Origin of the sequence: Streptomyces sp. NRRL F-5650 (assembly GCF_000721365.1) — a bacterium.
GTDB classification, from domain to species: Bacteria; Actinomycetota; Actinomycetes; order Streptomycetales; family Streptomycetaceae; genus Streptomyces; species Streptomyces ardesiacus.
Map to the genome: position 1 here is coordinate 54499 of NZ_JOGV01000002.1, position 226438 is coordinate 280936.

At 72.5% G+C, this 226438-nt stretch carries 214 protein-coding genes, 1 tRNA gene and 1 pseudogene (1 of these 216 cut by a window edge); 152 read left to right on the plus strand and 64 right to left on the minus strand.

Translation table 11 applies throughout. The features are described 5' to 3' along the window. Positions 1-46: the start of a pyridoxal phosphate-dependent aminotransferase gene (locus tag IG88_RS0103130; protein ID WP_031034695.1), read on the minus strand. 1181 nt of this gene lie to the left of the window's left edge; the window shows 46 of its 1227 coding nt (coding positions 1-46); the start codon lies at positions 44-46; its stop codon lies beyond the left edge, outside the window. Between the two features lie 239 nt (positions 47-285). On the opposite strand from IG88_RS0103130, the gene IG88_RS0103135 reads away from it, so the two are divergent. From IG88_RS0103135 to tuf, 15 genes are all read left to right on the plus strand, one after another. Continuing rightward, positions 286-358 (plus strand) — tRNA-Trp (locus IG88_RS0103135). A 108-nt stretch (positions 359-466) separates the two neighbouring features. Further along, positions 467-754 carry a preprotein translocase subunit SecE gene (secE, locus tag IG88_RS0103140; protein WP_007443916.1) on the plus strand — a complete coding sequence of 96 codons (288 nt, stop codon included), beginning with the start codon at positions 467-469 and terminating at the stop codon, positions 752-754. 80 nt (positions 755-834) lie between these two features. Next, entirely contained in the window at positions 835-1716 is an 882-nt protein-coding gene (gene nusG, locus IG88_RS0103145; protein WP_031034701.1) for a transcription termination/antitermination protein NusG, read from the plus strand. Between the two features lie 173 nt (positions 1717-1889). Further along, positions 1890-2324, plus strand: coding sequence for a 50S ribosomal protein L11 (rplK, locus tag IG88_RS0103150; protein ID WP_003974315.1), 435 nt, complete (start codon positions 1890-1892; stop codon positions 2322-2324). Between the two features lie 82 nt (positions 2325-2406). Beyond that, positions 2407-3132 (plus strand): 50S ribosomal protein L1, encoded by a 726-nt coding sequence (rplA, locus tag IG88_RS0103155; RefSeq protein ID WP_030145437.1) that lies wholly within the window; start codon positions 2407-2409, stop codon positions 3130-3132. 145 nt (positions 3133-3277) lie between these two features. Next, a complete protein-coding gene (locus tag IG88_RS0103160; RefSeq protein ID WP_031034704.1) occupies positions 3278-4123 on the plus strand; it encodes a hypothetical protein in 846 nt (281 codons plus the stop codon). A 150-nt stretch (positions 4124-4273) separates the two neighbouring features. Then, on the plus strand, positions 4274-5122 hold the full coding sequence (locus tag IG88_RS0103165; RefSeq protein ID WP_031034705.1) for a hypothetical protein: 849 nt from the start codon (positions 4274-4276) through the stop codon (positions 5120-5122). A 317-nt stretch (positions 5123-5439) separates the two neighbouring features. Beyond that, the gene (gene rplJ / locus IG88_RS0103170) at positions 5440-5970 is read left to right on the plus strand and encodes a 50S ribosomal protein L10 (protein ID WP_030145440.1); all 531 of its coding nucleotides are present in this window, start codon (positions 5440-5442) and stop codon (positions 5968-5970) included. A gap of 117 nt (positions 5971-6087) precedes the next feature. Beyond that, entirely contained in the window at positions 6088-6477 is a 390-nt protein-coding gene (gene rplL, locus IG88_RS0103175) for a 50S ribosomal protein L7/L12 (RefSeq protein WP_030400191.1), read from the plus strand. A gap of 588 nt (positions 6478-7065) precedes the next feature. Continuing rightward, on the plus strand, positions 7066-10551 hold the full coding sequence (gene rpoB / locus IG88_RS0103180; RefSeq protein WP_031034707.1) for a DNA-directed RNA polymerase subunit beta: 3486 nt from the start codon (positions 7066-7068) through the stop codon (positions 10549-10551). 97 nt (positions 10552-10648) lie between these two features. Then, on the plus strand, positions 10649-14548 hold the full coding sequence (locus tag IG88_RS0103185) for a DNA-directed RNA polymerase subunit beta' (RefSeq protein WP_031034710.1): 3900 nt from the start codon (positions 10649-10651) through the stop codon (positions 14546-14548). A gap of 351 nt (positions 14549-14899) precedes the next feature. Next, positions 14900-15271 (plus strand): 30S ribosomal protein S12, encoded by a 372-nt coding sequence (rpsL, locus tag IG88_RS0103190; protein ID WP_003948652.1) that lies wholly within the window; start codon positions 14900-14902, stop codon positions 15269-15271. 2 nt (positions 15272-15273) lie between these two features. After that, complete coding sequence (rpsG, locus tag IG88_RS0103195; protein WP_003974303.1) at positions 15274-15744, plus strand: 30S ribosomal protein S7; 471 nt, start codon at positions 15274-15276, stop codon at positions 15742-15744. 39 nt (positions 15745-15783) lie between these two features. Further along, positions 15784-17910: an elongation factor G gene (fusA, locus tag IG88_RS0103200; RefSeq protein WP_031034720.1), complete on the plus strand. Its 2127-nt coding sequence runs from the start codon at positions 15784-15786 to the stop codon at positions 17908-17910. Between the two features lie 173 nt (positions 17911-18083). After that, complete coding sequence (gene tuf, locus IG88_RS0103205) at positions 18084-19277, plus strand: elongation factor Tu (RefSeq protein WP_030400195.1); 1194 nt, start codon at positions 18084-18086, stop codon at positions 19275-19277. 98 nt (positions 19278-19375) lie between these two features. Here tuf and IG88_RS0103210 read toward each other — a convergent pair whose 3' ends face one another. Together IG88_RS0103210 and IG88_RS0103215 are read right to left on the minus strand one after the other, a co-directional pair. Beyond that, positions 19376-21826, minus strand: a complete 2451-nt coding sequence (locus IG88_RS0103210) for an ABC transporter permease (protein ID WP_031034723.1) — start codon at positions 21824-21826, stop codon at positions 19376-19378. Next, positions 21820-22560, minus strand: a complete 741-nt coding sequence (locus IG88_RS0103215; protein ID WP_031034725.1) for an ABC transporter ATP-binding protein — start codon at positions 22558-22560, stop codon at positions 21820-21822. Before IG88_RS0103215 ends, IG88_RS0103210 begins: the two co-directional genes overlap by 7 nt. A 181-nt stretch (positions 22561-22741) precedes the next feature. On the opposite strand from IG88_RS0103215, the gene IG88_RS0103220 reads away from it, so the two are divergent. From IG88_RS0103220 to IG88_RS0103230, 3 genes are all read left to right on the plus strand, one after another. Further along, the gene (locus IG88_RS0103220) at positions 22742-24061 is read left to right on the plus strand and encodes a sensor histidine kinase (protein WP_051851736.1); all 1320 of its coding nucleotides are present in this window, start codon (positions 22742-22744) and stop codon (positions 24059-24061) included. After that, positions 24061-24693 carry a response regulator gene (locus IG88_RS0103225; RefSeq protein ID WP_031034730.1) on the plus strand — a complete coding sequence of 211 codons (633 nt, stop codon included), beginning with the start codon at positions 24061-24063 and terminating at the stop codon, positions 24691-24693. The genes IG88_RS0103220 and IG88_RS0103225 overlap by 1 nt, the downstream gene beginning before the upstream one ends. Positions 24694-24827: 134 nt before the next feature. Beyond that, on the plus strand, positions 24828-25970 hold the full coding sequence (locus IG88_RS0103230; RefSeq protein WP_031034732.1) for a hypothetical protein: 1143 nt from the start codon (positions 24828-24830) through the stop codon (positions 25968-25970). A 101-nt stretch (positions 25971-26071) separates the two neighbouring features. Here IG88_RS0103230 and IG88_RS0103235 read toward each other — a convergent pair whose 3' ends face one another. The 3 genes and pseudogenes from IG88_RS0103235 to IG88_RS0103245 form a co-directional block, all read right to left on the minus strand. After that, positions 26072-27445, minus strand: a complete 1374-nt coding sequence (locus tag IG88_RS0103235; protein WP_031034734.1) for an alpha-lytic protease prodomain-containing protein — start codon at positions 27443-27445, stop codon at positions 26072-26074. 124 nt (positions 27446-27569) lie between these two features. After that, positions 27570-28517, minus strand: a complete 948-nt coding sequence (locus IG88_RS0103240) for a LysR family transcriptional regulator (protein ID WP_031034736.1) — start codon at positions 28515-28517, stop codon at positions 27570-27572. 247 nt (positions 28518-28764) lie between these two features. Then, positions 28765-29742: pseudogene (locus tag IG88_RS0103245) on the minus strand (helix-turn-helix transcriptional regulator); the annotation flags it as partial. Positions 29743-29797: 55 nt separating this feature from the next. Here IG88_RS0103245 and IG88_RS0103250 point away from each other — a divergent pair. Further along, positions 29798-30199 carry a VOC family protein gene (locus IG88_RS0103250; RefSeq protein ID WP_031034740.1) on the plus strand — a complete coding sequence of 134 codons (402 nt, stop codon included), beginning with the start codon at positions 29798-29800 and terminating at the stop codon, positions 30197-30199. Next, positions 30196-30390, plus strand: a complete 195-nt coding sequence (locus IG88_RS43210; protein WP_031034741.1) for a hypothetical protein — start codon at positions 30196-30198, stop codon at positions 30388-30390. Before IG88_RS0103250 ends, IG88_RS43210 begins: the two co-directional genes overlap by 4 nt. 21 nt (positions 30391-30411) lie before the next feature. On the opposite strand, the gene IG88_RS0103260 is transcribed toward IG88_RS43210, so the two are convergent. Next, positions 30412-31281, minus strand: coding sequence for a helix-turn-helix domain-containing protein (locus IG88_RS0103260; RefSeq protein WP_031034744.1), 870 nt, complete (start codon positions 31279-31281; stop codon positions 30412-30414). Positions 31282-31531: 250 nt separating this feature from the next. Next, a complete protein-coding gene (locus IG88_RS0103265) occupies positions 31532-31966 on the minus strand; it encodes an ATP-binding protein (RefSeq protein ID WP_031034745.1) in 435 nt (144 codons plus the stop codon). A 158-nt stretch (positions 31967-32124) separates the two neighbouring features. Here IG88_RS0103265 and IG88_RS0103270 point away from each other — a divergent pair, with 158 nt between their 5' ends. Together IG88_RS0103270 and IG88_RS0103275 are read left to right on the plus strand one after the other, a co-directional pair. Further along, positions 32125-32973 (plus strand): helix-turn-helix domain-containing protein, encoded by an 849-nt coding sequence (locus IG88_RS0103270; RefSeq protein WP_031034747.1) that lies wholly within the window; start codon positions 32125-32127, stop codon positions 32971-32973. Then, positions 32970-33161, plus strand: a complete 192-nt coding sequence (locus IG88_RS0103275) for a DUF397 domain-containing protein (protein WP_031034750.1) — start codon at positions 32970-32972, stop codon at positions 33159-33161. Before IG88_RS0103270 ends, IG88_RS0103275 begins: the two co-directional genes overlap by 4 nt. On the opposite strand, the gene IG88_RS40110 is transcribed toward IG88_RS0103275, so the two are convergent. Beyond that, positions 33112-34029 (minus strand): helix-turn-helix transcriptional regulator, encoded by a 918-nt coding sequence (locus tag IG88_RS40110; RefSeq protein ID WP_199807414.1) that lies wholly within the window; start codon positions 34027-34029, stop codon positions 33112-33114. The two genes, IG88_RS0103275 and IG88_RS40110, sit on opposite strands and share 50 nt — an antisense overlap. 77 nt (positions 34030-34106) lie before the next feature. Here IG88_RS40110 and IG88_RS0103285 point away from each other — a divergent pair, with 77 nt between their 5' ends. The 10 genes from IG88_RS0103285 to IG88_RS45220 all read left to right on the plus strand — a co-directional run bounded on the left by IG88_RS0103285 (position 34107) and on the right by IG88_RS45220 (position 41956). Further along, positions 34107-34874, plus strand: coding sequence for an SDR family oxidoreductase (locus tag IG88_RS0103285; RefSeq protein ID WP_031034753.1), 768 nt, complete (start codon positions 34107-34109; stop codon positions 34872-34874). 1 nt (position 34875) lies between these two features. After that, a complete protein-coding gene (locus IG88_RS0103290) occupies positions 34876-35097 on the plus strand; it encodes a tautomerase family protein (protein ID WP_031034757.1) in 222 nt (73 codons plus the stop codon). 301 nt (positions 35098-35398) lie between these two features. Then, positions 35399-36757 (plus strand): NADP-specific glutamate dehydrogenase, encoded by a 1359-nt coding sequence (gene gdhA, locus IG88_RS0103295; protein ID WP_031034761.1) that lies wholly within the window; start codon positions 35399-35401, stop codon positions 36755-36757. 289 nt (positions 36758-37046) lie between these two features. Next, on the plus strand, positions 37047-38171 hold the full coding sequence (locus tag IG88_RS0103300) for an acyltransferase family protein (protein WP_051851750.1): 1125 nt from the start codon (positions 37047-37049) through the stop codon (positions 38169-38171). A gap of 70 nt (positions 38172-38241) precedes the next feature. Beyond that, complete coding sequence (locus IG88_RS0103305) at positions 38242-38889, plus strand: hypothetical protein (RefSeq protein ID WP_031034764.1); 648 nt, start codon at positions 38242-38244, stop codon at positions 38887-38889. A 152-nt stretch (positions 38890-39041) separates the two neighbouring features. Then, positions 39042-39389: a hypothetical protein gene (locus IG88_RS0103310; protein WP_158853757.1), complete on the plus strand. Its 348-nt coding sequence runs from the start codon at positions 39042-39044 to the stop codon at positions 39387-39389. Continuing rightward, complete coding sequence (locus IG88_RS0103315) at positions 39350-39859, plus strand: hypothetical protein (RefSeq protein WP_234331992.1); 510 nt, start codon at positions 39350-39352, stop codon at positions 39857-39859. The genes IG88_RS0103310 and IG88_RS0103315 overlap by 40 nt, the downstream gene beginning before the upstream one ends. A 237-nt stretch (positions 39860-40096) precedes the next feature. Then, positions 40097-40840, plus strand: a complete 744-nt coding sequence (locus tag IG88_RS0103320) for a hypothetical protein (RefSeq protein ID WP_031034771.1) — start codon at positions 40097-40099, stop codon at positions 40838-40840. Positions 40841-41210: 370 nt separating this feature from the next. Then, entirely contained in the window at positions 41211-41519 is a 309-nt protein-coding gene (locus tag IG88_RS0103330; protein WP_031034773.1) for a transposase, read from the plus strand. Then, positions 41516-41956 carry an IS3 family transposase gene (locus IG88_RS45220; protein WP_420712066.1) on the plus strand — a complete coding sequence of 147 codons (441 nt, stop codon included), beginning with the start codon at positions 41516-41518 and terminating at the stop codon, positions 41954-41956. The genes IG88_RS0103330 and IG88_RS45220 overlap by 4 nt, the downstream gene beginning before the upstream one ends. On the opposite strand, the gene IG88_RS45225 is transcribed toward IG88_RS45220, so the two are convergent. Beyond that, positions 41946-42107, minus strand: coding sequence for a helix-turn-helix domain-containing protein (locus IG88_RS45225; protein ID WP_420712069.1), 162 nt, complete (start codon positions 42105-42107; stop codon positions 41946-41948). The genes IG88_RS45220 and IG88_RS45225 overlap by 11 nt on opposite strands. Before the next feature lie 166 nt (positions 42108-42273). Here IG88_RS45225 and IG88_RS0103340 point away from each other — a divergent pair, with 166 nt between their 5' ends. The 33 genes from IG88_RS0103340 (at position 42274) to truA (ending at position 61324) form a co-directional block, all read left to right on the plus strand. Beyond that, complete coding sequence (locus tag IG88_RS0103340) at positions 42274-42549, plus strand: hypothetical protein (protein WP_031034774.1); 276 nt, start codon at positions 42274-42276, stop codon at positions 42547-42549. Positions 42550-42570: 21 nt separating this feature from the next. After that, positions 42571-43215: a hypothetical protein gene (locus IG88_RS0103345; RefSeq protein WP_234331994.1), complete on the plus strand. Its 645-nt coding sequence runs from the start codon at positions 42571-42573 to the stop codon at positions 43213-43215. A gap of 433 nt (positions 43216-43648) precedes the next feature. Continuing rightward, positions 43649-43957: a 30S ribosomal protein S10 gene (rpsJ, locus tag IG88_RS0103350; RefSeq protein WP_003948644.1), complete on the plus strand. Its 309-nt coding sequence runs from the start codon at positions 43649-43651 to the stop codon at positions 43955-43957. 17 nt (positions 43958-43974) lie between these two features. Continuing rightward, positions 43975-44619: a 50S ribosomal protein L3 gene (rplC, locus tag IG88_RS0103355; RefSeq protein ID WP_031034776.1), complete on the plus strand. Its 645-nt coding sequence runs from the start codon at positions 43975-43977 to the stop codon at positions 44617-44619. A gap of 8 nt (positions 44620-44627) precedes the next feature. Beyond that, positions 44628-45284, plus strand: a complete 657-nt coding sequence (rplD, locus tag IG88_RS0103360) for a 50S ribosomal protein L4 (protein WP_030400224.1) — start codon at positions 44628-44630, stop codon at positions 45282-45284. Next, positions 45284-45703, plus strand: a complete 420-nt coding sequence (gene rplW, locus IG88_RS0103365; RefSeq protein ID WP_007443985.1) for a 50S ribosomal protein L23 — start codon at positions 45284-45286, stop codon at positions 45701-45703. Before rplD ends, rplW begins: the two co-directional genes overlap by 1 nt. Before the next feature lie 40 nt (positions 45704-45743). Next, positions 45744-46580, plus strand: coding sequence for a 50S ribosomal protein L2 (rplB, locus tag IG88_RS0103370; protein ID WP_030400225.1), 837 nt, complete (start codon positions 45744-45746; stop codon positions 46578-46580). A 12-nt stretch (positions 46581-46592) separates the two neighbouring features. Then, positions 46593-46874 (plus strand): 30S ribosomal protein S19, encoded by a 282-nt coding sequence (gene rpsS, locus IG88_RS0103375; protein WP_010036728.1) that lies wholly within the window; start codon positions 46593-46595, stop codon positions 46872-46874. Between the two features lie 42 nt (positions 46875-46916). Then, positions 46917-47264: a 50S ribosomal protein L22 gene (rplV, locus tag IG88_RS0103380; protein WP_019329637.1), complete on the plus strand. Its 348-nt coding sequence runs from the start codon at positions 46917-46919 to the stop codon at positions 47262-47264. Continuing rightward, entirely contained in the window at positions 47264-48094 is an 831-nt protein-coding gene (rpsC, locus tag IG88_RS0103385; protein WP_030400226.1) for a 30S ribosomal protein S3, read from the plus strand. The genes rplV and rpsC overlap by 1 nt, the downstream gene beginning before the upstream one ends. A gap of 5 nt (positions 48095-48099) precedes the next feature. Continuing rightward, positions 48100-48519 carry a 50S ribosomal protein L16 gene (rplP, locus tag IG88_RS0103390; RefSeq protein ID WP_003974260.1) on the plus strand — a complete coding sequence of 140 codons (420 nt, stop codon included), beginning with the start codon at positions 48100-48102 and terminating at the stop codon, positions 48517-48519. Beyond that, complete coding sequence (gene rpmC / locus IG88_RS0103395) at positions 48519-48743, plus strand: 50S ribosomal protein L29 (RefSeq protein ID WP_007494763.1); 225 nt, start codon at positions 48519-48521, stop codon at positions 48741-48743. Before rplP ends, rpmC begins: the two co-directional genes overlap by 1 nt. Then, a complete protein-coding gene (gene rpsQ / locus IG88_RS0103400; RefSeq protein WP_019329634.1) occupies positions 48743-49030 on the plus strand; it encodes a 30S ribosomal protein S17 in 288 nt (95 codons plus the stop codon). Before rpmC ends, rpsQ begins: the two co-directional genes overlap by 1 nt. A gap of 107 nt (positions 49031-49137) precedes the next feature. After that, positions 49138-49506, plus strand: a complete 369-nt coding sequence (rplN, locus tag IG88_RS0103405; protein WP_003974257.1) for a 50S ribosomal protein L14 — start codon at positions 49138-49140, stop codon at positions 49504-49506. Positions 49507-49508: 2 nt separating this feature from the next. Further along, positions 49509-49832: a 50S ribosomal protein L24 gene (rplX, locus tag IG88_RS0103410; RefSeq protein WP_003992365.1), complete on the plus strand. Its 324-nt coding sequence runs from the start codon at positions 49509-49511 to the stop codon at positions 49830-49832. Then, positions 49832-50389 (plus strand): 50S ribosomal protein L5, encoded by a 558-nt coding sequence (rplE, locus tag IG88_RS0103415; protein ID WP_003974255.1) that lies wholly within the window; start codon positions 49832-49834, stop codon positions 50387-50389. The genes rplX and rplE overlap by 1 nt, the downstream gene beginning before the upstream one ends. Before the next feature lie 5 nt (positions 50390-50394). Further along, positions 50395-50580 (plus strand): type Z 30S ribosomal protein S14, encoded by a 186-nt coding sequence (locus IG88_RS0103420; RefSeq protein ID WP_003948630.1) that lies wholly within the window; start codon positions 50395-50397, stop codon positions 50578-50580. Positions 50581-50815: 235 nt separating this feature from the next. After that, on the plus strand, positions 50816-51214 hold the full coding sequence (rpsH, locus tag IG88_RS0103425; RefSeq protein WP_026248232.1) for a 30S ribosomal protein S8: 399 nt from the start codon (positions 50816-50818) through the stop codon (positions 51212-51214). A 24-nt stretch (positions 51215-51238) separates the two neighbouring features. Beyond that, positions 51239-51778, plus strand: coding sequence for a 50S ribosomal protein L6 (gene rplF / locus IG88_RS0103430; RefSeq protein WP_031034780.1), 540 nt, complete (start codon positions 51239-51241; stop codon positions 51776-51778). A 3-nt stretch (positions 51779-51781) separates the two neighbouring features. After that, entirely contained in the window at positions 51782-52165 is a 384-nt protein-coding gene (rplR, locus tag IG88_RS0103435) for a 50S ribosomal protein L18 (RefSeq protein WP_031034783.1), read from the plus strand. Positions 52166-52208: 43 nt separating this feature from the next. Next, complete coding sequence (gene rpsE, locus IG88_RS0103440; RefSeq protein WP_003974251.1) at positions 52209-52814, plus strand: 30S ribosomal protein S5; 606 nt, start codon at positions 52209-52211, stop codon at positions 52812-52814. 2 nt (positions 52815-52816) lie between these two features. Beyond that, positions 52817-52999 carry a 50S ribosomal protein L30 gene (gene rpmD, locus IG88_RS0103445; RefSeq protein WP_003974250.1) on the plus strand — a complete coding sequence of 61 codons (183 nt, stop codon included), beginning with the start codon at positions 52817-52819 and terminating at the stop codon, positions 52997-52999. Positions 53000-53001: 2 nt separating this feature from the next. Beyond that, positions 53002-53457 carry a 50S ribosomal protein L15 gene (gene rplO, locus IG88_RS0103450; RefSeq protein WP_030745257.1) on the plus strand — a complete coding sequence of 152 codons (456 nt, stop codon included), beginning with the start codon at positions 53002-53004 and terminating at the stop codon, positions 53455-53457. 255 nt (positions 53458-53712) lie between these two features. Beyond that, on the plus strand, positions 53713-55026 hold the full coding sequence (secY, locus tag IG88_RS0103455; protein ID WP_031034785.1) for a preprotein translocase subunit SecY: 1314 nt from the start codon (positions 53713-53715) through the stop codon (positions 55024-55026). After that, complete coding sequence (locus IG88_RS0103460; RefSeq protein ID WP_030400231.1) at positions 55026-55679, plus strand: adenylate kinase; 654 nt, start codon at positions 55026-55028, stop codon at positions 55677-55679. The genes secY and IG88_RS0103460 overlap by 1 nt, the downstream gene beginning before the upstream one ends. Positions 55680-55827: 148 nt before the next feature. After that, complete coding sequence (gene map, locus IG88_RS0103465; protein WP_031034786.1) at positions 55828-56664, plus strand: type I methionyl aminopeptidase; 837 nt, start codon at positions 55828-55830, stop codon at positions 56662-56664. A gap of 407 nt (positions 56665-57071) precedes the next feature. Continuing rightward, complete coding sequence (gene infA, locus IG88_RS0103475; RefSeq protein ID WP_003948620.1) at positions 57072-57293, plus strand: translation initiation factor IF-1; 222 nt, start codon at positions 57072-57074, stop codon at positions 57291-57293. Positions 57294-57361: 68 nt separating this feature from the next. After that, entirely contained in the window at positions 57362-57475 is a 114-nt protein-coding gene (rpmJ, locus tag IG88_RS0103480) for a 50S ribosomal protein L36 (RefSeq protein WP_003974245.1), read from the plus strand. Positions 57476-57663: 188 nt separating this feature from the next. Continuing rightward, entirely contained in the window at positions 57664-58044 is a 381-nt protein-coding gene (gene rpsM / locus IG88_RS0103485; protein WP_004984507.1) for a 30S ribosomal protein S13, read from the plus strand. A 66-nt stretch (positions 58045-58110) separates the two neighbouring features. Beyond that, positions 58111-58515 carry a 30S ribosomal protein S11 gene (gene rpsK, locus IG88_RS0103490; RefSeq protein WP_007443997.1) on the plus strand — a complete coding sequence of 135 codons (405 nt, stop codon included), beginning with the start codon at positions 58111-58113 and terminating at the stop codon, positions 58513-58515. A gap of 122 nt (positions 58516-58637) precedes the next feature. Beyond that, on the plus strand, positions 58638-59660 hold the full coding sequence (locus IG88_RS0103495; RefSeq protein ID WP_004946635.1) for a DNA-directed RNA polymerase subunit alpha: 1023 nt from the start codon (positions 58638-58640) through the stop codon (positions 59658-59660). Between the two features lie 162 nt (positions 59661-59822). Further along, positions 59823-60329 carry a 50S ribosomal protein L17 gene (rplQ, locus tag IG88_RS0103500; protein WP_030400233.1) on the plus strand — a complete coding sequence of 169 codons (507 nt, stop codon included), beginning with the start codon at positions 59823-59825 and terminating at the stop codon, positions 60327-60329. 140 nt (positions 60330-60469) lie between these two features. Continuing rightward, positions 60470-61324, plus strand: a complete 855-nt coding sequence (truA, locus tag IG88_RS0103505) for a tRNA pseudouridine(38-40) synthase TruA (RefSeq protein ID WP_031034789.1) — start codon at positions 60470-60472, stop codon at positions 61322-61324. Between the two features lie 10 nt (positions 61325-61334). Here truA and IG88_RS0103510 read toward each other — a convergent pair whose 3' ends face one another. Beyond that, entirely contained in the window at positions 61335-62240 is a 906-nt protein-coding gene (locus tag IG88_RS0103510; protein ID WP_031034791.1) for a hypothetical protein, read from the minus strand. Positions 62241-62314: 74 nt separating this feature from the next. Between IG88_RS0103510 and IG88_RS0103515 the strand changes: the two genes are divergently transcribed. From IG88_RS0103515 to glmM, 4 genes are all read left to right on the plus strand, one after another. Continuing rightward, positions 62315-63520 carry a glycosyltransferase 87 family protein gene (locus tag IG88_RS0103515; protein WP_199807415.1) on the plus strand — a complete coding sequence of 402 codons (1206 nt, stop codon included), beginning with the start codon at positions 62315-62317 and terminating at the stop codon, positions 63518-63520. A 207-nt stretch (positions 63521-63727) separates the two neighbouring features. Next, on the plus strand, positions 63728-64171 hold the full coding sequence (gene rplM, locus IG88_RS0103520) for a 50S ribosomal protein L13 (RefSeq protein ID WP_031034795.1): 444 nt from the start codon (positions 63728-63730) through the stop codon (positions 64169-64171). A gap of 41 nt (positions 64172-64212) precedes the next feature. After that, positions 64213-64725, plus strand: a complete 513-nt coding sequence (gene rpsI / locus IG88_RS0103525; RefSeq protein ID WP_030400237.1) for a 30S ribosomal protein S9 — start codon at positions 64213-64215, stop codon at positions 64723-64725. 235 nt (positions 64726-64960) lie between these two features. Next, on the plus strand, positions 64961-66319 hold the full coding sequence (glmM, locus tag IG88_RS0103530; RefSeq protein ID WP_031034797.1) for a phosphoglucosamine mutase: 1359 nt from the start codon (positions 64961-64963) through the stop codon (positions 66317-66319). Between the two features lie 114 nt (positions 66320-66433). Here glmM and IG88_RS0103535 read toward each other — a convergent pair whose 3' ends face one another. Both IG88_RS0103535 and coaA read right to left on the minus strand, forming a co-directional pair. After that, the gene (locus tag IG88_RS0103535; RefSeq protein ID WP_031034799.1) at positions 66434-67375 is read right to left on the minus strand and encodes a DUF389 domain-containing protein; all 942 of its coding nucleotides are present in this window, start codon (positions 67373-67375) and stop codon (positions 66434-66436) included. A gap of 32 nt (positions 67376-67407) precedes the next feature. Continuing rightward, complete coding sequence (gene coaA, locus IG88_RS0103540) at positions 67408-68397, minus strand: type I pantothenate kinase (protein WP_031034802.1); 990 nt, start codon at positions 68395-68397, stop codon at positions 67408-67410. Between the two features lie 280 nt (positions 68398-68677). Between coaA and IG88_RS0103545 the strand changes: the two genes are divergently transcribed. Next, positions 68678-69484: a hypothetical protein gene (locus IG88_RS0103545; RefSeq protein WP_031034805.1), complete on the plus strand. Its 807-nt coding sequence runs from the start codon at positions 68678-68680 to the stop codon at positions 69482-69484. A gap of 113 nt (positions 69485-69597) precedes the next feature. Then, entirely contained in the window at positions 69598-71445 is a 1848-nt protein-coding gene (gene glmS / locus IG88_RS0103550) for a glutamine--fructose-6-phosphate transaminase (isomerizing) (RefSeq protein ID WP_031034807.1), read from the plus strand. A gap of 101 nt (positions 71446-71546) precedes the next feature. Here glmS and IG88_RS0103555 read toward each other — a convergent pair whose 3' ends face one another. Continuing rightward, complete coding sequence (locus IG88_RS0103555; RefSeq protein ID WP_031034809.1) at positions 71547-73007, minus strand: bifunctional ADP-dependent NAD(P)H-hydrate dehydratase/NAD(P)H-hydrate epimerase; 1461 nt, start codon at positions 73005-73007, stop codon at positions 71547-71549. 90 nt (positions 73008-73097) lie between these two features. Here IG88_RS0103555 and IG88_RS0103560 point away from each other — a divergent pair, with 90 nt between their 5' ends. Continuing rightward, the gene (locus tag IG88_RS0103560) at positions 73098-73724 is read left to right on the plus strand and encodes a helix-turn-helix domain-containing protein (RefSeq protein WP_031034811.1); all 627 of its coding nucleotides are present in this window, start codon (positions 73098-73100) and stop codon (positions 73722-73724) included. A 165-nt stretch (positions 73725-73889) separates the two neighbouring features. Here the strand turns inward: IG88_RS0103560 and IG88_RS0103565 are convergent, their stop codons facing one another. Next, a complete protein-coding gene (locus IG88_RS0103565) occupies positions 73890-74261 on the minus strand; it encodes a holo-ACP synthase (protein WP_030400245.1) in 372 nt (123 codons plus the stop codon). 72 nt (positions 74262-74333) lie between these two features. Between IG88_RS0103565 and alr the strand changes: the two genes are divergently transcribed. From alr to IG88_RS38295, 4 genes are all read left to right on the plus strand, one after another. Continuing rightward, complete coding sequence (gene alr / locus IG88_RS0103570) at positions 74334-75509, plus strand: alanine racemase (RefSeq protein ID WP_031034813.1); 1176 nt, start codon at positions 74334-74336, stop codon at positions 75507-75509. A 94-nt stretch (positions 75510-75603) separates the two neighbouring features. Further along, positions 75604-76848 (plus strand): alpha/beta fold hydrolase, encoded by a 1245-nt coding sequence (locus tag IG88_RS0103575; protein ID WP_031034816.1) that lies wholly within the window; start codon positions 75604-75606, stop codon positions 76846-76848. Next, positions 76817-77338 carry a tRNA (adenosine(37)-N6)-threonylcarbamoyltransferase complex ATPase subunit type 1 TsaE gene (gene tsaE, locus IG88_RS0103580; RefSeq protein WP_030400248.1) on the plus strand — a complete coding sequence of 174 codons (522 nt, stop codon included), beginning with the start codon at positions 76817-76819 and terminating at the stop codon, positions 77336-77338. Before IG88_RS0103575 ends, tsaE begins: the two co-directional genes overlap by 32 nt. A gap of 144 nt (positions 77339-77482) precedes the next feature. Beyond that, positions 77483-77737, plus strand: coding sequence for a hypothetical protein (locus IG88_RS38295; RefSeq protein ID WP_078861388.1), 255 nt, complete (start codon positions 77483-77485; stop codon positions 77735-77737). Positions 77738-77791: 54 nt separating this feature from the next. Here the strand turns inward: IG88_RS38295 and IG88_RS0103590 are convergent, their stop codons facing one another. Next, a complete protein-coding gene (locus IG88_RS0103590; RefSeq protein ID WP_031034818.1) occupies positions 77792-78346 on the minus strand; it encodes a hypothetical protein in 555 nt (184 codons plus the stop codon). Positions 78347-78584: 238 nt separating this feature from the next. Here IG88_RS0103590 and tsaB point away from each other — a divergent pair, with 238 nt between their 5' ends. The 10 genes from tsaB (at position 78585) to IG88_RS0103640 (ending at position 90481) form a co-directional block, all read left to right on the plus strand. Then, positions 78585-79238 carry a tRNA (adenosine(37)-N6)-threonylcarbamoyltransferase complex dimerization subunit type 1 TsaB gene (gene tsaB, locus IG88_RS0103595; protein WP_031034819.1) on the plus strand — a complete coding sequence of 218 codons (654 nt, stop codon included), beginning with the start codon at positions 78585-78587 and terminating at the stop codon, positions 79236-79238. A 47-nt stretch (positions 79239-79285) separates the two neighbouring features. After that, positions 79286-79771, plus strand: coding sequence for a ribosomal protein S18-alanine N-acetyltransferase (rimI, locus tag IG88_RS0103600; RefSeq protein WP_051851751.1), 486 nt, complete (start codon positions 79286-79288; stop codon positions 79769-79771). Beyond that, positions 79764-80900 carry a tRNA (adenosine(37)-N6)-threonylcarbamoyltransferase complex transferase subunit TsaD gene (gene tsaD / locus IG88_RS0103605; protein ID WP_031034824.1) on the plus strand — a complete coding sequence of 379 codons (1137 nt, stop codon included), beginning with the start codon at positions 79764-79766 and terminating at the stop codon, positions 80898-80900. The genes rimI and tsaD overlap by 8 nt, the downstream gene beginning before the upstream one ends. After that, complete coding sequence (locus tag IG88_RS0103610; RefSeq protein ID WP_031034826.1) at positions 80897-81151, plus strand: hypothetical protein; 255 nt, start codon at positions 80897-80899, stop codon at positions 81149-81151. Before tsaD ends, IG88_RS0103610 begins: the two co-directional genes overlap by 4 nt. A gap of 114 nt (positions 81152-81265) precedes the next feature. Beyond that, entirely contained in the window at positions 81266-81664 is a 399-nt protein-coding gene (locus IG88_RS0103615) for a CU044_2847 family protein (protein ID WP_031034829.1), read from the plus strand. A 3-nt stretch (positions 81665-81667) separates the two neighbouring features. Beyond that, entirely contained in the window at positions 81668-83812 is a 2145-nt protein-coding gene (locus tag IG88_RS0103620) for a trypsin-like peptidase domain-containing protein (RefSeq protein ID WP_031034830.1), read from the plus strand. Then, a complete protein-coding gene (locus IG88_RS0103625; protein ID WP_031034832.1) occupies positions 83809-84759 on the plus strand; it encodes an AAA family ATPase in 951 nt (316 codons plus the stop codon). The genes IG88_RS0103620 and IG88_RS0103625 overlap by 4 nt, the downstream gene beginning before the upstream one ends. A gap of 2 nt (positions 84760-84761) precedes the next feature. Beyond that, positions 84762-88106: an SAV_2336 N-terminal domain-related protein gene (locus IG88_RS38300; protein ID WP_158853760.1), complete on the plus strand. Its 3345-nt coding sequence runs from the start codon at positions 84762-84764 to the stop codon at positions 88104-88106. Between the two features lie 95 nt (positions 88107-88201). Beyond that, entirely contained in the window at positions 88202-89254 is a 1053-nt protein-coding gene (locus IG88_RS0103635; RefSeq protein WP_031034836.1) for a LacI family DNA-binding transcriptional regulator, read from the plus strand. Positions 89255-89443: 189 nt separating this feature from the next. Continuing rightward, positions 89444-90481, plus strand: a complete 1038-nt coding sequence (locus IG88_RS0103640; RefSeq protein ID WP_031034837.1) for an LCP family protein — start codon at positions 89444-89446, stop codon at positions 90479-90481. Positions 90482-90564: 83 nt separating this feature from the next. Here the strand turns inward: IG88_RS0103640 and IG88_RS0103645 are convergent, their stop codons facing one another. Continuing rightward, positions 90565-91755 (minus strand): THUMP-like domain-containing protein, encoded by a 1191-nt coding sequence (locus IG88_RS0103645; RefSeq protein ID WP_031034839.1) that lies wholly within the window; start codon positions 91753-91755, stop codon positions 90565-90567. A gap of 90 nt (positions 91756-91845) precedes the next feature. Between IG88_RS0103645 and IG88_RS0103650 the strand changes: the two genes are divergently transcribed. The 4 genes from IG88_RS0103650 to groL all read left to right on the plus strand — a co-directional run bounded on the left by IG88_RS0103650 (position 91846) and on the right by groL (position 95948). Then, positions 91846-92814, plus strand: a complete 969-nt coding sequence (locus tag IG88_RS0103650) for a polysaccharide deacetylase family protein (protein ID WP_420712067.1) — start codon at positions 91846-91848, stop codon at positions 92812-92814. Further along, positions 92811-93563, plus strand: coding sequence for a polysaccharide deacetylase family protein (locus IG88_RS0103655; protein ID WP_031034844.1), 753 nt, complete (start codon positions 92811-92813; stop codon positions 93561-93563). Before IG88_RS0103650 ends, IG88_RS0103655 begins: the two co-directional genes overlap by 4 nt. Positions 93564-93898: 335 nt before the next feature. After that, the gene (groES, locus tag IG88_RS0103660; protein ID WP_019329594.1) at positions 93899-94207 is read left to right on the plus strand and encodes a co-chaperone GroES; all 309 of its coding nucleotides are present in this window, start codon (positions 93899-93901) and stop codon (positions 94205-94207) included. A 121-nt stretch (positions 94208-94328) separates the two neighbouring features. Then, positions 94329-95948 carry a chaperonin GroEL gene (gene groL, locus IG88_RS0103665; protein ID WP_031034848.1) on the plus strand — a complete coding sequence of 540 codons (1620 nt, stop codon included), beginning with the start codon at positions 94329-94331 and terminating at the stop codon, positions 95946-95948. Positions 95949-96139: 191 nt separating this feature from the next. On the opposite strand, the gene IG88_RS0103670 is transcribed toward groL, so the two are convergent. The 3 genes from IG88_RS0103670 to IG88_RS0103680 form a co-directional block, all read right to left on the minus strand. Further along, complete coding sequence (locus tag IG88_RS0103670) at positions 96140-97360, minus strand: hypothetical protein (RefSeq protein WP_031034851.1); 1221 nt, start codon at positions 97358-97360, stop codon at positions 96140-96142. A 133-nt stretch (positions 97361-97493) separates the two neighbouring features. Further along, the gene (locus tag IG88_RS0103675) at positions 97494-98267 is read right to left on the minus strand and encodes an SDR family NAD(P)-dependent oxidoreductase (RefSeq protein ID WP_031034853.1); all 774 of its coding nucleotides are present in this window, start codon (positions 98265-98267) and stop codon (positions 97494-97496) included. A gap of 54 nt (positions 98268-98321) precedes the next feature. After that, the gene (locus IG88_RS0103680) at positions 98322-98990 is read right to left on the minus strand and encodes an MOSC domain-containing protein (RefSeq protein WP_031034854.1); all 669 of its coding nucleotides are present in this window, start codon (positions 98988-98990) and stop codon (positions 98322-98324) included. Positions 98991-99086: 96 nt separating this feature from the next. On the opposite strand from IG88_RS0103680, the gene IG88_RS0103685 reads away from it, so the two are divergent. Beyond that, entirely contained in the window at positions 99087-100001 is a 915-nt protein-coding gene (locus IG88_RS0103685; RefSeq protein ID WP_031034856.1) for a LysR family transcriptional regulator, read from the plus strand. Between the two features lie 50 nt (positions 100002-100051). Here IG88_RS0103685 and IG88_RS0103690 read toward each other — a convergent pair whose 3' ends face one another. Then, positions 100052-100387, minus strand: coding sequence for a WhiB family transcriptional regulator (locus IG88_RS0103690; protein ID WP_031034858.1), 336 nt, complete (start codon positions 100385-100387; stop codon positions 100052-100054). Between the two features lie 381 nt (positions 100388-100768). Here IG88_RS0103690 and IG88_RS0103695 point away from each other — a divergent pair, with 381 nt between their 5' ends. The 4 genes from IG88_RS0103695 (at position 100769) to IG88_RS0103710 (ending at position 105435) form a co-directional block, all read left to right on the plus strand. Beyond that, the gene (locus IG88_RS0103695; RefSeq protein ID WP_003948568.1) at positions 100769-101380 is read left to right on the plus strand and encodes a response regulator transcription factor; all 612 of its coding nucleotides are present in this window, start codon (positions 100769-100771) and stop codon (positions 101378-101380) included. A 510-nt stretch (positions 101381-101890) separates the two neighbouring features. Next, positions 101891-102478: a sigma-70 family RNA polymerase sigma factor gene (locus IG88_RS0103700; RefSeq protein ID WP_031034860.1), complete on the plus strand. Its 588-nt coding sequence runs from the start codon at positions 101891-101893 to the stop codon at positions 102476-102478. Positions 102479-102665: 187 nt separating this feature from the next. Continuing rightward, positions 102666-104171 carry an IMP dehydrogenase gene (gene guaB / locus IG88_RS0103705; RefSeq protein WP_031034863.1) on the plus strand — a complete coding sequence of 502 codons (1506 nt, stop codon included), beginning with the start codon at positions 102666-102668 and terminating at the stop codon, positions 104169-104171. Between the two features lie 139 nt (positions 104172-104310). Further along, positions 104311-105435 carry a GuaB3 family IMP dehydrogenase-related protein gene (locus IG88_RS0103710; RefSeq protein WP_030400273.1) on the plus strand — a complete coding sequence of 375 codons (1125 nt, stop codon included), beginning with the start codon at positions 104311-104313 and terminating at the stop codon, positions 105433-105435. 69 nt (positions 105436-105504) lie between these two features. Here IG88_RS0103710 and IG88_RS0103715 read toward each other — a convergent pair whose 3' ends face one another. After that, positions 105505-106713, minus strand: coding sequence for a nucleotide sugar dehydrogenase (locus IG88_RS0103715; RefSeq protein WP_031034866.1), 1209 nt, complete (start codon positions 106711-106713; stop codon positions 105505-105507). A gap of 367 nt (positions 106714-107080) precedes the next feature. Here IG88_RS0103715 and IG88_RS0103720 point away from each other — a divergent pair, with 367 nt between their 5' ends. The 8 genes from IG88_RS0103720 to IG88_RS0103755 all read left to right on the plus strand — a co-directional run bounded on the left by IG88_RS0103720 (position 107081) and on the right by IG88_RS0103755 (position 122691). Continuing rightward, positions 107081-108787, plus strand: a complete 1707-nt coding sequence (locus IG88_RS0103720; RefSeq protein WP_031034868.1) for a glycerol-3-phosphate dehydrogenase/oxidase — start codon at positions 107081-107083, stop codon at positions 108785-108787. Positions 108788-108886: 99 nt separating this feature from the next. Then, complete coding sequence (locus tag IG88_RS0103725; protein WP_031034870.1) at positions 108887-110893, plus strand: serine/threonine-protein kinase; 2007 nt, start codon at positions 108887-108889, stop codon at positions 110891-110893. Between the two features lie 173 nt (positions 110894-111066). Beyond that, on the plus strand, positions 111067-114069 hold the full coding sequence (locus IG88_RS0103730; protein ID WP_031034872.1) for a protein kinase: 3003 nt from the start codon (positions 111067-111069) through the stop codon (positions 114067-114069). Between the two features lie 145 nt (positions 114070-114214). Beyond that, complete coding sequence (locus tag IG88_RS0103735; protein ID WP_031034874.1) at positions 114215-116005, plus strand: serine/threonine-protein kinase; 1791 nt, start codon at positions 114215-114217, stop codon at positions 116003-116005. Between the two features lie 92 nt (positions 116006-116097). Next, positions 116098-117219 carry a serine/threonine-protein kinase gene (locus IG88_RS0103740; RefSeq protein WP_051851752.1) on the plus strand — a complete coding sequence of 374 codons (1122 nt, stop codon included), beginning with the start codon at positions 116098-116100 and terminating at the stop codon, positions 117217-117219. Positions 117220-117310: 91 nt separating this feature from the next. Continuing rightward, complete coding sequence (locus IG88_RS0103745; RefSeq protein WP_037835240.1) at positions 117311-119074, plus strand: serine/threonine-protein kinase; 1764 nt, start codon at positions 117311-117313, stop codon at positions 119072-119074. Between the two features lie 121 nt (positions 119075-119195). After that, positions 119196-120809 (plus strand): succinic semialdehyde dehydrogenase, encoded by a 1614-nt coding sequence (locus IG88_RS0103750; protein ID WP_031034882.1) that lies wholly within the window; start codon positions 119196-119198, stop codon positions 120807-120809. A 49-nt stretch (positions 120810-120858) separates the two neighbouring features. Next, positions 120859-122691 carry a GMC family oxidoreductase gene (locus IG88_RS0103755; protein ID WP_031034885.1) on the plus strand — a complete coding sequence of 611 codons (1833 nt, stop codon included), beginning with the start codon at positions 120859-120861 and terminating at the stop codon, positions 122689-122691. Positions 122692-122851: 160 nt separating this feature from the next. Here the strand turns inward: IG88_RS0103755 and IG88_RS43700 are convergent, their stop codons facing one another. Together IG88_RS43700 and IG88_RS0103765 are read right to left on the minus strand one after the other, a co-directional pair. Continuing rightward, positions 122852-123922 (minus strand): LPXTG cell wall anchor domain-containing protein, encoded by a 1071-nt coding sequence (locus IG88_RS43700; RefSeq protein ID WP_031034888.1) that lies wholly within the window; start codon positions 123920-123922, stop codon positions 122852-122854. Positions 123923-124529: 607 nt separating this feature from the next. Further along, entirely contained in the window at positions 124530-124859 is a 330-nt protein-coding gene (locus IG88_RS0103765; RefSeq protein WP_051851740.1) for a chorismate mutase, read from the minus strand. Positions 124860-125193: 334 nt separating this feature from the next. Between IG88_RS0103765 and guaA the strand changes: the two genes are divergently transcribed. Then, the gene (gene guaA / locus IG88_RS0103770; protein ID WP_031034893.1) at positions 125194-126774 is read left to right on the plus strand and encodes a glutamine-hydrolyzing GMP synthase; all 1581 of its coding nucleotides are present in this window, start codon (positions 125194-125196) and stop codon (positions 126772-126774) included. Between the two features lie 3 nt (positions 126775-126777). On the opposite strand, the gene IG88_RS0103775 is transcribed toward guaA, so the two are convergent. Further along, a complete protein-coding gene (locus tag IG88_RS0103775; protein ID WP_031034894.1) occupies positions 126778-127245 on the minus strand; it encodes a pyridoxamine 5'-phosphate oxidase family protein in 468 nt (155 codons plus the stop codon). A 326-nt stretch (positions 127246-127571) separates the two neighbouring features. Between IG88_RS0103775 and IG88_RS0103780 the strand changes: the two genes are divergently transcribed. Then, entirely contained in the window at positions 127572-128870 is a 1299-nt protein-coding gene (locus tag IG88_RS0103780; protein WP_031034896.1) for a hypothetical protein, read from the plus strand. Between the two features lie 168 nt (positions 128871-129038). Next, positions 129039-129572 (plus strand): DoxX family protein, encoded by a 534-nt coding sequence (locus IG88_RS0103785; RefSeq protein ID WP_199807416.1) that lies wholly within the window; start codon positions 129039-129041, stop codon positions 129570-129572. Between the two features lie 18 nt (positions 129573-129590). Here the strand turns inward: IG88_RS0103785 and IG88_RS0103790 are convergent, their stop codons facing one another. Together IG88_RS0103790 and IG88_RS0103795 are read right to left on the minus strand one after the other, a co-directional pair. Further along, on the minus strand, positions 129591-129836 hold the full coding sequence (locus IG88_RS0103790) for a hypothetical protein (RefSeq protein ID WP_031034900.1): 246 nt from the start codon (positions 129834-129836) through the stop codon (positions 129591-129593). Beyond that, positions 129823-131262: a PspC domain-containing protein gene (locus IG88_RS0103795; RefSeq protein WP_031034903.1), complete on the minus strand. Its 1440-nt coding sequence runs from the start codon at positions 131260-131262 to the stop codon at positions 129823-129825. The genes IG88_RS0103790 and IG88_RS0103795 overlap by 14 nt, the downstream gene beginning before the upstream one ends. Positions 131263-131451: 189 nt before the next feature. Between IG88_RS0103795 and IG88_RS0103800 the strand changes: the two genes are divergently transcribed. Both IG88_RS0103800 and IG88_RS0103805 read left to right on the plus strand, forming a co-directional pair. Further along, positions 131452-132744, plus strand: a complete 1293-nt coding sequence (locus tag IG88_RS0103800; RefSeq protein WP_031034905.1) for an ATP-binding protein — start codon at positions 131452-131454, stop codon at positions 132742-132744. Beyond that, a complete protein-coding gene (locus tag IG88_RS0103805; RefSeq protein WP_031034907.1) occupies positions 132741-133496 on the plus strand; it encodes a LuxR C-terminal-related transcriptional regulator in 756 nt (251 codons plus the stop codon). The genes IG88_RS0103800 and IG88_RS0103805 overlap by 4 nt, the downstream gene beginning before the upstream one ends. A gap of 135 nt (positions 133497-133631) precedes the next feature. Here the strand turns inward: IG88_RS0103805 and IG88_RS0103810 are convergent, their stop codons facing one another. Continuing rightward, positions 133632-134687, minus strand: coding sequence for a C40 family peptidase (locus tag IG88_RS0103810; RefSeq protein ID WP_031034908.1), 1056 nt, complete (start codon positions 134685-134687; stop codon positions 133632-133634). A 307-nt stretch (positions 134688-134994) separates the two neighbouring features. On the opposite strand from IG88_RS0103810, the gene IG88_RS0103815 reads away from it, so the two are divergent. Continuing rightward, complete coding sequence (locus IG88_RS0103815; RefSeq protein ID WP_031034910.1) at positions 134995-135348, plus strand: membrane protein; 354 nt, start codon at positions 134995-134997, stop codon at positions 135346-135348. Here IG88_RS0103815 and IG88_RS0103820 read toward each other — a convergent pair. Continuing rightward, positions 135326-136339, minus strand: a complete 1014-nt coding sequence (locus tag IG88_RS0103820; RefSeq protein WP_031034913.1) for a tellurite resistance/C4-dicarboxylate transporter family protein — start codon at positions 136337-136339, stop codon at positions 135326-135328. The two genes, IG88_RS0103815 and IG88_RS0103820, sit on opposite strands and share 23 nt — an antisense overlap. A gap of 27 nt (positions 136340-136366) precedes the next feature. Beyond that, a complete protein-coding gene (locus IG88_RS0103825) occupies positions 136367-137542 on the minus strand; it encodes a C40 family peptidase (protein WP_031034914.1) in 1176 nt (391 codons plus the stop codon). 477 nt (positions 137543-138019) lie between these two features. On the opposite strand from IG88_RS0103825, the gene pcrA reads away from it, so the two are divergent. Beyond that, positions 138020-140509, plus strand: a complete 2490-nt coding sequence (gene pcrA / locus IG88_RS0103830) for a DNA helicase PcrA (RefSeq protein ID WP_031034918.1) — start codon at positions 138020-138022, stop codon at positions 140507-140509. A 112-nt stretch (positions 140510-140621) separates the two neighbouring features. On the opposite strand, the gene IG88_RS0103835 is transcribed toward pcrA, so the two are convergent. Both IG88_RS0103835 and IG88_RS0103840 read right to left on the minus strand, forming a co-directional pair. Next, entirely contained in the window at positions 140622-142238 is a 1617-nt protein-coding gene (locus tag IG88_RS0103835) for a M23 family metallopeptidase (RefSeq protein ID WP_031034920.1), read from the minus strand. Between the two features lie 196 nt (positions 142239-142434). After that, on the minus strand, positions 142435-143439 hold the full coding sequence (locus tag IG88_RS0103840; RefSeq protein ID WP_031034923.1) for an esterase/lipase family protein: 1005 nt from the start codon (positions 143437-143439) through the stop codon (positions 142435-142437). A 391-nt stretch (positions 143440-143830) separates the two neighbouring features. Here IG88_RS0103840 and IG88_RS0103845 point away from each other — a divergent pair, with 391 nt between their 5' ends. Continuing rightward, entirely contained in the window at positions 143831-144247 is a 417-nt protein-coding gene (locus IG88_RS0103845; protein ID WP_003974171.1) for a cobalamin B12-binding domain-containing protein, read from the plus strand. A gap of 105 nt (positions 144248-144352) precedes the next feature. Here the strand turns inward: IG88_RS0103845 and IG88_RS0103850 are convergent, their stop codons facing one another. Beyond that, positions 144353-146056 carry a DUF5691 domain-containing protein gene (locus tag IG88_RS0103850; protein WP_107452023.1) on the minus strand — a complete coding sequence of 568 codons (1704 nt, stop codon included), beginning with the start codon at positions 146054-146056 and terminating at the stop codon, positions 144353-144355. Further along, on the minus strand, positions 146053-147234 hold the full coding sequence (locus IG88_RS0103855) for a hypothetical protein (RefSeq protein WP_420712068.1): 1182 nt from the start codon (positions 147232-147234) through the stop codon (positions 146053-146055). The genes IG88_RS0103850 and IG88_RS0103855 overlap by 4 nt, the downstream gene beginning before the upstream one ends. A gap of 277 nt (positions 147235-147511) precedes the next feature. On the opposite strand from IG88_RS0103855, the gene IG88_RS0103860 reads away from it, so the two are divergent. The 6 genes from IG88_RS0103860 (at position 147512) to sucD (ending at position 156543) form a co-directional block, all read left to right on the plus strand. Beyond that, complete coding sequence (locus tag IG88_RS0103860) at positions 147512-148621, plus strand: ATP-binding protein (protein ID WP_031034930.1); 1110 nt, start codon at positions 147512-147514, stop codon at positions 148619-148621. A gap of 114 nt (positions 148622-148735) precedes the next feature. Further along, the gene (locus tag IG88_RS0103865; protein WP_031034932.1) at positions 148736-151249 is read left to right on the plus strand and encodes a DUF5682 family protein; all 2514 of its coding nucleotides are present in this window, start codon (positions 148736-148738) and stop codon (positions 151247-151249) included. A gap of 56 nt (positions 151250-151305) precedes the next feature. Beyond that, a complete protein-coding gene (locus IG88_RS0103870; RefSeq protein WP_107452024.1) occupies positions 151306-152583 on the plus strand; it encodes a vWA domain-containing protein in 1278 nt (425 codons plus the stop codon). A 263-nt stretch (positions 152584-152846) separates the two neighbouring features. Next, positions 152847-153731: a hypothetical protein gene (locus IG88_RS0103875; RefSeq protein ID WP_031034935.1), complete on the plus strand. Its 885-nt coding sequence runs from the start codon at positions 152847-152849 to the stop codon at positions 153729-153731. A 714-nt stretch (positions 153732-154445) separates the two neighbouring features. Then, positions 154446-155630, plus strand: a complete 1185-nt coding sequence (sucC, locus tag IG88_RS0103880) for an ADP-forming succinate--CoA ligase subunit beta (RefSeq protein ID WP_031034938.1) — start codon at positions 154446-154448, stop codon at positions 155628-155630. A 28-nt stretch (positions 155631-155658) separates the two neighbouring features. Beyond that, complete coding sequence (gene sucD / locus IG88_RS0103885) at positions 155659-156543, plus strand: succinate--CoA ligase subunit alpha (RefSeq protein WP_031034940.1); 885 nt, start codon at positions 155659-155661, stop codon at positions 156541-156543. 145 nt (positions 156544-156688) lie between these two features. Here sucD and IG88_RS0103890 read toward each other — a convergent pair whose 3' ends face one another. Beyond that, positions 156689-157885: a helix-turn-helix domain-containing protein gene (locus IG88_RS0103890; protein ID WP_031034943.1), complete on the minus strand. Its 1197-nt coding sequence runs from the start codon at positions 157883-157885 to the stop codon at positions 156689-156691. Positions 157886-157981: 96 nt separating this feature from the next. On the opposite strand from IG88_RS0103890, the gene IG88_RS0103895 reads away from it, so the two are divergent. Then, a complete protein-coding gene (locus tag IG88_RS0103895) occupies positions 157982-159679 on the plus strand; it encodes a DUF6350 family protein (RefSeq protein ID WP_031034944.1) in 1698 nt (565 codons plus the stop codon). Positions 159680-159839: 160 nt separating this feature from the next. Here the strand turns inward: IG88_RS0103895 and IG88_RS0103900 are convergent, their stop codons facing one another. Further along, entirely contained in the window at positions 159840-160619 is a 780-nt protein-coding gene (locus IG88_RS0103900; protein WP_031034946.1) for a hypothetical protein, read from the minus strand. A gap of 293 nt (positions 160620-160912) precedes the next feature. Between IG88_RS0103900 and purN the strand changes: the two genes are divergently transcribed. Next, positions 160913-161560: a phosphoribosylglycinamide formyltransferase gene (purN, locus tag IG88_RS0103905; protein ID WP_031034949.1), complete on the plus strand. Its 648-nt coding sequence runs from the start codon at positions 160913-160915 to the stop codon at positions 161558-161560. Continuing rightward, positions 161557-163134, plus strand: a complete 1578-nt coding sequence (purH, locus tag IG88_RS0103910; RefSeq protein ID WP_031034951.1) for a bifunctional phosphoribosylaminoimidazolecarboxamide formyltransferase/IMP cyclohydrolase — start codon at positions 161557-161559, stop codon at positions 163132-163134. The genes purN and purH overlap by 4 nt, the downstream gene beginning before the upstream one ends. Positions 163135-163281: 147 nt before the next feature. On the opposite strand, the gene IG88_RS0103915 is transcribed toward purH, so the two are convergent. From IG88_RS0103915 to IG88_RS0103930, 4 genes are all read right to left on the minus strand, one after another. Then, a complete protein-coding gene (locus tag IG88_RS0103915; RefSeq protein ID WP_031034953.1) occupies positions 163282-163752 on the minus strand; it encodes a hypothetical protein in 471 nt (156 codons plus the stop codon). A 107-nt stretch (positions 163753-163859) separates the two neighbouring features. After that, the gene (locus tag IG88_RS0103920; protein ID WP_031034956.1) at positions 163860-165689 is read right to left on the minus strand and encodes a serine/threonine protein kinase; all 1830 of its coding nucleotides are present in this window, start codon (positions 165687-165689) and stop codon (positions 163860-163862) included. Next, positions 165686-166432, minus strand: coding sequence for an FHA domain-containing protein (locus tag IG88_RS0103925; RefSeq protein ID WP_031034958.1), 747 nt, complete (start codon positions 166430-166432; stop codon positions 165686-165688). Before IG88_RS0103925 ends, IG88_RS0103920 begins: the two co-directional genes overlap by 4 nt. A gap of 132 nt (positions 166433-166564) precedes the next feature. Then, complete coding sequence (locus IG88_RS0103930; RefSeq protein WP_031034960.1) at positions 166565-167119, minus strand: hypothetical protein; 555 nt, start codon at positions 167117-167119, stop codon at positions 166565-166567. A 295-nt stretch (positions 167120-167414) separates the two neighbouring features. Between IG88_RS0103930 and IG88_RS0103935 the strand changes: the two genes are divergently transcribed. From IG88_RS0103935 to IG88_RS0103975, 9 genes are all read left to right on the plus strand, one after another. Continuing rightward, entirely contained in the window at positions 167415-168269 is an 855-nt protein-coding gene (locus IG88_RS0103935) for a bifunctional methylenetetrahydrofolate dehydrogenase/methenyltetrahydrofolate cyclohydrolase (protein WP_031034962.1), read from the plus strand. Continuing rightward, positions 168259-168936, plus strand: coding sequence for a DUF3017 domain-containing protein (locus tag IG88_RS38305; RefSeq protein WP_051851742.1), 678 nt, complete (start codon positions 168259-168261; stop codon positions 168934-168936). The genes IG88_RS0103935 and IG88_RS38305 overlap by 11 nt, the downstream gene beginning before the upstream one ends. Positions 168937-169349: 413 nt before the next feature. After that, a complete protein-coding gene (locus tag IG88_RS0103945) occupies positions 169350-170627 on the plus strand; it encodes a helix-turn-helix domain-containing protein (RefSeq protein WP_051851743.1) in 1278 nt (425 codons plus the stop codon). 451 nt (positions 170628-171078) lie between these two features. Beyond that, positions 171079-172068, plus strand: coding sequence for a malate dehydrogenase (locus IG88_RS0103950; protein WP_031034969.1), 990 nt, complete (start codon positions 171079-171081; stop codon positions 172066-172068). A 228-nt stretch (positions 172069-172296) separates the two neighbouring features. Beyond that, positions 172297-173826 carry an aldehyde dehydrogenase family protein gene (locus IG88_RS0103955; RefSeq protein ID WP_031034971.1) on the plus strand — a complete coding sequence of 510 codons (1530 nt, stop codon included), beginning with the start codon at positions 172297-172299 and terminating at the stop codon, positions 173824-173826. A gap of 122 nt (positions 173827-173948) precedes the next feature. After that, positions 173949-175481, plus strand: coding sequence for a GMC family oxidoreductase (locus tag IG88_RS0103960; RefSeq protein WP_031034973.1), 1533 nt, complete (start codon positions 173949-173951; stop codon positions 175479-175481). Continuing rightward, entirely contained in the window at positions 175478-176626 is a 1149-nt protein-coding gene (locus IG88_RS0103965; RefSeq protein WP_037835244.1) for a quaternary amine ABC transporter ATP-binding protein, read from the plus strand. Before IG88_RS0103960 ends, IG88_RS0103965 begins: the two co-directional genes overlap by 4 nt. Further along, complete coding sequence (locus tag IG88_RS0103970; RefSeq protein ID WP_031034975.1) at positions 176626-178572, plus strand: ABC transporter permease; 1947 nt, start codon at positions 176626-176628, stop codon at positions 178570-178572. The genes IG88_RS0103965 and IG88_RS0103970 overlap by 1 nt, the downstream gene beginning before the upstream one ends. Position 178573: 1 nt before the next feature. Then, positions 178574-179530: an ABC transporter substrate-binding protein gene (locus IG88_RS0103975; protein ID WP_031034977.1), complete on the plus strand. Its 957-nt coding sequence runs from the start codon at positions 178574-178576 to the stop codon at positions 179528-179530. Between the two features lie 3 nt (positions 179531-179533). Here the strand turns inward: IG88_RS0103975 and IG88_RS0103980 are convergent, their stop codons facing one another. Genes IG88_RS0103980 through IG88_RS0103990 form a run of 3 tightly spaced genes read right to left on the minus strand, consistent with a single transcriptional unit; the run spans position 179534 to position 181268 of the window. Beyond that, positions 179534-180262, minus strand: coding sequence for an isocitrate lyase/PEP mutase family protein (locus IG88_RS0103980; RefSeq protein ID WP_031034978.1), 729 nt, complete (start codon positions 180260-180262; stop codon positions 179534-179536). Further along, the gene (locus tag IG88_RS0103985) at positions 180259-180705 is read right to left on the minus strand and encodes a carboxymuconolactone decarboxylase family protein (protein ID WP_031034979.1); all 447 of its coding nucleotides are present in this window, start codon (positions 180703-180705) and stop codon (positions 180259-180261) included. Before IG88_RS0103985 ends, IG88_RS0103980 begins: the two co-directional genes overlap by 4 nt. Next, positions 180702-181268, minus strand: a complete 567-nt coding sequence (locus IG88_RS0103990) for a carboxymuconolactone decarboxylase family protein (protein ID WP_078861391.1) — start codon at positions 181266-181268, stop codon at positions 180702-180704. The genes IG88_RS0103985 and IG88_RS0103990 overlap by 4 nt, the downstream gene beginning before the upstream one ends. A gap of 47 nt (positions 181269-181315) precedes the next feature. On the opposite strand from IG88_RS0103990, the gene IG88_RS0103995 reads away from it, so the two are divergent. From IG88_RS0103995 to IG88_RS0104005, 3 genes are all read left to right on the plus strand, one after another. Then, positions 181316-182701 carry a PLP-dependent aminotransferase family protein gene (locus tag IG88_RS0103995; RefSeq protein WP_031034983.1) on the plus strand — a complete coding sequence of 462 codons (1386 nt, stop codon included), beginning with the start codon at positions 181316-181318 and terminating at the stop codon, positions 182699-182701. Between the two features lie 86 nt (positions 182702-182787). Next, positions 182788-183159, plus strand: a complete 372-nt coding sequence (locus IG88_RS0104000) for a hypothetical protein (protein ID WP_031034986.1) — start codon at positions 182788-182790, stop codon at positions 183157-183159. 11 nt (positions 183160-183170) lie between these two features. Then, positions 183171-184355: a glutathionylspermidine synthase family protein gene (locus IG88_RS0104005; RefSeq protein WP_031034988.1), complete on the plus strand. Its 1185-nt coding sequence runs from the start codon at positions 183171-183173 to the stop codon at positions 184353-184355. A gap of 40 nt (positions 184356-184395) precedes the next feature. Here IG88_RS0104005 and IG88_RS0104010 read toward each other — a convergent pair whose 3' ends face one another. Continuing rightward, positions 184396-185937: a hypothetical protein gene (locus IG88_RS0104010; RefSeq protein WP_158853764.1), complete on the minus strand. Its 1542-nt coding sequence runs from the start codon at positions 185935-185937 to the stop codon at positions 184396-184398. Positions 185938-186231: 294 nt separating this feature from the next. Between IG88_RS0104010 and IG88_RS0104015 the strand changes: the two genes are divergently transcribed. Beyond that, a complete protein-coding gene (locus IG88_RS0104015) occupies positions 186232-187683 on the plus strand; it encodes a glycine hydroxymethyltransferase (RefSeq protein WP_031034993.1) in 1452 nt (483 codons plus the stop codon). Between the two features lie 14 nt (positions 187684-187697). Here the strand turns inward: IG88_RS0104015 and IG88_RS0104020 are convergent, their stop codons facing one another. Then, the gene (locus tag IG88_RS0104020) at positions 187698-188354 is read right to left on the minus strand and encodes a hypothetical protein (protein ID WP_031034995.1); all 657 of its coding nucleotides are present in this window, start codon (positions 188352-188354) and stop codon (positions 187698-187700) included. 169 nt (positions 188355-188523) lie between these two features. Between IG88_RS0104020 and trpS the strand changes: the two genes are divergently transcribed. Next, the gene (gene trpS / locus IG88_RS0104025; protein ID WP_031034997.1) at positions 188524-189534 is read left to right on the plus strand and encodes a tryptophan--tRNA ligase; all 1011 of its coding nucleotides are present in this window, start codon (positions 188524-188526) and stop codon (positions 189532-189534) included. A 187-nt stretch (positions 189535-189721) separates the two neighbouring features. Continuing rightward, on the plus strand, positions 189722-190300 hold the full coding sequence (locus IG88_RS0104030; RefSeq protein WP_031035000.1) for a 2'-5' RNA ligase family protein: 579 nt from the start codon (positions 189722-189724) through the stop codon (positions 190298-190300). A gap of 7 nt (positions 190301-190307) precedes the next feature. On the opposite strand, the gene IG88_RS0104035 is transcribed toward IG88_RS0104030, so the two are convergent. Together IG88_RS0104035 and IG88_RS0104040 are read right to left on the minus strand one after the other, a co-directional pair. After that, positions 190308-191063, minus strand: coding sequence for a decaprenylphospho-beta-D-erythro-pentofuranosid-2-ulose 2-reductase (locus IG88_RS0104035; protein WP_031035002.1), 756 nt, complete (start codon positions 191061-191063; stop codon positions 190308-190310). Positions 191064-191097: 34 nt separating this feature from the next. Continuing rightward, positions 191098-192471, minus strand: coding sequence for an FAD-binding protein (locus IG88_RS0104040; protein ID WP_031035005.1), 1374 nt, complete (start codon positions 192469-192471; stop codon positions 191098-191100). 142 nt (positions 192472-192613) lie between these two features. Here IG88_RS0104040 and IG88_RS0104045 point away from each other — a divergent pair, with 142 nt between their 5' ends. From IG88_RS0104045 to IG88_RS0104060, 4 genes are read left to right on the plus strand one after another with little or no spacing between them, the layout of a single operon-like run. Beyond that, positions 192614-193123 (plus strand): phosphatase PAP2 family protein, encoded by a 510-nt coding sequence (locus tag IG88_RS0104045; protein ID WP_031035007.1) that lies wholly within the window; start codon positions 192614-192616, stop codon positions 193121-193123. Continuing rightward, positions 193116-194081 carry a decaprenyl-phosphate phosphoribosyltransferase gene (locus tag IG88_RS0104050; RefSeq protein WP_031035009.1) on the plus strand — a complete coding sequence of 322 codons (966 nt, stop codon included), beginning with the start codon at positions 193116-193118 and terminating at the stop codon, positions 194079-194081. Before IG88_RS0104045 ends, IG88_RS0104050 begins: the two co-directional genes overlap by 8 nt. Next, positions 194075-194548: a GtrA family protein gene (locus IG88_RS0104055; RefSeq protein WP_031035012.1), complete on the plus strand. Its 474-nt coding sequence runs from the start codon at positions 194075-194077 to the stop codon at positions 194546-194548. Before IG88_RS0104050 ends, IG88_RS0104055 begins: the two co-directional genes overlap by 7 nt. Next, positions 194536-195459, plus strand: coding sequence for a YihY/virulence factor BrkB family protein (locus IG88_RS0104060; RefSeq protein WP_324608990.1), 924 nt, complete (start codon positions 194536-194538; stop codon positions 195457-195459). The genes IG88_RS0104055 and IG88_RS0104060 overlap by 13 nt, the downstream gene beginning before the upstream one ends. Here the strand turns inward: IG88_RS0104060 and IG88_RS0104065 are convergent. Further along, positions 195407-196681 carry a D-alanyl-D-alanine carboxypeptidase family protein gene (locus tag IG88_RS0104065; RefSeq protein ID WP_031035016.1) on the minus strand — a complete coding sequence of 425 codons (1275 nt, stop codon included), beginning with the start codon at positions 196679-196681 and terminating at the stop codon, positions 195407-195409. The genes IG88_RS0104060 and IG88_RS0104065 overlap by 53 nt on opposite strands. Before the next feature lie 91 nt (positions 196682-196772). Between IG88_RS0104065 and IG88_RS0104070 the strand changes: the two genes are divergently transcribed. Together IG88_RS0104070 and IG88_RS0104075 are read left to right on the plus strand one after the other, a co-directional pair. After that, positions 196773-197012, plus strand: a complete 240-nt coding sequence (locus IG88_RS0104070; RefSeq protein WP_003974124.1) for an SCO4848 family membrane protein — start codon at positions 196773-196775, stop codon at positions 197010-197012. Positions 197013-197048: 36 nt separating this feature from the next. Further along, positions 197049-198389: a metallophosphoesterase gene (locus tag IG88_RS0104075; protein WP_031035019.1), complete on the plus strand. Its 1341-nt coding sequence runs from the start codon at positions 197049-197051 to the stop codon at positions 198387-198389. On the opposite strand, the gene IG88_RS0104080 is transcribed toward IG88_RS0104075, so the two are convergent. The 10 genes from IG88_RS0104080 to IG88_RS0104125 all read right to left on the minus strand — a co-directional run bounded on the left by IG88_RS0104080 (position 198380) and on the right by IG88_RS0104125 (position 205587). Then, positions 198380-199162 (minus strand): TetR/AcrR family transcriptional regulator, encoded by a 783-nt coding sequence (locus IG88_RS0104080; protein WP_031035021.1) that lies wholly within the window; start codon positions 199160-199162, stop codon positions 198380-198382. The two genes, IG88_RS0104075 and IG88_RS0104080, sit on opposite strands and share 10 nt — an antisense overlap. Before the next feature lie 11 nt (positions 199163-199173). Then, complete coding sequence (locus tag IG88_RS0104085) at positions 199174-199662, minus strand: thiol-disulfide oxidoreductase DCC family protein (RefSeq protein ID WP_031035023.1); 489 nt, start codon at positions 199660-199662, stop codon at positions 199174-199176. A gap of 4 nt (positions 199663-199666) precedes the next feature. Continuing rightward, positions 199667-200074 (minus strand): hypothetical protein, encoded by a 408-nt coding sequence (locus IG88_RS0104090; protein WP_030400345.1) that lies wholly within the window; start codon positions 200072-200074, stop codon positions 199667-199669. 97 nt (positions 200075-200171) lie between these two features. Continuing rightward, the gene (locus tag IG88_RS0104095) at positions 200172-200582 is read right to left on the minus strand and encodes a VOC family protein (protein WP_031035025.1); all 411 of its coding nucleotides are present in this window, start codon (positions 200580-200582) and stop codon (positions 200172-200174) included. A gap of 41 nt (positions 200583-200623) precedes the next feature. Beyond that, positions 200624-201244 carry a Uma2 family endonuclease gene (locus tag IG88_RS0104100; protein ID WP_031035026.1) on the minus strand — a complete coding sequence of 207 codons (621 nt, stop codon included), beginning with the start codon at positions 201242-201244 and terminating at the stop codon, positions 200624-200626. Positions 201245-201409: 165 nt separating this feature from the next. Continuing rightward, positions 201410-202183, minus strand: coding sequence for a succinate dehydrogenase iron-sulfur subunit (locus IG88_RS0104105; RefSeq protein WP_030400348.1), 774 nt, complete (start codon positions 202181-202183; stop codon positions 201410-201412). Then, entirely contained in the window at positions 202183-203937 is a 1755-nt protein-coding gene (gene sdhA / locus IG88_RS0104110) for a succinate dehydrogenase flavoprotein subunit (RefSeq protein WP_031035029.1), read from the minus strand. The genes IG88_RS0104105 and sdhA overlap by 1 nt, the downstream gene beginning before the upstream one ends. 19 nt (positions 203938-203956) lie before the next feature. Further along, positions 203957-204439 carry a succinate dehydrogenase hydrophobic membrane anchor subunit gene (locus IG88_RS0104115; RefSeq protein WP_031035030.1) on the minus strand — a complete coding sequence of 161 codons (483 nt, stop codon included), beginning with the start codon at positions 204437-204439 and terminating at the stop codon, positions 203957-203959. Between the two features lie 5 nt (positions 204440-204444). Continuing rightward, entirely contained in the window at positions 204445-204825 is a 381-nt protein-coding gene (gene sdhC, locus IG88_RS0104120) for a succinate dehydrogenase, cytochrome b556 subunit (RefSeq protein ID WP_003974113.1), read from the minus strand. Between the two features lie 258 nt (positions 204826-205083). After that, on the minus strand, positions 205084-205587 hold the full coding sequence (locus IG88_RS0104125) for a 2-oxo-4-hydroxy-4-carboxy-5-ureidoimidazoline decarboxylase (RefSeq protein WP_037835247.1): 504 nt from the start codon (positions 205585-205587) through the stop codon (positions 205084-205086). A 230-nt stretch (positions 205588-205817) separates the two neighbouring features. Here IG88_RS0104125 and IG88_RS0104130 point away from each other — a divergent pair, with 230 nt between their 5' ends. From IG88_RS0104130 to IG88_RS43215, 6 genes are all read left to right on the plus strand, one after another. Next, positions 205818-207434 (plus strand): glycoside hydrolase family 20 protein, encoded by a 1617-nt coding sequence (locus IG88_RS0104130; protein WP_324608991.1) that lies wholly within the window; start codon positions 205818-205820, stop codon positions 207432-207434. A gap of 112 nt (positions 207435-207546) precedes the next feature. Next, the gene (locus tag IG88_RS0104135) at positions 207547-208098 is read left to right on the plus strand and encodes a hypothetical protein (protein ID WP_031035037.1); all 552 of its coding nucleotides are present in this window, start codon (positions 207547-207549) and stop codon (positions 208096-208098) included. 120 nt (positions 208099-208218) lie between these two features. After that, positions 208219-208836 carry an RNA polymerase sigma factor gene (locus IG88_RS0104140; protein ID WP_063760575.1) on the plus strand — a complete coding sequence of 206 codons (618 nt, stop codon included), beginning with the start codon at positions 208219-208221 and terminating at the stop codon, positions 208834-208836. Beyond that, complete coding sequence (locus IG88_RS0104145; protein WP_051851744.1) at positions 208833-209687, plus strand: hypothetical protein; 855 nt, start codon at positions 208833-208835, stop codon at positions 209685-209687. The genes IG88_RS0104140 and IG88_RS0104145 overlap by 4 nt, the downstream gene beginning before the upstream one ends. Positions 209688-210053: 366 nt before the next feature. Continuing rightward, complete coding sequence (locus IG88_RS0104150) at positions 210054-210716, plus strand: RNA polymerase sigma factor (protein WP_031035044.1); 663 nt, start codon at positions 210054-210056, stop codon at positions 210714-210716. Continuing rightward, complete coding sequence (locus tag IG88_RS43215; RefSeq protein ID WP_051851745.1) at positions 210716-211936, plus strand: hypothetical protein; 1221 nt, start codon at positions 210716-210718, stop codon at positions 211934-211936. Before IG88_RS0104150 ends, IG88_RS43215 begins: the two co-directional genes overlap by 1 nt. Positions 211937-212128: 192 nt before the next feature. On the opposite strand, the gene IG88_RS0104160 is transcribed toward IG88_RS43215, so the two are convergent. Continuing rightward, complete coding sequence (locus IG88_RS0104160) at positions 212129-213007, minus strand: L,D-transpeptidase family protein (protein ID WP_031035047.1); 879 nt, start codon at positions 213005-213007, stop codon at positions 212129-212131. Between the two features lie 251 nt (positions 213008-213258). On the opposite strand from IG88_RS0104160, the gene IG88_RS0104165 reads away from it, so the two are divergent. Continuing rightward, the gene (locus IG88_RS0104165; protein ID WP_031035049.1) at positions 213259-214839 is read left to right on the plus strand and encodes an acyl-CoA mutase large subunit family protein; all 1581 of its coding nucleotides are present in this window, start codon (positions 213259-213261) and stop codon (positions 214837-214839) included. A 34-nt stretch (positions 214840-214873) separates the two neighbouring features. On the opposite strand, the gene IG88_RS0104170 is transcribed toward IG88_RS0104165, so the two are convergent. Then, a complete protein-coding gene (locus IG88_RS0104170; protein ID WP_031035052.1) occupies positions 214874-216286 on the minus strand; it encodes an FAD-dependent oxidoreductase in 1413 nt (470 codons plus the stop codon). Between the two features lie 96 nt (positions 216287-216382). Here IG88_RS0104170 and IG88_RS0104175 point away from each other — a divergent pair, with 96 nt between their 5' ends. After that, positions 216383-217033: a TetR/AcrR family transcriptional regulator gene (locus tag IG88_RS0104175; protein ID WP_031035055.1), complete on the plus strand. Its 651-nt coding sequence runs from the start codon at positions 216383-216385 to the stop codon at positions 217031-217033. Here IG88_RS0104175 and IG88_RS0104180 read toward each other — a convergent pair. Beyond that, positions 217018-218052 (minus strand): class I SAM-dependent methyltransferase, encoded by a 1035-nt coding sequence (locus IG88_RS0104180; protein ID WP_031035057.1) that lies wholly within the window; start codon positions 218050-218052, stop codon positions 217018-217020. The two genes, IG88_RS0104175 and IG88_RS0104180, sit on opposite strands and share 16 nt — an antisense overlap. Positions 218053-218164: 112 nt before the next feature. Further along, the gene (locus IG88_RS0104185; protein WP_031035059.1) at positions 218165-219112 is read right to left on the minus strand and encodes a class I SAM-dependent methyltransferase; all 948 of its coding nucleotides are present in this window, start codon (positions 219110-219112) and stop codon (positions 218165-218167) included. Between the two features lie 369 nt (positions 219113-219481). On the opposite strand from IG88_RS0104185, the gene IG88_RS40115 reads away from it, so the two are divergent. Genes IG88_RS40115 through IG88_RS0104200 form a run of 3 tightly spaced genes read left to right on the plus strand, consistent with a single transcriptional unit; the run spans position 219482 to position 223957 of the window. Then, positions 219482-222499, plus strand: a complete 3018-nt coding sequence (locus IG88_RS40115; RefSeq protein WP_051851746.1) for a YfhO family protein — start codon at positions 219482-219484, stop codon at positions 222497-222499. Positions 222500-222518: 19 nt separating this feature from the next. Further along, entirely contained in the window at positions 222519-223469 is a 951-nt protein-coding gene (locus IG88_RS0104195) for a glycosyltransferase family 2 protein (protein ID WP_031035062.1), read from the plus strand. Then, positions 223469-223957 carry a GtrA family protein gene (locus IG88_RS0104200; protein ID WP_078861392.1) on the plus strand — a complete coding sequence of 163 codons (489 nt, stop codon included), beginning with the start codon at positions 223469-223471 and terminating at the stop codon, positions 223955-223957. Before IG88_RS0104195 ends, IG88_RS0104200 begins: the two co-directional genes overlap by 1 nt. Here IG88_RS0104200 and IG88_RS0104205 read toward each other — a convergent pair. Further along, a complete protein-coding gene (locus IG88_RS0104205) occupies positions 223947-225281 on the minus strand; it encodes a polysialyltransferase family glycosyltransferase (RefSeq protein ID WP_031035067.1) in 1335 nt (444 codons plus the stop codon). The two genes, IG88_RS0104200 and IG88_RS0104205, sit on opposite strands and share 11 nt — an antisense overlap. After that, positions 225278-226258: a glycosyltransferase family 2 protein gene (locus tag IG88_RS0104210; RefSeq protein WP_031035069.1), complete on the minus strand. Its 981-nt coding sequence runs from the start codon at positions 226256-226258 to the stop codon at positions 225278-225280. The genes IG88_RS0104205 and IG88_RS0104210 overlap by 4 nt, the downstream gene beginning before the upstream one ends. Between the last annotated feature and the right edge of the window lie 180 nt (positions 226259-226438).

Below are 226438 nucleotides of genomic sequence, written 5' to 3' on the forward strand. Positions count from 1 at the left end.
CTCGGGCGGAGACCCGGCGCTCGGTGGGAGGGGTTGCAGCGCTCATGACCCCATCGTTCCAGACCGGAAACATTGCGGGCACACGGGTTTCACGGACTGAACCGGACCGGTCCACGCCCTGAACGCCAGTCCGCTCCACGGCCTGAACATCAGTCCGGACGTGCTTTCTGTTCGACGCCCGGCCCGTGAGCACGTACACTCTCACCTCGTTGGCCTTCAGCGGTCCGCGATCATCCGGTGCACTCCAAGCACTCGGGCGGATGCGGTACGTTGGGGGACGAACAAAGGGTCGTAGCTCAATTGGTAGAGCACTGGTCTCCAAAACCAGCGGTTGGGGGTTCAAGTCCCTCCGGCCCTGCTACACACTCCATCGCCAGGATGTGTGCGCATGTACGTACAGCAATGCACCGCCGTGCGGCTCCAACCGGGCGCGGCACGGCCACGACCCGGAATCAGGTGAGGACGAGTGACGGACGCCGTGGGCTCCATCGACATGCCTGATGCCCAGGACGAGGCGCCGGACTCCAAGAAGAAGTCCCGCAAGGGCGGCAAGCGAGGCAAGAAGGGCCCGCTGAAGCGGCTCGCGCTCTTCTACCGCCAGATCGTCGCGGAACTGCGCAAGGTCGTCTGGCCGAGTCGCAACCAGCTCACGACGTACACCACCGTGGTGATCATCTTCGTGGTCATCATGATCGGCCTGGTGACTCTGATTGACTATGGCTTCTCTCACGCCGCCAAGTACGTCTTCGGCTGAGTCGAGAGCGAAGGGCGCCGAGGTACCCGGCGCCCCTTTCGCGTGTTCCACCCCTATGTATCCAGGAAGAAGCAGCCACAGTGTCTGACCCGAACGTGAACGACGCCATCGAGCCGGTCGAGTCCGTCGAGGACGAGCCCGGCACCGTCGGGGGCGCCGACAACGAGGACACCGGGGCCTCCGCCGAGGCCGAGGCTGCCGACGACGCCGTCGTCGCCGGGACGACGGAGACGGACGAGGCGGACGCGGAAGCGGACGAGACCGCCGAGCCGGCCGCCGAGACCGACACCGAAGCAGGTGCGGACGAGGCCGGTGCGGACGAGGCCGAGGCCGACGAGCCCGAAGTCGACCCGATCGAGAAGCTCCGCCAGGAGCTGCGCGTCCTGCCCGGCGAGTGGTACGTCATCCACACCTACGCCGGTTACGAGAACCGCGTGAAGACCAACCTCGAGCAGCGCGCCGTCTCGCTCAACGTCGAGGACTACATCTTCCAGGCCGAGGTGCCGCAGGAAGAGGTCGTCCAGATCAAGAACGGCGACCGCAAGACGATCCGGCAGAACAAGCTGCCCGGTTACGTCCTGGTCCGCATGGACCTCACCAACGAGTCCTGGGGCGTCGTCCGCAACACCCCCGGCGTCACCGGCTTCGTGGGCAACGCCTACGACCCGTACCCGTTGACGCTGGACGAGATCGTCAAGATGCTCGCCCCGGAGGCCGAGGAGAAGGCCGCCCGCGAGGCCGCCGAGGCCGAGGGCAAGCCCGCTCCGCAGCGCAAGGTCGAGGTCCAGGTCCTGGACTTCGAGGTCGGCGACTCGGTCACCGTCACCGACGGCCCGTTCGCGACGCTGCAGGCCACGATCAACGAGATCAACGCCGACTCGAAGAAGGTCAAGGGCCTCGTCGAGATCTTCGGCCGCGAGACCCCGGTCGAGCTGAGCTTCGACCAGATCCAGAAGAACTGACCCCACTCCTTCTGGACGTACTGCTTCCGAGCAGGTCAGGCGGGCGCTCGCGCCCTGCCTGACCTGCTCGGTTTTTGGCCGCGCATCCATACCCGTTATCGTTGTGCGGTATGCCTGTGTCCGGGTAGCTCCCGAACGCGGGCAGGACCCGAATCGAAAGGACCCGGAGAGCTATGCCTCCCAAGAAGAAGAAGGTCACGGGGCTCATCAAGCTCCAGATCCAGGCCGGTGCCGCGAACCCGGCTCCGCCGGTCGGCCCCGCGCTGGGTCAGCACGGCGTCAACATCATGGAGTTCTGCAAGGCCTACAACGCCGCGACCGAGTCGCAGCGCGGCTGGGTCATCCCGGTGGAGATCACGGTCTACGAGGACCGCTCCTTCACCTTCATCACCAAGACGCCGCCGGCCGCCAAGATGATCCTCAAGGCCGCGGGCGTGGAGAAGGGCTCCGGCGAGCCGCACAAGACCAAGGTCGCGAAGATCACGCGTGACCAGGTCCGCGAGATCGCCACCACCAAGATGCCCGACCTCAACGCCAACGACCTGGACCAGGCGGAGAAGATCATCGCCGGTACCGCGCGTTCCATGGGCGTCACGGTCGAGGGCTGACCCTCCACCCCCGTAAGTCAAGCAGTAGTGGCAGGGCCTGCTCGGCCCGGACCACGACTCCTAAGAAGCCACAGGAGCAGTAGTGAGCAAGCGCAGCAAGTCTCTCCGCGCTGCGGACGCCAAGATCGACCGGGACAAGCTCTACGCCCCGCTCGAGGCCGTCCGTCTCGCCAAGGAGACCTCCACGAGCAAGTTCGACGGCACCGTCGAGGTTGCCTTCCGTCTGGGTGTCGACCCGCGCAAGGCCGACCAGATGGTCCGTGGCACCGTGAACCTCCCGCACGGCACCGGCAAGACCGCCCGGGTCCTGGTCTTCGCCACCGGTGACCGTGCCGAGGCCGCGCGTGCCGCGGGCGCCGACATCGTCGGCGCCGACGAGCTGATCGACGAGGTGTCGAAGGGGCGTCTGGACTTCGACGCCGTCGTCGCCACCCCGGACCTCATGGGCAAGGTCGGCCGCCTCGGCCGCGTGCTCGGTCCCCGTGGTCTCATGCCGAACCCCAAGACCGGCACCGTGACCCCGGACGTCGCCAAGGCTGTCAACGACATCAAGGGCGGCAAGATCGAGTTCCGCGTCGACAAGCACTCGAACCTGCACTTCATCATCGGCAAGACGTCGTTCGACGACACCAAGCTGGTGGAGAACTACGGCGCGGCGCTGGAGGAGATCCTCCGTCTGAAGCCGTCCGCCGCCAAGGGCCGCTACATCAAGAAGGCCGCCATCAGCACGACGATGGGCCCCGGCATTCCGCTCGACTCCAACCGCACCCGCAACCTCCTCGTCGAGGAGGACCCGGCCGCGGTCTGAGCGAACGGCTCGCCCCACCGGTTCACGGGCCCCGCACCTTCCGAGGTGCGGGGCCCGTCCCTTTTTCCGGCGCCCTGGGTTAGCGTGCGGGCACCGGCCTCGCGCATGGGGCGCAGGAGCCGTTCGGGGCGCAAGGGGTGGGCGGATGACGGGCACGAGGGCACGCCGTACGGTCGTCTCGGTCGCGGTGTCGGCCGTTCTGGCGTGCGGCACGGCGTGCACCGCCGGTGAGGAGGCGCCCGCGTCCCGGGAGCCCGCCTCCGCTCCACCGGACCCGGCCGCACCGGCCTCCCGGACCCCGGCCCTCACCGGTCCGTCGGCGGACGCCCTGCGGTCCGTCGAGCGGGCCACCGGGCGGGCGGGTTCGGCGCGGGTGGAGTCCACGACCGTGATGGGCGGGGAGCTGTCCCTGGAGGCCGCGGGCGTCCTCGGCTGGCGCGACGACGGCCTCACCGGCACCCTGACGATCACCTACACGGGCGGTACGACCGCCGAGACCATGCGCAGCCTCGGCACCACCGCGATGGAGGCCCGGTACCTGCCCGACGCCTACTACGCCAGGATGGGCGACGAGTTCGCCGACCGGGTGGGCGGCAGGCACTGGATCAAGTACGTGTACGAGGACCTGGAGGACCTCGGCGGCGGGGCGGGCGCCGGGTTCGCCGACCAGATGCGCAAGACCACGCCCAACCAGGCGGTGAAGGCGCTGCTGACGGCGGAGGACGTGCGCAGGGTGGGCGAGGAGACGACGCGCGGTCGGCGCACCACGCACTGGTCCGGCACGGTGGGCGGGGAGACCGCCCAGACCGTCGACATCTGGGTCGACGACCGGAACCTGCTGGTCAAGAAGGTCGAGCGGGGGCGGACGAAGACCGGGGAGCTGACCCAGACCGCCTACTACAGCGACTACGGCGTCACGGTCCCCGCCCGGCGCCCGCCGGCCGGGGACACGGCGGACTTCAAGGAACTGCTGGCGTCGCAGTCGGGTTGAGGCCCCCGTTCCGCCACGGAAATCACAAGATCGTTCGAACCGATTCGGATACGCTCGCGTCCTTGTTGTGGAGAACTCCTGTGGAGCCGCGGTGGGTTTCCTGTGACGTCCGCGCCCTTGTGCTCCCTGAAATCCCGTGGGGGGATACCGATGAAGACTTCTGTACGCGTGCCCGTGGGCGCCGGCCTCGCCGCACTGCTGCTCGCCGCCGGGGCGGTGGGCTGTTCCACGGAGGACAAGGCCTCCGAGTCCCCCGGGATGACGCCCGCGGCCGCCGTCGCCAAGGCGGCGAAGAACTCGGAGGAGATCAACTCCCTCCACTACCGCATGACCGGCAAGGTCCCCGTGGAGGGCCGGATCGAGGCGGAGGCGAAGATGCAGATCAAGCCGACGCTCGCGATGAGCATGAAGATGTCCGCGCTCGACCAGGGCGCCGACGGCACCGCGGAGATCCGCCTCGTCGACAAGGCCCTGTACCTCGGTGGCGGCCCCGAGGCGGCCAAGGAGATGGACGGCAAGAGCTGGATCAAGTTCGACCTGTCCGCGGGCGGCGCCGACGAGGAGCTGGACAAGCTGGGCGGCGCCTCCCAGGCCGAGAAGAACCCGGCCACGGAGTCCACCTTCCTCACCGGGGCCAAGGACGTCGAGAAGGTCGGCACCGAGACCGTCGACGGGGTGAAGACCACCCACTACAAGGGCACGGTCGCCCTCGCCGACCTGGAGAAGACCATCGGGGACGAGGGCGAGGCCACCCGGAAGCAGCGGCAGAAGAGCCTCGAGCAGTACGAGAAGCTGGGCGTGGACAAGCTCAACATGGACATGTGGGTCGACGGTGACGACCGGACCAAGCAGTTCCGTGTGCGGGCCGACGCGGAGCAGGGCCCGATGGACGTCACCTTCACCTTCCTCGGCGTCAACGAGCCCGTGAAGGTCACCGCCCCGCCGGCCGGGGAGGTCGCCGACCTGGCCGAGATGATGAAGGAGGCCCAGCAGGGCTGAGCCGCCCGCGCCGGGTCGGCCCGGGTGGCCGAGGGGGCGGATTTGCTCGACACTGCCCCGTTCACGTACGCTCTCCCAGAAGCCAAAGACCGCTGGTCGTTGCCGTGTGTTCGAGAGAGGGCACGGTGGCCGAAGGATCCGCTGAACTGCGGACGACCCGCGCAGGTGACTGTGGATGAGCTCCCGGAAGTCCCCGCCCCGTGCGGATGACGATCGGTCGAGCCACGCCCCGTGCGCCTGCGCCGGGGCGTTTCGTTTTCCCCAGTCCTCCTTCGGGTCCGCGCGGTCAGAATCACCCGGAAGGAGGCCGAGGCTCTATGGCGACGCCCGAGAAGGCTGCCGCGGTTGCCGAGCTGACGGACAAGTTCCGCAGCTCCAACGCCGCCGTGCTGACCGAGTACCGCGGTCTCACCGTGGCGCAGCTCAAGACGCTGCGCCGGTCGCTCGGTGAGAACGCCCAGTACGCCGTGGTGAAGAACACGCTGACCAAGATTGCGGCCAACGAGGCCGGGATCACGCTCGACGACCAGCTCTTCGCTGGTCCGACGGCCGTCGCCTTCGTCACCGGTGACCCGGTGGAGTCGGCGAAGGGTCTGCGCGACTTCGCCAAGGACAACCCGAATCTCGTCATCAAGGGCGGTGTCCTTGACGGCAAGGCGATGACCGCCGACGAGATCAAGAAGCTTGCGGACCTCGAGTCCCGCGAGGTTCTGCTCTCCAAGCTGGCCGGTGCCTTCAAGGCGAAGCAGTCCCAGGCTGCCTCCGTCTTCCAGGCGCTGCCCTCGAAGCTCGTCCGCACCGTGGACGCGCTCCGTGCCAAGCAGGACGAGCAGGGCGGTGCCGAGTAACTCGGCTCGCTTTCTGATCCGGGCCGCCTGAGCGCGGCGCGGGTCGCAGCGGGCCGACGTACGCCCGCCACACCCCGTACATCCGGCACCTGCCGAATTAGTGGAAGGACCGCCATCATGGCGAAGCTCAGCCAGGACGACCTGCTCGCCCAGTTCGAGGAGATGACCCTCATCGAGCTCTCCGAGTTCGTGAAGGCCTTCGAGGAGAAGTTCGACGTCACCGCCGCCGCGGCCGCCCCGGTCGTCGTCGCCGGTGGCGGTGCCGCCGCCGGTGGCGCCGAGGCCGCCGAGGAGAAGGACGAGTTCGACGTCATCCTCACCGGTGCCGGCGACAAGAAGATCCAGGTCATCAAGGTCGTGCGCGAGCTGACCTCCCTGGGTCTGAAGGAGGCCAAGGACCTCGTGGACGGCGCCCCGAAGCCCGTCCTCGAGAAGGTCGCCAAGGACGCCGCGGACAAGGCCAAGGAGTCCCTCGAGGGCGCCGGCGCCTCCGTCGAGGTCAAGTAAGACCGCACCGGCACCACGGATCCGTCAGGGTCTGTAACGCCGTAGCACCGAAGAGCGATCATCCATCCGGGTGGTCGCTCTTCGGCGTATCCGGGGTCCGGCGGCGGCTGCCTTGCACCTGTGACGGTGGAGAGTAGGGTGATCTTCGTCGTGCCGTCTCCGGGGCCCTGAGAGCCACTGGAGGCAACCGGTTCGGGCCAAGGGGGGCCTTGACGAACCGCACGCAGCGCGCAATTCTCAGGGCGTCGTCAAAGGATCCGAATCCGAGGCATGGATCGACGGCGAAGAGGGCAGTATCTCGGTGCGTTGAGGGCGAGGCCTTGCCGCACAGGTGGTGAGAACAACGAGGAGCGAACACGGTCCCCGAGAACCGCACTGGACATCAGTGGGCCAAGTGGCTACACTGACCCTTTGCGCTGCCTGTTAGCTGCCCCCTGCCCGTCACCAGGGGTCTGCCCTCGCCCGAGCACTGACGATCAGAGCCTGCCTGACCTGGCCTTTCAGCCACATCAGGCGCCCCCTGTCTCCGTGCAAGGAAGAGGGGCCGGTACGCGCGTAGTGAGTCCGAGCCCTCGGAAGGACCCCCTCTTGGCCGCCTCGCGCAATGCCTCGACCGCGAATACGAACAACGCTGCCAGCACCGCCCCGCTGCGCATCTCCTTTGCAAAGATCAAGGAGCCCCTCGAGGTTCCGAACCTTCTCGCGCTGCAAACCGAGAGCTTCGACTGGCTCCTCGGCAACGACGCCTGGAAGGCTCGCGTCGAGTCGGCTCTGGAGTCCGGTCAGGACGTCCCCACCAAGTCCGGTCTGGAGGAGATCTTCGAGGAGATCTCCCCGATCGAGGACTTCTCCGGGTCGATGTCGCTGACGTTCCGCGACCACCGCTTCGAACCCCCGAAGAACAGCATCGACGAGTGCAAGGACCGCGACTTCACGTACGCGGCGCCGCTCTTCGTCACCGCCGAGTTCACCAACAACGAGACCGGCGAGATCAAGTCCCAGACGGTCTTCATGGGCGACTTCCCGCTCATGACCAACAAGGGCACCTTCGTCATCAACGGCACCGAGCGTGTCGTGGTCTCGCAGCTGGTCCGTTCGCCCGGCGTCTACTTCGACTCCTCCATCGACAAGACGTCCGACAAGGACATCTTCTCCGCCAAGATCATCCCGTCCCGGGGTGCCTGGCTGGAGATGGAGATCGACAAGCGCGACATGGTCGGTGTGCGCATCGACCGCAAGCGCAAGCAGTCCGTGACCGTCCTCCTCAAGGCACTCGGCTGGACCACCGAGCAGATCCTCGAGGAGTTCGGCGAGTACGAGTCCATGCGCGCCACCCTGGAGAAGGACCACACCCAGGGCCAGGACGACGCGCTGCTCGACATCTACCGCAAGCTGCGTCCGGGCGAGCCCCCCACGCGCGAGGCGGCGCAGACACTGCTCGAGAACCTCTACTTCAACCCGAAGCGCTACGACCTCGCCAAGGTCGGCCGCTACAAGGTGAACAAGAAGCTCGGCGCGGACGAGCCGCTGGACGCCGGCGTGCTCACCACCGACGACATCATCGCCACCATCAAGTACCTGGTGAAGCTGCACGCCGGTGAGACCGAGACGGTCGGCGAGTCGGGCCGGGAGATCGTCGTCGAGACCGACGACATCGACCACTTCGGCAACCGCCGCATCCGCAACGTCGGCGAGCTGATCCAGAACCAGGTCCGCACGGGTCTCGCCCGTATGGAGCGCGTCGTGCGCGAGCGCATGACCACCCAGGACGTCGAGGCGATCACGCCGCAGACCCTGATCAACATCCGGCCGGTCGTCGCCTCCATCAAGGAGTTCTTCGGCACCAGCCAGCTCTCCCAGTTCATGGACCAGAACAACCCGCTGTCGGGGCTGACGCACAAGCGTCGTCTGAACGCCCTCGGCCCGGGTGGTCTCTCCCGTGAGCGGGCCGGCTTCGAGGTCCGCGACGTGCACCCGTCGCACTACGGCCGCATGTGCCCGATCGAGACGCCCGAAGGCCCGAACATCGGTCTGATCGGCTCGCTCGCCTCGTACGGCCGGATCAACCCGTTCGGCTTCATCGAGACGCCCTACCGCAAGGTCGTCGACGGCCAGGTCACCGACGAGGTGGACTACCTGACCGCCGACGAGGAGGACCGCTTCGTCATCGCGCAGGCCAACGCCACGCTCACCGACGACCTGCGGTTCGCCGAGGGCCGCGTCCTGGTCCGCCGCCGCGGCGGCGAGGTCGACTACGTCCCCGGTGACGACGTCGACTACATGGACGTCTCGCCGCGCCAGATGGTGTCCGTCGCGACCGCGATGATCCCGTTCCTGGAGCACGACGACGCCAACCGTGCCCTCATGGGCGCGAACATGATGCGCCAGGCCGTGCCGCTCATCAAGAGCGAGTCCCCGCTCGTCGGCACCGGCATGGAGTACCGCTCCGCCGCCGACGCCGGTGACGTGGTCAAGGCCGAGAAGCCGGGTGTGGTCCAGGAGGTCTCCGCGGACTACATCACCACGACCAACGACGACGGCACGTACATCACGTACCGGCTGGCCAAGTTCTCCCGGTCCAACCAGGGCACCTCGGTCAACCAGAAGGTCATCGTCTCCGAGGGCGACCGCGTCGTCGAGGGCCAGGTCCTCGCCGACGGTCCGGCCACCGAGAACGGCGAGATGGCGCTCGGCAAGAACCTGCTGGTCGCGTTCATGCCGTGGGAGGGTCACAACTACGAGGACGCGATCATCCTGTCGCAGCGCCTCGTGCAGGACGACGTCCTCTCCTCGATCCACATCGAGGAGCACGAGGTCGACGCCCGTGACACCAAGCTCGGCCCCGAGGAGATCACCCGGGACATCCCGAACGTCTCCGAGGAGGTCCTCGCCGACCTCGACGAGCGCGGCATCATCCGCATCGGTGCCGAGGTCGTCGCCGGCGACATCCTGGTCGGCAAGGTCACGCCCAAGGGCGAGACCGAGCTGACCCCGGAGGAGCGCCTGCTCCGTGCGATCTTCGGCGAGAAGGCCCGCGAGGTCCGCGACACCTCCCTGAAGGTCCCGCACGGCGAGATCGGCAAGGTCATCGGCGTCCGCGTCTTCGACCGCGAGGAGGGCGACGAGCTTCCCCCCGGTGTCAACCAGCTCGTGCGCGTCTACGTCGCGCAGAAGCGCAAGATCACCGACGGTGACAAGCTCGCCGGCCGCCACGGCAACAAGGGCGTCATCTCCAAGATCAACCCGATCGAGGACATGCCGTTCCTGGAGGACGGCACGCCCGTCGACATCATCCTGAACCCGCTGGGTGTCCCGTCCCGAATGAACCCGGGACAGGTCCTGGAGATCCACCTCGGCTGGCTCGCCAGCCGCGGCTGGGACGTCTCCGGCCTCGCGGAGGAGTGGGCGCAGCGCCTCCAGGCCATCGGCGCCGACAAGGTCGAGCCCGGCACCAACGTCGCCACCCCGGTCTTCGACGGTGCGCGCGAGGACGAGCTGGCCGGCCTGCTCCAGCACACCATCCCGAACCGCGACGGCGAGCGCATGGTGCTCCCCTCCGGCAAGGCGCGGCTGTTCGACGGCCGCAGCGGTGAGCCGTTCCCGGACCCGATCTCGGTCGGGTACATGTACATCCTCAAGCTCCACCACCTGGTCGACGACAAGCTGCACGCCCGTTCGACCGGCCCGTACTCGATGATCACCCAGCAGCCGCTGGGTGGTAAGGCCCAGTTCGGTGGCCAGCGCTTCGGTGAGATGGAGGTGTGGGCGCTGGAGGCTTACGGCGCCGCGTACGCCCTCCAGGAGCTGCTGACGATCAAGTCCGACGACGTGACCGGCCGCGTGAAGGTCTACGAGGCCATCGTCAAGGGCGAGAACATCCCTGAGCCCGGCATCCCCGAGTCCTTCAAGGTGCTCATCAAGGAGATGCAGTCCCTGTGCCTCAACGTGGAGGTGCTGTCCTCGGACGGCATGTCCATCGAGATGCGTGACACCGACGAGGACGTCTTCCGCGCTGCGGAGGAGCTCGGCATCGACCTGTCGCGGCGCGAGCCGAGCAGCGTCGAAGAGGTCTGACGGGAGTCAGGCGGGGCCTTCCGCCCGAAGGCCCCGCCGATCCCGCGACCCCCGTTTCAGACCACAGACTTACAACCCTGAGAGGGATTGACGCATAGTGCTCGACGTCAACTTCTTCGACGAGCTCCGGATCGGTCTGGCCACCGCTGACGACATCCGTCAGTGGAGCCACGGCGAGGTCAAGAAGCCCGAGACCATCAACTACCGCACCCTCAAGCCCGAGAAGGACGGACTCTTCTGCGAGAAGATCTTCGGTCCGACCCGGGACTGGGAGTGCTACTGCGGCAAGTACAAGCGCGTCCGCTTCAAGGGCATCATCTGTGAGCGCTGCGGCGTCGAGGTCACTCGCGCCAAGGTGCGCCGTGAGCGGATGGGCCACATCGAGCTGGCCGCGCCCGTCACCCACATCTGGTACTTCAAGGGCGTCCCGTCGCGCCTGGGCTACCTGCTGGACCTGGCGCCGAAGGACCTCGAGAAGGTCATCTACTTCGCCGCGTACATGATCACCTTCGTGGACGAGGAGCGCCGCACGCGCGACCTGCCCTCGCTGGAGGCCCACGTCTCCGTCGAGCGCCAGCAGATCGAGCAGCGCCGCGACTCCGACCTGGAGGCCCGCGCCAAGAAGCTCGAGACGGACCTCGCCGAGCTGGAGGCTGAGGGCGCCAAGGCCGACGTGCGCCGCAAGGTGCGCGAGGGCGCCGAGCGCGAGATGAAGCAGCTGCGCGACCGTGCCCAGCGCGAGATCGACCGCCTCGACGAGGTGTGGAACCGGTTCAAGAACCTCAAGGTCCAGGACCTGGAGGGCGACGAGCTGCTCTACCGCGAGCTGCGCGACCGCTTCGGCACCTACTTCGACGGCTCGATGGGCGCCGCCGCGCTGCAGAAGCGCCTGGAGTCCTTCGACCTGGAGGAGGAGGCCGAGCGCCTCCGCGAGATCATCCGCACCGGCAAGGGCCAGAAGAAGACCCGCGCGCTCAAGCGCCTCAAGGTCGTCTCCGCGTTCCTGCAGACCAGCAACAGCCCCAAGGGCATGGTGCTCGACTGCGTGCCGGTCATCCCGCCGGACCTGCGTCCGATGGTGCAGCTCGACGGTGGCCGCTTCGCGACCTCCGACCTGAACGACCTGTACCGCCGTGTCATCAACCGCAACAACCGCCTGAAGCGGCTTCTCGACCTCGGCGCGCCCGAGATCATCGTGAACAACGAGAAGCGCATGCTCCAGGAGGCCGTCGACGCGCTCTTCGACAACGGCCGCCGCGGCCGCCCGGTCACGGGCCCCGGCAACCGTCCGCTGAAGTCGCTGTCCGACATGCTCAAGGGCAAGCAGGGCCGCTTCCGTCAGAACCTGCTCGGCAAGCGAGTCGACTACTCGGCGCGTTCCGTCATCGTCGTCGGCCCGCAGCTCAAGCTGCACCAGTGCGGTCTGCCCAAGGCCATGGCGCTGGAGCTCTTCAAGCCGTTCGTGATGAAGCGCCTGGTCGACCTGAACCACGCGCAGAACATCAAGTCGGCCAAGCGCATGGTCGAGCGCGGCCGCACGGTCGTGTACGACGTGCTCGAAGAGGTCATCGCGGAGCACCCGGTCCTGCTGAACCGTGCTCCCACCCTGCACCGCCTCGGCATCCAGGCCTTCGAGCCGCAGTTGGTCGAGGGCAAGGCCATCCAGATCCACCCGCTCGTGTGCACCGCGTTCAACGCGGACTTCGACGGTGACCAGATGGCCGTGCACCTGCCGCTGTCCGCGGAGGCGCAGGCCGAGGCCCGCATCCTGATGCTGTCCTCGAACAACATCCTCAAGCCGGCCGACGGCCGTCCGGTGACGATGCCGACCCAGGACATGGTCCTCGGTCTGTTCTTCCTCACCACCGACGGCGAGGGCCGCGACCTCAAGGGCGAGGGCCGTGCCTTCGGTTCCGCCGCCGAGGCGATCATGGCGTTCGACGCGGGCGACCTGTCGCTCCAGTCGAAGGTCGACATCCGCTTCCCGGTGGGCACCATCCCGCCCCGCGGCTGGGAGCCCCCGGCCCGCGAGGAGGGTGAGCCGGAGTGGCAGCAGGGCGACACCTTCACCCTGAAGACCACGCTGGGCCGCGCGCTCTTCAACGAGCTGCTGCCCGAGGACTACCCCTTCGTCGACTACGAGGTCGGCAAGAAGCAGCTCTCCGAGATCGTCAACGACCTCGCCGAGCGCTACCCGAAGGTCATCGTGGCGGCGACGCTCGACAACCTGAAGGCGGCCGGCTTCTTCTGGGCGACCCGTTCCGGCGTCACCGTGGCCATCTCCGACGTCGTCGTTCCCGACGCGAAGAAGGAGATCGTCAAGGGCTACGAGGCGCAGGACGAGAAGGTCCAGAAGCAGTACGAGCGCGGTCTGATCACCAAGGACGAGCGCACGCAGGAGCTCATCGCGATCTGGACCAAGGCGACCAACGAGGTCGCCGAGGCGATGAACGACAACTTCCCGAAGACCAACCCGATCTTCATGATGGTGAACTCGGGTGCACGAGGCAACATGATGCAGATGCGTCAGATCGCCGGTATGCGTGGTCTGGTGTCGAACGCGAAGAACGAGACGATCCCGCGTCCGATCAAGGCGTCCTTCCGTGAGGGCCTGTCCGTGCTGGAGTACTTCATCTCCACGCACGGTGCCCGCAAGGGTCTGGCGGACACCGCTCTGCGTACCGCCGACTCGGGTTACCTCACGCGTCGTCTGGTGGACGTCTCCCAGGACGTCATCATCCGCGAGGAGGACTGCGGCACCGAGCGCGGTCTCAGGCTGCGGATCGCCGAGCGCGGCGCCGACGGCGTGCTGCGCAAGGCGGACGACGTCGAGACCAGCGTCTACGCCCGCATGCTCGCCGAGGACGTCGTCATCGACGGCAAGGTCATCGCGCCGGCCAACGTCGACCTCGGTGACGTGCTGATCGACGCCCTGGTCGCCCACGGCGTCGAGGAGGTCAAGACCCGCTCGATCCTGACCTGCGAGTCCCAGGTCGGCACCTGCGCCATGTGCTACGGCCGCTCGCTGGCCACCGGCAAGCTGGTCGACATCGGTGAGGCGGTCGGCATCATCGCCGCCCAGTCCATCGGTGAGCCCGGCACCCAGCTGACGATGCGTACCTTCCACACCGGTGGTGTGGCCGGTGACGACATCACGCAGGGTCTGCCGCGTGTCGTCGAGCTCTTCGAGGCCCGTACCCCGAAGGGTGTCGCCCCGATCTCCGAGGCCTCCGGCCGCGTCCGGATCGAGGAGACCGAGAAGACCAAGAAGATCGTCGTCACCCCCGACGACGGCAGCGACGAGACGGCGTTCCCGATCTCGAAGCGCGCCCGTCTGCTGGTGGGCGAGGGCGACCACGTCGAGGTGGGCCAGAAGCTCACCGTGGGTGCCACCAACCCGCACGACGTGCTGCGCATCCTGGGTCAGCGTGCCGTCCAGGTCCACCTGGTCGGCGAGGTCCAGAAGGTCTACAACTCGCAGGGCGTGTCGATCCACGACAAGCACATCGAGATCATCATCCGGCAGATGCTGCGCCGCGTGACGATCATCGAGTCCGGCGACGCCGAGCTGCTGCCCGGCGAGCTGGTCGAGCGGACCAAGTTCGAGACCGAGAACCGTCGTGTGGTCCAGGAGGGCGGTCACCCGGCCTCCGGTCGTCCGCAGCTGATGGGTATCACCAAGGCCTCGCTGGCGACGGAGTCCTGGCTGTCGGCCGCCTCCTTCCAGGAGACGACCAGGGTCCTGACGGACGCGGCGATCAACGCCAAGTCCGACAGCCTCATCGGCCTCAAGGAGAACGTCATCATCGGTAAGCTCATCCCGGCCGGTACGGGGCTGTCCCGCTACCGCAACATCCGGGTGGAGCCCACCGAGGAGGCCAAGGCCGCGATGTACTCGGCCGTCGGCTACGACGACATCGACTACTCGCCGTTCGGCACGGGCTCCGGCCAGGCCGTTCCGCTGGAGGACTACGACTACGGTCCGTACAACCAGTAAGCGGGTCGCCTGATACGGCGCAACGACCGAAGGGCGGTCACCCCGTGGGGGTGGCCGCCCTTCGGCGTGCCCGGAGAGCGTCGGGCAAAGTAGGGCGAACCGGGCGGCGAGGCCGCTGTCGCCCATTTGTTTTGACCGCAGCGAATGCGATAGGTACGCTCAGACCTTGTGCCTGGGGTGTGCCCTGGCTCCGTGCGTGCCTTCAACCGCACCGGGGCCGCATGTGGCCACCGCATCTCGCGTCTCCTACCGCCTCGCGGGCGGAGCCCGCGGTTTCGACACACCCGACCGCGTGGGTCGGTGACGTTCCAGGTTAGCTTCACCATTCGGCACACAGAAACCGGAGAAGTAGTGCCTACGATCCAGCAGCTGGTCCGCAAGGGCCGGCAGGACAAGGTCGAGAAGAACAAGACGCCCGCACTCGAGGGTTCCCCTCAGCGTCGTGGCGTCTGCACGCGTGTGTTCACGACCACCCCGAAGAAGCCGAACTCGGCCCTGCGTAAGGTCGCGCGTGTGCGTCTGACCAGCGGCATCGAGGTCACCGCTTACATTCCGGGTGAGGGGCACAACCTGCAGGAGCACTCCATCGTGCTCGTGCGCGGCGGCCGTGTGAAGGACCTGCCGGGTGTTCGTTACAAGATCATCCGCGGCTCCCTCGACACCCAGGGTGTCAAGAACCGCAAGCAGGCCCGCAGCCGCTACGGCGCCAAGAAGGAGAAGTAAGAATGCCTCGTAAGGGCCCCGCCCCGAAGCGCCCGGTCATCATCGACCCGGTCTACGGTTCTCCTCTGGTGACCTCCCTGATCAACAAGGTGCTGCTGAACGGCAAGCGCTCCACCGCCGAGCGCATCGTCTACGGCGCCATGGAGGGTCTGCGCGAGAAGACCGGCAACGACCCGGTCATCACGCTCAAGCGCGCTCTCGAGAACATCAAGCCGACCCTCGAGGTCAAGTCCCGCCGTGTCGGTGGTGCGACGTACCAGGTGCCGATCGAGGTCAAGCCCGGCCGCGCCAACACCCTCGCGCTGCGCTGGCTGGTCGGTTACTCCCGCGCCCGTCGCGAGAAGACCATGACCGAGCGTCTGCTCAACGAGCTCCTCGACGCCTCCAACGGCCTGGGTGCCGCTGTGAAGAAGCGCGAGGACACGCACAAGATGGCCGAGTCCAACAAGGCCTTCGCGCACTACCGCTGGTAGTCGCTACCCACATCGAGACCGAGAGAAGACTGAAGCCTCATGGCTACCACTTCACTTGACCTGGCCAAGGTCCGCAACATCGGGATCATGGCCCACATCGACGCGGGCAAGACGACCACTACCGAGCGGATCCTGTTCTACACCGGCGTGTCGTACAAGATCGGTGAGGTCCACGACGGCGCCGCCACGATGGACTGGATGGAGCAGGAGCAGGAGCGTGGCATCACGATCACGTCTGCTGCGACGACCTGTCACTGGCCGCTCGAGGACAACGACTACACGATCAACATCATCGACACCCCCGGGCACGTCGACTTCACCGTCGAGGTGGAGCGTTCCCTGCGTGTGCTCGACGGTGCCGTGACCGTGTTCGACGGTGTCGCCGGTGTCGAGCCGCAGTCCGAGACGGTGTGGCGTCAGGCCGACCGTTACGGCGTGCCCCGCATCTGCTTCGTCAACAAGCTGGACCGCACCGGCGCCGAGTTCCACCGCTGCGTGGACATGATCTCGGACCGCCTGGGCGCCCAGCCGCTCGTCATGCAGCTCCCGATCGGCGCCGAGGCCGACTTCCAGGGCGTCGTGGACCTGGTCCGCATGAAGGCGCTCGTGTGGTCCGCCGACGCGGCCAAGGGCGAGATGTACGACACCGTCGACATCCCGGCCACGCACACCGAGGCCGCCGAGGAGTGGCGCGGCAAGCTGGTCGAGGCCGTCGCGGAGAACGACGAAGAGATCATGGAGCTCTACCTGGAGGGCCAGGAGCCCACCGAGGAGCAGCTCTACGCCGCGATCCGTCGCATCACCATCGCGTCCGGCAAGTCCGACGAGACCACGGTCACCCCCGTGTTCTGCGGCACCGCGTTCAAGAACAAGGGCGTCCAGCCCCTGCTCGACGCGGTCGTGCGCTACCTGCCGACCCCGCTCGACGTCGAGGCCATCGAGGGCCACGACGTCAAGGACCCCGAGGCCGTCGTCAAGCGCAAGCCGTCCGAGGACGAGCCGCTGGCCGCGCTGGCGTTCAAGATCATGAGCGACCCGCACCTCGGCAAGCTCACCTTCGTCCGGGTCTACTCGGGCCGCCTGGAGTCCGGCACCGCGGTGCTGAACTCCGTCAAGGGCAAGAAGGAGCGCATCGGCAAGATCTACCGCATGCACGCCAACAAGCGTGAGGAGATCGAGTCGGTGGGCGCCGGCGACATCGTCGCCGTCATGGGCCTGAAGCAGACCACCACCGGTGAGACGCTGTCCGACGACAAGAGCCCGGTCATCCTGGAGTCCATGGACTTCCCGGCGCCGGTCATCGAGGTCGCGATCGAGCCCAAGTCCAAGGGCGACCAGGAGAAGCTGGGTGTGGCCATCCAGCGTCTCGCGGAGGAGGACCCCTCCTTCCAGGTGCACACCAACGAGGAGACCGGCCAGACCGTCATCGGCGGCATGGGCGAGCTTCACCTCGAGGTGCTGGTCGACCGGATGAAGCGCGAGTTCAAGGTCGAGGCCAACGTCGGCAAGCCCCAGGTCGCGTACCGCGAGACGATCCGCAAGACCGTCGAGCGCGTGGACTACACCCACAAGAAGCAGACCGGTGGTACCGGTCAGTTCGCCAAGGTGCAGATCGCGATCGAGCCGATCGAGGGCGGCGACGCCTCGTACGAGTTCGTGAACAAGGTCACCGGTGGCCGCATCCCGAAGGAGTACATCCCTTCGGTGGACGCCGGTGCGCAGGAGGCCATGCAGTTCGGCATCCTGGCCGGCTACGAGATGACGGGCGTCCGCGTCACGCTCATCGACGGTGGCTACCACGAGGTCGACTCCTCCGAGCTCGCCTTCAAGATCGCCGGTTCGCAGGCCTTCAAGGAGGCCGCGCGCAAGGCTTCGCCCGTGCTCCTGGAGCCGATGATGGCCGTCGAGGTCACCACGCCCGAGGACTACATGGGTGAGGTCATCGGCGACATCAACTCCCGCCGTGGCCAGATCCAGGCCATGGAGGAGCGTGCGGGTGCCCGCGTCGTCAAGGGGCTCGTGCCCCTGTCGGAGATGTTCGGCTACGTCGGCGACCTCCGCAGCAAGACGTCGGGTCGCGCAAGCTACTCGATGCAGTTCGACTCCTACGCCGAGGTTCCCCGGAACGTCGCCGAGGAGATCATCGCGAAGGCCAAGGGCGAATAACGGGCTACTCCGTTTAACGGACCCCGTTCTCACGCTTTAGGCTTGACCCCGGAGCCTGCATGGGGCATTCCGCCGCGAACCCGGTGGAATGCCCCCGGCACCCGGGCTTTCCAGCAAAGATCACCTGGCGCCGATGAGTAAGGCGTACAGAACCACTCCACAGGAGGACCCCAGTGGCGAAGGCGAAGTTCGAGCGGACTAAGCCGCACGTCAACATCGGCACCATCGGTCACATCGACCACGGTAAGACGACCCTCACGGCCGCCATTACCAAGGTGCTGCACGACGCGTACCCGGAGCTCAACGAGGCCTCGGCGTTCGACCAGATCGACAAGGCTCCTGAGGAGCGCCAGCGCGGTATCACCATCTCCATCGCGCACGTCGAGTACCAGACCGAGACGCGTCACTACGCGCACGTCGACTGCCCCGGTCACGCGGACTACATCAAGAACATGATCACGGGTGCCGCGCAGATGGACGGCGCCATCCTCGTGGTCGCCGCCACCGACGGCCCGATGCCGCAGACCAAGGAGCACGTGCTCCTGGCCCGCCAGGTCGGCGTTCCGTACATCGTCGTCGCCCTGAACAAGGCCGACATGGTGGACGACGAGGAGATCCTGGAGCTCGTCGAGCTCGAGGTCCGTGAGCTCCTCTCCGAGTACGAGTTCCCGGGCGACGACGTTCCCGTCGTCAAGGTCTCCGCCCTGAAGGCCCTCGAGGGCGACAAGGAGTGGGGCAACTCCGTCCTCGAGCTGATGAAGGCCGTGGACGAGGCCATCCCGGAGCCCGAGCGCGACGTCGACAAGCCGTTCCTGATGCCGATCGAGGACGTCTTCACCATCACCGGTCGCGGTACGGTCGTCACCGGCCGCATCGAGCGTGGTGTCCTCAAGGTCAACGAGACCGTCGACATCATCGGCATCAAGCAGGAGAAGACCACCACCACGGTCACCGGCATCGAGATGTTCCGGAAGCTCCTCGACGAGGGCCAGGCCGGTGAGAACGTCGGTCTGCTCCTCCGCGGCATCAAGCGCGAGGACGTCGAGCGCGGCCAGGTCATCATCAAGCCGGGCTCGGTCACCCCGCACACCGAGTTCGAGGCCCAGGCCTACATCCTGTCCAAGGACGAGGGTGGCCGCCACACGCCGTTCTTCAACAACTACCGTCCGCAGTTCTACTTCCGTACGACGGACGTGACCGGCGTCGTGACCCTCCCCGAGGGCACCGAGATGGTCATGCCGGGTGACAACACCGAGATGAAGGTGGAGCTCATCCAGCCCGTCGCCATGGAAGAGGGCCTGAAGTTCGCCATCCGCGAGGGTGGCCGGACCGTGGGCGCCGGCCAGGTCACCAAGATCAACAAGTAAGTTCCGCTTGCTTGTCGGTCGACCCGACCTGACATGGGCTGATGCCTGAAAGGGCCCGTACGACTTCGGTCGTACGGGCCCTTTCCGCGTTCTGCCGGTCACTCCCGGGTGCCGGCCGGTTCCGTCGGGCGGCGGCGCAGGGACAGGGCGGTGGGGAGCAGGGACGCGGTCGTCGCCACCGCCGCGCAGATTCCGGCGACCGCGGCGAGGGGCGCCCACGGCAGGCCGGGGGTGGGGTGGACGGACAGCAGGCGCAGGGCGGCCCACATCCCGGTGAGGTTGAGGGCGGCCACCGCCAGTCCCAGCAGGGCGCCGACCGTGACCACCGTCAGCGACTCCGCACCGGTCAGGCGCAGCACCTGCCACCGGGTGGCGCCCGCCAGCCGCAGCGCGGCCAGGTCGCGTGCGCGGCCGGAGGCCGACATCACCGTGGTGTTGACCAGGAAGACGCCGGTGTAGAGCAGGGCGATGCCGAGCACCAGGAAGACGCCGGCCCGGGTCGTGGCCTCGGTCCGGGGGTGGGTGGCCGCGAGCCACGCGTCCCGGTCACGCACCAGGGCGCCGCCCGGTCCGGCCGCGCCGCGCAGCGCCCGGGCCACCGCACCCTCGTCCGCGCCGTCCGCGACCGTGACGTCCACCCGGTCGACCGCGGCGCCGGGGGCGTTGGCCGAGGTGACGTAGACGCCGTTGTCACCGGTACCGGTGGTCATCACGGCGGCGATGCGCAGGGTCCGCTCGGTGCCGTCGCCGAGCCACACCCGTACGCGGTCGCCGACGGTGTGCCGCTCCCACTCCTCGTTGACGACGATCGAGCCGTCGTCGAGAGCGGTGACCGAACCCGCCGCCAGCGGCAGCCGGGTGGTGGCCGCCAGCGCGGCGGGGTCGGCGACGGCGTGCGCGTCGGACCTGATCAGGGCCACGCCCTCCTCCAGGACGTACACGGCGGTCGAGGCGACCGGGGAGACGGCGGCCGCCCCCGGCACCGCGCGCAGCCGGTCCACGGTGGCCGCGTCGAAGCCGGTGCCGTCCGGCGCCGTGACCACGAGGTCGGCGGCGGTCCGCTCGCGCGCCTCGGTGGCGCCCGCCTCGTCCAGCGTCGCGGTGGCGCCGAGCAGCGAGCCCGCGAGGGCGACCGTCACCAGCACCGGTGCCGCGAGCGCGGCCGTGCGGCGGGTCCCGGCGGCGGCGTTCTCCCGCACCAGCATGCCCGTCGCCCCCGGGAGCCGGGCGGGCAGCCAGGTCAGCGGACGCACCACGACGGGGGCGAGCAGCGCGGCCGCGCTGATCAGCAGCATCGGCCGGCTCACGTACGTCTTGCGGTGCAACAGGTCCGCGGGGTCGCCGGCCAGGGCGAAGGCGAGCGTCACCAGCGCGGCCAGCAGCAGGCCGCCGCCCCACAGCCACCGCCCGCGGGTCATGGCCCCGGTCTCCGCGGACGCCTCGCGCAGCGCCTGCGCCGGCGCGGTCCGGCCGGCCCGCCAGGACGCGGTGACCACGCCGCACAGGGCGACGAGCAGGCCGGTCCAGAAAGCCAGGTGGTACGGCCAGGCGTGGGCGCCGATCGTGAACCAGGCCGGTGCCAGGCCCTCGTCGACCACCCATGCCGCCAGGTGGGGGGCGCCGTACGAACCGAGCAGGCAGCCGGCCGCCGAGGCGAGCACGCCCACCGCCGCACCCTCGGCCAGCACCGTCCGGCGGACCTGACCGGGCGTCGCCCCGGCGGTGCGCAGCAGCCCGAACTCCCGCCGCCGCTGCGCCACCGCGAAGGCGAAGGTGGACGCCACCACGAACACCGACACGAACGCGCAGACACCGCCGGCCGTGCCGAACAGGGCGTTCAGCGCGGTCGTCGCCTCGCGGTCCCGCTCGGACCCGGCGTCGGCGTACCGGCGGTCGCCCCCGGTCAGCACCCGTACGCCCGCACTGTCGCGCACCGCGTCCCGTACCGCGTCCGGGTCCGCGTCGACGACGAGCTGGAGGCTGACGGGGGAGAGCCGGGCGGCCCGGGCGTCGGTGTAGAAGACGGCGTTCTCGAAGCCGCGGTCGGGCACGGTGCCCACGACCTGCACGGCACCCCGGTCCGTGCGCAGCCGTTCGCCGGGCGCGGCCCAGGAGCCGCTGACGACGACCTCGCCGTCGGCGCGCGGCGCGCGGCCCGCGTCGATCCGGTACGGGGCGAACGCGGCGGTGGACCACGGGTGGCCCACCAGGTCACCGGGCCCGCCCTCGGCACGCACCGGGAAGGACCGGTCCTCGACGACCCGGCCGAGGTGCCTGAGCCGGGCGACGGTCCCGGCGGGCACCGCACGGGGCTGGGCGAGCGGCTTCGTACGGTCGCCGTTCGGCGTGCTCACCCGCAGTGTGTCCGGCCCCCGGACCACGACCGGCGCGTCGGCGAACCGCTGGGGCGCGCGGGCCGGGGCGTCCGAAGAGGAGGCGAGCGCCAGACCCGTCACCGTGAGCAGCGCCACCCCCAGGGACAGGGCGACGAAGCTGCCGGTGAAGGTGATCCAGCGGGTGCGCAGCGTCTGGAGGGCGAGCGTCAGCACGGGACCGCCTCCAGCCGGGTCATGCGGGTCGCGATGGCGTCGGCGCCCGCCCCGGTCAGCTCGCCGTCCGGGCGGCCGTCGACGAGGAAGACCACGCGGTCGGCGAAGGACGCGGCCACCGGGTCGTGGGTGACCATGACGACCGTCTGGCCCTCGCGGTCGACCATGCCGCGCAGCAGGGCGAGCACCTCGCGGCCGGTCCGCGAGTCCAGCGCACCCGTCGGCTCGTCGGCGAACAGCACCTCCGGTCGGGTGATCAGCGCGCGGGCGAGGGCGACGCGCTGCTGCTGGCCGCCGGAGAGCTGTGCGGGCCGGTGCCGGGCGCGGTCGGCCAGGCCGACCTGGGCCAGCGCCTCGCGCACCCGGGAGCGGGAGGGGCGGTGGCCGGACAGGCGCAGGGGGAGCGCCACGTTCTGGGCTGCGGTCAGGGACGGCAGCAGGTTGAACGCCTGGAAGACGAAGCCGACGTGCTCCCGGCGCAGCAGGGTCAGCCGCCGCTCGCTCAGTCCGGTCAGCTCCGTGCCGCCGACGACGACCGATCCCGACGTGGGTCGGTCGAGGCCGGCCGCGCAGTGCAGGAGGGTCGACTTGCCGGAGCCGGAGGGGCCCATGACGGCGGTGAAGGTGCCGCGCCCGAAGGCGAGGGACACCTCGTCGAGCGCCGTCACGGCGTTGGCTCCCAGGCCGTACCGTCTGCTGACGGAACGCAGTCGGATCGCGTCGTCGCCGGTCATCCGTCCCCACTTCTCCCGTGTCCCCGCCACCGGGTCGGTGGCGCGGTGCCGCAACGAAACCGCAGGGGAGGGCACCGGCGCAGTGCGGCAGGGGCGAGGACGGGGGTAGGGCGGGCCATACCCCCGCAACGCCCACTGGGCCGATGGCCCCGCCGCGCACCCGGGTTCTACGGTGATCCGCATGCACCCCCGCCCCCGCACCGTGTGGCAGGCCCTGTCCGCCCGCGGTTTCCTGCTCTCGCCGTGGCCCTGGCGAGCCGCCGCCTACCTCGTCACCGGGGCCGTGGCCGGGGCCCTGACCCTGGTGGGCCTCGTGGCCGCGGTCGCCCTCGGGAGCGTGCTCGCCGTCGTCCTGGTGGGGCTGCCGCTGCTGGTGCTCACCGCCCTCGCCGGCATCCCGGTGGCCCGCCTGGAACGGCACCGGCTGCGCCTGGTCGACCGCGGTCCCGTCCCCGCCCGGCCCGTGCGGCAGCCGCCCGCCACCGGGCCGTGGCCCTGGCTGGCCACGCGGCTGCGGGAGCGGGCGACCTGGCGGGAGCTGGGCCACGCCGTGCTGTTCGCGCTGGTGCTCTGGCCGTTGGACGCCCTGGCCGTCGCCTTCGCCCTGGCCGCGCCCCTCTCGCTCGCCGCCACCCCGCTGCTGATGGCCACGGCCGGCGGCGGCGAGGAGGCGAAGGTGCTCAAGCAGTGGACGGTCACCACCTGGCCCGCCGCCTCGGGCGTCGCCGTGCTCGGCCTGCTGCTCCTCGCCCTCGGCGGCTACGCGCTGGGCCTGGCGGCGGGCGCGCGGGCCGAGCTGGGCCGGGTGCTCGTGGGTGCCCCGCGCGGGGGAGACCAGGAGGCCCGGGTCGTGGAACTCACCCGTTCCCGGGTGCGGTTGGTGGACGCCTTCGAGGCCGAGCGGCGCCGCATCGAACGCGACCTGCACGACGGCGCCCAGCAGCGTCTGGTGGCCCTGACGATGACCCTCGGCCTGGCCCGCCTGGACGCGCCGCCCGGGCCGCTGGCCGACCAGCTCGCCAAGGCGCACGGGGAGGCGGGCAGGGCGCTGGAGGAACTGCGTGAGCTGATCCACGGCATCCACCCCAAGGTCCTCGCCGACTACGGCCTGCCCGCGGCCGTCGCCGACGCCGCCGACCGCTCCGCCGTCCCCGTCGACGTGGCCCTGGAGGTGCCCGGACGGCTGCCCCAGGCGGTGGAGGCCGCCGCCTACTTCGTGGTCCGCGAGGCCCTCGCCAACATCGGCCGGCACAGCGGCGCCGGCCGCGCGGAGATATCCGGCGGCCACCGCGACGGACGGCTCGTCCTGCGGGTCCGCGACGACGGCCGGGGCGGGGCCGACGCCGCCGCGGGCAGCGGGCTGACCGGACTCGCCGACCGGGTGTCCGTCCTGGATGGCAGACTCTCCCTGTCCAGCCCGCCGGGCGGACCGACCCTGCTGAGCGTGGAGATCCCGTGCGAGCCCTGCGATCCCCCGGAGCCGACCGCGCCCTGCGCGTAGTGCTGGCCGAGGACAGCGTCCTGCTGCGGGACGGACTGACCGGCCTGCTCGCCCGCTTCGGCCACGAGGTGGTGGCCGCCGTCGGCGACGCGGAGGCCCTCGTCGAGGCCGTGCCGCGGCACGCCCCGGACATCGTGGTCACCGACGTCCGGATGCCGCCCGGCTTCCAGGACGAGGGCCTGCACGCGGCTGTGCGCCTGCGCGCGGAACGGCCCGCGCTGCCCGTCCTCGTCCTCAGCCAGTACGTGCAACGGACCTACGCCTCCGACCTGCTGGACTCCGGCGACGGCACCGGTGTCGGCTACCTGCTCAAGGACCGCGTCGGCCAGGTCGAGGAGTTCGTCGACGCGCTGGCCGAGGTCGCGGACGGCGGCACGGTCGTCGACCCGGAGGTCGTACGGCAGTTGCTGCGCCGCCGCCGGGACCCGCTGGAGCGGCTGAGCCCGCGGGAGCGGGAGGTGCTGGCGCTGGTCGCGGAGGGGCGGTCCAATGCGTCCGTCGCCCGGGAACTCGTCGTTTCCGAGGCGGCCGTGGGCAAGCACATCGGCAGCATCCTCACCAAGCTCGACCTGCCCCCGGCGACCGAGACCCACCGCAGGGTGCTGGCGGTGCTGGCGTACCTGCGGGGCTGACGTCGGTTCGGTGCGGGGTACACCGGTGTCCGGGTTTGGTCACAAGTCCCGCACGGACCGGCACGGTTCCTTCTCTTCGCGGCACGATGATCGCCGGAAGTCCGCAACCGCACCGCGACCCGGAAAGTGAGCCCGTGAGTTCCGTCCCGCCCCCCGACCGTTCCGACGACGAGTCCGTCCCCTCGATCTCCGACGAGCAGTTGGAGTCGTTCCTGCGGGAGGCCGCCGAGGGCGGGGGCGCCCCCGCGCCCAAGGAGCCGTCGGCGCGGGCGCGGATGGTGGCCGCGCGGCTGCGGGACCAGGAGGAGCCGCCGCCCTGGCGCGGCGGCCCGCAGAGCACCCCGAAGCGCGGGAGCCGGGACCGCCGGCGCCGGGTGGGCGCGGTCGCCGGCGTGCTGGTGCTGGCGGCGGTCGCGGTGGTCGCCCTGCGGCCCTCCCTGGTCCTGGACCGGCTGCCCGGCGGCGGCGACGCCTCCGCGCAGCCGACGCTCGCGGCCGAGACGGCGCGGCCGACCGGCGCCCCCGCGGACGCCGCCGGGTCGCAACGGGCCACGCGCGAGCACCCGTTCGCCGGTTCGCCCGCCGAGCGGTGGGCCGAGGGCGCCGACGCCATCGTGGTGCCGGAGGCGAAGGCACTGTCCGGCCTGGGCAAGGACGACGTGGCCTTCGCCCTGCGCCGCACCAAGGAACTCCTGGTCGCCGCCAACCTGGACCCCGCCGTACTGCGCGGGGAGCGGCCGGACGAGGCGCTGGACGTCCTCGACCCCAGGCAGCCGGAACTGCTGCCGAGGCTGCGCCGTTCCCTGAGCGACCCGGACGCGGACCACGACCCGCTGCGCCTGTTCACCCGCTTCGACCCGAAGGAGACCCGCCCGGCCGGCGACGTCGTCAAGGTCCGCGGGCGCATGACGGTGACCGCCGGTGAGCCCGGCGTGGTGAAGGTCGGCGCGGACTACACCTTCGTCTACCCGCGGGTGCGGGTGAACGACGAGGACGGGCCGGTCGCGCGCACCATCATCCGCCGCGAGATCACCCTCACCCTGAACGACCCGGCCCGGTGGGACGTGACCGAGGGCAAGCTCCTGATGGAGAAGTACTTCTCGGAGTACGGCAACACCGACTGCGACGTCCACGACGGCTACCTGCACCCCGGCTTCCCCGACGACGACGGCCCCGGCGGCGCGCGGCCCACCGGCCCCTCGACCGACCCGTACGACCGCAGCCGGCCCGTCACCGGCTCGGAGCCGGGGGACTGCGGGCAGGTCACCCGTACCTGAAGGGGCCGGGAACGACGCGACCGGGCCCGGGCGCTCTCCCTCACGCACGCCCGGACCCGTCCCCCGTTGTCCCCTGTGGGGGTCAGTGGGGCCTCACACCGTCACACCCGCTGCCACAGCGCGGGGACGTTCGGGGGCTCCCAGCCCGCGTGGGCCTGGTGGCCCTGCAGGCAGCGGTAGGTGGCGCCGCCGTACGTCACGGTGTCGCCCGGCTGGTAGACGGTGCCGGCCGCCCAGGTGCCGCCGGGCTCCTCGCCGCCGCCTCCGTCGTCACCGCCGCCGCCGGTGGTCTTGAGCGTGAGCCCGTAGTTCTGGAGCAGGGCGTTGACCGGCTGGAAGAAGGTCTCGCCGCCGGACCGGCAGTCGCCCGAGCCGCCCGAGGTGACGCCCTGTGCCTGGCTGCCGGAGATGTAGGAGCCGCCGGAGTCGCCGGGCTCGGCGCACACCGTGGTCTTGGTGACCGGGGAGATGGTGCCTTCCTGGTAGGTGACGCTGGTGTTGAGCTGCGTGATGGTGCCGCAGTGCCAGCCGGTGGTCGAGCCGGAGCGGCACACGGACGCGCCGACCGCTGCGGCCGTGGACCCGGTGACCTGGACGTTCTGCCCGCCGGCGCCGTTGACGTACGGGGTCGCCGTCCAGTTGGAGTTGGTGGCCACCCAGGCCATGTCGCGGCCCGGGAAGACCGAGCCCTGGAAGGTGCCCTGCGCGACCTGGTTGGAACCGGTCGTGCTGGAGCCGGCCCGGCCGCAGTGGCCCGCGGTGGCGAAGCCCTGCTGGGTGCCCTTGGTGACCGGGAAGCCGATCGAGCAGCGGCTGCTGTTGTTGATGTAGTACGCGTCGCCGCCGCGCAGGTCGTAGAAGGTGCGGGGCCGCTCGGTGCGGCTCTCCACGCGGGCGAGGGAACGGTCGACACCGGCCGCCGCCAGCAGCGAACGCGCCGCGGCCGGGCGTATCGCCTCCACGACGACGGTGTTGGTGCGGGTGTCGACGTACCAGACGGGAGCGTCGGCGGTGTCGAGACCGGCCGCCGCCTTGTCCATGCGGGCCTTGGCCGCGTCCAGGTCGGCGAGCGAGTGGCGTACGACCTCGGCCCTGGCACCCCGGGCCTCGATGGCGGCGACGTCATCGGCGTCCGTCGTCGCCACCGTCAGGGTGCCGGACTCGGCACCGCCGACCCACGCGCCCGCGAAGTCGCCGCCGAGCGCGGCCCGCAGCAGGCCGGCGGTGGCGCCCGCCTCGGCCTCGTTGGCGAGGCGGCGCTCCGCCTGCTGACGGTCGAGGCCGAGGTCCCGCTGCATCGCCTTGAGCAGAGCGGGCGGCGCGGCGTCCGTGCGCAGGGTCTCCGCCGCGGTGGGGGTGCGGTCGGCGGGTGCCGTCCCGGCGCTCGCGGAGCCGCTGAGCCCGGCCACGAGCAGGGCGGCGGTCGCCGCGACGGCGGCACCCATGGCTCTGCGGTGTCGGTGTCGGTGGTGCATGGGGGATCTCCTCGGTCTCGGTGGGAGGTGCCGAAACCGTAGGGAGGGACGAGCGGCCGCGGTAAGAGCTCAGTCGTCCCTCTCCCCGGCGTTATGGAAGCCGTACGAGACGGGCCGGAGGGGCTCAGGGGACCCGGTGCGCCGACAGCCACTCCGTGTAGCTGTCGCTGTTGGCCGCCACGCTCGCGTGCGCCATGCGGGCCTGGGAGAGCACGGCGCCCGCGGTGTCCTGCCGCTGGGTCGCCGCGTGCCAGCCCAGCAGGTGCCGCCAGGTCAGCGGCGTGCCGGTGAGCGGGCGGGTCACGGCCCGGGGCGTGGTCGGAAAGGTCGCCCGGCACAGCCCGACCGCGCGGCCCACCTGCACCAGGTGCACGACGGAGGCGGTGTCCGTCTCGTACATGCCGCGCGGGGTGAAACCGGCGCGGGCGCAAGAGGCGGTGAAGCAGTCGCCGAAGCAGCCGTCGCCCGGTACGCAGGCCCACTCCTCGTCGGCCAGCTCCGTCAGGTCGACCTCGGCGCAGCCGGCCAGCGGGTGGTCCTCGGGCATCATCACGAACACCGGGTCCACGGCGACCTCCCGCCACACCAGCCCCTCGCCCGCGGGCGGCGGCGCGGTGCCGCAGGTCCCGGCGAGCGCGAAGTCCAGGCGTCCTTCGCTGAGTTGCCCGGCCAGCTCCCGTTCGGACCAGGAGGTGCAGGTCGTCATCCGGGCGTCGGGCGCCACTCCGGCCAGCCGGTCGAGGAGGGCGCCCAGCAAGGGCCCGTGGGTGCCGCCGATCCGCAGCCGCTCCGCCGTGCGCGGTGCGCGGGCGAACCGGGCCGCCTCCTGCTGCAGTTCGGTCACCGCGGGCAGCACGATCCGGCTGCGCTCCAGCACCAGTTCGCCCAGGGCAGTGGCCCGTACGCCGTGCCGTCCCCGGACGAACAGCGCTCCGCCCAGGGCCCGTTCGATCCGCTTGAGCTGTGCGCTCAACGCGGGCTGTGCGAGCCCGAGCGCCGTCGCCGCCCTGGTGAGACTGCCGGCGTCGGCGATGGCCCGGACCGTCTTGAGATGCCGCAACTCCAGCTCCATGGGGGGAGCTTGCGACGCGGGGAGGGCCGGGGCAAGGGGTTGGTACGGACCTGTGGAGGAAACTTCAAGTACTTGCGTTCTCGCGCGCGGGGTTCGCGGTGCCCGCGGCGTTCGCGGTGCCCGCGGCGTTCGCGGGGTGCGCGGCGTTCGCGGGGTGCGCGGAGTTCGCGGGGTGCGCGGCGTTCGCCGCGTCCTCGGGGGTATCGGCGTCCCGGGCGTCCTGGGCGTCTCCGACGTCCCCGCCGTCGTCCGCGGTGTTCGCGGCGAGCAGCTCCCGCGTCCGGCGCAGCAGCGCCTCCCGTACGGAGTCGGGTGCGAGCACGCGCAGCGGCGTACCGAGGCCCAGCAGATATCCGGCCAGCATCTCCGGGCTGGACCCGCCGACCTCCACGACGGTGGCGTCCGGACCGTCGGCGCGGTGCAGTCCGACCGTGGCGGGGATCAGCCGCAGCGCCTGCTCCCCGGGCACCGGCAGACGGACGGTGGCCAGCATCGCGTACGGTCCGGTCGCGGTCGCGCGGGACACGAGGAGCGCCGGATCGGGCAGCGGGCCGGTGAACTCGACGTCCCGCCCGGTGGGCTGCACCCGCTCGACCCGGTCGGCCCGGAACGTCCGCCACTCGTCCCGTTCCACGTCCCGTGCCACGAAGTACCAGCGCCGCCCGGTGTGCACGAGCCGGTACGGATCGACGTCCCGCACACTGGCGCGCCCCTTCCAGTCCCGGTACGCCATCCGCGCCCGCTCGCCCCGTCGGCACGCGCCCGCCAGTTCCAGCAGCATCCCCGCCGCGACCTGCGGTTCCCCGGCCGCCCTCGGCGTCTGCACGAACGCGGAGTCCATCTCCGCGAGCCGCTCCGCCACCCGCCGCGGCAGCACCTGACGCAGCTTCAGCAGCGCCGACAGCGCGGCCTGGTCCCCGCCGAGCGCCCCGCTCAGCGCGGCCTCCCGCAGGCCGACGGCCACGGCGAGGGCCTCCTCGTCGTCCAGGATCAGCGGCGGCGTCCGCGTCCCCGGCCGCAGCCGGTACCCGCCCCACGGTCCCGGGTCGGAGTCGACGGCGTACCCCAGCTCCCGCAGCCGGGCGACGTCCCGCCGCACGGTCCGCTCCGTGACCTCCATCCGCCCGGCCAGCTCGGCGCAGGTCCAGGCGGGACGGACGGCGAGCAGCGAGACCAGCCGCAGCAGCCGGGCGGAAGTACTGAGCACGGTGGGCAAGTCTGCCACCGAACGGTGCGTGACCAGGACCGAACCTGTCCTGGTCACGCCTTACGGTTTCCCCATGACGACAACGGAGAACACCCCCGAGTCCACGACCCCGTCCTTCCGCTACTCGGCCGTCACCTTCGACTGCTCCGACCCCGTCGAGCTCGCCCGCTTCTGGGGCGACGTCCTCGGCCTCTCCGTCACCTTCCAGACGGACGACTTCTGTTTCCTCGGCGGCAAGGACGGCGCCCCCGGCCTCGGCTTCAACCGCCTCCCCGACTACCGCCCGCCGACCTGGCCGGGCACCGACCAGGAGAAGCAGGCCCACATCGACGTCGGCACCGACGACCTGGACGCGGGGGAGGCCCGGCTGCTCGCCCTGGGCGCGGTGAAGCCCGACTTCCAGCCCCAGCCGGACCGCTGGCGCGTGCTGTTGGATCCGGCCGGACACCCGTTCTGCGTCACCACGGTGGCGTGAGCCGGGAGGGCTACTCGCCCTCGAAGGCGTCCTCGGCGGTGGGCGCGGTGACGGCTCGTGCGAGCCAGTGGCGGAGCACCTCCGGGGTCGCCGCACTCCGTCACGCGCCTACGGATGTCGTCGGAGACGGCCAGACCACGCTGTTCGAGGACCGGCAGGACGTCCCGGGCACCCTGCTGGACGCGGACTGACCATGGGGTTCCTTGCTTCGGTCACGGGAGGGCGGTTGCGCGGCAGTCGCGGCAGCGGTCTTCGGTTTCGGGGGCGCGGAAGCCCCGGTCGCAGCCGTCGCAGTTGCGCACCTCGTACCGCCGTGGTGGCGGACCGGCCGGCGTTCGGAACGGCGGCGGGGGCGGCAGCCGGTCGGCGAGGCGGTGGGCCAGAAGGGCGGCCGGGCGGCGAAGGGGCTCGTCCGGGAGACCGGTGGTCAGGGCGTGGCGTACGGCGCCGGGGGCGACGTCCCGTTCCAGCCACGCGGCGACGCCGGGCGCCAGGTGGGCCGACTCGGCCGCGGACAGCAGCAGTCGTGGGTCGCGTCGTCGCAGGTCGGCCAGGAGGTCGAGGGCCGTCCGGAGGAGGCCGGGGGCGGTGCCGGTCGGGCGCGGTACCGCGGGCAGCGCCTTGGGCGCCGTACGACGCGGTGGCGCGGGCGTGCGCTTCGCGGGCGGGCACCCCGTGTCGGCCGGCTCCCGGCGGCGGCTCGCGTGCGGCTGGTTGCAGGAAACGGTGCGGGTGACGATGCGGCCGGTCTCCGTGCGGTGGCGCTCGCGGCGCAGGTAGCCGTGGGCCTCCAGTTCGCGCAGGGCGGCGGCGATACGGGTCGGGCCCTCCGGGAAGCGGGCGGCGAGCGACTTGATGTCGGCGCCCGCGCCGGTCGGCAGCGACTGGAGGTGGCAGCCCAGGCCGATCGCGAGGAGCGACAGTTCCTTGTGCTGGACCAGGTGGTTGCCGATCACCACGAAGCGGGTGGTGTGGCGGACGTTGTCGTGGGTGAGGCCGCCGCCGTGGCGACGCGTACGGGACGGATTGTCAGCAGGGGCTGACTGGGCGTGCGGGGGAGCGCTAGTGTTCTGGGTATCCATCGGGAAGTTCCTTGGGTATTGCTTCCTTGGTGGTTAGGCCCTCGCCCCGGGATGCCAGTCCCAGCGGGGGCCGATGTCTTTTCGGTTGTTTGCGCTGAGAGTAGGGGAGTTGGGGACCCCGAAAGCCAGCCGAGCCGGTGATGTTCACCCGCCCGGGTGATGACGCGCTCCGGGCGGGAGGGGTGGGGCTTGGCGGGGGTCATTTCTCCCGGGTTCTTTGTCTTGGTAGGGCACCGACGGCACCGGAACCTCAGAACGTGGGTTCCGGTGCCGTACAGCGCAGTTCCGCCCAGACCGTCTTGCGCGGGAAGCGTCCCTCGGTCACTCCCCAGCGGTGCGCCAACGCCTCCACCAGGAGCAGGCCACGGCCCGACTCGGCGTCGCAGGACGGCTTCTGAGGGGCGGGGAGCTCCTGCCCCCGGGTGTCGGTGACCTCGATGCGGAGGATGTCGCCGACGACGTAGAGGGTGAGCCGGAAATCGCGGCCGGGGACGCGCCCGTGGTCCGCCGCGTTGTTGGCCAGCTCCGCGACGAGGAGGCGTGCCGGGTCCAGAGGCAGGCCCCAGGCGCGGAGCTGCTCGGTCGCGAGCAGACGGGCGAGGCGGGCACCGCGTGGCGTGGGGGACAGTTGCACGCTGAAATTGCGGACGGACGCGGCGAGTTCGGTGGTGGATTCCTGATTCACGTCACTCAGCGTGGCGGCGTGTGCGTACCGTGAGAAGTGACTCAGCGGGTGCGTACGGTGACTGTCCGGTGCTTGTCCAGTGGTGTCGGTGCTGTCGGGGAGACGTGTGCGGGTAGGGCGCTGGGGGCAACACGGCGAGCACGACGAAGGGGTACGGGATGCCGGTCGAGACGGACGAGTCGGGGTGGGAGGTCGACCCCGACGACGAGTGGGGCGTCGCGGTCATCACCACGGTGGGACGGCAGTTGAGGCTCCGGCGCGAGGCGGCGGGCATGCGGGCCGGTGACTTCGGGGTGGCGGTCGGGTACGGCGAGGACCTGGTCTACAAGGTCGAGGGCGGCAAGCGGATTCCCCGGCAGGAGTACCTGGACAGGGCCGACGAGGTGCTGGGGGCCGGTGGGCTCATCTCGGCGGCGTGGGAGGACGTGAAGAAGGTCCGGTACCCGAAGAAGGTTCGGGAGCTGGGGAAGTTGGAGAGCAAGGCGGTCGAGATCGGCATTTACGAGTGCAACAGCGTCCACGGGCTCTTGCAGACGCCGGAGCACGCTCGCGCGCTGATGGAGGCGGCCCAACCGCCGTACTCCGTAGACGACGTACAGCGCATGGTGGCTGCCCGCCTGGCTCGACAGTCGGTCTTCGAACGCGATCCGGCGCCGTCGATCCACTTCGTCCTGGAAGAGGCACCGCTGCGACGGCCGGTTGGCGGCACAATGGTGTGGCAGCAGCAGCTCGAACGCCTGCTGGAGGTGGGAACGTTGAACCACGTCTCGCTGCAGGTGATGCCGACGAACACCGACGCCCACCCGGGTGTGGACGGCAAGATCGAGCTACTGAAGTTTCCGGACGGCACGGCAGTGGGGCGTAGCGATGGTGCGTTCAACGGTCGGCCGACTGCTGAGCCCAGGGAGCTGCGCATCCTTGAGCTGCGGTATGGCACCATCCGGGCGCAGGCTCTCCCACCTAGAGAGTCACGCGCCTTCATCGAAGACCTGCTGGGAGAAACATGATCCGCGAGACCGAACTGGTGTGGTTCAAGAGCAGCTACAGCAGCGGTACGGACGGCAACTCCTGCGTCGAGTTGGCCCTCACCCCCGGCACCGTCCACGTCCGCGACTCCAAGACCACCGACGGACCGCGCCTCACACTCACCCCCGCCGCCTGGGCGACGTTCCTGCCGTACGCGTCGCAGCGCTGACCGTCGGCTCGACGACCTCCTGCGTGCCGACCACCGACAGCAGCTCCAGCAACCCCGCGCTGTCCGTCCCCACCGCCGGAGTGAACCAGAGGAGCCGCTGACGTCCGTCCTCGCTGAAGAGGTGGAGGCAGTTGACCTCGATCAGGCCCAGCGTGGGATGGACGAGGCGTTTGCGGTCCTCGCGCCGCCGGAAGGCCACCTCGTGGTCGGCCCACAGCGCGGCGAACTCGGGGGAGACGCGGAGCAGCGTGCGGATCATCGCGCCGGCCTCCGCGTCGTCCGCGCCCCTGCGCCCGGCGGCGGCCCGCAGGTCGGCGACGAAGGAGCGGGACTTCTCCTCGTGGTCGTCCTCCGGGTACAGGCGCCGGGCGTCGGGTTCGGTGAACCACCGGTGGACGAAGCTGGCCCTGGGCCCCCGGAAGCCGGAGTGGTCCCCGAGCAGCGCCACGGCCGACGGATTCTGTACGAGGGTGACGTGCAGGTCGGTGATCACCTGCGCCGGGGTCGAGTCCAGTCGGCCCAGCAGGTCCAGCATGCCGGGGTGGACGTGCGACGCGGCCCCGCCCTGCACGGGCACCGGCCGGTCGGCGATCCGGTACAGGTAGTCCCGCTCGTCGCCGGACAGCCGCAGCGCACGCGCCAGCGCGGCGAGCATCTGCTCGGACGGCTGGGACCCGGCGCCGCGCTCCAGCTCGTTGTAGTAGTCCACGGACGCCCCGGCGAGATGGGCGACCTCCTCGCGGCGCAGCCCCGGCACCCGGCGGCGCGGCCCGGCCGGGAGCCCGACGTCGCCCGGGCGGATCCGCTCCCGTCGCGACCGCAGGAACGCTCCCAGCTCGGCGTGCTTCACAGCGCTCATGCCGTCCATTGTGCGCCGGGCCGGGCCGGTGACCCAGGGGATGGCATCCCCTGGCTGCGCGGGGCGGCCGGGCCCATCGTGGACCCATGACCACGAACGCGAACACCACCACCGACACGCCGGCGGGCCCCCGCACGGCGATCGTGACCGGCGGCTCGCGCGGCATCGGCCGGGCCGTGTCGCGCAAGCTGGCCGAGGACGGCCTGGCCGTCGTCGTGAACTACGCCCGGGACGCCTCGGCCGCCGACGAGACCGTGGCGGCGATCACCGGGGCCGGCGGACGCGCCGTCGCCGTACGGGCCGACGTGGCGGAGGAGAAGGAGACCGCCGCGCTGTTCGACCGGGCGGAGCGGGAGTACGGCGGCGTCGACGTCGTCGTGAACTCGGCCGGCCGCATGAGCCTGTCGGCCATCGCCGACCTGGACCTGTCCGATCTGGACGCCATGCACCGCACCAACATCCGCGGCACCTTCGTCGTCGCGAGGGAAGCGGCCCGCCGCCTGCGGGCCGGGGGCTCCTTCGTGGGCTTCTCGACGTCCGTCGTCGGCACGCAGTTCCCGGCCTACGGCGCGTACGCGGCGAGCAAGGGCGCCGTGGAGGCGATGACGATGATCCTGGCGCGGGAGCTGCGCGGGCGGGACATCACCGTGAACACGGTCGCCCCCGGGCCGACGGCCACGGACCTGTTCCTCACCGGCAAGACCGAGGAACAGATCGACCGGCTCGCCAAGACCCCGCCCCTGGAGCGGCTGGGCACCCCCGAGGACATCGCCGAGGTGGTCGCCTTCCTGTCCAGCCCCGCCGGGCACTGGGTGAACGGCCAGATTCTGCGCGCCAACGGAGGAATGATCTGAGATGCCTTTCGCCCACTTCAAGGTCCCCGCGCACACGCTCACGGCCGAGGACAAGAAGAAGATCGTCGAGCGCACCACCGACCTCTACGCGGAGATCTACGGCGAACGGGCCCGCCCCACGACCGTCGTCCTCGTCGACGAGGTGCCCGACGGCGGCTGGGGCGTCGCGGGCAACGTCCTCACCGCCGAGATGCTCAACGGCGGAGGCGGCGGAGGAGACTGACGCCACGCCCCCGACGGTGGCGCTCCGTGCTCGCTATCACCCGATATGCGAAAACTGTGTCTCACATAGTGGTCGCACCCTGCGCCGGGTGCTGGCGTGGGTGTTTACATGCGCGTAACACTTAAGTGTCCCGCGCGCGGCAACGGCGCCGAGCGCCCACCACCGGACCCGACCGGACAGGCGTGCCACCCCCCGTGCACGACGCATGCGCACCCAGCGCATCCCGCGGACGTGTGCACCCGCACCCGCACCCGCGCCCCCGTCCGGTCTCCGGTGTCCAGCCGTGCCAGAAAGGGCCCCCGTGACGACGCGAAGCGAGACGCAGACCACCCTCGACCACCTGCTCACCGAGATCGAGCACCGCAACCCGGCCCAGCCCGAGTTCCACCAGGCAGCCCACGAGGTCCTGGAAACCCTCGCCCCGGTGATCGCGGCCCGCCCCGAGTACGCGGAGCCGGGCCTCGTCGAGCGGCTGGTCGAGCCGGAGCGCCAGGTGATCTTCCGGGTGCCGTGGCAGGACGACCAGGGTCGCGTCCGCGTCAACCGTGGCTTCCGCGTCGAGTTCAACAGCGCGCTGGGCCCCTACAAGGGCGGCCTGCGCTTCCACCCGTCGGTCAACCTGGGCGTCATCAAGTTCCTGGGCTTCGAGCAGATCTTCAAGAACGCGCTGACCGGCCTCGGCATCGGCGGCGGCAAGGGCGGCAGCGACTTCGACCCGCACGGGCGCAGCGACGCCGAGGTCATGCGGTTCTGCCAGTCGTTCATGACGGAGCTGTACCGGCACATCGGCGAGCACACCGACGTCCCGGCCGGTGACATCGGCGTCGGCGGCCGTGAGATCGGCTACCTCTTCGGCCAGTACCGCCGCATCACCAACCGTTGGGAGGCCGGTGTCCTCACCGGCAAGGGCCAGGGCTGGGGCGGCTCGCTGATCCGCCCGGAGGCGACGGGCTACGGCAACGTCCTCTTCGCGGCGGCGATGCTGCGCGAGCGCGGCGAGGACCTGGAGGGCCAGACCGCGGTCGTCTCCGGCTCCGGCAACGTGGCGATCTACACCATCGAGAAGCTGACCGCCCTCGGCGCCAACGCCGTCACCTGCTCGGACTCCTCCGGCTACGTCGTCGACGAGAAGGGCATCGACCTCGACCTGCTCAAGCAGATCAAGGAGGTCGAGCGCGGCCGGGTCGACGCGTACGCCGAGCGCCGGGGCGCCTCGGCCCGCTTCGTCCCCGGCGGCCGCGTCTGGGAGGTCCCGGCCGACCTGGCCCTCCCGTCGGCCACGCAGAACGAGCTGGACGAGAAGGACGCCGAGACCCTGATCCGCAACGGTGTGAAGGCGGTCTCCGAGGGCGCGAACATGCCGACGACCCCGGAGGCCGTCCACCTCCTCCAGAAGGCCGGTGTCGCCTTCGGCCCCGGCAAGGCGGCCAACGCGGGCGGCGTCGCGGTCAGCGCCCTGGAGATGGCGCAGAACCACGCCCGTACGGCGTGGTCGGCTGAGCGCGTGGAGGAGGAGCTGGCGTCGATCATGACCAGCATCCACACCACCTGCCACGACACGGCCGAGCGCTACGGCGCCCCCGGCGACTACGTCACCGGCGCGAACATCGCCGGCTTCGAGCGGGTGGCCGACGCGATGCTGGCACAGGGCGTCATCTGAGGTCCCGTACCACGGGCGAGAGCGCGTGAGGTGTCCCGTACGGCCCAGTCCGCCGTGCGGGGCGCCCGGCTGAACCGGAAGCGAACGGTCCGCGAACAGGTCGCGGAGTCCCGGCGGCGGTTGGCCGAACCCCCTACCGTTCGGGTGAGCACTGTTCTTGTCTGTTCGAATGGTGCGCGCAGTGGACGACGGAACATCGGTGCGAGAGGGGACGGAGGCCAGTCCGGGACAAGCGCGGAGCGAGCCGGGGCAAGCCCAGGGCCGTCCGGGACAAGCCCCCCAGGGCCGGCTGAGGGAACCGCTTCCGCCGCTCGCCGTCCCACCGCCGTCGGAGCCCGCCCCCGCGGGACGGAAGCGCACGGGCGGCCGGCTGTACGTCGTCGACGGCATCCGCCTGCTGGCCGCGCTGATGGTGGCCGCCCACCACTACGCCGGCACCTGGCGCGCCGACCAGCCCGGGAACCTGATCTGGGACCGCCCGGTGTCCGAGATCATGCCCACGGTCTTCCGCCTCGCGTCCTACGGCTGGATAGGCGTCGAGATCTTCTTCGTCATCAGCGGCTTCGTGATCTGCATGTCCTGCTGGGGCCGCACCCCGCGCCAGTTCTTCGTCTCCCGGGTGATCCGGCTCTACCCGGCGTACTGGTTCGCGGTTCTGTTCACCACGGCCGTGCTGATCGCCGTACCCGGCGTGTGGGAGCGGCTGCAACCGCGCGAGGTGCTGCTCAACCTGACCATGCTCCAGGCGGGTTCCGGTGCGCCCAACGTCGACGGCGTCTACTGGACCCTCTGGTCCGAGCTGCGCTTCTACCTCCTCTTCCTGGTCGTCGTCGCGATGGGCCTGACCTACCGCAGGGTGGTGGTCTTCTGCTGTGTGTGGGGTGCGGTCGCGATGCTCGCGCCGGCCGCCGGGCTGCCCCTGCTCGAACTCGTCGCCAACCCGGACGGCGCCTGGTACTTCATCGCCGGTCTCGCCCTCTACCTCATGCACCGCTTCGGCCAGGACCTGCTCCTGTGGGGCATCCTCGCCATGGCGTGGCTGATGGGGCAGATGGAACTGGGCAAGCGCATCGAGGAGGTCGAGCACGTCTCCGGCTGGCGCGGCAGCGTGGCGATCTTCACCGTCTTCCTGCTCTTCATGGTCGCCGTCGCGCTCGGACACACCGACCGGATCCGCTGGAAGTGGCTGGTCACGGCGGGCGCCATGACGTACCCCCTCTACCTGGTCCACTACGCCGCCGGCACGTCCCTCATCGCCCGCCTCCGCGACACGATGGACGCGCGCCTGCTGGTCGTCGTGGTGATCGCGGGCTTCCTGCTGCTGAGCTACCTGATCCACCGGTGGGTGGAACGGCCCGTGTCGCGCATGCTGAAGGAGGGTCTGGACGCGTCGTTCGCGCGGCTGCGCGAGTGACGGGCCCGTCGATCGGTGGGACCATGTCGGAACATCGGCTCGAATGACGAACGGGGAGGCCGGGCGCGACATGGCCCGTTACACGGAGGCACTGACCGTCGAACGGGGCGGTTTCCGGATCAAGGTCCCGGAGTCCTGGTGGGAGTTCGACGTACGCCCGGAGTCCCGGGACGACTCCATCCGCCGCATGGTCGACGACCGCGTCCGCCAGTACCCGGAACTGGCCCCCTCCCGCTCCGCCTACGTCACCTTCCTCCAGAAGGCGGCGTCCGACGCGTGGAAGTCGGGCGCGCTGTACTGCGGTTGCATGGCGGAGAGCTTCGGCGGCGACACCCCGATCACCGGCTCGGTCACCGTCTCCCTGGTCGGCGGCCGCACGTCCGCCGGCGACCCGCTCCCCACCGACCCGGCCGCCATCGCGGGCCAGTTGGCCGTCAAGGAGGCGCGGAAACCCGGCGACTCCTGGCGCAAGGTCACCACCGTCGACATCCCCGGCGTGGGCCCCGCCGCCCGCACCCAGGGCGTGGAGGACGTCCCGGTCCCGGGCGACGCCCTCAACCGCACGGTCCGCGCGGTCCTGATGCAGACGTACATCCCCGTCCCCGGCCAGGCGGGCAAGGTCGCCCTGGTGGCGGGCAGCAGCCAGGTCCTGGACCTGGCGGACTCCTTCTTCGACATCTTCGACGCGGTGACGTCGACGTTCCGGTTCGTGGGGTGACGAGCGGCGCCCCGGACGTGTTCCGGGCGGCTCCGGAGAGCAGGGCGGTGTGGGACGCGTTGCCCCGGACCACCCTGGAGGCAATCGCCCGATGCGATGCCGAACGACTGGAGGTGGAGCGGTCGCGAGTGGCGCCGCACATCAGGGAGACGATGACGACGCCGGTGTACTCGGTCGCGCACCGGTTCGCCTCCTGGCAGCGTCTGATCCGGCGGATGGAGCCTGGCTGGGACGGTGACGACTGCTACCCGATCAGCGCCTACGCCAACGACCTCGACTCCAGGAACGCTCTGGACCAGGTGATGCGTGCGTTGCCCGAGAAGGCCGAAGGCCGGCTGGGGCAACTCCTCGCTCGGCTGGACGCACGCTTCCGCGGCGCCACCCTCCCGGACCCGGAGCGTTCGCTCCGCCCCTGGGTACGCCCTACGTCGGAGAGGCCGGAAGAGGACCTCGGCGAGTGGTGGGGGCGCAGGCCGCTGCGCATCCCGTGGGCCGACTGACCATGGCGACACACTGGAACTGGGAAACCGGCGAAAGCCTGCTGTCCCTGAACGACCCAAAGGAATGGGACGCCGCGTTCGACCGCGGGGAGCGGAGTCTCGGCACGGCGGCGATCGGCCTGGCGTTCAACTGCACGCTGGAGGAGGCGTCGCCCCGCATCGTCAGGGCGATGGGGCTCCCGGACGTCGCCCAGCGAGGATTCGCCTTCACCGCGGCAGGAACGGCGGCTCGCCTCAACGGCGCGTTGACGCCGGAGCTGTACGCCGCCCTGCGAGCAGAGGGACCGGGCCGCAGAAGCATCGCGGTGAACGCCATCGCCGACACCCTGACCTTCGTGCCGTTCCGACGACTGCCGACATGGCTGAAGTGCTGGAGCGTCGTCTCAACGGTGCGGGACAAGCTGGACGCGTGGTGGCTGAGCTCCCGTTACGCGGTGATCGACGCCTGGAAGGCGGTGCGCGGACGATGACGCCGCGTCCACCACACACCCACACCGCAACGCCGCGGCCTGATCGTCACCACGGGGGCCGATCACGTCGCGGTGGCCGTGGACCCCGGGGTATGGCACTGACCGCTCGGACCCCGCCGACGAGGGACCTTGAGCCCATAGCGTGGCGCGAGAACTCGCGAGGCGGTGGTCAGATGACGGAGACGTACATCCAGGAAGTCGGAGACGGATACCCGCGCACCTGATCACGGAGAAAACATGGACGTTCGCGCCGTAGTGACGGCATTCTCCGGGGCGGCCCCGCTGCCGGGACTGCCCGACGCCTGGCACTGGTCGCCGGCGCCGGGAATCGACTTCGCGGGGGCGCTGTCCGCCGACGGCAAGCGCCTTCTCCAGATGAGCGGCCGGGACTCCTATGACGAGGACCTGGCGGTCGCCACCCTCCGGTTCGCGCGGGAACACGAAGACCAGATGGTCGCCCGGAACTCCTTCCTCGGCGCTCTCGAGGGCTTCGAGCCGCCCGCAGGGCGCCGCTTCGATGCCGTCGTGGCCATCGCGCCCCAGGTGCACCGCTTCTACCGTGCGGAGAAGCCGGAACTGACGGAACACGTACGGCTGACGTATCCCGCCTACTCCTGCGAATTCTCCGGGGAAGAAAGCGTGGACGAGGCGGTCACGCGCTACCGCATGCTCGGGTTGACGGACCTGGACCGGGCGCCGGTGCCGTTCCTCAGAATGCGGTTCGCCAACACGCGTACTCGTGGCCGGAGCACCAACAAGGGACGTGGCCTCACCGACCCGCAGCGCGTGCTCGGCGAATTGCGATCCATCGAGGGCGGAACCGGCAGTTTCGTCGAGTTCGAGAACCGCCACGGCACGGTGTGGCGCGTCGAGTGGCACGGTGCCTGGTACCTGGCGGAATGGACCACGCAGAACGGCGCACCACGCGAGATCGGCATCGAGGAGCTGATCCAGTTCGCCGTGGCACGACTGTACGAGTGAGAGCCGTGAAGCGTCCGAACCTGCGCGTGTACCGAACGCACGGCAAACAGGGACGTGGCCGCCAAGCAGTTCGCCGACGCGCACCTCGAGCAGCTCCCTCCGGACGATGCCGGCCGTGAGGACCTGCAGCATTCGTTGGCGGACTTCGAGCGCTTCATCGGCCGGCCGAGGTGATGCCCCCCCCACACGACCGACGAGTTTCTGGCCGCGGTGATGTCCGTGCGACGGCGGCGCCGGTGTCCCGAGGCGCGGGGCCTTCAACTGTTCCCTGGAGGAGGCATCGCCTCGAATCGTCCGGGCGTGAGGTTCCCCCTAGATGCGGGGAGAGGTGACAGCAGGTCAGATGGGGATCATGAGAGGAGCCCTGACGATGCCTGCCCCGAGAAAGTATCCGCTGGAGTTGCGTGAGCGTGCGGTGCGGATGTACCGCGCGTCCGAACCGAAGCCCGTGATCCGCCGCATGGCCGAGGAACTCGGCGTCCACCACGAGGCCCTGCGCGGCTGGATCCGTCAGGCCGAGGCCGACGCCGGCGTGCGGGACGACATGCTGACCACCGCCGAGCGTGAGGAGCTTGCCGCTCTGCGCAGGGAAAACGCGCTACTCAAGCGGGCGAACGGGGTGCTGCGGACGGCCTCGGCTCTTTTCGCGGCGCAGCTCGACCCGACCCGGCCCAGGTGACGGCGCTCGTCGACGAGCATCCGCATCTGGGGGTCGAGCCCGTACTCCGGGAGCTGAACATCCCCACCGCCACCTACTGCCGCTGGCGACAGGCCGAGAACGAACCGTGTCAACGGCGCTGCCAGGACGCCGAGTTGACCGACAGGTTCCGGCATATCCATGAGGAGTCCGGCGGCACTTACGGCTCGCCTCGTGTCCATGCCGTCCTGAAGGGCAACGGCGTGCACGTGGGCCGCAAGCGAGTCGAGCGGCTCATGCGCGAGGCCGACATCGCCGGCATCAGCCCCCGCCACGGCAGAAGCTTCACGTACAGCTTGAAGATCAGCTCGCCTATCTGCCCCCGCGTCCACAACTGTCCCGGAAGCCCCAGGTCGGAGGGGTTATGGTCGAGGACGGCCTGCCGGACGGCGGCCTGCTCGGCCTCGGTCAGGACTTGATGCTCGCAACGCGGCGGCCTCGCGGGCGGGACAGCAGTGCGGCCCGGCCGCCGGTCTGCCACCTCGCCCACCAGTTGTCCACGGCCTTGACCGACACCTTGAACAGGGCAGCGACCTCTACCCGGTCCCGGCCTTCCACCAGCGCGGACACCGCCAGCAACCGCACAGCCTCCTGCGCGTCCGACGACCATGTCCGTGCATCCCCCACCAGATCACTCACACACCGTCGCCGAGCCTGAACCCAAAGCGTTTCGGATCAATATCATGGCTCGCGGGACTGGAGCGGCGGGGAATTCTCATTGGGGCGCTCTCACGACATGCAGCGCGAATACACACCGGACGCCGGCGTATACCTGACCGATGACTTCAACAGGGCGGCCACACAGTACGCCGGTCCCGACGGAGTCGTGGTGCGGACCGAAGTGCCGAGATCGTTCGCTGATTCGGTGCTCCGCGAGCACAGCGGGCCCGCCGGACGTCAGCCGGAGTACTTCGTGGACACTCAGGAGGGGGTCGACGTCCTGAACGCAGGTTCTCCGCGCGTACTTCCGCAGCGAGACGCGGTGATTCAGCACATGATGGGCCAGTTTTAGAGTCTTGCGAGGAGCGCGGTAGTGGCAGGTTCGATCGTTCCCATGTCGGAGAGCATGCTGGCTCGTAACGTCTTCGGCCCGCTCGGTGGTGTCGTGGAGGTCGGGGCCGTGAATGCGACGGGTACCTGGTCCGTCTCGGACGTCTCGGTCGGCCGCTTCCTGGACGACCGGTCCGAGGACGTGGGGCGCCTGCTCGGCGGTATCCGATCGGTCTGCCGGTTCAGTGACTCGGGCATGGCCGTTGTCGACGAGCTGGGACGGCTGCGCGACCATGAGGTGCCCGCGGCTTTTCTGCTCCTGTGGTCCGCGGGTGTCACGGGGGTTCCCGAGCCTCTGGCGAAGCTGGAGGAGCCGGCGCTGGTTCGCCGCATGTGCCGTATGGCAGCGGACCTGCAGCTCACGCTTCTGCTTCAGGCGCTCGTCACCGCGGCCGTCGCGGCCGGGACCGAGGCCGGCCGGGGCGGGGAGCAGATCGTCGAGGTGATGACCATCGCCTGCGCCCTGGCGGACCCGGGCGGCGGGAGCACTCCCAGCCTGGTCTTCCGCATGTGGCGTGTCGCGCACTTGCCGGACCTCCTGCGGCCCGAGTCGGACGCACCGGACGAAGGGAAGGCCGGATTCCGGGCATACGACGAGATTCTGGATCAGTTGCTCGGTGTGTCCTGACGGGGTGACCGTCCGGACGCGGCACCCGGGTTTGATCTCCGCCACCCCCGGGGTATTCTCTCCGGCCCGATTGGCCACCCCCATGCCCCGTATGGCAGACTAGCGGGGTTGCTCGGTCGAGTGCCGATGCTGCGCGCCTCCCGCCGGGAGGACCGGAAGCGAGTCCCACAGTACTCGTCGTCCCTGCTCAGGGGCGGACGTACGGGAATCTTCCGGGAAGCGTCAGCGGGGTTCCGGCCAGGCACCCGGTGGGCCTCTCGCCCCCGGTCCGCGGTTCCGGAAGGGCCCGCACTCCCCGGCAGGGAAGTCCTGAGAAGGGACATCTGTGTCAGCGGGAGCGCGACACGCCCGACCGCGTGGGTCGGAGGGGGAGCGGAATGGACAAGGACCACCGGGTCCAGAGCGTTACGAGAGACAGGACTACTGAGTAGCCATGGCGGGACAGAAGATCCGCATCCGGCTCAAGGCCTACGACCACGAGGTCATCGACTCCTCGGCGAAGAAGATCGTCGAGACGGTGACCCGCACTGGTGCGTCGGTCGCGGGCCCGGTGCCGCTGCCCACTGAGAAGAACGTGTACTGCGTCATCAAGTCGCCGCACAAGTACAAGGACTCGCGCGAGCACTTCGAGATGCGCACGCACAAGCGCCTGATCGACATCCTCGACCCGACCCCCAAGACCGTTGACTCTCTGATGCGACTCGACCTCCCGGCCGGTGTCGACATCGAGATCAAGCTCTGAGGCCGGTGATCTGAGAGATGACGAAGCAGATCAAGGGCATCCTGGGCGAGAAGCTCGGCATGACGCAGGTGTGGGACGCGAACAACCGCGTCGTTCCGGTCACCGTCGTCAAGGCCGGCCCCAACGTCGTCACCCAGGTCCGCACGAACGACGTCGACGGCTACGAGTCCGTCCAGATCGCGTTCGGCGAGATCGACCCGCGCAAGGTGAACAAGCCCCTCAAGGGCCACTTCGCCAAGGCCGACGTCACCCCCCGCCGCCACCTCGTCGAGATCCGCACGGCCGACGCCTCCGAGTACACCCTCGGTCAGGAAGTCACCGCCGAGGTCTTCGAGGCCGGCGTCAAGGTCGACGTGACCGGCAAGAGCAAGGGCAAGGGCTTCGCCGGTGTCATGAAGCGTCACAACTTCAAGGGCCTCGGCGCCGGACACGGCACCCAGCGCAAGCACCGCTCGCCCGGTTCCATCGGTGGCTGCGCCACCCCGGGCCGCGTGTTCAAGGGCCTCCGCATGGCCGGCCGCATGGGCAACGAGCGGGTCACCACCCAGAACCTGACCGTCCACGCCGTTGACGCGGAGAAGGGTCTGCTGCTCATCAAGGGCGCGGTTCCCGGTCCGAACGGCGGCCTCGTCCTGGTCCGCACCGCGGCCAAGGGGGCCTGAGGTAACCGATGAGCACTGTTGACATCCTTTCGCCGGCCGGCGAGAAGACCGGAAGCGTCGAGCTGCCCGAGGGCATCTTCGGCGTGGAGAAGGTCAGCATTCCGCTGATCCACCAGGTCGTCGTCGCGCAGCTGGCCGCTGCCCGCCAGGGCACGCACAAGACCAAGACCCGCGGCGAGGTCCGTGGTGGCGGCAAGAAGCCGTACCGCCAGAAGGGCACCGGCCGCGCCCGTCAGGGTTCGACCCGTGCGCCGCAGTTCGCCGGCGGTGGCGTCGTCCACGGCCCGCAGCCGCGTGACTACTCGCAGCGGACCCCGAAGAAGATGAAGGCCGCGGCCCTGCGCCACGCCCTCACCGACCGGGCCCGCCACAACCGCATCCACGTCGTCACCGGCGTCATCGAGGGCGAGACCCCGTCCACGAAGGCCGCCCGGACGCTGTTCGGCAAGATCTCGGAGCGCAAGAACCTGCTCCTGGTCGCCGACCGCACCGACGAGGCCGCGTGGCTGTCCGCCCGCAACCTGCCCCAGATCCACATCCTGGAGCCGGGCCAGCTGAACACGTACGACGTTCTCGTCTCGGACGACGTGGTCTTCACCCAGGCCGCCTTCGAGTCCTTCGTGTCCGGCCCGAAGGCCAATGACACCGAAGGGAGCGAGGCCTGATGGCTACGCGTCACCCGAGCATCGCCTCCAAGGCGGCCAAGGCCGCCAAGGCCGCGCGCGTCGCCAAGGCGCGCCGCCACGAGGCCGAGGGCAAGAACACCGTCGTCACCCCGGCCAGCAAGGCGTTCACGGACCCCCGTGACGTGCTGCTGAAGCCGGTCGTGTCCGAGAAGAGCTACGCGCTCCTCGACGAGAACAAGTACACGTTCATCGTCGCGCCGGGCTCCAACAAGACCCAGATCAAGGAGGCCGTCCAGGCGGTCTTCTCGGTCAAGGTCACCGGGGTCAACACGATCAACCGCCAGGGCAAGCGGAAGCGGACCCGCACGGGCTTCGGCAAGCGTGCCGACAGCAAGCGCGCGATCGTGACCCTCGCCGAGGGCGACCGCATCGACATCTTCGGCGGTCCGACCTCCTGACGGAGGTCCGGATCGTCCGGAATCGGACGAGGACTGAGAAATGGGAATCCGCAAGTACAAGCCGACGACGCCGGGCCGCCGTGGCTCCTCCGTCGCCGACTTCGTCGAGGTCACGCGGTCCACGCCGGAGAAGTCGCTGGTCCGCCCCCTGCACAGCAAGGGCGGCCGTAACAACGCCGGTCGTGTGACCGTTCGCCACCAGGGTGGCGGACACAAGCGCGCCTACCGTGTCATCGACTTCCGTCGGCACGACAAGGACGGCGTGCCGGCGAAGGTCGCGCACATCGAGTACGACCCCAACCGCACCGCGCGCATCGCGCTGCTGCACTACGCCGACGGCGAGAAGCGCTACATCCTCGCCCCGCGCAACCTGCAGCAGGGCGACCGCGTCGAGAACGGTCCCGGGGCCGACATCAAGCCGGGCAACAACCTGGCGCTCCGCAACATCCCGGTCGGTACCACGATCCACGCGATCGAGCTCCGTCCCGGTGGCGGCGCCAAGTTCGCCCGCTCCGCCGGTGCCTCCGTGCAGCTGCTCGCGAAGGAGGGCTCGATGGCCCACCTGCGCATGCCGTCCGGAGAGATCCGCCTGGTCGACCAGCGCTGCCGCGCCACGGTCGGCGAGGTCGGCAACGCCGAGCAGAGCAACATCAACTGGGGCAAGGCGGGCCGCAAGCGGTGGCTGGGCGTTCGCCCGACCGTCCGTGGTGTGGTCATGAACCCGGTGGACCACCCGCACGGTGGTGGTGAGGGCCGGACCTCCGGTGGTCGTCACCCCGTGTCCCCGTGGGGCAAGAAGGAAGGCCGTACTCGTTCGCCCAAGAAGGCGTCGAACAAGTACATCGTCCGCCGCCGCAAGACGAACAAGAAGCGCTAAGGACGGGTTGAGATGCCTCGTAGCTTGAAGAAGGGGCCCTTCGTCGACGACCACCTGATCAAGAAGGTGGACGCCCAGAACGAAGCGGGCACCAAGAACGTCATCAAGACCTGGTCCCGTCGCTCGATGATCGTCCCGGCGATGCTCGGCCACACGATCGCGGTGCACAACGGCAAGACCCACATCCCGGTGTTTGTCACCGAGTCCATGGTCGGCCACAAGCTCGGCGAGTTCTCGCCGACGCGCACCTTCCGGGGTCACGTCAAGGACGACCGGAAGTCGAAGCGCCGCTAACAGCGGGGTGGATTGACCATGACAAACACTGAAGGGACAACCATGGAAGCCAGGGCCCAGGCGCGGTACATCCGCGTCACGCCCATGAAGGCCCGCCGCGTGGTGGACCTCATCCGTGGCATGGACGCCACGGAGGCTCAGGCGGTCCTGCGTTTCGCCCCGCAGGCCGCGAGCGTGCCGGTCGGCAAGGTGCTGGACAGCGCCATCGCCAACGCCGCGCACAACTACGACCACACCGACGCCGACAGCCTCTACATCTCCGAGGCCTACGTCGACGAGGGCCCGACCCTGAAGCGGTTCCGTCCGCGCGCCCAGGGCCGCGCCTACCGGATCCGCAAGCGGACCAGCCACATCACCGTGGTCGTCAGCAGCAAGGAAGGAACCCGGTAATGGGCCAGAAGGTAAACCCGCACGGGTTCCGGCTCGGTGTCACGACCGACTTCAAGTCGCGTTGGTACGCCGACAAGCTGTACAAGGACTACGTCAAGGAAGACGTCGCCATCCGTCGGATGCTGACGTCCGGCATGGAGCGCGCCGGCATCTCCAAGGTCGAGATCGAGCGCACCCGTGACCGTGTCCGCGTGGACATCCACACGGCTCGTCCGGGCATCGTCATCGGCCGCCGCGGTGCGGAGGCCGACAAGATCCGCGGTCAGCTCGAGAAGCTCACCGGCAAGCAGGTCCAGCTGAACATCCTCGAGGTCAAGAGCCCCGAGACCGATGCCCAACTGGTCGCCCAGGCCGTCGCCGAGCAGCTCTCCTCCCGCGTCTCCTTCCGTCGCGCCATGCGCAAGAGCATGCAGGGCACGATGAAGGCCGGCGCCAAGGGCATCAAGATCCAGTGCGGTGGCCGCCTCGGTGGCGCCGAGATGTCCCGCTCGGAGTTCTACCGCGAGGGCCGTGTGCCCCTGCACACGCTCCGCGCGAACGTGGACTACGGCTTCTTCGAGGCCAAGACGACCTTCGGCCGCATCGGTGTGAAGGTCTGGATCTACAAGGGCGACGTCAAGAACATCGCCGAGGTCCGCGCCGAGAACGCCGCCGCCCGCGCCGGCAACCGTCCGGCCCGTGGCGGCAGCGACCGCCCGGCCCGCGGTGGCCGCGGTGGCGAGCGTCGTGGGCGCAAGCCGCAGCAGCAGTCGGCTCCGGCCGCCGAGGCCCCCAAGGCCGAGGCGCCCGCCGCTGCCGCTCCGGCTGAGAGCACCGGAACGGAGGCCTGACCGTCATGCTGATCCCCCGTAGGGTCAAGCACCGCAAGCAGCACCACCCCAAGCGCCGCGGCATGGCCAAGGGCGGTACGCAGGTTGCGTTCGGCGAGTACGGCATCCAGGCCCTCACGCCGGCGTACGTGACCAACCGCCAGATCGAGGCCGCCCGTATCGCGATGACCCGCCACATCAAGCGTGGCGGCAAGGTCTGGATCAACATCTACCCGGACCGCCCGCTCACGAAGAAGCCGGCCGAGACCCGCATGGGTTCCGGCAAGGGTTCTCCGGAGTGGTGGATCGCGAACGTGCACCCGGGCCGGGTCATGTTCGAGCTGTCCTACCCCAACGAGAAGATCGCCCGTGAGGCGCTGACGCGTGCGGCCCACAAGCTGCCGATGAAGTGCCGGATCGTCAAGCGCGAGGCAGGTGAAGCGTGATGTCGGCCGGTACCAAGGCGTCCGAGCTGCGCGAGCTGGGCAACGAGGAGCTTCTGGCGAAGCTCCGCGAGGCCAAGGAAGAGCTGTTCAACCTCCGCTTCCAGGCGGCCACGGGTCAGCTCGAGAACCATGGCCGTCTCAAGGCGGTCCGCAAGGACATCGCCCGGATCTACACCCTCATGCGTGAGCGTGAGCTCGGCATCGAGACGGTGGAGAACGCCTGATGAGCGAGAGCAACGTGACTGAAGAGACGAAGGCCGCCCGCGGCTTCCGCAAGACCCGTGAGGGTCTGGTCGTCAGCGACAAGATGGACAAGACCGTCGTCGTCGCCGTCGAGGACCGCGTCAAGCACGCGCTGTACGGCAAGGTCATCCGCCGTACGGAGAAGCTGAAGGCGCACGACGAGCAGAACGCCGCGGGCGTCGGCGACCGCGTCCTCCTCATGGAGACCCGGCCGCTGTCCGCGACCAAGCGCTGGCGCGTCGTCGAGATCCTCGAGAAGGCCAAGTAAAAGATCTCCTGCGGGGCATTCCCCGCAGGACAGTTCCGCCAGGCTCCGGGAGCCGCTCACCCAGGTGAACGGCTCCCGGGGAACCGGCAGACATTCAGGAGATAGACGTGATCCAGCAGGAGTCGCGACTGCGTGTCGCCGACAACACGGGTGCGAAGGAAATCCTCACCATCCGTGTGCTCGGTGGCTCCGGTCGCCGCTACGCGGGTATCGGTGACGTCATCGTCGCCACCGTCAAGGACGCGATCCCCGGTGGCAACGTGAAGAAGGGTGACGTCGTCAAGGCGGTCATCGTTCGCACCGTCAAGGAGCGCCGCCGTCCGGACGGCTCGTACATCCGCTTCGACGAGAACGCCGCCGTCATTCTGAAGAACGACGGCGACCCTCGCGGCACCCGTATCTTCGGCCCGGTCGGTCGTGAGCTGCGCGAGAAGAAGTTCATGAAGATCATCTCCCTCGCGCCGGAGGTGCTGTGAGCATGAAGATCAAGAAGGGCGACCTGGTCCAGGTCATCACCGGCAAGGACAAGGGCAAGCAGGGCAAGGTCATCGCGGCCTTCCCGCGCGAGGACCGTGTCCTGGTCGAGGGTGTCAACCGGGTCAAGAAGCACACCAAGGCCGGTCCGACCGCTCGCGGTTCGCAGGCCGGCGGCATCGTGACCACCGAGGCCCCGATCCACGTCTCCAACGTCCAGCTGGTCGTGGAGAAGGACGGCAACAAGGTCGTCACGCGCGTCGGTTACCGCTTCGACGACGAGGGCAACAAGATCCGCGTTGCCAAGCGGACGGGTGAGGACATCTGATGGCTACCACCACCACTCCGCGTCTCAAGACGAAGTACCGCGAGGAGATCGCGGGCAAGCTGCGTGAGGAGTTCTCCTACGAGAACGTCATGCAGATCCCCGGCCTCGTCAAGATCGTGGTCAACATGGGTGTCGGCGACGCCGCCCGTGACTCGAAGCTGATCGAGGGCGCGATCCGCGACCTGACCACCATCACCGGTCAGAAGCCGGCCGTCACCAAGGCCCGCAAGTCCATCGCGCAGTTCAAGCTGCGTGAGGGTCAGCCGATCGGTGCCCACGTCACGCTCCGTGGCGACCGCATGTGGGAGTTCCTGGACCGCACCCTGTCGCTCGCGCTGCCGCGCATCCGCGACTTCCGCGGTCTGTCCCCCAAGCAGTTCGACGGCCGTGGCAACTACACCTTCGGTCTCACCGAGCAGGTCATGTTCCACGAGATCGACCAGGACAAGATCGACCGCACCCGGGGTATGGACATCACCGTGGTGACCACGGCGACCAACGACGCTGAGGGCCGCGCGCTCCTCCGTCACCTCGGCTTCCCCTTCAAGGAGGCGTGAGCGAGATGGCGAAGAAGGCTCTGATTGCCAAGGCTGCTCGCAAGCCCAAGTTCGGTGTCCGCGGCTACACGCGCTGCCAGCGCTGCGGCCGTCCGCACTCCGTCTACCGCAAGTTCGGCCTGTGCCGCGTGTGCCTTCGTGAGATGGCTCACCGTGGCGAGCTGCCGGGCGTGACCAAGAGCTCCTGGTAATCCGGTAATTCCGGGTTATTCAGACTCTCGGTAAGCAACTGGGTCGGCAGAGGCCCGCCCTCGCATGCCGTAGGCTTGCGGGGTTGGGCGTCTGCCGCCCGTACGCCCGCGGGCCGAGCCCGCAAATGACTGCTTACTACGCCGTAGGTCCACCGCGCCGCACCCGTCCCGTCTCGGATCGGGGAGAGGGATGGCGCACCAGGAAACCCCGGCGAGAGAGGCCGAAGGCCAATTCATGACCATGACTGATCCGATCGCAGACATGCTTACGCGTCTGCGGAACGCGAACTCGGCGTACCACGACTCCGTGACGATGCCGGCGTCCAAGATCAAGTCTCACATCGCGGAGATCCTCCAGCAGGAGGGCTTCATCACGGGCTGGAAGACCGAGGACGCCGAGGTCGGCAAGAACCTCGTCCTCGAGCTGAAGTTCGGCCCGAACCGTGAGCGCTCCATCGCGGGCATCAAGCGGATCTCCAAGCCCGGTCTCCGGGTGTACGCGAAGTCCACCAACCTGCCCAAGGTGCTGGGCGGCCTCGGCGTGGCGATCATCTCCACGTCGCACGGGCTCCTCACCGACAAGCAGGCCGGCAAGAAGGGCGTAGGCGGAGAAGTTCTCGCCTACGTCTGGTAACGGAAGGGAACGGAGGAAACAGCTATGTCGCGCATCGGCAAGCTCCCCATCGCGGTTCCCGCCGGCGTGGACGTCACCATCGACGGCCGTACGGTCTCGGTCAAGGGCCCCAAGGGCACGCTGACCCACACCGTCGTGGCGCCGATCGACATCGCCAAGGGTGAGGACGGCGTGCTGAACGTCACCCGCCCCAACGACGAGCGTCAGAGCAAGGCCCTGCACGGCCTGTCCCGCACGCTGGTGGCGAACATGATCACCGGCGTGACCCAGGGTTACGTGAAGAAGCTCGAGATCAGCGGTGTCGGTTACCGCGTTGTCGCCAAGGGTTCGAACCTGGAGTTCTCCCTGGGCTACAGCCACCCGATCACGGTCGAGGCCCCCGAGGGGATCACCTTCAAGGTGGAGAACCCGACCCACTTCTCGGTCGAGGGCATCGACAAGCAGAAGGTCGGCGAGGTTGCGGCCAACATCCGCAAGCTGCGCAAGCCCGACCCGTACAAGGCCAAGGGCGTCAAGTACGAGGGCGAAGTCATCCGCCGCAAGGTCGGAAAGGCGGGTAAGTAAGCCATGGCATACGGACAGAAGATCCTCAAGGGCGACGCCTACAAGCGCGCCGCGATCAAGCGCCGTCACATCCGGATTCGCAAGAATCTCTCGGGTACGGCGGAGCGTCCCCGTCTGGTCGTTACCCGTTCGAACCGCCACATCGTGGCCCAGGTGATCGACGACCTCAAGGGTCACACCCTTGCGTCGGCGTCCACCCTGGACTCCTCGATCCGTGGCGGCGAGGCCGACAAGTCCGCGCAGGCCAAGCAGGTCGGCGCCCTGGTCGCCGAGCGCGCCAAGGCCGCCGGCATCGAGGCCGTCGTGTTCGACCGTGGTGGCAACCAGTACGCCGGGCGCATCGCCGCCCTGGCGGACGCCGCCCGCGAAGCCGGTCTGAAGTTCTGAGCCGGTTCCGTAACGCTAGCGGAAACAGAGAGAGGTAATTCCAATGGCTGGACCCCAGCGCCGCGGCAGCGGTGCCGGTGGCGGCGAGCGGCGGGACCGGAAGGGCCGTGACGGTGGCGCAGGTGCCGCCGAGAAGACCGCTTACGTTGAGCGCGTCGTCGCGATCAACCGCGTCGCCAAGGTTGTGAAGGGTGGTCGTCGCTTCAGCTTCACCGCGCTGGTCGTGGTGGGCGACGGTGACGGCACCGTGGGTGTCGGATACGGCAAGGCCAAGGAGGTGCCGGCCGCCATCGCCAAGGGCGTTGAGGAGGCCAAGAAGCACTTCTTCAAGGTCCCCCGCATCCAGGGCACCATCCCGCACCCCATCCAGGGTGAGAAGGCTGCCGGCGTCGTGCTGCTCAAGCCCGCGTCCCCCGGTACCGGCGTTATCGCCGGTGGTCCGGTGCGCGCCGTGCTCGAGTGCGCCGGTATCCACGACGTGCTGTCGAAGTCGCTCGGCTCCGACAACCAGATCAACATCGTGCACGCGACCGTGGAGGCCCTCAAGGGCCTGCAGCGTCCCGAGGAGATCGCGGCCCGCCGTGGTCTGCCGCTGGAGGACGTCGCCCCCGCGGCTCTTCTCCGTGCGCGTGCCGGGGCGGGTGCGTAATCATGGCGCAGCTCAAGATTACGCAGGTCAAGTCCTACATCGGCAGCAAGCAGAACCACCGTGACACCCTGCGCTCCCTCGGTCTCAAGGGGATCAACACGCAGGTCGTCAAGGAGGACCGCCCCGAGTTCCGCGGCATGGTGCACACCGTCCGCCACCTCGTGACGGTCGAGGAGGTCGACTGATCATGGCGGAGCAGAACCCGCTCAAGATCCACAACCTCCGTCCCGCCCCGGGCGCCAAGACCGCCAAGACCCGTGTCGGTCGTGGTGAGGCGTCGAAGGGTAAGACGGCCGGTCGTGGTACCAAGGGCACGAAGGCCCGTTACCAGGTTCCGGAGCGCTTCGAGGGTGGGCAGATGCCCCTCCACATGCGTCTCCCGAAGCTGAAGGGCTTCAAGAACCCGTTCAAGACCGAGTACCAGGTCGTGAACCTCGACAAGCTGGCCGCGCTGTACCCCGAGGGTGGCGAGGTCACCGTCGAGGGCCTCGTGGCCAAGGGTGCCGTTCGCAAGAACAGCCTCGTCAAGGTCCTCGGCCAGGGCGAGGTCTCCGTGGCGCTGCAGGTGACGGTCGACGCCGTCTCCGGCTCCGCCAAGGAGAAGATCACCGCCGCCGGCGGTACCGTCACCGAGCTCGTCTGAACCCTTCAGGCGCCTCGATGACTTGAGCGATCCCGACCGGGGATACCCACAAAAGGGGTATCCCCGGTTGGTCGTTCCAAGGGCATGGGTCCCGCCGGTAAGGTGGCCTGCGCTGCCCTCTTTCACGGGTGTCTCACATGAGGCACTCTGGACGGCGGTCCAGCGTTAGTCACTTAGCCGTCCACTTGTCAGTCGTCAGTCGAACCTCAAGACCGTCACCCTTGACGCAGTAGCGCGGGGGTCGCAGGAGGCACCGTGCTCACCGCGTTCGCCCGGGCGTTCAAGACGCCCGACCTGCGCAAGAAGCTGCTCTTCACGCTCGGCATCATCGTGGTGTACCGGCTCGGTACCCACATTCCCATTCCAGGCGTCGACTACAAGAGCGTCCAGGAGTGCGTGGACCAGGCGTCCGGCAACCAGGGGCTCTTCGGCCTGGTCAACATGTTCAGCGGTGGCGCCCTGCTGCAGATCACGGTCTTCGCGCTCGGCATCATGCCGTACATCACGGCGAGCATCATTCTGCAGCTGCTGACCGTCGTGATCCCGCGCCTGGAAGCCCTCAAGAAGGAGGGCCAGGCCGGCACGGCGAAGATCACGCAGTACACCCGCTACCTGACCGTCGCGCTCGCCATCCTCCAGGGCACCGGCCTGGTGGCCACCGCGCGCAGCGGCGCCCTCTTCTCCGGCTGCACCGTCGCCGGGCAGATCGTTCCCGACCAGGCGATCTTCACCACCGTCGTCATGGTGATCACCATGACCGCCGGTACGGCCGTCGTCATGTGGCTCGGCGAGCTGATCACCGACCGCGGCATCGGCAACGGCATGTCGATCCTGATGTTCATCTCGATCGCCGCGACCTTCCCCTCCGCCCTGTGGGCCATCAAGAAGCAGGGCGACCTGGCGGGCGGCTGGATCGAGTTCGGCACCGTCATCCTCGTCGGCCTGGTCATGGTCGGCCTGGTGGTCTTCGTGGAGCAGGCCCAGCGCCGCATTCCGGTGCAGTACGCCAAGCGCATGATCGGCCGCCGCTCCTACGGCGGCACCTCGACGTACATCCCGCTCAAGGTGAACCAGGCGGGTGTCATCCCCGTCATCTTCGCCTCGTCGCTGCTCTACATTCCGGCGCTGATCGTCCAGTTCTCCGGCTCGACCGCGGGCTGGGCCACCTGGATCCAGAAGAACCTCGCCGACACGGCCGCCACGCCGCACATCATTCTGTACTTCCTCCTGATCGTGTTCTTCGCCTTCTTCTACGTGGCGATCTCGTTCAACCCCGAGGAAGTCGCGGACAACATGAAGAAGTATGGTGGCTTCATCCCGGGCATCCGGGCTGGCCGACCGACCGCTGAGTATCTGAGCTACGTACTCAACCGGATCACCTGGCCGGGTTCGCTGTACTTGGGTCTGATCGCTCTCGTCCCGACAATGGCGTTGGCTGGTTTCGGGGCAAACCAGAACTTCCCGTTCGGCGGCACCAGCATCCTGATCATCGTGGGTGTCGGTCTCGAGACGGTGAAGCAGATCGAGAGCCAGCTCCAGCAGCGCAATTACGAAGGGTTCCTCCGCTGATGCGAATCGTCCTCGTCGGGCCTCCGGGTGCCGGAAAGGGAACGCAGGCCACCCGCCTTGCCGAGACGCTGCACATTCCGCACATCTCGACGGGCGACCTGTTCCGCGCGAACATCAGCCAGCAGACCGAACTGGGCAAGCTCGCGAAGTCCTACATGGACGCCGGCAATCTCGTGCCGGACGAGGTCACCATCGCCATGGCGAAGGACCGCATGGAGCAGCCCGACGCCGAGGGCGGCTTCCTGCTGGACGGTTTCCCGCGCAACGTCTCCCAGGCCGAGGCACTGGACGAACTGCTCGAGACCGAGGACATGAAGCTCGACGCGGTGCTGGACCTGGAGGCCCCGGAGGACGAGGTCGTCAAGCGCATCGCCGGCCGCCGCGTCTGCCGCAACGACTCGGCCCACGTCTTCCACGTGACGTACACCCCGCCGAAGCAGGAAGGCGTCTGCGACGTCTGCGGCGGCGAGCTGTACCAGCGGGACGACGACTCCGAGGAGACGGTCCGCAAGCGGCTGGAGGTCTACCACACGCAGACCGAGCCGATCATCGACTACTACAAGTCGCAGGGCCTGGTCGCCACCATCGCGGCGACGGGCCCCGTGGACGAGGTCACCCGCCGTGCGCTGGAGGCGCTCAAGCGCGACCAGTAGTACTCCGCCCGGCGTGCAGCCGCGGTCCCCGGCTCAGGGGGCCGCGGCTGTGTCGTGGGGCGGCACGGCTCCGCCCCGTATCGTGGGAACCGTTCCCCGCCCGCCCCTCCTCACCGGCCCGTCCCGTCCAGAAAGGCCCGCAGCCCCCATGGTGCAGATCAAGAACCCCGAGCAGATCGCCAAGATGCGCGAGGCGGGGCTGGTCGTCGCCGCCATCCACGCGGCCACCCGCGAGGCGGCCGTCCCCGGTGCGACCACCAAGGACCTGGACCAGGTCGCCCGCAAGGTCCTCGCGGAGCACGGCGCCAAGCCGAACTTCCTCGGCTACGGCGGCTTCCCCGCCACGATCTGCACCTCGGTGAACGAGGTCGTCGTGCACGGCATCCCCTCCGACGACGTGGTCCTCAAGGACGGCGACGTCATCTCCATCGACTGCGGCGCGATCATCGACGGCTGGCACGGCGACGCCGCCTACACGGCCTTCGTCGGCTCCGGCCACTCCCCGGAGCTGGTCGAGCTGTCCCGGGTGACCGAGGAGTCCATGTGGGCGGGGATCGCGGCCATGAAGCAGGGCAACCGCCTGGTGGACGTCTCCCGCGCCATCGAGACGTACATCCGCCGCCAGCCCAAGCCCGGCGGCGGCAAGTACGGCATCATCGAGGACTACGGCGGCCACGGCATCGGCACCGAGATGCACATGGACCCGCACCTGCTGAACTACGTCGACCGCAAGCGCGGCAAGGGCCCCAAGCTCGTCCCCGGCTTCTGCCTCGCCATCGAGCCGATGGTCTCCCTCGGCACCCCCCGCACCGAGGTCCTGTCCGACGACTGGACCGTGATCACCACCGACGGCACCTGGTCCTCGCACTGGGAGCACTCGGTGGCTCTGACCGAGCAGGGGCCGTTGGTGCTGACGGCTCCGGACGGTGGCCGGGCGAAGCTGGCGGAGCTGGGGATCACGGCGGCGCCGGACCCGCTGGCGTGACTCGGGCCCGGGCCGTGTCCGCCGGTCGGAGGCCGGCGCAGCCGCTCGAAGCTTGTGAGGCGCCCCTGGCGCCGAGCCCGCGAGAGGGGCGTGGGGGATTGGTCGAGTGGACGGTGATCACCACCGACGGCACTGGTCCTCGCACTGGGAGCACTCGGTGGCTCTGACCGAGCAGGGGCCGTTGGTGCTGACGGTTCCGGACGGTGGCCGGGCGAAGCCGGCGGAGCTGGGGATCACGGCGGCGCCGGACCCGCTCGCATAACGATCTCGCATCCGGGGCAGACTTCCTCGTTTCGCCTTTCCGGGGTCGCTGACGTAGACTGACTCGTCGGCTCACGTGTGCCTGCATGTCTTGCGGCGTGTCGCACACGGAAGCCGATCAAGGTAGTCGATTCGAAGGGCGAAGCGTGGCCAAGAAGCAAGGTGCCATCGAGATCGAGGGCACTGTCGTCGAGTCTCTTCCGAACGCCATGTTCAAGGTCGAGCTCCAGAACGGCCACCAGGTCCTGGCACACATCAGCGGCAAGATGCGCATGCACTACATCCGCATCCTCCCTGACGACCGGGTCGTGGTGGAGCTGTCTCCGTACGACCTGACGCGTGGCCGGATCGTCTACCGGTACAAGTAGATCTTGCCCACGTCCCGCGTGCCCCGCGCGCGGGTCCGCCGGCAACTGACCCGGAGAACCTCACACCCATGAAGGTCAAGCCGAGCGTCAAGAAGATCTGCGACAAGTGCAGGGTGATCCGCCGTCACGGCCGGGTCATGGTCATCTGCGACAACCCGCGCCACAAGCAGCGCCAGGGCTGACGCCTGACCGTTCCCTCCGCGATTCGCATGACTTCGCGCGACGCGAGCTGAATATGTTCATACGCAGGGCCCGGGCGAGCGATCGCCTGACACCCCCGGTTCGGAGGCCGGGGACCCAGTTCGTACCTGGTACGGCGGCTGGGAGCCGGTCCTGTGGAAGACCTCCGACAATCAACTGGAGCCATTGAATGGCACGCGTTTCCGGTGTTGACATCCCGCGCGAAAAGCGCGTGGAGATCGCCCTCACCTACGTGTTCGGCATCGGCCGGACCCTCTCGCAGCAGACGCTCGCGGCGACCGGCGTGGACCCGAACACCCGTGTTCGGGACCTCTCCGAGGAGCAGCTCGTCGCGATCCGCGAGTACGTCGACAACAACATCAAGACCGAGGGTGACCTCCGTCGCGAGATCCAGGCCGACATCCGCCGCAAGGTCGAGATCGGTACCTACCAGGGTCTCCGTCACCGTCGCGGTCTGCCCGTCCGCGGTCAGCGCACCAGCACCAACGCTCGCACCCGCAAGGGCCCGCGTCGCGCCATCGCCGGCAAGAAGAAGCCGGGCAAGAAGTAGTCCGCAGCGGACTCGCCGTCCAGCGGTCTTCGCTGTAGGACCGACCACCTCCCGTAGGAGAACGACATGCCCCCCAAGGGACGTCAGGGCGCGACCAAGAAGGTGCGCCGCAAGGAAAAGAAGAACGTCGCTCACGGCCACGCGCACATCAAGAGCACGTTCAACAACACGATCGTGTCCATCACGGACCCGACCGGCAACGTGATCTCCTGGGCCTCCGCCGGCCACGTCGGCTTCAAGGGCTCCCGGAAGTCCACGCCGTTCGCCGCGCAGATGGCCGCCGAGTCGGCCGCCCGCCGCGCGCAGGAGCACGGCATGCGCAAGGTCGACGTGTTCGTCAAGGGCCCGGGTTCCGGTCGTGAGACCGCGATCCGCTCCCTGCAGGCGACCGGCCTCGAGGTCGGCTCCATCCAGGACGTCACGCCCACCCCGCACAACGGCTGCCGTCCGCCGAAGCGTCGTCGCGTCTGATCTCGCTTCAGCGCTTCACCAGGGTTTCCGGGCGGTACGGCTCCATCGGGCCGTATCGCCCGTACCCTTGCAGTACTAGTCGGGCGTCAAATAGCGGGCGCCCCTGACTGAAGGATCACCACATGCTGATCGCTCAGCGTCCCTCGTTGACCGAAGAGGTCGTCGACGAGTTCCGCTCCCGGTTCGTCATCGAGCCGCTGGAGCCGGGCTTCGGCTACACCCTCGGCAACTCCCTCCGCCGGACCCTCCTGTCCTCGATCCCGGGTGCGGCAGTCACGTCGATCCGTATCGACGGTGTCCTGCACGAGTTCACCACCGTGCCGGGCGTCAAGGAGGACGTCACCGACCTGATCCTCAACATCAAGCAGCTCGTGGTCTCCTCGGAGCACGACGAGCCGGTCGTGATGTACCTGCGCAAGCAGGGCCCGGGTCTGGTCACCGCCGCCGACATCGCGCCCCCGGCCGGTGTCGAGGTGCACAACCCCGACCTCGTCCTGGCCACGCTCAACGCCAAGGGCAAGCTGGAGATGGAGCTGACCGTCGAGCGCGGTCGCGGCTACGTCTCCGCCGTGCAGAACAAGCAGGTCGGTCAGGAGATCGGGCGCATCCCGGTCGACTCGATCTACTCGCCGGTCCTCAAGGTCACGTACAAGGTCGAGGCCACGCGTGTCGAGCAGCGCACCGACTTCGACAAGCTGATCGTCGACGTCGAGACCAAGCAGGCGATGCGTCCCCGCGACGCCATGGCCTCCGCGGGCAAGACGCTGGTCGAGCTGTTCGGTCTCGCCCGCGAGCTGAACATCGACGCCGAGGGCATCGACATGGGTCCGTCGCCGACGGACGCCGCGCTCGCCGCGGACCTGGCTCTTCCGATCGAGGAGCTGGAGCTGACCGTCCGGTCGTACAACTGCCTCAAGCGCGAGGGCATCCACTCCGTGGGTGAGCTGGTCGCGCGCTCCGAGGCGGACCTGCTCGACATCCGCAACTTCGGTGCGAAGTCGATCGACGAGGTCAAGGCCAAGCTCGCGGGTATGGGGCTGGCGCTGAAGGACTCGCCTCCCGGCTTCGACCCGACCGCCGCCGCCGACGCGTTCGGTGCGGACGACGACGCGGACGCGGGCTTCGTCGAGACCGAGCAGTACTGAGAGCTCGGGTTCGACGGTTCGTTTTCGACTGCCGGCCGGTTGTGGCCGGTCGCGCAGTTCCCCGTGCCCCATGGGGGCGCGGGGTCTCCGACAGGCGGCCGCCTGCTCGGATACTGACCCCGGTACCTGATACGGCCGGGGCAGACACCTAGGAGAAACACCATGCCGAAGCCCACCAAGGGTGCCCGTCTGGGCGGCAGCGCCGCGCACGAGAAGCTCCTCCTCGCCAACCTGGCGAAGAGCCTCTTCGAGCACGGCCGCATCACCACCACCGAGGCGAAGGCGCGCAAGCTGCGTCCGTACGCCGAGCGTCTGGTCACCAAGGCGAAGAAGGGCGACCTTCACAACCGCCGTCAGGTGCTCCAGGTGATCACGGACAAGAGCGTCGTCCACACGCTCTTCACCGAGATCGGCCCGCGCTACGAGAACCGTCCCGGTGGCTACACCCGGATCACCAAGATCGGCAACCGCCGTGGCGACAACGCGCCCATGGCCGTCATCGAGCTGGTCGAGGCGCTGACCGTGGCGCAGCAGGCCACCGGTGAGGCCGAGGCCGCGACGAAGCGTGCCGCCAAGGACGCGGAGGGCTCCGCGGAGGCTTCCGAGGCCAAGGTCGACACGACCAAGGCCGACGACGAGGCCGCGGCCGAGGAGTCCAAGGACGCGTAAGCGTCTGCCGGGGCTGTGCGACTGCGGCTGCGGCCTTCGTCGTGGCTTGTCGCGCAGTTCCCCGCGCCCCTTGAGGGTGTTTGCGGGTCCGTTCCTTCCGAGGGGCGGGCCCGCTTTCGTGTGGGTGAGAGGATCGCTGGGTGAGTGACGAAGTAGAGGCCGGGTTCGTCCGGGTGCGGCTGGATCTCTCCTACGACGGGGCCGGGTTCTCCGGGTGGGCCAAGCAGGCCGGGGGCAGGCGGACCGTGCAGGGGGAGGTCGAGGACGCGCTGCGGACGGTCACCCGGTCGCGGGAGACGTACGAGCTGACCGTGGCGGGGCGCACCGACGCCGGTGTGCACGCGCGGGGGCAGGTGGCGCACGTCGATCTGCCGCGCGAGGTGTGGGCCGGGCATCGCGAGAAGCTGCTCAAGCGGCTCGCCGGGCGGCTGCCCAGGGACGTGCGGGTGTGGGCGCTCAGGGAAGCGCCGAGCGGCTTCAACGCGCGGTTCTCCGCGGTGTGGCGGCGCTACGCCTACCGGGTCACCGACAACCCCGGCGGCGTCGACCCGCTGCTGCGCGGACACGTGCTGTGGCACGACTGGCCCCTCGACGTGGACGCCATGAACGAGGCCGCCCGCGGACTGCTGGGCGAGCACGACTTCGCGGCCTACTGCAAGAAGCGCGAGGGGGCCACCACCATCCGGACGCTGCAGGAGCTGAGTCTGGTGCGGGGCGAGGACGGGATCGTCACCGCGACCGTGCGGGCCGACGCCTTCTGCCACAACATGGTGCGCTCGCTGATCGGGGCGCTGCTGTTCGTCGGCGACGGGCACCGCGGGCCCGACTGGCCGGCGAAGGTGCTGGCCGCGGGCGTACGGGACTCCGCCGTGCACGTCGTACGGCCGCACGGGCTGACGCTGGAGGAGGTCGGCTACCCGGCCGACGAGCTGCTGGCGGCCCGGAACAGGGAAGCGCGCAACAAGCGGTCGTTGCCCGGCGGCGGCTGCTGCTGAGGGGGGAGCGTCAGCCCTGCGCCGCCGCCGACGCCTGGGCCTCGCCGCGGCGGCGGATCTGCCGGAAGGCGAACTCGGCCAGGTCGTCACCGGCCCGGAAGACGCCGGTGGACTTCTCCGTGACGTCCTTGCCGTCCGTGAAACCGGCGACGGTGAAGTAGGCGTAACGGCCGTAGGAGTTGGTGGTGGAGCGGCAGACGGCGCCGGTGCAGAAGGACTTGACGCCGCCGCCGGACAGCGAGCGCACGATGCTCTTCTTGTCGGCTTCCTTCTTCGCCTTCTCGGCCTGGGCCTCGGTGTCGAAGACGGCCACGCCGACCGTCACGGCGGTGCCGCCCTGGGTGTAGGTGACGCGGATCAGGCGCGTGCACGCGTTGGCGTCGAGGACCTTCGGCAGGGTGCCCTGGGCGGCGGAGCCGCAGGTGCGGGTGTCGGCCGTCGGGCCCTTCTTGTACACCGTCTCGCCCATGGTGAGCTGGGTGCCGGGGAACAGCAGGTCCGGGCCGAGCGGGGCCTTGTCCTTCTTGGCGCTGGAGACGAAGTCCTTCGGGTCCAGCGGCGGCGGGGCGCTGGTCGGGGCGAAGGACGGCTGGGTGGCCGTGGCGCTCGGTATGTCCGCCGTCGACGGGAGCTGCGAGGAGGGGCTGTCGGAGGCCTGGCCGGAGCCGTTCGCCGAGACGACGGCCACGGCGACGGCCCCGGCTATCGCCGCGGTGGCCAGCGCGCCGCCGCCGATGAACAGCAGCTTGCGCCGCTTGGCCCGGGCCTCGGAGGCCTCGGCGAGGGCGGCCCAGTCCGGCGTGCCGTCACCGTTCCCGCTGTTCCAGGGCTGCTGCGACTGCTGCTGCGGCTGCTGCTGCGATTGCGGTGTCCAGGGATCCCACTGCGACTGAGGTCCCCCCTGCCCAAAGCTCATGGGCGGCATCTTAGACGGGCCGATGGGCGTGCTGGTGCGGGCACTTGGGGGCTCCAGGCCCTAGCGTTCCGTGCATGCGGACGGGCAAAAGCGACATCTCCGGGTGGTTGGTGCGGCCGGCGGGAGGGCACCTGTGGGCGGTGCTCGTGACGGTGCTGGCGGCCTCGGCCGCGCACGCGGCGCGGGTCGTACCGGGCGGCGGGATGGACAACGCGATCGTCGTACGGGCCGCCCGCACCTGGCTGGCCGGCGGCTCCCCGTACGACGATCCGCACTTCCTCTACCTGCCGAGCGCCGTGCTGGCCGCCGTGCCGCAGGCGGTGCTGCCCGGGGCGGTGCTGCGGGTGCTGGTGCCGTGCGCGGTGACCGTCCTGCTGGCGCTGGCCTGGGCCTGCGCGCTGCTCCTGCACCGGGTGCCGCTCGGCAGCCGGCTCGCGGCCCTCGGGCTGACCGGGCTGGCGCTGGGCTTCGCGCCGTTCGGGCACCTGGTGCTGCTCGGCAACTGGACCGTGACGGCGACGGTGGCGCTGCCGCTGGCCCTGCTGCTGGCGAGCCGGGGGCGCTGGACGGGCGCGGGGGCCGTCATCGGGGCGGCCGTGGCGCTCAAGCCGCTGCTCGCGCCGGTCGTCCTGCTCTTCCTCTTCGCCGGGCGCCGGCGGGCGCTGGCGGCGGCCGTCCTGGTGCCCGCGCTGGCCTCCGGGGCGGCGGCGCTGGCGATGCCCGACCCGGCGGGCTTCTTCACCCGCACCCTGCCCTTCCTGCTGCACGGCGACGACGGCTTCGTACGGCTCTACGAGGCGTCCCCGGCGGCCGTGCTGCCCCGGCTCGGGGTGCCGTCGGCGCTCGCCCAGGGGCTGGCGGTGGTGGCGGCCTGCGCCGGGGTGCTGTGCGCGTACCGGCGCTGGCGGCGGGCCGACCCCGGACCGCTGCGGCTCGCGGAGACCGGCGCGGGGCTGATGCTCTCGGCCTTCCTCGTCTCCCGGCCGTCCTACGACCACTACCTCCTGGTCGCCCTGCCGCTGCTGCTCGCCGGGCTGCCCTGCGCCGGGTCGGTGGCCCGCGGGGCGTGGTTCTGGATCGCGCTGGTGCCCCAGGTGCCCGGGCTGACCTGGCCCTGGCTGGAGTCGGAGCGGCGCCGGGCCTTCCGGGACGCGTTCACGCTGTGCGTCCTGGCGGTGACGGTGGCCCGGCAGTCCCTGACCGGCCCGCGGGGCGCCGGGGAGCGCGTGCCGCCGGGGCGGGCGCCGGAGCCGGAGCGTGCCCCGGCGGCACCGTTTTGACCGGCCCGGCGGGGCCCGGGTATCCTTCCCAGTCGTATGTGTATTGGCTTGCTCATTCTCACGTGAGGGGCCCTTACACCGGTCCACCGGGACCGATGACCAGCGACCTGCACGCGGTTTGCGTCACCGCGGTGCGGTCAGGGCTGTCGTGATCGTCTTCGGTGACCATGTCAGGACCACTCACTGAAGAAGCGAAGGCTACGAACCGTGCGTACGTACAGCCCCAAGCCCGGCGATGTGACGCGCCAGTGGCACGTCATCGACGCTCAGGACGTCGTCCTGGGTCGTCTCGCCACCACCGCCGCCACCCTGCTGCGCGGCAAGCACAAGCCGATCTACGCGCCGCACGTCGACGCTGGTGACTTCGTCATCATCATCAACGCCGACAAGGTGCACCTGTCCGGCAACAAGCGGACCCAGAAGATGGCGTACCGCCACTCCGGCTACCCGGGCGGTCTGCGCTCCGTGCGCTACGACGAGCTCCTGGACAAGAACCCGGAGAAGGCCGTCGAGAAGGCCGTCAAGGGCATGCTCCCGAAGAACTCCCTGGGCCGTCAGATGCTCTCGAAGCTGAAGGTCTACAAGGGTGACCAGCACCCGCACGGCGCGCAGCAGCCGCAGCCGTTCGAGATCACCCAGGTCGCGCAGTAAGTCCGGCCACCCCCAAGACTGAAGAGAATCTGAGGAGCATCGTGGCCGAGACCACTGCCGAGCAGCCGCTCGAAGAGCTTGACATCGACAGCTACACCACCGAGTCCGAGGTCCCCGTCGAGGGCGAGTACACCTCGGAGTCCCTGGCCTCCGCGTTCGGCGAGCCCCAGCCGGCCGCCGGCCTGGGCCGCCGCAAGAACGCCATCGCCCGTGTCCGGATCGTCCCGGGCACCGGCAAGTGGAAGATCAACGGCCGCACCCTCGAGGACTACTTCCCGAACAAGGTGCACCAGCAGGAAGTCAACGAGCCCTTCAAGGTGCTCGAGCTGGAAGGCCGTTACGACGTCATCGCCCGCATCGCCGGTGGCGGTGTCTCCGGCCAGGCCGGTGCGCTCCGTCTCGGTGTCGCCCGCGCCCTGAACGAGGCCGACGTCGACAACAACCGCGGCCCGCTCAAGAAGGCCGGCTTCCTGACCCGTGACGACCGCGCGGTCGAGCGGAAGAAGGCCGGTCTGAAGAAGGCCCGCAAGGCTCCGCAGTACAGCAAGCGCTAAGCCGTACCGGCTGGTCCGGCTGTACTCCGAACGCCCCGGCGGCACGCCACTGTGCTGCCGGGGCATTCGTTTATCCCTGCCGTTGGGCGTATAACGGCACAAGACGTTCTAAGGCTTATGTGATCGATGGTCGGGTGCTGTACGCCCGGGCCTTCGGGAGCCGACTGCGTGGGCCGGTGCGTGGGCCGCATCATCGCCAGCCGCTTCCGGAATTGACGTTTCCTCAGGAGGACAAGTGGGACGACTCTTCGGCACGGACGGCGTGCGCGGCGTCGCCAACGCGGATCTGACGGCCGAGCTGGCGCTGGGCCTCTCCGTCGCCGCGGCGCACGTACTGGCCGAGGCGGGCACCTTCGCCGGGCACCGGGCGACCGCGGTGGTCGGCCGGGATCCGCGCGCCTCCGGGGAGTTCCTGGAGGCCGCGGTGGTCGCGGGCCTGGCCAGCGCCGGCGTGGACGTGCTGCGGGTCGGCGTGCTGCCGACGCCCGCGGTCGCCCACCTCACCGGCGCACTCGGCGCCGACCTCGGCGTGATGCTCTCCGCGAGCCACAACGCCATGCCCGACAACGGCATCAAGTTCTTCGCCCGCGGCGGCCACAAGCTCGCCGACGAGCTGGAGGACCGTATCGAGGCCGTCTACGCCGAGCACCGCACCGGTGCCCCCTGGGACCGCCCGACCGGCGCCGGCGTCGGCCGCGTCCGCGACTACGACGAGGGGCTCGACCAGTACGTCGCCCACCTCGTCGGCGTCCTGCCCAACCGCCTGGACGGGCTGAAGATCGTCCTGGACGAGGCGCACGGCGCGGCCTCCCGGGTCTCGCCGGAGGCGTTCGCGCGGGCCGGTGCCGAGCTGGTCACCATCGGCGCGGTGCCCGACGGCCTCAACATCAACGACGGCTGCGGCTCCACCCACCTGGACCTGCTCAAGGCCGCCGTCGTCGAGCACGGCGCCGACCTCGGCATCGCCCACGACGGCGACGCGGACCGCTGCCTGGCCGTGGACCACACCGGTGCGGAGGTCGACGGCGACCAGATCCTCGCCGTGCTCGCACTCGCGATGCGGGAGCGGGAGGCGCTGCGCTCGGACACCGTCGTCGCGACGGTCATGTCCAACCTGGGCTTCAAGCTCGCCATGGAGCGCGAGGGCATCCGGTTCGTGGCGACCTCGGTCGGCGACCGGTACGTCCTGGAGGAGATGAAGGAGCACGGCTACGCCCTGGGCGGCGAGCAGTCCGGGCACGTCATCATCCTCGACCACGCCACCACCGGCGACGGCACCCTGACGGGCCTGATGCTGGCGGCGCGGGTCGCACAGACCGGCCGTACGCTGCGGGACCTCGCGTCGGTGATGGAGCGGCTGCCGCAGGTGCTGGTGAACGTGCCGGACGTGGACAAGTCGCGGGTGACCAGCTCGGCCGAGCTGGCCACGGCGGTGGCCGAGGCGGAGCGGGAGCTCGGGAGCACCGGGCGGGTGCTGCTGCGTCCCTCGGGGACGGAGCCTCTTGTGCGGGTGATGGTGGAGGCGGCGGACATCGAGCAGGCCCGGGCTGTTGCGGGGCGGTTGGCGGATTCGGTGAAGTCGGCGCTCGGTTAGTTCCCGGGGCCGGGATCGGGGCGGGGTCGGTGTGATGCGGGCCGCGGGCCGCGGGTTCGTCGTGGCCGGCCGCGCCCGCGCGGCGGAGCCGCAGACCGGCAGAGCCCCGCGCCCCTAGGTCGGCCTGCTCATCCGGCCTCGTTGGGTCGACCAGAGTGCCTTCTGCGCCAGCAGGGTCAGGGTCCCGGCGACCACGATGCCCGCCAGGTTGAGGACGAGCTGCTCGGTGGAGCCCACCGTCTGTTTCATGTCGCCGAAGCTCAGGGCCACGGCCGCGTTCGCGGCGGCCGGGACCGTGGTGACCGAGATGGCGACGCCCACCAGGGCGCCGGACTTCGCCGAGGTCAGGGAGAGCGTGCCCGCGATGCCGGCCAGGATCGCCACCACGAAGGAGAAGGCGTCCGGGGCGTAGACGAAGCCGGTGTTCGGCCGGTCGCCCTCCAGCCGGCCCTCGCTGAACAGGCCGAACGCGTCCATGATCCAACTGAAGCCCACCGTCACCGCCATCGCCGCCGCGAAGCCCACCACCAGCGCGGTCAGCGACCGCAGGGCGAGGCGCGGGGCCCGCTGGACGATCGCCGTGCAGATGCCGGCGAGGGGGCCGAACTCCGGGCCGACCGCCATCGCGCCCACGATCAGGATCGCGTTGTCGAGGACCACACCGCAGGCCGCGATCATCGTGGCCAGGGTGATGAAGGCGACGTAGGTGATGGAGAGGGTCGACTCCTCGTGGGTCGCCTCCTCCAACTGCTCCCACAACACGGCGTCGGCGGCCTCGCCGGGCGCGTCCCGCTCGGCCTGGTCGGCGCGGGAGGACAGCGACAGGTCGATGTTCTCGGCGGTGATGGCGCCGCAGTCGGGGATGTCCAACGCCCGCAGGCGGCTGATGAGTTCGTCGCCCGCCTCACGGGCCACGTCGCACATGACGACGTCGCCCTCCGGCTCGCGGGCGGCACCCGGCAGGACCACGAGGTGGGTGGTGCCGACCGTCCGGTCGATCAGACGCACCACCTCGTCGGTCCGGTCGGCCGGGGTGATCAGGCGCAGATGCAGCATCCGGTATTTCTACAGGCCGCGGACGGCGGGCGTCACAACTTGCGCAGGCTCAGGCGTTGCACCTTGTGGTCGGGGCCCTTGCGCAGGACCAGGGTGGCACGGCCGCGGGTGGGAGCCACGTTCTCCACCAGGTTGGGCTTGTTGATGGTGCGCCAGGTGGTGCGGGCGTAGTCGAGGGCCTCCTCCTCCGAGACCTGCGTGTACTTGCGGAAGTACGAGGAGGGGTTCTGGAAGGCGGTGGCGCGCAGTTTGCGGAAGCGGTTGAGGTACCAGCGCTCGATGTCCTCGGTGCGCGCGTCGACGTACACGCTGAAGTCGAAGTAGTCGGCCAGGCCGACCCTGGTGCGGCCGTCCTTGCCGGGCAGGGCGGGCTGGAGCACGTTGAGGCCCTCGACGATCAGGATGTCGGGGCGGCGGACGACGAGCCGCTGGTCCGGGACGATGTCGTAGATCAGGTGGGAGTAGACCGGCGCGGTCACCTCGGCCTTGCCCGCCTTGATGTCGGCGACGAACCGGGTCAGCGCCCGGCGGTCGTACGACTCGGGGAAACCCTTCCGCGACATCAGGCCCCGCGCCTCCAGCTCCCGGGTGGGCAGCAGGAAGCCGTCGGTCGTCACCAGTTCCACGCGCGGGTGCTCGGGCCAGCGCGACAGCAGCGCCTGGAGCAGGCGGGCGACCGTGGACTTGCCCACCGCCACCGAACCGGCGACCCCTATGACGAAGGGGGTGCCGGACTGGGAGCCCTGCTCGCCGAGGAAGGTGTTGAGCGCGCCGCGCAGGCCGTCGGTGGCGCCGACGTAGAGGTTGAGCAGCCGGGAGAGCGGGAGGTAGATGTCCCGCACCTCGTCGAGGTCGATGACGTCGCCGAGGCCGCGCAGCTTCTCGACCTCCTCGGCGGTCAGCGGCAGCGGCGTCTTGTCACGCAACGCGCTCCACTCGGGACGGGTGAGGTCGACGTAGGGAGTCGCCTCCGGCCGATGCCGGTGGGCGCTCCGGGGAATCGAGGGGACCGGAGAGATCACAGTCCATTGTTAACGGAGTACGAACGGGGCGGCAGGTGGGCTGTGTCACGTAGCCCGGTCCGGCGAGGTCGGTGAGCCCTGACGGCCCGTCGGAGACCGACGAGGTCACGGGCGGGTTTCGGTGGCTTGTTTTCGATCGTACGTGCGATTGTCGTGGGTATCGTGCGGACAAAGCCGACCGGATTCCCACGCCGGTCGTGACGCGATGCGTCAGACTCCGACGCGACGTCTCCCGGTGCAATCGCCTCCCCCTCGTGCATCCCGACGAAAGAGTGCCCACGTGAGTCCGACCGCTGTCCGCCGTACCGCCCTCGCCGCCTCGGCCGCCGTTCTGGCCCTGCTCGCCACCGCGTGCGGCGGATCCTCCGACGACGACGGCGCGGTCGGCGACGGCGGGGCGAAGGCGGAGCAGTCCGCTCCGGCGGCCGACGACGGGCGGTCCGCCCCGGCGGGCGGCGCGCCGACCGCCGCCGACCTGGAGAAGGCCGCCCTCGCACCGGCCGACGTCAAGAACGGCGAGGTCACCACGAAGGTCCCGGCGAAGGACGACGTCGCCAAGGACCAGGTCTCGGCGGACGACGCGGCCTGTCTGCCCCTCGCCCTCGCCCAGTCCGCGGTGGCCCAGGGCGAGCCGGCGGCGAGTGTGAAGCGTTCCTGGCAGGGGCAGACGGAGGCGCCCTCCGAGAGTAAGGGCCCGGACGGTCAGGACATGACCACCGTCAACGTCGACAAGATCATGCTGAACCTCGCCTCCTACCCGGGCGACGGCGCCGAGCAGGCGCTGAAGGGGTTGGGCACCGCCGCCGAGAAGTGCTCCGGCGGCTTCGTCGCGACGGCGGGCGGCGACAAGCTGAAGATCACCGAGGTCGGCACGGCCACCGCCCCCGAGGGCGGGGACGAGGCGGTCGCCGTCAACCTCGGCGTGGACGTCGGCAAGGACGCCGACGGGCTGATGAAGCTGGTCGTGGTCCGCAAGGGCGCCACCCTCGTCACCTTCAGCGCCGTCAACCTCTCCTCGATGATGACCGGCGCGGAGTTCGAGGTCCCCGCGCAGGTCGTCGACGCGCAGGTCGCCAAGCTCGGCTGACCCCGGGCGACCGGCGGACGGCGTTCGTACCCCGGTGGGAATTTCCGAATTCGGGCACAGGAAGCCCCTTTTCGGATCGCTTCGCGGCCGATCTTGCTCGTAGGCTGCCGCCTATGTGCGGAATCGTGGGATACGTAGGGCCTCAGTCGGCACTCGACGTCGTGATGGCCGGACTGAAGCGGCTCGAGTACCGGGGGTACGACTCGGCGGGTGTCGCCGTGCTCGCGGACGGCGGTCTGGCCACCGCCAGGCGGGCCGGCAAGCTCGTCAACCTCGACAAGGAACTGTCCGAACACCCGCTGCCGTCCGCCGCCACCGGCATCGGCCACACCCGCTGGGCCACCCACGGCGGGCCCACCGACGCCAACGCCCACCCGCACCTCGACAACGCGGGCCGGGTCGCCGTCGTCCACAACGGCATCATCGAGAACTTCGCGCCGCTGCGGGCCGAGCTGGAGGAGCGCGGCCACGCGCTGGGCTCGGAGACCGACACCGAGGTCGTCGCCCACCTGCTCGCCGAGGAGTACTCGTCCTGCGCCGACCTCGCCGAGGCGATGCGGCTGGTGTGCCGGCGGCTGGAGGGCGCGTTCACGCTGGTCGCGGTGCACGCGGACGCGCCGGACGTGGTGGTGGGCGCCCGCCGCAACTCGCCGCTCGTGGTGGGGGTGGGGGAGGGCGAGTACTTCCTCGCCTCGGACGTCGCGGCCTTCATCGCGCACACCCGCGACGCCGTCGAGCTGGGCCAGGACCAGGTCGTGGAGCTGAGCCGGGACGGCGTGCGCGTCACCGGCTTCGACGGCGCCCCGGCGGACGTCCGCTCGTACCACGTCGACTGGGACGCCTCGGCCGCCGAGAAGGCCGGTTACGCCTCCTTCATGCTCAAGGAGATCGCCGAGCAGCCCAAGGCCGTCGCCGACACCCTCCTCGGCCGCATCGACGGCTCCGGCACGCTGAGCCTGGACGAGGTCCGCATCCCCGCCGCCGTGCTCCGCGAGGTCGACAAGGTCGTCGTCGTCGCCTGCGGCACGGCCTTCCACGCCGGACTGATCGCCAAGTACGCCATCGAGCACTGGACGCGGATCCCCTGCGAGGTGGAGCTGGCCAGCGAGTTCCGCTACCGCGACCCGATCCTCGACCAGCGGACCCTGGTCGTCGCGATCTCCCAGTCCGGCGAGACCATGGACACCCTCATGGCCCTGCGCCACGCCCGCGAACAGGGCGCCCGGGTCCTCGCCATCTGCAACACCAACGGCTCGACGATCCCCCGCGAGTCCGACGCCGTGCTCTACACCCACGCCGGCCCCGAGGTCGCCGTCGCCTCCACCAAGGCCTTCCTCACCCAGCTCGTCGCCTGCTACCTGGTCGCCCTCTACCTGGGCCAGGTGCGCGGCACCAAGTACGGCGACGAGATCCGCGACGTCGTCCGCGACCTGTCCGGCATCTCCGGCGCGGTCGAACGGGTGCTGGGGACCATGGACCCCGTACGGGAACTGGCCCGCTCCCTCGCGCACAAGAACACGGTGCTCTTCCTCGGCCGGCACGTCGGCCACCCCGTCGCCCTCGAAGGCGCCCTCAAGCTGAAGGAGCTGGCGTACATGCACGCCGAGGGGTTCGCGGCGGGCGAGCTGAAGCACGGGCCGATCGCGCTGATCGAGGACGACCTGCCGGTCGTGGTCGTGGTGCCGTCCCCGCGCGGCCGGTCGGTCCTGCACGACAAGATCGTGTCCAACATCCAGGAGATCCGCGCCCGCGGCGCCCGCACCATCGTCGTCGCCGAGGAGGGCGACGAGGCGGTCGTCCCCTACGCCGACCACCTCGTCCGCGTCCCGGCCACCCCGACCCTGCTCCAGCCGCTGGTGGCGACGGTGCCGCTGCAGGTCTTCGCCTGCGAACTGGCGACCGCCCGGGGCAACGAGGTGGACCAGCCGCGCAACCTCGCGAAGTCCGTGACGGTGGAGTAGCCCGGGTTCCGGGTCCCGGGTCTGGGTCCCGGGTTCTGGGTTGCGGATCGCGGGTTCCGGGTCCCGGATCGCGGTCGAGCAGCCCGCGTCCGGAGCCCGGGTCACCGCCCCCGCACGTCCCGCCAGGCCCGCGGGACCGCCTCCGCCACGTCGTGCGCGCCCGCCGGTGCGCCCCGTGCCGCGAAGCGGCCCGCGAGGCCGTGGAGGTACGCGCCCACGCTGCCCGCGTCCACCGCCGACAGGCCCGCCGCCAGCAGCGAACCCGCCAGGCCGGACAGCACGTCCCCGCTCCCGGCCGTGGCGAGCCACGAGGTCCCCGTCGCGTTGACCCGGACCGGGCCGCCCCGCGCGTCGGCCACCAGCGTCGTCGAGCCCTTCAGCAGAACCGTCGCCCCGTACCGCGCCGCCAGCTCCCGCACCGCCGCCAGCCGCGCACCCTCGACCTCCTCCCGGCCCACCCCGAGCAGCGCCGCCGCCTCCCCGGCGTGCGGGGTCATCAGCGTCGGTGCCCTGCGCGCCCGTACGGCGTCGGCGTCGGCCAGCCTGAGGCCGTCCGCGTCGATCAGCACCGGGACCTCGGCCGCCAGCACCTGGGCCACCGTCGCCGCGTCGTCGCCGGCGCCCGGCCCGACCACCCACGCCTGCACCCGCCCCGCCCGCTCCGGACCCCGGTCGGAGACCAGCGTCTCGGGGAAGCGGGCGATCACCGCGTCCCCCGCCGGACCGACGTACCGCACGGCTCCGGCCCCGCCCCGCAGGGCGCCCGAGACGGCCAGGACGGCCGCGCCGGGATAGCGGGCCGAGCCGGCCGCGACGCCCACGACCCCGCGCCGGTACTTGTCGCTCTCGGCGCCCGGTACCGGCAGCAGCCGGGCCACGTCCGCGTGCTGCAACGCCTCCAGCTCCGCCGCCTCGGCGGGCAGCGGCAGGCCGATGTCCACCAGGCGCACCGACCCGGCGTACTCCCGCCCGGGATCGATCAGCAGCCCCGGCTTGTGCGCCCCGAACGTCACCGTCAGGTCGGCCCGCACCGCGTCCCCCCGCACCCGGCCGGTGTCCGCGTCGATCCCGCTCGGCAGGTCGACGGCGACCACCGCCGCCCGGGAGCGCGCGGCCGCGTCCGCCAGCGGCACGGCCTCCTCGCGCAGCCCGCCGGTGCCGCCGATCCCGACGATGCCGTCGAGGACCAGGTCGGCCCCCGCGATCCGGTCCGCCGCCGCGTCCGGCTCCGCGCCGGCCGCCAGCGTCCGTCCGCCCGCCCGCCGCAGCGCCGCCAGCCCGCCGCCGTGCGCCCGCTCCGGCGCCAGCAGCACCGCCGTCACGCCCGCGCCCCGCCTGGCCAGCCGCGCGCCCGCGTACAGGGCGTCGCCGCCGTTGTCGCCGCTGCCGACCAGCAGCACCACCCGGCTGCCGTAGACCCGCCCGGCCACCCGGCCCAGCACCTCGGCGCAGGCGGCGGCCAGTCCGGCCGCCGCCCGTTGCATCAGCGCCCCCTCCGGCAGCCGTGCCATCAGCTCCCGTTCGGCGTTCCTGACCGTCTCCACGCTGTACGCAGTCCGCATGCCGTCGAGTCTTCCCCCTGTGCCCGGAACACGCACGGCCCGCCGCTCCCCGGAATCCACGACGGCGGACGGATGGGGGACAGTGGACCCATGAGCGGCCAAGACGACCAGACGGCACAGGTGATGGCCTCGCTCGGGGCCCGCCTGCGCGCCATCCGGCAGGCCCGCGGGCTCACCCTGGCCCGGCTCGCCGCCGTCACCGGCATCTCCGTGAGCACCCTGTCCCGGCTGGAGTCCGGGCAGCGCGAGCCGGGGCTGCGGCACCTGCTGCCGCTCGCCCGGGCGCACCGGCTGCCCCTGGACGAACTCGTCGGCTCGCGCACCGGGGACCCCCGCGTCCACCCCCGCCCCTTCACCCGGCACGGGCAGACCTGGGTCCCGCTCACCCGGAACCCCAACGACGGGCTGCACGCCTACAAGCAGATCCTCCCCGCCCCGGCCGCTCCGGGGAACGCGGGGACACCGCGACCGGAGCAGGGGTCGCACGAGGGCCACGAATGGCTCTACGTCCTGTCCGGCAAGCTGCTCCTCGCCCTCGGCGAGCACGACCTCGTCCTGACGGCCGGGCAGACGGCCGAGTTCGACACCCGCGTCCCGCACGGCATCGCCAACGCGGGCGACGGGCCCGTCGAGTGGCTCGCCCTCTACGGCGCGCAGGGTGAGCGCATGCACATCAGGGTCCGGCCGACCGCCGACGCGGTGTCCGACCCGCCTTGACCGCCGGCGCCCTTGCCTGACGTTGAGACCCTCGCCCCGTCGAGACTCCCGACCGACGTCGAGCCCCCCGACAGCGAGACTCCTGACCTCTGCGGCCCTGACCGTCGGCAGTCGGCACCTCCCGACCGTCGGCATCCCCGGACGTCGGCATCCCCGCCGTCGGCGTCAGCCCTCCGCGATCACCACCGCCGACGCGATCCCCGCGTCGTGGCTCAGCGACACGTGCCACGACGCCACGCCCAGTTCCGCCGCCCGCGCCGCCACCGTCCCCGTCACCCGCAGCCGGGGCCGCCCGCTGTCCTCGACGTACACCTCCGCGTCCGTCCACAGCAGCCCCGCCGGTGCGCCCAGTGCCTTGGCCAGCGCCTCCTTCGCCGCGAAACGGGCGGCGAGCGAGGCGACACCCCGGCGCCCGCCGCCCGGCAGCAGCAGCTCGCTCTCCAGGAACAGCCGCCCGGCCAGGGCCGGTGTGCGCTCCAGCGACGCCCCGAACCGCTCGACCTCGGCCACGTCGATCCCGACCCCGATGATGCTCATGCCGGGAACCCTAGCCATCCCCGGGCGGCGCCGGGCGGGGGCGGCCCCGTGCTCTGAGAGACTGGGGGAACGATGAGCGAGACAACTGCTCGGCCGGACGCGGACGCGGTCCTGCGCGCCCGGGCCGAGATCGACCTGACCGCCCTGCGGGCCAACGTCCGCGCCCTGCGCGAACGGGCCCCCGGGGCGGCTCTCATGGCCGTCGTCAAGGCGGACGCCTACGGCCACGGCGCGATCCCCTGCGCCCGCGCCGCCGTCGAGGCCGGCGCGACCTGGCTCGGCACGGCCACCCCGCAGGAGGCCCTCGCCCTGCGGTCGGCGGCGGCAGGGCTGCCGGACGACGTACGCATCATGTGCTGGCTGTGGACGCCCGGCGGACCCTGGCGGGAGGCGGTCGAGGCCCGTCTCGACGTGTCGGTGAGCGCCATGTGGGCCATGGAGGAGGTCGTCGCGGCGGCCCGGGCCGCCGCGGTGCCCGCCCGCGTGCAGCTCAAGGCCGACACCGGTCTCGGGCGCAACGGCTGTCAGCCCGGCGCCGACTGGGAGGAACTGGTCGCGGCCGCGCTGCGGGCCGAGGCGGAGGGGCTGCTGCGGGTCACCGGGCTCTGGTCCCACTTCGCCTGCGCCGACGAACCCGGCCACCCCTCCATCGCCGCCCAGCTCACCCGCTTCCGGGAGATGACGGCCCAGGCCGAGCGGCAGGGCCTGCGCCCCGAGGTACGGCACATCGCCAACTCGCCGGCCACCCTCACCCTGCCCGACACCCACTTCGACCTCGTACGCCCCGGCATCGCGACGTACGGCGTCTCGCCCAGCCCCGAGATCGGCACCCCCGCCGACTTCGGGCTGCGCCCCGTGATGACGCTGGCCGCCTCCCTGGCTCTGGTCAAGCAGGTCCCCGGTGGCCACGGCGTCAGCTACGGGCACCACTACACCACCCCCGGCGAGACGACCCTCGGCCTCGTCCCGCTCGGTTACGCGGACGGCATCCCGCGCCACGCCTCCTCCGCGGGCCCGGTCCTGGTCGACGGCAAGTGGCGCACGGTCGCGGGGCGGATCGCGATGGACCAGTTCGTCGTCGACCTGGGCGGGGACCGGCCCGGCCCCGGCGCCGAGGCCGTGCTGTTCGGCCCCGGCGACCGCGGCGAGCCCACCGCCGAGGACTGGGCCCAGGCGGCGGGCACGATCGCGTACGAGATCGTCACCCGGATCGGCAGCCGCGTCCCGCGCGTCTACGTCAACGAGTGACGGGTCGCGGCGACCGCACGTCCAGGTGAAACGGCGTTCGGCGGCGGGCAGGCGCACAGCGGCCCGGCGCATCCGGCGAAGAGGAGCGGTACACGTGAGCGAGAGCAGCGGGGAGGCCGTCGCGGCGGCCGTCGCCTCCGCCGCGGAGGCCGGCGGATGGCGTCGGGCGACCGGCATCGCCGGGGTCGCGATAGGCGTGGTCGCGGCCGGTGCCGCGGCCGGAGTGGCGATAGAGCGGCTCACCGTCGGCCGCGGGATGCGCCAGAAGGCCCGCGTCGCCCTGGACTCGGCGGGCCCGTACGGCGGACTGCGCGGCACCCCCGGCACGGCGTACACCGAGGACGGGACCGCGTTGTACTACGAGGTCGACGACCTCGGTCCGGAGGCCGGGGACGAGGCCGACCGCGCGCCGCGCCGCAGGCGGCTGTTCGGCCGCCGGACGCCCGCGCCCGTCACCGTCGTCTTCAGCCACGGATACTGCCTCAACCAGGACTCCTGGCACTTCCAGCGCGCGGCCCTCAGGGGCGTGGTCCGCACCGTCCACTGGGACCAGCGCAGCCACGGCCGGTCCGGGCGGGGCGTGACCCAGACCCGGGACGGCCTGCCGGTCAGCATCGACGAGCTGGGCCGCGACCTGAAGGCGGTCATCGACGCCGCGGCGCCCGAGGGGCCGCTGGTGCTGGTCGGGCACTCCATGGGCGGCATGACCGTGATGGCCCTGGCCGACGCCTTCCCCGACCTGGTCCGCGAGCGCGTCGTCGGCGTCGCCCTCGTCGGCACGTCCTCCGGGCGGCTCGGCGAGGTCAACTTCGGGCTGCCGTCGGCCGGTGTCAACGCGGTGCGGCGGGTACTGCCGGGCGTGCTGAGGGCGCTGGGGCAGCGGGCCGAGCTGGTGGAGCGGGGGCGGCGGGCGACGGCCGACCTGTTCGCCGGGATCATCAAGCGGTACTCGTTCGCCTCCCGGGACGTCGACCCGGCCGTGGCCCGGTTCGCCGAGCGGATGATCGAGTCCACGCCGATCGACGTCGTCGCCGAGTACTACCCGGCCTTCAACGACCACGACAAGGCCGACGCCCTCGCCCACTTCGCGGACCTGCCCGTGCTGGTGCTGGCCGGGGTGCGGGACCTGGTGACGCCGAGCGAGCACAGCGAGGCCGTCGCCGGTCTGCTGCCGGACGCGGAGCTGGTGCTGGTCCCCGACGCGGGGCACCTGGTGATGCTGGAGCACCCCGAGCTGGTCACCGACCGCCTCGCCGATCTGCTCGCCCGCGCGGGCGCGGTGCCCGCAGCGACTACCGTGGACGGCTATGGAAGCACCAGCAGCACAGGGCCCGGCTGAGCCCGCCCCCGCCGTCGAGATCACCGTCACCTCCCCGGAGCAGATGCGGGAACTGGGCCGCAGGCTCGCCAAACTGCTGCGCGCCGGTGACCTGGTCATGCTCAGCGGCGAGCTGGGCGCCGGCAAGACGACGCTGACCCGCGGCCTCGGCGAGGGCCTGGGCGTGCGCGGCGCCGTCACCTCCCCGACCTTCGTGATCGCCCGCGTGCACCCCTCGCTCGGTGACGGACCGCCGCTGGTCCACGTGGACGCCTACCGGCTGTCCGGCGGACTGGACGAGATGGAGGACCTCGACCTCGACGTCTCCCTGCCCGACTCCGTGATCGTCGTCGAGTGGGGCGAGGGCAAGGTCGAGGAGCTGACCGAGGACCGGCTGCGGGTCCGGATCGACCGCGCCGTCGGCGACACCACCGACGAGGTGCGGCACGTGACGGTGACCGGGCTCGGCGAGCGGTGGGCCACGGCCGACGTGAGCGTCCTCGCGGGCTGAACCGCCCCGGCGCCCGGCCGTGCGGGATTTTCCGACAAAGCGTCGGCAAAAGATTGCGTTCGGGGTCTTGCCCGTGGTCACATGGTACTCAGCTCGTAGTTAGGCATGCCTTACTGCGCCGCCCCCGAGCTTCAGGAGGCGTCCATGTCGTCCATGTCCCAGCCCCGGCCGCAGGGCCGCCCGAGGTCCGAGCCGCCGGCGTCCGCCGGGGTGCCGATGCGCGACCTGCTCGCCTCCTGCGCCGCCGCGAAGGCGGTCTCGACGCCGCCCCGCGCCCCCGAGCCGGAGACCCGCCGACCGCTCCGCGACCGGGCCGGGCACCTCGACGGCCAGGTCGGCCATGACGGCTGTGACGGCCATGTCGCCTGTGACGGCCACGACCGGCGCAAGGCCGCCTGACGCCCGCGCCCGCGCCCGCGCCTGACGCCCGCGCCTGGCCTGTGTCAGGGTCCGTCAGGGCACGACGACGACCGGGCGCCCGATCGTGGCGAACTCCCACATCGCGTCGCCGTCCGCACGCGACTCGCGGATGCCGCCCGTGGGCCGGTCCGGGTCGGGCTTCGCGTCCGCGTCGTCGACCGCCGCGCTGAACCCGACGGCCACGCCCTGGGCGCTGGTGAAGCGCACCACGTGCTCGACCGGGACGCCGTCGGACCCGGTGATCCGGTTGGACCGGGAGGTGACCGTGTAGGCGCCCGGCACCGGGTCGACCGAGCCGGGGGTCACCTCGAAGGTGCGCCGCACCCTGTTCCCGGCGCCGACCAGCCACACGCGGTCGTCGTCCACCGAGTACACCACCCGTTCACCCGTCCCGGACCCCGCGGGCAGGGCGTCCGGGTGCCGCCGGTCGCGCGGGGCCTTGACGGCGCCCGGGGCGGGGCTGACGGTCGCGCGGGCCGGGCCGAGGTCGGCCGGGGCGCTGACGGAGGCCTGGTGGGCGAGGACGCCGATCGTCACGAAGGCCGCGGTGACGAGGCCGGTGACGATACCGGCGCTGCTGCTTGCCACGGGCGACCACCTCGTCGTCGTACTTGTGCGTGCTGCGTGCTGCGTGCTGCGTGCTGCGTGCTGAGCCCCGCGGGCCGCGGATCGCGGGCTGCGTGCTGCCCACCGGGCGACGGTAGCAGTACGTGAGCGGGTGGATGCGATGTGCGACACGTGGCGGGCCGCCCGGGGCGGGTCGGGTGCGCCCGGGGTTGTCCACAGGGCGTCCGGTGCGGGCCGTGGGGCGCCGTAGGCTGTTTGCGTGCTCTTGCTCGCTCTGGATACCGCCACGCCCGCCGTGACCGTCGCACTGCACGACGGTACGGACGTCATCGCCTCGTCGAGCCAGGTGGACGCCCGCCGCCACGGTGAGCTGCTGCTGCCCGCCGTCGACCGGGTGCTCACCGAGGCCGGCCTGCGGCTCGACGCCGTCACCGGCATCGTCGCCGGCACCGGCCCCGGCCCGTACACGGGGCTGCGCGTCGGCCTGATGACCGCGGACGCCTTCGGACTCGCGCTCGGCGTGCCCGTGCACGGCGTGTGCACACTGGACGGCCTCGCGTTCGCCGCCGACCTGGAGGGTCCCTTCGTGGTGGCGACCGACGCCCGCCGCAAGGAGGTCTACTGGGCGCGGTACGCCGACTCCCGCACCCGCCTCACCGACCTGGCCGTCGACCGCCCCGCCGACATCGCCGGGCAGGTGGCCGGCCTCCCGGCGGTCGGTGCGGGCGCGCTGCTCTACCCGGACACCTTCCCCCGGGCGCACGAGCCGGAGCACGTGTCCGCCGCCGCCCTGGCCCGGCTGGCCGCCGAGAAGCTCGCGGCCGGGGAGGAGCTGCCCGCGCCCCGGCCGCTGTACCTGCGCCGGCCCGACGCCCAGGTCCCCAAGAACTACAAGGTGGTCACCCCCAAGTGACCGAGTCAGCCACTGCCGGGCCCGCACCCGCCGCCGTACTGCGCGAGATGCGCTGGTGGGACATCGACCCCGTGCTCCGCATGGAGCGCGAGCTGTTCCCGGAGGACGCCTGGTCGCGGGGGATGTTCTGGTCCGAGCTGGCGCACGCGCGCGGACCGGGGGCGACCCGGCGCTACCTCGTCGCCGAGGAGGACGGCCACGTCGTCGGCTACGCGGGCCTGGTCACCTCCGGAGAGCAGGCCGACGTGCAGACCATCGCCGTCGCCCGCGACCACTGGGGGACCGGTCTCGGGGCGCGGCTGCTGACCGGGCTGCTGCGGGCCGCGACCGCCTTCGAGTGCACCGAGGTGCTGCTCGAGTGCCGGGTGGACAACACCCGGGCCCAGCGGCTGTACGAGCGCTTCGGCTTCGAGCCCATCGGCTTCAGACGCGGCTACTACCAGCCGGGGAACGTGGACGCCCTGGTGATGCGCCTGACCGACCCGTCCACCTCCGTACCGGGAACCGAACGAGGAACCGACCACCATGGCTGACCCACGCGACGAGCCCCTCGTCCTCGGGATCGAGACCTCCTGCGACGAGACCGGCGTCGGTGTCGTCCGCGGCACCACCCTGCTGGCCGACGCCGTCGCGTCCAGCGTCGACGAGCACGCCCGCTTCGGCGGCGTCGTCCCCGAGGTGGCCAGCCGCGCCCACCTGGAGGCGATGGTCCCCACCATCGACCGCGCCCTCAAGGAGGCGGGGGTGAGCCCCCGCGACCTCGACGGCATCGCCGTCACCGCGGGACCCGGCCTCGCGGGCGCGCTGCTGGTCGGCGTCTCGGCGGCCAAGGCGTACGCCTACGCGCTCGGCAAGCCCCTGTACGGCGTCAACCACCTCGCCTCGCACATCTGCGTCGACCAGCTCGAACACGGCGCGCTGCCCGAGCCGACGATGGCCCTGCTGGTCTCCGGCGGGCACTCCTCCCTGCTCCTGTCCACCGACATCACCTCCGACGTCCGTCCGCTGGGCGCCACCATCGACGACGCGGCCGGCGAGGCCTTCGACAAGGTCGCCCGGGTGCTCGACCTGGGCTTCCCCGGCGGCCCGGTGATCGACCGGTACGCGCGCGAGGGCGACCCCGACGCGATCGCCTTCCCGCGCGGTCTGACCGGCCCGCGCGACCCCGCCTACGACTTCTCCTTCTCCGGCCTGAAGACGGCCGTGGCCCGCTGGATCGAGGCGAAGCGGGCGGCGGGCGAGGAGGTGCCGGTGCGCGACGTGTCGGCCTCCTTCCAGGAGGCGGTCGTGGACGTGCTGACCCGCAAGGCGGTGCGGGCCTGCAAGGACGAGGGCGTCGACCACCTGATGATCGGCGGCGGCGTGGCCGCCAACTCCCGGCTGCGGGCCCTGGCCCAGGAGCGCTGCGAGGCGGCCGGCATCCGGCTGCGGGTGCCGCGCCCCAAGCTGTGCACGGACAACGGCGCGATGGTGGCCGCCCTCGGCGCCGAGATGGTCGCCCGCAACCGGGCCGCCTCCGACTGGGACCTGTCGGCCGACTCCTCCCTCCCGGTGACGGACCCGCACGTGCCGGGACAGGGACACACGCACGACCACGGCCACCACGGTCACCACGGCCACGACCACGTGCACGAGGTCAGCAAGGAGAACCTGTACTCGTGACCGTCGCGCTGATGTGGGAGGCCCGGGCGCTTCCCGGCCGGGGCGAGGAGCTGCTGGCCTGGGCACGGGCGCAGCCGCTCGCCGGTGCCCCGGTCCGCCGCGAGACCCTGCGGGCCCCGCAGGACCGCGTCCTCGTCATCACCTGGTGGGACGCCGCCTACGACGCCGAACTCCCGGAGCTGCCCGAACCGGACGCGGATCTGGTGACGCGTGCGGTGCACCGCTGGCGGTTCGAGTCGGTGGACGGGTGACCGCGGCGGTGCACGACCGGCACGGTGACTGATTCCGCGGGCAATGCATCGATCCCGTAACCGAGTTGGCAGAGATCACTGCCGAAGTCGCCGCCGAAGACGACAATATGAGGCGTGTCCACTACACCTGACCTCACGCTCGACGACGGCAGCCCGGTCCGGTTCCTGCTCGCGCCAGCCGACGGCACCCCCGCGGCGCCGTCCGACGACGACCTGCCGGAGGGCATGGGGCGGGCGGTGCCCGTGGCGCGCGGGACGGGGTCCGTGGCCCGGTTCGCGGCCGGGGCCCTGCGCGGCGCGCTGAGTCCGCTGGGCCCGCTGCTCCAGGAAGTCCACGACGCGGCCACGGCCGTGCCCGACCCGCCCACCGAACTGAGCGTCACCTTCGGCGTCCAGGTCGGCCAGGACCTCAAGCTCGGGATCGTGGGCGGCACGGGGACGGCCCACCTCACCGTCACCGCGAGCTGGAGCCCGACGGCGTCCGCGGCCGGTCCGGCAGCCACGGGGGAGTGAGGCGTGGGGTGGTTCGGGACCGCGGCGAGTGAAGTCGAAGACCCCGTCCGCCACGTGGTGTCCGTCCGCGGGGCCGAGAACGGCAAGATCGTGGGCGGGGGCTTCCTGCTCGGCTCCGCGACCGTGCTGACCTGCGCCCACGTCGTCAACGCCGCGCTGGGCAGGCCGATGCTGGAGCCGCGGTCGCCCGGTCTGGGACAGGTCGCCGTCGAGATCCTCGACGACGCGGGCGGCGCACGGCGCTTCCACGCGAGCGTGGCCCGCTGGATCGCCCCGCGCACCCGGGACGGCGGGCCGGTGCCGCCGGGGACCGACGAGTGGTTCGGTGACCTCGCCGTGCTCCGGATCGCGGGCTCTCCCGGCGGCCTGCCCGCGGCGCCCCGGCTGACGGCGATGGCACCCGGCCAGCGGGTGCGGGCCTGGCACGGCAGCGGCGAAGCGGCCACGTACGCCCGGCTGACGGTCCACGGGCCCGTGGGCGCCCGCGCCTACCTGGACGGCGCCCCCACGGGCATGGCGGTGGGCCCCGGATACAGCGGCGGCCCGCTGTGGTGCGGCACGGAGCAGGCCGTGGTCGGGCTGGTCGTCGCCCACTTCATGCCGCCGCGCGACCGGGCCACCGGCGCCGCGCTCCCGCACAGCCCCCAGCACCTGGTGCGGCGTAGCTGGGGCGTGCCCTGGCAGCGCGTCCAGGACGAACTGCGCCCCCTGGGCGTCCTGGACGACGAGGAGCCCGGGGCACCCGACCCCGACGACCCCGCCCTCCTGCTGCTGACGGAGGCGATCGAGGACGCCTTCCCCTCGCCGAGCAGCCTCGTGGCCGGTGCGCAGCGGCTGGCCCGGGCCTGCGGCGTCACGTCCGGCAGCGACGTGGTCCCGCCCACGCCGGAGGAGTTCGCCCGGTTCCTGCTCAGCCACCCGCGGGCCCTGGCGGCGCTGTCCGGCACCCTGCGGCGCGGCGCTCCCCAGGACGCCGACCGCGTGCTGGCCGTCGGCGGGCTCTCCCACACCCCCAAGCTGCTGTCCCCGCAGGAGCACACCGCCCTGCGCGGCCACCTGCGCGCGATGCCGCCCGAGGTGCTCGCCCGGTTCCCGGAGGCGGTCCGCGCCGCCCTCCCGCACCTGGCGGCGCTGCCCGGCGGGGACGGCGCGGAGGCGCTGCTCGACCACCTGGAGGCGCTGCCCGGCGACGGCCGCGCACCCAGCGGCGAACGCCGGGTCCCCGCGCTGCTGCGGGTGATGGAGTACGTCGCCGCCCTGTGCGGTCCCCGGCGGGCCGCGCTGCGGCTGTGGTCGGACGGAGTGGCGGCCCGGCTCGGCATCGAGCGCGCCGCCCTCGGCGAACGCCGCTTCGACGCCCAGGAGTGGGCGCGTTCCCTGCGGTCCCGGGCCTTCCGCGTCCGCGTCCTGGTCCAGGTGAACCCCGCGGGGCAGGGCCGCCACCGGCTGCGCATCTGGTGCGACGAGGGTGCCGGACCGCGCCAGGTCTCCACCGACAGCGTGCGCTCGTACTCCGCGCCGGAGGCGGCCCGCGAGGTCCTGCGCGTGCTGGACTCCCTCACCCCGCCCGCCGAGGACGAACGGCCTCCCCTCGTCGAGGTGCTGGTGGACCGCGCCGGGCTCAACCTGCCCGTCGACGAGTGGACCGTCCGGGACCCGGACGCGCTGGTGCCCGGGGTGCTCGGCGTGGAGTTCCCGCTGGTCGTGCACTGCCCCGAACTCCTGCGCCGGCACGGACGGTTCATGTCCCACTGGCGCAGCCGCTGGAACCGGCTCGACTCGGGCAAGACCTTCGTGGTCTCCGAGACCATGGACCGGGACACCATCTACTCCCGGCTCGTCAACCAACTCGACACGGTGCGCGTCTGTGTGGACGTACCGCCCGGCCCGCGGGACGGCATCGTGCAGACCTGCCTCGCCCTGGGCATACCGGTAGTGGTGTGGGACCGGGGCCGGGACGGCGCCGCGCACACCGTTCGCCACATGGCGCGGGTGGCCACCCGCGAACTGCCCGACGGCGTGCGCGACTACCGCGCGGGTGCCAAGGCCAGCCCGCCCGACTACCCCGGCCGTCCGGTCCTCGCCTGGGCGGACGCCGACCGCACCGTGCCCCGTCTGCGCCTGACCGAACCCCAGGAGAGCCCATGACCTCCGCTGCCGACGCCGAGTGGCGCCTCTTCCGCGGCGACGGCGCGCCCCGGCCCGTCGCCCTGCCCGCGGCCCCTCCGTGGCGACGCTTCGTGCCCACCCGCACGACGCGTCCCGAACTGCCCTACGTGATCGCCCCGCAGCACGCCGACGTCGTCAACGCCGCGCTGCACCTGCGCCGTCCGCTGCTGGTGACCGGTCCGGCCGGTACCGGCAAGTCCTCCCTGGCCCGGGCCGTCGCCCACGAACTGAGCCTGGGCGAACTGCTGCGCTGGCCGGTCAACAGCCGTTCCACCGTCAAGGACGCGCTCTACCAGTACGACGCGATCGGGCGGCTGCGCGAGACCACCCTGAGCCGGGACCGCGGCGAGGTCGAGCCGTCCATCGGCACCTTCGTCCGGCTCGGCCCGCTCGGCACCGCGCTGGTGCCGTCGGCCGTGCCGCGCTGCCTGCTCATCGACGAGATGGACAAGGGCGACGTCGACCTGCCCAACGACCTGCTCACCGTCTTCGAGGAGGGCTTCTTCGACATCCCCGAACTGACCCGGCTGCCCGAGGACATGGCGGACGTGGAGGTGCAGACCCACGACCACCGGGGCACCGTACGGGTGCACCAGGGGCTGGTGCAGTGCGCCGAGTTCCCCGTCGTCGTCATCACCAGCAACGGCGAGCGGGACTTCCCGCCGGCGTTCCTGCGCCGCTGCCTGCGCCTCGACCTGCCGCTGCCCGACGAGGAGCGGCTGCGCACCATCGTCGTCGCGCACCTCGGCGAGGAGGCCATGCGGGAGGCGGACGACCTGATCGGGGCGTTCCTGCGCCGCCGCGCCCTGGGCGAACTCGCCACCGACCAGCTCCTCAACGCGGTGTTCCTGCGCGCCGGCGGCGTCGACCTGGACGCGGAGGGCCTGCTGGACGCCGTCCTGCACCAGCTCACCGGGGCGATGTGACCGTGCCCGCCGGGGGAGAGCGGCTCGCCGAGGTGCTGCGGCTCCTCGGCGCCTGCCGGGTGGACCTGGACGCCGACCAGGTCCTCGACGTGCTCTGGCTGGCCCGGCACCTGCCGGCGGGCCCCGAGGCACCCCTCCACCGGCAGGCACCCGCCCGCGCCCCGGAGCCCGCGCCGGCCGACGGTTCAGGGACCCCCGAGCGGCCCGTGCCGCGACGGCCGGCGCCCGAGCCCGGCGACCCGGACCTGCCCGACCTGACCAGCCCCGCCACCCTGCACGCGGGCGCCCGGACCGCTCCCGAGCCCCCGCCCCGGTTCGCGGCCACCGTCCCCGAACCCCGCAGGGCGCTGCCGGTGCGCGTCCCGGAGGAGAAGGCGCTCGACGGCGAGCTGGCGCTCGGACGGTCGCTGAGGCCGCTGCGCCGCCGCCACGACAGCCGCCACCGCACGGAGATCGACGAGGACCGCACGGCCGCCCAGCTCGCCGAGACCGAGCTGCCCGACGTGGTGGAACGGCCGGTGCGGGAGCGCTGGCTCAACCTCACGCTGCTCGTCGACGACGGCCTGTCGATGCTGCTCTGGCACCGGCTCGCCACCGAGCTGCGCACCCTCCTGGAACGCCTGGGGGCCTTCGCGGTCACCCGCGTCCTCGGCCTGGACACGGGCAACGCGGCAGGACCGCGCCTGCACGCACGGCCGTTCGCCCCGGCCGGTACCGAGCTGCCGCTGAGCACCGTCAACGACCCCTCCGGCCGCACCCTGCTGCTGGTCGTCAGCGACGGCATGGGCCCGGCCTGGCGCTCGGGCGCCGTACACGCGCTGCTGGCCGAGCGGGCGGCGCGCGGTCCCGTCGCGGTCCTGCACACCCTGCCGCCCGACATGTGGGAGGCATCCGGGATCGCCGCCGAACGCTGGCAGGCCACCACCCGGCGGGTGGGCGGCGCCAACACCTCCTGGAAGGTCGTCGACCCCGTACTGCCCCCGGAGCTGAGCCGCTTCGACGACATCCCGGTCCCCGTCCTGGAACCCACCGTCGCCTCCCTCGGCGTCTGGGCCCGGCTGCTCGCCTCGCCGGGCGCCACCGTGGAGCTTCCGCTGCTGGCCGGCCCCGACCGGCACGCGGCCGTCGCTCCCGCCCGGGACCTCGGCGGCGCCCAGCACTTCCGGGACGCGGCGACCCCCGAGGCGTACCGCCTGGCCGCCCACCTCGCGGCGGTCGCGCCGCTGTCCGTGCCCGTGATGCGGCTGGTGCAGAGCGCGGTGCCCTGGGCCGCCACCACCTCCCACCTCGCGGAGGTGTTCCTCGGCGGCCTGGTCCGGCCCCACCCGGCGCCCGTGTCGGGGCCGCTGCCCGCCAAGCACCGGGTCTTCGACTTCTCCGACACCTCCAAGGCCGTACTGCTCGACGCGGTCCCGCAGGCCGAACTGCTGCGCACCGGCCGCCGGATCGGGCGACGGCTGGAAGAACTCGCCGGCAACTCCCCCGACTTTCCGGCCTGGCTGCTCCATCCCGACGGCTCCGACAGCCTGCCCGGCTCCCAGCAGCCGTTCACCAGCGTCGAACGCAGGCTGCTCGCCCGGTTCGGGGTGTCGGTCGGCGGCGCGTCGCCCGCCCTGGGCCGCGGCCGGCCGGGCACGGCCGGTGCCGGAGCCCGGACCGGCGGCGGGCTCTGGGAGCCGCTCACCGACGACGATCCGGCCCGCCTCGGCGGTTACGAGCTGCGCGGCCGCCGACGCGGCCGGCGCACCCTGCTCTACCGGGGCGTCGACGGCCGCGGCAGCACGGCCGTCCTGCGGGTGCCGCGCCCCGACCTGCCCGCCGTCAACGCCCAGCTCGTCACGGTGGAGGCGGAGGCGCTGCGCCGCCTCCAGGGACAGCACGCGCCGGTGCTGCTCGCCGCCGGGCTCCAGGACTCCCCGCCCTGGCTCGCCATGACGGCGATCTCGGACGAGGGGGACCCCGACGTCCAGCCCACCCGGCTCACGGAACTCTTCGACCGGGCCCTGACCGAGGGCACCGCCCCCTTCGACACCCTGCGGGGCCTGCTGGTCTCCTGCTACCTCGCCAACGCGGTGGCCCTGTGCCACCTCAACAACCTCGTGCCCGCCGCGCTGGACGCCGACAGCGTGTACGTCCTGCGGCGCACCGTCGTCCTGGGCGACCTGTCGGACTGTGCCGTGGACGGCGTGTACCTGGGCCCGGGCGCCGTGCCCACCCGCGAGGACAACGTACGGGCGCTGGGGGAGCTGCTCCAGGTCATCAGCAGCAAGGCCGGCTGGGACCTGCCGTCGCTGCCGGAGGGCATGCACCTGTGGCAGGGCGACACCTGGGAGCAGTTGCGGCGGCTGGTGCTGCGCTGCGTCGACCCGGAGCCCGCCGTGCGGCCCACCGCGAGCGAGGTCGCCGAGGTCCTCGCCCGGTACGTGGCCCGCACCCGGCTCCAACTGTCCGGGGGCGGCCCGACCGCCGAGTGGGAGAGCCGGGCCCCGCGCGGTCCGCTCACCCCGCCCGCACCGGACGCCGGCGCCCCGCGCCCGGAGCTGCGGCTGCCGCGCTTCGGCACCGCCCGCAGGCAGGCCCTGCACCGTCTGGACCGGCTGCGGACGCCCCTGCCGCGCAGCAGGCGCCTGACGCTGGTCGGCGCCTACCACTACAGCGGGCGCGCCACGACCACGATGGTGCTCGGCTCCCTCCTGGCCGCCGTACGCGGCGAGCCGGTCCTGGCCCTCGACGGGTCACCCTCCGAGGGTTCGCTGGACGCCTTCCTCACCCGCCGCAACCCGGCCGTCGTACGGGACCTGGCGGCACTGCCCGCCGACGTCCCCTACGAGGAGATCCGCGCCCGCACCACCCGGCTGCCCTCCGGCCTGGAGGTGGTCGCCCACCGCAGCGGGCACTTCAGCCCCAACCCGGCGCACCAGCAGGAGTACGTGCGCGTCCTGGCGCAGACGGCGCACTACTACCCCTTCGTCCTCACCGACTGGGCCCCGCTGCGGCTCGACGGGTCGGCCGCCGCCGTCCTCGACCACACCGACCGGCTGATCCTGTGCTGCGGCCCCGCCGACTGGTTCCTGGACGCGGCCGTGCGCGTCCTCACCCTCGTCCGGGGCGCCGGCCGGGAGCACCTCGCGCGCACCGCCCTCGTCGTGGTCACCGACACCGGAGGGCCCTCCGTACGGGAGCTGCCGGAGAACTTCGCCCCACGGCTGCGCGTCGAGCCCGAACAGGTGGTGCGCGTGCCCTTCGACGGGGCCCTGCAGTCCCCGGGCTGGGAGCTGCGCAGGCTGCGCCCGGCCACCACGGAGGCGTTCCTGAACCTCGCCGACCTGGCGGCGCGCGACGCCTGAAACATCGAATGTTTCGAATTCATCACCTAATGTTTTGACGACCCTGGGTGGCCGACGTCTTCGTCACGGGAGCGCGTGGGGTTACGATCGCCGCCATGACATCCCCGCAGCCTGCTGAGTCTCCGACGCGAAAGCGGTCCGCGCAGACCGCGACCCTCGCCGAGATCGCGCGTGAGGCCGGTGTGTCGGCGCCGACTGTTTCGAAGGTGCTCAACGGCCGCGCCGACGTCGCCCCGTCGACCAGGGCCCGCGTCGAGGAACTGCTGCGCGTGCACGGCTACCGGCGCAGGCGGGCCGAGTCGACCCGCTCGCCCCTGATCGACCTGGTCTTCCACGAGCTGGAGAGCGCCTGGGCGATGGAGGTCATCCGGGGCGTGGAGAACGTGGCCCGGGACACCGGGCTCAGCGTCGTGCTCTCCGAGAGCGCGGGCCGCCTCACACCCGGCCGGACCTGGGCCGACCAGGTCGCCGCCCGCCGTCCGCACGGCGTGATCCTCGTCCTGTCCGGCCTCGACGAGTCCCAGCGGGCCCTGCTCACCAGCCGCTCCATCCCCTTCGTGGTGATGGACCCGGCCGGCGACCCGGGCGCCGACGTGCCGTCCATCGGCGCCACCAACTGGCAGGGCGGTCTCGCCGCCACCCGCCACCTGGTCGACCTCGGCCACACCCGCATCGGCGCGATCAGCGGCCCCACCCGCATGATGTGCAGCCGCGCCCGCGTCGACGGCTACCGCGCCGCCCTGGAGACCGCCGGGCTGCCCGTCGACCCCGGCCTGATCGTCACCGGCGACTTCCACCACGAGGCCGGCTACCGGCAGGGCCTGGAACTGCTGCGCCGCCCGGACCGGCCGACCGCCGTCTTCGCCGGCAACGACCTCCAGGCGCTGGGCCTGTACGAGGCGGCGCGCGAGCTGGGGCTGCGCATTCCGCAGGACCTGAGCGTGGTCGGGTTCGACGACCTGCCGGTGGCCCGCTGGGTGGGGCCGCCGCTGACGACCGTACGGCAGCCGCTGATGGAGATGGCCGAGGCGGCGGCCCGGCTGGTCCTGAACCTCGGGCGGGACGACGGCTCACCGGCGGCGACCCGGGTGGAGCTGGCCACCAGCCTGGAGGTGCGCAGCAGCACGGCACCGCCCCGGGAGGGCTGAACCGCCACGGGCGGAACCGCCACGGGCTGAAGCGCCACGGACTGAAGTGCCACGGGCGGAACCGGCCCCTTGTCTGAGAATTTCCGCAGAAGCCCGGCTCACCTGTTCCAGTTTCAATAATCCGGACTTATGTTCCTTCCGGCGGGGCATCCGAGTGAGGACGCGGACGGGACGGGCGGGGGCTGACGCATGGCGGTGCGGGGCGGGCGGGACGGCCGGGACGGCCGCCGCAAGGGGCTCAGGGCGGCAGTCCTCGCCCTGACCGCCGCGCTGCTGCTCGCCGCGGGGGCGGCGGGCTGGGCCTACTGGCACCTCGACGGCAACATCAGGAGCGTCGACATCAACGGCGCGCTCGGCGACGACCGCCCCGCCCGCCCCGTGACCGTCCCCTCCGCCTCGCCCTCCGCGTCCCCGGTGCCCACCGGCGCCCTGAACCTCCTCGTCCTCGGCTCCGACTCGCGCGGCGGCGAGGCCAACCGGGAGCTCGGCGGCGGCGACAGCGGGGGCGCCCGCTCGGACACGGCGATGGTCGTCCACCTGGACGCGGGCCGCACCGCCGCCACCGTCGTCAGCATCCCGCGCGACACGCTCGTCGAGCGGCCCTCCTGCCCGCTGCCGTCCGGCGGTACGACCAGGGCGGCGAGCGGCGCGATGTTCAACACCGCCTACGAACTGGGCGGCCCGGTCTGCGCCGTCAAGACCGTCGAGTCGCTCACCGGCGTCCGCATGGACCACTACGTCGAGGTCGACTTCTCCGGCTTCGCCGACCTGGTCGACGCGCTCGGCGGGGTCACCGTCACCACGGACGTGGACATCGACGACGACAAGAGCCACCTGCACCTGGACGCCGGCACCCACCACCTCGACGGCACCCAGGCCCTCGGCCTGGCCCGCACCCGGTACGGACTGGCCGGCGGGAGCGACCTCGCCCGGATAGAGCTCCAGCACAAGCTGGTCAAGGCGCTGCTGGAGCAGGTCTCCGCCACCGACCTGCTCACCGACCCCGCCCGCCTCTACCAGGTCGCCGACGCCCTGACCGGCAGCCTCACCACCGACACCGGCCTGGACTCACTGGGCGAGCTGATGAACCTGGGCCGCAGCCTCGGCAACCTGGACGCCGACGACGTGCGCACCCTGACGATGCCGGTCCTGCCCGCGCCCTCCGACCCCAACCGCGTGGTGCCCGACGAGCCGGACGCCGGTGAACTGTGGAAATCGCTGCGCTGAGGCCCCGGGCGCGCAGGCGGCGCCGCCTGTGACGGCCGAGGGACCGGCCCCCGCCCCGGCCCTCGTGGACGCCCTCGGGCCCGTCAGCGCGCCGGATGCCCGATCAGCATCGTCGGCGCCCCCGCGACCCGGGTCAGGAACACCGTCGCGGCGTTCGGCCCCTGCGGCTTGACCTTCCGGCGCAGTTCCTCCGGCTCGACCGCCGAGCCGCGCTTCTTCACGGTCAGCGTGCCGACCTCGCGCTCGCGCAGCAGCGCCTTGAGCTTCTTGACGTTGAACGGCATCCGGTCGGTGATCTCGTAGGCGGTGGCGTACGGCGTGCGGTGCGGTTCGTCGGCGGTGACGTAGGCGATGGTCGGGTCGATCAGCCCGCCGTCCAGCTCCGCGGCCACCTCGGCGACCAGGTGGGCGCGGATGACGGCGCCGTCCGGCTCGTACAGGTACCTCCCGACCGGCCGGACCCCGGGGTCCGGGAGCATGGTCTCGGGGGTCGCGTAGACACCCGCCCCGGCGGGCAGCAGCGTCGCCCGCCGCGACCCCGGCGTCACGTCCGGGCCGAACCACAGCACGGCCTCCTTGACGTCCCCGCCGTCCGAGACCCACTCGGCCGTCGCCTCCGGGGGGATCGCCTCGTGCGGGATGCCGGGCGCGATCTTCAGCAGGCCGAGCGGTGCCCCGAGCGCCGCGGACACGGCCCAGGACAGGGGCGGCGAGTACGCCTCGGGGTCGAAGATCCGGCCGCGCCGGGAGGAGCGCCGGGCGGGGTCGACGAACACGGCGTCGTACCCGGCCGTGTCCACCTCCGTCACATCGGCCTCGCGCACCTCGATCAGGTCGGCGAGACCGAGCGCGCCGGCGTTGGCGCGGGCCGCCTCGCAGGCCGGCGGGTCCCGGTCGACGGCGAGGACCCGGATCCCGGCGCGGGCGAAGGCGATCGCGTCGCCGCCGATCCCGCAGCACAGGTCGGCCACGGACCGCACCCCGAGCGCCTGGAGACACTCGGCCCGGTACGTCGCCACACTCGTCCGCGTCGACTGCTCCACCCCGTTCGGCGTGAAGAACATCCGCCCGGCGTCCTCCGCCCCGAACTTCGCCACCGCCCGCTGCCGCAGCCGGGCCTGCCCGAGCGCCGCCGAGACCAGCCCGGCCGGGTGCGTGCGCCGCAGCCGGGTGGCGACCGCCAACTCCTGTGCGGGGTCGGTGTCCCGCACCTCGTCGAGCAGCGCGCGGCCTTCGGGGGTGAGCAGGGTGCGGAGGGAATCGAGGTCGTTCACCGGGACATTGTGGGCCAGTCGGTGGATGGTGCGCCTCCGGCGCGGTGTCGGTCCGGGTTCGACGGCCGGGGACTGCGAGGATCCGGCACCATGCGAGAAGTCGTACAAAATGACAAAAATGGGATGTCGCGTCGCGTGTCCCGGGCATCTCGTCCCGCGCCCCGCGGCGTGCTCCGCCGCCGCGCGGCCGCCGCCACCGCCGTCCTCGCCGTCGCCGCCCTGGCCGGCGGCTGCGCGCAGGACGACACCTCCGACGTGCGGGGCGCCGCCGGCCAGCAGGCCCCGAAGGCGCCCCCGGCCCGCGAGGTCGACGGCGCCGCCAAGGCGCGCGAGGCCCGGGCCGCCCTGGTCGCCGCCGCCAAGCGCTGGGACCTCAAGAAGGTCCCGCTGACGGCGCCCGCGCCCCCCGGGAAGAAGCCGGAGATCAAGGCCCGCGAGGGCTTCGAGGTCGACGGCCAGGAGGAGGACGCCCTCCCGCCGGTCTTCACCACGGTCCCGACCAAGGAGAAGATCGTCTTCCTCACCATCGACGACGGCGCCGAGAAGGACCCGGCGTTCCTGAGGATGATGAGCGAGCTGAAGATCCCGTACACCGTCTTCCTCACCGACGACGAGATCGGCGACGACTACGGCTACTTCAAGAAGATGCAGGCCCGGGGCATCACCCTCAACAACCACACCCTCAGCCACCCCTACCTGCCCGGACTCTCCTACGAGGAGCAGAAGCACGAGATCTGCGGCATGCAGGACGTGATGGAGAAGCACTACGGCAAGCGTCCCGCCCTCTTCCGCCCGCCCTACGGCAACTACAACCGCGACACCCTGGTCGCCGCCAAGTCCTGCGGCATCAAGTACGCCCCGATCTGGAGCGAGGAGGTGTACGTCGACCACTGGGAGTACCGCGAGTGGGACCAGGACCTGCACCCCGGCGACATCGTCCTCACCCACTTCCGGGGCAGGAACGACTGGGACGGCACCATGACCGACATGGTCCGCCGCTTCCTGGACCGCATCACCGCCGACGGGTACGCCGTGGCCCGCCTGGAGGACTACCTGTGAGGCGAGGGCGGTCCCGCCCGGCCGGCGCCGTCCTGGCCGCCCTCCTGCTCCCGCTCCTCCCGCTCACCGCCTGCGGCCCGCCCGCCGGACCCGCGGCGGCGGCCGGGGACCCCGCCCCCGGCGGCGACCGGGCCGGTGACCGGGCCGACGGACCGGGCCGGCCCCTGCCGCCCGTCGTCGACCACGTCCGCACCACCGACCGGGTCGTCTTCCTCACCTACGACGACGGGGCCGAGCGCGACCCCGCCCTCGCCGGCCTGATCCGCCAACGGCGGCTCCCCGTCACCCTGTTCCTCACCGACACCGTCGCCGGACCGGCCTACGGCGACCTCGCCCGGCTGCGCTCCGTCGGCGCGGGCCTGCAGAACCACACCCTGGACCACCGCTCCCTGCGCGGCCTGCCCCACGCCGGCCAGCGCGCCGAGATCTGCGGCCAGCAGACCAAGCTCAGGTCCCGCTTCGGCGTCCGCGCCCACCTCTTCCGCCCGCCGCACGGCACGTACGACACCACGACCCTGCGTGCCGCCGCCGACTGCGGCATCACGGCCCTGATCCTGTGGCGCGCCACCCTCGACGCCGACGGCGGCCTCACCTACACCCGCGGCGAGCCCCGCCTGCACCCCGGCGACATCATCGCCGTGGACCCGGACCACCCGACGGCCACGGACATGACGGCCCGTACGGAGCACCTGCTGGCCGCGATCGAGGAGCAGGGGCTGAGAGTGGGCAACCTGGAGGACTACGTCTGACGCCGGACGGCATCATCCACCCCGTCCGGTGTTCGCGGACAAGGCCCGTCCAGGGCCGAAGCGGGGGCCCGGGGGCGGCAGCGCCCGGCGACGCCCACACCCGCGCAGGGTGCCTCCACGAACCGGCGTGCACACGAAAACCCCGCCGACGCGCCGTCGGCATTGGCACTCCGCTTGACCGAGTGCTAACCGCGGTCATAGTCTCGGCTCTGGCACTCCCCACCGGAGAGTGCCAACAAAGCGACGGGCAGGTCCGGCACCCGCGACGACGGATCGACCTGGTCGCCACCTCAGACAGTTAACCCCGTGAGATCTCCGAAGGGGGAGGTCGGATCGTGACGACCGCCAGCTCCAAGGTTGCCATCAAGCCGCTCGAGGACCGCATCGTGGTCCAGCCGCTCGACGCCGAGCAGACCACGGCTTCGGGCCTGGTCATTCCGGACACCGCCAAGGAGAAGCCCCAGGAGGGCGTCGTCCTGGCCGTGGGCCCGGGCCGCTTCGAGGACGGCAACCGTCTTCCGCTCGACGTCAGCGTCGGCGACGTCGTGCTCTACAGCAAGTACGGCGGCACCGAGGTGAAGTACAACGGCGAGGAGTACCTCGTCCTCTCGGCCCGCGACGTGCTCGCGATCGTCGAGAAGTAGTTCACCCGAAGCACCTTGCTTTCCTGCTGCGCCCCTGGCTCCCGCGACCATAAAAAAGCCGGGCGTCGGGGGCGCAGTTGCCGTTCAACCCCAAGATTTCCGGAAGAGGGCTCACGCTCCCATGGCGAAGATCCTGAAGTTCGACGAGGACGCCCGTCGCGCCCTCGAGCGCGGCGTCAACAAGCTTGCCGACACGGTGAAGGTGACGATCGGTCCCAAGGGCCGCAACGTCGTCATCGACAAGAAGTTCGGCGCCCCCACCATCACCAACGACGGCGTCACCATCGCCCGCGAGGTCGAGGTCGAGGACCCGTACGAGAACCTCGGCGCCCAGCTCGTGAAGGAGGTGGCGACCAAGACCAACGACATCGCGGGTGACGGCACCACCACCGCCACCGTGCTCGCCCAGGCGCTGGTGCGCGAGGGCCTCAAGAACGTCGCCGCGGGTGCCTCCCCGGCGCTGCTGAAGAAGGGCATCGACGCGGCCGTCGCCGCCGTGTCCGAGGACCTCCTCGCCACCGCCCGCCCGATCGACGAGAAGTCCGACATCGCCGCCGTGGCCGCGCTGTCCGCCCAGGACCAGCAGGTCGGCGAGCTGATCGCCGAGGCGATGGACAAGGTCGGCAAGGACGGCGTCATCACCGTCGAGGAGTCCAACACCTTCGGTCTCGAGCTGGACTTCACCGAGGGCATGGCCTTCGACAAGGGCTACCTGTCGCCGTACTTCGTGACGGACCAGGAGCGCATGGAGGCCGTCCTCGACGACCCGTACATCCTGATCAACCAGGGCAAGATCTCCTCCATCGCGGACCTGCTGCCGCTGCTGGAGAAGGTCATCCAGGCCAACGCCTCCAAGCCGCTGCTGATCATCGCCGAGGACCTGGAGGGCGAGGCGCTCTCCACCCTCGTCGTCAACAAGATCCGCGGCACCTTCAACGCGGTGGCCGTCAAGGCCCCCGGCTTCGGCGACCGCCGCAAGGCGATGCTGCAGGACATGGCCGTCCTCACCGGCGCCACGGTCATCTCCGAGGAGGTCGGCCTCAAGCTCGACCAGGTCGGCCTGGACGTGCTCGGCACCGCCCGCCGCGTCACCGTCACCAAGGACGACACCACGATCGTCGACGGTGCCGGCAAGCGCGACGAGGTCGAGGGCCGCATCAACCAGATCAAGGCCGAGATCGAGGCCACGGACTCCGACTGGGACCGCGAGAAGCTCCAGGAGCGCCTCGCGAAGCTGGCCGGCGGCGTGTGCGTGATCAAGGTCGGCGCCGCCACCGAGGTGGAGCTGAAGGAGCGCAAGCACCGTCTGGAGGACGCCATCTCCGCGACCCGCGCCGCGGTCGAGGAGGGCATCGTCTCCGGTGGTGGCTCCGCGCTGGTCCACGCCGTCAAGGTCCTCGAGGACAACCTCGGCAAGACCGGCGACGAGGCCACCGGTGTCGCGGTCGTCCGCCGCGCCGCCGTCGAGCCGCTGCGCTGGATCGCCGAGAACGCCGGCCTGGAGGGCTACGTCATCACCTCCAAGGTCGCCGAGCTCGACAAGGGCCAGGGCTTCAACGCCGCCACCGGCGAGTACGGCGACCTGGTCAAGGCCGGCGTCATCGACCCGGTGAAGGTCACCCGCTCCGCCCTGGAGAACGCCGCGTCGATCGCCTCCCTGCTGCTGACGACCGAGACCCTGGTCGTCGAGAAGAAGGAAGAGGAAGAGCCGGCCGCCGCGGGCCACGGCCACGCCCACTGAGCGCTGCGCTGAGCTGAGCTGAGCGAACGGTGCCCGGTCCCCTGCGAGGGGCCGGGCACCGTTTCTTCGTACCGGGCGCGGGTCCGCCCCGCGGGGCGGCCGGCCGGCCGGGTGCGGTGCCGTGACGGCCGGTCGTGCGGTTCCCCACGCCACTTGGGGTGTCGGACCCGACGCACCTCAGGACGGGGCCGTCACAGCAGGCCGCTGAGAGGCAGTACGCGCTCGGCGAGCCGCCCCCGCAGCCGTCCCCCGCAGACGTCGGCGTCCTCCGCGAGCCAGCCGGCGGCGACCAGCAGCCCGGTGTGCTCGGCGACCTCCTCGGGCCGCAGGCCGCAGAAGGAGGCCACGGCGTCCAGCCTGAGCCCGTCACCGTCCTCGCCGGCGTCTGCCAGACACCCGTCGGGACGGCTGTGGGCTGCGGTGTACACGGCCAGGAGCCGCGTGGCGGCGCCCGCCTTCTTCTTCCGCAGCTTCCGGTCGCCCACCACCTTCTGCGCCCACCCCGACAGCCTCGCCCGGGTCACCTTGCCGAAGTGGAACGGGCGGGACGCGGTGGGCAGCAACCGGGTCACCGTGACCTGGGTGGGCTCCTCGGGACGGGACATCAGCGCGTCGTCGGCGGTGACGTCCTCCGGCAGCCGCAGCCAGCCGGTGCCGGCCAGTTCCCGAAGCACCCGCTCGGCGTCCGCCCCGAGCCAGCCGACGAGGTCCTGCCCGGTGACGTTCCCGGTACCGGCGCGGGCGGCGCGCAGGGTGAGCATCAGCACCGCGAGCCGCGCCTCGGCCCCGGGGAGCGGGGAGTCGGCCCGCACATGCTCCAGCACCCGGCGCGCATGGGCTCCCTGACCCCGGGTCAGCAGCCGCTCGACCACCGTCTCCCCGTCCACGGGGACGCCGCGGCGGTTGAGGTCCATCTCGCGGGTGGTCCGCGCGGCCGTGGCGGCCCGGTCCGCCTCCTCGCGCAGGGACGGGTCCCCGGTGACGTCGGCCCACCGGGCGAAGGCACGCGCCTTGCGGTCGTGCAGTTCGGCGAGGAGCGCAAGATCCGGCTCGGGCCGCCGCTGATACGCGCGGAACGCGTCCCCCAGCTCGGTCAGCTCCACGCGCAACTCCTCGGGCCGGAGATCCTCCGGCACGACCCGCTGCGCGACCTTCGCCCAACGCCCCGACTTCCGGGACCGGGCGGGGACACCACCGGGCCGGGGCCGCTGGGTGGTCCGGGCGGGCGGGACGGGGGCGGCACCGGACCGAGGAGACTCCGGGACCGCCGCCGGCACCCCGCCGGGGGCGTCCGAGAACAGCGCCGTCCCCGCGCCGCCCGCGGCCCCCGCGCCCCTTGTCACCCGCTCCGTACGCCCCCCGCCGGTGCCGTCGATGAACAGCCCGCCCCGGTCACCAGTGCCCGCACTCACGCGATGCCGCCCTCTCCCCAGCCGAAGCTGCGACCTCCCGCCCGCTGCGGGCGCAGCCACCCGACGCTATGCCGCCGGGCCACGCCACCAGGAAGGGATACGACTGGACCACACGTTCGGGTGACGAGCGCCCCTACCGCGGCCCGTACTTCCGCCCCGTCCGCGACGTGATCCCGCCCAGCAGCCCGCGCGGCACCAGCTTCGCCGCGCCCATCAGGGTCTTGTAGCGGGGGTCCGGGATCGACAGGGTCTTGCCGCGGGAGAGGTCGGCGAGGGCCGCCGCGACGACCTTGTCCGCGTCGAGCCACATCCAGTCCGGGATGTTGTCCGTGCCCATGCCGGCCCGCTCGTGGAACTCCGTGCGGACGAAGCCGGGGGCCAGGGCCATCAGGCGTACGCCGCTGTCGGCCAGGTCCTTCGCCACGCCCTGGGTGAACTGCACGACCCACGCCTTGGAGGCGCCGTAGGTGCCGCGCGGGACGAAGGCGGCGACCGAGGCCACGTTGACGACGCCGCCGCGGCCCCGTTCCCGCATCGCCGCCACCGCGGCCGAGGTCAGCCGGAGCACCGCCTCGCAGTGCACCTTGAGCATGGTCAGCTCGTCGGCCAGGGGAACGTCGAGGAAACGGCCCTTGTTGCCGAAGCCGGCGTTGTTGATCAGCAGGTCGACGGGGTTCCTGCGGTCTCCCAGCCGGGCGGCGACCGCGTCGACGCCGGCGTCCGTCGACAGGTCCGCCGTCAGCACCTCCGCCTCGATGCCGTGCCGGTCGTGCAGTTCGGTGGCCTGTTCCCGCAGCCGCTTGGTGTCGCGGGCCACGAGCACCAGGTCGTGTCCGTCGGCCGCCAGGCGGCGCGCGAACGCGGCACCGAGGCCCGCCGTCGATCCCGTAATCAATGCCGTTGTCATGGCGCAAGGTTAGGGCGCGGGACCACGGGGGCGGACCGAGCACGTCCGCTTCGCTCAGGCGCCGTACTGCGCCACGTACTTCCGCGCCGCCGCCAGCGCCTCCGGGTGCAGCGCGTCGCCCGCCGCGAGCAGGCGGGGGAGCAGCTCCCGCTGGGTCGTCACCGCGCGGAACTGCACGGCCACCGTCACCTCGTGCGCGGGCCGGTGCACGATCCGCACCGGGTCGCCCGCCCGGATCTCGCCGGGTTCGAGGACACGGAAGTAGGCACCCGGCCGTCCCTTCTCCGTGAAGCGCTTCACCCAGCGCCGCTCACCCAGGTGGCCCTGGAAGGTGCGGCAGGGGATGCGTCCGGACGTCACCTCCAGGAGCAGCTCCGGGCCGATCCGCCAGCGCTCGCCGATGAGGGCGCCGGCCAGGTCCAGGCCCGTGGTGGTGAGGTTCTCGCCGAAGGAGCCGTCCGGCAGTTCCCGGCCCAGTTCGCGCTCCCAGGCGTCCAGGTCCTCGCGTGCCATCGCGTACACCGCCTGGTCGTCGCCGCCGTGGTGCCGCGTGTCGCAGACGCTGTCGCCGGCCAGGCCGCTCGCGCCGAAACCCTTCGCCCCGGGCGCCGCCACCGGCACGGGGCCGTCGGCGGGCCGCTTGTCGATGCCGGTGACGCCCTCGGGCTGGTCCGTGTAGGGCACGGCCTTCGGGCGTCCCAGATTGACGGAGAGGAGCCTCATGGCGGGAAGGTGCATGCGAGCACGGTAGGTCATGCGCGGTCAAAGCGTCGACGCGTTATTCGGCGTGCGGTCAAAGGGTCGCTTATCCTCGGGGGTGTGATCGAGGCTCGTCATCTCCGCGTGCTGCGCGCCGTGGCATCGACCGGTTCCTTCTCCGCCGCGGGGCGCGAGCTGGGCTGCACGCAGCCCGCCGTGAGCCAGCAGATGAAGGCGCTGGAGGCGTCCGTCGGCACCCCCCTGCTCGTCCGCACCGGGCGCGAGATGCGGCTGACCCAGGCCGGCGAGGCGCTGGTGCGGCACGCCGCGGGGATCATCGCCGGGCTCACGGCGGCCGAGGAGGAGGTCGCCGCGATCGCCGGGCTGCGCGCCGGGCGGGTGCGGCTGGTCTCCTTCCCCAGCGGCAGTTCCACCCTCGTGCCCACCGCCCTGGCCGCGCTGCGCGCCGCCCACCCCGGCACCCGGGTCTCCCTGGAGGAGGCCGAGCCGCCGAAATCCGTCGAGCTGCTGCGCGAGGGCGACTGCGACGTGGCGCTCGCCTTCCGCTACGAGGGCGCGGCCGGCGCGGAGGAGTGGGCCGACCTCGTCGTACGGCCGCTGCTGACCGACCGGCTGGTGGCGCTGGTCCCCGAGGGGCACCGGCTGGCCCGTACCGAGGGCGCCGTCGCCATCGGGGAACTGGCCCGGGAGTCCTGGATCGCGGGCTGCCCGCGCTGCCGCGGCCAGTTGGTGGAGGTGTGCGAGGGGGCGGGTTTCACCCCCCGCATCGACTTCGCCACCGACGACTACCCGGCGGTGGTCGGCCTGGTCGGCGCCGGGCTCGGCGTGGCCGTGCTGCCCCAGCTCGCCGTCGAGTCCGTACGGCCCCGGGGTGCCCGGACGGTCACGCTGGAGCCGGCCGTGCGGCGGGAGATCGTGGCGCTCACCCTGCCCGACCTGGCCCAGGTGCCGGCCGTGACGGCGACCCTGGACGAGCTGGCCCGGGCGGGCGCGCGCCAGCCGGCGGCGCGCTGACCGCGTCCGCAGTCCCACGGTCTCCGGAGTCCGGCGGGAGAAACGTTCCTTCAGTGAGGTGAGGCCGCCTCCCCGCCGGCCGGCGCCGAGGCCGCCGCCACCAGGCGGTTGCGGGCCCGTCCCATGAGCTCCTCGCGCTCGTCCTCGGTCAGGCCGCCCCAGACGCCGTACGGCTCGCGCACCGCCAGCGCGTGCGCCGCGCACTCGGCGCGGACCGGGCACCTCATGCAGACCTCCTTGGCCGAGTTCTCGCGAGCGCTCCGTGCCGCACCGCGTTCGCCTTCCGGATGGAAGAAGAGCGAGCTGTCCACCCCGCGGCACGCGGCCAGGAGCTGCCAGTCCCACAGGTCCGCGTTCGGTCCGGGAAGGCGGGAGAAATCTGCCATTGCGTGACCCCTTGTAGCCGTTCTGGGTGGATACGGTGTCCACGACCGTACAACTACGATCTAAGGAGATGAAAATATGACTCATTGCGAATCTAGCCGCAGACACCAGCCAAGTGGAAGAAAAGCGGCTAAATGGGGCACTGCTTGTGATGAAACGGCGCGGGTCCGACGCGCATGTGTGCTGCGTGGCCGCCCCCTCACGTAGAGTGCCGAAGACGACACACAGCCCCGTAACTCTTTCGAGTGACCATCGTTGAGAGTGCGGAGGCGGTTGAAGGAACAAGTGCTCGGGCGGGCGTCCGGGACGGTCGACCGCACAGGTGACGATTTCGTACCAGCCTGGAGGCTCAACGTGACGCGCAAGAGCTGCGGAGGACGGCCATGACTTCCGTCCTCGTCTGCGACGACTCCCCGCTTGCCCGAGAGGCGCTCCGCCGCGCGGTCGCGACCGTGCCCGGCGTCGAGCGCGTGACGACGGCCGCCAACGGCGAGGAAGTCCTCCGCCGCTGGGGAGCCGACCGCTCGGACCTGATTCTGATGGACGTGCGCATGCCCGGTCTGGGCGGCGTCGAGACCGTCCGGCGGCTGCTGTCCGCCGACCCCGGTGCGCGCATCATCATGCTCACCGTCGCCGAGGACCTGGACGGCGTGGCCCTCGCCGTCGCCGCCGGTGCCCGCGGCTACCTGCACAAGGACGCCTCGCGCGCCGAGTTGCGCGCCACCGTGACCCAGGCCCTCGCCGACCCGACCTGGCGGCTCGCCCCGCGCCGGCTGCGCTCGGCCGAGATGGGCGCCGCGCCCACGCTCACCGCGCGTGAGATCCAGGTCCTGGAGGGCATGAGCCACGGCCGTTCCAACGCGGAGATCGGCCGCGAGCTGTTCCTCTCCGAGGACACGGTCAAGACCCACGCCCGCCGGCTCTTCAAGAAGCTCGGCGCCTCGGACCGGGCCCACGCGGTGGCGCTCGGCTTCCGGTGGGGCCTGGTCCGCTAGGGGGTGCCGTTTGGATCAGGCCGGCTCCGGGCGGCCGTGGTGCCGTGCGGGCCGAACCGGGCGGGGGCGGTGGGCGTACCTCCCGCGCGGGCGGAGGCCGAGCGCGCAGGAGCGTGCAGCCGCGGGGCTCAGGAGGGCGGCGGGGCGGAGCCCCGACAGCCGACCACGACGCCGCAGATGCGTGGGCCGGACCCCGCGACGCCGGCATGATCCAAACGACACCCTCTGGGGACATCTCCGTGCGATGGAGTCCGAGAGGGTCCGTCGGGGACGCGCGGGTCCCCGCTTATCGCGAGGTGAGCGGGGGTGACAAGGCGACCCGCCGGACGCCCGCTGCTCGTTTCGCCGCGGATGACGCATCCTTGAGGTGTGGAGTTCCTCGGGGACGAGTCGGTCGAGCGGAAGGGGAGGGCGCAGGGGATGAGTTCCGGCGCACCTGCTCATAACGCTTCGGTGCACAACAACGGGCACGGAGCCACGGATCGGACGGCCGCAAGGCACCATGGACCGATGCGTGACGACGAGGCGCCCCCGGACCAGGGGACGGTGGGTGGGCTCGTCCACCGCGCCGTGGACGGGGACGAGCAGGCCACGCACGACCTGCTCGCCCATGTCCACCCCCTGGCGCTGCGCTACTGCCGCACGCGGCTGTCCCGGCTGCCCGGCGACGCCCGGCACTTCGTCGAGGACCTCGCCCAGGAGGTCTGCGTCGCGGTGCTGCTCGCACTGCCCCGGTACAAGGACACCGGACGCCCCTTCGAGGCGTTCGTCTTCGCCATCGCCGCCCACAAGGTCGCCGACCTCCAGCGCGCCGCGATGCGCCACCCCGGCTCCACGGCCGTTCCGTCCGACGAGATGCCCGAGCGGCCGGACGACTCGCTGGGCCCCGAGGAGCGGGCGCTGCTCAACAGCGACGCCGCCTGGGCCAAGAAACTGCTGGCCAACCTCCCCGAGAACCAGCGCGAACTGCTCCTGCTGCGCATCGCGGTCGGGCTCACGGCGGAGGAGACCGGGCAGATGTTGGGAATGTCACCGGGGGCCGTGCGGGTCGCCCAGCACCGGGCACTGAGCCGGCTGCGGGCGCTGGCGGAGCAGTAGACCGCGCGGCACGGCACGGCGCGGCATCGCGCGGTGGCGGCCGGCTCCGCGCGGAAGCGTTCCACGTACCGAAGCTCCTCGTACGAAAGCACGAAGGCCCCAGGCTTCCTTGATCGTGGAATGAGCCACGTCCACTTCCCGTTAGCATGGACATCCGCACCGATCAAGGCCATTTGGGGAAGGTGTCATGACTGCCAACGTCGACGGAGTGCCCGAGAAATTCGCGACACTCGGGCTGACCTACGACGACGTGCTGCTGCTGCCGGGCGCCTCCGCGGTGCTTCCGAACGCGGTCGACACCTCGTCCCGCATCTCCCGCAACGTGCGGGTCAACATCCCGCTGCTCTCCGCGGCCATGGACAAGGTGACCGAGTCCCGGATGGCCATCTCCATGGCCCGCCAGGGCGGCGTCGGCGTCCTGCACCGCAACCTGTCCATCGAGGACCAGGCCAACCAGGTCGACCTGGTGAAGCGCTCCGAGTCCGGCATGGTGGCCGACCCCATCACCATCAACCCGGACGCCACCCTCGCCGAGGCCGACGCCCTGTGCGCCAAGTTCCGCATCAGCGGCGTCCCGGTCACCGACGGCGCGGGCAAGCTGCTCGGCATCGTCACCAACCGCGACATGGCCTTCGAGACCGACCGCGCCCGGCGGGTGCGCGAGGTCATGACGCCGATGCCGCTGGTCACCGGCCAGGTCGGCATCTCCGGCGTGGACGCCATGGAGCTGCTGCGCCGCCACAAGATCGAGAAGCTTCCGCTGGTCGACGGCGACGGCGTCCTCAAGGGCCTGATCACGGTCAAGGACTTCGTCAAGGCCGAGCAGTACCCGCACGCCGCCAAGGACGCCAAGGGCCGCCTGCTCGTCGGTGCCGCCGTGGGCGCCAGCCCTGAGGCCCTCGACCGCGCCCAGGCCCTCGCCGAGGCCGGGGTGGACTTCCTCGTCGTCGACACCTCGCACGGCCACAACAGCAACGCGCTGAGCTGGATGTCGAAGATCAAGTCCAGCGTCAGCGTCGACGTCGTCGGCGGCAACGTCGCCACCCGTGACGGCGCCCAGGCCCTGATCGACGCGGGTGTCGACGGCATCAAGGTCGGCGTGGGCCCCGGTTCCATCTGTACGACCCGTGTGGTGGCCGGCATCGGCGTCCCGCAGGTCACCGCGATCTACGAGGCGTCCCTCGCCGCCCGCGCCGCCGGCGTGCCCCTGATCGGCGACGGCGGTCTGCAGTACTCGGGCGACATCGGCAAGGCGCTCGCCGCCGGTGCCGACACCGTGATGCTGGGCAGCCTGCTGGCGGGCTGCGAGGAGTCGCCGGGCGAGCTGCAGTTCATCAACGGCAAGCAGTTCAAGTCGTACCGCGGCATGGGCTCGCTGGGCGCCATGCAGTCCCGCGGCCAGGGCAAGTCGTACTCCAAGGACCGTTACTTCCAGGCCGAGGTCGCCTCCGACGACAAGCTCGTGCCCGAGGGCATCGAGGGCCAGGTCCCCTACCGGGGCCCGCTCGCCAACGTCCTGCACCAGCTCGTCGGCGGGCTGCGCCAGACCATGGGCTACGTCGGAGCCGCCACCATCGCCGAGATGGAGACCAAGGGCCGCTTCGTCCGGATCACCTCCGCGGGCCTCAAGGAGAGCCACCCGCACGACATCCAGATGACGGTCGAGGCGCCGAACTACAGCCGCAGCAAGTAGGCGGCCGTAGCCGCAGGCACACGGGCAGCGGCCTCGCGAGGGCGGCTCCGGACCGTCCGGGGCCGCCCTCTGCGGTGCCCCGGCGGGACCGTCGGGGATACTGGAAGGCGCTGCAACGCATCAGGGAAAGGCCACAGACGTGACTGAGATCGAGATCGGGCGCGGCAAGCGCGGCCGCCGGGCGTACGCCTTCGACGACATCGCCGTCGTCCCCAGCCGCCGTACCCGGGACCCGAAGGAGGTCTCGATCGCCTGGCAGATCGACGCCTACCGCTTCGAGCTGCCGTTCCTGGCCGCTCCCATGGACTCGGTCGTCTCCCCGGCCACCGCGATCCGCATCGGCGAGCTGGGCGGCCTCGGCGTCCTCAACCTGGAAGGGCTCTGGACCCGGCACGAGGACCCGCAGCCCCTGCTCGACGAGATCGTCGGCCTCGACGCGGACACCGCGACCCGCCGTCTCCAGGAGATCTACGCCGCCCCCATCAAGGAGGAGCTGATCGGGCAGCGCATCAAGGAGGTGCGCGACTCGGGCGTGGTCACCGCCGCCGCGCTCTCCCCGCAGCGCACCGCCCAGTTCTCCAAGGCCGTCGTGGACGCGGGCGTCGACATCTTCGTCATCCGCGGCACCACCGTCTCCGCGGAGCACGTCTCCGGCTCGCACGAGCCGCTGAACCTCAAGCAGTTCATCTACGAGCTGGACGTCCCGGTGATCGTGGGCGGCTGCGCCACCTACACCGCGGCCCTGCACCTGATGCGCACCGGCGCCGCGGGCGTCCTCGTCGGCTTCGGCGGCGGCGCCGCCCACACCACGCGCAACGTGCTGGGCATCCAGGTGCCCATGGCCACCGCGGTCGCGGACGTGGCCGCGGCCCGCCGGGACTACATGGACGAGTCCGGCGGCCGGTACGTCCACGTCATCGCCGACGGCGGCGTCGGCTGGTCCGGCGACCTGCCCAAGGCGATCGCCTGCGGCGCCGACTCCGTGATGATGGGCTCCCCGCTGGCCCGCGCGACCGACGCGCCGGGCAAGGGCCACCACTGGGGCATGGAGGCCGTCAACGTCGAGCTGCCGCGCGGCCAGAAGGTCGACCTCGGCACGGTCGGCACCATCGAGGAGGTCCTCACCGGCCCGTCCCGCACCCCCGACGGCTCGATGAACTTCTTCGGCGCCCTGCGCCGCGCGATGGCCACCACCGGCTACAGCGAGCTGAAGGAGTTCCAGCGCGTCGAGGTGACGGTCGCGGACTCGCAGCACCGGCGGTAGTCACCCGAATGCCATAGCGAGGGGCCCGGAGCGGACGCTCCGGGCCCCTCGCGTGTCCGGGCGGCGCGGTCAGAGCCGGTGCGCCGCCCCCGTGGGCGTGGCCCCCCGCGTGTCCAGGAGGAGCTGGGCCTTGACCGACAGGCCCTGGAGGTCGTACGTGCGGTGCTGCTGGAGGAGGATCGTGAGGTCGGCGTCGGCGGCGGCCTCGTAGAGGGAGTCGGCGCGGGGCACGGGGCGGTCGGCGACGTTCCAGGACGGGATGTGCGGGTCGTGGTAGCTGACGGCGGCGCCCATCGACATCAGGCGGGTCGCGATCTCCTCGGCCGGGGTGGCCTGCTGGTCGGCCAGGTCGGCCTTGTAGGTGACGCCGAGGAGGAGGACGCGGGCGCCGCGCGCGGACTTGCCGTGCTCGTTGAGGAGGGCGGCGGCGCGCTGCACGACGTAGCGGGGCATCTGGGCGTTGACCTGCTGGGCCAGCTCGACCATGCGCAGGCTGTGCGGGGCCCGGCCGGTCAGGTCCTGGGGGACGGAGTGGCCGCCGACACCGGGGCCGGGGCGGAAGGCCTGGAAGCCGAACGGCTTGGTCTCCGCGCAGCGCAGGACGTCCCACAGGTCGACGCCGAGGTCGTCGCAGAGCACGGCCATCTCGTTGACCAGGGCGATGTTCACATGCCGGAAGTTGGTCTCCAGGAGCTGGACCGTCTCCGCCTCCCTCGGGCCGCGGGCGCGGACCACCTTGTCGGTGAGGCGGCTGTAGAAGGCGGCGGCCGACTCGGTGCAGGCGGGGGTGAGGCCGCCGATGACCTTCGGGGTGTTGGCCGGGGTGAAGTCGCGGTTGCCGGGGTCCACGCGGCTGGGGGAGTAGGCGAGGTGGAAGTCGCGGCCGGCCCGCATCCCCGAGCCCTGCTCCAGGAGCGGGCGCAGGAACTCCTCCGTCGTCCCGGGGCGCACCGGCGATTCCAGGATGACCGTGGTGTGCGGGCGCATGTGGGCGGCCAGGGTCCGGGCCGCGGCCTCCACCTGGCCGAGGTCCAGGCCGCCGTCGGGGGAGGGCGGGGTCGGCGCGCAGATGACGGCGGTGCGTACACGGCCCAGCTCGGCCGGTCCGGTCGGGGTGCGGAAGCCCGTGGCGAGCATCCGGCGCACCTCGGCGGGCGTGAGCGGGTCGGCCTCGGGGCCGGTGCGGTAGCCGAGGGTGGGGATGCCGGCGGCGACGGCGGCCTGGGCCAGGGGCAGGCCGTACGGGCCGAGTCCGATGACGGCGAGATCTGCGGGCATGGCGTGGGCCGTCCTTCCCAGTAGCCGGAGCGGGACAGGTGCGCAAGCCCGGTGGACAGGATGGGCGAGCACAACGTCAGACTAGGAGTAAATATGACCGATTTGCGGGATTGATCCGCCGAGTCCCGGCGAGTGTCGACGGATCGGCGCAGGTCGGAGGCCGGTCGGGAGGGAGCCGGTGGCGGGGGCGCTCCACGGCCCGCGGGTTGTCCACAGGCGGGCGCGGGGCGCGGCCCGGGGTTGTCCACAGGTTGAGGCGTGCGGCTGCCGAAGTCGGGCAGGCGGGTCAGAATCTGGGCATGGTGGGTACCAGGAACCGGGCTCGCCCGACGGGTGCGGCCGGCGCGACCGACAGCGGGAGGCAGCAGTGAGGACAGCGACCCTTGGGCCGGCGCAGCGCGCCGAGTCGCTCGCCGCCATGGCCGAGCGCGAGCTCGACGTGCTCGTGGTGGGCGCCGGAGTCGTCGGTGCGGGCACCGCGCTCGACGCCGTGACGCGCGGCCTGTCCGTCGGCCTGGTCGAGGCGCGGGACTGGGCCTCGGGCACCTCCAGCAGATCCAGCAAGCTGATCCACGGCGGCCTGCGCTACCTGGAGATGCTCGACTTCGTGCTCGTGCGGGAGGCGCTGAAGGAGCGCGGCCTCCTCCTCGAACGGCTCGCGCCGCACCTGGTGAAGCCGGTGCCGTTCCTGTACCCGCTCCAGCACAAGGGCTGGGAGCGGCTGTACGCGGGCTCCGGCGTCGCGCTCTACGACGCCATGTCCATGGCCCGCGGGCACGGCCGGGGCCTGCCCCTGCACCGGCACCTGACCCGCCGTCACGCCCTGCGCGTGGCGCCCGCGCTGAAGAAGGACGCGCTGGTCGGCGCGTTGCAGTACTACGACGCCCAGATGGACGACGCCCGCTTCGTGGCCACGCTGGTGCGCACCGCTGCGGCGTACGGCGCCAAGGTGGCCAACCGCGCGCGGGTCACCTCCTTCCTCCGCGAGGGCGAACGCGTGGTCGGCGCGCGGGTGCAGGACGTCGAGGCGGGCGGCGAGTACGAGGTCCGCGCGAAGCAGGTGGTCAACGCGACGGGGGTGTGGACCGACGACACCCAGGCGATGGTGGGCGAGCGCGGACAGTTCCACGTGCGGGCCTCCAAGGGCATCCACCTGGTCGTGCCCAAGGACCGCATCCACTCCAGCACCGGCCTGATCCTGCGCACCGAGAAGTCCGTGCTGTTCGTCATCCCCTGGGGACGGCACTGGATCATCGGCACCACGGACACCGACTGGGACCTCGACAAGGCCCACCCGGCCGCCTCCAGCGCCGACATCGACTACCTGCTGGAACACGTCAACTCGGTGCTGTCGGTGCCCCTCACGCGCGACGACGTCGAGGGCGTGTACGCCGGGCTGCGTCCGCTGCTGGCCGGTGAGTCGGACGCCACCAGCAAGCTGTCGCGCGAGCACACCGTCGCCCACCCCGTGCCCGGCCTGGTCGTCGTGGCCGGCGGCAAGTACACGACGTACCGGGTGATGGCCAAGGACGCCGTGGACGAGGCCGTGCACGGGCTCGACCTGCGGGTCGCCGACTGCGTCACCGAGGAGACCCCGCTGCTGGGCGCGGAGGGCTACCACGCGCTGTGGAACGCGCGGGCGCGGATCGCCGCGCGCACCGGCCTGCACGTCGCACGCGTGGAGCATCTGCTCAACCGCTACGGCGCGTTGACGGAGGAACTGCTCGAACTCGTCGCCGCCGACGCCTCCCTGGGCGAGCCGCTCACCGGAGCCGAGGACTACCTGCGCGCCGAAGTCGTCTACGCCGCCTCGCACGAGGGAGCGCGTCACCTGGACGACGTACTGACCCGGCGCACCCGCATCTCCATCGAGACCTTCGACCGGGGGACCCGCAGCGCCCGTGAGGCAGCCGAGTTGATGGCACCCGTGCTCGGCTGGGACAAGGGGCAGGTCGAACGGGAGATCCAGCACTACGAGAAGCGGGTCGAGGCCGAGCGGGAGTCGCAGCGTCAGCCGGACGACCTGACGGCCGACGCGGCCCGGCTGGGGGCGCCGGACATCGTGGCACGGTAGGAGGGCGGGGCGGGAACCCTGCGGGCACCCTGGGCGTAGAGCACTTGTCGGGTGAGGGACAATGAAGGCTCTGTCAGGGCGGGTTGCATGAGGGGACGCATGTCGGAGGCGGAGCGGGCGGGGACATCCCGTACGGACAAGAGCGCACGTCTCCTCGCCGGGCGGTACCGGCTGGGAGACGTGCTCGGCCGCGGCGGCATGGGGACGGTGTGGCGCGCAGAGGACGAGACCCTCGGACGCACGGTCGCCGTCAAGGAGCTGCGGTTCCCAGGGAACATCGACGAGGAGGAGAAGCGGCGCCTGATCACGCGCACGCTGCGCGAGGCCAAGGCCATCGCGCGGATCCGCAACAACAGCGCCGTCACCGTGTACGACGTGGTCGAGGAGGACGACCGGCCGTGGATCGTGATGGAACTCGTCGAGGGCAAGTCGCTCGCCGAGGCCATCCGTGAGGACGGTCTGCTGGAGCCGAAGCGGGCCGCCGAGGTCGGCCTCGCCATCCTGGACGTGCTGCGCTCCGCGCACCGCGAGGGCATCCTGCACCGCGACGTGAAGCCGTCGAACGTACTGATCGCCGAGGACGGCCGGGTCGTGCTCACCGACTTCGGCATCGCCCAGGTCGAGGGCGACCCCTCCATCACCTCCACCGGCATGCTCGTCGGCGCCCCCTCCTACATCTCGCCCGAGCGGGCCCGCGGCCACAAGCCCGGTCCGGCCGCCGACCTGTGGTCGCTGGGCGGACTGCTGTACGCCGCCGTCGAGGGCACCCCGCCCTACGACCGGGGCTCGGCGATCGCGACGCTCACCGCGGTGATGACGGAGAACCTGGAGGAGCCGAAGAACGCCGGCCCGCTGCGGGATGTCATCTACGGGCTGCTCAACAAGGACCCCGCCCAGCGGCTCGACGACGCCGGCGCCCGCGCGATGCTCAACAAGATCATCCACGCCCCCGAGCCGACGGCCGGGAGCGAACCGCTCGACGCCACCAAGGTCGTGCCGCTGCCCCCGCAGCCGGACGGGCGCGGGCGTCGCGGCGGCGCCCCGGGCACCGGGGCCAAGCGGGCCGAGGAGGCCGGGGAGAAGCTTCGCGGAGCGCTGCGTTCCGTGCGCAAGGCCGCCGTCGGGGCCGGTGCCGCCGGTGCCGCCGCCTCGCGGCCCAAGCCCGGCGGTGGCACGCCGGCGGGTTCCCCGAGAGCGGCTTCCGCCGCGCCCGCGCCCCGGGTGGGCCCGGGTGCCGGTGCGCGCGCCGACGCCGCCGGCGGGGCGGCCGGTGCGCCGAACGCCGCCGGGGGTGCGAAAAGCTCCGGCTGGCCCGTCGTACCGCCGCCGGACCTGCCCGCACGGTCCGTGCCCCGGGCTCCGCTCACCGACGTGGTGCCGCGCCGGACACTGATCGTCATCGCGGTGGTCGTGGCGCTGGCCGTGCTCGGCACCGTGCTGGCCCTCACGCTCGGCGGGGGCGACGACGACAAGGGCGCCGAGGGCGGCAGCGGCGGCAAGGCGGTCGCCTCCGCCGACGCGAGCGGCGACACCAAGCAGGACGGCGAGAGCGGCACCGGCACCGACGGCTCCGCCTCCGACCCGGCGGTCACCGGGGAGGCGAGCGGCGCCCCCAACGGCGGAGCGAGCGCGTCCGGCGAGACGGGCGACGACGCCGGCACGTCCGACGACGAGGACGCGGCCGCCACCCACCAGGGCGACCAGGGCTACCGCATCGGACTGCCCGAGGGCTGGAAGTTCACCACCACGGGCTCCTCCGGCGACCGGTTCACCGGGCCCCGGGGACAGAAGCTCCTGGTCGCCTGGACCTCCACGCCCAAGGGCGACCCCGTGGCGGACTGGAAGAACCAGGAGCGGTACATGGTGCGCTCCAACTACCGGAAGATCCGCATAGAGAAGGTGGGCTACCGCGGCTGGAACGCGGCCGACTGGGAGTTCACCTACACCGACGGCGGCACCAAGTACCGCACCGTGGACCGGGGTTTCGTCGTCGACGACCACCAGGGCTACGCGCTCATGTACACCGCGAAGGCCGACGACTGGGGCGACGACCTGCGCCGCGACACCTGGCGGACCCTGGCCAAGACCTTCGAACCCAAGTCCTGAGCGGAGGCGGACGGGAACCGGGGCGCCGGGTCCCGGGTTTGACCCGCCCGATATCTGGCATCAGCTCATTGCGGGTTGCCTCCGGCACGTATCGTGAGTGCTTGCGGACCGTACGCAGCCGGAACGGCCCGCCGTGCGAACGGAATTGACCGACGGCTGCCGGGGGTGGCGACGTGGACGACTACGCGGGACGGGTGCTCGCCGACCGCTACCGCCTGCCGCTGCCGCCGTCCGACGAGTACGAGCTCACCGAGAGCCGGGCCTTCGACACCTACAGCGGACAGGAAGTCCTGGTCCGCCAGGTGCCGTTGCCGGAGGTCGTCGAGGCCGAGGTGATCGACGCGGACGGCCTGCCCGACGGCTTCACGGCCCGCGACGGCGGCGCCCGGTACCCCGGCCGGCGGACACCGGCCGCGGGCGGCGGGCCCGGGCGGCCGGCCGACCCGGTGGTCCGGCGTGCCGTCGAGGCCGCGCAGGCCGCGGCGGCGGTGCCCGACCATCCTCGCCTTGACCAGGTCTTCGACGTCTTCGCCGAGGGCGGCTCGCTGTGGATCGTCAGCGAGCTGGTGGCCGCGAGGCCGCTGGCCGCGCTCCTCGCCGAACAGGCCCTGACGCCCTACCGGGCGGCCGAGGTCGCCTCCGACGTGCTGCTGGCGCTGCGCGTGCTGCACGCGTACGGCTGGGTGCACCGCAACATCACCGCGCGCACCGTGCTCGTCTGCGACGACGGGCGCGTCGTGCTGACCGGCCTGGCGGTCGGAGCGGCGGAGGAGGCGCTGTGCGGGTACGACCCGGTGCCGCCGCCCGAGGAGGAGCCGGGCCCCGCGGTCGATCCGGTCGCCCCGGACGGGACCTTCGGCCCGGGCGGAGGGGGCACCCGGACCGCCGTCTTCGGGCCCGGGGACGCCGACCCGGAGGCCGCCCGGCGGGCCGCCATAGAGGCGCGGGGCGTCGGCGGGCTCCCGGTGCCCGAGGCCCCCGGTCCGGGCGGCGCCCCCGCCGGGCTCGCGCCCGCGTCGCTCGCCCCCGGCGATGACGCGCGGGCCGCTCGCGCCGGTGCGATCGCCGCCTACCGTGCGGGCGCCAGGGCCGCGGCCCGCGTCCAGCAGGCCCAGAACGGCCGCGCGGCCCTGCCCGGCGCCCGCCCCGCCCCCGCCGCACGTCCCGACGGGCCCGGTTCCCGTCCCGTCGGGGAGGGGTCCCCGCACGGCGCCGACGCGGGCGGGTTCGGTGCCGGAGACGGGCGGGCGCGTTCCGTCGCCGGGCCGGTGGCCGGGTACGGCGGTGGTGACGGCCGGTCTCCGTACGGTGCCGGGCCGGATGAGGCGAGCGGCGTGGAGGGCGCCGACGCGGGCGGGTTCGGTGCGGAAGGGGGACGAGAGGGTTCCGTCGCCGGTGCGGGGGCCGGGGACGACGCGGTGGGCGGGCGGTCGGGCGAAGGTGCCGGCCGGGAGGCGCACGCCGCGGGGACCGGTGCGGCGTCCGGCGGTCCGGGCGACGACGGTGACCCCGCGCCGGCGGGTGAGCCGGCCCCGCCCGGGCAGATCGCCGACCCCTACGGCGTACGCACCACCTCCTGGCACGGCGCCGCGCCCCGCGCCCTCGGCGACCCTGCGTTCCCGGCCCCCCGTCCGGCCGGTGGACCGACGGCCGGGCGCGCCCTGCCCGCAGCACGCCAGGAGGGCGGCCCTGGGGCCGCCGGCCGGTCCGACGCCCCGCCGTGGCAGGCCGGTACCGGGCCCGCGTCCCCCGCCTCACCGGCGGAGCCCGGCCGCCGGACGGACGTGCCGCAGCCGGGCGTCGGTTCCGGACAGTTGGAGCCGGGTGCGGGCCACGTACCGGGCGAGGACCTCGGCGACCTCGCTCGCGGCGCCCCGCCCGCCGCGGGCTGGGACGGCCGGGCCGCCCGGATCCCCGTGCCGCGTGGGCCGGGCAGCGCGCTCGCCGCCGAGCGGGCCCGGCAGACCCGGATGGCCGTGGTGGGGCCCGTGACCGAGCGCTGGGCGCCCGAACAGGCCGGACCCGTGCACGAGAACTGGCAACTGGCCGCGCCCGTCGGCCCCGCCACCGACCTGTGGGCCCTCGGCGCGTTGCTCTTCCGCGCCGTGCAGGGCCACGCGCCCTACCCGGAGGAGTCGACCGCCGAGCTGGTGCAGATCGTGTGCGCGGAGCCCCCGGCGTTCGCCGAGGAGTGCGGGCCGCTGCGGCCGGTCGTCGAGTCGCTGCTGCGTCAGGACCCCACCGAGCGCATCGAGTTCGAGGAGCTGAGCGGCTGGCTTCGTTCCCTCGTACGGTCCGCGCCCGAGCCGGAGGCCGGGCTGCACGTCGTCTCCGCGCCGCCCGTGGAGACCGGACGGCTGCCCATCGTGCGCCGCCGGGGCGAACTGGTGCGCAGGCGCCGTGCCGGACTGCCCGCGCACCACGGACGGCACAAGCGCGGCAGACCGGAGACCGGCCGCTCCCCGCGCAGCCTCGGCCGGACCCTGCTCCTGCTGATACTCCTCGCGCTGGCCGGCGCGGTCGCGTACGCCATGTTCTTCATGCCCAGGAGCGACACGAGCGGCGCCGGGGCCGCCGACCGGACCGGCGCCGCCGGGGAGGCGAGCCAGGCGCCGCCCGCGAAGTCGCCGGAGACCGACGGCGAACCGGGACCGGACGGTACGTCGCCGCAGCCCGATCCCGGGGGCTCGCGGACGGCCGGCGGCCCCGAGACCCAGTCCAACGTCGCCGACGGGTTCACCCTGCGCAAGGACCCGGAGGGCTTCCACGTCGCCGTCGCCGAGGGCTGGAACCGCACGCCCCGCAACGGCAGTGGCCAGGTCGTCTACGGCAAGGGCGACTTCGAGCTGATCGTCGTGCCCGGCCGCGACCGCGCCTCGGAGTTCGGCGACGACCCGATGACGTACCAGCGCGACGGTGAACCCGAGCTGGCCTCGTACCGCGCCTCGAGCTGGGCCACCTCCAGCGGCCTGAAGACCATCGAGGTCGGCGGACGGACCATGGCCGAGGGGCAGTTCACCTGGACCGGAGCCGCCGGAGAGCTGTACGTGCGCAACGTCGCCATGCTGATCGACGGGCGCTACCACGTGGTGCAGGTCCGCGGTCCGGAGGCGGAGCGCGACGAGGTGTCCCGGCTGTTCGAGCAGGCCATGACGACCTACCGGGCCACGGGCTGAGGGCAGTTCGGCCCGGTGGTTGCCTCCCGCCTCGGAAAGCGACAACCGTCACAGAGCGGTTTCCATGCCACCCCGGCCGTTCCCCGAAGAGGGGCCGGTCCCTAGTCTGACCCTGACAAGACCATTGCGGGGCAACGTGAATCAGATGCAGGGCCGGCTCGTTTCGGGACGCTACCGGCTCGGGGAAGCCATCGGCAGCGGCGGCATGGGCCGGGTGTGGCGCGCACACGACGAGGTGCTGCACCGGACGGTCGCCATCAAGGAGTTGACCGCCGCGCTCTACGTCTCGGAGAGCGACCAGGCCATTCTCCTGGCGCGCACCCGGGGCGAGGCGCGCGCGGCGGCACGGATCAACCACTCGGCCGTCGTCACCGTGCACGACGTACTCGAACACGACGGCCGGCCGTGGATCGTGATGGAGCTGGTCGAGGGACGCTCGCTGGCCGACGCGGTCAAGGAGGAGGAGCGGGTCGAGCCGCGCGAGGCGGCCCGGATCGGCCTGTGGGTGCTGCGCGCCCTGCGCGCCGCCCACACCGCCGGAGTCCTGCACCGCGACGTCAAACCGGGCAACGTGCTGCTCGCGGACGACGGACGCGTCCTGCTCACCGACTTCGGCATCGCGCAGATCGAGGGCGACTCCACCATCACCCGGACCGGAGAGGTCGTCGGCTCCGTCGACTACCTCGCGCCCGAGCGCGTCCGCGGCCACGATCCCGGCCCGTCCTCCGACCTGTGGGCGCTCGGCGCGACGCTGTACACGGCGGTGGAGGGCAGGTCGCCGTTCCGCCGCACCTCCCCGCTCACCACCATGCAGGCGGTCGTCGAGGAGGAGGCCACCGAGCCCCGGCACGCCGGTGCGCTCGCGCCCGTCATCAGCGCCCTGCTGCGCAAGGACCCGGCCGACCGGCCCGACGCCACCGAGACCGAGCACCTGCTCGCCCAGGCGGCCGAGGGGCGACGCCCGGACGAGGCCCAGGCGTACGTGCCGACCACCCGTTACACGGGCCCGCCGTCGCGCTCGGGCGACACGGTCCACCAGGAGATGTCCGGCGCGCCGGGGGCACCGGGACCCGTGGGCGGGACCACGGCCACGCCGTACCCGCCGGTGACCGGGCCCACCACGGTCGGTCCCACTGCGGTCGGCCCCACCGCGGGTGGCCCCGTCACGGTCGGTCCCGCGGCGCCGGGTCACCCGGCCGCCGGAGGGGCGGCCGGACCCGTGGGCGGTGTCGCCGCGCCCGCCGCCGCTCCCCGGCGGCCACGGCGGACGCGGATGCGTACCCTCGCGGGGGTCGTCGCCGTCGCCGCGCTCATCGGCGCGGGCACCGCCGTGGTGCTGCAACAGCGCGACGGGGGCGGCACGTCGGCCGGCTCCGACCCCACCCCCGGGCCGTCCGGTTCCGCCTCCCCGGACCCCTCCGCCTCCGCCACCACCGGCCAGGGTCCCGGCGGCGCCGTCCCGGCCGGGTGGGTGCGCCACGACGACCCGCTGGGTTTCAGCCTCTCCCTGCCCGAGGACTGGCAGCGCAGGGACTTCGACGGCGACAGCGGCGAACTCCGGCAGATCGACTACACCCCCGACGGCGGCGACCACGTCATCCGCATATCCGTCGACACCGCCCCCGACTACAACGACCCGTACGTCCACCAGCAGGACCTGGACGCGCAGCTCGGCGGAAGGCTGGTCGACTACCGGCGCGTCGCCCTGGAACGCGTCGGCTACCGCGACCTCGACAGCGCCCGCTGGGAGTACACCTGGACCGCGCTGGCGAAGGACACCGAGTTCCCGGGACCGCGCCGGGCCGTGTCGCAGACGTACATGTCCCGCGACGGCGTCGAGTACGCACTCAACATGTCCGGACCGGCGAGCGACTGGCCGGCCACCCAGCAGCGGTTCAGGGCGGTGCTGCAGAGCTGGCAGGAGAAGACCGGCTGAGCCGTGCGGGGCCGCGACGGGGCACCCGTGCCCGTCGGTTGTCGGCCACCCGTGTGACAGCGACCCGGAGCCGGTGCGTCCGGTGGTGCATGATGGGGCGCATGGTGACCGAGGGGGCGGGAGGGCGTGTCATCGCGGGCCGGTACCGGCTCCACGAGCGGCTCGGCAGCGGCGGCATGGGCATCGTGTGGCGGGCCACCGACCAACTGCTCGGCCGGGAAGTGGCCGTGAAGGCGCTGCCCCTCGACGAGACCCTCTCCGCGGCCGAGGCCCGGCGGCGCCGCGAACGCACCCTGCGCGAGGCCCGCGCGGTCGCGCAGTTGCGGCATCCGCACGTCATCGTCGTGCACGACGTGGTCGAGGACGACGAACGCGCGTACATGGTCATGGAACTGGTCGACGGCGGTTCGCTCGCCGACCGCGTGCTCGGCCTCGGCCCCGTCGACGCCGCCGAGGCCGCCCGCATCGGCATCGCCCTCCTCGACGCCCTGGACACCGCCCACGCGGCGGGGATCCTGCACCGGGACGTGAAGCCGTCGAACGTGCTGCTGGCCGAGGACGGCCGGGTCGTCCTCACCGACTTCGGCGTGGCCCAGGTCGCGGGCTCCACCACGCTCACCGAGAACGGTTCGTTCGTCGGTTCCCCGGAGTACACCGCCCCGGAGCGGATGTCCGGAGCCGGGACCGGCCCGGAGTCGGACCTGTGGTCGCTGGGCGTGCTGCTGTGCGCGGTCCTCAGCGGCGTCTCGCCCTTCCACCGCGACTCGCTGGGCGGTGTCCTGCACGCCGTGGTCACCGAGGAGATCCGCCCGCCCGCGCAGGCCGGACCGCTCCTGCCGGTCGTACGGGGCCTGCTGGAGCGCGATCCCCGGCGGCGGCTGGACGCGGTGTCGGCGCAGCGGATGCTGCGCGCCTTCCTCAGCACCGGCCGTACGCCCGCGACCCCGGCGGCGGCAGCGGCGGCGGTGGCCGGCGGGCCGCCGCGTGTGCGGTGGGGCGCGAGGCGGACCGTGCTCACGGCCGCGCTGCTGGTCGTCGCCGCTGCGGGCGCCGGGGTGTCGGCCGCCGCGCTGCTGGCGGACCGGGGCGGCGACGGGGGCGGTACACCGGCGACCTCGGTGCCGGTGACGCCGACGGCGGAGCCGACACCGGCACCGACCGGGGCGCCGACGACGGGACCTGTGCCCCCGTCCGCGCCCGGTTCCGGCACCTAAAAGGGAGATAAGCGGCAACCCGCGTCACGGGTCTGTGACCGCGCGCCCCCGCGGTGGAAAGGAACGCGCCCGGCGCGATATGGATGGACCCATGAGCAGCAACGGGGGACCGCGCACAGGCCCGGACGAGCCGACGAGTTTTGACCTGCAACCGCCGAACCGGCCCGCCGCCGTGCCTCGTCCGGGCAATCCGTACGCGGCGCCGACCCAGGTCGTGCCGTCGCCCTCGCCGTCTCCCTCGCCCTCGCCGTCGCCGTCCGAGGGCCCGTTCCCGGCTCCGGCGCCCGCCCCGGCGGCGCCCTCCGCCGCCGGGCAGGAGCCGGGGGCCGGGCGGCTCATCGCCGGACGCTACCGGCTCATCTCCAAGCTCGGGCACGGCGGCATGGGCACGGTGTGGCGGGCCAAGGACGAGACCGTGGACCGCGAGGTCGCGGTCAAGGAACCCCGCGTCCCCGACCATCTTCCCGAACGCGAACGGGACAACGCCTTCGAGCGGATGCGCCGCGAGGCCCGCGCCGCGGCCCGGCTCGACCACCCCTCGGTGGTCGGCGTGCACGACGTGGCGGTCGTGGACGGACAGCCGTGGATCGTGATGGAGCTGGTCCACGGGCGTTCCCTCGGCGACGTCCTCCAGGAAGGCACGCTGAGCGCGCGCGAGGCCGCCCGGATCGGCCTGGAGGTGCTGGGCGCGCTGGAGGCCGCGCACGCCGCCGGCGTCCTGCACCGGGACGTGAAGCCGGACAACGTGCTGCTCGGCCGGTACGACCGGGTCGTCCTCACCGACTTCGGCATCGCCCAGATCGAGGGCGAGACCAGTCTGACCGACACCGGCGGCTTCGTCGGTTCGCCCGAGTACATCGCTCCGGAGCGGGTGCTGGGCCGCCGCCCGGGACCGGCGAGCGACCTGTGGTCGCTGGGCGTGGTGCTGTACGCGGCGACGGAGGGCGTCTCGCCGTTCCGGCGCAGCAACACCCCCGCCACGCTCCAGTCGGTGCTCAACGCCACGCCCGCGCCGCCCGCCTCCGCGCCGGGCCCGCTGACCGAGGTGATCACCGGCCTGCTGGACAAGGACCCGGCACGCCGCCCCGACGCCGCCCGCGTCCGCGCCCTGCTGGACGCCGCCGCGCACCCGCCCGCGCCGCAGCCCACCCAGGTGGTCCGGACGGACGGCCCCCAGGGAGCCCAGGGGCCGGGGACGGCGCCCGTCTCCCGCTGGAGCGTGCGGCTGGGCCGCAACGCCTGGATCGCCCTCGGCGCGGTCGTCGCCGCGGCGGCGGTGGCGTCGTACCTCGTGGTCGCCGACCCCTTCGCGGGCACGCTGCCCAAGGGCTGGCAGCAGCACGAACTCGACGGCAAGGTGGGCATGAGCGTCGCGGTGCCCGAGGAGTTCGTGAAGGCGAAGCACCCGGACGACTGGGACGGCACCAACGAGACGTTCACCGACCCGAGCGGCGCCGTCACCGTCATCGTGGACCGGGACGTCAAGGCCGACGACGAGGGCGACAAGATCCCCGACACCGCCGGCGCCAACGCCTGGGCGGACTGGGAGACGCTCAAGGACGGCGACTACTCCCTGGGCTTCGCCGCCGACCCCGCGCCCAGGGGCGAGCCGAGCGAGACGGAGTACAAGGGCGAGAAGGCCGCCGAGAACGTCATCGAGTACACGACCGCGGACACCCAGAACCCCCGTGCCCGCGAGTTCCACATCCTGTACTACCGGACCGGCAACGGCGACATGTGCAAGGTGTCCGTCGACTACCCCCGCGAGGGTTACTTCGCCGACGAGGCACGGGAGATCGCCCGGACGGTGATCGCCAACTGGGAGGTCGACAAGGCCGTCGGCCCTTCGACGTAACGCCCTGATCAGCGGGTTTGTTGCCAGCGATCACTGGCGTCGTGTGAGCGCCCGGTGAAGCACGGTGAATCCCTGTTACCGACGGGTACACAAAGCGCGCCCGACGTCATACCCTGCGGCCATGACGGACGCGCAGGCCCCGGAACTCACCGGCACGAATCCCCTCGCCCCCGCCCCGGAGGGCGCCCGCACCGCTGCCGACGTGGTCACGCCCGAGCTGGTCGCCCAGCTCACCAAGGGCGTGGCCGGGTCCGGCCGCACCGCCAACCACACCCCGTTCACCGGCGAGAAGCTGGCCGACCTGCCCGAGTCGACGCCCGAGGACGTGGCCGGCGCCTTCGAGCGGGCCCGTGCCGCGCAGGCCGTCTGGGCCCGTGTCCCGGTGCGGCAGCGCGCCGCCGTCCTGCTGCGCTTCCACGACCTGGTCCTCGCGCGCCAGGCCGAGGTCCTCGACCTCATCCAACTGGAGACCGGCAAGGCCCGCCTGCACGCCCACGAGGAGGTCCAGGCCGTCGCCGTCGCCGCCCGGCACTACGGCCGCAAGGCCCCCGCGTACCTGCGCCCCAAGCGCCACACGGGCGCCGTGCCGACCCTCACCAAGGTCACCGAGCTGCGCCACCCGCGCGGCGTCGTCGGCCAGATCGCCCCCTGGAACTACCCCCTCGAACTGTCCGTCGGCGACGCGCTCCCGGCCTTCGTCGCGGGCAACGCGGTCGTCATGAAGCCCGACACCGAGACCTGCCTGACCGCCCTGTGGGCCCGGGACCTGCTCATCGAGGCCGGTCTGCCCGCCGATGTCTTCCAGGTCGTCCTCGGCGAGGGACCCGTGGTCGGCCCCGAGGTCGTCAAGCACGCCGACTACGTCTCCTTCACCGGCTCCACCCGCACCGGCCGCGAGGTCGCCCAGGGCGCCGCCGCCCGCCTGGTCGGCGTCTCCCTCGAACTCGGCGGCAAGAACGCCATGCTGGTCCTGGCGGACGCCGACATCGAGAAGGCCGCGGCGGGCGCCGTCCGCGCCTGCTTCTCCTCCGCCGGCCAGCTCTGCATCTCCATCGAGCGGCTCTACGTCCACGAGTCCGTCGCCGACGCCTTCCTGGACCGCTTCGCCGCCCGCACCAGGGCCATGCGGCTGGGCACCTCCCTCTCCTACGGCGCCGACATGGGCTCGCTGGTGGGGGAGCGGCAGTTGGAGACCGTCAAGGCGCACGTGGCGGACGCCGTGGAGCGGGGGGCCAAGCTGGTCGCCGGGGGCGTCGCCCGCCCGGACATCGGACCGTACTTCTACGAGCCGACCATCCTCGACGGCGTCACCGCCCCCATGACCGTGTGCACCGAGGAGACCTTCGGCCCGGTCGTCTCCGTGTACCGCTTCTCGACCGAGGAGGAGGCCGTCGAGCACGCCAACTCCACGCCGTACGGCCTGAACTCCTCGGTCTGGACGAAGGACGCCCGGCGCGGCCGCGAGGTCGCCGCCCGGCTGCGCACCGGCACCGTCAACATCAACGAGGGCTACGCGCCCGCCTACGGCAGCGTCCAGTCCCCGATGGGCGGCATGAAGGACTCCGGCCTCGGCCGCCGGCACGGCTCCGAGGGCATCCTCAAGTACACCGAGGCCCAGACGGTCGCCCACCAGCGCCTGCTGCCGATGGCGCCGTCGCTGGGCATGGACGACGAGAAGTACGCCGCGTTCATGAGCCGGAGCCTGCGTCTGATGAAGGCGTTCCGCCTCCGCTGAGCCGTCCCGAGCAGCCGCCACCCGTACCCGTTCTCAACGAGGAGAGCACGTGTCGCAGGAGAAGTCCGTCCAGACCCGGGACGAGAACGGGTACGCCTACGACTACGACGTCGTCGTCGTGGGCTCGGGATTCGGGGGCTCCGTCTCCGCCCTCCGCCTCACCGAGAAGGGCTACCGCGTCGGCGTCCTGGAAGCCGGCCGCCGTTTCACCCGCGAGTCGCTGCCGAAGAACTCCTGGGACCTGAAGAACTACCTCTGGGCGCCCCGGCTCGGCATGTTCGGCATCCAGCGCATCCACCTGCTCGGAAATGTCATGGTCCTGGCAGGCGCGGGCGTCGGCGGCGGCTCCCTCAACTACGCCAACACCCTTTACGTGCCGCCGAAGCCCTTCTTCGACGACCCCCAGTGGCGCGGCATCACCGACTGGCACGAGGAACTGGCGCCGTACTACGACCAGGCCCGGCGCATGCTGGGTGTCCGGCTCAACCCGACGACGACGCCCTCCGACGTCCACCTGAAGGCCGCCGCCGAGAAGATGGGCTGCGGCGACACCTTCCACATGGCGCCGGTCGGCGTCTTCTTCGGCGACGGCGAGGACGCCGACGGCAAGGCGACGGCCCGGCCCGGGGAGCGGGTGCCCGACCCCTACTTCGGCGGGGCGGGCCCCGACCGCAGGGCCTGCAGCGAGTGCGGCGAGTGCATGACCGGGTGCCGGCACGGCGCGAAGAACACCCTCAACGAGAACTACCTGTATCTCGCCGAGAAGGCCGGCGCGGTCGTCCACCCGATGACCACGGTCGTCTCCGTCACCGAGGACTCGCGCGGCGGGTTCGCGGTCGCCACGCTCCCCCCGGACCGCAAGAACCGCCGGAAGGGGGACGCGGGCCGCACCTTCACCGCCCGCCGGGTCGTCATAGCCGCCGGCACCTACGGCACCCAGACCCTGCTGCACCGCATGAAGGCGGGCGGACAACTGCCCCACGTGTCCGACAGGCTCGGCGACCTGACCCGCACCAACTCCGAGGCGCTGGTGGGGGCCCAGACCGACGACCGGCGCTACCGCCGCGCCACCGGCGAGCCCCGCGCCGACTTCACACGCGGCGTCGCCATCACGTCCTCGGTCCACCCGGACGCCAACACCCACATCGAGCCGGTGCGTTACGGCAAGGGCTCCAACTCGATGGGCAGCCTGTCCATCCTCCAGGTCCCCTACGCCGGGCAGACCGCCTCGGGCGCCTCGCGCGTCCTGGGTTTCCTCGGCCACGCGGCCAAGCACCCGCTGCTGGTCCTGCGTTCACTGTCCAACCGCAAGTGGTCCGAGCGGACCATCATCGGCCTGGTCATGCAGTCCCTGGACAACTCCCTGACCACGCACCTGAAACCGACGGGAGTCGGCAAGGGCCTGCTCACCGCCCGTCAGGGCCACGGCGCGCCCAATCCCAAGCAGATCAGGGCCGCCACGGAGGGCGCCTCCGCACTCGCCGCCGAGATCAACGGTTTCGCCGGCTCGAACGTCGGGGAACTCATGGGCACCCCGCTGACCGCGCACTTCCTCGGCGGCTGTCCCATCGGCGCCTCGCGCGAGACCGGCGTCATCGACCCGTACCACCGGCTCTACGGCCACCCCGGCATCTCCGTCGTCGACGGCGCCGCCGTGTCGGCCAACCTCGGCGTCAACCCGTCCCTGACCATAACGGCGCAGGCCGAACGGGCGATGGCGTACTGGCCGAACAAGGGCGAGCGCGACCCACGTCCCGCGCAGGGCACCGGGTACGAACGTCTCGCCGCCGTCGCGCCCCACTCCCCGGCCGTCCCGGAGAAGGCCTTCGGCGCGCTGCGGCTGCCGCTCCTGGACGTGCCCGCGGTGCCGCCGAAGAAGTAGCGGCGCACCGGCGGCTCATCGGCGGCTCATCGGCGGTCACGATGGTTCGTCGGCGGTTAGCCGGCGGCTTCCGGGGAGACGAAAAGGTGAGTGGGACCCGCACCCCCCTCCGAGCGCGGGTTCCACCCACCCAGCCTGTGCCGTGCCGCCGTCGCGGCCGTTACGCGTCCGAGCCGCTCCTGCGCCGCCGCACCGCGAACACCGCACCGCCGCTGACGAGTACGGCGAGCCCGCCGACCAGGCCGATCACGGGCAGCGCCGAGCTGGAGCCGGTCGAGGCGAGGCTGCCGGTGACCTCGGGGACATTGGCGGCCGTCTTCTGCGGGACGTCGACGGGCGCGACGGGTGCCTTGCCGCCCTCCTGCGGCCTGGTGCCCTCCGTGTCCGTGCCGGGGGCCACGATCCGGAACTCGTAGGCGACGTCGCCGAAGCCGGTGCACGAGCCGTCCGCGTCGCCGTAGATCGTCGCGCCGAGCGTGAAGCCCGCGCCGACCGGAGCGCCGGCCCGCACGTTGATCCGCATCGGGATCTCGACCTCGTAGTCGGGGGCCAGCTCGTCGGTGTAGCCGATGTATCCGACCGCGTAACCGAGTTCACTGAGGTCCTGCCAGGACTCGTCCTCGGGGTTCCACGCCTGGAGGGCGACCTTGTCGCTCTCGAACAGCTCCTCGCCGTCGAGGTCGGCGGAGGCGCCGGCCAGGTACTCGAGGTTCTCCAGCGTCGAACCGGAGTTGTTGGCCACGGTCAGCGAGAACTCGTGCCAGCCGCTGCCCGCCGCGATCTCGCCGGGCAGGCCCTCGATGTCGACGTCGACCTTGGTGTCCTCGCACACGGACGGCTCGGGGTCGGGGACCTCCGACTCCCCTGGGGCCCCCGTCTGCTCCGGGTCTTGCGGAGCGGTGGTGGCCGGGGCCGGGTCGGCGGGGGAGGACGTGGCCGACTCCGAGTCGTCCGGGGCGGGTGCGTCGTCCTCCTCGTCCGTGCCGTCCGCCGCGTCCGTGGCGCTCGGAGAACCGCCTGCCGGGTCGCTGGGAGCGGGGCCTGTCGTGGTCTCGCCCGCCGCCGCGTCCGCGTCGTCCGACGAGGCCGACGTGGAGGGAGAGGCGGGCGCGGACACCGACGGGGACGCCGACGCGTCGTCGGTCGCGTATGCGGACGGGGCCGCGAGGAGGGCAGCGGGGGCGACCACCGCCGTGACGGCGGCTGCGGCCAGGACGCGACGAAGCTTCATGCCTGGTGTGATCAGCGAAACCTGTGAATGGTTGTCCCCGTTTTCACAGAATCCTTATGTGGCCTGTGTCACTGCTGGGGCCGTGGTGGTGCGCCGACGACGAGCGGCACGGTGAAGGGCGGCACGGCGAAGGGCCCCGCGGAACTGCGGCCGCAGGGCCCTCCCTCTCGGCCGGCACCGGCGTCAGGGCAGCGCCGGTGCCTCGGAAGCGGCGCCGGGGGGTTGCGCCGCTTGCCCTGGATGCTTGTCGTCTTCGATGCTCGCCGAACGAGGGACCCGTTCCCGTCGGCCGGCCCCGGGCGTCCCCGGGGCCGGCCGTTCTCTTGGGTGACCGGGCTGCTGTCCCCTGCCGTCCGGTCACTTCCTGGAGCGAGGTCCCACGACGCACGGCACGATCCGTACGTCTCATCGCTCCAGCGAGCCACGCGTGGTTCTTTCGGGCCCGCCCCTGGCTGACACGGACACCGGGACCAACGAAGCCGCTCGCCCACCGGTCACGCGCCGTACGGGTGAGAAGGCGCCGAACTCAGATGCGACCCCCGGCCGCACCGTCGGACGGGTCAGACGGGTCAGACGGGTCAGACGGGTGGGTCAGGGGTCAGACGGGTCAGACGCGTCCGCGGCACAGCTCCAGCATCGTCATCGCCAGCGCGGTGCCCGGCTTGCCCAGCGCCTGCCGGTAGTGGTCGAGCACCTCCATCTCGCGCGAGAGGTTCACCCGCCGGCCGCCGGAGGTGATCCGCGCGTCCTGGATGACGGCGGAGACGGCCATCCGTTCCTGGATGAGCCCGATGATCCGGTCGTCCAGGGCGTCGATGCGCTCCCGGGCGCCGGTGATCACATCCGCGGCCTCGGGGGTGTGGGCGCCGGTCTTGTCCGCTGCGGTGACGGTCTCGTTCGCCGCGCCGACGGTCTTGTTCGCTGCGGTGACGGTCATGTCGGTGGCTCCTCGCCGAAGAGTGGCGGCACCCGGGACCGGCACGGTCCGCGAACGCCAGGCGCCCCGGACCTTGTCGGCCCGGGGCGCCTGGGAAGTCGCTTGTCAGTTGCTCAAGCAGCACGACCATGGCAGCCGGTGGGCCGGTTGCCATAGGTAAACAGGAAGGTCTGGTGCTTGCGCATGGGCCCCAGTATGCCCCGGCGACGGTCGGTGTCCAAGCCGGTTCGCATGGTGAGACCGGTCGGCCCGACCCGGCGGCGGGCCGGGGCACCCGCCCACCTCGGTAGGATCGGGGGCACAAGCCCCCCGCCCGACCGCCGGAAGGCACCCCGTGTCATCAGCGACTCCCGCTGCCGCCGCCCCCGACACCGTCCTGGTCGTCGATTTCGGCGCGCAGTACGCCCAGCTCATCGCCCGCCGTGTCCGCGAGGCGCGGGTCTACAGCGAGATCGTGCCGAGCTCCATGCCGGTCGAGGAGATGCTCGCCAAGAACCCGGCGGCCATCATCCTCTCGGGCGGCCCCTCCTCGGTGTACGAGCCCGGCGCCCCGACCCTCGACCGCTCCCTGTTCGAGGCCGGAGTCCCCGTCTTCGGCATGTGCTACGGCTTCCAGCTCATGGCGCAGACCCTCGGCGGCACCGTCGACAACTCCGGCGCCCGTGAGTACGGCCGTACCGACCTCACGGTCTCCAAGCCGTCCTCCACCCTCTTCGAGGGAACCCCGGCCGAGCAGGCCGTGTGGATGTCGCACGGCGACGCCTGCTCCGCCGCCCCCGAGGGCTTCACCGTCACCGGCTCCACGGACGTCGTCCCGGTCGCCGCCTTCGAGAACGACGAGAAGAAGCTCTACGGCGTCCAGTACCACCCCGAGGTCATGCACTCCACGCACGGGCAGCAGGTGCTGGAGCACTTCCTGTACCGGGGCGCGGGCCTGAGCCCCGACTGGACCACGGGCAACGTGATCGAGGAGCAGGTCGCGGCCATCCGCGAGCAGGTCGGCGACAAGCGCGCCATCTGCGGCCTGTCCGGCGGCGTGGACTCCGCGGTCGCCGCGGCCCTCGTCCAGAAGGCCATCGGCTCCCAGCTCACCTGCGTGTACGTCGACCACGGCCTGATGCGCAAGGGCGAGACCGAGCAGGTCGAGAAGGACTTCGTGGCGGCGACGGGCGTGCAGCTCAAGGTCGTGGACGCCGAGGAGCGGTTCCTCAAGGCGCTCGCCGGGGTGTCCGACCCCGAGGAGAAGCGGAAGATCATCGGGCGCGAGTTCATCCGGGTCTTCGAGCAGGCGCAGCTAGAGATCATGAAGGAGGACGGCCCGGAGGTCGCCTTCCTCGTCCAGGGCACGCTCTACCCGGACGTCGTCGAGTCCGGCGGCGGCACCGGCACCGCCAACATCAAGTCCCACCACAACGTGGGCGGACTCCCCGACGACATCGAGTTCGAGCTGGTCGAGCCGCTGCGGCAACTGTTCAAGGACGAGGTCCGGATGGTCGGCCAGGAGCTGGGCCTGCCGGACGAGATCGTCCAGCGCCAGCCCTTCCCGGGCCCGGGTCTCGGCATCCGCATCGTCGGCGAGGTCACCAAGGAGCGGCTCGACCTGCTCCGCGAGGCCGACGCCATCGCCCGCGAGGAGCTGACCGCGGCCGGTCTCGACCGCGACATCTGGCAGTGCCCGGTGGTGCTGCTGGCCGACGTCCGCTCCGTCGGCGTCCAGGGCGACGGCCGCACCTACGGCCACCCGATCGTCCTGCGCCCGGTCTCGTCCGAGGACGCCATGACGGCCGACTGGTCCCGGCTGCCGTACGACGTGCTCTCCAAGATCTCGACCCGGATCACCAACGAGGTCAAGGACGTCAACCGCGTCGTCCTCGACGTGACCTCGAAGCCGCCGGGGACGATCGAGTGGGAGTGACCCCTACGCGCGCCTGACGGTGCGCAGGGGCTTTCCGGGCTGCCAGATCTCCAGGACGAGGTACGCGTCGTCCTCGACGAAGGTCCGCACGACCTCCGTCAGCTCGGTTCGGAAGAGGTGGAACGGCTCCGGCGGTTCCACCTCTTTCACGTACCCGGCCTTGGTTTGCGGGTCCTCCACCTCGACCGCCCGTCCGGTGATCCGTACGTCCCCGCCGCCCATGCCGGTGCCCTCCCCCGGGTTCGCCTGGAGCGCGAAGCGGGCGTCCCGGCGCAGGTCGAGCGCCTTGAGCGAGCCCGGCATCATGCCGAGCCACAGCTCGCCGCCCAGGAAACGCACCTCCAGGCCGGTGGTGCGGGGCGAGCCGTCCTTGCGGAGGGTGGCGAGGACGTGGTGCGTGTACGCGCCGAAGCGTGCCTCGGCGGTGCGGGCCAGCGCGGGTTCGGCGGCGGCGAAACCGGCCCAGTTCACGGGCGTGCTCACGGGTGTGCTCACAGATGTGCTCCCAGGTGTTCCTGACGTCATACGGCGAGTGTGGCCACAAAAACCGACACCTTCTGTCGGGTAACCACCCACCGGACGCGCCGTGCCGTGCGGGGTGCACGCGCGGGTGGGTCAACACGGCGATGCGCGCATCACCCGTCCTGAGCACCCGTAAAGCGGGGCAGCGGGCGACGGCGGGCCCGGGTGCGGCACAATTCGCTTGCGTCCCAAGGGACTTAGCGGCTCCCACGGCCCTCTGCTCCCGGGTTTCCGGACGGTTTCTTTCACAGGGTGCGGGAAGGCGGGCGTCGGGCGTGGCGGTGCAGGAGGCCAGAGGCGGGAGCGGGCCGGACAGGGGCGGGTACGAGGCGGCGCAGCACGGCGGTGGCTGCACTTGCGGGGACTGCCCGCACGGCGCCCGCGAGGGGCACCGCCGGGCGGTCGCCGCGTTCCTGCTGCGGCGGGAGGAGTTCGCGGCCGGGCAGGGGCTGCCGGCCGCGGTGGCCCACTCGGCCTCCGCCTCCCGCCAGTGGGTCTCGGAGGAGCTGACCCAGTCCGCGGAAGCCGTCGCCGAACGGGGCCGTGCCGAGGGCGACGCCTGGCTCGCGGGGCTGGGCCGGCGCACCACGGTCGCCGTGTGGGCGGCGGTCGTCCTGCTGCTGCTCGGGCAGGCCCTGACCGCGGTCGGCGCGGGCTGGTCGGCGGCGCGCACCGCCGGGCTCGCGGCGGCCCTGGTGGTGGCCGGCGCGCTGACCGCGGCGTCGTGGTTCCACCGGGCGCGGGGCGGGGCGCTGGCCCCGGTCATCGGTGAGGACAACCGCCTGTCCACCTCGCGTGCCGTGGCGGCGGCCTGGGTCGTCTTCGTCGCCTACGCGGTGCTCGTACTGGCCGGGCAACTGGCCGTCGCCTCCGGCCACGACCGGCGGGACGCGCTGATCTCCGGCCTCGAACTCGCCCGGGGCGCCGGCGCGGTGACCGTCCTCGCGGTGGTCTGCGGGATCGCGGTCCTGGTGCGGCGGGTGGTCGGGCTCCGCGTGCTGGGACAGCGGCTGCAGAAGGTACGGGCCGACCGGCCGCGCGCCTCCGACCTGCTGACGGACGACGCGGGCCGCGGAACCTTCGCCGACATCCAGTACGTCGTGATCAGCACCGTGGCCCTCGTCTTCGCGGCGGTACGGCTGGCCCGGCGCCCGGAGCAACTGCCCGACCTGCCGTGGGGCCTCGCGGTGGTGGTACTCGTGTCGGCGGCGACCTACCTGGCCGGGAAGTACTCCGAGGGCGGCCGGCCGGTGATCCTCTCCGTGGTCCGGGCCCGGGAGGCCGGTGACCTGGACGCGCCGATCCGCACCGGCGACGACATCGAGATCCGCGGCGCGGGCTTCGTGCCGCCGGGCGCCCAGCGCGCGGACCGGCTCTCCCGGATGGTCGTCCGCATCGGTGCGGTCAACGTCCACGTCCCCCTGGTCCCGGTGACGGGCGGCTTCAGCAACCCCTCGGACGACCTGCTGACGGTCCCCGTCCCGGCGGACGTCGAACCGGGCCGGGTGGAGGTCCAGGTGGTCACCGGCGCGGGCGCGGAGACCAACCGCTACGCGATCGACGTCACGGACTGACACCTCGCACCCTTCTCCCCGCTCACCGGGCGCGGCCGGCCCCGGCAACCTGTCGAAACCGACAGCAAGTAACCGGCCGCGGAGGCTTGAGCGGGGCCCACCTGTCGTACGTATGGTCTGGTGAGGGGGCTGGGTCCGGGCATGCGTGGCGAGAGGCGGCTGGCAGTGATGACGCACGGGATGCGAACGGATGTCCACACCTCACCCGGGGTCCGGGGCGGAGGAGACCGGCGGGACAACGCCGCCCGGTACGCCCTCCTCCCGCTGCGGATCTTCCTCGGTGTCACCTTCGTCTACGCCGGTCTGGACAAGCTCTTCGACGGCGCCTTCATGAAGGACGGGGGCGCGGGCTCCGTCGGCGACACGATGCGCGCGGTCCGTGACTCCTCGGCCGTCCCCGCACTGGTCGACCTGGCCCTGAAGAGCCCCGCCGGTTTCGGCTACGCCATCGCCCTGGGCGAGCTGGCCGTGGGCATCGGCGTCCTGCTCGGACTCCTCACCCGCCTCGCGGCGCTCGGCGGTGCGCTGATCTCGCTCAGCCTGTGGCTGACGGTGAGCTGGGCCTCCGACCCGTACTACTACGGCAACGATCTCCCCTACCTCATGGCCTGGCTCCCCCTCGTCCTGGCGGGCGCCCCGCTGCTGTCACTGGACGCCGTGCTGCGCGCCCGGCGCCGGGGGCGGACGGGTGGGTACCGGTAGTCCGAGGGTGCCGTGCCGTCAGCGGCGGAGGCCCGTCCCGGTTTCGTCGGGGGCCGTGGCGCTCGGGGCGCCGCGGCGCCGGTGGGCGGAACGGGCCACCATCCCCACCACGGCCGCGATGCAGAGCCCGCCGCTGACGAGGGGGACCAGCGCGTACCACGGCGTGTCCCACAGGCCGGTCCCGTCGCCGGCGTAGACGACCCCGGCCACCATCAGGAAGACACCGGCCACCAGGCGTCCCGGCTGGAACCTATGACGCAGCACGGGTCACCTCCGCCTGGCCGAGGCCGACCTGGAGGTCGAGGTCGAGGATGCCGGCACCCTTGCCGCCCTCGGCGGGGGACAGGGTGATCTCCTTGTGCTTGCCCGGTGCCACGTCCACGTCCTTCTTGTCGTCGCCGGGGAGCTGGATGTCGCCCACGCCCACCTCGACGCTCAGCCGCACGGTCACGTCCTGCGGCACCACGACCCGTATTCGGCCCATGCCCACGTCGGCCCGGGTGCTCACCGTCTGTCCCTCGGCCAGGTCCAGCCGGGACAGGTCGAGGGTGCCGCTGCCCGCCCCCACCTCGTACTGGTCGCGCACATCGGCCGCCACCAGGGGTTTCCAGGTGGTCCGCACCCATTCGGTGCCGACGTTCTCCGGCACCGCGGTCGTCGCGGCCAGCAGGCCCGCCGTGACGATCGCCAGGAAGACCGAACCGGCTCCCGTACGCCCGAGGAAGGCACTGACCGCGATACCGAGGCCGAAGACGGCGAGCGCGCACGCCAGGCCGGTCTGCAGACTGGCGCCGAGCGGGTGCTGGTCCCAGGTCAGCCGCGTCCCGAGGAATCCCGCGAGCAGGGCGAGGAGGAACACCCAGCCGCCGATGCCGTGGGGCCCCCGTGTCCGCGCGGACCGGGAGCACCGCTCGTCCGCGAGCCCGTGGTCGCGGCGGCCCGGGACCCCGCGGCCGATGTTGACGGCCGCCGCGACGTCACGGTCCAGGGGGTCCGGCGGACCCCACATGTATCCGGTGCCGCCGTCGTGGGTGCCGTCCTTGACGATCGGGTCGCGCCACCAGGACGGCCAGGTGTACATGATCGGAGGCGCCTTGGCCTCGGGCGGCGCGTCGGCGGCGGCCTGGGCCGCGAGTGGGTCCGGTTCCGGCGTTCTGCGCTGCCGCGACCAGTACCCCGCGCCCGCGAGGAGGAGGGAGAGTATGACGGCGAAGGTCAGCACGCCGCCGTTGTGCAGCATGGTGAGGAAGACCCCGCAGCCGACCAGGGCGAAGAGCACGGCCGCCAGTGCCTGGCCGTCGACCCGGCCGGTCAGCAGCTTGCGCACCTCGTTCTCCTCCTCGTCGTCGTAGGGGACGAAGAGCCAGGCGAAGCCGTAGAAGATGAGGCCGATGCCGCCGGTCGCGGAGAGGACGGCGAGGGTGATCCGGAAGATCACCGGGTCCAGGTCGCACTGCCGCCCGAGGCCGGCGCACACACCGGCGAGCGACTTGTGCCGCCGGTCGCGCCGGAACCGGTGCGGCGGCCCGGGGGCGTCCGCACCGCCCGCGGTGCCCGCGCCGGCCGGGGCGCCCGAGCCGCCCGCGCCGGCGTCCGCGGCGGGCGCGGCATCCTGCGGCCCGGCGCCCTGCGCGGGGCGCGGGCCGGAGCCGGGTCCCGGACCCGTCGCGGCGTGCTCGTGATCTGTCATGAGTCCATGGTGACGGGCGCGGCGCCGTGGCGGCAGTCGGTTCGACCCTGGTCGGACCCTGATATCGGCCCTGACTCCGGGCCGGGGAGGCGTTCGAGGCCCCGCCGCCCACGGCGGCTCGAAGATCAGGGGAGAGTGGGGGAACGACCCTGATGCCCCGGCTCCCGCACCCGTGTGAGTATCGATGTCATGCCGGAAGCCGCAGCAGCACCCGTCGTCGAACCGCGGCCGCCGCGCAAGCTCTACCGCAGCAGCGACGGACGCTGGCTCGGTGGCGTGGCGCGGGGGCTCGCCGGGCATCTCGGGCTGCCCGTCATCTGGGTCCGGTTCGCCTTCGTCGGGCTGTTCATGGCCGACGGCCTGGGCGCGCTGCTGTACGCGGCCTTCTGGTTCTTCGTGCCGCTGGGCGTCGGGGGTGTGGAGGCGCGCAAGCCCCCGTCCCTCGTCACCTCCGAGACCGCGCCGGACGGCCGCCGCAGACTCGTCGCCCGCAAGCCGGACAAGGGGCAGATGGTCGCCCTGCTCCTCATGGTCGTCGTGGCCCTGGTCTTCGTGGGCAACGTCGACCTCGGCGGCGGGGCCAAGGCCTACCTCTGGCCGACCGTGCTCGTCGGCGCCGGCGTCGCCCTCGTCTGGCGCCAGGCGGACAACGCGCGCAGGGCCCGCTGGGCCGAGGTGGGGCGCCACCGCCGCACCGTCACACTGCTGCGTTCCGTGGCCGGCGTCCTGCTGGTGACGGCCGGTGTCACCGGCATCTTCGTCCTCCAGGGATCAGCCGCCCACCTCGGCTCGGTCCTCCAGGCGGCCCTCGCCGTCCTCGTCGGGATAACGCTCCTCGCCGGCCCCTACCTGGTGCGGATGACGCAGGACCTCTCCGAGGAGCGGCTGATGCGCATCCGTGCACAGGAGCGCGCCGAGGTCGCGGCCCACGTCCACGACTCGGTGCTGCACACCCTGACCCTGATCCAGCGCAGCGCGGAGAACGCGGGGGAGGTGCGCCGCCTGGCCCGGGCCCAGGAGCGAGACCTGCGCGCCTGGCTCTACAAGCCCGAGGGCAACGGCAAGGACGAGGACGACGAGCCCACCACCCTCGCCGAGGCCGTCAGGCGCAACGCCGCGGAGGTCGAGGACAAGCACGGCGTCCCCATCGAGGTGGTCGTCGTCGGCGACTGCCCGCTCGACGAGAGGACCAGCGCACAGATGCAGGCCGCGCGCGAAGCGATGGTGAACGCGGCCAAGTACGGTGGCGAGGGCGGCGCCGTACAGGTCTTCGCCGAAGTCGAGGGCAGGACGGTCTTCGTGTCCGTCCGGGACCGCGGCCCCGGCTTCGACCTCGACTCGATACCCGCCGACCGCATGGGCGTCAGAGAATCGATCATCGGCCGCATGGAGCGCAACGGCGGCACGGCACGGCTGCGCGCGGTGCCGGACGGCGGCACGGAGGTCGAACTGGAAATGGAGAGGGCGGAGAAGACGTCATGAGCGACCCGACCGAGGCGAACGGAACGGCGGGAACGGCGGGAGCGGGCGAGGCGGCCCGGCCCGCACAGGCGGCCGGTGACGGCGCGGGGGAGCGCCGGGTACGCGTGGTGCTCGTCGACGACCACCGCATGTTCCGCACCGGCGTCCAGGCCGAGATCGGCCAGACCGCCGAGACCGGCGTCGAGGTGGTCGGCGAGGCCGCCGACGTCGACCAGGCCGTCACCGTCATCACCGCGACGCGCCCCGAGGTCGTGCTCCTCGACGTCCACCTCCCCGGCGGCGGCGGGGTCGAGGTGCTGCGCCGCTGCGCGCCCCTGATGAGCGACGCCGAGCGGCCCGTCCGGTTCCTCGCGCTGTCCGTCTCGGACGCGGCGGAGGACGTGATCGGCGTCATCCGCGGCGGTGCCCGTGGCTACGTGACCAAGACCATCACCGGTACGGACCTGGTCGACTCCGTCTTCCGCGTCCAGGAGGGCGACGCCGTCTTCTCCCCGCGCCTGGCCGGGTTCGTCCTCGACGCGTTCGCCTCCACCGACGCCCCGCCGGTCGACGAGGACCTCGACCGGCTCACCCAGCGCGAGCGCGAGGTCCTGCGCCTGATCGCCCGGGGCTACGCGTACAAGGAGATCGCCAAGCAGCTCTACATCTCGGTGAAGACGGTCGAGTCCCACGTCTCGGCGGTCCTGCGCAAGCTCCAGCTCTCCAACCGGCACGAGCTGACACGGTGGGCGACGGCACGACGGCTGGTGTGACGGTGCCGACCCCCCGACGCGCCCGCCAGCGGATTTCCACGGTCGCATTGTGCCGACTCCATGCTCACTCGGCTCCGAGCCCAGCCGTCCGGGGAAGCCGAGGCCGGGTGGGGAGCGTGGGAGGCGCCGTTCGAGTCACACCACCCGCGTAGCCCCCGCGAACGGCATCTCGTCGACCGGGGCCACGCGGACCGGTGCCGACGGGTTCGGGGCGTGGATCATCCGGCCGTTGCCGACATAGATGCCGACGTGACTGATGCCGGAGTAGAAGAAGACCAGGTCACCCGGGAGGAGTTCGGACCGGGAGACGCGGCGGCCCGCGCCGATCTGGGCGTAGGTCGTGCGGGGGAGGGAGACGCCCGCGGCGCGGTAGGCGGCCTGGGTGAGGCCCGAGCAGTCGAAGGCGTTCGGGCCGGTCGCGCCCCACACGTAGGGGCTGCCGAGCTTCTGGTAGGCGTAGGCGACGGCGGCCGCCGCGCGGGAGTTGGGGGCCTGGGCCGAGGCCGACAGGCCCTCCCTGGGGCCGGAAGAAGAGGCGCGGGAGGCACGGTTACCTGCTCCCTCACCGACGACGGCGCGTTCCTCGGCGGTCAGCCGGGAGAGGAGGCGGCGGGCCTGCTCGAGCTTGCCGGTGACGGTTTCGCGGTGGCGTGCCAGCTCCGCCCGCCGTGACGTCAGCGAGGTCACCTCGATGCGGGCGGCGCCGCGCAGTTGCTCGATGTCGCGGAGTTCCTCGCGCACGCGGCCCACCGTCGCCTTCTGCCGGCTGCCCGCGCGCTCGGCGAAGGCGGCGCCGTCGAGATACCGGTCCGGGTCGGAGGAGAGCGCCAGTTGCAGCGCCGGGTCCAGGCCGCCGCTGCGGTACTGCGCCGCCGCGGCCGAACCCAGCGCCTCCCGTGCCGAGTTCAGCCGGTCCTCCTTGCGGGCGGCCTCGTCCCGCAGCTTCTCCAGGCGCCGTTCGGCGGCGTCGGCCTTCTCCTTGACGCCGTTGTACTTCTCCGTGGCGGCCTCGGCCTCCTGGTAGAGCTTGTCCACCTTGGCCCGGACCTGAGCCGCCGTCGGCTGCGGATCGGCGTGCACGGTCCCGCCCAGCCCCGTCGCGGTGGCCGCGCCCGCGAGGGTGATCGTGGCCGCCGTACGGGCTCTGCCGCCGCCCGTCGCGCGCCGTCGCGGCCTGCGGTGCGTTCCCACCTGCGATCCACGTCCTTCCGTACGACTCGACTCCGGCGCCTGCCGGGTCGGCTCCGGTCCGCTCCGGTTGCCTGGGCCAGGACGCTAGGCGGCTCGGTAACGGTCCGGTGACGGGATGCGCGGAAGTGGCGGTACCGGATCGCGCGACGACCGTAAGTGATCGCTGTTCGCTCCAGGGCCCGCCCTCTTCACACAGGGCGATGACCGATGTGCCGGATCCGGGGAGGGCGGGGAACGGGAGCTGTTATGGGGCGCCGGGGCAGGCCGGTGTCCGGGCGCTTTCCGGCGCTCATTAGGCTCCGGCCCCATGGACGTACTCATCCACATCTTCGTCGGCCTGCACATCATCGGCATCGCCGCCCTGCTCGGTGGCTTCCTGACCCAGATGAAGGCGATGGCCCAGGGCGCGGCCCGGTTCACCCCCGCGATGCTGCACGGCGCGCTGACGATGCTGGTCACCGGAGCGGTCCTGGTCGGCCTCAACCAGGCCCAGGACTACTCCGTCGACAACGTCAAGATCGGCGTGAAGCTCGCCGTCCTGATCGTGATCCTCGGCCTGGTCTACGTGAAGCGGGACGAGGAGAGGGTGGAGAAGCCGCTGTTCGCCCTGGTCGGCGGGCTGACCCTGGTGAACGTCTTCATCGCGGTGCTGTGGACCTGACCACTCCCGCGTCCGCCCGCGCGGACCGCAGCTCGGCCCTGGCCCGTGCGGCCGCCCCCGCCGCGACCGCCAGCCACCCGGCCACCGCGATCCACGTCAGCGCCCGGCCGGGCGCGTCCAGCCACGGCACGCCCACGGCGGCGGACACCGACAGCGTCGCCGCCGCCGTCATGCCGAGCGGGAAGACCGTCGACCAGCGGCGTACGTCGTAGCGCGGACGGGGCCAGGCGATCTCGGCGGCCAGGAGCACGGCGTACCAGGCCAGGTCGAGGGCGAGCAGGAACACGGTCAGGTCGTGCAGGACGGCCTGGTCGTCGCGGTTCCACAGGTACATGCCGGTCCCAGCCGCCGCGAGCAGCTTGGCCCCGGCGAGGGCCGAGATGGCGAGCGCGCCGCCCGCCACCCAGTGGTCCCCGGAGCCCCGGGCCACCTGCCGCAGGTCGAAGCGGAACAGCGCGATCAGGTAGAGCACGATCCCCAGCCAGAACGGCAGCAGCGCCGCGTGCGCCAGCCACGGCGTCGAGGTGGCCGCGGACAGCGTCGCGGCGAGCACGGCGAGCCCCTGCGTGGCGACGCACCCCAGGAACACGGCCCCGGGCATCCGCCGCCCCCAGTGCCGCACCACCAGGAACAGCAGCGCCGGCCACAGCAGTGCCGCCAGTCCCAGCAGCACCGCAGCCGGGAGCGACCAGCCGAGCAGCGAAAAACGGGTGCCGACCACGGTCGTCGCGGCGACGGCGGTCAGCGCGCCCGGCGTCCCGGCCCGCTCCATCCACTGCGCCCGGTCCGCGAGCAGCAGGTGGACGAAGTTCGCCGCCAGTATCAGCCAGGCGACACAGGCCAGCACGAGAGCGATCCGGGACAGGACCTCGTGGCCCGTCAGATGCAGGGCGACCGACACGATGCCGGTCGCCATCACCGCGGCCCCGGCCGCCGGTGGACGCTGCGCCCACCAGGTGCGCAGCGCGGAGGGATGGGTGGCCGATGACATGCCGCCGATGCTAGAGACCCGCACCGATCAGGCCGGGCGCACCACGCTGTAGACCGACGACTCGCCGTCGTAGAAGATCGACTCCTCGCGGACGTACGCCCCCGGCTTCGGGGCGTGGATCATCATGCCGTCGCCGATGTACAGGCCGACGTGGCTGATGTCGTCGTAGAAGAAGACGAGGTCACCGGGTTGTGCCTGGGAGACGGGGACGGTCGTGCCGGCGTTCACCTGGTCGTAGGTGACGCGCGGCAGCGTCACGGCCGCGGCCTTCCAGGCGGCCTGGGTCAGGCCCGAGCAGTCGTACGAGCCGGGGCCCGTGGCGCCCCAGACGTACGGCTTGCCGATCTGGGCGCGGGCGAAGGCGATCGCCTTCTCGGCCTGGGTGCCGTTCGAGGTCCCCGGCGTCGACGAGCCCGAGGAACCCGTGCCGGTGGAGGCGCCCGAGGATCCGTTGCCGCTCTCCTGCTGCTGGGCGGCCTCCTCCTGTCGCTTGCGTTCGGCCTCCTGCTTCTTCGCCAGCTCGGCGGCCTTGCGCTCGGCCTCCTCCTGCTTCTTCTTCTCGATCGCCGCCAGCCGGGCCTTCTCCTCGGCGGTCAGCTCCGACAGCAGCTCCCGCGCGGTGGCCAGCTTCTTCTGGACGGTCGCCTTGGCCGTCCTCAGGTCGTTCTGCGAGGCGGTGAGCGTTTCGAGGCTCTCGGTGGCCTCCCGGCGCTTCTTCATCGTCTCGGACTGCTGGGTGACGTAGTCGTCGACGGCGCTCTTCTGCCGGCCGGTGAGCCGGTCCATGAGCTGGTTCTGGTCGAAGTAGTCCTGCGGCGAGTCCGCGAGCAGGAGGGTCGCGGTCTCCGGGACCGCGGCGCCCGTGCGGTACTGGGCGGACGCGAAGGAGCCCAGCTCGTCGCGCGCGTCGTTGAGCTTCTGGGTGCGCCGGGCGACGTCGTCGAGGAGGCCGTCGACCTTCTTGCGCTGCTTGGAGGTCTGCTCCTTGGCCGCGTTGTACTTCTCGGTCGCCGACCCGGCCTGGCGGTAGAGGTCGTCGACCTTCTTCTGGACCTCTTCGAGCGTCGGCCGGTCGTCCGAGGGCGTGGCGTGGGCCGTCTGGGACAGCAGGGCGACGGAGGTGAGGGCCGCGGTGGCGAGGGCCGGGGTCCGTATGCCCGCCACGCGGACACCGGTGGGGCGCGACTTGCGGTGCGACGCCAAGGAGGCGACTCCTTCCAGTGGTCCGCCTACCGGGTTGGCGATGGGGGTCCCCCCGGGCCGTCCAGGTCTGGGGGAGGGTTCGGGCGGTGGGTCGGAAGGGTTGCCCTACGGCGGCCCGCCCTCGCGTCTCGTCGAGGGCGGTGCGGCCGATTCACCCCGAGGTCTCGGTGGGTCCCCGGCTCCGGGTGCCGCGCGGGCAGGGCCGGACTCGGCGGAGGCCGCACGGCCCGGCGGGGTTCGCCGGTGGGGGTCGGGCGGCCTGCCCCGCACCGTAGCCAACTCGTGTGGCCGCTGTGAAGGTTGGTGGGTGATATGCCCGATACATTTTCGTGACCTTCCGCGCGGGCGGCCGTCGACCGGCCGCGGGCGTCACTCTTCGTGCTGCCGCCGGTCGCGGACCGTTCCCGGCCCGGTGATTCCGGGCATTTTCCGGGGTGGCCCCAGGTTGTCGGTGGGGCGCCCTAGACTCGGAGAGCGATGAGCAGCCTCTTTGACGACAGCTTCCTGGCGAGCCTCCAGACCCCCCGCGGTCACGAGGAGGAACCCCCGCCGCCGCCCGAGGACGATCACGGACCGGAGCAGGTTCCGCACGATCTGTTCGGCGGGAAGTTCGACGTGCCTCCGGACCGGGACACCCACTACCGTGACGGCGCCCCGCGTCCCGCCCTGGACCCGGCCGCGCTCCTGGAGGGGCTGAACGAGAACCAGCGGGCCGCCGTCGTCCACTCCGGCTCCCCGCTGCTCATCGTGGCCGGCGCCGGTTCCGGCAAGACCCGCGTCCTCACCCACCGCATCGCCCACCTGCTGGCCGAGCGCGGTGTCCACCCCGGCCAGATCCTCGCGATCACCTTCACCAACAAGGCCGCGGGCGAGATGAAGGAGCGCGTGGAGCAGCTCGTCGGCCCGCGGGCGAACGCGATGTGGGTGATGACCTTCCACAGCGCCTGCGTCCGCATCCTGCGCCGCGAGTCGAAGAAGCTCGGCTTCACCTCGTCGTTCTCGATCTACGACGCCGCCGACTCCAAGCGGCTCATGGCGCTGGTCTGCCGCGACCTGGACCTGGACCCCAAGCGCTTCCCGCCGAAGTCCTTCAGCGCGAAGATCAGCAACCTGAAGAACGAGCTGATCGACGAGGAGGACTTCGCCGCCCAGGCCGCCGACGGCTTCGAGAAGACCCTCGCCCAGGCCTACGCCATGTACCAGTCGCGGCTGCGCGAGGCCAACGCCCTCGACTTCGACGACCTGATCATGACGACGGTCAACCTGCTCCGCGCCTTCCCGGACGTCGCCGAGCACTACCGCCGCCGTTTCCGGCACGTCCTGGTCGACGAGTACCAGGACACCAACCACGCCCAGTACGCCCTGGTGCGCGAGCTGGTCGGCGTCCCCTCGGAGCACCCGGTCGACGTGCCGCCGGAGGCCGAGGTGCCGCCCGCCGAGCTGTGCGTGGTGGGCGACGCCGACCAGTCGATCTACGCCTTCCGCGGCGCCACCATCCGCAACATCCTCCAGTTCGAGGAGGACTACCCGGACGCGACGACGATCCTGCTGGAGCAGAACTACCGCTCCACGCAGACCATCCTCAGCGCCGCCAACGCGGTCATCGAACGCAACGAGTCCCGCCGCCCCAAGAACCTGTGGACCAACCAGGGCAACGGCGCGCGGATCACCGGGTACGTGGCCGACACCGAGCACGACGAGGCGCAGTTCGTCGCCGACGAGATAGACCGCCTCTCCGACGCGGGCGAGGCGAAGGCCGGTGACGTCGCCGTCTTCTACCGGACCAACGCCCAGTCCCGTGTCTTCGAAGAGGTCTTCATCCGCACCGGCCTGCCCTACAAGGTCGTCGGCGGCGTCCGCTTCTACGAGCGCAAGGAGGTCCGGGACGTCCTGGCCTACCTGCGGGTCCTGGCCAACCCGGAGGACTCGGTGCCGCTGCGCCGCATCCTCAACGTCCCCAAGCGCGGCATCGGCGACCGCGCGGAGGCGATGATCGACGCCCTCTCCCAGCGCGAGAAGATCAGCTTCCCGCAGGCGCTCAGGCGCGTCGACGAGGCGTACGGCATGGCCGCCCGCTCCGCGAACGCCGTCAAGCGGTTCAACACGCTCATGGAGGACCTCCGCACCGTCGTCGAGTCCGGCGCCGGCCCGGCGACCGTCCTGGAGGCCATCCTCGAACGCACCGGGTACCTGGCCGAGTTGCAGGCCTCCACCGACCCGCAGGACGAGACCCGCATCGAGAACCTCCAGGAACTCGCCGCCGTCGCCCTGGAGTTCGAGCAGGAGCGGGCCGAGGGGGAGGAGGCCGGCACGCTGGCCGACTTCCTGGAGAAGGTGGCGCTCGTCGCCGACTCCGACCAGATCCCCGACGAGGAGGACGGCGACGGGGTCGTCACCCTCATGACCCTGCACACCGCCAAGGGCCTGGAGTTCCCGGTCGTCTTCCTCACCGGCATGGAGGACGGCGTGTTCCCGCACATGCGCGCGCTCGGCCAGACCAAGGAGCTGGAGGAGGAACGGCGCCTCGCCTACGTCGGCATCACGCGCGCCCGCGAGCGCCTCTACCTGACCCGGTCGACGCTGCGCAGTGCCTGGGGCCAGCCGTCGTACAACCCGCCCTCGCGGTTCCTGGAGGAGATCCCGGCCCCGCACCTGGAGTGGAAGCGCACCGGGGCCAACGGGCCCGCGCCCTCGGCACCGGTCTCGGGGGTGGCGGCCTCGCTGTCCTCGTCCCGTTCCCGCTCCTCGGCGTCGGGCGCGTCCGGCTTCGCCACCCGCAGGGCGGCCGGGGCCGAGAAGCCGACGGTCTCGCTGGCGGTCGGCGACCGTGTCACGCACGACCAGTTCGGGCTCGGCACGGTGGTCGGGGTCAAGGGCACCGGCTCCAACGCCGAGGCCACGATCGACTTCGGGGACACCAAGCCGAAGCGGCTGCTGCTGCGGTACGCGCCGGTGGAGAAGCTCTGAGGGAGCGGCAAGGGCGGCGGCGGGTCCGGGCGGAGGCCGGGGCCCACGCCCTGGCCTGCTGAGGCATTGCGGCTGCTGAGACGTTACGGCGTTGTGCGGGCGGGGCGTGGTGTCACGTGGGGCTGATGCCGTGACTGCGCAGCCACGGGAGCGGGTCGATCGACGAGCCGCCCGCGGGACGCACCTCGAAGTGCAGGTGCGGACCGGTGGAGTTGCCCGAGTTGCCGGAGAACGCGATCGCGTCGCCCGCCTTCACGGTCGTACCCGAGGGGACCTGGTAGCTGGAGAGGTGGCAGTACCACGTCTCCGTGCCGTCCTTGGCGGTCACGATCATCATGTTGCCGTACGCGCTGTTGTACTGCGTCCGCACGGTGCCGTCGGTCGCTGCCATGACCTTCGTCCCGTACGACACGGGGAAGTCGATGCCGGTGTGGACGGACATCCAGTTGATGCCGGCCTGCCCGTAGTACGCGCTGAGGCCGTGCTGCTCCACCGGGAGCGCGAACTTGGGGCGCAGCCGCTCCTTGCGGGCCGCCTCCTGCGCCGCCCGCTTCTTCTCCGCGGCCTGCTCGGCCTTGAGGTCGATGCGCTCCTGGGTCCGGCTGGCCCGGTCCGCGAAGTCGTCGGCTCCGGCGGCGAGGCTCGCGAGCTGGGTGTCCAGCTTGTTGTTGGCGGTGGACGGCTTCACCGGCGCGGCCTTCGCGTTGCCCGGGTCCGGTGCGGAGGCCGCGGTGTCGGCCCCCTCGTCGCCGGTCAGGCTGCCGACGGAGGCGGCGGCGATACCGGCGACGCTCATCACGCAGGCCGAGGGGACCGCGATGGTCAGCAGCGCGGAGCGCTTGGCGGGCTGGCGGCGACGGGAACGCGCCCCGGCGCGGGAGCCGGGGCGCGCGGCGGGGACCGGCGCGGCCGGCGTGACCTCTTCCTGATCGTCCAGGAGGGCGGTCACGGTGGGAAGTTCACCGGTGGCGGCCGGTTCGGTGTCGTCCGGGGCGGGGTGCTGGGCCGGTCCGGACGGTCCGGCGGGGTCCTCCGAGGGGCCGGTGGCGGTGCCGTCCGTGTTCCACTGCGTGGCGTCGTAGGCGCCGGTGTCCACGGGACCGCCCGCGAACGCGCCGGTGTGGAAGGTGCCGGTGGCGAAGGAATTCGTCTCGAAGGCACCGGTGTCGTGGGTACCGGTGGCGTGTGTGGTGCCGCCGGTGTCGTGCGAGCCGGTCTCGAAGGTTCCGGTCTCGAAGGTCCCGGTTTCGAAGGTCTGCGTGCCCCAGTGCCACTGCTGGGTGCCGTCGGCCGGGTCGCCCGACTGGTCCGGCGCGCTCCAGGCGCCGGTGTCCCACTGGCCGCCGGTCTCCGGGCCGGTCTGCTGGTGGCCGGTCGTCCACGTCGTCGTGTCGTAGGCGCCGGTGTCGTAAGCGGCTTGGTGCTGGGCCGCGTAGGCGTCGTAGTGGAGGGTCTGCATCCCGCCGGTCGACCACTGGGCCGTGTCGTACGAGCCCGTGGCCTCGTGGGTGCCGACGCCGTGGCCCGGCATGCTGCCGAACAGGGGATCGGCGTCGTAGGCCGGGATACCGGAACCGCCGGTGGAGAAACCGGTGGCGTCGTAGCCGCCGTACGTGGTGAGGTCGCCGTACTGGGCCTCCCCCGTGCCGTACGACGCGTAGTGCGCCGAAGCGGCGTCGGAAGCCGATGCCGGGGTGTTCATGGTCCCCGACGGGTGACGGTCGTTCACCAACTTCTCTTTCGCCTCGACAACAGGGGCTGCGAGAGCAGTGCGGTGACTGTACCCGGCGGTATACGGACACGACAATCTTCGGCAGGTTTCACGCGCGAAGGAAACGGGCAATCGGCCGTGTTTTGGCGGAGGGCGGGCGCGGGTTTGGCTTTGTGTTCGACCTTTGTTCGAGTCCGAACGGGTTGTTTCGTTCTCAGGCGACGGTGAGCCCGCCGCTGTGCTTGCCCCGCCCCGGGCCCCTACGGCTGCCCGTTTCCTTGTCGGCCCCGGACGGGTCGATGTCGAGTGCCTGCCGTATCCCCGTGGCCACGGCGGGGTGCACGGGCAGCGCGAGATGGCCGATGCCGCTCACCCGTACGTTCTCCGTATCCAGGTCGGGATGGGTGAGGCAGGCCGTCTCCAGCGGGTCCATCACGTGGTCCAGGTCGCTCCAGAAGCTGACGAAGCGCGTACGGCAACCGGGCGCCGGGCGGGTCAGCTCCTCGATCACCGCGGATCCGGGGCGCATCTGGCGCACGATCGGGTGCGCGTTCGCCAGGGGGACCACCTTGGTGCCGGCGTGCGGGGTGCCGAGCGTCACGAGGGTGCGGACCCGGCGGTCTCCGCCGAGGCGCTGCACGTAGTAGCGCGCGATCAGGCCGCCGAGGCTGTGCCCGACGACATCGACGCGCTCGCTGCCCGTGCGCTCGCATATTTCCTCGACGTGCCGGCCGAGCAATTCGGCGGCGGTGCGGATGTCGCAGGTCAGCGGGGAGTAGTTCAGCGACTCGACCGCGTGCCTGCCGTGCTGGGCCAGGCTGCGGCGCAGCAGCAGGAAGACGGAGCGGTTGTCGATGAAGCCGTGCAGCAGGACGACCGGCGGGCGGACGGGGGCCGGCAGCCGGGGAGCGGCCTCGGGCGACGACTGCGGTGCCGGGGTGTCCGCCGGCCGCGGGGCCCCGGCGGCCGGGCGCCGTTCCTGGACGATCCCCGAGGGATAGAGGAGGACGTGCCCGGCGAAGATCGCGGCTTCGAGCGCGCCGGCCTTGAGGAGGGTCAGGGAGAGCCCGGTCAGCCGGCCCGGCAGGGCCGCCACGTCGGAGAGTCCCGGCAGCGACGGGATCCCCGGGATCCCAGGAATTCCGGGAAGTCCCGGCAGGCCGGGCAGGAGACGCTGGACGAGCGGGAAAAGGGGCAGTGCTGCCGTGGTGACCTTCATGGGCCGACCTCCTGTCGGCACGCGCAGGGACGCCTCTGTCCCCCGTGTGCCCTCGTGGAGCGCCGTGACACCAGTGATGGGTGAGGTTCGGGAGGTTTATGCAGGTGAGAATGGTCGTATGGGGTCGCGTAGGCCGATGGAGGCCCGTGGTGTGCGTGGGCTGCGGCGCTCCGTGCGCGGATTTCCGCCGCGCACGGAGAGGTGCGCGGCGAACATGTCCCGCCATGTGATTTCCCCCTCTGTATTCACCGCGAAACTGCCGGTTGCGGGATGCTGGGCGATAACGTTCGTTCACTTCCCCGGACGCTGTGGTGCGGGGGCTCCGCGCCAGGGCACGAAGTGTGCGGTACTTGTCGGTACGGATGGATGTAGTCGCTTCATGGAGGCAGTGATGGGTGTGGCAGCCGGTCCGATCCGCGTGGTAGTGGCCAAGCCGGGGCTCGACGGCCACGATCGCGGGGCCAAGGTGATCGCGCGGGCCCTGCGCGACGCCGGTATGGAGGTCATCTACACCGGGCTCCACCAGACTCCCGAGCAGATCGTCGACACCGCGATCCAGGAGGACGCCGACGCGATCGGGCTGTCCATCCTCTCCGGAGCGCACAACACGCTCTTCGCCGCCGTGATCGAGCTGCTCCGGGAGCGGGACGCGGCCGACATCCTGGTCTTCGGCGGCGGGATCATCCCGGAGGCGGACATCGCCCCGCTGAAGGAGAAGGGCGTCGCGGAGATCTTCACGCCCGGGGCCACCACGGCGTCCATCGTGGACTGGGTCCGGGCGAACGTGCGGGAGCCCGCGGGGGCCTGACCCGGACGCCTGCCGCCGTGCCGATGCGATGCTGATCCCGCACCGGCACGGCGGGAACGGCCGTGTCGGCGACGACGGGTCCCGTGCGGGTGCGGCGTTGCGCCCCTACCCCTGCCCCGCCCGGAGTTCCTCGGCCATCGCCGCACGCAGCCGCAGCGTCCTGACCAGCCGGTGGAACGCCTCCGCCCAGTACCCGCCGGCCCCCGGCGACGCGTCCTCCGGCTCGTCCGGTATCGCCAGCAGTCCGTCGAGGCGCCCCGCCTCCGATGGGTCGAGGCACCGCTCGGCCAGGCCCATGACGCCGCTGAAGCTCCAGGGGTAGCTCCCGGCGTCCCGCGCGATGTTGAGCGCGTCGACCACCGCACGGCCGAGCGGCGGGGCCCACGGCACCGCGCACATGCCGAGCAGTTGGAACGCCTCGGACAGGCCGTGCGTGGCGATGAACCCGGCGACCCACTCGGCGCGTTCGGCCGCCTCCAGGGTGCCGAGCAGCTTCGCCCGCTCCGCCAGGGACACCGCTCCCGGGCCGCCTGCCTCGGGCGCCGTGGGCGCTCCCAGCAGCGCCCGCGCCCAGGCGCCGTCGCGCTGCCGTACCGCCGCGCGGCACCACGCGGCGTGCAGCTCGCTCTGCCAGCCGTCCGACACCGGCAGCGCGACGATCTCCTCGGGAGTCCGCCCGCCGAGCCGGTCCCGCCAGGTGGTGAGCGGTGCCGCCTCCATGAACTGGCCGAACCACCAGGACCGTTCACCCCGCCCGGCGGGCGGTCTGGCCGTCACGCCGTCCCGCTCCATGCCCGCGTCGCACTCGTGGGGAGCCTCGACGACGATCGCCGGCGGGCTGAGGGTGCGGTCGAGGGACACGCACGTCGCGGCTCGCGCCGCCATCCGCGCGGCCAGTGCCGAGTGCGGCAGTGCCGACAGCAACTCCGCCGCCGTGGCCCGGACGTTGCGGCTGCGGTCGGTCAGCGCCTGCTCCAGGAACGGCTCGTCCGCGGCTTCCAGTCCCGTACGCAGTGAGTCGCAGAACATCAGCCGGTCCTCGGCCCGCTCCGCCGCCCAGGTCGACCGGAGCAACTCGCGCCCGCCGGCGGGGTCCCGGGCGCGCAGGGACGCCAGGAGAGCGACCCGTTCGGCGAACAGGCCCTCGTTCCACAGCCGCCGTACCCGCTCGGCGGCACCGGGTCCGGACAGCGCGGCGACGCCGCCCTGGGCCGCGCGCAGGGCGAACCGCCAGTCCGGGTTGAACCGGGCCAGCCACAGGGCGCGGGGCCCGGCGAACGCCAGCGCCGCCGGCCGCAGGTCCGTACGGCCCCGCGCCGCGTCCAGCAGCGCCGGAAGCACCTCGGGCGGTGCCGCGAAACCGCGCGCGTTCGCCGTCGCCAGCCACTGGGGCAGCAACTCCATCAGATCGGGTGCGCTGCCCCTGCGCCCGCCGCCCGCCGTTCCCGGGCGGTCGGTGAGCAGCATCATGAGCCGGCGGGCGGCCGGGCCGGGCAGCGGCGGGCGGGGGTCCGCGGGCGCGGGGTCGGGGCGCCGGGCCGCGCGGGCCGGGCGCAGCCCGGCGCGACGGCGGACGGTCTCCGCGGCCGCCGCGTCCAGCAGCGCGGTCGCGGCGCCCGGTCCGTGCTCGCAGCCCGGTGGAGTGCGCCGGTCGGTGCCCAGCAGCGCCGAGGTGACCAGCCCCTCCCACGCGCCGGGCCCGGCTGCCGGTACCGCGGCGGGTGCCGGGAGCGCGGGGCACGCGGCCGATTCCCGTGCGGTGGCCGCCGCCGGTGCGGGTGTGTCCGTGACGGCGGGTGTCCTGGTCATGCGGTTCCCCCTCTTGTTCCGGTCCGGCTTGTTCCGGTCCGGCCGACGTCGGCCGGACCGGGGCAGCACAGCGGCACCGCCGCTCCCGGTCCGGCCGGCCAGGCCGTCAGCGGTGTGAAGCCCCGGTGGCCGCACTCGCCGAAGACCATGACGGGCGCGCCGCCCGCCAGGGCGACCAGCCGCCACAGCCCCGGCCGGCTTCCGGCGGACCGGGTGAGCGGCAGGGCCGTGTCCCCGTCGGCGTCCGCCAGTTGCCAGCCGTCGCCGTCCGGCACCGGGACGACCCGGTCCAGGGTCACCGGCACCGAGTCCAGCCACGGGTCGTCGCGGAGGGCGTCGCCGTAACGGGCGGCCGCCTGCGAGGTCGTGAGCCCCTTCGGGCGTGTCGGCGCGGAACGGGGCGGCGCGAACCGGCGGCCCAGGGAGGCTCGCTGCCGTCCCGTGCCGCCCGGGTACGCCGAGAGCTCCGCGTCCAGGGTCAGCCCCACCGGCAGCGTCAGTTCCGGTGCCCGGCCCGCGGCCCCGTAGGAGAGGAGCAGCGCCGTGCGGTCCGACTTCCGCCCGTACAACCAGACGTGGCGGGCCGTCAGCCGGGCGTCCGCGGTGTCGTACTGGGCGAGGACCAGCCAGTCGTCCCGTACCGGCGGGCCCTCCGCGGGTGCCTGCAGGCCCACGCGCGCACGGACCGTCGCCGCCAGGCCGTCCGGCAGCTCCTCGCGGCGCAGCCAGCCCCGGTCCAGCAGGTGGAGCAGCGCGCACTCCTCGAGCAGCCGCACCGGCCAGCCGGGACCCGACGACGGTATGGACCCCAGTTCCCTCGCGCGCGCGGCCAGTCCGGGTGCCTGGGCGTCGACCATGCGGGCGGCCGTCTCCTCCCAGAGGGCGTCCCCCGCCTGCCCGGCGCCGGCCAGGCCGCCGCGCAGGAGATCCACGAGGCGCTGCTCCAGCTCCGTGGCGCCCGCGGTGATGCGCTCGGCCCGCCGCTGTGCCCGGCGCCGCGCCGCCTCGGCGTCACCGGTCACGGCGGTGGAAGCGGGGGCGGACGTGGCCGCCGTCCCCTCTTCCACCCGCCCGTCGTGCCGTCCGGCGGCCCACCGCTTCCCCCGGACCGGTGCCTGCTTCCCCCGGACCGGCGCCTGCGCCTCTGACGCCACGCCCTCCCCGCTCGGTCCCTGCACGGCCCTCACACCTCCCCCTCGTCGCACTCCCTGCCCCCGGGCCCCGGCCTTCGCCGTGCCGAGCCTGCCGCCGACCCCGCGTGACGCCGCGTCAGGCGCTGGTCCCGGCACCTGGTCCGTGATCCCCGCACCTGCTGCCGAGCCATGCCATCGAAGGTAGATCCCGCCACTGACAATGGCCCCGACGAGGGAGTTTGTGCAGGTCAGAGCGATTGTCAGTGGCGTGGTGCACCGTGGACGGCAGATCGAACCGGCCCAGCTGGAGGGGGACTCAGCCATGCCTGTACGTGAAGCACGGACACCCGGGACCGAGGTGTTGCGTCCGCACGCCGAGCACGCGTTCGCGGCCGAACTGGCCGCGCTCGCCGCGCAGGACGACCGTCCGCGTCCGGACCGCTGGAAGCTGTCGCCGTGGGCCGTCGCCACCTACCTGCTCGGCGGCACCCTGCCGGACGGCACGCTGATCACCCCGAAGTACGTGGGCCCGCGCCGCGTCGTCGAGGTCGCCGTCGCCACGCTCGCCACCGACCGGGCGCTGCTCCTGCTCGGACTGCCCGGCACGGCGAAGACCTGGGTGTCCGAACATCTCGCCGCGGCCGTCAGCGGCGACTCGACCCTGCTCGTGCAGGGGACGGCCGGCACCCCGGAGGAAGCGATCCGCTACGGCTGGAACTACGCACAGCTCCTCGCCCACGGCCCCGGCCGGGACGCCCTGGTGCCCAGCCCGGTCATGCGGGCCATGGCGGAGGGCATGACCGCCCGGGTGGAGGAGCTGACCCGCATCCCGGCCGATGTCCAGGACACCCTGATCACCGTCCTGTCGGAGAAGACCCTGCCCATACCGGAACTGGGCCAGGAGGTGCAGGCGGTCCCCGGGTTCAACCTGATCGCCACCGCCAACGACCGCGACCGGGGGGTCAACGACCTGTCCAGCGCCCTGCGCCGCCGCTTCAACACCGTGGTGCTGCCGCTGCCGGTGAGCGCCGAGGCCGAGGTCGACATCGTCACGCGCCGCGTCGACCAGATCGGCCGCTCCCTCGACCTGCCGTCGCTGCCCGACGGCACGGAGGAGATCCGCCGTGTCGTCACCGTCTTCCGCGAGCTGCGCGACGGACTGACGAGCGACGGCCGTACGAAGGTGAAGTCGCCCAGCGGCACGCTGTCCACGGCCGAGGCGATCTCCGTCGTCACCGGCGGGCTCGCCCTGTCGGCCCACTTCGGCGACGGGGTGCTGCGGCCCGGCGACGTCGCGGCGGGCGTACTCGGCGCGGTCGTCCGCGACCCGGGGACCGACCGTGTCGTGTGGCAGGAGTACCTCGAGACGGTCGTGCGGGAACGCGACGGCTGGCAGGACTTCTACCGGGCCTGCCGGGAGGTGTCCGCGTGAGGGGCACACGGGTGTGGACACGCCGGGGGACGGAGGCAGTTGTGGCCGGTACGACGGGGGACGACGGGGACTCGACCTGGAGCCGACGGCGGCGGGGGCCGCGAGGGGGACGGCGTGGCGGGCGCTGACCGGGCGGGGGCGGGCCGCCCGAGCCGTGCCTCCGGCGGGGCGGCCGGTGCCGGTCGCCCGGGAGGAGGGCCGCTGCTGCTGGGCGTACGTCACCACGGGCCCGGCTCGGCCCGGGCGGTGCGGGCCGCGCTGGAGGCGGCCCGGCCGGGCGTCGTGCTGGTCGAGGGGCCCCCGGAGGCCGACGCGCTGATACCGCTGGCCGCCGACGCGGACATGCGGCCGCCGGTCGCGCTCCTCGCCCACGCCGTGGACGAGCCCGGCCGCTCGGCGTTCTGGCCGCTGGCCGAGTTCTCCCCCGAGTGGGTGGCCGTCCGCTGGGCGCTGGAACACGACGTCCCGGCCCGCTTCATCGACCTCCCCGCCACCCACACGCTGGCCCGGCGGGCAGCGGACGAGGGTGAGCACGTGGACGTGGACCCGTACCTGGATACCGAGGGGCAGGCGGGCGGGCCGGGTGCGGGGGGCGCACCCGGTACGACCGCTCCCGACGCCCGGGGCGGACCCGGTACGGCCTTCTCCGACGTCCGGGCCGATCCGCTCGCCGTCCTCGCCGCGGCCGCGGGGCACGACGACCCCGAGCGCTGGTGGGAGGACGTGATCGAGCACCGGGGCCCGGGAGAGGGGGACGCGTTCGCTCCGTTCGCGGCGCTGGAGGAGGCCATGACGGCACTGCGGGAGACCGAGGAGGACGGCGAGGGCGGCGGAGGCGAGGACGGTGGCGAAGGGGGCGGTGCTCACGGACGGGACCTCGTGCGCGAGGCCTGGATGCGCCTCCGGATCCGGGCGGCGGGGCGGGAGTTCCCGCAGGGCGTGGCCGTGGTCTGCGGAGCCTGGCACGTGCCCGCGCTGCGGCGCCGGGTCGCCGTCGCCGCCGACCGGGCCCTGGTGAAGGGGCTGCCCAGGACCAAGGTGGACATGACCTGGGTGCCCTGGACGCACCGCAGACTGTCGAGAGCCGGCGGGTACGGCGCGGGCATCGAGTCGCCGGGCTGGTACGGGCATCTGTTCGCCGCGGCCGACCGGCCCGTCGAGCGCTGGCTGACCGGAGTGGCCGGACTGCTGAGGGAGGAGGACAGGGTCGTCTCCCCGGCCCACGTCATCGAGGCGGTCCGGCTGGCCGAAACGCTCGCGGCGGTCCGTGGACGGCCGTTGCCCGGGCTGACCGAGGTGACGGACGCCGCGCGGGCGGTGCTGTGCGACGGCTCGGACGTGCCGCTGGCGCTGGTCCACGACCGGCTGGTGGTGGGGGACGCGCTGGGAGAGGTTCCCGCGGGGGCGCCCGCGGTGCCGTTGCAGCGGGACCTCGCCCGGAGCCAGCGGCGGCTGCGGCTCAAGCCCGAGGCGGCGGGGCGCGAGCTGGAACTCGACCTGCGCAAGGAGACCGACGCCGGGCGCAGCAGACTCCTGCACCGGCTGCGGCTGCTGGGCATCGGCTGGGGGGAACCGGCCGCCTCGCGCAGCACGGGCACCTTCCGGGAGACGTGGCGGCTGCGCTGGGAGCCGGAGCTGTCGGTGCGGGTCGCCGAGGCCGGAGTGTGGGGCACCACCGTGCTCTCCGCCGCCACCGCCAGGGCCGAGGCGGACGCCGTCGCCGCGCAGGGCCTCGCCGAGGTCACCGTGCTCGCCGAACGCTGCCTGCTGGCCGACCTGCCGGACGCGCTCTCCCCGGTGATGCGGATACTCGCCGACCGGGCGGCACTCGACACGGACGTCGGTCACCTCGCCGAGGCCCTGCCCGCCCTCGTCCGTTCGCTGCGGTACGGAGACGTGCGCGGCACGGACACCGCGGCGTTGTCCGAGGTCGCCGCGGGACTCGCCGAGCGGGTCTTCGTCGGGCTGCCCGCGGCCTGCGCCGCCCTGGACGCCGACGCGGCCGAGGAGATGCGCCGCCATGTGGACGCCGTGCACACGGCCGTGGGCCTGCTCGGCGGCGCCCCCGCGCCGGGACACGGCGACCCTCGGCCCCGCTGGCGGGACGTGCTGCGGACCCTCTCCGCACGGGACACGGTGCCCGGCGTGGTGCGCGGGCGAGCCGTACGGCTCCTGCTGGACGACGGCGAGCTGGCACCGGACGAGGCGGCGCGGCTCATGGGGCTGGCGCTGTCCCCGGGGACTCCACCGGCACACGCGGCGGCCTGGGTCGAGGGCTTCGTCGGAGTCGGCTCGGGCGGCGGCATGCTCCTCCTGCACGACGAGCGGCTGCTCGCCCTGATCGACACCTGGCTGACCGGCGTGCCGGCGGAGGCGTTCACAGACGTCCTGCCGCTGCTGCGCCGCACCTTCTCCGCCCACGAGCCGGGCGTGCGCCGCGGCATCGGCGACCTGGTCAGGCGCGGACCGAGGGCGCGGGGGAGTGTGACGGGGGCCGGTACCGGCGTACCGGGCTTCGCGGCCGGCCTCGACACCGCGCGGGCCGACGCGGTGCTGCCGGTGGTCCGGCTGATCCTGGGCCGGGACCCGGTGCGGGACGACGACCTGATGGGGGTGCACACGACATGACCGGACGGGTGATCCGGCAGACGCACGGACACATGACCGGGCCCACGGCTAAGCACATGACCGGACCCACGGCTGAGCACGCGACTGGGCACCCGGCCGGACCCGCGGCCGGGCAGGTGGTGGCCGGGGCCGTGAGCGCGGGCACGGCCGGAGGCACGCCGTCGGCCGGGCCGGAGGACGACGGGGCGGCACAGGAGCGGCTGCGGCGGTGGCGTCTCGTCCTCGGCGGTGGCGACCCGGCCGACGGCACCGGCCACGTGCTCTCCGGACGGGACGCCGGGATGGACGACGCGCTCACCGCCCTCTACGCGAAGGGCGACGCGCCCACCCGCCGGGGAAAGGACCGTGCGGCCGGGCTCGGGGCCTCCGCACCGGCGGTGGCGCGCTGGCTGGGGGACATCCGGACCTACTTCCCCTCCTCCGTCGTCCGCGTCATGCAGCGGGACGCGATCGACCGGCTCGGGCTCGCCACTCTCCTGCTGGAGCCGGAGATGCTCGAGGCCGTGGAGGCCGACGTGCACCTGGTCGGCACCCTGCTGTCCCTGCACCAGGCGATGCCGGACACGACGAGGGAGACGGCCCGGGCCGTCGTGCGCAAGGTCGTCGAGGATCTGGAGAAGCGGCTCGCCGCCCGCACCCGTGCCACGCTGAGCGGAGCACTGGACCGCAGCGCCCGCACGGGCCGGCCCCGTCACCACGACATCGACTGGCACCGCACGATCGCGGCCAACCTCAAGCACTACCTTCCGGAGCACCGCACCGTCGTACCCGAGCGGCTCGTCGGCCACGGCCGGTCGGCCCGCGCGGTGAAGAAGGAGGTCGTCCTCTGCGTCGACCAGTCCGGGTCGATGGCGGCGTCGGTGGTGTACGCGTCGGTCTTCGGCGCGGTGCTGGCGTCCATGCGCTCGCTCGACACCCGGCTCGTCGTCTTCGACACGGCGGTCGCCGACCTCACCGACCAGCTCGACGACCCGGTCGACGTGCTCTTCGGCACCCGGCTGGGCGGCGGTACGGACATCAACCGCGCCCTGGCTTACTGCCAGTCGGGAATCAACCGGCCCGCTGAGACGGTGGTCGTGCTGATCAGCGATCTCTACGAGGGCGGCATACGCGACGAGATGCTCAAGCGGGTCGCGGCGATGAGGGCGGCGGGGGTGGAGTTCGTGGCGCTGCTGGCCCTGTCGGACGAGGGGACGCCGGCGTACGACCGGGAACACGCGGCGGCGCTCGCCGCGCTCGGCGTACCGGCGTTCGCGTGCACGCCCGACCACTTCCCGGAGGTGATGGCGGCGGCGATCGAGGGGAGGCCCCTGCCGATACCGGACGCCGGCTGACGACACGGCGAACCCGGCGATCCCCGGTGCCCCGATTTCCATGGCCGAATCGGATATGGTGGACCGTCGGCGGGGCGGGGCTTGCGCAACCCGCGTACCCCCGTGCGAGTATCGCGCGGCGCGTCGATGCGTTGTTCGACGTTCGGTATCAGACGTTCCGTAACCGACCTTCCGGATCCGACGTCTTCGGCATCTGACGTTCGACATCTGACGATCGATTCGACGCGCGGTCCGTTCCGTCGCACGGGAGGTACTTCCCCCTCTTGGTCTCGTCAGCAGTCCTGCCCGGTGCCGCTTCGCGCCTCCTGCGCACGGCGGCCGGGCGGCGTGCGCTGCACGTGGCGCTGCTGCTGGGCGGGTTGTTCGTGCTGGGCCTGCTCTGCGGAGGGCGGGCGCAGGCGGCCGACGAAGCGCCCGGGCCCTTGACGGACACGGTCGGCCGCGTTCTCGACGCCCCCTCAGAAGCAGGTTCCGACATGGCGCTCGTGGACCTCCCTCCCGCCTCGGAGGACGCCGTCCGGACCGTGGCCGACCGGGTCGTAGGGCCGGTCGGCGACGTGGTGGGGACGGTGACGGAGCGGCTGGACGCGGTTGCGCGGACCGGGGTTCCGGCCGAGGTGCCGCCCTTGCGGGTGCTCCCCGGCCCGTCGGGGAACGGCGTCGTCGGCGACACGTCCGGTCGGTCAGGATCGGCCGCCCCGGCGCCCCGGCCCGCGGCCGAGCCCGCATCCGCGCCGATGGCACCGAGCGTCTCCGGCACCGCCGACCCGCCCAGTGCCGCCGACGCCCGAGTCGTCGGGGGAGGACGAACCCCGGCCCCCGCCGTCGCGTACGGTCCGGAGCCCGTCCCCGGCCAGGCCCTCACCGCACCGGCCGCGCCCGCCCACGAGCACCGAGCCGGGCCCGGGCACACCGCGCCCACCGCATACGCCCCCGCCGGTTCCGCCCGCCCCGCACCCACCGGTGACCCCGACGGCGCGCTCGGCACCGCGTCCGGCGCCGACCAGGCGACCCCGCGCCACGGGGACGCACGCGCGGTCACCCCGCAGTTCGGGATCGCGTTCCGGCTCGCCCCCGGGGCCCCGGAGCGGACCGAGGCGGCCGGGGTCAGGGAGCCGTACCGGGACGTCCCCGTCTCCCCCGCCTAGAACGGCCGCCCCCCTCCGCCGCGCACCCCCGCTCGCCGCGAACCCCACGCTCGCGCGCCACGCCGGCGTGCACCCCGCCCGCCCCGGCCCTGGCCCCAGGCCCCATCGTGGACGCCCCCGTGGACGCCCGGCGTACGCGCACACGAGCCCGGCGTACGCGCCCCGCCGCGGTGATGGGCGCACGGCGCACGGCGCACCGCTCACGTCCGTCACCTCGCGGCCCGTGCCCACGGCCTCACGGCACGCACGCCCAGACTCCGCGGGACGGCAGGCCCCGGACGGAGACCGAAAACCGTCGGCCTCCGTCCGGCCGTGCCCTCCCCGCGGTCGGGGCCGGACGGCCCCCATTGGGGTGGGGACCGTCCGGCCCGCACCCCGGCGGCCCGCACCCACGCGGCCCGCCGGGGGAGTCGGGCCTCACCGGGTCAACCCCAGCCCGGTGAGGCCCTCGCCCGGCGCGAAGCGCCCGCCGCTCCGCTCACACCCGGCACCCCGTGCCAGTGAGGACGGCATCATGTGACAGGCATCACCGCTCAGGTGTGACCCACGATTTAGAGACCCCATGCAAGCGGCGATAACCTGCGAGACGGACATGCCGCGCGCTCGGACACCGTGTGCGCCCCCCTTGTGACCTCACGGCGGACGTCACGTTGCCCTTCGCGGCACGCCCACGCATCCAACGAACCGCGAGATCACTGATAGGGACGGAAGCGCGTGGACCTGTTCGAGTACCAGGCGAGGGACCTCTTCGCCAAGCACGATGTACCGGTGCTGGCCGGTGAAGTCATCGACACGCCTGAGGCGGCGCGCGAGATCACCGAGCGTCTGGGCGGCAAGTCCGTCGTCAAGGCCCAGGTGAAGGTCGGTGGCCGCGGCAAGGCCGGTGGCGTGAAGCTGGCCGCCTCGGCGGACGAGGCCGTCGCCCGCGCGACGGACATCCTCGGCATGGACATCAAGGGCCACACGGTCCACAAGGTGATGATCGCCGAGACCGCCCCCGAGATCGTCGAGGAGTACTACGTCTCCTTCCTCCTCGACCGTGCCAACCGCACCTTCCTCTCCATCGCCTCCGTCGAGGGCGGCATGGAGATCGAGGAGGTGGCGGCCACCCGTCCGGAGGCCGTCGCCAAGACCCCGATCGACGCGATCGACGGTGTGACGCCCGAGAAGGCGCGGGAGATCGTCGAGGCCGCGAAGTTCCCGGCCGAGGTCGCCGACAAGGTCGCCGACGTCCTGGTCAAGCTGTGGGACACCTTCATCAAGGAGGACGCCCTCCTGGTCGAGGTCAACCCGCTGGCCAAGGTCGCCTCCGGCGACGTCATCGCCCTCGACGGCAAGGTGTCGCTGGACGACAACGCCGAGTTCCGTCACCCCGACTTCGAGGCCCTCCACGACAAGGCCGCGGCCAACCCGCTCGAGGCCGCCGCCAAGGAGAAGAACCTCAACTACGTCAAGCTCGACGGCGAGGTCGGCATCATCGGCAACGGCGCGGGTCTCGTCATGAGCACCCTGGACGTCGTCGCGTACGCCGGTGAGAAGCACGGCAACGTCAAGCCCGCCAACTTCCTGGACATCGGCGGCGGCGCCTCCGCCCAGGTCATGGCGAACGGCCTGGAGATCATCCTCGGCGACCCGGACGTCCGCTCCGTGTTCGTCAACGTCTTCGGCGGCATCACCGCCTGCGACGAGGTCGCCAACGGCATCGTCCAGGCGCTGAAGCTCCTGGAGGACCGCGGCGAGAAGGTCGAGAAGCCGCTCGTCGTCCGTCTCGACGGCAACAACGCCGAGCTGGGCCGCAAGATCCTCACCGACGCCAACCACCCGCTGGTCCAGCGCGTCGACACCATGGACGGCGCGGCCGACAAGGCCGCCGAGCTGGCTCACGCCGCCGCCAAGTAAGCACTCAGGACGAGGACACCAACACACCATGGCTATCTGGCTCAACAAGGACAGCAAGGTCATCGTCCAGGGCATGACCGGCGCCACCGGCATGAAGCACACCAAGCTCATGCTCGGCGACGGCACCAACGTCGTGGGCGGCGTGAACCCGCGCAAGGCGGGTCAGTCCGTGGACTTCGACGGCACCGAGGTACCGGTCTTCGGCACCGTCAAGGAGGCCATCGAGAAGACCGGCGCCGACGTCTCCGTCATCTTCGTGCCGGAGAAGTTCACCAAGGACGCCGTCGTCGAGGCCATCGACGCCGAGATCCCGCTGGCCGTCGTCATCACCGAGGGCATCGCCGTGCACGACTCGGCCGCCTTCTGGTCGTACGCCGGCAAGAAGGGCAACAAGACCCGGATCATCGGCCCGAACTGCCCCGGCATCATCACCCCGGGCCAGTCCAACGTCGGCATCATCCCGGGCGACATCACCAAGCCGGGCCGCATCGGCCTGGTCTCGAAGTCCGGCACGCTGACGTACCAGATGATGTACGAGCTGCGTGACATCGGCTTCTCGACCGCCGTCGGCATCGGTGGCGACCCGATCATCGGCACCACGCACATCGACGCGCTCGCCGCGTTCGAGGCCGACCCCGAGACCGACCTGATCGTCATGATCGGCGAGATCGGCGGCGACGCCGAGGAGCGTGCGGCCGAGTACATCTCGAAGAACGTGACCAAGCCGGTCGTCGGCTACGTCGCGGGCTTCACCGCGCCCGAGGGCAAGACCATGGGCCACGCCGGCGCCATCGTCTCCGGTTCGTCCGGCACCGCCCAGGCGAAGAAGGAGGCCCTGGAGGCCGCCGGCGTCAAGGTCGGCAAGACGCCGACCGAGACGGCGAAGCTCGCCCGCGCCATCCTGGCCGGCTGACACCGCCGTCCCACCGGCCCGTTCCGCACCGAGCGGCCCGCCCTCCGTTCACAGGGGGCGGGCCGCTCGGCGTTCCGGGCCTCGGTGTTCCGGGCGCCGGACCGCTGGCGCCGGGCCGCGGTCGCCGGGCCGCGGGCGGGCTGCCTCATTCAAGCTCCGGCCGCAGCCGTTCCGGCCCGTCCTGCCACTGGTCCCGCAGCTTCCGCCGCAGTTCCTGCTCCTCGTCCGACAGGGACCCCTGGGCCACTCTGGGCGGCACCCCGCGCACCGCCTGCCCGGGGGACACGGGCGGTTCGTAGTGCGTGGGCGCGGTGCGCAGGGTCAGGGCCGTGGTCCCGATGAGGGCGACCGTGAAGGCGATCGCGGCCCGGGTGCGGAACCTCGCCCGGCGTTCGCCGCCCCTGCGCACCGACGGCGGCCGTGCCGCCCCCAGCCGTTCGCGCGACGCCAGTTCGGCCAGCCGCCGGTGCAGCACCTGCGGGTCGGCGAGCGCGGGCAGTCGGTCGGCGACGGCTTCGCGGGCGCGCAGCAGCCGGTGCGCCGCCGCCGGGGTGCTCGCCTCCGTCTCGGCCGCCGTCTCCGGCAGGTCCAGGCCCACACCGTCGTACAGCACGAGGGTGCGGCGGTGCCTGGGCGGGAGTCTGAGCAGGGCGTTCAGCAGGGTGCGGTCGCCGGGGTCGGCGGGGGGCGGCTCCGGGCGCCGGTGGCGCGGACGCAGCCGTTGCCAGGGGGAGAGCGCGTACTCGTACGCCGCCGCCCGCACCCAGCCCACCGGGTCCCGGTCGCGGGCCACCTCCGGCCACTGCTCCCAGGCCGTCTGGAAGGCCCGCTCCACCGACTCGCGCGCCTGCTCGCGACGGCCGGTCAGCAGGAAGGTCTGCCGTACCAGGGCGGGGGCGCTGAACTCGTACAAGGCGTCGAATGCCTGAGCGGGCGTCAGCGCGACGGGGGCGGGGCGCGGCTCGGGAAGCGACTCGGAGACGGGCTCGGACGCGGGCCCGGGGACGGGCTCCGAGCCGGCCTCGGGCTCCGGGTGCGGCTCGGGCCCCGGGTGCGGCTCGGGTTCCTCCGTCCGGTTCGCCCCTGGGCCGGTCTCCGGTGCTGACGCCGGGTCACGGGCTCCCCGCCCGGCTGCCGCTTCCTCGGCCAGCGTCTCCAGCAGCTTCGCGTACGCCTCCCGTTTCCGGCCCCGCGGATTCGTGCGGCCGCTCTCCCACGCGCGGACCGTCCCGGGAGCGACGCCCACCCGTTCCCCCAACTGAGCCTGCGTCAACGCGGCGGTCTCCCGCAGGTGTCGGCGTTCCTTGGGAGGGGGGAGCGGGGTCGCGGGGCGGCGGGTCACTGGACACCCCTTCGTACGAAAAAGTACATAAACATATATTGAGCGACACCACGGAGCTTCGCCCGTTACGCCGGGAAAGCGCGTGTCGTTGGGAGCATGGCGGGCGTGATCCAGACGACCGCCCGTCCAGCCCCGCTCTCCCGACTGCGCACCCGGTGGCGCGACCGGTCGCCCGGGCTGGCCGCCGGTCTCCTGGGCGGCGCGTTCGCGGCACTGCTGGGACTCGCGGCGTGCGCCGCGCTCGTGACGCTGCTGTGGATCAGCTCGCCGTACCCCGACAGCGGACCGGGCGGCGCCCTCCGCGTCGCCGCGGCCCTGTGGACGCTGGCGCACGGGGCCGAACTGGTGCGGGCCGACACGCTCTCGGGCACGCCCGCGCCCGTCGGCGTCACGCCGCTGCTGTTCCTCCTCCTGCCGGTGTGGCTGCTGCACCGCGCCGCCCGGGACGCCACGGACCCCGGGGACGGCGTGGGCGTGGCCGTCGGCGCGCCCCCGAAGGCGGGAGCCGGGGTGCGCCCGGCGTGGCCGGCGGGCACGCCGGACTCCGGGCCGCCGCCCGTCTCCGCGCGCCTGGCCTGGACCGGAGTGGTCCTCGGCTACCTGGGCGTCGCCGCGCCCGTCGTCCTGTACGCGCAGGGCGGCGCGCTGCGGCCCTCGCCGTGGTGGGCGGCGGTGTGTCTGCCGCTGGTCGCCATGGCCGCGGCGGGCGCCGGCGTGTGGACGGCGTTCGGCCGCCCGGGCGGGCCGGTGGGGCGGGCGCTGCGCGTACTGCCCCGGACGCTGCGCGAACTGATGGTGGAGCCGGACGCGCGCCTGGGCGCCGCGACGCGCGCCGCGGGCGCCGGTACGGCGGTGCTCGTCGGCGGCGGAGCGCTGTTGCTCGCCGTGTCGCTCGTGTGGCACGGGGCCGCCGCGGCCGAGTCGTTCCTGCGGCTGACCGACGGGTGGTCGGGGCGGTTCGCCGTGCTGCTGCTCTGCCTGGCCCTGGTGCCGAACGCGGCGGTGTGGGCGGCGGTCTACGCCCTCGGCCCCGGCTTCGTGCTCGGCACCGGGCACGTGGTGGCCCCCGCCTCCTCCGCTCCGGCGCCGCTGCTGCCGCCGTTCCCGCTGCTGGCGGCGGTGCCGGACGCGGGCCCCGGTACGCCGCTGCACTGGGCGGCCGGGGCGGTGCCGCTGGTGGCGGGGGCGGCGGTGGGGTGGTTCACGGCGCGGGCGGCGACGGGGGGCGCGGCCGGTGTGCGGGGCGTCGTGCGGGGGGCCGCGGGCGCGCCGGGTGTGGTAGGTGGTCCGGGCGCGGTGGGCGGTCCGGCCGACGGGGTGTTGTGGCCGTGGCGGCGGACGGTCGGTGCCGCCGTGGTGGCCGCCGTGCTGTGCGCGGCCTTCGTCGCCCTGCTGGCCGCGTTCGCCGGCGGGCCGCTCGGCAGCGCGGCGCTCGCCCGGTTCGGGCCGGTGTGGTGGCAGGCCGGGGGCGCGACGCTGGCGTGGACCGGGGCGGTGGCGGTGCCGGTGGCCGTAGTGGGGCGGGCGTGGCGGGGACGGGGCGCTGCCGCCCGGACGGTCGACGGGAGCGCCGACGGGGGTGGGAGCGGGTGGTCGTGGGCGCGGGTGCCGCTGCCCTCCGGCGGGCGGTGGTGGAGGCGGGGCGAGGCCGAGGCGACGGAGCGGAAGGCCGGCGGGGGTACGGTGCCGGCCGGACTGTACGACGAGGACGACGCCGTCGGCGGGAGCGACGCGTACGACCTTCTGCCGGTCGACGGTTCTCCCGGGGAGGGGGCGGCCCGGGGCGGGAAGTGAGCGTGGGGTCCGTGGGGTCCGTGGGGTCCGCAGGAGGACTCGCCCCCGCCGCCCTTCCCCTTCCCGACCTCGGGTTCCCCACCCTCGGGACTGCTGCCCCGGACTCGCGCGTCCGGGCCTGGACGGGCCCTCGTCCTCCGTCCCCGGGACGCCGGACGGGTCAGTTGGAGCCCAGCAGGTCCCGGAGCTGTTCCGGCAGATGCCGTTCGCAGGACTTGTCCGCCGCGTGGGTCAGGGCGTCCTCGCGGCAGGTGTAGTAGTCGCTGTAGACGAGCTGGGCGCCGAAGGACGCGGCGACCAGGAGGATGGCCAGGGACGACATGACCAGGCCGCTGATCGCGGCGGTGCGCTGCGGGCGGGTGGTCTGCTCGGGAGGCGGGGCCGGGGTGTCCGGGTCGGAGGACGCGCGGGGCTTGGCGCGCAGCGCGCTGATGCCCCAGTACAGGGCCAGGGCGCCGAGCAGCAGGGCCACGTACGGCCAGGTGAAGAGGGCGAAGAAGAGGGCCCACAGACCGCTCAGCAGGGCGTAGCGGGCACGCCGCTGGGCGGGGTCCGTCGGGTCCCAGCGCGGGCCCGGGCCGCCGCCCTGACCCTCCGGGCCCCCGCCCTGACCACCGGGCCGCTCGCCGAAGCCGCCGGAGGACCGGCCGGGCTGCCGGTCGCTCCACCGGCCGCCCCAGGGGGAGCGCTCGCCGTCGCCCCGGGAGTCGTCGTCGCCCGACGGGTGCCGCGGCTGCCAGGGGCGGTCCGGGGTGCCCTCCGGGGGCGGGGCGAAGGGGTTGTCCTGGTCGGTGGCGCCGTCCCGTCCGCCGTGGCTGCCCCGGTCCGGGGAGGAGTCGGGCGGTGACGAGGGGCGCTCCCGCAGCAACACGGTGCTGCGCTCCCCTGGCTGCGCCGACTGCTGGGGCAGGGTGAGCAGTCGCAGGCTGCGGTCCGGCATCAACTGAGCGTCTTCCCCTTGGCGACGATGGACGGGCGGCTGGTGGAACGGGCGGACTCGTGGAGTACGCGAACCGGTCGGTACGTCTGGTGAACGCCTGACGCGCGGGCGGCGTTCCCGCTCCGGCTCCACGCAGACGCTACCTCCCGGTCACGCCCCCGTCCCGAGGGGGCCGTCCGGTGTGCCGGTATCGTTGCTGACGGTCGGCCGCTTCGTAGACTTCCCCGTATCCAGGGACGCGAAGCATTCGTACGACCGTACAAAGAGATCGCTTCCCGAGAAAGGCCCCCACCGTGGCCGCCAAGCCCGTGGACCGGCGAGCCAAGCGCCTCGTCGTGCTGGTCTCCGGATCCGGCACCAACCTCCAGGCGCTCCTCGACGAGATCGCCGCCACCGGCGCCGAGACCTACGGGGCCGAGATCGTGGCCGTCGGCGCCGACCGCGACGGCATCGAGGGACTCGCCCGCGCCGAGCGTGCCGGGGTGCCGACCTTCGTCCGCAAGGTCAAGGAGTACGGGACCCGCGAGGAGTGGGACGCGGCGCTCACCGAGGCCGTCGCCGCCCACGAACCGGACCTCGTCGTCTCGGCCGGGTTCATGAAGATCGTGGGGAAGGAGTTCCTCGCGCGGTTCGGGGGCCGGTTCGTCAACACCCACCCCGCCCTCCTCCCCAGTTTCCCGGGGGCCCACGGCGTGCGGGACGCGCTCGCGTACGGCGCCAGGGTCACCGGCTGCACCGTCCACTTCGTCGACGACGGCGTCGACACCGGGCCGATCATCGCGCAGGGCGTGGTGGAGGTCCGGGACGAGGACTACGAAGACGAAGGTGCCGCTCTGCACGAGCGCATCAAGGAAGTCGAGCGAAGGCTGCTCGTCGATGTCGTGGGGCGGCTCGCCCGCAACGGCTATCGCATTGAGGGACGAAAGGTAGTTATCCAGTGACCGCCACCGCCACCGCCGGGAGCACCAAGCGGACCATCCGCCGCGCGCTCGTCAGCGTCTACGACAAGACCGGGCTCGAGGACCTCGCCCGCGGGCTGCACGAGGCGGGCGTCGAACTCGTCTCCACCGGGTCCACCGCCGGACGGATCGCCGCCGCCGGCGTCCCCGTCACCAAGGTCGAGGAGCTGACCGGCTTCCCCGAGTGCCTGGACGGCCGGGTCAAGACGCTGCACCCCAAGGTGCACGCCGGCATCCTCGCCGACCTGCGCCTGGACAGCCACCGGCAGCAACTGGACGAGCTGGGCGTGGCCCCGTTCGACCTGGTCGTGGTCAACCTCTACCCGTTCCGCGAGACCGTCGCCTCGGGCGCCACCGCCGACGAGTGCGTCGAGCAGATCGACATCGGCGGCCCCTCCATGGTGCGCGCCGCCGCCAAGAACCACCCCTCCGTCGCCGTCGTCACCAGCCCCGCCCGGTACGCCGACGTGCTCTCCGCGGTCAAGGACGGCGGCTTCGACCTCGCCGCCCGCAAGCGCCTGGCCGCCGAGGCCTTCCAGCACACCGCCGCCTACGACGTGGCCGTCGCCTCCTGGTTCGCCTCCGACTACGCCCCGGTCGACGAGTCCCGGTTCCCCGACTTCCTCGGCGCGACCTACGAGCGCGCCCACACCCTGCGCTACGGCGAGAACCCGCACCAGCCGGCCGCGCTCTACACCTCTCCCGACGGCGGCGGCCTCGCGCAGGCCGAGCAACTGCACGGCAAGGAGATGTCGTACAACAACTACACGGACACGGACGCCGCCCGCCGTGCCGCCTACGACCACGCCGAGCCCTGCGTCGCGATCATCAAGCACGCCAACCCGTGCGGCATCGCGGTGGGCGCGGACGTCGCCGAGGCGCACCGCAAGGCGCACGCCTGCGACCCGCTCTCCGCGTTCGGCGGCGTGATCGCGGTCAACCGCCCGGTCTCCAAGGAGATGGCCGAGCAGGTCGCCGAGATCTTCACCGAGGTCGTCGTCGCGCCGGACTACGAGGACGGCGCCCTCGAAGCCCTCACCAAGAAGAAGAACATCCGCGTGCTGCGCGCCCCCGAGGCGCCCGCCGCCCCGGTCGAGGTCAAGCCCATCGACGGCGGCGCCCTCCTCCAGGTCACCGACCGCCTCCAGGCCGAGGGCGACGACCCCGCCACCTGGACCCTCGCCACCGGCGAGGCCCTGTCCGAGGCGGAGCTGGCCGAGCTGGCCTTCGCCTGGAAGGCGTGCCGGGCCGTCAAGTCCAACGCGATCCTGCTGGCCAAGGACGGCGCCTCCGTCGGCGTCGGCATGGGCCAGGTCAACCGGGTCGACTCCGCGAAGCTCGCGGTGGAGCGGGCCGGCGCCGAGCGCGCGCGGGGGGCGTACGCCGCCTCCGACGCCTTCTTCCCCTTCCCGGACGGCCTGGAGATCCTCACCGCGGCCGGCGTCAAGGCCGTGGTCCAGCCCGGCGGTTCGGTCCGCGACGAGCTGGTCGTCGAGGCCGCGCGGAAGGCCGGCGTCACCATGTACTTCACGGGGACGCGGCACTTCTTCCACTGACGGTCCCTCCGGAAGCCGGAAGCCGGAAGCCGGAAGCCGGAAGCCGGAAGCCGGAAGCCGGAAGCCGGACGCCGGACGCCGAACGGCCCCGGTGCTCTCCGTGGTGGAGGGCACCGGGGCCGCCGTCTCGCCGGTCCGGTGGGCGGATCAGCAGGGGCGCAGCGACCAGATCGGGTCCCAGGACGCGGTGCCCGCCTCGTAGGCGGTCGACGTCCAGCGGACGCTGCCGTCCTTGTTGAAGAACTTGGCGACGGTGCCCGGCGTCTGGTTGTTGGTGAACGGGCCGTTGCCGGTCCAGTTGGTCAGGTTCCACGTCTGGCACTTGTAGAAGTCGAACTTCGTGCCGTTGACGAGCATGCAGAGGTGGCCGTAGCCGCAGGCCAGGTCCTGGGCGCCCTTGGTCACGGGCGCGTTCGTCACGGTCAGGCCCTCGTACTCGACCGCGTCGGCGGTCACGCGCAGGGGCTTGGGGGCGTCGGCCAGCACCTGGCCCGCCTTCTGCTGGAGGCTGGTGACGCGGGTGCCGTCCGGGCTGTCGGCGGCCGTGGCCGAGACCGTGGAGCCGGCGGCCAGCGCGGCGGCCGCGAGGAGGAGAGCTGCGGGCTTGACGAGGTTCATCGTTGTTCCCCCGTGATGGTCGGTGTCGTACCGGTCGCACCGCCGAAGCGGTGTGCTCACACCGTGCCCCCGGACGCCCGCCGCCCGGTACCTCGGAACTCTCAGGGTCACGTCCCGCCCCGGGGCGTGTACTCCTTGAGGCGGTGAGCGACGCGGTCGGCGTAGTCGCGGTACTTCGGGGGAACCCCGCCCGCGTCGTTCACCTTCTTGTACGACGTCCGGTAGGCGACGGCGACCAGCACCCTGCGGTCGCCCGGCAGCCCGGCGTCGAGGCGGGGCGTGATCCAGCACAGGTAACGGCCCATCGCCGGAATGGACTCGGCGGGCGGGAACGGCGGCTGGGGCACGGTCTCGCCCGGCGTGCCGTCCGGATTCATCCACCAGCGCAGCACGCTCGGCGTCCAGCGGGCGATGCCGTACTCGTCCCTGGCCGGATCGGCGAGGTCCGGGTCGAAGTCGCTCTCGACCTTCAGCATCGCCGCGATCAGGGCCGGGCTGACCTCCGCGTGGCCGCAGTCGTGCGCCGTCTCCACGATCAGCAGGCGGTACGCGGGCGGCACGTCCCGGTCGGTGCGCAGCTCGGCCGCGCCGTAGGAGGCGGCGGAGACGGCGCTCGCGGTGCCGCCGGGGCGCGCGGCGGGGTCCCGGCCCTCGCCGGTCCAGCGGGCGACGCCGTAGCCGAGGGCGGCGAGGGCGAGCAGTCCCGCGGCCGCGGCGGCCAGGAGCCTCGGCCGGGAACGGGCGCGGGAGCGGGCGCGCGTACGGACCGAGGGCTGCCCCGGGTCGCGCGCGTTCCCCGTCGCCTCCGCCACCCGGCGCAGCAGGGCGTCGGTGCCGATCCGGTCGGCGTGCGTACGGGTCAGGCACGCCCGCACGACCTCCCGCCACGGCGGCGGCAGTTCGGGGGACAGGCGCAACTCGTGGGAGCCGCGGGAGTACGCGACGGCGGCGTCGCGGCGGGCCGTAGGGGTGCCGCCGGGCAGCGGGAACGACCCGGTCAGCACCAGGTGGGCCAGGACGCCGAAGGCCCACACGTCGGCGGAGGGGCGGATCCGGCGGCCCCGTTCGCCGATCTCGGACCACAGCAGCTCGGGCGGGGTGTAGTCGGGGGTGGAGAAGGCGGGTGTGTAGGCGTGGGTGCCCTCCAGTTCGGCGGCCATGTTGAAGTCGGCGAGGCGTACCGAACCGTCCTTCATCAGCAGGACGTTCGCCGGTTTCAGGTCGCCGTGGACCCAGCCCGCCCGGTGCAACTGGTGCAGGCCCTCGCAGATCTGGGCGAGCAGCGCCGGCCCGGACCGCGGGCGGGGCGTGGCGGAGAGCAGGGCGGACAGCGAACCCTCGGCCCGCTCCAGGACGAGCACGGTGGCGCCGTCGAGCCGGGGCCGGCCGGGATCGTCGACGGTGAGGGTCTCGTACATCCGGATCAGCCGGGGCCGCCGCAGCCTGCGCAACAGCTCGACCTCGCGCTCGACCAGGTCCCGCAGGTGGGAGAGCTGGCGCGGCGTGCCGGTACCGGTGGGCAGGAACTTCAGCGCGACCGCGTCCGGCGGGCCCGCGCCGGGGGCGATGCCACCGGGGGCGTCCTCGGCGGGGCGGACGGTGCGGTCCGCGGGGTCGGGGGCGTCCGCGGCGGTGAGGTCGGTGCCGGTGCCGGTGCCGGTGCCGCTGCCTGTGCCGGTGTCGCTGCCGCCGCCTGGGCCCCTGTCGCTGCCCGCGCCCCTGCCGGCGTCCGTGCGCCTCGTGCCGTCCGAGCGGTCGCCGCCGTGTGCTGCGCCGGCCGCGGTGCGGCCCGTGTCGTCGTCCGGAGCATCCGGTCCGGTGGGCACGCGGCGGGCCGCGTACACGCTGCCGAAGGCGCCGGTCGCGATCGGCTCGCGCACCTCCCAGCCGCCCACCCGGTACCCCCTGGGCACCGGGACGGCGTACGGCTCGGTCATCGCAGTGCCCGGCCGGACGGTGCCGCGAGGACCACCAGGTCGTCCTCGCGGACCAGGTCGAAGCGGAGCGCCAGCGAGACCAGCGACTCCTTCTTGCCGTTCAGCCGGGGACCTGGCTCGGCGGTCTCCGGGCCCGGCTTCAGCCGGAGTTTGACGGCGAGGTAGTCGATGTTCCACTGCACCGACGTACGCGAAGCGGCCGGCCAGCCCGGGCGGAGCCGCTCGACGACCTGGTCCACGGTCGGCAGCGGCGCGTGCGGCTCCCCCCGCAGCCGCGGCTCGCACAGGGCGGCCAGCACCGCGAAGTACCGCTTGGTGCGGTCGACGGAGAAGGCCGGGGCGGTCGGCTCGCCGTCGGTGCCGTCCTCGCCGCGCAGGTAGTCGTGGCGCGGCGCCCACACCTCGACCGGCAGCAGGTCGCCGGCGGCGGGCAGCACGATCCGCGAGAACTCGAACGGCACCGGCGCGTCCAGGCGGCCCGGCGCCACCTTGATGTGCTCGCCCGCGCCCTCGGGGTTCTCCACCACGTAGGTCTGGCGGGCGGAGAGGTTGCTCATGGTCCAGAAGGTGCCGTGCGCCGTGATCTCACCGGCTCTGCGCGACACCCCGTCGTGCCCGATCAGCAGCCCGCCCTCGGGCACGGACCGTCCGAAGACGAGCCGTTCGCCGGGCGCGAGCCGGAACTGGGTCCTGGTGCTGTCGTCCTCCGTGGTCGGCGGAGGTACCACGATGATGCTGTACAAGGTGCGTCTCCCCGTGCCTGACGGCTACCCGGGCCAGACTAGGGCGACGCGAGAGGGCCGTGCCCCCCTCGTTCGGGTGAGACACGGCCCTGCGGCGTGATTGGCGAGAACTGTGCAGTCGTGGACGGCCGCTCAGTAGCGGGGCCGCTTGAACCAGGCCGCGCCCTTCGAGTTGCCGACGAACACGGCGATCAGGATGCCGAACACGAGGTGGACGATGCCTGCGATGGTGAACGGGTAGAGGGCGATGATCGCGGTCAGGATGCCGAACACCAGCGCGGTCACGCGCAGTCCGTTGCCGCCCGAGTTGAACTTCGCGGCCAGGAACGCCGCCCAGACGCCCCAGACCAGCGCCAGCACCATGAAGCCCCACAGGACACCGGTCGGGTAGTCGGCCAGCTCCTCGAACGCGGCGTCGTCCTTGGCCTGGTCGACGGCCGCTGCGGAGATGCCGAACAGCGCCGTGCCTATGACCTGGAAGCCCACCATGATCCAGAGCAGCACCCGGGCGGTGTTGACCGTACCGGGCATGGTCGTGGGAGCGGCACCGTACGGCTGCTGCACCGGCGGAGCCTGCGGGTAGCCGTATCCGGGCTGGCCCTGGGGCTGCTGCTGCGGGTAGCCGTAGTTCGGCTGCTGGCCGCCCTGCGGCGGGCCGTAGGGGTTGTTCGGGTCGCCGAAACTCATGGCGGGTCTTCCTCCGTCGCTGTCAAGTGCGGGGACGACGCGTGGCGCGACTCGGAGGAGATTCTTCGTAAGCGGTTCGTCCCCCCGGTACGGCCCCGCGGCACTGTGCTGCCCAATCGTTCTTGACCGAACTCTTACTTGTCCAGCCCGTCCGCAATGCGTTGTGCAAGTGCAACACCGCCGATCAAGAGCGGACAGGGGCGGACGTGTCCGGCGGCGCCCCGAAGTGTCCCGCGGGGTGCCCGCATACCGGCCTGATTGGAACCGGGGGCCGGTCATCCGCGAGGATGGGGGCATGACCGCCCAGATTCTCGATGGCAAGGCCACCGCAGCAGCGATCAAGTCCGAACTGACCGCCCGCGTGGCGGCGCTGAAGGAGAGGGGTGTCACACCCGGACTCGGCACCGTCCTGGTCGGCGACGACCCGGGCAGCCAGAAGTACGTCGCCGGCAAGCACCGCGACTGCGCCCAGGTCGGCATCGCCTCCATCCAGCGCGAACTGCCGGCCACGGCCACGCAGGAGGAGATCGAGGCGGTCGTCCGCGAGCTGAACGAAGACCCGGCCTGCACCGGGTACATCGTCCAGTTGCCGCTGCCCCGTGGCATCGACGAGAACCGCATCCTCGAACTGATGGACCCGGACAAGGACGCGGACGGCCTGCACCCGATGAACCTGGGCCGCCTCGTCCTGAACGAGCCGGCCCCGCTGCCCTGCACCCCCAACGGCATCCTCACCCTCCTGCGCCGCTACGGCGTCGAGATCAAGGGCGCCGAGGTCGTGGTCGTCGGCCGCGGCGTCACCATCGGCCGCCCGATGCCGCTGCTGCTCACCCGGCGCAGCGAGAACGCCACCGTGACCCAGTGCCACACCGGCACCCGGGACCTGGCCGACCACCTCAAGCGCGCCGACATCGTCATCGCCGCGGCCGGCTCCCCGCACCTGGTCCGCCCCGAGGACGTCAAGCCGGGCGCGGCCGTCCTCGACGTCGGCGTCTCGCGCAACGCCGAGGGCAAGATCATGGGCGACGTGCACCCCGGCGTGGCCGAGGTGGCCGCCTGGATCTCGCCGAACCCGGGCGGTGTCGGCCCCATGACGCGGGCCCAGCTCCTGGTCAACGTGGTGGAGGCGGCGGAGCGCAGTGCCGGCTGAGGACACCAACTCCCCCGAGCGGTCGGGCGACGCGGGAACGCGGGCGGAAGCGCGGCCTCCACAAGGCTCGGCGACCTCGGCGGCCTCGGCAGCCCCGGAGGCCCCGCAGGCTTCTGAGACCTCTGAGACCTCAGAGGTCTCGGACGTCTCGGAAGTCTCGGACAAGGCCGGCCCCCCGAAGGACTCAACCCCTTCGAAGCCCGCGAAGGACGCCGGCGACCCGGACGGCCTCACCGTCCGCGACCCCGTCAGCGCGCCCGACGCCAAGGGGCGGCCGCGACGCGTCACGCGCCGCTTCCCGCTCTTCACCCGTGACACCGCGCGCCCCGAGGGCGGTGGCCGGGCCGCAGCCGGCGACGCCCCGGCGCCCGCCCGGCAGTGGCCGGTGCTCGCGGTGGTGCTGCTGGTCGGGCTCGGCCTGCTGCTGACCGCCCTGGACGTCTTCCGCTGGGGGACGGTGCTGGTCGGCGCCGCGCTGCTGGCGGGAGCCGCGCTGCGCTGGGTGGTGCCCGACGTCGGCATGCTCGCCGTGCGCTCGCGCTTCACGGACATCACGACCTACGGCGTCCTCGGCCTCTCCATCGTCCTGCTGGCGCTGATGGCACAGCCGAAGCCGGTGCTGGAGATCCCGTTCCTCAAGGACACCCTGCACTTCACGGTCAGCTAGCGGGACGCCCTTCCCCGTACGACGGCCCGTCCTCACCCCCGTGGAAGGACGGGCCGTCGCCGTGACCAACCCTCCTGCACGCAGAACGCCCTGTTCAACGCCTGTCAGGGCGCTGTGGCACGGAAGTGACCGTTCCGCTACTCCGTCACGCGCCGCCATTCCGGGGGTTCCGTACAGGTCGGTGCGGCACCGGTGGGACACTGGACCACGGGTCGGCGGGCGTGCGAGTGTGCACGCTCACGGCCTCTGTGCACCTGTGCGCCCCCACCCCGGGAACTGAGATCCTGACCGGGCGCATCCCTGTGGGTAGCCAGAACCGGGTACCGCGCGCCGGACGCCGCGCGGGGACCAGCGGGGGAACGACCAGCACGTCACCGGGGGAAGAGGGGGAAGCAGTGCCTCGTTGGAAGGCCTTGCCGGATGAACTCGATCCGCAGATCAGGGAGTTCACCAGCCAGTTGCGTCGGCTCGTGGACCGCAGCGAGCTGAGCGTCGCGTCGGTGGCCGACGCCACGGGCTACAGCAAGACGTCCTGGGAGCGCTATCTGAACGGCCGCCTGCTGGCGCCCAAGGGCGCCATCGTGGCGCTGGCCGAGGTGACGCGGACCAACCCGGTCCACCTGACCACCATGTGGGAGCTGGCCGAGCGCGCCTGGAGCCGCTCGGAGATGCGCCACGACATGACCATGGAGGCCATCCGGATCTCCCAGGCCCGCGCCGCGCTCGGTGAGCTGGGCACGCCCGCGGCCACGCCGGGCACCGGCGACCGCAGCGGCACCAGGAGCCACCGGGGGAACCGCTCCGGCCGCCACGGCGGCGGGGCCCCGGCCGCACCCGGGGTCGCCGGGCCGGCCGGTGTGTCGCCCACGCTGCCGCCGACGGTCCCGGCCCAGCCGACCGCCGCCGACAGCCCCGACTCCGTGCTCGGCGCCATCCGGGACCGGGCCCCCGACACCCCCTCCGCCCCGTCCCCGGGCGGAGCGACCGAGGGCAACTCCTGGGGGCTCGCCGGATACCGGGGGCCCGCACCGACCGGCGACCGCGCGGGCCGCGCCCGGACCGGCGGCGGAGCCGCGGCGAGACCGGCCGGGCCCGACGAGACGAGCGTGCTCGGCCCGGTCGCGGCCTCCGCGGGTGCCTACGGCGAGCCTCCGCACGACGACCGCCCCCGTTCGTCCGGCCGGTCCCCGGGCGGCGGCAGCAAACGAATGGCGGCGCTGGTCGCGGGCGTCGTCGGCGTGCTCGTCGTGGCGGCGGGCGCCTTCTTCCTGTTGAACGGCGGCGGCGACAAGGCGGACGAGGGCGCCAAGCCCTCCCCGTCGCCCACCGTGACCAGCGAGGCCGAGCTGCCGCCGGGCGTGAAGTGCAGCGGCGACGCCTGCACCGGCAAGGACCCGGAGGCCATGGGCTGCGGCGGCGAACTGGTCACCACCGGCGCGACCACCGTCGTCGGCACGGCGGCCGTCGAGGTCCGCTACAGCAAGGTCTGCGGCGCCGCCTGGGCCCGCGTCACCCAGGCCGCACAGGGCGACGAGGTCCAGGTGAACGCGGGCGGCGCGAACGAGCAGCGGGCGACGATCGGCACCGCCGGGACCACCGCGGCGTACACCCCGATGGTCGCCGTGGACTCCGCGGCCGACGCCACCGCGTGCGCGACGCTGGCCTCGGGCACCCAGGGCTGCACGAAGTGAGGTAGGGACACGAGGCGCAAGGGGGCACGGCGAGGGCGCGCGGGGGCGCGGGGGCGGCGGACCGAGAAAGTTCGCCGCCGGCAGGCATGCCCCGCGCCGTCACGGGCACGGGAGTAGTACCCCCACGGGAGTCCGGCAACGGTATCCCCGAACGGCGGTCGCCTTCGTCCCCCCTCTCCCGGACAGGCGGCCGCCTCTTCTTCGCCGGCCCCGCACCTCTTCCTGAGGCCGTACGCCCTCCTGAGCCCGCACCCGCTCCGTGGGCCCGGACGCCCTCCGTGGGCCCGCACCCGTTCGAGGGCGTCCTGTGGGCCGGGCCACACCGACCCGGACGTGCCGGACAGCACGGGCGCGATAGCCTGACCGCTGGATGGATCTCTTGATACCAAGAGATCGATCAGACGCCCGGGGCCGGGACGCCCCACCGCCAGCCTGTCCTACGGAGAACGCCATGACTCGCACTCCCGTGAACGTCACCGTCACCGGCGCGGCCGGCCAGATCGGTTACGCCCTGCTCTTCCGCATCGCCTCCGGTCAGCTGCTCGGCGCGGACGTGCCGGTCAAGCTCCGCCTCCTGGAGATCACCCCGGCGCTCAAGGCCGCCGAGGGCACCGCGATGGAGCTGGACGACTGCGCGTTCCCGCTCCTCCAGGGCATCGAGATCACCGACGACCCGAACGTGGCCTTCGACGGCGCCAACGTCGCCCTCCTGGTCGGCGCCCGCCCCCGCACCAAGGGCATGGAGCGCGGTGACCTCCTGGAGGCCAACGGCGGCATCTTCAAGCCGCAGGGCAAGGCCATCAACGACCACGCCGCGGACGACATCAAGGTCCTCGTCGTCGGCAACCCGGCCAACACCAACGCCCTGATCGCCCAGGCCGCCGCCCCGGACGTACCGGCCGAGCGCTTCACCGCCATGACCCGCCTGGACCACAACCGCGCGCTGACCCAGCTCGCGAAGAAGACGGGCTCGACGGTCGCCGACATCAAGCGCCTGACGATCTGGGGCAACCACTCCGCCACCCAGTACCCGGACATCTTCCACGCCACCGTCGCCGGCAAGAACGCCGCCGAGGCCGTCAACGACGAGAAGTGGCTGGCCGACGAGTTCATCCCGACCGTCGCCAAGCGCGGTGCCGCCATCATCGAGGCCCGCGGTGCCTCCTCGGCCGCCTCCGCCGCCAACGCGGCCGTCGACCACGTGTACACCTGGGTCAACGGCACCCCCGAGGGCGACTGGACCTCCATGGGCATCCCGTCGGACGGCTCCTACGGCGTCCCCGAGGGCATCATCTCCTCCTTCCCGGTCACCACGAAGGACGGTTCGTACGAGATCGTCCAGGGCCTGGACATCAACGAGTTCTCCCGCGCCCGCATCGACGCCTCCGTCAAGGAGCTGTCGGAGGAGCGCGAGGCGGTCCGCGGTCTCGGCCTCATCTGAGCCGACCCCCGACGCCCGCACGGGCCCCGTTCCGGTTCACACCGGGGCGGGGCCCGTGCCCGTTCCCGCACCCCGTATGTCCCCGTCGCCCCTTTCCTTCGTGATCCGCCGCACGTTCGGCCCCCGATCCGGCATGCAAACGGGGCTGCGGGGCAGGGGCTCACGGTCCCCGAGAGTGACACGCGGGTGACACGGGGGACCGGACAGGAACGGAAGGCAACACCGACCATGGCGAACAGCACGCACAGCCCGGCGGAGCAGGCGCACCGGACCATTCACGCGGGTGGCGAGTGGCTCGCGGCGTCCTCCGGCGCCACGCGCGAGATCCTCGACCCCGCGGACGCCCGGCCGTTCGCCGTCGTCGCGGAGGGCGACGAGAAGGACACCGACCTCGCGGTGGCCGCCGCCCGCCGCGCCTTCGACACGGGCGACTGGCCGCGCACCCCGGTCGCCGAACGCGCCGCCCTGCTGCGCCGCGTCGCCGACCTGCTCGTACGCGACCGCGAGAAGCTGGGCCTGCTGGAGAGCCGCGACGCGGGCAAGACCGTCGAGGAGGGGCGCGTCGACATCGACTGCGTCGCCGACGCCTTCCGCTACTTCGCCGACCTCGTCGCCGGCGAGGCCCCGGGCCGGGTCGTCGACGCGGGCTCGCCCCACGTCCACAGCGTCGTCGTGCACGAACCCGTCGGCGTCTGCGCGATGATCACGCCCTGGAACTACCCGCTGCTCCAGGCCAGTTGGAAGATCGCCCCGGCGCTCGCCGCCGGCAACACCTTCGTGGTCAAGCCCAGCGAGATCACCCCGATGACCACCGTGGCCCTGATCGGGCTGCTCGTCGAGGCCGGCCTGCCCGCCGGCGTCGCCAACATCGTCACCGGTCCCGGCCACACCGTCGGCGCCCGCCTCGCCGAGCACCCCGACGTCGACCTGGTCTCCTTCACCGGCGGCCTCCTCAGCGGCACCAAGGTCGCGCAGGCCGCCGCCGCCACCGTCAAGAAGGTCGCCCTCGAACTCGGCGGCAAGAACCCCAACGTCGTCTTCGCCGACGCCTGCGAGACCGAGGCGGGCTTCGACACCGCCGTCGACCAGGCCCTCAACGCCGCCTTCATCCACAGCGGCCAGGTCTGCTCCGCCGGCGGCCGCCTCATCGTCGAGGAGTCGGTCCGCGAACGTTTCGTCGCCGAACTCGCCCGTCGCGCCCGGAAGATCCGCCTCGGCCGCGGCACCGAGCAGGGCGTCGAGTGCGGCCCGCTCGTCTCCGAGCAGCAGCGCGCCAAGACGGAGGACCACGTCGCCTCCGCGCTCGCCGAGGGCGCCGAACTCCGCTGCGGCGGAAGGCGTCCCGAGCCCTCGCCCGAGCGCCCCGAGTCCGGCTACTTCTACGAGCCGACCGTCCTCGACCACTGCCACCGCGAGATGCGGGTGGTGCGGGAGGAGGTCTTCGGGCCGGTCCTCACCGTCGAGACCTTCCGCACCGAGGACGAGGCCGTAGCCCTCGCCAACGACACCGAGTACGGTCTGGCCGGTGCCGTCTGGACCGCCGACGCGGGACGGGCCCGCCGGGTCGCGGGCCGGCTGCGGCACGGCACCGTGTGGATCAACGACTTCCACCCCTACCTCCCGCAGGCGGAGTGGGGCGGCTTCGGCAAGAGCGGGGTCGGCCGCGAACTCGGTCCCGCCGGCCTGGCCGAGTACCGCGAGACCAAGCACGTCTACCAGAACCTCGCGCCCGAGCCCGTCCGCTGGTTCGCCGGCTGACCCCACCCGCGTCCCCGCGCGTCCCCGCCCTCCCCTTCAGCACGCACGGCACGCACAGCACGCACAGCACTCACAGCACCTTCCGCACCATCACCGTCCGCTCGCCCCACTGGAGTACCCCCATGGCCGAAACCACGCACGTCTACGACTACGTCGTCATCGGCGGCGGCACGGCAGGCTCCGTGATCGCCTCCCGGCTCACCGAGAACCCCGACGTCACCGTCGCCGTCATCGAAGGCGGCCCCAGTGACGTCGGCCGCGACGACGTGCTGACGCTGCGCCGCTGGATGGGCCTGCTCGGCGGCGAACTGGACTACGACTACCCCACCACCGAGCAGCCGCGCGGCAACTCGCACATCCGGCACAGCCGCGCCCGCGTCCTCGGCGGCTGCTCCTCCCACAACACCCTGATCGCCTTCAAGCCGCTGCCGTCCGACTGGGACGAGTGGGAGGCCGCCGGTGCCAAGGGCTGGGGTGCGGTGCAGATGGAGGCGTACTTCGCCCGGCTGAAGAACAACATCGTTCCGGTCGACGAGAAGGACCGCAACGCCATCGCCCGCGACTTCGTCGACTCCGCGCAGAAGACACTGGAGGTCCCCCGCGTCGAGGGCTTCAACAAGAAGCCGTTCACCGAGGGCGTCGGCTTCTTCGACCTCGCCTACCACCCCGAGAACAACCAGCGGTCCTCGGCGTCCGTGGCCTACCTGCACCCCGTGATGGACGAGCGCCCCAACCTCACGATCATGCTGGAGACCTGGGCGTACAGGCTCCAGTTCGACGGCACCCGGGCCGAGGGCGTCCACGTCCGCACCAAGGACGGCGAGGAGATCCTGGTCAGGGCCCGGCGCGAGGTCGTCCTCAGCGCCGGCGCCGTCGACTCCCCGCGTCTGCTGCTGCACTCGGGCGTCGGGCCCCGGGAACAGCTTGAGGCCCTCGGCATACCCGTGGTGCTCGACCTGCCCGGCGTCGGCGAGAACCTGCTCGACCACCCCGAGTCGGTCATCGTGTGGGAGACGAACGGGCCCATCCCGGACAACTCCGCGATGGACTCCGACGCCGGTCTGTTCGTGCGCCGCGACCCCGAACACGCGGGCCCCGACCTGATGTTCCACTTCTACCAGATACCGTTCACGGACAACCCGGAGCGACTGGGCTACGAGCGCCCCGAGTTCGGCGTCTCCATGACCCCGAACATCCCCAAGCCCAGGTCCCGCGGCCGCCTCTACCTCACCAGCGCCGACCCGTCCGTCAAGCCCGCCCTCGACTTCCGCTACTTCACCGACGAGGACGACTACGACGGCCGCACCCTCGTCGACGGCATCCGCATCGCCCGCGAGATCGCGAGGTCCCAGCCGCTGGCGGGCTGGCTCAAGCGCGAGGTCTGCCCCGGCCCGGACGTCACCGGCGACGAGGAGCTGAGCGAGTACGCCCGCAAGGCCGCCCACACCGTCTACCACCCGGCGGGCACCTGCCGCATGGGCGCCGCCACCGACGAACAGGCCATCGTGGACCCGGAACTGCGCATCCGCGGCCTGCAGGGCATCCGCGTCGCCGACGCCTCGGTCTTCCCGACCATGCCCGCGGTCAACCCGATGATCGGCGTCCTCATGGTCGGCGAGCGCGCCGTCGAACTGATCGGGAGTGACGCCCGATGAGCACGACCGCCAAGGACACCGCCGCCGCCACCGACACCGTGGCCGAGCGGCCCCCGGTCTTCTCCGTCGACGGCCTGTGGAAGGTCTTCGGCCCCAAGGCCGCCCGCGTCCCCGCCGACCCGGAACTCACCGCGCTCGGCCCGGCCGAGCTGCGCTCCCGCACCGGCTGCACCGCCGCCGTCGCCGACGTCTCCTTCGACGTGCACAAGGGCGAGGTCTTCGTCGTCATGGGCCTGTCCGGCTCCGGCAAGTCCACCCTCGTACGCTGCCTGACCCGCCTCGTCGAGCCGACGGCCGGGTCCATCGCCATCGACGGCGAGGACGTCCGCGCCATGGACAAGTCCCGGCTGCGCGCCCTGCGCCGCCACCGGGCCGCGATGGTCTTCCAGCACTTCGGCCTGCTCCCGCACCGCACCGTCCTGGACAACGTCGCCTACGGCCTGGAGGTCCAGGGCATGGGCCGCGCCGAACGCCGCGAGCGCGCCGCCGCCGTCGTCGCCAAGGTCGGCCTGGAGGGCCTGGAACAGCGCCGCCCCGGCCAGCTCTCCGGCGGCCAGCGCCAGCGCGTCGGCCTCGCCCGCGCCCTCGCCGTCGACCCCGAGGTGCTGCTCTTCGACGAGCCGTTCAGCGCGCTCGACCCGCTGATCCGGCGGGACATGCAGGAGGAGGTCGTCCGGCTGCACCGCGAGGAGGGCCGCACGATGGTCTTCATCACCCACGACCTCCAGGAGGCCCTCAGGCTGGGCGACCGCATCGCCCTGATGCGCGACGGCCGCGTGGTCCAGCTCGGCACCCCGGAGGAGATCGTCGGCTCGCCCGCCGACGACTACGTCCGCGAGTTCGTCCGCGACATCCCCCGTGAACAGGTCCTCACCGTCCGCACGGCGATGCGCCCGGCCGCCGATGCCGACGAGGCGGGCACGGGCCCGGCGATCCGCCCCGGCGCCACGGTCTCGGAGGCCATCGAGGCGGTGGCGAGGGCGGGCTCGTCGGCCCGCGTCATGGACGGGGGCCGCTGCCTGGGCGTGGTGGACGCGGCCGACCTCCTGTCGGTGGTGGCGGACACGGCACCGGCCCAGCGCCGTGAGCCGGCCACCCCCGCCGCCCCCACCCCCGCCGAGCCCACCACCGAGGAGCCGGTCTGATGGCAACGATCACGGCCACGGCCCGGGAGTCCGCCCCGCCGGGCATCCTCGCCAACAGAGCCGTCCGCAAACTCCTCGCCCTGGCCGCCCTGGCCGCCGTCCTCGTCCCCCTGGCCGTCACCCGGTGGGACGGCGCCACCTGGCCGAGCGCGCTGACCGTCGACGTCTCCGAACCCCTCGGCAGGGCCAGCGACTGGATCATCGACAACCGGGACAGCCACCCCCTGTTCCTCTACTTCTTCGGCCACGTCAGCAACGCGGTCGTCGTCGCCGTCCGCGCCGTCTACCTCGCCCTCCTCGCCGTCGGCTGGGCCGGAGTCACCGCGATCGGCGCCCTGGTCGCCTGGCGCGTGGCCGGAGTGAAGCTCGCGACCGGCACCGCCGCCGCGTTCCTGGCCTGCGGCCTGCTCGGCATGTGGGTGCCCACGATGCAGACGCTCGCCCTGATGGTCGTAGCCGTCCTCGTGTCCGTCGCCGTCGGCGCCCTGCTGGGCCTCGCCGCGGGCCTGTCCGACCGGATGGACCGCGTCCTGCGCCCGGTGCTCGACACCATGCAGGTGCTGCCCGCCTTCGCCTACCTCCTCCCCGTCGTCCTGGTCTTCGGCATCGGCGTCCCCGCCGCCGTCCTGGCCACCGTCGTCTACGCCGCCCCGCCCATGGCCCGGCTCACCTCGCTCGGCCTGCGCGGCGCCGACAAGGAGGTCCTGGAGGCCGTGGAGTCCCTCGGCACCACCGCCCGCCAGCGGCTGCTGACCGCCCGGGTCCCGCTGGCCCGCAAGGAACTCCTCCTCGGCGTCAACCAGACGATCATGATGGCGCTGTCCATGGCCGTCATCGCCTCCGTCATCGGCGCCGGCGGCCTCGGCGACCGCGTCTACCAGGCGCTCGCCTCCGTCGACGTCGGCGCCGCCCTCGCGGCCGGCATCCCGATCGTGCTGCTCGCCGTCGTCCTGGACCGGGTGACGGGCGCGGCGGGGGAGCGGCTCGGCGAGCCCGGGAAATCCCCGGTGACCTGGTTGTACGCGCTCGTCGTCGCCGCGGCCGTGGCGCTCGCCGGGCGCCTGGCGGGCTTCCTCGACTGGCCCGACGGGTGGGAGCTGGACATCGCCGAGCCCGTCAACCGGGCCGTCGACTGGATGACCGCCCACCTCTACTCCGGCGTCCCCGTGGTCGGCGGCACCGCCGACTGGGCCGCGCACTTCACCAGCGGGGTCCTCAACCCGCTGCGGGACGGCCTGCAGTGGCTGCCCTGGTGGTCCGTGCTCCTGATCGTCGCCGCCCTGTCCTGGCTGATCGGCACCTGGCGCACCGCGCTCACCGCCGTCCTCGCGACGGCCGCGATCGGTGTGCTCGGCGTGTGGAAGCCGTCCCTGGACACCCTCTCGCAGGTGCTCGCCGCCGTCGCCGTGACCCTGGTCGTCGGCTTCGCCACCGGTATCGCCGCCGCCCGCAGCGACCGCTTCGGACGTCTGCTGCGGCCCGTGCTCGACGTCTTCCAGACGATGCCCCAGTTCGTGTACCTGATCCCGGTCGTCGCCCTGTTCGGCGTGGGCCGCGCGCCCGCCGTGGCCGCCGCCGTCGTCTACGCCCTCCCGGCCGTCGTCCGCATCACCGCCCAGGGCCTGCGCCAGGTGGACCCCGCCGCCATGGAGTCGGCCCGCTCGCTCGGCGCGACCGGCGGCCAGCAACTGCGCCAGGTCCAGCTCCCGCTGGCCCGCCCGGCCCTGCTGCTCGCCGTCAACCAGGGCGTCGTCCTGGTCCTCGCCGTCGTCATCATCGGCGGCCTGGTCGGCGGTGGCGCCCTCGGCTACCAGGTCGTCTTCGGCCTCGCCCAGGGCGACCTGGCGACCGGCCTGGTCGCGGGCGCCGCGATCGTCTGCCTGGGCCTGATGCTCGACCGCGTCACCCAGCCCACCGAACGCCGTACGACGAGGAAGGGAGCCTGACATGCGACCGCGTACGACACCCGCGCTCGCGGGAGTGGCCGCGCTGGCGCTGCTGACCGGCTGCGGCGCCGCCGACATGACACAGCAGGCGTCCCCGTTCGCGGGCGCCCGGGGCGCGAGGACCGTCACCCTCTCCGTGCAGTCCTGGGTCGGCGCGCAGGCCAACGTGGCCGTCGCCCAGTACCTGCTGGAGCACGAGCTGGGCTACCGCGTCGACACCGTCCAGGTCGACGAGGTCCCCGCCTGGGACGCGCTCAGCCAGGGCCGCGTCGACGCCATCCTGGAGGACTGGGGCCACCCCGAGCAGGAGCAGCGCTACGTCGAGGACAAAAGGACCATCACCGCGGGCGGCGACCTGGGCGTCACCGGGCACATCGGCTGGTTCGTCCCGACGTACTTCGCGAAGAAGCACCCGGACGTCACGGACTGGAAGAACCTGAACAAGTACGCCGACCTGCTGCGCACCGCGGAGAGCGGCGGCAAGGGCCAGCTCCTGGACGGCTCCCCGTCCTACGTCACCAACGACAGGGCCCTGGTGAAGAACCTGGACCTGGACTACCAGGTCGTCTTCGCCGGTTCCGAGGCCGCCCAGATCACGCAGATGCAGCAGTTCGCCAAGGAGAAGAAGCCCTTCCTGAGCTACTGGTACACCCCGCAGTGGCTGATGGAGAAGGTCCCGATGACCGAGGTGAAGCTGCCGCCGTACGAGGAGGGCTGCGACGCCGACCCGGAGAAGGTCGACTGCGCCTACCCGGTCACCCCGCTGCAGAAGTACCTCAACGCCGACTTCGCGGAGAACGGCGGCGAGGCCGCGGAGTTCCTGAAGAACTTCACGTGGACGACCGAGGACCAGAACCAGGTCTCCCTGATGATCGCCGAGAAGAAGATGCGGCCCCGGGCCGCGGCGGAGAAGTGGGTGGACAGCCACGAGTCCGTCTGGAAGCAGTGGCTGCCCTGACCCTCACGCCGACAGGCGTGCCGCCTGCTCCCGCACCGCCCGCTCGGCGGCCCGCTGGAGCGCCGGCCCGAACGTGATCCGGGTCGCCCCGAGTCCGCCGAGCACGGCGGGCGAGGGGCCCTCCCCGGGACGCGCGAGCACGTTCACCGGCCCCTGTATCCCGGCCCGCAGCAGCGGCAGTACGGCGACGGGGGCGCCGATCGGGTACACGCAGTCGGCGCCCGCGGCGACGTACGCGGCGGCCCGCTCGATCGCCGCCCCGGGAGCGTCGACGCCCCGGAGGAACGTGTCGACACGGGCGTTCAGGAAGAGCCGGTCACCGGCTGCCTCCCGCACCGCGGCCAGCCACTCGGCGTGTTCCGCCGGGTCCTTGAGCACCCCGTCGGCGGAGTCCTCCAGGTTGCAGCCGACGGCGCCCGCGTCGAGCAGCCGCTCCACCAGCTCCCCGGGCGCCAGCCCGTACCCGTCCTCCACGTCCGCCGAGACGGGCACGTCCACGGCACGCGTGATCCGGGCGACCGCCGCGAACATCTCGTCGGCCGGGGTCGCCCCGTCGGCGTACCCGAGCGAGGCCGCCACCCCGGCGCTCGGTGTCGCGAGGGCCGGGAACCCGGCCGCCGCGAACACCCGGGCGCTCGCCGCGTCCCAGGGCCCGGGCAGGACCAGGGGGTCCTCCGGGGTGCGCCCGTGGTGCAGGGCGCGGAACCGCGCGGCGCCGTCCGCCGCGCTCACCACTCGGTGCTCCCCGCGGGGATCCGCCGGGCGACCATCAGCCGGTTCCAGGTGTTGATCGTCGCGATCAGCGCCAGCAGGTGGGCCAGTTCACCGGCCTCGAAGTGCCGGGCGGCCTCCTCGTACACCGCGTCGGGCACGAAGCCGTCCGTCAGCACGGTGACCGCCTCGGTCAGCGCCAGCGCGGCCCGCTCCCGGGCGTCGAAGACGTCACCGGCCTCCTCCCAGGCGGCCAGCAGGTCCAGTTTCCCCTCGCTCACGCCCTGCTTGCGCGCGATGCCCAGGTGCATGTCGAGGCAGAACGCGCAGTGGTTGAGCTGCGACGCCCGGACCTGCACCAGCTCCGCCAGGCCCGCGTCCCCCAGCCCCCGCTTGGCGGCGGCGCCCACCGCCTGCAGCGAGGCGCGGACGCGGTCGTCCAGGAAGGTCGTACGGGCCGTCATCCGTGCTGCCCCGGGTGGTAGTGGCCCGGCGCCATGCGGAAGGTCACGCCGAAGCGGTTCCAGGTGTTGATCACCGCGACGGCGGAGACCAACTGGGCCAGCTCCGCCTCCTCGAAGTGGGCCGCGGCCTTCTCGTACACCCCGTCCGGCACGAAGCCGTCCGTCAGCACGGTGACCGCCTCGGTCAGCTCGATCGCCGCCAGCTCCTTCTCCGTGTAGAAGTGCCGCGACTCCTCCCACGCGCCGAGCTGCACGATCCGCTCCACGCTCTCGCCGGCCGCGAGCGCGTCCTTGGTGTGCATGTCGAGGCAGAAGGCGCAGTGGTTGAGCTGCGAGGCGCGGATCTTCACCAGTTCGTACAGCTTCGGGTCCAGGCCCCGCCTGGCGGCGGTGTCGAGCCGGAGCATCGCCTTGTAGACCTCGGGCGCGTGCTCGGACCAGTTCAGCCGGGCGGGCCGCTCGGGCGCGTAGGCGCCGGTCGTCGGGGCGTCGGTCGTCGTGCCGGTGGTCGTGGTGCCGGTGGTCGTCGTGCCGGTGGTCGTCGTGCCGGTGGTCGTCGTCATGCCGTCGAGCCTAGGAACGAAGCAGCCCACCGGTATGGTCCACTTCCATGGCGAAATCCTGGGCCACTCTCGGCGTCGACCTCCACCTGGAACCGGCCGGTCCGGGCCTGCGCCGCGGCCTGACCGACGCCCTGCGCGAGGCCGTCCGCACCGGCCGCCTGACCCCCGGCACCCGCCTGCCCTCCTCCCGCGCCCTCGCCGCCGACCTCGGCATCGCCCGCAACACCGTCGCCGACGCCTACGCCGACCTGGTCGCCGAGGGCTGGCTCACCGCCCGCCAGGGCTCCGGCACCCGTGTCGCCGACCGCGCCGTCGTACCGCCCGCCGACACGGCACCCCGCCCCCGCGCCCCCGTCCGCCCCGCCCACGACCTGCGTCCCGGCTCCCCCGACCTGGCCTCCTTCCCGCGCGCCGAGTGGCTGAGGGCCGCCCGCCGCGCCCTCACCGCGGCCCCCAACGACGCCCTCGGCTACGGCGACCCGCGCGGCCGCCCCGAGCTGCGCGGCGCGCTGGCCGGCTACCTCGCCCGGGCCCGCGGCGTCCGCGCCGACCCCGAGCGGGTGCTGGTCTGCGGCGGCGTCGCCCACGGCCTGACCCTGCTCGCCGCCGTGCTGCGGGCCCGCGGCGTGCACACCGTCGCCGTCGAGTCGTACGGGCTGCACGTCCACCGCGACCTGCTGGCCGCCGCCGGACTGCGCACCGTCCCGCTGCCCCTGGACGCGCACGGCACCGACCCCGACATCCCCCCGGGCACCGGCGCCGTGCTGCTCACCCCGGCCCACCAGTTCCCGCTCGGCATGACCCTGCACCCCGACCGGCGGACGGCGGTCGTCGACTGGGCACGGCGTACCGGCGGCCTGGTCCTGGAGGACGACTACGACGGCGAGTTCCGCTACGACCGCCAGCCGGTCGGCGCTCTCCAGGGCCTCGACCCCGACCGCGTGGTCCACCTCGGCACCGCCAGCAAGTCCCTCGCCCCCGGCCTGCGGCTGGCCTGGATGGTGCTGCCGCCCGGCCTCGCCGACGACCTCACGGCCACCCGCGGCGGCCTGGACACCAGCGGGGTACTGGACCAGCTCACCCTGGCCGAGTTCCTGACCTCCGGCGCCTACGACCGCCACGTCCGCGCCGCCCGCCTGCGCTACCGGCGCCGCCGCGACGCCCTGGTCGCGCACGTCGCCGCCCACGCGCCCGAGGTACGGGTGACCGGCATCGCGGCCGGCCTGCACGCCGTGCTGCGGCTGCCGCCCGGCACCGAGCGGTCGGTCGTCCGCGCGGCGGCCTGGCAGGGCCTGGGCCTGTACGGCCTGTCGGTCTTCCGCCACCCCGACGCCACCGCCGACCCCGTGGACGCCGTCGTCGTCGGCTACGGCACCCCGCCGGACCACGCGTGGGCGGGGGCCCTGGAGGCCCTGTGCCGGACGCTGCCGTAGAGTCCGGGCGCGACGCCGGCCGTACACTCGATCAGTCCAACCGACGTACGGGAAAGCGGAAGAACGCACCACGGGGGAGACGGGACATGGCGCAGACGCGGCGACGGCTGCGGTCGAGCACGGTGGTGCTCGGCGGCATGGGAGTACTGGCGGCGGCCCTGAGCGCGTGCGGTTCGGACCCCGACCGCCGCTGCGTGGACCGCAACAGCTACGACTACCTCAAGGGCTACAAGGTCGTCGCCGACAAGAACTGCAAGTCCGGCTCCTCCGCGGGCTCCTCGGGCGGCTCGTCCGGCAAGGGCGGCAGGAAGGGCACGTCGAAGTCCGTGGGCAACGCCGACTGGTACTACGACGCCGACGTCAGCGGCGGCTGGGCCGACTACGGCACCTTCAGCAGGTCCGAGGCCGTCGACCGGGGCGGCTTTGGCTGCTCGGGCTCCGGCAGCGGCGGCGGCTGAGGCGGCCGGCCGTGGAACGCCGCACCATCGAGCCCCGCCCGGGCTGGCAGCGGACCGTCGAGGAACAGGGGCTGATCTACCCCCTGACCCGCTACCCCGACGACTCCCTGCGCCCCTACTGGGACGAGAGCGCCTACTACGTCTTCTCCCTGCCGGAGGTCGAGGCCCTGGAGGAGGTCGTCGGGGAACTCCACCGCATGTGCCTGGCCGCCGCCGCGCACATCGTCGCCGCGGACCGCTTCGCCGACCTCGGCATCACCGACCCGCGCGTCGTCCGCGCCGTCACCGAGGCATGGCACCGCCGCGCCGAACTCCCCTCCGTCTACGGCCGCTTCGACCTGCGCCACGACGGAACGGGCCCCGCCAAGCTCCTGGAGTACAACGCGGACACCCCGACCTCACTCGTCGAGGCGGCGTCCCCGCAGTGGTTCTGGATGGAGGAACGCTTCCCCGGCGCCGACCAGTGGAACAGCCTCCACGAACGGCTCGTCGACGCCTGGCGGAAGCAGGCCGTGCTCCTGCCGCCGGGCAACCCGCTGTACTTCGCGCACTCCTCGGACGACGAACTCGGCGAGGACCTCATGACGGTCGCCTACCTCAAGGAGACCGCCGAGCAGGCCGGCCTGGCAACCGACTGGATCTCCATGGAGGAGATCGGCTGGGACCGCCTGTCGGGCCGCTTCGTCGACAACCGGCTCCGCTTCATCCGCAGCCTCTTCAAGCTCTACCCCTGGGAGTGGCTCACCACCGACCGCTTCGCCGGCCACGTCCTGGACACCCTCGACAACGGCGGCGGCACCGGCAGCACCCTGTGGATCGAGCCCGCCTGGAAGATGCTGCTCAGCAACAAGGCCCTGCTGGCGATCCTCTGGGAGCTGTACCCCGGCCACCCCAACCTCCTCCCCGCCCATCTGGACGGCCCGCGCGAACTGGCGGCCACCACCGGCTGGGTCGCCAAGCCCCTGCTGGGCCGCGAGGGCGCCGGCGTCACGATCCACGAGCCCGGCACCGACCCGGCCCCGCGTCCGGAACCGTGCTGCTACCAGGAACTGGCCCCGCTGCCCGACTTCGACGGCAACCGGGTCGTCCTCGGCGCCTGGGTCGTGGAGGACGAGCCGGCGGGCCTGGGCATCAGGGAGTCGAGCGGCCTGGTGACGGACGAGTACGCCCGCTTCGTGCCCCACGTGATCCTCTGACGGTGATCCGGCGCGGATCAGGACGCGGGCGGGAAACGGATCAGGACGCGGGCGGGAAGACGAAGAAGCCGTTCACCTTCCCGCCCGGCCCCGCGTTGTACGCGCCGACCCAGCCGTATCCGGTGGACGCGTTGAAACGGGGCACGAGACGGTCGGAGAGGTCCTTGGCCAGCACCTTCTTCGTGCGGGCGTCCACGGCGAGGAGGGTTTCGGCCTCCAGGGTCCTGCCGTACAGGACGGTGCCGGTACCCGAGAACCGCAGCGGCACCAGGGCGTGCTCGTCCTCCCCCTGGGTCCACAGCACCTTGCCTTCGGCGACCTTGACGACCGAGGCCACGTCGTCGGTGAAGACGGCGGCCAGGTCGCCCCGGGGGCTGAACACCGGGTCCTCGTCGCCCTCGAAGGAGGAGACGGCCCCGGGACCGCCCGCCAGGTCGTACGTGGCGAGGACCCGGGTGCCGGACAAGGGGTTCAGCCGCCACGAGGTGAGCACCCGGCCGTCGGAGACCCGCAGCACGGACACCTCACCGGTCTTCCCGTCGTCGTCCCGGACCCGGACGCCCTTGGGCGGTGTCACCTTCCCGCTGTCCCAGACCTTCTTCCCGCCGGCCGGCTCGTAGAGGCTGATCCGCGGGGAGAGACCGGTGCTGTCGAAGCCCGGGTAGTAGCCGTCGCTGATCAACGGGGCGAAGAGGTTGTTGCCGCCGTCGGCGAGGACCGTCGCCGTGCTCGCCACGAACCCGCAGCCGCTCTCGAAGCCCGCGCAGGGGACCGTGCGGGCCGGGCCGCCGTCGACCGGAGTGAGCCGGAGGGTGTCCCCGCTCTCCTCGACCAGATGCCCCTCGGCGACGAAGCTCCGGCCGGTGACCGGCTCCGAGCCCGAGGCGTCCTCCCCCTCCCGCGCCGCCCGCTCGGGCAGCTCCGCCTTTCCGAGCAGGCGGCCCGCGCTGTCGTACAGGGCGGCGGTCGTGCCGGTCCTCGCCTTGGTCAGCCCGTCGGAAGCGGTCGTCGTCGAGGCCGTCACCGCGACGGCCGCCTTGCCCCCGTGCCAGGTGGTGAGGGTGACCGAAGCGGTCTTCACCCGCAGTTCCTTGCGGACGGCACCGGTCTTGACGTCCCTGAACTCCAGGACGAGGTCCTCGGGCGTGTCCGAGCCGTACAGCGAGAGCGCCGGCCCGTCCTCGGCGTCCGGGGTCTCGTCGGACACGTACGCGCCCCGGGCGTCCTTGGCGAACACGAGCGTGTCGCCGAGGTCCAGCACCACGGGGATGCCCATGGGACCGTCGACCGGCAGACTCCAGGCGGGCCGCCGGGCGAGCCCCGGCAGCGCCGGTCCGTCGTAGGCGGGCCCCTTCCGGGCCGCCCCGCCGCCCGTCCCGGCGTCGGTCCTCCCGCGGTCTCCGCCGCCTCCGTCGTCGCCGTCGGACGAGCTGCAGCCGGCCAGCAGCCCCGCCGTCAGCGCCAGACCCGCCAGCGCGGTCACCGTCCGCCGGCGCCGCAGACCGGCCCGTCCCCCGCCGACCGCCTTCTGGTCGTCCCTCACCCGCATGCGCCCGATTCCCCCGTCGTCGAGCTCGTCCACCCGGCGCACAGAAGCACGCGCACCGCGTACGCGTGCGCGCCGGACGGTTGAACGAAAGCGCATCCTACCGACGGCGATTGCCCGAACCCCACGCCTTTTCCCCTTCCCCGCCCTTCTCGGCCGGTGGACGCCGGCGCCTCCTGCCCGGCGCGCCCGGTAGGCTGGCCGCGGGCCGTGACTGGCGCGCTGGGATGGGATGGACCATCGGGGAGCGGTCCCGGAGCAGACAGTGCCGTGCGCCTGGGCCGAACCGTGAACCGTGTACGCCGCGAGCCACGCCATCCGGAGGCCGTCATGTCCGACCAGCAGCCCCTGTCCACCGAGTCCACCGCCTTCCGCGCGGCGCTCGACGTCATCCGCGCGGTCGAACCCCGCGTCGCCGACGCCATCGGCCAGGAGGTCGCCGACCAGCGCGAGATGCTCAAGCTGATCGCCTCGGAGAACTACGCCTCCCCGGCCACGCTCCTCGCGATGGGCAACTGGTTCAGCGACAAGTACGCCGAGGGCACCGTCGGCCGCCGCTTCTACGCCGGCTGCCGCAACGTCGACACCGTCGAGTCCCTCGCCGCCGAGCACGCGAAGGCACTCTTCGGCGCCCGCCACGCCTACGTCCAGCCGCACTCCGGCATCGACGCCAACCTGGTCGCCTTCTGGGCCGTCCTCGGCGCCCGCGTGGAGGTGCCCTTCCTGGAGAAGACCGGCGCCCGCCAGGTCAACGACCTGACCGACGCCGACTGGGCCGAGCTGCGGCAGGCGTTCGGCAACCAGCGGATGCTCGGCATGTCCCTGGACGCGGGCGGCCACCTCACCCACGGCTTCCGCCCGAACATCTCAGGAAAGATGTTCGACCAGCGCTCCTACGGCACCGACCCGGCCACCGGTCTCATCGACTACGAGGCCCTGCGCGCCTCCGCCCGCGAGTTCAAGCCGCTGATCATCGTCGCGGGCTACTCCGCCTACCCCCGGCTGGTCAACTTCCGGATCATGCGCGAGATCGCCGACGAGGTCGGCGCGACCCTCATGGTGGACATGGCGCACTTCGCGGGCCTCGTCGCGGGCAAGGTGCTCACCGGCGACTTCGACCCGGTCCCGCACGCCCAGATCGTGACGACGACCACCCACAAGTCGCTGCGGGGCCCGCGCGGCGGCATGGTCCTGTGCGACGACTCCCTCAAGGACCAGGTCGACCGCGGCTGCCCGATGGTCCTCGGCGGCCCGCTCCCGCACGTCATGGCCGCCAAGGCCGTCGCCCTCGCCGAGGCCCGGCAGCCCGCCTTCCAGGACTACGCCCGGCGCATCGTCGACAACGCCCGCGCCCTCGCCGAGGGTCTGACCAGGCGCGGCGCCACCCTGGTCACCGGCGGCACGGACAACCACCTCAACCTGATCGACGTGGCCTCCTCCTACGGCCTGACCGGCCGCCAGGCCGAGGCCGCGCTGCTCGACTCCGGCATCGTCACCAACCGCAACGCCGTCCCGGCCGACCCGAACGGCGCCTGGTACACCTCCGGCATCCGCATCGGCACCCCGGCGCTGACCACCCGCGGTCTGGGCACCGCCGAGATGGACGAGGTCGCGGGCCTGATCGACCGCGTCCTGACCACGACCGAGCCCGGCACCACCAAGTCCGGCGCCCCTTCCAAGGCCTCCCACGTCCTCGACGCCAAGGTCGCCGACGAGATCGCCCAGCGTGCGACCGACCTGGTGGCCGGCTTCCCGCTGTACCCGGAGATCGACCTCGGCTGAGGGGCCGCGAGGCCCTACAGGTCGATCAGCTCCTGACGGGGCTCCCCGCGCGGCGGTCCGGCACGGTACCGGTCCGCCGCGCGGCGTGTCAGCAGCGTCCCCGCGACCCCCGCCCCGAGCCCGGCGGCGGCCCACCACACCCCGTGCCACCCGCCGTCGCGCTCCTCGGTGCCCGTTGCGTCCGCCGTGAGGAAGCCCTCGGCGGTCAGTCGCTCGTAGGCGTCCCGCGGGACCCGGTGCCAGCGGATGTCGTCGTCCGTCAGGTCCGGTGCCGGGTCCGTGCGCACCCACGGGGTGCCGTCCTCGGCCACGAAGAACTGGTCCTGACGCAGCATCGCCACGTCCCCGCCCGGCGCCCGCCGGGTCTGCGGCCACCCCCCGACGCCGGTCAGCCCCCACAGCACCGTGAACCGCACCGGGGGCCGCCGGTCCCGCGCCCAGTCCTCCGGGACCCGCTCCGTGCCCGTGCGGCCCGGGTCGAGCAGCCACCGCAGCCGGTCGAAGTCGGCCTCGCCCGCGTGCCAGGAGGCGGTGCGTCCCGAGCCCGCCCACACGACCACGGCCACGTCCGGCTCGTCGACGGCCGGGGCCCCCTCGGCGGCAGCCGGCCACACCAGGCCCGCCCACCACGCCGCCGCGGCCGCCGCCGCGCACACCCACCGTCGTCCCACCGCGGCCCCCTCCCGCCCGTCCCTCCCTTGTTACACCCCCGGGAACGGAATGGAGCCCCCCTGTGCCGAACCCGTGCCCGACCGCCCCGCGAAGCCTGAGAGAATGGTGAACATGGCCAACGATCGCCCGCCCGTCTCCCACCACCGCCCTCAGGGGAATGGCTCCGCCATGCAGCGTCGTCCGCGCGTGCTCTCCGGTATCCAGCCGACCTCCGGCTCGTTCCACCTCGGCAACTACCTCGGCGCCGTCCGCCAGTGGGTCGACATGCAGGACACCCACGACGCGTTCTACATGGTCGTCGACCTGCACGCGATCACGGTCCCGCAGGACCCGAAGCAACTGCGCGAGAACACCCGCGTCGCCGCCGCCCAGCTCCTCGCGGCCGGCCTCGACCCGGACCGCTGCACGCTGTTCGTGCAGAGCCACGTCCCCGAGCACGCGCAGCTCGGCTGGCTGATGAACTGCATCACGGGGTTCGGCGAGGCGTCCCGGATGACGCAGTTCAAGGACAAGTCCGCCAAGCAGGGCAACGACCGCACCACCGTCGGCCTGTTCACGTACCCGATGCTGATGGTCGCCGACATCCTGCTCTACCAGGCCGACCAGGTCCCCGTGGGCGAGGACCAGCGCCAGCACCTGGAGCTGACCCGCGACCTCGCGGACCGCTTCAACCAGACCTACGCCGACGCCTTCACCGTCCCGAGCGCCTACATCCTCAAGGAGACGGCGAAGATCTACGACCTCCAGGACCCGACCGCCAAGATGAGCAAGTCGGCGGCCACCCCGAAGGGCCTGATCAACCTCCTCGACGAGCCGAAGGCCACCGCCAAGAAGGTGAAGAGCGCGGTCACGGACACCGACACCGTCGTCCGCTTCGACCGCGAGCACAAGCCCGGCGTCAGCAACCTCCTGACGATCTACTCCACCCTCACCGGCGCCGACATCGCCGAGCTGGAGCGGAAGTACGAGGGCAAGGGCTACGGCGCGCTGAAGACGGACCTCGCCGACGTCGTCGTGGAGTTCGTCACCCCCTTCCGCGAGCGCACCCAGCAGTACCTGGACGACCCGGAGACGCTCGACGCGATCCTCGCCAAGGGCGCGGAGAAGGCCAGGACCGTCGCCGCGGAGACCCTCGCCCGGGCGTACGACGCGGTGGGCTTCCTGCCCGCCAAGCACTGACCCGCCGCACCGCCCGCCGCACGCCCACGACCTGCCCGGGACCACGGGACCGGGCACCGTCCGTGCGCCCCGGCATGCCGCCGTAGCGCTGCACATCACTCCGGTTGCGCCTGCCGGGGGCGCGGCGGTGGCCGTACAGTCGATATCCGGGTGTCCGGCCGAAGGACACACAACGACAGGAGACGAAGTGGGGACCGTAACGATCGGCGTGTCGATCGCGGTCCCGGAGCCTCACGGCAGCAAGCTCCAGAAGCTGCGCGCGGGCTTCGGCGACGCCGCCGCACACGGCATCCCCACGCACGTCACCCTGCTGCCGCCGACGGAGGTCGACGGCGGCGCGCTGCCCGCGGTCGAGGCACACCTGGCGGAGGTGGCGGCGCGCGGCCGTCCCTTCCCGATGCGGTTGTCCGGCACCGGGACCTTCCGCCCGCTCTCGCCCGTCGTCTTCGTCCAGGTGGTCGAGGGCGCGGCGGCCTGCGCCTGGCTGCAGAAGCGGGTGCGCGACGCGTCCGGCCCACTCCCGCGCGAACTGCAGTTCCCGTACCACCCGCACGTCACCGTGGCGCACGGCATCGACGAGGCGGCGATGGACCGCGCCTACGAGGAGCTGTCCGACTACGAGGCCCAGTGGGCCTGCACCGGCTTCGCGCTGTACGAGCAGGGCGCCGACGCGGTGTGGCGCAAGCTGCGCGAGTTCCCCTTCGGCAGCGCCACGGTGCCGCCGCAGGCCGGACGCGTGGAGACCGGTTCCCTGCCCGGCCGGTAGCCCCGCCTCACACCGGCAGCCGCCGGAACACCGCCCGCGGCAGGTGCCGCACCGCCGCCATCACCACCCGCAGCGCCCCCGGCACCCACACCGTCTCCGAGCGCCGCCGCAGCCCCAGCTCGATGGCCCCGGCGACCGCCTCGGGCGTCGTGGCGAGCGGCGCCTCCGCCATGCCCTCGGTCATCCGCGACCGCACGAACCCCGGGCGTACGACCATGACGTGCACGCCCGTGCCGTGCAGCGCGTCGCCCAGCCCTTGCGCGAAGGCGTCCAGGCCGGCCTTGCTGGAGCCGTAGATGAAGTTGGCGCGGCGGGCGCGTTCCCCGGCGACGGAGGAGAGCACCACCAGCGAGCCGTGCCCCTGCGCCTGCAGCGAGCGGGCGGCGACCAGCCCGGCCGAGACCGCGCCGGTGTAGTTGGTCTGCGCGACGCGCACGGCGTTCAGCGGCTCGCGCTCGTCGTGCGCCTGGTCGCCCAGGATGCCGAAGGCGAGCAGCACCAGGTCGACGTCGCCCTCGGCGAACACCTTGCCGAGCGCCCCCTCGTGGCCCTCGGGGTCCAGCGCGTCGAAGGCGACGGTGCGCACCTCGGCGCCCAGGCCGCGGAGCTGCCCGGCGGCCTCCTCCAGGGCGGGGGAGGGACGGCCGGCCAGCCACACCGTGCGGGTGCGGCGGGCCACCAGACGGCGCACGGTGGCGAGCGCGATCTCGGAGGTACCGCCGAGGACGAGGAGGGACTGGGGGAGGCCGAAGGCGTCCTTCACGGCTGCTCCAGACAGGTCGGTGGGGCGGGGGGCGTCACAGGGCGAGGCGGCGGGCCAGGTCGGAGACGAACACCCCGCGCGGGTCCAGCTCCGCGCGCAGGGCGCGGAAGTCGTCCAGACGGGGGTACATCGCGGCGAGCAGTTCCGGGCGCAGCCGGGAGTCCTTGGCGAGGTAGACCCGGCCGCCCGCCCGCGCGACCTCCTCGTCCAGCTCGTCCAGGAAGGCGCCGAGGCCGGGCAGGCCGGCGGGGACGTCCAGGGCGAGGGTCCAGCCGGGCACGGGGAAGGAGAGCCAGCCCGGGTCGGCCTCGCCGAACCGCTTGAGGACGGCCAGGAACGACGGGCAGCGGCGCCCGGAGATGCGCCGCACGACCGAGCGCAGGGCCTCCTCCCGGCCGTGCCCGACGACGAACTGGTACTGCACGAAACCGCCCCGGCCGTAGACCCGGTTCCAGTGCGGGACGCCGTCGAGGGGGTGGAAGAAGGTGGAGATCCGCTGGAGCCTGCCCCGGCTCTCCCGGGGGGCCTTGCGGTACCAGACCTCGTTGAAGAGCCCCACCGTCGTCCGGCTGAGCAGTCCGCCCGGCAGGAAGTCGGGGGTCGCGGGGAGGCGGGAGGTGCGGAAGGCCAGCGGTGCGCGCCGGGCGCGCGAGCGGGCGGGCAGCGCGGCCAGCGGCGCGTGGTCGCCGCGGGTGAGCACCGCGCGGCCCGTCGCCCTGCCGCGCGCGAGGAGGTCGATCCAGGCGACCGAGTACCGGTAGCGGTGATCGGTGGCGGTCAGCCGGGCCATCAGGTCGTCCAGGTCGGCGGCCCGCTCCGTGTCGACCGACATCAGGGCCGTCTCGACCGGCTGGAGCCGCAGCGTCGCCGTGAGGATCACCCCCGTCAGACCCATGCCGCCCGCGGTCGCGTCGAACAGGGGCGTGCCCGGGACGACGGTGCGGACCCGGCCGTCGGCGGTGAGCAGCTCCAGGGAGAGCACGTGCCGTGAGAAGGACCCCGACACGTGGTGGTTCTTGCCGTGGATGTCGGCGCCGATCGCGCCGCCGACCGTCACGTACCGGGTGCCGGGCGTCACCGGCACGAACCAGCCCAGCGGCAGCAGCACCTCCATCAGCCGGTGCAGCGAGACCCCCGCGTCGCACAGCACGGTGCCGCCCGCGACGTCCACGGCGTGCACGCGGTCCAGGCCCGTCATGTCCAGCACGGCACCGCCGGCGTTCTGTGCCGCGTCCCCGTACGCCCGCCCCAGTCCCCGCGCGATGCCGCCGCGCATCCCGCACTCCCGGACGGCGACGGCCGCCTCCTCGTACGTCCGCGGACGCACGACGAGCGCCCCGGTGGGCGCCGTACGGCCCCAGCCGGTGACGGTGTCCCAGTCGGAGTCGGGAAGGGTGTCGGCAGACATGGCGGTGACCGTATCGCCCCGTCCGTCACTGAGTGAATGATTGGTTCCAAAACATTCAGAGCATCCCTGAAACGGGTGATTAATGGTATGTCGGTCCGGCGTGCCCGGCTTCCCGTGCCGCGGGCGTGAACAGTGAGTCCACATGGACGACCTCGACGACATGGACCACCGGATCGTCACCGCGCTCAGGGCCTGCGGCACCGACCCGCGCGTCGCGGGCGCCGCGCGTGCCCTGTCCTGGGCCGGGGAGCACGGCGCGCTGTGGCTCGCGGGCGGCCTCGCAGCGGCCGCCGCGGACCCGCCCCGGCGCGCCGCCTGGCTGCGCGGCACCGCGCTCACCGCCGGCGCCCACGTCGTCAGCATGGGCGTGAAGCGCGTCGTACGCCGCCCCCGCCCCGCCCACGTCGTTCCCCTGGTGCGCACCGCGGGCCGGCACTCCTTCCCCAGCTCCCACGCCACCTCGTCCGCCGCGGCCGCCGTGGTCTTCGGGGCGCTCGGAGTGCGGGCCGCCTGGCCGCTCGCCGCCGCCGTCTGCGCCTCCCGGCTGGTCGCCGGCGTCCACTACCCCTCCGACGTCGCGGCGGGCGCCGCCCTCGGCGCGCTCACGGCCCGCCTCGGCGCCCACTGGATGCGCGGAGGCACCCGTGGCTGACACCGCCGTCACCGGCGCCGCCGTCCTGCGCCCACGCGCCCCCGAACAGGGGAAGGAGCCCGCACCGCGCCGCGCGGGGGGCGTCCTCGCCGGGCTGGTGCGCACCGCGCGCCCCCGGCAGTGGATCAAGAACGTCCTGGTCGTCGCCGCCCCGGCCGCCGCCGGCGAGCTGTTCTCCCGCCACGCCCTCGGCCGGCTCGCCCTGGTCTTCGTCCTGTTCACCGCCTGCGCCGCCGCCGTCTACCTCGTCAACGACGCCCGCGACGCCGAGGCCGACCGCGCCCACCCCGTCAAACGGCACCGCCCGGTCGCCGCCGGAGACGTCCCGGTGCCGCTCGCCTACGCCGCCGGGTGCCTCCTGGGCGTCCTCGCGCCCGTCCTCGCGGCCTGGCTGTGCCCCCCGCCCGTCGCGGCCCTGCTCACCGCCTACCTGGTGATGCAACTGGCGTACTGCGTCAGCCTCAAGCACGTCCTGGTCGTCGACCTCGCCGTCGTCACCACCGGTTTCCTGATGCGGGCCATGGCCGGCGGACTCGCGCTCGGCATCCCCCTGTCGCGCTGGTTCCTCATCACCACCGGCTTCGGCGCCCTGTTCATGGTCGCCGCCAAGCGCTACTCCGAGGCCGTGCAGATGGCCGGGAAGAAGGGCGCCACCCGCGCGCTGCTCACCGAGTACACCACCGGCTACCTCCGCTTCGTCTGGCAGCTCGCCGCAGGCGTCGCCGTCCTCGGCTACTGCCTGTGGGCCATGGAGGAGGGCGGCGTCCCGCACACCAGCGTGCTGCCCTGGCGCCAGCTCTCGGTGATCCCCTTCGTCCTCGCCGTCCTGCGCTACGCCGTCTTCGCCGACCGCGGCACCGCCGGCGAACCCGAGGACGTCGTGCTGCGCGACCGCGCCCTCGCCCTGATCGGCCTGGTGTGGCTCGCCATGTACGGGCTGGCGGTGGCCAATTGGTAGCCGGCCGGCGCGAACTGCTGGGCTTCGCCCTCGCCGGGCTGCTGGCCTACGCCGTCGACCTCGGACTCTTCACCTGCCTGCGCGGCCCGGCCGGACTCGGCCCGCTCACCGCCAAGGCGCTCTCCTTCGTCGCCGGGTGCTCGGTCGCCTACGCGGGCAACGCGCTGGGCACCTACCGCCACCTGAGCCGCCCCCGGGGCCTGCGCCCCTGCGCCGTGTTCTTCGCCGTGAACGCCGCCGGCGCCGCCGTCCAGCTTCTCTGCCTGGCCGTCAGCCACTACGGGCTCGGCCTCACCTCGCAGCGCGCCGACACCGTCTCCGGCGCCGGGGTCGGCATGGCCCTGGGCACGATCCTGCGCTTCTGGGGCACAAGGACACTGGTCTTCCGGTCCGGCGAGGAACCGGCCGGCCGGACGGGATCATGGAACGGGACGAGCGGGGGCAGGGTCGGATCATGGACTGGCTGAAGAAGCTCCCCGTCGCGGGGCCCTGGATCGCCCGCCTGATGACCACGCACGCGTGGCGCTCCTACGAGCGGCTCGACCGGGTGAAGTGGTCCCGGCTGGCCGCCGCCATGACGTTCACCAGCTTCGTCGCGCTCTTCCCGCTGCTCAGCCTCGCCGCCGCGCTCGCCGCCGCCACGCTCGACAAGCAGCAGCAGACCAAGCTCCAGGACAAGCTCGCCGAGCAGATCCCCGGCATCTCCGACCAGCTCGACATCCAGGGCCTCGTCGACAACGCCGGCACCGTCGGCGTCATCGCCGCCCTCCTGCTGCTGTTCACCGGCATGGGCTGGGTCGAGGCCACCCGGGGTTGTCTGCGGGCCGTGTGGGAGCTGCCCGACGAGGAGGAGAACCCGGTCCTGCACCGGGCCAAGGACGCGGGTGTCCTCGTCGGCCTCGGCGGCGCGCTGCTGATCACCGTCGCCATCTCCACCGTCGCCTCGGCACTGGTCGGCTGGATCATCCGCACCCTCGGCCTCGCCCAGGGCGGGGTCGGCGGCGTCCTGCTCTACGTCGCCGCCTTCGCCGTCGCCGTGCTCGCCGACTTCCTGCTGCTGCTGTACGTCCTGACCCTGCTGCCCGGCGTCCAGCCCCCTCGCCGCCGCCTGGTGGTGGCCGCGCTGATCGGCGCCGTCGGCTTCGAGCTGCTCAAGCTGCTGCTCAGCGGCTACATCCAGGGCGTCGCCGCGAAGAGCATGTACGGCGCCTTCGGCGTCCCCGTCGCCCTGCTGCTGTGGATCAACTTCACCGCCAAGCTGGTGCTGTTCTGCGCCTCCTGGACGGCGACGGGCGGCAAGGAGCAGGAGCGGGGCGGCGAAGGCGTCAGGGACGGGTCCGGCGGCGCACCAGGTCCGGCAGCGGCCACTTCCGGTTGATCAGGAACACGCCGCCCGCGAGCAGCACCAGCACCCCGGCCGTGATGCCGGCCGCGATCCCGACCCCGCTGGAGCCGTCCGGGGCCGCCGCGCCCGCCACCGGTTTCGTGCCGCCCGCGCCCTTCCCGGTGCCGCCGGCCTCGCCGGAGGACCCGGCCGAGGGGCTCGCCGCGGCGGCGCTCCGGGGAGGCACGAGCTGCCCCACCGGACGCGCCTTGCCGGACGCCTTGAAACCCCAGTCGAACAGGCGGGCGGTCTCCTTGTAGACCTCGTTGTGGTCGTCCTTGGCCGGGTTCATCACGGTGACGAGCAGCACCCGGCCGTCCCGCTCGGCGACGCCCGTGAAGGTGGCGCCCGCGTTGGTGGTGTTGCCGTTCTTCACGCCCGCGATGCCCGGGTAGACCTCGACGTCGTAGTCGCCGGCCAGGAGCCGGTTGGTGTTCTGGATCTCGAAGGGCTTGCGGGTCGTCTTCCCCTTCTTGTCCTTCGTCGTCTCGCCCGGGAACTTCGCCCGGACGGTCGAGGCGTACTCGCGGAAGTCCTTCTTCTGCAGCCCCGAACGGGCGAACAGCGTCAGGTCGTACGCGGAGGACACCTGCCCCGGCATGTCGTAGCCGTCGGGGCTGGCCACGGTGGTGTCGAGGGCCTGCAGCTCCTCTGCGTGCGCGTTCATGTCCGCGACGGTCCTGTCGACGCCGCCGTTCATCGCGGACAGCACGTGCACCGCGTCGTTGCCGGAGCGCAGGAAGACGCCGAGCCACAGGTCGTGGACGGTGTACGTCTCCTCCTCCTTGATGCCGACCAGGCTGGAGCCGGCACCGATGCCCGCGAGATCGGACACCTCGACCCTGTGCTTCGTGGTCTTCGGCCACTTCGGCAGCAGCGTGTCCGCGAAGAGCATCTTCAGGGTGCTCGCCGGGGCCAGCCGCCAGTGCGCGTTGTGCGCGGCCAGCACGTCGCCCGACTCGGCGTCCGCCACGATCCACGACCGGGCGGTGAGGTCCTTCGGCAGCACCGGCGCCCCGCCCGCCAGGTCCACCTGCGTCCCGGGCTTCCCGAGCCGCGCGCCGCCCACCGTCGACATCGACGCCGGGGGAGTGGCCGACGGAGTCGCCGACGGGCCGGGAGCTGCGAGCGCGGCGGGGGAAAGCAGGGCGAGGGCGGTCAGGGCGGCGGAGGTGACCGTCAGGGAGCGCCTGAGGGCCTTCTTGGGAGCGGGCACGAGCGGAAACGTACCCCCCTCGATCGGACCGGTCCCACCCCGCTCCCCACCCCGCGCACGGTTCCGGACAGCGGACGGCGATACTTGACGCATGAAGCTCAGCCGCCCCGTCTCCTGGTTCCTGCTCGCTTTCGGGGTGTGGAGCTGGATCATCTGGATCACTTTCGTCAAAAACCTGGTCAAGGACGGCAGCGGGCTCGCCTTCGAGGACGGCGACCCGACGGCGTACTTCTGGGTGCACCTGCTGCTCGCGATCGTCTCCTTCGTATTGGGGACGGTCGTCGGGGTCATCGGGTTGCGCGGCGTGCGCGCACTGCGCCGAACGTCATAGGCGTCGAGGACGTCACAACCGAGGGGATACGACGGCATGGTGGTCGTCTTCGTGCTGGTCGCGCTGGTGATGGTGGGCGTCCTCGTGACGGCCAACTGGTACCTGTGGCGGCGCCTGTTCCGCGACACGACCAGTGCTCCGGGCCCGGTGCGCCGGATCGGCGCGGCGGTGATCGCCGGGGGCTGGCTGCTGGCCGTCGGCGCGCTGGCCGCCGAGCGCGCGGGCGCCCCGTTCTGGCTCCAGCGGGTCCTGGCCTGGCCCGGCTTCCTGTGGCTGGCCCTGTCGATCTACCTGCTCCTGGCGGTGCTGGCGGGCGAGGTCGTCCGGCCGCTGCTGCGGCGGTTCCTGGAGCACCGGGCGGCCGCACGGCGCACGCCGGAGGCGGCGGAGCCCTCGGTCTCCCCGGCGGCGGACACCTCGCGCATACCGGCCGGGACGGCGCCGCCGAAGGGGCCCGGGACGCACGGGACGGACGAGACGCCCGAGACGCCCGACGGGCCTCGGGCACCCGAGGCGTCCGGGGCTTCGGCCGTCCCGAGCCCCCTGGCCGTCCCCTCCCGCCGCCTCTTCGTCTCGCGCGTCGTCGCCGGTGCCGCCGCCGCGGCGGCCGTCGGGACGGTCGGCTACGGCACGTACGGCGTGCTGAGCGGGCCCAAGGTGAAGCGCGTCACCGTGCCGCTCGCCAAGCTCCCCCGCGCGGCACACGGTTTCCGTATCGCCGTCGTCAGCGACATCCACCTGGGCCCGGTGCTCGGCCGGGGCTTCGCGCAGAAGGTCGTCGACACCATCAACTCCACGCAGCCCGACCTGATCGCCGTCGTCGGCGACCTGGTCGACGGCAGCGTGAAGGACCTCGGCCCGGCGGCCGCACCGCTGGCGGGGCTGAAGGCCCGGCACGGGGCCTACTTCGTCACCGGCAACCACGAGTACTTCTCCGGCGCCGAGCAGTGGGTCGCCGAAGTCCGGCGGCTCGGCCTGCTCCCGCTGGAGAACGCCCGCACCGAGCTGCCCCACTTCGACCTCGCCGGCGTCAACGACGTGGCGGGCGAGGACGAGGGCCAGGGCCCCGACTACGACCGTGCCCTCGGCGACCGGGACCGCTCCCGCGCCTGCGTGCTTCTCGCCCACCAGCCGGTGCAGATCCACGACGCCGTCGACCACGGCGTCGACCTCCAGCTCTCCGGCCACACCCACGGCGGGCAGCTCTGGCCCGGCAGCCTCGTCGCGGGCGCCGCCAACCCGACGCTGGCCGGCCTGGAGCGCTACGGCGACACCCAGCTGTACGTCAGCCGCGGCGCGGGCGCCTGGGGCCCGCCCACGCGGGTGGGGGCGCCCTCGGACATCACGGTGATCGAGCTGGCGTCCCGTCAGGCCTGACCGTCGGGCCCGGCCGTCCCGTCGGACCCGGTGGTCCCGCCGGGCCTGCGGGCGGCCGGGTCGGGCATCGCCTTCGTCATCCCCGGCAGGAAGTCCGTGAACAGCTCGTGCACCTCGCGCACCAGCGGGCGCAGCACCCGGAAGCGGGCCAGCACGACGCCCCGGGCGGTGAGCCGGGCGCCGCGTTCGGCGAGGCGGTAGCTGCGCTCGCGGCCCTCGGTGCGGTCGAAGATCCAGTACAGGACGAGACCCATCTGGGAGAGCCACATCAGCTCGGGCAGGACGTCCCGCAGCTCCTCGGGCACCTTGGTCTTCGCCCCGGCGAGCACCGCGCGGTGGATGCCGATGGCCTCCACGCGCGCGTGCTCCGACTCCGGGGAGAAGGGGCTGAGCGGGCTGTCCGGGTCGGCGGCGTTCTTGAAGAACTGCACCGCGAACTCGTGGTACGGCGTGGCGATGTCCAGCCAGACCTTCAGCACGCCCGCCAGCCGTGCCTCCAGGTCGGTCTCCCTGGCCAGGACCTCACGGACCGCCGCCCGGTGCTCGGCGGCGATCCGGTCGTAGAAGCCCTGGATCAGGTGTTCCTTGCCCGCGAAGTAGTAGTACGCGTTGCCGACGGAGACCCCGGCCTCCTGGGCGATGGCCCGCATCGTCGTCCGGTCGTAACCGCGTTCCTGGAACAGCCGCATGGCCGTCTCCAGGATCAGCGCGCGGGTCTGCTCGGACTTGCTGAGGTGGGCGCCGTCGTCGGCGCCGTCGCGGGTCGCAGGCACGGGTCCAGAGCCTATCCAGTGGCGCAGGCGCCGTCGTCACAGCCCGGCCCGGTGTAGATCCACCCCACCTGCGGCTCGTAGGTCCACCCGTCCGCGCGGCGGTACCCGCCGCCACCCCACTGCCGCTGCCCGGCGCGCCACTTGGCGGCGGCCAGCACGGCCCCGCGGGCCAGCACCGCGCCCTTGGGCGTACTGAGCCGGTGGGCGAGCCCGCGGTACCCGCGCAGCGCCCACAGGACGACCACCCAGGCGGCGGCGCCCCGGTAGACCTGCCCCGCGTCGCCCACGGCGGTGACCTCGTCGAGGGTGCCCCCGTGGTCCAGCCCGGGGAAGCGCCGTCGGGCCTCGTCGGAGGCGGCCGGGACCAGGTCCAGCGGGACCAGCCGTGGCTGGCGCAGCAGCCAGTCCCGTACGTGGGTGCACAGGGCGCACTCGGCGTCGTAGAGGACGGTGAGCCGGCGCACGGGAGCGCCGGCCGTCGTCCCGGGGGCGGGGGCCATCGGCTCAGGCCCCGGCCGTCGGGGCCACCCAGCCCTGCGGCGGGACCGGAGGCACCTGCTCGCGCTCCATCAGACCGCGGCGCCGGATCCTGTTGAGCACGTACACGTTGCCCAGGTGCATCACGCCGAGCACCAGCAGCACCACGCCGAGCTTGGTGGAGAGCGCCTCGAAGATGCCGCGGGTGTCGGCGATGGTCTCGTCGCCGCTCAGGTAGAGGGCGACGAAGCCGAGGTTCACCAGGTAGAAGCCGACCACCAGGAGGTGGTTGACGGCGTCGGCGAGCTTCTCGTTGCCGTGCAGGACGTCGGAGAGGAAGACCCGTCCGTTGCGGCTGAGCGTGCGGGCCACCCAGACGGTCAGACCGATGCTGACGACCAGGTAGATGACGTAGGCGATGACGGTGCGGTCCATGCCCCACCCCTTCTTGAACGCGTTCAAAAAGCTGACAGGGGTGACTGTAGACCTGTTTTTGAACACGTTCAAGCGCGATGTCGGGGGGTTGGACGGCTCAGGGGCGGCGGCCCAGCTCCGGGCGCTTGGAGTAGTCCGTGAGACCGATGACGTTGCCCCACGGGTCGGCGAACTCGACGGTCCAGCCGGTGGCCACGGGGAAGGGCTCGTCGAGCGGCGGCACCCCGGCCTCGCGCAGGGTGCGGGCGGCCAGGCGGGCGTCGGTGACCTCCAGCCACACCCGCGCGGAGGGCCACATCGGCGGCTGCCGGCCGAACTCCTCCTCGGCGCGCAGCAGCAGCCCCGGCGTCTCGACGCCCACCTTCAGCAGTGCGATCCCGGCCTCGTCGAGCCGGTAGGCGACCGGGAACCCGGCCCGCTCGTAGAACCCGACGGCCTCACCGAGATCCCCGACGGGCAGCAGCACGTTGTCGAACCCGAGCAGTTCGTACGACTCGTCATCTGACATGGCGTCAGGCTAGGACGGTCATCGCCCGGATCGGCCGATTGTCAGCCCTCGTCGGGCGTGCTCTTCGGCCGTCCGGCGGCAAGGATCGCGCCGACGTCCAGCGTGACCTCGGCACCGAGCGAGTCGGGCAGGGTGACCGTCTCACCGGGGGAGTGGACGCGGTGGGTTGAGTAGTCGGCGCAGTCCGGGTCGGTGAGGACGTGGAGGCGCTGGTGCTTGCGGTCGACGATCACGTAGACGGGCACCATGGCGGCGGCGTAGGCGGTGACCTTGGTCTTCAGGTCGTTCCTCCAGTTGCTGGAGGTGACTTCGAGGACGAGGCGGAAGCAGACCGGGTCGTAGCAGTTGTTCTCGACGAGGTGGTCGTCGACGTCGGCGTCCACGACCGCCAGGTCGGGGACCGCGTAGTCCTCGGCGTCCATGGGCAGCCAGAGGCCGATGCCCTGGACCATCTTCGATTCCGCGCCGTGTAGGCCCGCGGCCGCGAAGGGCAGGATGAGGTCGGTCAGGACTACGGCGTGCGGGCCGTCCGGTGGCGGGGTCACGAGGAGCTGGCCTCCGATGATCTCGACGCGGTAGCCCGGGTTGCGCTCCATGAGGCGGTTCGCCTCCGCGATCAGCGGAAGGTCGCCGTGGGGCAGCTCTACGGATGCTGCGGACATCGCGTGCCTCCTAGGGGCTGGTGTCGAGGCCGTCATCGTAGGACGGAGGGGAGCCGTACGGCTCGTGGCGGACGGGTTCACCCGATGGTGTGGCATGTGCCAGAGGGCCCCGCTTCCAGGGGAAACGGGGCCCTCTCGGCCGTCAGCCGGCGTACACCGACGGAGTCAGAAGCGGCGCGTGATCAGCGCTCGCTTCACCTCCGCGATGGCCTTGGTGACCTCGATGCCGCGCGGGCAGGCGTCCGTGCAGTTGAAGGTCGTGCGGCAGCGCCACACGCCGTCGCGGTCGTTCAGGATCTCCAGCCGCTGCTCGCCGGCCTCGTCGCGCGAGTCGAAGATGAAGCGGTGGGCGTTGACGATCGCGGCCGGGCCGAAGTACTGGCCGTCGTTCCAGAACACCGGGCACGAGGACGTGCACGCGGCGCACAGGATGCACTTGGTCGTGTCGTCGAAGCGCTCGCGGTCCTCGGCGGACTGCAGGCGCTCACGCGTCGGCTCGTTGGTGTCCTTCGTGATCAGGAAGGGCATCACGTCCCGGTACGCCTGGAAGAACGGCTCCATGTCGACGACCAGGTCCTTGAGGACCGTCAGGCCCTTGATGGGCTCGACCGTGATCGGCTTCTCGGGGCTGAGGTCCTTGATCAGCGTCTTGCAGGCGAGGCGGTTCTTGCCGTTGATCCGCATGGCGTCCGAGCCGCAGATGCCGTGCGCGCAGGAACGGCGGAAGGTCAGGCTGCCGTCCAGGTCCCACTTGATCTTGTGCAGCGCGTCGAGGACGCGCTCCTTCGGGTCGATCTCGAGCTGGAAGTCCTCCCAGGTCGCCTCGGCCGCGACCTCCGGGTTGAACCGGCGGACGCGGAAGGTGACCGTGATGTACGGGGAGTCGGCGAAGCCGGGCTCGGGGGCCGAGTCGTTCTTCTCCATGACAGGGGTAGCCATCAGTACTTACGCTCCATCGGCTGGTAGCGGGTCTGGACGACCGGCTTGTAGTCGAGCCGGATGGACTCGGTGCCGTCGTCGCCCACCTCGCGGTACGCCATGGTGTGGCGCATGAAGTTGACGTCGTCGCGGTTGGGGAAGTCCTCGCGGTAGTGACCGCCGCGCGACTCCTTGCGGGCGAGCGCGGACACCGCCATGACCTCGGCCAGGTCCAGCAGGTTGCCCAGCTCGACGGCCTCCAGCAGGTCGGTGTTGAAGCGCCGGCCCTTGTCCTGGATCGCCACGTTCTTGTAGCGGGCGCGCAGCTCGGCGATCTTCTCGACGGCCGTCTTGATCGTCTGCTCGGTGCGGAACACCATGACGTTGGCGTCCATGCACTCCTGCAGCTCGCGGCGGATCGTCGCCACCCGCTCGGTGCCGGTGGAGGAGCGCAGCCGCTCGATCTGCTCGACGACCTGGGCCTCCGGGTCCTCGGGCAGCTCGACGAAGTCCGCCTTGTGCGCGTACTCCGCGGCGGCGATGCCCGCGCGGCGGCCGAAGACGTTGATGTCGAGCAGCGAGTTGGTGCCCAGGCGGTTGGCGCCGTGCACGGACACGCAGGCGACCTCGCCGGCCGCGTACAGGCCGGGGACGACGGTGGTGTTGTCGGCGAGGACCTCGCCCTCGACGTTGGTCGGGATGCCGCCCATGGCGTAGTGCGCGGTCGGCTGGATCGGGATCGGGTCCGTGTAGGGCTCGATGCCGAGGTAGGTCCGCGCGAACTCCGTGATGTCGGGCAGCTTGGCGTCGAGCTGCTCCGGCGGGAGGTGGGTGAGGTCCAGGTAGACGTGGTCGCCCTCGGGACCGCAGCCGCGGCCCTCGCGGATCTCCGTGTAGATGGAGCGCGAGACGACGTCGCGGGAGGCGAGGTCCTTCATGACCGGCGCGTACTTCTCCATGAAGCGCTCGCCGTCCTTGTTGCGGAGGATGCCGCCCTCACCGCGGGCGCCCTCCGTCAGCAGGATGCCCATGCGCCAGATGCCGGTCGGGTGGAACTGGAAGAACTCCATGTCCTCCAGCGGCAGCCCGCGCCGGTAGACGGCCGCCTGGCCGTCGCCGGTCAGCGTGTGGGCGTTCGACGTCACCTTGAAGAACTTGCCGGTGCCGCCGGAGGCGTAGATCACGGACTTCGCCTGGAAGACGTGGATCTCGCCGGTCGCCAGCTCGTAGGCCACCACGCCGGCGGACTTCTTGACGCCGTCGACCTCGGTGATGAGCTGGTCCAGGACGTAGAACTCGTTGAAGAACTCCACGCCCTCCTTCACGCAGTTCTGGTACAGCGTCTGGAGGATCATGTGACCGGTGCGGTCGGCCGCGTAGCAGGAGCGGCGGACCGGGGCCTCGCCGTGGTTGCGGCTGTGGCCGCCGAAGCGGCGCTGGTCGATCGTGCCGTCCGGGGTCCGGTTGAACGGCAGGCCCATCTTCTCCAGGTCGAGGACCGAGTCGATGGCCTCCTTCGCCAGGATCTCGGCGGCGTCCTGGTCGACCAGGTAGTCACCGCCCTTGACCGTGTCGAAGGTGTGCCACTCCCAGTTGTCCTCCTCCACGTTGGCCAGCGCGGCGGCCATGCCGCCCTGCGCGGCGCCCGTGTGGGAGCGGGTGGGGTAGAGCTTCGTCAGGACGGCCGTGCGGCTGCGCTTGGTCGCCTCGATGGCGGCCCGCATACCGGCGCCACCGGCGCCGACGATGACGGTGTCGTACTTGTGTACCTTCATGATTTTCGCAGCCCCGTGCCTAGCGGATGTTCGGGTCGAAGGTGAAGATCACCAGCGTGCCCAGCAGGATGGTGAACACCGTGGCGGTGTAGAGCAGGCCCTTGAGCCACAGGCGGGTGTTCGTGCGCTCCGCGTAGTCGTTGATGACCGTGCGCAGGCCGTTCGCGCCGTGCAGCATCGCGAGCCAGAGCATCGCGAGGTCCCAGACCTGCCAGAACGGCGAGGCCCAGCGGCCCGCCACGAAGGCGAAGCCGATCTTCGAGACGCCGCCGTCGAGCACGAGCTGGATCAGCAGGTGGCCGAGGACCAGGACGACCAGCACGATGCCGGACAGGCGCATGAAGAGCCAGGCGACCATCTCGAAGTTGCCCCGGGTGGACTTCGGGGTCTTCTTCGTGCGGGCGCGGGGCGGCTCGATGAGCGGCGCCGGGTTGTCGGGCGTGTACAGGGACGCGCCCTCGACGGGGCCGATCCCGGAAGCGGGGGATTCAGTCGTGGACATTGGCGTCAGCTCCCGAACAGTTCACGAGCGGCGTGGCCGAGGACGGGGTAGATCGCCCCGAGCATCAGCACGACCCACAGGGCGACGACGGTCCAGAGCATCTGCTTCTGGTAGCGGGCGCCCTTGACCCAGAAGTCGACGGCGATGACACGCAGGCCGTTGAGCGCGTGGAAGAGGATGGCGGCGACGAGGCCGTACTCCAGCAGCGCGACGATCGGCGTCTTGTACGTGGCCACGACGGTGTCGTAGGCCTCGGGGGACACCCGCACGAGAGCGGTGTCCAGCACGTGAACGAACAGGAAGAAGAAGATGAGGACGCCGGTGACTCGGTGAGCCACCCAGGACCACATTCCTTCCCGGCCGCGGTACAGCGTTCCAGCCGGCACGGAAATTTCCTCCGGGAGCGGGGATTGGGGCCGCGCCGGCTTTCCTTGTCGGTCGGGCCCGGCCGGGTACGGTCCACCGGCCCCCAGCATGGTAGCGACGGTTGCCTGCGGCTCTTACGGGGGGCCTGCCGTTGTGATCAAACTTGCACTCAAAGGAGCAGTGGGTTCGAGCGGGGGCGGCTACGGGGGTGGGGTTTGGTGCGGTTTGCCGGGTGCGGGTCGTGGGTGGCCGGTCGCGCCCCGCTCTGGCGGAGCCGCTCATGGGCTCGCGGTTCCGCGCCCCTGGAGGACGTTGATCAGACGTGTCTTCGACAGCCGCCGGAGTTCTTCCGCCGCGACCAGGCGCTCTTCGTCCAGGTCGTTGCCCAAACGTGACCGGACGGCCGTCAGGACGTGGTTCAGGGTCTCGTCCGGGGCGAGGCCGTCCAGGCAGATGACGAAGGCGTGTCCGAAGCGGGACTCGTAGGCCGCGTGGGCCGCGCTCAGGGCCGTGTGTGCCGCCGCGTACGTGCCCTCCGGCAGGGCGGGCGGCGTCTCCGCGGCCAGGGCCTCGGTCAGGTCGTCCGGGGTGAGGTCGTAGGCGGCCTCGTCCGCTGCCGCCAGCAGGGCCGGGAGGTCCGGGTAGGGGCGGTGGGCGAGGAGGCGGTGGGCCCAGGCGGGGCTGTGCAGGCAGGCGAGGGCGGTTCGGGCGGCCTCCTCGGCCGGGGCCGTGTTGAAGCGATCCAGCGGGGTGGCTGTTGCCGGTGTGGCGCGTGTTTGCACCGGTACCGGTATGGCCACTCGGCGGGGGAGGTCTGGGAGACGGTGCGCAGGCAGCGTGTGTCCTCGTGGGCTTCACGTGTGTGTCGGCAGGGGATTGTGCGAAAGGTGTGGCGTCACGTTATCGAGTGACGGCAACACGTGTCCGTCCGATGCCCGAATTTCACCCGAACGGGAGAGTTTCAGAACATGTGGTGGACGCATGACGGCAACGGCGGCCCTAGGTTGACGCTGTGAGCCAGCATCGAGGCCGGACACCGGCGCACAGGGTGGGACAGCGGGCCGTGATCGCCGGCGCGGTGGTCGCCGCGCTCGGCGTGGGCGTGGGCCTGTGGGCCACCGACCCGGGTGGCGACGGCGGCGGCCGGGAAGGACCGGCGGCCCGCACGGACGAGGCGGCCGCGCCCAGTCCCAGCCGGACCTACCCGCTGTCCAAGGCGCCGCGCACCATACCCGCCGTGCGGGAGCACACCGCGGCCCGGGGCCCGGGCTGGCAGCCGGCGAAGGGGCACCGGGTCGTCGTCGCCGACGCGGGCCTCGCCGACGAGGGGAAGCTGGTCGCCGGCGAGCTGGGAATGACGTACGCGGGCCAGAAGGACGACGAGCGCGCCGGTGACCTGCTGCTCGACGTCAAGGCCGACAAGGGTGCGAACCCGGAGTCGTACACCATGACCGTGCGCGACGGCCGGGTCACCGTCACCGGGCCCGCCGAGGCCGGCGTCTACTACGGCACCCGCACCCTGAAGCAGGAGGTGAAGGGCGGCGGAACGGCGCCGGAGGGCGTGGTGAAGGACGAGCCGGCCAAACCGAAGCGCGGCTTCTCGCTCGACATCGCCCGCAAGCACTACAGCGCCGACTGGATCAAGGACCGGATACGCGAGCTGGGCGACCTCAAGTACAACGAGCTGGGCCTGCACTTCTCCGACGACCAGGCCTTCCGCATCGAGTCCGACTCGCACCCCGAGATCGTCTCGGACCAGCACCTGACCAAGGCCGAGACGAAGGAGATCATCGATCTCGCCGCCTCGCGCCACATCACCGTCGTCCCCGAGATCGACTCGCCCGGCCACCTCGGCGCCGTGATCGCCGCCCACCCCGACCTGCAACTGCGCAACGCGCAGGGCAAGGCCACGCGCGGCGCGATCGACATCTCCAAGCCGGAGGCCGCGAAGATCGTCGACGACCTGCTGAACGAGTACGCCGACCTCTTCCCGGGCTCCCAGTTCCACCTCGGCGCCGACGAGTACCAGGCGCTCGTGGTGCCCGACCCCGAGGCGTCCTACCCGACGCTGGCCGCCGCCGCCCGCAAGTCCTACGGCTCCGGCGGCACCGTCGCCGACCTCACCACGGGCTGGCTCAACGGCCGCGCCAAGACGGTCATGGCCCACCACCGCACCCCGCGCGCCTGGAACGACGGCTTCTTCAAGGACACGTCCGTCGAGCCGCTCAAGGACATCAAGGTCGCCTACTGGACCGGCAAGGAGATCGGCGCCCGCCCGCCCACGCAGTACCTGAGCGAGGGCCGCCAGGTCATCAACTACAACGACGAGTTCCTCTACTACGTGCTCGGCCAGCCGCAGACCTTCGTCTACCCCACCGGCCAGCGCATCTACGAGCAGTGGACCCCGCGCGTCCTGCGCGGCACGACGGCCGTCGACGCCAAGTACGACAAGCAGATACTCGGGGGCAGCTTCGCCGTCTGGGGCGACCTGCCGAACGCCCAGACCCAGGCCCAGGTCGCCGAGGGCATCCGGCTGCCGCTGGCCGCGACGGTCCAGAAGCTGTGGGACCCCGGCAGGCCCGAGCTGTCCTGGGCGGACTTCAAGTCGCTGGCCGACCGCCTCGACTGACGCCCCGGGCCCGGTCCCACCGGCGCCGATTGGCCGATCCGGCTGCGAACAGCCGTACGGCTGTGGTGGTCTTTTGACCGAGCCGAACCGACACGCCGGGGGGAGCCGGGACATGGGCTACTGGGGGTACTTCGTCGTCGGCCGCGCCGAGCGGCCGCTCGCGGAGCTGGAGGCGCTGGCCGGCGCCCCGGACATGACCCTGTGCCGCAGCGCGCCGGGCGGGTGGCAGGTGTGGGAGTTCCCGGGCGGTGACGGAGACGTCGGGAACATGAACGACCTCGCCGGGCAGACCGGCGCGCCCGCGCTGTTCGGGTACGTGATGGACAGCGACTGCGTGGTCGTGGAGGCGGCGGCGCCCGAGAGCGGGGCCTGGACGACCTGCCTGGCGCGGACCGCGATGGCCGGGTACCTGGGCGCCGAGCGGGACGGGCTCACCCTGGAGGACTACTTCCTCGAGCCCCGCGACGCCGCCGAGCGCGCCGTCGCCTGGGCCGCTGAGGCCGGGTGCGCCGCGAACGCCGGGGAACTGGCCGGCGTACTGGCGGACGACCCGGACGCGGGGGAGGGCACGGACGGGATCGCCGGGCCCGGGGGCGAGCGCGGTCCCCTGGCCGAGGACCTCTTCTTCCGGCTCCTGGACCGGCTGGGCGTCGTGCCGCTGTGACCCGGGGGCGCCGCGGGTCCCGGGGTTTTCCTGTGACACTTCCGTCCGCGCGGACGCTGATGACCTTGGGGGCGGGCTCACCCGAGCACGCGAAGGACTCGGTACGGACGAGGACGGTTCTTGGGCCAGCGAGGGGAACCCCGCCGCGTGCAGGCGCACGACGGGGAACTGGGCGCGGCGGTCGCGCGGGCCCAGGACGGTGACGAGGCCGCCTTCGCGGTCGCCTACCGGTTCGTGCAGCCCGGACTGCTGGGCTACCTGCGCGGGCTGGTCGGGGACGACGCCGAGGACGTGGCGGCGGACGCCTGGCTGGAGATAGCCCGTGACCTGCGGCGCTTCCGGGGCGACGGCGCCGGTTTCCGGGGCTGGACGGCGACGATCGCCCGGCACCGGGCCCTGGACCACCTGCGCCGTCTGAGGGTGCGGCCCCGCGCCACGGCCACGGAGCAGGACGTCCTGGACCTGCCGGGCCCGCACTCCACGCACGACCAGGCCCTGGAGACACTCTCCACGCGGACCGCGCTGGACCTCGTCGCGGGACTGCCGCGGGACCAGGCCGAGGCCGTACTGCTGAGGGTCGTCGTCGGTCTCGACGGGCCGTCCGCCGCCCGGGTGCTGGGCAAGCGGCCGGGCGCGGTGCGCACGGCGACGTACCGGGGGCTGAGGCGGCTGGCGCGGCAGCTCGGCGCCGACGGTGTGACGGATGACGGCCCCGGGACGCTGGGGGAGTCGACATGAGGGGCGCCGAACACGGCGGCCCGGCGGCCCGGGCGGGAGCGGAGGCGGACATGGCCGTACGGCACGGGCGGGGCCGCGACGCCGGTCCCCGGCCCGCGCCCGGTGACGTCCCGGCGGCGGAGGCGCTGCTCGCCGCGGTGCTGCGCGGGGAAGGCGCCGGTGCCGAGGGCGAGCGGCGTGCGGTGGCCGCCTTCCGGGCCGCCCGGGACGCGGAACCGGGCCGGGCCGCGCGCACCCGGCGCCGGGACGACTGGCGCCCGCGGACCGGGTGCCGCCCGGGACGCTCGCTGAAGACCGCCCTCTTCGTCGCGCTGGGGAGCCTCACCCTGGGCGGCGTCGCCTACGCGGCCATGGGCGGGGGCGCACCCGGCGCGCACGTCGGAGAACCGGACCGCACACGCCCGGCCACCGCCCCCGCCACCGCCGGTTCCTCCTCCGTCGGCCTCCCCTCGGACCGCGGCGCCTCCTCGGACCGCGGCCCATCCTCGGGCGGCGCTCCGGCCGATGGCCTGATCCGGCCGGGCGGCACCCCGTCCGCCGCCGCGTCGCCCTCGGCGCGGGAGACCCCCACGCCCCCCGCGTACCCGGGCCGCCCGTCCCCCGCCCGGGACGCCGAGGCCCACTGCCGCGCCTACGAGCGGGTGGCGGGCCGCGGCGGGGCACTGGACGGCACGGCCTGGCAGCGGCTGGTCACGGCGGCGGGCGGCGCGGAGCACGTCGAGGCCTACTGCGCCGGGCGGTGGACCCGGCCGGTCGCACCGGCGAGCCCGAACGCCGCGGGCGTGAGTGCCCCGGGCAGGAACGTGGGCGGCGACGCCGCGGCGGGACGGACGCCCGGCCGGGATCAGTAGCCCCTGCCAGGGGCGATCGCGGCGGCCAAGGCAACGGCCGGGGCCGCCACCCCCCACAGGAGAGGCCCCGGCCGTCGCGCGGCACGGGCCGCGCGGCGGCCCGTACTCCCTTCAGCGCCGTCCCCGCGATTTCTGTCACACCCCACCGCGTCACGGGTTAGTTGCATCTTGTACGGCAAGGCGATGAGGACGTGGACGAGTGGCGGTTTCAAGACGTAACGTGCCATTCGCGCCGGTGCAGCGGGGGGCTCGCCCCCGCGACGGGGTCGCGGGCGACCACCGCGGTCCTCGGTCGGGCGACCACCACGACGGCGAGGACCACGTCCGCGAGAGCGGCGCCGGTACAGGCGCAGAAAGGCCTTCTCGGTGCTGGGGGACGACGCGGAGCTGACCGCCGCGGTGCGTGCGGCACAGGCCGGGGACGAGACCGCGTTCCGGGCCGTGTACCGCGCCGTGCATCCGCGGCTGCTGGGGTACGTGCGCACGCTCGTCGGCGATCACGACTCCGAGGACGTGGCGTCCGAGGCCTGGCTGCAGATCGCCCGCGACCTGGAACGGTTCGACGGCGACGCCGACCGGTTCCGCGGCTGGGCCGCCCGTATCGCCCGCAACCGCGCGCTCGACCACATCCGCATGCGCGGCCGGCGGCCGGTGATCGGCGGCGACGAGACGGAGCTGACCGGCAGGCCCGCGGAGTCCGACACCGCGGGTGAGGCCATGGAGGCACTGGCCACCGGCAGCACGCTCTCCCTCATCGCCAGGCTGCCCCAGGACCAGGCCGAGGCCGTCGTCCTGCGCGTGGTGATGGGCCTCGACGCCAAGAGCGCCGCCGAGACGCTGGGCAAGCGGCCCGGCGCGGTGCGCACGGCGGCGCACCGCGGGCTGAAGCGCCTGGCCGAGCTGCTCGGCGGCGATCCGGAACCGGGCGGCGGGCTGGGCGCCCTGCCGCCGCAGCGAGAACCGCGCGGCCGCGCGGTGACGTCCGCGAGTGTGACGCATACGCGTGCGCGGACGCAGAAGGACATGTGATGGCCGACGAGCAGGACGAGTGGCTGGACCGCGAAACGGCGGAGCTCTTGCTGCGCGGAGAGCCGCTCCAGGACCTGGAGGGCACCGACCCCGCGGCCCGCGACCGGGCCGCACGACTCGTCGCCGCCCTGGCCGCGCTGGCCGCCGCACCGGCTCCGACCGGCGAGGAACTCCCCGGCGAGGCCTCGGCGTTGGCCGCCTTCCGCAAGGTGAACGCCGAGCGGGCCGACGCGGCGGCGGGTACGCCGGCCGCCCTCGGGCACGGCACCGCCGGCGACGCCTTCGACGCCGGACTCGTCCGCATCGGCCCGTCCGGCGGGGGTGCCCGGCGTGCGCGCTGGAGCCGGCCCCTGCGCTTCGGGCTGGCCGCCGCGCTGACCGTCGGCATGGTCGGCGGGGTGGCGGTGGCGGCCGGAACCGGAGTACTGCCGACGCCGTTCGACGGCACCGGTCCGGAGCCCGCGGTGACCGTCTCGGCCGCCGCATCCCCCGGTCGTCCGTCCGCCCCGCCCTCGCCCCTGGACGGCGTGCGGGGCGGGGCGGAATCCGGCGCCCCCTCGGGCGGGCCCGGCGGGGACACCGCCCGGGACGGCGACGGCACCGAGGACCGCGGCGCCGACGCCCCGGACCCGGACGGCTCCGGGGAACGGCGTTCGAACCTGGCCGCGTCCTGCCGCAAGGTCCGCGCCGGGCAGCAGCTCGACGCCGCCCACCGGCGCGCGCTGAAGGAGGCGGCCGGGGGAGCGTCGCGGGTCGGGAAGTACTGCGGCAACCTCCTCGCCGGAACGCCCACCGGCCCCGGCGCCCGGGACGGCGCGGGCCACGGCGGCTCCGGAGCGGCGGCCTACGAGGGCGAGCTCCGCACGGGCACCGACGAGGGCCGGGACGGCAAGGGCAACAAGGGCAAGGGGAACAGCGGCAACAACGGCAAGGGGAACAACGGCAAGGGCGCCAACGGCAACGGCGACAAGGGGAACAACGGAAGCAGCAGCAACAGCAACAGCGGCAGCGACAAGGGCAAGGGCGGCGGCCAGGGAAACCAGGACGACGACGGTGACGACGGCGGCAACGGCGACGACGAAGGCTCCGGCAATGCCCCGCCCGCCCACGGTCCCCATCGGCCCCACGGCCCTCACGCCCCGTCCGCCCGCGAGCCCCGCCCCCAGCAGGGGGCGCCCGCCTACGCCCCCCGCGCCGCGTACTCCGCGACGACCGCCTGACCTGCGCTTTCGTACAGGCCGGAGATTCCCTCGCCGAGGGTGTGACACTTTCGGACGCCGCAACGCAGTAATGAGTGAAGCCGACTGGTCATCGGCTTTTTGCACCGAGCCGGGGTTCCCCCCGTACCTGCGGCTCGTGCACCTCGGCGCGGGCGGGACACGTTCCCCCGGTCCCGCCCGCGCCCCCTTCGCTCACCGGTGCACGACGACCTTGTCGCCGTTCCTCACCTGCGCGTACAGGCCGGCGATCGCTCCCTCGTCCCGCACGTTGACGCAGCCGTGCGAGGCGCCCGCGTATCCCCGGGCCGCGAAGTCGTAGGAGTAGTGCACGGCCTGGCCGCCGCTGAAGAACATGGCGTAGGGCATGGCCGAGTCGTAGAGCGTCGACCAGTGGTGGCGCGACTTCCAGTAGACGTGGAAGACGCCCTCCCTGGTCGGCGTGTGCCGGGAGCCGAAGCGCACGGACATCGTCGACACGGTCCGCCCGTCGATCATCCAGCGCAGTGTCCGGCTGGACTTGCTGATGCACAGCACCCGGCCGGTCGTGCAGCGCGGGTCGGGCGCGGCGGCCGGCTGGCCGCCCATCAGGTACAGCTCCCACTTGCCGGGTTCGTGCGACATCCCGAGCAGCCGCTGCCAGGTGACGGTGTCCGTCCGGCCGGTGCGGGGCAGTCCGCGCTTGCCCTGGAAGCCGCTGACCGCGCGCTCGGTCAGGTCGTCGTACGTCCCCGTCGGCCCGTCGACGAGCCACTCGACCTGGCGCAGCCGGGCCTGCAGTTCACGGACGTCCCGGCCGCTGTCGCCCCGCTGCCACAGCACCCTGGCCGCCTGCGACGGCGCGGGCGGCGGTGCGCTCGACGAACGGCGGCCCCCGGACGGCGTGCTCCCCGGCGGCGTGCTCCCCGGCGGCGTGCTCCCGGGCGGGGCCGCGGTGGTGACCTCGATGCGCACCGGTGCGTGCCCCTTGCCGTCCGGCCCGGTGCCCTGCACGGTGCAGCCACCCGCCAGCAGTACGGCCCCCAGGGCGGCCGCGACCGTCCGGCCCGTGTTCCCCATGCCCCTCACACGCATCACGGCCCCCTGCCGTCCCACCGCCCCGCACCGACGTCCCCCTGAGTTGTTCCCCCGGATGACGCGTCGCGAACGGCACGGCATCGTGGTGACCGGGACCGCGTCGAGGTTGTGATGAAGGTCCCAGCGTGGGCCACTCCACCGGGTGCACGCGCGCCGATACAGTCCGTCGAAGTGCCGGTCCGCACCGGCGGGCAAATGACGGGTAGTTCGAGCTGTACGACCATGTGCTCAGCGGGAGGCATCACACCATGACGCGCGAGTCCGAGTCCGGGCTGCCGATCGAACCGGTCTACGGGCCCGACGCCCTGACGGACTGGGACGCGGCCGAGAAGCTGGGCGAGCCCGGGAAGTACCCCTTCACCCGGGGCGTCTATCCGACGATGTACACGGGCCGGCCGTGGACGATGCGCCAGTACGCCGGTTTCGGCACGGCGACCGAGTCCAACGCCCGCTACAAGCAGCTCATCGCCAACGGCACCATGGGCCTGTCGGTCGCCTTCGACCTGCCCACCCAGATGGGGCACGACTCGGACGCGCCGATCGCGAGCGGCGAGGTCGGCAAGGTCGGCGTCGCCATCGACTCCGTCGACGACATGCGCGTGCTGTTCGGCGGGATCCCGCTGGACAAGGTCTCCACGTCCATGACGATCAACGCCCCGGCCGCCCTGCTGCTCCTGCTCTACCAACTCGTCGCCGAGGAGCAGGGCGTGAGCGCCGACAAGCTCACCGGCACGATCCAGAACGACGTGCTGAAGGAGTACATCGCGCGCGGGACGTACATCTTCCCGCCCAAGCCCTCGCTGCGGCTGATCGCGGACATCTTCAAGTACTGCCGGGCCGAGATCCCGAAGTGGAACACCATCTCGATCTCCGGCTACCACATGGCCGAGGCGGGTGCCTCGCCCGCGCAGGAGATCGCGTTCACCCTCGCGGACGGCATCGAGTACGTGCGCACCGCCGTCGCGGCCGGCATGGACGTGGACGACTTCGCGCCGCGCCTGTCGTTCTTCTTCGTGGCGCGCACGACGATCCTGGAGGAGGTCGCCAAGTTCCGCGCGGCCCGCCGGATCTGGGCGCGGGTGATGAAGGAGGAGTTCGGCGCGAAGAACCCCAAGTCGCTGATGCTGCGCTTCCACACCCAGACCGCCGGTGTGCAACTGACGGCCCAGCAGCCCGAGGTCAACCTGGTCCGCGTCGCCGTGCAGGGCCTGGGCGCGGTCCTCGGCGGCACGCAGTCCCTGCACACCAACTCCTTCGACGAGGCCATCGCGCTGCCGACCGACAAGTCGGCCCGCCTGGCCCTGCGCACGCAGCAGGTCCTCGCCTACGAGACGGACGTGACGGCGACCGTCGACCCGTTCGCCGGTTCCTACGTCGTGGAGAAGATGACCGACGACGTCGAGGCGGCGGCCCTGGAGCTGATGGGCAAGGTCGAGGACCTCGGCGGCGCGGTCAACGCCATCGAGCACGGTTTCCAGAAGAACGAGATCGAGCGCTCCGCCTACCGCATCGCCCAGGAGACCGACTCCGGCGAGCGGGTCGTCGTCGGCGTCAACCGCTTCCAGCTCGACGAGGAGGAGCCCTACGAGCCCCTGCGCGTCGACCCGGCCATCGAGGCCCAGCAGGCCGAGCGCCTGGCCCGGCTCCGCGCGGAGCGCGACCAGGCGGTGGTGGACTCGGCACTGGCGGCCCTGAAGAAGGCCGCCGAGGGCGAGGACAACGTCCTGTACCCGATGAAGGACGCCCTGCGCGCCCGCGCGACGGTCGGCGAGGTGTGCAACGCGCTGCGGGAGGTGTGGGGGACGTACGTGCCCTCGGACGCGTTCTGACGGCTGCCGGGCCGGACCGCCGCCGGTCCGGCCCTCAGGCGTCCAGCCCGAAGCGGTCCAGGTAGGCGCCGAGACCCTCCGGCGTGTCCCCGGCCCAGCCGACGTAGCCGTCCGGACGCACCAGGAACAGCCCCGTGCCGTACGCCCCGTGCGCGCCGCCGCGCACCACCCGTACCGTCGGCCCCACGGCGGTGTCCGGCACCTCGGCGCCCAGGGCCAGCAGCGTCCAGTGCGGTCCCCGGAAGGCGTCGAAGAGCCGTACGCCGTCCACCCGGCCGTCGGGCGCGCGGTCCCCGGCCCGTATGGCGTCCTCGGCGAGGGCGTCCCGCGTCTCCCGCGTCAGCGACGAGTCGCGGTAGCCGATGCCGAGCTGCCGCGTGGCCCGGCCGCGCCGCACCTCGCCGCGGTGGACGGCGGTCGACAGGTCGAGCATCTGCGCGGCGACCGGGCGCCGTTCCTCCTCGTAGCTGTCCAGGAGTGCGGCCGGGGCGTCGCCCGTCAGCACCGCGTCCAGCTTCCAGCCCAGGTTGTAGGCGTCCTGGACGCTGGTGTTGAGCCCCTGGCCGCCCGCGGGGGAGTGCACGTGCGCCGCGTCCCCGGCGAGGAAGACCCGGCCCGCCCGGAACCGGTCGGCCAGCGCCGCCCGGGGACGGAAGTCGGAGGTCCAGCGGACCTCGGTCACGTCCTCGGCGGCGATGTGCGAGCGCTCGGCGACGACCTTGCGGACGCCGTCCGGCGAGGTGTCCACCTCCGCGCCCTCCGGGAACCGCGCCATCACCTGGAAGTCCTCGGTGCCGGCCAGCGGGCAGACGGCGAGGAGGCCGACCCCGTCGCGCGGCGGGAAGACGTGCCAGTTGTCCCGGTCCAGGCCGGTGATCCGGACGTCCGCGACCAGCGTCGGGCTCGGGTCGACGGTCTCGCCGGTCATGCCGATGCCCAGCGCGCGCCGCACCGCCGAGCGGCCGCCGTCCGCCGCGACCAGGTAGCGGGCGCGCAGTGTCCCGCCCGAGGCGAGGTGCGCGGTGACGCCCGTGCCGTCCTGGGCGACACCGGTGACCTCGTGGTGGAAGGCGACCCTGCCGCCCAGTTCCGCGAGCCGCGCGGCGAGGATCTCCTGCGTGCGCCACTGCGGCACCATCCACGCCCGGTTGTACGGCGAGTCCTCGCTCGGTTCGGCCGGCTCGAACATGTGGTGCTCGCCGACCCGCTCCCCGTCCTGCCAGATCATGCCGACCGGGTAGGCGCCGCCCGCCGCGTGGATCGCGTCGACGACGCCGAGGTCGTCGAGGACCTCCATCGTGCGGGGCTGGAAGCCCTTGCCCCGCGAGCCCGGGAACAGCGCGCCGGCGCCCTCCAGCACCAGCGCATCCACCCCGCGCCGGGCGAGGTCGACGCCCAGGGCGAGACCGGTGGGGCCCGCGCCGACGATCAGCACATCCGTGTCCAGGGCATGCGTTTCCGCGACATTCACGGCAACTCTCCTTAACGTCGTTAAGTCCCGTACGGCTCCGAGGATGGACTTAACGCCGTTAAGCTGTCAAGCGTGAGTACGGAACGACGCGCCCCCCTCGACCGCCGCCGGGTCGCGGACACGGCGCTGAAGCTGCTGAACGAGACCGGTCTGGACGGCCTGAGCCTGCGCACCATCGCCAGGGAGCTGGACGTCAAGGCGCCCGCCCTGTACTGGCACTTCAAGGACAAGCAGGCCCTGCTCGACGAGATGGCCACCGAGATGTACCGCCGGATGGTGGCCGGGACCCCGCTCGACCCGGCCGACACCTGGCGGGAGCGGCTGCTCAAGGCCAACCACGGCCTGCGCGCGTGTCTGCTCGCCTACCGCGACGGCGCCAAGGTGTTCAGCGGCTCACGCTTCACCGGCGCGGTGCACGCCGAGTACATGGAGGGCACCCTGCGGCTGTTCACCGCCGCCGGGTTCACCCTGGCGCAGGCGGTGCGGGCGACCACGACGACGTACCAGTTCACGCTCGGCTTCGTCACCGAGGAGCAGGGCGTCGAGCCGCTGCCCGGCGAGCGCCGGGAGGGCTACGACATGGACGAACGCGCCCGCATGCTCGCCGACTACCCCCTGGCGGCCGCGGCGGGCGCGGAGATCTTCACGGACTGGGACCGGCACTACCGGGAGTCGCTGGACCTGGTGATCGCGGGCGTCGCCGCGGCCTACGGCCTCGACTGAGCCGCGCCCGCCGCGCCGCCCGCAGTGGCGCCCGCCTTCGCCCGCCGCGCCGCCCGGCGGCGGCGCACCGCACGCGTGACGAGGGGCGGCAGCAGGTCCAGGGCGAGCCGCCGGGTGCGCTCCCGCGGGACCGAAGCGCGCACCGCACGGGCCGCACGGGCCGCCGGACGGGGCTGTGCGGCCTGTTCCGGCACGGGCGGGGTGGTGTCGGGCCGGCCCGCGTCCGGCGCCGGGGCGGGCGCGGCGCCGGGCGCGGGGTGGCGCGAGGACGGCAGGGAGGGCGGCCGCAGCCGCTTGCTCCTGGCGCGGGTGCGCACCAGCCGGTGTCCGGCGGCGTGCTCCACCGTCACGGAGATGTCGTCGCGCCCGCGCAGCGCCGCGAGCAGCTCCTCCTGCGCGGGCTCCGGGTCGCCCCAGGTGCCGTACAGCTTCTGGCTGCTCAGGCAGACCGGACGCAGCCCGCGGTTGAGCACCGCCTCCCAGGCCGCGACGGCGACGCCCGGGGTGTGCTCGCTGCGGAAGTCGTCCAGGACGACGATGCCGTCGGGCCCCAGCAGCTCGCGGGCCGCGCCGATGTCGCCCTCGACGTGCTCGTACAGGTGCGAGGCGTCGACGTGGACGAAGCGGCAGGAGCCCGGCGCGACCTCGTCGGCGACCGCGGAACTGGGCGCCTGGACGATCGTCGGCAGGGTGTCGTGGAAGGAGAGGTAGTTCCGTTCGAAGGCCTGACGGGTGAGGGAGGAGTACGACTTCGCCGCCTCCGCCCGGTTGGCCGCGTCCGGCGGCTCCGCCCCGAACAGGTCGCAGACGGTGAGCCGCTCCCCGTCCCGCAGCCGGTGCCCGAGCAGGATCGCGCTCTTGCCCAGGTAGGCGCCCAGTTCCAGCAGGTCGCCGGGGGTGCCCAGCCGCTCCTGCCGCTCCAGGAACCAGGAGAACAGCACCTGGTCGAGCGGCCAGAACCAGCCGGGCACGTCGTTCAGCTCGCCGGGGTACTCGTGCGTCTCTTGCGCAGTGGCCATGAGGCGAGGATGCCCCCGGGGCGGCCGGCAACAAGGGGGTACGCGCGATCCGACGGTCGGAAAATCGCACGAATCGCCCAATGTGTCCGCCCGGGCACACCGCGCAGCCCGCTCAGCCCGCCCGCAGGAACGCCGAACGGGCCGCCTTGCCCAGGAAGGCGAACCGGGTCGTGCCCTTCAGGCGGTTCTCCAGGGCGTCCTTGATCCCCGGCCAGCGGGGGTCGCCGTAGTCGTCCAGGACGACGATCCCGCCCGGCGCGGCGATCTCCTCGGCCCACTCCAGGTCGCGGGCGACGCCCTCGGCCGAGTGGTCGCCGTCCACGACGATCACGCCGTAGGCGCGGTCCGAGACGGCGGCCCGGGTGCCGGGGTCCTCGGAGAAGCCCTGCCGGATGCGCGCCGCCGCGCCCGCCGGACCGGCGAGGGCGAGGCTGGTGCGTACGGCCTGCTCGTCGACCGGCGCCCCCGTGGGGTCAGGACGCCGGTCCGTGCCGGGCTGGAGCTGCACGCCGGCGAACGGGTCGACGATGGTCAGGGCCGGGCTGCGGCCGTCGCGCTCCATCATCCGCACGAGCCCGGCGGAGAACATGCCGTAGAGGGTGCCGATCTCCAGGATCTCGTCGTTCGGCGGGTCCAGCAGGGGGATCGTGCCGAGCTTGCCGCAGATGTTCATGGTGCCGCCCGCGATCCGGCCGACGCCCAGCGACTCCAGCGCCACCAGCAGGCGGAAGGCGGCGGCGACGTTGCGCTCCGCCGCCTCGCGGTCACCGCACAGGGCCTCGACCTCGGCGTACAGGTGCTCCAGTGAGGCCTCGCCCACCATGCGGGAGATGCCGCGGCCACCGGGGCCGAGCAGCAGCTCGATGGTGAGCTGGCGGTGCCTCAGTTCCTCGACGTCACGGACCAGTCGGCCGGTGTCCGGGGCGGGCGGTGCCGGCCGGGTGCCGGTGCGGCGGACCGCCGCGCGGACCTGTCGCTCGATGCGCTGGTCTATGAGGTCGGCGACGGGACGCAGCAGACGCCGGGACACCGGGCTGCGGAGCAGGGAGCGGCTGTTCATGGGGCGGGGGCCTCTTATCCGTCATGGGGGGCGCACAGCAGTGCGGGAGCACGTGGGAGGTGGCGCGGGGCCAGCCTAGAAAAAAGGGCGCAGAATTGCGCCGGCCGTCGGTCGTGAAAGACGGAATTAACCTCTGCTTCATTTCTGCTGCGCATGGCGTCTTCTTCCGGTTCGGCGGCGGTCGGCCGGAATTGACTGCCGCGGCGGGACGGGAGCGTATTGGGCCACCATTCCTTCGCCCATTGTTCACCGGCGATTGCCCAACCGCGAGGGAATGCCCCCGGTCTAATCGATCGGACCGGCGCAGAGGGAGTGACATCCCCACCCGAGGCGCCGCACGCGACGAATACTGCTTGGGGCCCGACGAGAATGAATCGCTCAATCCTGCGCGGCAGACCGCGACGGGCTGCCGCGCTGCTCGCCGCGGCCCTCACCGTCACCGCGTTCTGCGCGGCCGACGCCGTCGCCCGCAGCTATCCCTTCGGTCCGCGCACCCGCGCGGTCAACGACCTGGGCAACCAGTACGTGCCGTTCCACGCCCACCTGTGGGACCTGCTGCACGGCCGCTCCGACGGCGGCCTGCTCGTCAACTGGCAGTCCGGGTTCGGCTCCAGCTTCCTGCCCGACCTCGGGACGTATCTCAGCAGCCCGTTCGCCCTGCTCGTGGTCCTGTTCCCGAGGGACGAGATCGACCTCGCCGTCTACGTGATCACCGTTCTGAAGACCGCGTGCGCCGGCGCCGCCATGGCCTGGCTGCTGCTCCGGCTGCGCCCCGGCCGCTGGTGGGCGGCGGGGCTGCTGGGTGCCGCGTACGCCCTGTGCGGCTGGTCGCTCGCGGACGCCTCGTACAACCCGATGTGGCTCGACGGCCTCGTCGCCCTGCCCCTGCTGTGCCTGGTCGGGGAGTGGGCGCTCGACGGACGGCGCCGGCTGCTCGGCGTGCTGGTCGTGGCGCTCGCCTGGATCGCCAACTTTTACACCGCGTACATGGCCACCCTCGGCGCCGGTCTCTTCCTGCTGCTCCGGCTGTGGCTCTCCGGCCTCCCGCGCCGCCGGGCCCTGGCGGCGGCCGGCCGGGCCACGGCCACCGTCGCCCTGGGCGTCGGTCTGGCCGCCCCGCTGGTCACGGTCGTCTACTTCGGCACGAAGCACGCCTACCCGGGGCGGGTCACGCACTTCACGCCGGTCGCGACGCAGGACCTGCTGGCGCGGCTGCTGCCCACCACGTACGGGTTCGCCAGCCCCGCGCTCTTCGTCGGCACCACCGCGCTGCTGCTGGCCCTCGCCCTGCCCTTCCACCGGGCCGCCCCCGTGCGGGTGCGCGCCGGGTGGAGCCTGCTGGTGGCCGCCGTCGCGCTCTCGCTGCAGTGGACACCGACCCACCTCGCCTGGCACGCCTTCGCCACGCCCAACGGCAGCCCCTACCGCCAGACGTTCGTGCTGTGCGCGCTGCTGGTCGTCGCGGCCTGGCACACCCTGTCCTACGGCGTACCCGCCCCGCGCGCCCTGGCCGCGGCCACCGCGCTGCTCGCGCTCGTCGCCGCCGTCGCGAGCGGCAGCGGCCTGGTGCACGCCTACGCCTGGCCGGTCCTGCTCCTGTCCACCGCGGGAGCACTCACCGGCCTCCTCCTGCTGCGCCGCGCGGAAGCGGAGGGGGCCCCGGCATACGGAGCCGGGGACGGTCCCGCAGCCGGGCCGGGCGCCGTGACCGGCGGCGCGGGCGCGGCCCGCCGTCCGGGGTTCGCGGGGGTCGCCGCGCGCTGTGCGGAGGCCGTGCGGTCCGCTGCCGCCGCCTCCACGGCTGCCGGCGGAGGGCGTTCCCCGGCCGGGGCAGCCGCCGACGCCGAGGGCGACCGCGACGCCGACGGCGGCCGTGAGGCCGACGACGACCGGGAGACCGGGGATGGCCGCGCGCCCGGGGGCGGCCGTGAAGCCGGCGGTGGCAGTGAAGCCGGGGACGGCCTCGTTGGAGCGGGGGCCGGGGCCGGGGCCGGGGCCGGTGGCGGTGGTGTGCCGCGTGCCGCACGGGTGGGGGCGCGACGGCGGCTCGGGCTCGCCGGGCTCGCCGTCGTCGTCCTGGTCGGTGCCCAGCTCGGCGAGGCCGCCGCCACCTCCGCCGTGGCCACCCGGCTGCGGCTCAACCACCTGGACGACTACGCGTCCTGGGGGGACCGGCAGCGTGCGCAGGCGAAGGCCGTGGCCGGGGCCGACGGCTGGCCCGCCCACCGCACCGACCCCGGGCGGGAGCAGACCGTGGGCAACGACCCCATGGTGGTGGGCGGCCAGGGCGCCCAGTACTACAGCAGCCTCACCGCCGACGTCCTCAGCCGTACCCTCACCGCCCTCGGCGGCGGCTGGACCTCGCGCGGCCGCAACGTACAGAGCCTCGACAACGCCGTCACCGACGCGGTCTTCTCCGTGGGCGCCCGGGTGCACTCCCCGCCCGACCAGCACCAGCGGTGGAACCCCCGCGACCGCAGTCCCGTGACCGTGACCCGGCAGGACGTACCGCCCCTGGTCACTGTGCAGCCCGCCACCGCGCCCGGCGTCCGCACCGGGGTCTCCGCCTTCGGCCCGTCGCCCTACCGCAACCAGGAACTGCTGCTGGGCAGCCGCGTCTACACCGTGCCCGCGCTGACCGTGCGCACCGGCGACGGCGCGCCGCCCGCACGGGCGCCCGGAGACCGGCCGGGCAGCCTGGTCGAGGCCCCCCGCACGCAGGCCGCCGCACACCGGCCCACGATCGCCGCCCAGTGCCCGGCCCGCAGCGAGGTCTACCTCTGGGCGCCGCACTACTCGGGCACCGCCCGCCTCACCGACACCCCGGCCCAGCCGCTGACCGGCCGGTTCACCTCCGACGCCGCCAAGATCGCCGCGATGCAGCGGCTCGGCACCGCCCCGGCCTCCGGCCACGTGCGGATCGAGCTGTCGCCGACCCGGACCGGCACCGTCCCGGACGGCGCTGTCGGCTGCCTGGACACCGCGCGGCTGCGCACCGCCGTGCGGGAACTGAAGGCCACCGGCGCCGAGGAGGTGACCGTCTCCGACGGCACCGTCAAGGCCCGGCTCCCGGCCGGCAGCACGGGCACCGCCGTGCTCGCCGCCCCCCGCATCGCCGGCTGGCGGTGCGCGGCGGACGGCGCCGGGGCCGAGCCCGCCCGGACCCGCTACGGGCTGATCGCCGTCCCCCTGGACGGCTCCGCGACCAGCGTCACCTGCACCTTCCACCCGCCCGGCCTGCGGCTGGGCACGGCCGTCGGAGGGGCCTCCCTCCTGACCCTCGTCCTGCTTGGCGCCGTCACCGCCGTCCGCCGGCGGCGGAGGGCACGGCACCCCGCGCCCCACCCCGCCACCCGACCGCGCGAGCACCTCACCAGCGCCCTCTGACCGCGCCCCGGAGACCACCATGCTCATATCGATCGTCGCCCCCTGCTACAACGAGGAAGACGTCGTCGAACGCTTCCACGCCGCCGTGCAGAAGGTCGCCGACGACCTGCTGCCGCTCGGCCACGACATGGAGTTCGTCTACGTCGACGACGGCAGCCGCGACCGGACACTCCCCCTCCTGGAACAGCTCGCCGAACGCGACCCGCGCGTCCGCTACGTCTCCTTCAGCCGCAACTTCGGCAAGGAGGCCGCCCTCCTCGCCGGCCTGCGCCACGCCTCCGGCGACTCGGTGGTGGTCATGGACGCCGACCTCCAGCACCCGCCGGAGCTGATCCCCCGCATGGTCGAGCTGCGCGGCCAGGGCCACGACCAGGTCCTCGCCCGGCGCAGCCGCAGCGGCGACCGCCTCACCCGCACCCTCACCGCCCGCCTGTACTACCGGCTGGTCAACCGGCTCGTCGACGTCGAACTCGTCGACGGCGTCGGCGACTTCCGGCTGATGTCGCGGCGCGTGGTGGACGCGGTGCTGGCCCTGACCGAGTACAACCGCTTCTCCAAGGGCCTGTTCGCGTGGGTGGGGTTCCCCAGCACCACCTTCGAGTACGAGAACGCCGTACGCGAGCACGGCCGCAGCTCCTGGACCCTGAAGTCCCTGCTCAACTACGGCCTCGACGGGCTGCTGTCGTTCAACAACCGGCCGCTGCGCGCCGCCCTCCACCTCGGCATGACCCTGCTGACCTGCGCCGGGCTCTACACGGCGTGGATCGTGGGCGCCGCCCTCGTCAACGGCGTGGAGACACCCGGGTACGTCACCATCATCACCGTCGTCACCGCGCTCGCGGGCGTGCAGATGGTGATGCTGGGCGTCGTCGGGGAGTACACGGGCCGGATCTACTACGAGGTCAAGGGGCGCCCGCACTTCCTGGTGAAGGCGACCAACGTGGAGCGGACGAAGGGCCTCGTCCGCTGATGCCCACCGCCCCGGCCCGCCCGGCCACGACCCGCCCGACGGCGAGGCAGATCACGGTCTTCGCCCTGGTCGGCGTCGTCAACACCGGCACGTACTACGGCCTCTACCTGCTGTTCCTGCTGAGCCTGCCGTATCTCCTCGCGCACGTTCTCGCGTTCCTGCTCAGCATGGTCGGGTCCTTCTTCCTGAACGCGCGCTTCACCTACCGGACCCCGCCGACCTGGCGGAAGTTCCTGCTGTTCCCGCTGACGAACGCCGCCAACTTCGCGATCACCACGGCCGGCGTCTACCTGATCGTCGACGTGCTGCGGGCGGGCAGCCGGTTCGCTCCGCTGCTCGCCTCCGCGGCGGCGATCCCGGTGACCTTCGTGGTCTCCCGCTGGATCATGCTGCCGCGGGCGGGGGACCAGTCCGCCCCCGGGAGACGGCGGGGCGGGGGCCCGCCCGGCCGCTCCCCGGCGGACACCGGGGACCACCTCACCGTCTGATCGAGCGCCGGATGGCCCGCGCGCGCCGCACCACCCTGCGTGCCGCGGCGTTGCGCGGCAGGAAGGCCAGCCGCTCGGGCACCCCGCCGGGCAGGCCCAGCGAGGTCAGCCGGCGCTTCTTGAAGTACCGGCGGGTGCGGGCGTCGAGGTTGCTCCGCAGGTACTCCTCGGCCGCCGGGCGCAGCTCCGGCAGGATCCTGGGCTGCATCGCGAACCCGACGGCCCGCACCAGCGCGTTGAGGGCCCCGGTGTCCAGGCCCTGCCGCCGCTCGGCGACGGCGTCCCGGTCGGACGGTCCGGGCAGCAGCGCGTCCACGACGGTGACCGGGACGCGGTTGCTGTTCTCGTACGGCGTCAGCCGGTCCAGCAGGATCTCCGTGCCGACCCGGGCGACCGGCAGCCCGTACAGCGCGGACGCGGTCAGCAGGGCCGTGGAGAAGCAGCCGACGACCAGCGCCGGGCGCATCCGCAGGTACAGCACCTCCGCCAGGACCGGCGTGTCCAGCACGGTGAGTTCGACGCCGAGCCGCTCCGCCTCCTGCTCCAGGGTGCGGGCGAAACGGGCCGGGGCCGAGGGGTGCGGCTTGAACACCACCCGGGAGTGACCGAGCCCGACGGCGCCCGTCAGCATCCGCACGTGCAGGTCCTCCTCCTCCTCGGGGGAGAGGATGCCCAGCGCCGACAGGTACTGGCCGAGCAGCAGCGCCGGCTCCTCGACCCCGGGGAGCGCGGCGTCGGTGTCCGCCAGTTCGGCCAGCACCTTCGTGAACGCCGGGGTCGGCACGAGCTGCGCCGGGACGTCGAACTCGGTCAGCAGCAGGGGCGTCAGGCCCGGGACCAGGTCGAGGTGGAGCAGGCGTTCCACCCGGGTGCCGACCAGCGGGTCGAGCTTGTTGCGGGTGGGGCCGTAACTCATCAGCCCGTCGGCGTACACCGTCAGCGGCGCGTCGGTGAAGATCTGCGCCACGCCGAGCGCGGGGTGCACCTGGATCGACTCGACGGCCAGGGCGACGTCGTCCTCGCCCAGGTCCCACAGCAGCCGCAGGTGCCGCTCCCACAGGGGCGCGTCCTCCACCCGCGGCGACCAGCCGCCGGGATGGAAGGGGAAGATCGCCTCGTTCCAGGACACCACGTCGTCGAAGCGCGACCGCAGCCGCTCGAACCCGGGCATCCCGTCGAGGGACGGCGTCGTCTCGGGCGTCGCCGCGTTGTTGGAGACCAGCAGGATCCGCCGGTCGGCCGGGGCGAAGCAGCCCGCGTCCAGGGCGGCGGCGAGCGTGGCCGTGCCGTAGAGCGTCGACGCCAGGAAGATCTGCGTGCTCACGCCGCCACCTCCGCACCCTGCACCCCGCGGCGGCGCAGCCGGCGCAGCAGCGTGGCCCGCTCGGTGTCCATCGAGGCGAGCACCTCGTCGAGTGCGTCCTGCGGCATCCGGCGCAGGGCGGCGGCGCTCATCGCCTTCAGTTTGCGGGCCACGGCAGGCTCGAACCTTTCGACGGAACCGAGATGGTGGGAGATGATCGCGCAGTACGTGCGCACGGCCTTCGGCAGCAGCCGCGCGGCGTCGGCGTCGGCGGCCGCCCCCGCGACGACCTCGTCGAAGGCGCGGATGAAGTCGAGCTGGCGGACGTCGCCGATCTGGGTGAGCGAGGACGCCACCCCGCGCCGGTAGAAGACGCCGAGCAGCCCCGTGACCGCGAACGACTCCGCCTCCCGGTGCAGCTTCCAGATCCAGGGCCGGTCCTCGGCCGTGCGCAGGCCGTCGGTGAAGTGCAGCAGCCCCCGCTCCACCAGCCGGCGGTGGTAGACCCCGGCCCACGCGTAGGCGTAGTCGACCGAGGTGGACCGGTGGGCGGGCAGGATCGCGTCGCGCGGGCGCAGTACGACGCCCCGGCGGCCGTGCGGCACCCGGTGCACGACCCGGGCCCGCGCCGTGCACTGGACGTGGTCGGTGCGCACGAAGTCGCAGCCCAGCCCCTCGATCGCGGCGACCAGCCGCGCGTAGTGGCCGGGGGCCAGCCAGTCGTCGCCGTCCAGGAACGTCAGGTACTCGCCGCGCGCCCGGTCGATGCCGGTGTTGCGGGCGGTGGCCAGGCCGCCGTTCTTCTCGTGTCGGACCAGCACCGCCCCCGGCAGCTCGGTCTCGGCCCGCGCGAGCAGGTCCGCGGTCCCGTCGGACGAGCAGTCGTCGACGAGAATGAATTCGAAGTCGTCCCGCGCGTTGGCGCGCAGACTCCGCAGGGTGTCGGGTGCGTATTGCCGCACGTTGTAGAACGGCACGATGACGGAGAGCTTTGGCACGGGAATGACGTTAGGTGCCGGTCCGGCACCGGGCTTTACCTCAACCTTGACACGCGGTGAACGAGGCGTGGCGAAGCGGTGAAGCGCGCGCTGTCCGGGACGCGGGACGGCTCGATTTCCCCTTCGGCGATGTGCTGTTCACCATCTGTTGGATTCCGGTTGGGCGGTTCCTAGAAAAGC

Excerpts from the sequence above, each read along its gene's own strand:
- IG88_RS0103330 (WP_031034773.1), top strand. The coding sequence starts at position 41,211 with ATGCCTGCCCCGAGAAAGTATCCGCTGGAGTTGCGTGAGCGTGCGGTG.
- IG88_RS0104115 (WP_031035030.1), bottom strand. The coding sequence starts at position 204,439 with ATGTCCACGACTGAATCCCCCGCTTCCGGGATCGGCCCCGTCGAGGGC.
- rpsG (WP_003974303.1), top strand. The coding sequence starts at position 15,274 with ATGCCTCGTAAGGGCCCCGCCCCGAAGCGCCCGGTCATCATCGACCCG.
- tsaE (WP_030400248.1), top strand. The coding sequence starts at position 76,817 with ATGGAAGCACCAGCAGCACAGGGCCCGGCTGAGCCCGCCCCCGCCGTC.
- IG88_RS0103965 (WP_037835244.1), top strand. The coding sequence starts at position 175,478 with ATGAGCACGACCGCCAAGGACACCGCCGCCGCCACCGACACCGTGGCC.
- rpsS (WP_010036728.1), top strand. The coding sequence starts at position 46,593 with ATGCCTCGTAGCTTGAAGAAGGGGCCCTTCGTCGACGACCACCTGATC.
- IG88_RS0103690 (WP_031034858.1), bottom strand. The coding sequence starts at position 100,387 with ATGGCAGATTTCTCCCGCCTTCCCGGACCGAACGCGGACCTGTGGGAC.
- IG88_RS0104045 (WP_031035007.1), top strand. The coding sequence starts at position 192,614 with ATGGACGACCTCGACGACATGGACCACCGGATCGTCACCGCGCTCAGG.
- IG88_RS0103285 (WP_031034753.1), top strand. The coding sequence starts at position 34,107 with ATGACCACGAACGCGAACACCACCACCGACACGCCGGCGGGCCCCCGC.
- rpmJ (WP_003974245.1), top strand. The coding sequence starts at position 57,362 with ATGAAGGTCAAGCCGAGCGTCAAGAAGATCTGCGACAAGTGCAGGGTG.
- IG88_RS0103275 (WP_031034750.1), top strand. The coding sequence starts at position 32,970 with ATGATCCGCGAGACCGAACTGGTGTGGTTCAAGAGCAGCTACAGCAGC.
- rplX (WP_003992365.1), top strand. The coding sequence starts at position 49,509 with ATGAAGATCAAGAAGGGCGACCTGGTCCAGGTCATCACCGGCAAGGAC.
- rpsH (WP_026248232.1), top strand. The coding sequence starts at position 50,816 with ATGACCATGACTGATCCGATCGCAGACATGCTTACGCGTCTGCGGAAC.
- IG88_RS0103700 (WP_031034860.1), top strand. The coding sequence starts at position 101,891 with ATGCGTGACGACGAGGCGCCCCCGGACCAGGGGACGGTGGGTGGGCTC.
- IG88_RS0103990 (WP_078861391.1), bottom strand. The coding sequence starts at position 181,268 with ATGACGACGACCACCGGCACGACGACCACCGGCACGACGACCACCGGC.
- IG88_RS0103250 (WP_031034740.1), top strand. The coding sequence starts at position 29,798 with ATGACGACAACGGAGAACACCCCCGAGTCCACGACCCCGTCCTTCCGC.
- IG88_RS0103715 (WP_031034866.1), bottom strand. The coding sequence starts at position 106,713 with ATGCCCGCAGATCTCGCCGTCATCGGACTCGGCCCGTACGGCCTGCCC.
- IG88_RS0103915 (WP_031034953.1), bottom strand. The coding sequence starts at position 163,752 with ATGAACCTCGTCAAGCCCGCAGCTCTCCTCCTCGCGGCCGCCGCGCTG.
- IG88_RS43700 (WP_031034888.1), bottom strand. The coding sequence starts at position 123,922 with ATGAAGCTTCGTCGCGTCCTGGCCGCAGCCGCCGTCACGGCGGTGGTC.
- pcrA (WP_031034918.1), top strand. The coding sequence starts at position 138,020 with ATGAGCAGCCTCTTTGACGACAGCTTCCTGGCGAGCCTCCAGACCCCC.
- IG88_RS0104105 (WP_030400348.1), bottom strand. The coding sequence starts at position 202,183 with ATGGCTACCCCTGTCATGGAGAAGAACGACTCGGCCCCCGAGCCCGGC.
- rpsJ (WP_003948644.1), top strand. The coding sequence starts at position 43,649 with ATGGCGGGACAGAAGATCCGCATCCGGCTCAAGGCCTACGACCACGAG.
- IG88_RS0103850 (WP_107452023.1), bottom strand. The coding sequence starts at position 146,056 with ATGACCAGGACACCCGCCGTCACGGACACACCCGCACCGGCGGCGGCC.
- sdhA (WP_031035029.1), bottom strand. The coding sequence starts at position 203,937 with ATGAAGGTACACAAGTACGACACCGTCATCGTCGGCGCCGGTGGCGCC.
- IG88_RS0103845 (WP_003974171.1), top strand. The coding sequence starts at position 143,831 with ATGGGTGTGGCAGCCGGTCCGATCCGCGTGGTAGTGGCCAAGCCGGGG.
- IG88_RS0103860 (WP_031034930.1), top strand. The coding sequence starts at position 147,512 with ATGCCTGTACGTGAAGCACGGACACCCGGGACCGAGGTGTTGCGTCCG.
- IG88_RS0103995 (WP_031034983.1), top strand. The coding sequence starts at position 181,316 with ATGGCGAAATCCTGGGCCACTCTCGGCGTCGACCTCCACCTGGAACCG.
- IG88_RS0103895 (WP_031034944.1), top strand. The coding sequence starts at position 157,982 with ATGGCGGGCGTGATCCAGACGACCGCCCGTCCAGCCCCGCTCTCCCGA.
- IG88_RS0103735 (WP_031034874.1), top strand. The coding sequence starts at position 114,215 with ATGCAGGGCCGGCTCGTTTCGGGACGCTACCGGCTCGGGGAAGCCATC.
- IG88_RS0104165 (WP_031035049.1), top strand. The coding sequence starts at position 213,259 with ATGACGCGCGAGTCCGAGTCCGGGCTGCCGATCGAACCGGTCTACGGG.
- rplD (WP_030400224.1), top strand. The coding sequence starts at position 44,628 with ATGAGCACTGTTGACATCCTTTCGCCGGCCGGCGAGAAGACCGGAAGC.
- IG88_RS0103960 (WP_031034973.1), top strand. The coding sequence starts at position 173,949 with ATGGCCGAAACCACGCACGTCTACGACTACGTCGTCATCGGCGGCGGC.
- IG88_RS0103955 (WP_031034971.1), top strand. The coding sequence starts at position 172,297 with ATGGCGAACAGCACGCACAGCCCGGCGGAGCAGGCGCACCGGACCATT.
- rpsM (WP_004984507.1), top strand. The coding sequence starts at position 57,664 with ATGGCACGCGTTTCCGGTGTTGACATCCCGCGCGAAAAGCGCGTGGAG.
- IG88_RS0103800 (WP_031034905.1), top strand. The coding sequence starts at position 131,452 with ATGCCGGAAGCCGCAGCAGCACCCGTCGTCGAACCGCGGCCGCCGCGC.
- IG88_RS0103815 (WP_031034910.1), top strand. The coding sequence starts at position 134,995 with ATGGACGTACTCATCCACATCTTCGTCGGCCTGCACATCATCGGCATC.
- IG88_RS0103840 (WP_031034923.1), bottom strand. The coding sequence starts at position 143,439 with ATGAAGGTCACCACGGCAGCACTGCCCCTTTTCCCGCTCGTCCAGCGT.
- IG88_RS0103270 (WP_031034747.1), top strand. The coding sequence starts at position 32,125 with ATGCCGGTCGAGACGGACGAGTCGGGGTGGGAGGTCGACCCCGACGAC.
- sucD (WP_031034940.1), top strand. The coding sequence starts at position 155,659 with ATGGCTATCTGGCTCAACAAGGACAGCAAGGTCATCGTCCAGGGCATG.
- IG88_RS0103290 (WP_031034757.1), top strand. The coding sequence starts at position 34,876 with ATGCCTTTCGCCCACTTCAAGGTCCCCGCGCACACGCTCACGGCCGAG.
- rplC (WP_031034776.1), top strand. The coding sequence starts at position 43,975 with ATGACGAAGCAGATCAAGGGCATCCTGGGCGAGAAGCTCGGCATGACG.
- rplB (WP_030400225.1), top strand. The coding sequence starts at position 45,744 with ATGGGAATCCGCAAGTACAAGCCGACGACGCCGGGCCGCCGTGGCTCC.
- IG88_RS0103165 (WP_031034705.1), top strand. The coding sequence starts at position 4,274 with ATGAAGACTTCTGTACGCGTGCCCGTGGGCGCCGGCCTCGCCGCACTG.
- IG88_RS0104160 (WP_031035047.1), bottom strand. The coding sequence starts at position 213,007 with ATGCGTGTGAGGGGCATGGGGAACACGGGCCGGACGGTCGCGGCCGCC.
- IG88_RS0104075 (WP_031035019.1), top strand. The coding sequence starts at position 197,049 with ATGGTGGTCGTCTTCGTGCTGGTCGCGCTGGTGATGGTGGGCGTCCTC.
- IG88_RS0103935 (WP_031034962.1), top strand. The coding sequence starts at position 167,415 with ATGACCGCCCAGATTCTCGATGGCAAGGCCACCGCAGCAGCGATCAAG.
- IG88_RS0103870 (WP_107452024.1), top strand. The coding sequence starts at position 151,306 with ATGACCGGACCCACGGCTGAGCACGCGACTGGGCACCCGGCCGGACCC.
- rplJ (WP_030145440.1), top strand. The coding sequence starts at position 5,440 with ATGGCGACGCCCGAGAAGGCTGCCGCGGTTGCCGAGCTGACGGACAAG.
- trpS (WP_031034997.1), top strand. The coding sequence starts at position 188,524 with ATGCAGCGTCGTCCGCGCGTGCTCTCCGGTATCCAGCCGACCTCCGGC.
- IG88_RS0103535 (WP_031034799.1), bottom strand. The coding sequence starts at position 67,375 with ATGCTGCATCTGCGCCTGATCACCCCGGCCGACCGGACCGACGAGGTG.
- IG88_RS0103305 (WP_031034764.1), top strand. The coding sequence starts at position 38,242 with ATGGCCCGTTACACGGAGGCACTGACCGTCGAACGGGGCGGTTTCCGG.
- IG88_RS0104060 (WP_324608990.1), top strand. The coding sequence starts at position 194,536 with ATGGACTGGCTGAAGAAGCTCCCCGTCGCGGGGCCCTGGATCGCCCGC.
- IG88_RS0103970 (WP_031034975.1), top strand. The coding sequence starts at position 176,626 with ATGGCAACGATCACGGCCACGGCCCGGGAGTCCGCCCCGCCGGGCATC.
- IG88_RS43215 (WP_051851745.1), top strand. The coding sequence starts at position 210,716 with ATGGCCGACGAGCAGGACGAGTGGCTGGACCGCGAAACGGCGGAGCTC.
- IG88_RS0103640 (WP_031034837.1), top strand. The coding sequence starts at position 89,444 with ATGGCGGTGCGGGGCGGGCGGGACGGCCGGGACGGCCGCCGCAAGGGG.
- alr (WP_031034813.1), top strand. The coding sequence starts at position 74,334 with ATGAGCGAGACAACTGCTCGGCCGGACGCGGACGCGGTCCTGCGCGCC.
- IG88_RS0103260 (WP_031034744.1), bottom strand. The coding sequence starts at position 31,281 with ATGGATACCCAGAACACTAGCGCTCCCCCGCACGCCCAGTCAGCCCCT.
- IG88_RS0103460 (WP_030400231.1), top strand. The coding sequence starts at position 55,026 with ATGCGAATCGTCCTCGTCGGGCCTCCGGGTGCCGGAAAGGGAACGCAG.
- tsaD (WP_031034824.1), top strand. The coding sequence starts at position 79,764 with ATGGCTGACCCACGCGACGAGCCCCTCGTCCTCGGGATCGAGACCTCC.
- IG88_RS0103420 (WP_003948630.1), top strand. The coding sequence starts at position 50,395 with ATGGCGAAGAAGGCTCTGATTGCCAAGGCTGCTCGCAAGCCCAAGTTC.
- IG88_RS0103680 (WP_031034854.1), bottom strand. The coding sequence starts at position 98,990 with ATGAGGCTCCTCTCCGTCAATCTGGGACGCCCGAAGGCCGTGCCCTAC.
- IG88_RS0103745 (WP_037835240.1), top strand. The coding sequence starts at position 117,311 with ATGAGCAGCAACGGGGGACCGCGCACAGGCCCGGACGAGCCGACGAGT.
- IG88_RS0103795 (WP_031034903.1), bottom strand. The coding sequence starts at position 131,262 with ATGACAGATCACGAGCACGCCGCGACGGGTCCGGGACCCGGCTCCGGC.
- guaB (WP_031034863.1), top strand. The coding sequence starts at position 102,666 with ATGACTGCCAACGTCGACGGAGTGCCCGAGAAATTCGCGACACTCGGG.
- IG88_RS0104185 (WP_031035059.1), bottom strand. The coding sequence starts at position 219,112 with ATGAACAGCCGCTCCCTGCTCCGCAGCCCGGTGTCCCGGCGTCTGCTG.
- rplQ (WP_030400233.1), top strand. The coding sequence starts at position 59,823 with ATGCCGAAGCCCACCAAGGGTGCCCGTCTGGGCGGCAGCGCCGCGCAC.
- rplR (WP_031034783.1), top strand. The coding sequence starts at position 51,782 with ATGGCATACGGACAGAAGATCCTCAAGGGCGACGCCTACAAGCGCGCC.
- rpsC (WP_030400226.1), top strand. The coding sequence starts at position 47,264 with ATGGGCCAGAAGGTAAACCCGCACGGGTTCCGGCTCGGTGTCACGACC.
- IG88_RS0103510 (WP_031034791.1), bottom strand. The coding sequence starts at position 62,240 with ATGAGCTTTGGGCAGGGGGGACCTCAGTCGCAGTGGGATCCCTGGACA.
- IG88_RS0104135 (WP_031035037.1), top strand. The coding sequence starts at position 207,547 with ATGGGCTACTGGGGGTACTTCGTCGTCGGCCGCGCCGAGCGGCCGCTC.
- rplL (WP_030400191.1), top strand. The coding sequence starts at position 6,088 with ATGGCGAAGCTCAGCCAGGACGACCTGCTCGCCCAGTTCGAGGAGATG.
- IG88_RS0103160 (WP_031034704.1), top strand. The coding sequence starts at position 3,278 with ATGACGGGCACGAGGGCACGCCGTACGGTCGTCTCGGTCGCGGTGTCG.
- IG88_RS0104200 (WP_078861392.1), top strand. The coding sequence starts at position 223,469 with ATGCCCACCGCCCCGGCCCGCCCGGCCACGACCCGCCCGACGGCGAGG.
- IG88_RS0103215 (WP_031034725.1), bottom strand. The coding sequence starts at position 22,560 with ATGACCGGCGACGACGCGATCCGACTGCGTTCCGTCAGCAGACGGTAC.
- IG88_RS0103950 (WP_031034969.1), top strand. The coding sequence starts at position 171,079 with ATGACTCGCACTCCCGTGAACGTCACCGTCACCGGCGCGGCCGGCCAG.
- rimI (WP_051851751.1), top strand. The coding sequence starts at position 79,286 with ATGCGCTGGTGGGACATCGACCCCGTGCTCCGCATGGAGCGCGAGCTG.
- rplO (WP_030745257.1), top strand. The coding sequence starts at position 53,002 with ATGGCGGAGCAGAACCCGCTCAAGATCCACAACCTCCGTCCCGCCCCG.
- IG88_RS0103900 (WP_031034946.1), bottom strand. The coding sequence starts at position 160,619 with ATGCCGGACCGCAGCCTGCGACTGCTCACCCTGCCCCAGCAGTCGGCG.
- IG88_RS0103985 (WP_031034979.1), bottom strand. The coding sequence starts at position 180,705 with ATGACGGCCCGTACGACCTTCCTGGACGACCGCGTCCGCGCCTCGCTG.
- rpsQ (WP_019329634.1), top strand. The coding sequence starts at position 48,743 with ATGAGCGAGAGCAACGTGACTGAAGAGACGAAGGCCGCCCGCGGCTTC.
- rplW (WP_007443985.1), top strand. The coding sequence starts at position 45,284 with ATGGCTACGCGTCACCCGAGCATCGCCTCCAAGGCGGCCAAGGCCGCC.
- IG88_RS0103740 (WP_051851752.1), top strand. The coding sequence starts at position 116,098 with ATGGGGCGCATGGTGACCGAGGGGGCGGGAGGGCGTGTCATCGCGGGC.
- IG88_RS0104180 (WP_031035057.1), bottom strand. The coding sequence starts at position 218,052 with ATGGCCACTGCGCAAGAGACGCACGAGTACCCCGGCGAGCTGAACGAC.
- rplP (WP_003974260.1), top strand. The coding sequence starts at position 48,100 with ATGCTGATCCCCCGTAGGGTCAAGCACCGCAAGCAGCACCACCCCAAG.
- rplE (WP_003974255.1), top strand. The coding sequence starts at position 49,832 with ATGGCTACCACCACCACTCCGCGTCTCAAGACGAAGTACCGCGAGGAG.
- IG88_RS0103725 (WP_031034870.1), top strand. The coding sequence starts at position 108,887 with ATGTCGGAGGCGGAGCGGGCGGGGACATCCCGTACGGACAAGAGCGCA.
- IG88_RS40110 (WP_199807414.1), bottom strand. The coding sequence starts at position 34,029 with ATGGACGGCATGAGCGCTGTGAAGCACGCCGAGCTGGGAGCGTTCCTG.
- fusA (WP_031034720.1), top strand. The coding sequence starts at position 15,784 with ATGGCTACCACTTCACTTGACCTGGCCAAGGTCCGCAACATCGGGATC.
- IG88_RS0104000 (WP_031034986.1), top strand. The coding sequence starts at position 182,788 with ATGGCGCAGACGCGGCGACGGCTGCGGTCGAGCACGGTGGTGCTCGGC.
- IG88_RS0104070 (WP_003974124.1), top strand. The coding sequence starts at position 196,773 with ATGAAGCTCAGCCGCCCCGTCTCCTGGTTCCTGCTCGCTTTCGGGGTG.
- IG88_RS0103675 (WP_031034853.1), bottom strand. The coding sequence starts at position 98,267 with ATGACAACGGCATTGATTACGGGATCGACGGCGGGCCTCGGTGCCGCG.
- IG88_RS0103785 (WP_199807416.1), top strand. The coding sequence starts at position 129,039 with ATGACGCACGGGATGCGAACGGATGTCCACACCTCACCCGGGGTCCGG.
- IG88_RS0104145 (WP_051851744.1), top strand. The coding sequence starts at position 208,833 with ATGAGGGGCGCCGAACACGGCGGCCCGGCGGCCCGGGCGGGAGCGGAG.
- rpmC (WP_007494763.1), top strand. The coding sequence starts at position 48,519 with ATGTCGGCCGGTACCAAGGCGTCCGAGCTGCGCGAGCTGGGCAACGAG.
- IG88_RS0103625 (WP_031034832.1), top strand. The coding sequence starts at position 83,809 with ATGACCTCCGCTGCCGACGCCGAGTGGCGCCTCTTCCGCGGCGACGGC.
- rplK (WP_003974315.1), top strand. The coding sequence starts at position 1,890 with ATGCCTCCCAAGAAGAAGAAGGTCACGGGGCTCATCAAGCTCCAGATC.
- IG88_RS0103220 (WP_051851736.1), top strand. The coding sequence starts at position 22,742 with ATGCACCCCCGCCCCCGCACCGTGTGGCAGGCCCTGTCCGCCCGCGGT.
- rpmD (WP_003974250.1), top strand. The coding sequence starts at position 52,817 with ATGGCGCAGCTCAAGATTACGCAGGTCAAGTCCTACATCGGCAGCAAG.
- rplF (WP_031034780.1), top strand. The coding sequence starts at position 51,239 with ATGTCGCGCATCGGCAAGCTCCCCATCGCGGTTCCCGCCGGCGTGGAC.
- IG88_RS0103750 (WP_031034882.1), top strand. The coding sequence starts at position 119,196 with ATGACGGACGCGCAGGCCCCGGAACTCACCGGCACGAATCCCCTCGCC.
- IG88_RS0103695 (WP_003948568.1), top strand. The coding sequence starts at position 100,769 with ATGACTTCCGTCCTCGTCTGCGACGACTCCCCGCTTGCCCGAGAGGCG.
- IG88_RS0104195 (WP_031035062.1), top strand. The coding sequence starts at position 222,519 with ATGCTCATATCGATCGTCGCCCCCTGCTACAACGAGGAAGACGTCGTC.
- IG88_RS0103650 (WP_420712067.1), top strand. The coding sequence starts at position 91,846 with ATGCGAGAAGTCGTACAAAATGACAAAAATGGGATGTCGCGTCGCGTG.
- IG88_RS0104085 (WP_031035023.1), bottom strand. The coding sequence starts at position 199,662 with ATGGCCCCCGCCCCCGGGACGACGGCCGGCGCTCCCGTGCGCCGGCTC.
- IG88_RS0103765 (WP_051851740.1), bottom strand. The coding sequence starts at position 124,859 with ATGACCGTCACCGCAGCGAACAAGACCGTCGGCGCGGCGAACGAGACC.
- map (WP_031034786.1), top strand. The coding sequence starts at position 55,828 with ATGGTGCAGATCAAGAACCCCGAGCAGATCGCCAAGATGCGCGAGGCG.
- glmS (WP_031034807.1), top strand. The coding sequence starts at position 69,598 with ATGTGCGGAATCGTGGGATACGTAGGGCCTCAGTCGGCACTCGACGTC.
- IG88_RS0104040 (WP_031035005.1), bottom strand. The coding sequence starts at position 192,471 with ATGTCTGCCGACACCCTTCCCGACTCCGACTGGGACACCGTCACCGGC.
- IG88_RS0104015 (WP_031034993.1), top strand. The coding sequence starts at position 186,232 with ATGTCCGACCAGCAGCCCCTGTCCACCGAGTCCACCGCCTTCCGCGCG.
- IG88_RS0103975 (WP_031034977.1), top strand. The coding sequence starts at position 178,574 with ATGCGACCGCGTACGACACCCGCGCTCGCGGGAGTGGCCGCGCTGGCG.
- IG88_RS38295 (WP_078861388.1), top strand. The coding sequence starts at position 77,483 with ATGTCGTCCATGTCCCAGCCCCGGCCGCAGGGCCGCCCGAGGTCCGAG.
- rplV (WP_019329637.1), top strand. The coding sequence starts at position 46,917 with ATGGAAGCCAGGGCCCAGGCGCGGTACATCCGCGTCACGCCCATGAAG.
- IG88_RS0103240 (WP_031034736.1), bottom strand. The coding sequence starts at position 28,517 with ATGGAGCTGGAGTTGCGGCATCTCAAGACGGTCCGGGCCATCGCCGAC.
- IG88_RS0104095 (WP_031035025.1), bottom strand. The coding sequence starts at position 200,582 with ATGTCAGATGACGAGTCGTACGAACTGCTCGGGTTCGACAACGTGCTG.
- IG88_RS0103235 (WP_031034734.1), bottom strand. The coding sequence starts at position 27,445 with ATGCACCACCGACACCGACACCGCAGAGCCATGGGTGCCGCCGTCGCG.
- rpsE (WP_003974251.1), top strand. The coding sequence starts at position 52,209 with ATGGCTGGACCCCAGCGCCGCGGCAGCGGTGCCGGTGGCGGCGAGCGG.
- IG88_RS0104090 (WP_030400345.1), bottom strand. The coding sequence starts at position 200,074 with ATGGACCGCACCGTCATCGCCTACGTCATCTACCTGGTCGTCAGCATC.
- IG88_RS0103805 (WP_031034907.1), top strand. The coding sequence starts at position 132,741 with ATGAGCGACCCGACCGAGGCGAACGGAACGGCGGGAACGGCGGGAGCG.
- IG88_RS0103820 (WP_031034913.1), bottom strand. The coding sequence starts at position 136,339 with ATGTCATCGGCCACCCATCCCTCCGCGCTGCGCACCTGGTGGGCGCAG.
- IG88_RS0103635 (WP_031034836.1), top strand. The coding sequence starts at position 88,202 with ATGACATCCCCGCAGCCTGCTGAGTCTCCGACGCGAAAGCGGTCCGCG.
- IG88_RS0103565 (WP_030400245.1), bottom strand. The coding sequence starts at position 74,261 with ATGAGCATCATCGGGGTCGGGATCGACGTGGCCGAGGTCGAGCGGTTC.
- IG88_RS0103310 (WP_158853757.1), top strand. The coding sequence starts at position 39,042 with ATGACGACGCCGGTGTACTCGGTCGCGCACCGGTTCGCCTCCTGGCAG.
- IG88_RS0103560 (WP_031034811.1), top strand. The coding sequence starts at position 73,098 with ATGAGCGGCCAAGACGACCAGACGGCACAGGTGATGGCCTCGCTCGGG.
- IG88_RS0103920 (WP_031034956.1), bottom strand. The coding sequence starts at position 165,689 with ATGACCGAGCCGTACGCCGTCCCGGTGCCCAGGGGGTACCGGGTGGGC.
- IG88_RS0103340 (WP_031034774.1), top strand. The coding sequence starts at position 42,274 with ATGCAGCGCGAATACACACCGGACGCCGGCGTATACCTGACCGATGAC.
- IG88_RS0103930 (WP_031034960.1), bottom strand. The coding sequence starts at position 167,119 with ATGAGTTTCGGCGACCCGAACAACCCCTACGGCCCGCCGCAGGGCGGC.
- IG88_RS0103495 (WP_004946635.1), top strand. The coding sequence starts at position 58,638 with ATGCTGATCGCTCAGCGTCCCTCGTTGACCGAAGAGGTCGTCGACGAG.
- groL (WP_031034848.1), top strand. The coding sequence starts at position 94,329 with ATGGCGAAGATCCTGAAGTTCGACGAGGACGCCCGTCGCGCCCTCGAG.
- IG88_RS40115 (WP_051851746.1), top strand. The coding sequence starts at position 219,482 with ATGAATCGCTCAATCCTGCGCGGCAGACCGCGACGGGCTGCCGCGCTG.
- IG88_RS0104100 (WP_031035026.1), bottom strand. The coding sequence starts at position 201,244 with ATGTCCGCAGCATCCGTAGAGCTGCCCCACGGCGACCTTCCGCTGATC.
- IG88_RS0103555 (WP_031034809.1), bottom strand. The coding sequence starts at position 73,007 with ATGCGGACTGCGTACAGCGTGGAGACGGTCAGGAACGCCGAACGGGAG.
- IG88_RS0103515 (WP_199807415.1), top strand. The coding sequence starts at position 62,315 with ATGCGGACGGGCAAAAGCGACATCTCCGGGTGGTTGGTGCGGCCGGCG.
- IG88_RS0103320 (WP_031034771.1), top strand. The coding sequence starts at position 40,097 with ATGGACGTTCGCGCCGTAGTGACGGCATTCTCCGGGGCGGCCCCGCTG.
- rpsK (WP_007443997.1), top strand. The coding sequence starts at position 58,111 with ATGCCCCCCAAGGGACGTCAGGGCGCGACCAAGAAGGTGCGCCGCAAG.